Consider the following 230,686-nt stretch of genomic DNA (forward strand, 5'->3'; position numbering starts at 1 on the left):
ATAACTTCTGCCATTTTCATTCTTTTCAAGATAGACCAGCCCGTTTTCCTGCCACGCTTCGAACAAGGAATACAGCGCTTCAAACGAGCCTTGCCCAGACACTGAATCCAACTTGTGTTGAGCCAGCACTCCAGCATCAAATCCACTTTTCACTTCAGCAGACACAGCTTTATTAGCAGGCGCTAGCGTCATCATAGTGACAGGGTAACGAAAATCATTGATCGCTGAGATGTTGGTATCCATATCGCGGGTTTGCATCATCTGGCAGCCATTGACATTACCACCAGCCCCGGCCCCTAAAGGCATGATCTCCGCAGTCGTTTTCGCTAACGAGTTGTAAATACTGCGTTCGCGGTTGTCCGAAGACCAATGGTTAACGCTGAGACGTTTCTGATGGTGCTTCGCCATGAAGTTCACGCCCATCTCAAACATACTGGCTTTCATTTGTGTATCTGCGGGATACGGCAATTTGCCCAGCTCAACCAACTTTGCCATTGGCAAGCCCTGCATTTCGATAAGCTGATAAAGGTCGACACCATGAGCACCGGACTCAAGATAGTCATTCAAGTCCTGCTGCCAGATATCCAGAGTTTGGTGAGGCAAACCATAAAGTAAATCCAGAACGATAGGAGCCGCGTTGTATTTGGCCAATTGCTGGATTTTATCCAACACGACTTCCCGGTCATCAAGGCGCTTCGCACTGCGACGAACCTGAGTGTTGAAGCTCTGAACGCCGAACGAGAAACGGTTAACACCCCCTTCCAGTGCAGCTTCAAATTTGTCCAATCCAAAACGGTTGATACGACCTTCGAGTGTAATTTCGCAATCCGGTGTCAGCGGAAATTGGCTACGGATATCAGAGACGATCATTCGGATTTGTTCGCCACAAAGATCGGTTGGGGTTCCTCCGCCAATGTATACCGCTTGGAACGGCGCTGACTGACTCCAGACTTGCGAGGCTTTCCATCGAATTTCTGCGCGCAGTGCTTCAACGTAGTCTTCAATCAATGACTTGCTTGATGCATATTGGAAGAAGTTGCAGTAGGTACAACGCACACGACAGAACGGAATGTGAATGTACAGACAACGTGGTGAATACGCCGATGAGGCTGGGATTGCATGTGCTTTTTCAAGCGTGGTTTGGATATCTTCAGAGTTAACAGAACGCATCATACCACCGGCATGTGCACTCTTTTTACGTTGAAAAGCAAAACGAAGTGGATCAGGGGTTCTTAGCCCGACCAGTTCCGGATTGTGAAGATCAACACTCATCTCATTTTGCAACCTTTAACATTAACAGCGTCAAACTACGAGCTGTTTCCTAGTGATTTCAATCATATTCATAATAGATAATAATGCAACTGATAATTGATATCATTAGCATTCTATGCATAATGCACCTAATCACTTATTAAAATCAGTTCTTCAGGAGTACGTGTGAACACTCGACGGTACGTAGTTTGTGGTGTCGTTTCAGTTGCACTGCATAGTTTGGCGATTTCAGCTCAACCGCCCTCGCCTCAATTCACAATTAACGAAGCCAACGCGGGCAACCGGGTGGCTATACAGCTTGTTGCGTCGACGAAACAAGTACCCAAAGAGCCACAGCCCGCTCCTGTAGAAGATCCTCCACAGCAAGAAACGACAAAGCCAGAACCTAAACCGGTTAAATCTCCTTCAGTAAAAAAGGAGCCACCAAAAAAGGCAGAAGTCCAACCTCAGAAAAAGGTGAAGCCTGAGGTCAACCCGCCAAAAGAAAACAGGAACAAACAACTTGAGAAGGTGACGAAGAAGGAACGCAAAGAAGAGAAAACCAAGCCTCTTCCGCCGAATAAACCAACAGAAAAACCTGAGGAAAAGCCAGAGGTAAAACCGGAAGAAATTGCTGAAAAGATGAGTGAGGAAAGTCAAATGACTCAGGCGAAATCATCTTCTCCCATGTTGGTAGAAAGGCCCACCTTTAAAGTCCGCCCTTCCCAACCTAAGTACCCGAGAATGGCAAAACGTAAAGGGATGGAAGGCACAGTGCTTATAGAAGTCTGGCTGGACGAAGATGGCCATCAAACCCATCGCTCCCTGCTAAAGAGTTCCGGGTTTGAATTGCTTGATGGCGCTGCAATGGATGCAGTGAAAAAGTGGCGTTTTAACGGCCACGAAGAAAATGGCGTCGCCTTGGCGCACAGAGTAAGAATTCCTGTTCGTTTTAATTTGGATTAATCATGTTCGACTTACAATTTTTCACGTCAATCCATGCTCAATTGGGCATCATGACCTGGCCTTTGACACTGCTTTCCGCACTCATGTTGATGCTCATCTTTGAGCGCATCGTTTTCGTTGTCATGAACACCAAAACCGGCAGCAAACCTTTGCAAAAAGAGATCTACTCACTTTCTCTGACCAATGACAAACAGCTAGAAACCTATGTAGAACGTCATCAGCAGGATAAAAGCACCCTATCCCAAGGGATCTGCATGCTGATCAATCATCGTCATTTCACGAAATCTTTGCGTGAAGAAGCTGTTTCTATCTGGCTGCAAAAGAAACGCCGGCAATTCACTGCAGGCCTCAAATTACTCAACATTATTGGCGTGCTGAGTCCTTTGATTGGTTTACTGGGAACCGTTGTAGGCCTGATAGAAATGTTTAAAGGACTTTCAGCCACACAAGGTGGTATTTCACCTGCAGAATTGGCCGATGGCTTGGGATTGGCGATGTCTACAACGGCTGCGGGTTTGCTGATTGCCCTACCTGCTATTGCTTCATCGCAAGTTTTTGCGCTGTGGGCAGATCGCACACTGGCAAAAATTGAATACGTGCTGAACCACTTCAACCTGCATCTCGCCGGTGTGTCATTCGATGAAAGCGCAGATTGTCCGAAGCATTGCAAACCTTGCGCTGGTTCTGGCTCAGAGTCACCGAGGGAAAGCACCGCATGATCCGCTCTCAACCAGAAAGTGAATCTACATCATTCACTCCGGATCTCACGCCGTTGCTGGACATTATTTTTATCGTGATGGTGTTTTTGCTGCTTACGGCAAACATCCAAATTAAAACCATGGATATCGCGATTCCCCAAACCAATGATTCAGAAGTCCTCGAATCTCCAAACCGTGAAGTCATCGCCATCAACGTGTTGAGCGGCGAGCCTTCATGGGCGCTTCAAGGTGAACCTCTTCACGACTGGGAAACCTTTACGGCACAGCTTCTGGAAGCTATTCAGCAAGCCCCTGATAAACCGGTGGTGATCGCTGCGGACAAACAAGCCAATGTGGAAAGCATGCTTAAAGTCCTCGCCTTCATGCAAAACAACAATATCAACGCCACCAATATTGTGATGGAAGAACAATGAAAAAGAATTTCAAACTTGGCGCTGCTGCGCTGCTTTTTACTGGCTTATTGACTTCATCGGCGTTCGCTCAGGATGCAAGAATCATCAGCGCTGGCTCAACCGTCACTGAACTCTTGTTTGCACTAGGCGCAGAAAAAGAAGTGATTGCAGTAGATTTAACCAGCCGCCATTACCTTGATGGCAGAGAGATTCCCGTACTGGGCTATCATCGCCAGTTATCAGCCGAAGGCCTACTAGCACTAAGCCCTACCCATCTCGTGGGCTCGCCAGAGATGGGGCCGGAAAGCACGTTGAAGCTATTGAAATCGGCAAATGTCGATGTTCAAAAGCTGCCAACAGGGACCTCCATTGAAGACTTTAATCAGCGCGTAGATTCAGTCGCGTCGATTACTGGCACTGAAGACAAAGGTGCTGAAATTAAAGAGGATGTTGCTGAGAAAATAGGAAAGTTGAACGCCTCAGCGCCAGAAAAACGCCCTTCAGTGATGTTCATGATGATGTCTGATGGCCGCCCATTGACCGTCGCGGGTGATGAAACCACGGTAAACACAGTGATCGAGTTGGCTGGCGGCATGAACCCTGCGGCTAAAGAAACCACCAGCTACAAGCCGCTGTCTACCGAGTCGATCGTAGAAATGCAGCCTGAATACATTCTGGTATCCGAACGCACTCTTTCGCAGGTTGGCGGTATTGAAGGTATGGTGAAACAGCAGCCTTTGTTAAGCGCAACACCCGCATTCAAAAACGACAACATAATCCCTATTTCTGGCTACGCAATTCTGGGTGGCTTTGGTTTGGCGAGCCTAGATCTCGCTACCGACCTTAACAAACGCATTGTGGCTGGTGAGTAGTACTTTTCCATGAATGATTTGCTGACTCGCCGCGTTTCAGCGCGGTGGATGATGATCGTTTCTTCGATCTTGTTGTACATCACTGTCGTGAGCTCAATTACTTTGGGGCCGATGAATATCGGCTTCTTCGACAGTTTGAAAGCACTACTTCCCGTTGAATCGGACCTTCCTGACTATGTCTCTGTGATCATTCAGGAAGTCCGCTTACCACGCACACTTCTGGCCATCGCAGTCGGTGGTATCCTTGCGATGTGCGGGACCGTCATGCAGGGGCTTTTCAGAAACCCATTGGCAGATCCAGGTATTATCGGGGTGTCTGCCGGTGCTTCACTTGGAGCAGCCATTGCGATTATTCTATTTGGTGGCGTAATAACCCATACGGCATTTCTGGTGCTGGGTACGGTACCGGTATTTGCTTTTCTGGGCGGTGCGCTAACGACCTTTGCCATCTATTACATGGGCACCAGTAGTAATGGCACTTCAGTCACCATCATGTTACTCGCAGGCGTTGCGCTTGGCGCGATTGCGGGCGCTGGGATGGGGCTTCTAAACTATTTTGCTGACGATCAGGAGCTTCGCGACCTTTCTCTTTGGACGATGGGCTCTTTAGCAGGCGCTTCATGGGATGCGATTGGGTTGGCTTTTGTTTCATTAACCGTATTGGGCTTCCTGTTCCAACGCTATGCAAAACCTCTAAATGCTTTGCTGCTGGGTGAAGCTGAAGCCCGTCATCTAGGCATCAACGTTCAATCACTCAAGCGCAATCTCATCCTTCTCACTGCTGCAGGCGTCGGCGTGACAGTTGCCCTTTCCGGCATGATTGGTTTTATTGGCCTTGTTGTTCCCCATATCGGACGCATGCTGACTGGCCCAGATCACCGTACCCTCATTCCTGTCTCAGCGATTTTAGGTGGTTTGGTACTACTGGCATCCGACATGATTGCTCGTACCATTGTTGCACCACTTGAAATCCCGGTAGGCATTATCACAGCGGCTCTAGGGGCGCCTTTCTTCCTGGCATTGCTACTTAAACAAAAAGGTCGTTTGGCATAATGGGTATTGATATTCGACATGCGTCTCTCACGCTGGGTAACAAGGTTCTACTGGATAACTTCAACACATCTTTCAAATTGGGTGAGCTAACTATTATTCTTGGACCAAACGGAACCGGCAAAAGTAGCCTGCTGAAACTGATTAGCCGCGAATGGCCATGTAATGGCGAACTTCGCTTCTATGGTAAATCCACGAAAGATTGGAAACCTGAACTCCTCGCCGCATCGATGGGGATTCTACCGCAGTCCAGTAGCCTGACATTTGCCTTCACCGCTCGGGAAGTGGTTGAACTTGGCGGGCTGGCGTTGAGTGCATCCCAAGCCGAACTGGCTGAGATCGCATCTGACAACATGGAAAAGACCGATGTACTTCATCTTGCTGACAGGCTTTACCCAAGCCTTTCCGGGGGCGAGAAGCAGCGCGTACACCTCGCTCGCGTGCTAACACAAATAGCAAAATCGCCAAGAGACACCATATTGATGCTGGATGAACCAACGAGTGCGCTGGATATTGGCCACCAACATAAGACTTTAAGCTTGGCGAAAGAGATGGCACAAGCCGGATCGACAGTGATCGCCGTGATCCATGATCTCAACCTCGCTGCACAATATGCAGACCGTATTTTAATATTAAATAAAGGGAAAATTGCGGCAGATGGCATCCCAACAGATGTGCTGACGCCTGAAATAGTCGAGGAAGTCTACGGCTGGCCCGTCTCTGTTATGCCTCATCCAACGGGTGATTATCCTGTTGTACTGGCTTGACGTTAGCAAACTCTGTAAGCGGCCCTCTGATGAGGGCTTTTTTATATCTGCTCACGTATACTAGCGCTAAACGAACACAAAACAAGGAACGACAAATGATTCGTACTGGCATCGTAGGATTTGGCTTTGCTGCCCAGACTTTCCACCTTCCTTTTCTCTCTATTCATCCGGATTTCGAGCCTGTCGCGGTTGTTTCTTCAAATCATGATTTAGTGGCAGAGAAACTCCCCTCCGCGGCGTACTACTCAAACATAGAAGAAATGCTTCGAGATGCGGAATTGGATTTGGTCATTATCACCACGCCAAATCACACGCACTTCGACCTTGCCAAACAATCGCTGGAAGCAGATTGCCACGTGTTGCTCGAAAAACCTTTCGTGGTAAACAGCGGACAAGGTTTAGAGCTGATCAAAATCGCCAATGCTCGCGGTAAAATTCTTTGTCCTTACCAGAATCGACGCTGGGATGGTGACTTCCTTACAGTAAAAGCGTTGATTGAATCTGACGAACTAGGACAAGTTCGTGTTTTCGAGTCGAACTTCGACCGTTTTCGTCCTGAGGTTCGCCAGCGCTGGCGTGAACAGGCTGGCGAAGGATCGGGCATTCTTTATGACTTGGGTTCACATCTAGTCGACCAAGCGCTTCACTTGTTCGGCTCTCCCTTAGCGGTCACCGCTCATTGCAAAGCGATGCGTCCACAATCTCAAGCTACCGACTACTTCAAGATGACGCTGCATTACGCTGACAAAGAAGTGGTGTTGAATTCCAGTCCATACCGTTCAGGCAAAGGGTCTCGCTTTGTCGTACAAGGAGACAAAGCCACTTTCTCATGCGCCGGTTTGGATATTCAGGAACAACAACTACGTGACGGCGTCACGGTGACAAATTCAGAATTTGGCCGCCAGCAACATATTGGCAAGCTCGAAATCGGTGACAACGTCACTGAAAAAGATATCGAATTGGAACATGGCTGCTACTCTGAGCTCTTTGCCAGCCTGGCATCAGCCATTTTGAATGGCACCACACCGCCAATCGACCCTTATGACGCAGTAAAAGGTATTTACACCTTAGAACTTGCTCAACACGCTTCAGAGGCAGGTAAGACTGAGCGATGGGAGTTTTAGGCTTTTACCATAGCCAAAGCGCCGAGAAGCTTCGGCGCTTTTATACTTCTCGAGAGTCGTTTTGTCTTTGTCCCTGCCCAAGAAAGCCCACTCAAATTCATAAAGTAGCACCATTCCCAAACAGTCAATTAATACGCAAAGATAACTAGTTATAGTGCGTTAGGATGGATGGATTTTTCCCGTAAAAGCAAAAAAGCCCGCATTTGCGGGCTCAATAATGATTGACCAATTTAGTGTTACATCATGCTCTTAGCAATGGCGTAAACCAGCATACCTGCAAGCAGCCAGAATACTGACAAATTAAACTTACGCAGAACCGCAAAGCCAACAATGACTGCCACGACATCAGAAACACCATGAACGGCTGACATCCAAACTGGTTGATAGAATGCTGCAACCAGAAGACCAACCACTGCCGCATTAATCAGTACTACAGAACCTGCAAACTTATGATGGTTCATTACAGCCTGCCAAACAGGAATGGCAGCAAACAATAGCAATGCCCCAGGAAGGAATATTGCAATGGTTGCTACTGCACTACCGAGGATTGGATTGATCCCTTCCATTGAAGCACCAATGTAGCTCGCAATAGTAAACATCGGCCCCGGAACTAACTGTGCTGCTGCGTAACCTTCAACCAAAGCATCGCCAGAAACCGAGTCGCCAATCAAAGGTTGCAATAGAGGAAGCACAACGTGACCACCACCAAATACAAAGCTACCTGCTTGATAGAAATGATTAAACAAGCTGATAACCGGTGCGCTACTCAGAGCAGGAAGTACTAATAGCGCAGCAAACACGCCGAAAAGAATGGCTGTTTGCTTAATACCTGTTGGCTCTTTGGCTTCAGTCGCTGCTTCTTGCTTACGAATAAACAACCAACCAAGAATTCCGGCGATAAGTATTGGCACTAGCTGAGCCACCAGGCCAGTCTGCCAAAGGATCCAAGCAGCAGAAGCTATACAAACAACAAATGTGACAGCGTCACTGATGAACTTGCGGGCCATCGTCCAGATGGCATCAGCTACAACTACGACTGCCAATAGTTTTGCAGCAGAGATAAGTAGAGCCAACGCCGAAGACTCCCCTAGGCTCGCGCTGTATATAGCCGCTGCCGTCAATAAGGCAAAAGATGGGAAGGTAAAGCCAATAAAAGCGGCCATTGCCCCAATGTAGCCCGCGCGATGGTAACCAATAAACATCCCCAACTGACTGCTTGCAGGCCCAGGTAAGAACTGACATAGGCTTAACGCCATCGAAAACTTTTCTTCTTCAATCCACTTACGTTTTTCAACAAACTCTCTTTGAAAATAGCCAATATGAGCGACAGGACCACCAAAGCTCATGCATCCCAGCACAAAGAAACGAAACAGTACTTCTAACATCCGAAAACAAACCTCCTTAATGAACCAGGCCATTGATGAGTTTCACATCAAATACCTGAATTTCTGCCGCAATTTTAAATCTCATTCCCCATCAATAGAAACAATTCTTATCAATCCTTCAAATCGATTTGATTCATTCTCTATTTAGTCATGTTCACGATCTATTCAAAGTAACGACAAAAGATCCTCTAGATCTGTAGGTTTACAACAAATGTATGTTAGTGCTTACTTACATTTATCCATATTGTTTCCACTTGAAAACAAACCATATAGGATATTGTTATAAATGGATTTATGGGGGTTTTAATCAATACTATAGCGTTTAACGCTTTTCGTAATTCCCTTTCATAAAACGATCTGGAACCTGATTTGTGCAGATTCAGAACTAGAGTGCGGATCATTGAACACAATCCTTACGCAGCTACTTCCAGCCTTTTGCTTGAATGAATTTTTGATGACAAATGCGCAGAGAAAATGTTTTTCAAGCTCCTGCTCTCTCCTCATTGAAGGAATGTTGGCAGTATCAAATTGAAATAAAGGAGTTTCACTTCTTTGTGACAACGTCACTCAGTGAATTGGGAAGAGATGTGATACGCTATCCTCCTCTCGATAACTAACGAAAATTCCATATGTTAGATAACCTTCAGCAAATGGTGGTCCTGGCGACTGTGGCGCATGAACAACACTTCACCCGCGCTGCCGAGTACCTTGGTATTTCTAAATCCCAAGTCAGTAAGCAAATTCGCTATCTGGAAGAACGATTAGGTGTTCAGCTGGTTCAACGAAATACCCGCTCTGTTGCCCTCACCGAAGCCGGCGAGCAATATGCAGCCTTCGGGCGCCAGATTGTCGAGACCATGCAAGATGCGGAAGCCATGGTTGCTGGTTTTCGAAATGAGGTTTCTGGCCGATTAAAAGTTGGTATCGCTCAGTCGTTCGGTAATGCTCAAATCACAAAATTACTCTCAGCATTTCAAACACAGTTCTCAGCGCTCGAATTAGAAATACACTTGTTCGATCACCGTCCGAACTTGGTAGAGGATGGATTTGATTGTTGGTTAGCGATTCATGAAGCACCGCCGGAAGGCATGGTTGCCAGGAAACTAGGTGATTGCCAGTTTAAGTTGGTCGCCTCACCGGCATACATTGAGTCAAACGGTTCACCCAAACACCCATCCGACCTTCGCGAGCACAATTGCATAACTTACCAAAGCGTTCAACGCACTTATGATCAATGGCCATTTCAACGAGATGGTAGCGAGCAATCAGTGACTGTCAGAGGCTCATACCGTATTAACAATGCCCCAGCAGTTTTGGAAGCGACCAAATCAGGCGTAGGCATCGCTTATATCGCTACTTATCTATTGGATAGTGAAATTGAGAATGGCGAATTGACCGTATTGATGAAGGATTGGAAGCCGACATTGAAGCTGCCCGTTTATGCCGTATACCCACGTAGAGAGTATTTAGCACCGAAGGTCAGACACTTTGTAGACTTCCTTTCGGAAAATATTCGAGTCATTTAAGCTGATAAAGAAAAAGGGGATGTGACAATGTCACATCCCCTTTTCGTTTAATAAATCAACGTCATGCATCAGCTTTTTTGTCGGTCGGCATAGCATACATTGCCTTAACGATCTGAGCAACACCCTCAGGAAGTGAAGAGAGTTTGCTGTCAAACTGCTCGCGATCATTATCAGTGATTGAGTTGTGCTCTTTGCCTGCTGCAATGTAGTTTGCCGGGAATAGATGGTAATTCTGATAAATCTGGCGATCAATTTCAGCTGCCAACTCATCCGGAGATTCGAATTCGTTACCAATCACATTTCCGAACGCAACATGAATTCTGCGTTTTTGGCCTACAATTCCCTGAACGATGCTTTCGATATCCTCGAACTCACCCTTCTCGTAACCCCCTTCTTGCTGCTTACGGTAAAGCTCATTCGCTTTTGCTGCGTCACATGGATCGTTTTCGTACGAGATGGTCACCGGAACAATACGCAGCGAAGCCACATAATCAGCAAATTCTATTTTCTGGCGACGCCCTTCCATGAAGAACATTTTCAGAATCGCGGGATCAGTTTTGTCGTTGCCGTCTTTCGCACGGCCTTCTCTCTGAGCAATCCAGATAGACTGCTTCTCATCCAAAGAGGCTTTGACGTAAGCGGATAACTGACCCAAAGCCTTCATCATTTCTCGTGGGCCTTTCGCAGAGCGCTTAACGATAAAACTCTTATTCAGTTTCATCAGTTCAGTTGCACAAGGCTTTTTCAGCAGATTATCACCAATCGCGATACGAACTGTATCAAACTCATTCGCATGCAAGCACCAGTTCACCATCGCAGGATCCATAGCAATATCACGGTGATTCGAAACAAACAGATAACTACTGTTAGGATCCAGCTTTTCCACGCCACTTGTCGTCAATCCTTCAGATGTACTTTTGATCATGGAGTCCATGTATGTTGCAACATGAAGCTGTACATCTCGAACGGTTTTAATTTTATTCCATTTTGAATGTAAGTATCGTTTCAGAATTGGCTTAAGAAACCAACCAGCTATGCCAGATAGGTTCGGAAAGCGGTACTTTAAAATGGCTGAGATGAATTCTTCATCTTCGATAAGACGATCAATTGCTCCAGGCACTTCATCGTCATTGTATGGACGAATTTCTAAGAAAGGGTCGTTAGTTTGTTGCACGTGATTCTACTTGCTCCGATAAAAACCGCGCCATTTTACGCGGATATAGGATTTCGAACATTGTTTTAATTGGCATTATAAAGAGGTTGGAGGTCTTACCTCAATTTGCTACTAATTATTGTAACAACGCGGCGTATTTTTAGGCAACAAGGCAAACTTAAAGCACCACTAGCTTGATCTCGCCCTTAAAACCAAAGAGTATGTGCGCCTCGCTATGAGAGAAGGTTAACATGAAGCAAGCCATCGAATTTTTGCACCAAAAAGCTGACTACCTGAATGTCGGCCCCCGAAAGAAGCAACCCCATTCTTCTTATATTCTGGTCCATCAAGGATTAGTTTTGATCCGCCTTGGCAAATTGGAGCTTCCCATATGTAAAGATCAGGGCTTCTGGCTTCCTTCTGGCTGTTTGAGTTCCGTGACTGTTTTACAGGGCTCGGTGGTTTCAACGTTTGATTTCTCTGTTCGTTCTTCAGTCGTGCTCCCCAATTGCGCCGGTTACGTTATGCCATCCATGCTTATCCAAGGTGCCACACAACAACTGAAGCAAACGACTCGCGAAAGTTGGGATAGTCCCCATGGCCGTCTTCGGAGATGTGTAAGAGATTATCTAGCGACGGTAACACCGAACGATAAGTATGACGCAAAAACCATGCTGTTAGCTCAAGAGATAGCGAGCCTTGAAACCCCACGTAACAAGAAAAGGCAAAAAGACAACAATAATTTGGAAACAACAGGATTTTCTGAAGAGCAAATTGCCTTGCAACTCAACATCCGGGATTGTGTGAAAAAGCTGAAGTCTGGCCAGAAGTTGACCAAGATTGCACTTCAAGCATCAATGCCTGAACAAGAACTGATGCTGCTGATAGAAAGAACGGCTGGTGCTATTTAAATGGCACCTGCATTTGAAGTAAGAACTCGGTGTTGGTTTCTTCATGCCATCGCATATCAAACCGGTACCGAGCATCAGTGCTGCTGGATTCAGTAGTAAAACTAAAATTCAGGCCATGATTTAGTAACCAGTCCTCCATCCCCAATTCTGTAAAGCTCTGCTGTTGATACTCTTCCGGTTTCCAGACGCCAAATCCGTAATACGAAGCGCCAGTCTGAGCAGAAAGAAAGTGCGGAATGTCCCAGTCATGGTTCCAACTATCCCAAATTGTCGGAACCATGTGATCTTCCACCTGCCACTCAATCACCGTTCGATCCTGTGATTGAGAAAAATTAATCGCGTTGGCAACATCTACGTCACCTGCTGCACTGCTATTTTCAATAAAGGCAGCCGAAGAAAGGGACGGCATAACCAAAAAGGTCGCCGCTATGAGTCCGGGTAGTATTATATAAATCAAGATTATGTATCTTCCCTTGCTCTATCATGCACCTCCAAACTGCCATTAGCGTCGGGATTTCGCTAAAAGCTCTATCAAATAACTGCGCTGATAAAGTCGTTGTTTCTTTTAATGGCTGAAGTCTTCAGACGTCAATTTATTAGCCAAGGCTGGGGTAGTCAGGTCATCAATTGATTCCCCTGCCAGCAAACGTTCCCTGATCGTCGTACTTCTGACTGGCAGAGTCTCAGGGCATGCAAGTACGTTCCATCTTTGCAAAATCTCTGCCGACTTGTGGAACTTGGAAAAGTTTAAAAGGTTATCAGGCCCAAGTACGAAGGTGAGGTCAGAACTGGGATATTGCTTCTGAATATGATTTAGGAGTGCCCAAGTTGTCACCGACTCCTCTGCACACAAAGTCTCTTCTTCACGATAAAGCACTAAATTTTCACAACTAGATTCTTGGATAAAGTCACTGACCCACTCACAGCGCTTTGAAAAATCTGCCATCTGTTTACCCCAGGCATGGGCATAACTTGGTACCAAAAGAACCTGGTCAAAATGACTAAGGCGTTGAACGACGCTGAGGTGACCCAAACTCGGTGGGTTAAATGCGCTGCCAAAGATGGCAATATTTTGCCGTAATTCCGTTTTACTCATTTCTTCTTATATCTTTTCGCATCCATGCCCTATTGATAACCGATTCACTCAATCTCCTTCAATCTATTTGCGAAGAAAGCGGGATTGAATGAACAAGAAACCACCTAATAGACCTGTTCTTGCATCAATTTGGTGAGAAAGTAACACTACTAACGCCCTAAAAGGGTGAAATACACGCGAACAACGAATCAAGATAAGATTGATCATGATTTTGCGCGTAGGATGTTGCAGAATATAAGAAACATGTCACCAGGGTCTGTCTTGAAATGGAACAAGCTATCCGCGAAGAAATGCGAGTATTGCCAACCATCGATGCTGAATTCGAAGTTCAACGTCGTATTAAATTCATCAAAAATCGTTTGAAAGCCTCTGGCACCAAATCTCTGGTTCTTGGCATTAGTGGTGGTGTTGACTCTTCCACATGTGGTCGTCTAGCACAATTAGCGGTTGAACAACTGAATGAAGAAACAGGTTCATCTGATTATCAGTTCATTGCTGTGCGTTTACCTTACGGTGTTCAGAAGGATGAAGATGAAGCTCAATTGGCACTCAGCTTTATCCAACCAACACACTCTGTCAGCGTGAACATTAAAGATGGTGTTGATGGCTTGCATGCTTCAACACTAACCGCACTGGATGGTACAGGACTTATCCCAACAGACAATACCAGAGTCGACTTCGTTAAAGGCAATGTCAAAGCTCGCGCTCGTATGGTTGCCCAATACGAAATCGCTGGTATGGTTGGAGGCCTAGTACTAGGAACAGACCACTCTGCAGAGAACATCACTGGGTTCTATACCAAATTTGGTGATGGCGCATGTGACTTAGCACCTCTGTTTGGATTGAGCAAGCGTCAGGTGCGTCAACTCGCTGCTCATCTGGGCGCACCAGAGTTACTCGTTGTTAAAACCCCGACAGCTGACCTTGAGGAACTCTCTCCTCAGAAAGCAGACGAAGATGCACTTCAACTGACTTACGACGAGATTGATGATTTTCTGGAAGGTAAATCCGTTGAGGATCGCGTTAAAGATCGCTTGGTGTCTATTTACAATGCCACACAGCACAAGCGCCAGCCAATCCCGACTGTTTACGACGACGAATAAACTCTTTCGCCTGTTAGAACACAAAAGCGCTTTTGATGAGCGCTTTTTATTTGTCATTATTCAATATTAGTAACGGGCAATCTTATCCCCGACTTCAATCAACATATCCAATTCCCACCAGATCATTTCACATAAGCCGTATCGATAAGCCGCTTTACGAAATTCAGGATGTTCGCCCTGATACATGGCAAACTTTTCAGGGTGGAATAGCCGGCAAGCTTTAACGTTAGACAATCTATCACAGGCTTTTACAATTAAAGCCAGTCTTGCCGCTTCATCAGATTCATCAAGTTGAAGAAATCGCAGATTAAGTTGCCGTTTTTTATCGCTTCGATCTCCGGCGACAGGATCTGTTAAGTAGCTAACCGCTAGCGCAACTTTGTCACCAAAGTCATGGACTAACTCGTCAACGCTTGTCGTCGTATCTTCTAGCACATCGTGCAATTGAGCTACGATCATGGCATTGATGCCAAAAGGTTGTGCTAGCCTCTCAACATCGTCCAAATGGATGTAATAAGGAAACTCTCCATAGCGCTGCCCTTCGTGACGAGCGCGAGCGAATGTCTTTGCCAGCATTAACCGATCGTTCAACGTCGCCCCTTTACCCTATTAATTCCCTTGTTATAAACAAGGTTAAAAATCCAGTTCCTAGGATAACGTTAGGAAATAAAAAGAAAAACGGCCAAATATTGGCCGTTTTCACATTATTCATCTTTTTTGGACGCTTCGCGCTCGCGAATCTCATTGGCCACCAGCATAATGGCCTCTCCGCTACTCATGCCCTGAGCCATCAGTGCGTGAATTCGTTCCGCTGCTTCTTGTTGTTCAGCATGGCTCAGCGTTGGCATACCGTTCATTTACGACCTCGAAATCAATCTGTTTGAGAAGCCGCACATTCTACTGCCAATTGCCTTAGAAGGTAAATGCCAGTTGAACGGAACCACCGTAGCTATTGCTGTCTATCAACTGCGCCGCCAAATCAAAGTTTACAGTATTGAAAGGTGACAGACCGAGGCCCAATGTCACTGTGCCATCCAAAGTATCTTCAAGATCGTTGATGTAACCCGCTCTCATCTGAGCCCAGCCCCATGCATTAAACTCAGCCCCCAAACGTACTAACTGAGTATTGTCAACAATAGCCGGACCACCTTGAGCAGAGAAACGTTTTTGTTCATTAAGATCTACATCAATGGCTGCGACAAACAAATCGGTCACAAACGCACCACCCACTGTGTAAAGTGGCTCGATGTGATAAGTGTAAACTCTACTATGAATTCCAGACACTGGTACGGTATTGATTTCATGTGATATTAGATTCTTGGCTGCAAAACCAAGCCGGAACGGGCCCGTTTGCCATGCTGCCCCTAAATCTACATTAAAGGCACTTTCCTCTGTTCGGTTGGCATCCGAATCCCAATCGTCTCCTTCAAAATTGTCAACGTTCACTTCATAGTGGTATGTATAGTACTGTTGGGACTTAGGCGTTATACCAATAGCAATTCGTTGACCAGCTAATTCCAAATCACTAGCCAGAGCCAGCCCAACATCAACCACACCAAACGCTAATACGCGTCCTTTAGAACCTAACGTCGCAGGTACAACACCGTTGTTGATGGCATCAATATCGCTTTGCTCTATTTCTGGCATAACAATGGCTTCGGTATAGCCTTTTACAAAGAACGTGCCAGAGACAGTAGACGTAGGTATTGTAATTGCCCCACCAATACCACCGTTCAAATAAGCAAGTTTGTTTTGTACATTACTCAGTGCATTTGCAGTAGCAGTCTGATTCACCGGATCTGTTGGGTTAGCAGTGAAAGCGTCGTATATTTCGCCAAAGTCTTCCAGACTATCAACCAGTTCATCGGGATCTCGCACTTGAAGACCTACAACAGGGAAAAGCACACCAAAGGAACTGGTAGGCTTCATGGCAACAAGCGCAGGGTTATGAAAACCTGCAGAAAGATAATCTGATGCTGCTGTACCAGCCCCACCCATAGCATCAATTCGGCTATCAATACTGTAGTTTGCAGCTAACGCTGGCATAGACATCAGCGCAATGCTGAGTGCGAGTAGACTCTTTTTCATGACAAGAATTCCATCTCAAAGGTTCAAAGGCGGGAGACACGGTGAGTTATGCACTCATAATCGGCATTGTGTCTGCTTTAGTTAGACATGTTAGTAGAGGGTTCTTAGCAATATAGAGATAATTCTTTAGGTTGTGACATTAATCGCATCAATGAGTTATTCGGTTGATTTATGGTCGGGTGACTAATACTGAAATATCATTCTTGCCCTGCCTTGAGAGATAGCTCCCTCAAGTCCACATCAGGCAAATCAATGAACCTAGCAATTCGTTGGACTTCTTCGAACAGAATGGCGCCTTGCCAACGTCTTTCGATGAGCGCGACGGAAAACCAGTATTGTCCGTTAGGCACGTCAATAACCGGTAATGATGTCGGTAGGTTCTTATCTTTCTCTTCTGACCAAATAGGAGCATCTTCGCCCACATCGGTCTGATAAAGATTCATCGACAAAAATGGTCTGGGACAAGTGCTTTTCAAGTCTGTCGGTGGAGCGATTCGCCAGCTACGACTGTCTTTCCAACTGATTTTCTGAATAGGCTCAGGCTGGGAAACCAAAATCCACGAAGACCAATTTTCACCTTCGGTCGAGGTAACATCCAGCTTGTAAAGTCCGGCATGAACTGCCCCAGATAGACCTCTAATATCAAGCTTAAAGCTTTTGGCGTTATCAGGTATCAAATTGGCATTGAGTAACTTCTTCTCAGGCCACTCTGAAAAGGTGACATTTAAGACCCCGGTATCAGAAGATCCATAGATTGAGAATTGGTAATACACCCGATTTGGGGTTTGTACTGTTTCTCTACGAATCACAATCGCCTGAAGCCAACTGGGAAGTGAGAGAGTGCTTAAACTCCTGCCGCAATCTTCACTGATAGCCAAAGAGAGTAGTTCTGTGAGATGACGCTGTTCTGTATCCGTATTGTCTTGTTGCCAGGCCTCTACCATGGCTTCAAAACTTTGGGCGGTATTCCCTTCAAGTAAACGCTGGTGGGCAGATGTCAATGCATCTGACCCGCTAAACCAAGCTGCAGCAGTGCCGAAAGGAAATATCGTTGCAATAAAGAGGAATACCGTTGGTTTCATCAGTGCATTTTCATCCGGTAGCCCACACCACGAAGTGTTTCGATTTCTACTTCAGGTAACTTTTGGCGAAGCTGCAGTACGTGTGTATCAACAGTACGCGTTGTTGGGTAATGGTTGTAACCCCATACCTGATCAAGTAACTCATCACGGGTAAAAACTCGACCCGCATTCTTGGCCAAAAATGCCAGCAAGTCGAATTCTGTGCGCGTCAGAATGACTTCGCTCTCAGAGCAAATTACAGAGCGTGTAGACAGATTGATTCGCAACTTACCGACAACAATATCATCAACGGCAGAAGTTTCACCTTCTGTAACAGAGCGACGAAGATGAACACGGATACGCGCCAGCAGCTCTGCTTCTGCGAAGGGTTTAGTCATGTAGTCAGTTGCACCTGAGTCCAAACCACCCACCCGATCTCGTACCGAGACCATCGCAGTCAGCATGATAACTGGGACTTCTTTGATCTTTTTCCACGCAGGAAGCCATTCCATAGAATCGCCTTCCGGTAGCTGGCGATCGAGAACGACTAGATCAGCTTTCTCCCAAAGTGCTTCTACTTTACCTGCGCAATCAGCGTAAAGGCATTTGTATCCGTTTTGTTCCAAACTGGCGAGAAGACCATCTGCCAAGTTTGCATCATCCTCAACCAGCAACAGAGTCGTTTGTTGGGTCACAAGGTATCTCCAAAGTAAATGTGGTTGGTGGTCCAGACAAAGTCAGTCTGCCCCCCATCCTTTCTATCATTGCTTCAACAATTGTCAGTCCTAGCCCCAGGCCTTTCTCGCTGACAAAGGGTTTTCGAATCATTTTCCAATCTTTTGCGGTCAGTCTTCCCTGATCCTGTACACGAATCGATAACAGGCCGCTATTTTTTTCGGCAAACACCATAACAGGTGCTTCACCGTATTTTTTAGCATTGCTAATAAGGTTGTCGAGTGATGTCGTCAACCAATAAACGTTGACCGTAACCGGTCCATCATCTTTCACTTGCAATTCTACCTGGCGTTCATCACACAGGTAACCAAGCCAGTCTTGCAATGATGGAATGTCTTCCCTCACCAGTTGCTGCTGGTTTGATTGCAGATAATCTTTACTCGCCTCTGCAAGCTGCTTCAATCGCATAGAATCTTCACATAGTCGACGAAACTCATCATAAAGGGGCTCAGGTAAACTGTCGAATTTACGACGAAATCCTTCTACCGTCATTCCCAGACTCGCAATGGGAGTGCGAAGTTCATGAGTCAGGATCTGCAAAACCAGCATACGTTCCTGCATAAGGCGGCGTTTAACTGTCCAGCGGTTAAATACCCATCCCGCGATCCACAGTAAGTTGATAACAGCCAGCGCAATGACAAGCTGCGACCAATAGGATGGCGCAAGCTTCTGGTTCCAACAGACATTACCAATACGCGATAGACAGAAGCCATTCTCATCGATCGGTGAGGCCAGCAGGTTTTGATTTTCCAACAACGGCATCCACGAATCTGCACTGTACACCTTGTATTGACTACCCTCACGTAGCCACAAGTCTTCACCAGAAAGAATCGACTCTGCACCACCATTTAATGCATTAACGCCATTTTCTGGCATGCGCTGAAGGCGCCCGAGCAGAGTTTCCGGAGGAGAAAGTAACCTTTCTTTTATATGGAAAAAGCGCAGCAACTCATCACGGCGGTCCGGGAATTTCTCCACATATTTTGCCGCATAGCTTCCTCCGCCCGGATGGATCAGGTTTGAGCGGGAAAACCATACAGAAGGTAACTGGGTGTTGAAACACATAGCGCGTGTGAATACTAAGGGGTCTGTCACAAGCGGACTAAGCGGCCATGGCCCTTTACACTTTTCCGATGACTGATAAAGGCGTTTAAGATCTTTCAGCGGATAGTTAGAGGACTGTGGTAGAAGGCTGTCAGGCACTAACAGTGCTTTTGGATATTCGCTGTGAATAGCATTAAGGGCATAAGTAGCAATTGGTCGTTCAGCCAATAGCGACAGCCTGAACGCACTAAGCTGTTCAGGGAATGACGCATTAGCCCAGACAGGTGAGCTGAGGAGTGTAAAACAAACAATCAGAAACTTTTGCATGGCGTGAGATTACCATCAAAATATTTCACAATGTCAGTAGTTTGTAAGAGTCTAAGCAAGAAAAATCGCTATCTGCTGCTTTCACGCACAAAAAAGGCCAGCATGTTGCTGGCCTGATTCATTTGTTTCGCTGGATTAGATAGCTTTCGAGATAGCGTCCACACTCTCTTTCGCATCGCCGAACAGCATGGCTGTATTCTCTTTAAAGAATAGCGGGTTCTGTACACCAGCATAACCTGTGTTCATAGAACGTTTGAATACGATTACGTTTTTCGCATTCCACACTTCCAAAACTGGCATGCCAGCGATTGGACTGTTCGGATCTTCCATGGCAGCTGGGTTTACGGTGTCGTTTGCACCAATAACCAATACAGTGTCTGTTTCAGGGAAGTCATCGTTGATCTCGTCCATCTCCAAAACGATGTCATACGGTACTTTTGCCTCAGCAAGCAGTACATTCATGTGCCCCGGAAGGCGACCTGCAACAGGGTGAATACCAAAACGAACATCAACGCCTTTCGCACGGAGCTTTTCGGTGATCTCATGAACTGGGTACTGTGCCTGAGCAACCGCCATACCGTATCCAGGAGTGATGATCACAGAGCGAGAGTCTTTCAGCATTTCTGCTACTTCATCAGCAGACACTTCACGGTGCTCACCGTAATCAGTATCAGACGAGACTGAAACTTCCTGACCAAAACCGCCAGCGATAACACTGATAAAAGAGCGGTTCATCGCTTTACACATGATGTAGGACAGAATCGCCCCTGACGAACCTACCAATGCACCCGTTACGATCAATAGGTCGTTTGCCAGCATGAAACCAGCAGCCGCTGCGGCCCAACCAGAATATGAGTTCAGCATTGAAACGACAACTGGCATATCAGCGCCGCCGATAGAGGCCACCAGGTGGTAACCAAATGCGAATGCAATCAGTGTCATCAAAATCAGCGCAAACGTACTGCCATCAGCTTTCACGAAGTAAACCATCAGCAGCGTTGAAACAACAACAGCCGCAAGGTTCATTTTGTGTTTGTGAGGCAAATTCAGAGCGGAAGATGAAATGATACCGCGCAGCTTGCCGAATGCGACTATCGAACCTGTGAAAGTCACAGCACCGATGAACACACCCAAGAACACTTCAACCATGTGAATGACGTGTTCGGTATGAGCGAATTCACCTGAGTACGCTGGCGGTTCTAAGTAGCTGTTGTAGCCGACCAAAACCGCAGCCATACCTACAAAGCTGTGTAGTATCGCAACCAGTTCTGGCATTTCAGTCATTTCCACGCGTTTCGCGTAGTAGATACCGACGGCACCACCAATAACCATAGCGAGGATGATCCAAGTCAAACCTTCTGCATAAGGGCCAAAAATGGTGGCGATGAGTGCGATACTCATACCAGCGATACCAAAGTAGTTACCTGATTTTGCTGACGTTTGCTTTGATAAGCCAGCAAGGCTCAGGATGAAAAACAGTGCAGCAACAATATATGCCGCTTGTGCTAGTCCTGCAGACATTCTTTGCTACTCCTATTAATCTTTACGGAACATTTCAAGCATGCGCTTGGTAACCGTGAAGCCACCAAAAATATTTATGCTTGCAATGAGAACGGCAATAAAGGCGAGGAAAGAAACCACACCGTTGCCTTGACCAATTTGAAGTAGCGCACCCACAACGATGATACCTGAGATAGCATTTGTAACTGACATCAGAGGAGTGTGTAGAGCATGTGTCACGTTCCAAACCACGTAGTAACCGACAACACAAGCGAGCACAAATACAGTAAAGTGTGAAAGGAATGCTGGTGGAGCAACAGACGCTACCCAACCAAAGGCACCCAAACCTACAACCAAAGCTGCAATCTTCTTCGTTGGTGAAGTTGGCTCTTCAACTTTTGGTTCTTTCGCTGCAACAGGCTCAGCTTTTGCCTGTGGCTGCGCTGAAACTTGAATAGGTGGCGCTGGCCAGGTGATTTCGCCATCTTTGACAACAGTCACGCCACGCAGAACCACATCTTCAAAATCGATGTCGATGTTGCCGTCTTTTTCTTTACAAAGCAGCTTCATCAGGTTAACGAGGTTGGTACCGTAAAGCTGAGAAGATTGTGTTGGCAGGCGACCAACCATGTCGGTGTAACCGATAACTTTAACGCCGTTATCTGTTACAACCACTTTGTCTGCTTCTGTGTATTCGCAGTTACCGCCATTCGCGGCAGCCAAGTCAACGATCACGCTGCCCGCTTTCATCGAATCAACCATCTCTTTGGTCACCAGTTTTGGTGCTGGGCGACCAGGAATCAGTGCGGTAGTAATGATGATATCAACGTCTTTTGCTTGTTCAGCATAAAGCTCAGCGGCTTTCTTGTTGAAGTCATCAGACATTTCTTTCGCGTAGCCGTCGCCGCTGCCCGCTTGTTCCTGAAAATCTACTTGCAGGAACTCAGCGCCCATACTTTCGACCTGCTCTTTAACCTCAGGACGAACGTCAAACGCACGAACAATTGCGCCAAGGCTGCCGGCAGCACCAATTGCAGCCAAGCCCGCAACACCAGCACCAGCGACGAATACTTTGGCTGGTGGCACTTTACCGGCTGCAGTGATTTGGCCTGTGAAAAAGCGACCAAACTCGTGTGCGGCTTCAACCACTGCACGGTAACCGGCAATGTTTGCCATAGAACTCAATGCATCCAGCGCTTGTGCACGAGAAATGCGCGGCACAGAATCCATCGCCAGAACATTGATTTTTTTTGTGGTGAGATCTTGCATCAAAGCTTCATTCTGGGCAGGCCAGATAAAGCTAACAAGCGTTGCGCCTTCTTTGATAAGATCTATTTCGTCAATACCTGCCGCTTCGTCTTTATGCGGCGCATTAACTTTGAAGATTATGTCAGATTGCCAAACAGCGTCGGCATCAACAACTTTCGCTCCGGCCTGCTCGAAAGCAGCGTTATCGAAACTCGCCAGTTGCCCGGCATCCTTCTCGACAACAACTTCGAAGCCCATTTTTAATAGCTGCTCAACCGTTTTCGGTGTGGCAGCAACTCGCGTTTCATGAGCAAGTATTTCTTTTGGAACACCAATTTGCATAGTTAGTCCCTGACTATTGGCAGTGTAAGTAATTTGTTTGTAGCGAACTGAAAAAGCTTAATCAATACTTTTGTAGAAAAAATACCAAAATAATCTATTATCAAGCCCTTAACGAGCTAATTTTAATGCCTTTTGGTAATAAAATAACACCGTTTGTTTAAGACCGGAGGTCAGACCTGACTGAGCGTGATTCTACTAACTTATTGATTTAACTCTTACTAACTTCCAGTGATCTCACACATCTGTGACGTTTCGTATCCTTACGAACCGCTGTTGTACTTTGTGACCGAAATTTCAATTTTTGCTTTGATCTCGGTCAGGTCCGAAAGATACCTATGGGGTAACCATAACGTCCTGATCAATCAAAACATTCTTTCGCCCATTTGATCGATAAACAATTGAGACTTTTTAAGCATCAACTCATTAGCGCTGTCTTTTGAAGGCAGAAGATCCGAACGGATAAAACTATGGGTTTTAAGCTGTCCATCCACTTCTTTACAAATGCGCCCGTTAATTCGGAATTGTCCACCTTCTGACTTTGCTTCGGCGTAAATCAGAAAACCTTTGTATATGGTTGGCTCTGTTTCTTTAGTCGGCTTTTCTTTACTGCTGAATAACCAATCAAAAAGTCCCACGTTAAGTCACTCTCAATATTTGAACCAGTTCGATAGTTCATAGTGACGAAACGCCCAGTTTTTGTCCAGCGCATCCGAAGGGAAAATTGAGGTTTGAACGAGATAAATTCTTGGTGGGTGCGAAAAATAAAAAGCGTTGACTCTGATGCCAACGCTTTTCTTCTTTAAGTAAATCTAGATTTGCTTCTAGCGGATCAGCCCGATATCACGCTTTATGTGCTCTGGGAGTTCATTCGTCGAACGAACCGATTTATTCAGCTCACGTGTGCGGAGTACGTCCATCGCATGGGCAATCAATCCATTGAAAGAAACCGCATAGTTTTTTTGCACTTTTTCTACAGAAGCAACTGCTGGAGCGAAGTTAACTGCCTGTGTCATAACCGCCTCACTATGTGATTGTCTTTAATGAGTAAATTCTAAGCACTTGTTGGATATTAATAAAATGACTTAATTTACTATAATCAATTAGTTTTACTAATCCAAAGTGAAATCTCACTCACTAACATAAATCTTCTATTATTCTCTATTTATATGAAATAAATGAGATGAATATGAAATTAAATCCATTATTAATATTTATTTATCAAACCACTTTCAGTTTGTTAACATCTGGTTTTAACAAACGTCACCAGAGGCCACTTTGCTTGTATTTTTAAGTAAACATTCTTCTATTCTGCTTATCGCGGCCGCTTTTATAGGTTTCGCCTTCCCTAAGCTATCAACGTTAGCCCTGCCTTTTCTTCCCTACGTCCTTTTTACCTTGATGCTTTTCACGTTAATGGGAATGAATCAAAAAGCTCTCGTCAAAGCTATCTTCGACTCAGGCGCGTGGGTTTACGCTTTTGTTCATTGTGGTGTAACCACTGTGATCGTTACACTAATGGGCATTGCCTTTGACGCAAGCACTGAATTGTTGATAGCTGCCACTGCCGTATGTGCGACAGGAACACTCTTTGCCACGCCTGCCATTGTCCGCTCTGTCGGCTTTGAGCCACTAAAAGCAATGGCATTTACTATTACGAGCACGCTAATGATGCCAATAGCGCTTTATATCAATCTTGCTATTTTGAGCTCAGATGAATTTTCTCTCGATCTACAAGATTATTGTTTAAGGCTCTTTGTTTTTATTTTTGGCCCTATGGTGTTTTCTTACGCTGTGCATAAATTAGTACCTGGAGAGCGTCTAGCACGCATACATGGAAAGTTGGCGCAGTTTACTATCATATTGGTCTTTAGCTTTCCATTTGGCTTAACCGGACAATACCGTTGGCTCTGGGACAGCGATCGACCTTTCGCTATCACTATGCTTTTCATAGCGTTTGCTATTTGTATTCTATTTTTCGCTATAGGGTTAGTTTTGTATTGGCATAAGGGGCGATCTGAGGCTTATGTGGCTGCAATTACTTCAGGTAATCGGAATGTTCTGCTGACTTACTCCGTAGCCGGTGCATTTTTGGGGCCTCTATATTTGCCTTTGGTAGGTGCGCTTCAACTGCCAATATATATGCAACCAGTACTTGTGAAGTTCTTTTTAAAGAAAGACGGGAAAAGAATGGCTCAAGCGTAAGGAAAATGCTTAAACACTGGAGAGAGAAAACAATCCGAATGCCTGAATGGGCCCTGATTCAGGCAGCCTTAATTAAACATTGTTGTCCTTCTATCGCTCAAAGAGCAGCTGCCGGTACAAAGTAAACCAGCGATGCCCAAGCAGCAATCCACAAAGCAATCAGTCCAAAATCCAGCCAATCACGCTTTTCCACCATGAATCCTCTCCCATTGAAACAACTTCGTTGTCTATATATCGGTCAACAGATAAAGAAATTGAGCTTTTTCTTAGCTGTTTTAATAGACGGCAAATTTCAGCCATCTATCCGTAGGAAAGCAATTATCGGGCACAAATGGATGAGAAGTGTGAAGTCGGATAAAAATCATGTTGATAATAGTAAAATAGGCGGCATCTTTACCACCTAACTGTAGAATTTATCACAGTAGAAATTTATACCTAACCCCCCTTAAGAGCACGGTAAGTAGTATTGAAGCTCTTGTTCGGGTGCCAATAATATCTCTTTCGTCCTGGCAAACTCTATAAAGCTGTCAGCAAGGGTGACGTAAATTGAACATGGTAATTCAGTCATGTTTTTCAGTGAGTCATACCCTTCTTTACCTTGCGAGGTATAGGAAGAAGAAACCGCAGTGTAGTATTTATCAAGTTCTACGATTTGCCAGAAACCGTCGAGCGTTTGGTATTCAAGTTGGGTAATACGGCTTCCGATCGGTTTTTCACATTCATAGGTGAAGCGGAGCCCAGACGTATAAGGGAAACTTCCATCTCCCGTCCCTTCAACACTATTGTTAGTCGCATTATTGATTGCGCCTTCAAGTGCTTGCATTACTTGAAGACCCGTCGGCTTATAAAGCATCAGGTCAATGGCAAACGGCAAAAGCCTACCAGCCACTTCAGCTGCTGTCAGCTTACCTTGCTCAACGCTGACCCTAACACCGCCAGCATTGTGAATGGCAAAATCTACAACATGACCACGCTTACGGGCAGAGTACATCATTGCGTCACAGACCAAAGGTGCTATTTTACTTCCACCCTTTTCATCCGGAACACGGATATGGCGTAACCGGGCTGGCAATTTAGTGACAACGTCACTCTTTAACTTTTCGACAGCCGGGCGATACTTTTCTGCAATCACCTGCTTGATAGCTTCATCACCACGGCAGTGGATAACGTTTGGTTGTTCAAGTAAGTATGATTTCGCAGTTTGAAAGACCTCATCCGGAAGGCCTTGGTCCCAGGAAGCGTCCATCGCCAGACTACGCCCAAGCATCAGGAAGTTACCACCTGTATGGGATGTAACTCGCCCTTCTTCATCAAGTGAAACAGTCAGTTTGCCTAATGCCAAAGAGTGACACCCAGCCTGAACAACCAGCGTATCGTTGATTTGTCTTCCATATGGTCCCATATCACCGAGCCCAAGATTACTAAAGTCACCCTGTAACACATGACTATGTCCACCGACGATAACAGACAAGCCTTCCACTTCTTCTGCCATTTTCAGGTCTTGGTCATATCCCAAATGGCTGAGTAAGATGATGTGTGGAGTACCGATCTCCTCCCGGATATATTTCACCGTGTTGATGATAGTTTCTTTTGAATTCACAAACGGCGTGTCGGCGTCCGGCATTGCAATATCTGCCATTTTGTCCAATGCCACGCTGAATATGGCAACTTTCTTCTCGCCAAACGTCTTAGTCAGGACGCTGGCAATTTTCAACTTTGCGTCATAAGGAAGTAGAGGCGTTTTCCCTTTAATCGGAAATTCTTTGTTAGGCAGTTCCTTGCTGACGTCCCAGTTACCCGCCAAAAACGGAAATTCTATCTGGTCGAGGAATTTCGAGACTGCTGCATTACCGAGATCAAGCTCATGATTACCAAGCGCCATCGCATCAAGGTTCAACATGTTCAGCAAAGTGGCATTAGCCTCCCCTTTATACAGGCTGTAGTAGAGTGTGCCTTGAAAACAATCGCCTGCGTGGAGGAAGAGGAAACCATCTGTATCGTTTAGTGTTTCTTGTTTGAATGATTTAACGACAGAGGATATTCGTGCAAAGCCACCAACATTGGCATAAATGCGATCTTCCAGGCCTTTTACAGCGAGCGAAATGGGGGTCGGTTCAAAGTGAGAGTGCGTATCGTTGATGTGCGCAATGGATAGCGTGATAGGTGTGACGTTGGGCATGGTTTCCTTTATATGCGCTTTACAAAATCGGAGTGTACCAGAGTTTAATACTAGTTCACACACATCACACTTTTATTGCAAAGATTGTTAACTCAAAAGGAGCATAGTGATAACTCTGACGATACCGCCCAGTATCAAGCTAAACATTGCAATATACCACCATCTCATTTCTTCTCGTGAAAGGCTCTGCACGTGGAACAGAACAACATTTAGCTGATGCCAGTTTTCTGTTCGAGAGGCGTATTGAAAAGCGCAGCGAACAAGCGCTACAACACCTGTCACAAGCAAGACAGTTTCAACCGCATGTGCAATTACGAGTAACAAGGGGTAACTCCAATTGTTTTGTTATATAGAAATAAAACAAAAGAGTTAACGCTATTCAACATTTTGTTTACTTTGGCACGTGTAATCGTGAAGCACCATAAACTCACGTAAAAAAGGGAGCGATACGCCCCCTTCCATTCCATTGACTGACTCAATCTGTCAATACTCCATTCTGGTAGTCAGAAATGGCCTGATTAATTTCAGCCATAGAGTTCATCACAAACGGGCCATAATGAACCACTGGCTCATCAATCGGCGCACCAGACAAAATTAGCAAGCCTGTATCTTCATTTGCCTTTAACGATATTTTTTCACCACCAGACATCTGAACAAAGTGGCCTTGCTTCACCAATTCTCCTTCAATATCTACTTCCCCCTTATAAACGTAGAGGTTTGCCTGATAACTACTTGGAAGCTCAATTTCACGCGACTGCCCTGCTATTGCACGCCAGTCTGCAACAAACACCCCAACGCCGGTTTGTTGTAAAGGCCCCTCTATAGCGTCACCATTACTGATGGCTTTGCCACCAATGACACGGAGCAAATTTGCTGTATCGCCATACTCATTGATTTCTGATGACTGAAAATCATGATACTGCGCTGGGAGCATTTTTTTTGTAGCTGGCAGGTTAATCCATATTTGGAAACCATGAAGCTCGCCATCGCTCATTATTGGCATTTCACTGTGGATAACGCCTTTGCCAGCTGACATCCATTGCGCACCGCCGGTTTTGAGTTCGCCTACATTGCCCATATGGTCGCGATGTTGAAAGTGACCTTTCAGCATGTAAGTTAGGGTTTCGATTCCCCGGTGTGGGTGCGGTGGAAATCCACCAATATAGTCATCTGGGTTTTCGCTTTTCAGCTCATCGATCATTAAAAACGGGCTGAATTTAGGATCGTTGAATCCATGTGCACGACTGATTTTCACTCCGTCTCCATCTTTAGAAGCGTGAGCACGAATAACACGACCTACAGTTCGAATAGTCATAATTAACTCCTTTGTTGACATCAGTTTATGTAACGTTCTCCCGCGTTAACACCATTCAAAACCTAACGAGTTATTCAGTTTTTTCAAACAAGGGAAAGCATCATTAAATTCATATATGAATTAATGTTCTTTGCATTAACTCTAGCAATATAAGTAGTTTGCAATTATTTCAATGGGTTGTGATAAGTATGTTGCTCTTAGTAACCCCGTACAACCCTTCGTAAACTGCCCCAATTCATGCCCCTTTTAGAAAAAGTGTCCCATTTCGTGCCCCATTTTTAGAGGTGGAGCTGGAAGGTAGTCGGAGATAATAAAAAGGCCTGCAGTTTCACAACGACAGGCCCTTAGGTCAGATTCAGCAAAGCTTGATTTCCTATCCCATGAGTTACTCTTTGATGTTCGGGCCTTCATTCACCTTCAGCATAGCCACTAACTTCAATATGGTCTGTCGAACCTATATCTTCGTGTCATCTGAAAGCTCCGTCCCTTCCACTAACATCAAGTCTAGTAACGCACTCAGTTCAATGATTAATTCGTCTACATTCGCTCTGGGTAGCTCTATTTTTTTACACCAACCTTATCCCCAGCCATGACCTTCGTTCCATTTTTTGAATTTTTACGTTAACACTAGACAACGCGACAATGGCACATCAATAGCTGGTACTGCTCTTCAATTAGACTTACTCAACCTTTTAAATTATTCCCAAATAAGATAACTCACTCATTTCTATTAATAAATTTTGCATATTAACACAACTACACTTTCAATTAGTCTCGATAAAACCGGTTACACAGTGAGCGCCAAAAGCCGTGGCATAAGTCAATACCCCTTTCGTTACTCTGTGTACCTCTGGAAGTTCTCAGCAGCTGGCAGCTGGCAGCTGGCAGCTTCAGCACGCTTCTGCCCCAAAGTCAGTGTCAATGAGTCCGTGATGGTGCGGAAACAACAAAACCAATTATGTTGAAGTGCGCCGCATTCTTTAAAGGAGTGGTGTGTCTCAACTGTGAAACTTTCTTTCTGTATTTCACCAGATTTCTCTCAGTAACTGTCTGCTTTAACAATTAATCTGATTTCCACAGTGTCTCAGTCTTATTTGTGAATCAATATTCTCATCGTTGAATTCCCCTCAATCTCTTCTAGCTTATTTTTCGATACGAAATTATACGCGCACCCGATTTGTGGGTGTGCTGATGGACTTAACACGCTTCACAACCATTAGACGTAATTTATCGAGGACATAGGATGTATTTCTTCAAGAAAGCGATATGGGTGGTGCCGGTATTCTCGCTCGGACTCACCGCTTGTGGGGGGGATGACGCAAATACGACAGCCTCCGTACCGGGGGACGCGAATAGTCTCCCTTTACCGGGCGCACCGGTTTTAGCACAACCGACGGTGGGGGCGCTCACAGGTGATGCTTATCCTGTCACCTTCAGTTGGAGTAGCGCCACGAATGCGGCGGGCTATTTCCTGTGTAGAAAAGATGCATCACAAGACGATAACTGTGCAATGGTGGGCGAAACGACGGCCCTTACATCGCTGACTCTGCCTCTGAGTTTGGACACGCCGGCTGACTATTTTGTATTGGCCAAAAACAGTTCGGGCTCAACGGCGTCTACTGAGATAGCCGTATCTATTCCCAAACCAGAGATGCCGGTTTTAGCGACGCCACAGGTGGGTGCGTTCAACGATAGTTCTCGTTTTTACCCTGTCACCTTTAGCTGGGATAGCGCCGAGTATGCGACGCACTATACCTTGTGCAGAGAAGACGGATCAGAAGACGATGACTGTCAATTTCTACAACAAACCGAAGCTAACAATACCTCGCTTACTGCCAATCTAAATTTGGACGAACTGGCTAATTATTTTGTATTGGCCTCTAACGGTACAGGCAAAACAGCGTCTGGTAAGCAAGCCCTCTCTCCCGCTCCTGGTGCAACGAATTTATCGCTAGAGGTGGGTGCGCTCTCAAATGGCTATCATCCTGTCACCTTTACCTGGGATAGCGCCGAGCATGCGACGGGATATACCTTGTGCAGAAAAAATGATGCACTCGATGATGACTGTGAAAAGCTGGGCGAAACGACTGACACAACGCTTACTCTGAGTTTGGGCCCACTGAAAAATCATTTGGCTGAATTTTTTGTGCTAGCCGAAAACAGCACGGACAAAACACCGTCTGGTTACGAATCCTTAACATCATCAGACCTGACAACATTGATAACCTACATCAAGGCCTCGGATACCTCGACGAGTGACTATTTTGGCAACTCGGTATCGGTGTCAGGGGATGGCAACACCCTCGCGGTGGGGAGTATTGGAGAAGATTCCAATGCCGATCTCACTAACGCTACCGGGGAAAGTAATTCCGGCGCGGTGTATGTGTACCGCTTTGCCAGTGGCCGTTGGTCGGAGGAGGCCATCATCAAGGCCTCGAATGCCGGGGCAAATGACTATTTTGGCCACTCGGTATCTTTGTCATCGAATGGCAACACCCTCGCGGTGGGGGCTTATGCGGAAGATTCCAATGCCGATCGCTCTAGCGCTACTGGGGCTGGTGATTCCGGCGCGGTGTATGTGTACCGCTTTGCCAGTGGCCGTTGGTCGGAGGAGGCCTTCATCAAGGCCTCGAATGCCGGGGCAAGTGACCAATTTGGCTACTCGGTATCGGTGTCAGGGGATGGCAACACCCTCGCGGTGGGGGCTCGCTATGAAGATTCCAATGCCGATGGCTCTAGCGCTACCGGGGCTGATAATTCCGGCGCGGTGTATGTGTACCGCTTTGACAGTAACAATTGGTCGGAGGAGGCCTTCATCAAGGCCTCGAATGCCGGGGCAACTGACTATTTTGGCGGGGCGGTATCTTTGTCATCGAATGGCAACACCCTCGCGGTGGGGGCTTATGGGGAAGATTCCAATGCCGATGGCTCTAACGATACCGGGGCTAGTGATTCCGGCGCGGTGTATGTATACCGCTCTGACGGTAGCAATTGGTCGGAGGAGGCCTTCATCAAGGCCTCGAATACCGGGGCAAGTGACCAATTTGGCTGGGCGGTATCTTTGTCATCGAATGGCAACACCCTCGCGGTGGGGGCTTATTCGGAAGATTCCAATGCCGATGGCTCTAACGATACCGGGGAAAGTAATTCCGGCGCGGTGTATGTGTACCGCTTTGCCAGTGGCCGTTGGTCGGACGAGGCCTTCATCAAGGCCTCGAATGCCGGGGCAAGTGACCAATTTGGCACGTCGGTATCACTGTCATCGAATGGCAACACCCTCGCGGTGGGGGCTACAAAGGAAAAGTCCAATGACACCGGCATTAACGGTAACGAGACCGATAATAGTGTAAGTAGTAGAGGCGCTGCGTATGTGTACCGCTTTGACTTTAACAAATGGTCGCAGGAGGCCTACATCAAGCCCAAGTATAATACCCTTACAGGTGACAATTTATTTGGCCACTCGGTATCGGTGGCAGGGAATGGCAACACCCTCGCGGTGGGGGCTATCTATGAAGATTCCGGTGCCACTGGCATTAACGGTGACGGAAAAATTGGCGGTGGAGGTGATACCGGCGCGGTGCACATCTACTAGCCCATACCAATAGTCACAATGGACGCGCCCAAACACGGTGTTGCACCAGACCGAGAAGGTGAAATCCGTGAATCGGGCGCGTCCATATCTATCCCAATGGCTCGGTTTCTTTTTGTGGGCTCAGCCGCCAATGCGCTAAAACAACAAAGTGAGTGTGTCACTTTGCGTAAATAGCGCTAAGAATTGGTCGATGGAGAGCACAAAAGCTAAGTCGGAATTGTCCAAAAACTGTTTAGAAATGGCACTCGCGACGCTACCAACTCACGCCTCATTCAAGTACCGCAATTTGTCGTTCACCTGAATGCCCCGTTCGTTCTTACTCGCATAGCGCTGACGCGCTTTTACCGAGCGTCTCAGGTCTGCCGTTTTGATAGGGATGCGGGGGTTCTTGCGGTTGAACCTCGCTATGTTTTTCTGGGTTTCCAGCATCAAAGCGGTATCGGATTGCTGGAGTGCCAGCCAATAACTCGTCATCAAGTCCCTAAAGCGATCAACAATGGCTTAGGTACGCGGCCAATACCCGCTCGATGGGCTGATGAAGTTCGTCATCAACCACGAGCCCAACGCAGCAAACACCAATGCTCAGCTTCTAACAATGCACCAAGCGTTCCTTAAAACGGCGCTCGATGACTTCATTGAAAGCAGAATGCCAGACATCGAGTCAGCTTACGAAGACCTTTGCAAAAAGGCAGCATAGCCATGTCGGATCAAAAAGAATCTTAAGAAAAGCTCCACGCCATGTTTTCGCCTGATGACATCGAGTGGCGTATTCAACGCGCTGGATTTGCAGGCGACAAACCTTGGGTGATGGTGGTGCCTTACATCACGGCAAGGGCGGTTCAAGAAAGGTTTGATGAAGTCTTTGGTGTGTTTGGTTGGGAAGTCGAGTTCAAAGACATTGTGTCAGGCAATCAAATCACCGGGTGTGAATGCGCCATTTCTGTCTGGTTCGGTGATAAGAAAGTCACCAAGTGGGACGCCAGCGAGAACACTCACATTGAAGCGATTAAAGGTGGCCGCTCCTCTGCCATGAAGCGTTGCGCCGTCCAATGGGGTGTAGGTCGTTATCTGTATCAGATGGACACCGTATTTGCAGAATGCCGTCAGTGTATCGGCATGCGCGACAAGCATTACGGCAATGTCCATGTCGTCAAAACCAAGGGCGGTCCTGACAAATACATCGATTGGGCGTTTCCTCCCCTCCCCGCCTGGGCGCTCCCCCGAGTCGATTTCACCGAATACTTTGAGGCAGTAAAGGCGGCAGAAACCAAAGAAGCCCTCTCCACCGCACTCGGTCAGGCGATTAAAGCCATCAAATCCGCCCAAGACACCGAGACGCGGGAAACGCTTCAAGAGCTGCGCAAATTAAAGATGAAAGAGCTGGATGCCAAGAGCGACCAGTTCAAACAGCAACACCTTAGCGAGCTTGAGCAACAAGCCCAAGAATACGCTCGCATCATTCACGGCATGCCAAGCATGACCACGCTGGACAACGCCTATAAAAAGCACTGCGGCATTCTGGCAAATTCAGCGGACAAGTTGGGCGTATCACCCGCGCCCTCAATTGAGTACCTCCAGTCTGAATACACCAAAAGACGTGATGTACTGACCAGCAAAGAAGGATAGAGACCATGGAAAACTCCCTCACCTCTCTCGACCAAGTGCACCGCACCGTACCCTTTGATCTAATGAATTTCGCCAAAAACCACATGCCACCGAGAGGAATTACCGATGCGAGATGTTCAGATCTTACTCGATACCTTAACCAATCAGTGTCCCACTATTCATAAAAAACGACTTCAATCTCTGCTACTTGCGACTGAGTCAACCATTGTCTAGCCTTCTTTTTGAATAGAGCTAGCCTGAGTTAACCGATGAATGTCTAGTGGCCCTGCCACACAAGTGGCAGGCAGCGGTGAGACTGCAGTAAGAGACCCTCTATATGTGTTTGCCGTAAGCAACGACTTAATGGCGGAAATGACAAAACGAAGTAGACGACTTTGCTGTTCGAGAGCATTGGCTGCTGGCGCAGCCACAAGAATGCTATTACCTATTGACCGGAGAAGGGCTCATATGTGTTAGGCGACTTTTCGCGCTTTGATTGAATATAACAAAGGAATCTGTTGACCTTTATAAAGCATTTGGTATCCCAAGTTTGGTACTGACTCCAAACCATCAAAACAGTTATATGGGCTATATGGATGCTCAGAGAAAGACTCAATCTTTAAACCTGTGTCGATTAAGGCGTTTATAACCTCACTTATTGGATGAGACCAAGTAACCGTAGTTGATTTTGTACCATCGCAGTTTTCGGTATAAGTGCCTTCCTCTTCAACGTCAGGCCCGCTATCCGGAAAATACGAGTAGCCAGATAGCAAGTCATGAAACGTATGGAACTCAACTAGGTGAAACTCCCCGCCGAGTTTTAGTGACTTGGCAATAGTCTGTGCCCAATCAACTAAGTTGGGTAGCCAACACAACACACCGTATGAAGTAAATACGATATCGAATTGTTGCTTATTTTCATGACCAAATTGAACAACATCACTTTCAATAAAATCCGCTTTTAAATCCAAAGCCTGCTTCAGTGAATTAGCATGCTTGATTGCATTAGCAGATAAATCTACACCTGTGACCTCTGCACCTAATCGAGCCCAAGACAAGGTATCTTGACCAAAATGACACTGTAGGTGCAATAGAGACTTTCCTTGAACATTTCCTACTTGTTTTAGTTCGATTGGATTTAGCGAACATCTACCATTCTTAAATGATGCGACATCATAGAACTCCGATTCAACGTGTACCTTGGTTCTTTTATCCCATGCTTCTTTATTTATACTCAAATAATCCATTTTTTGTTCGTATATCAATTTTGTAGCCTAACGTCGTAATACCGGGCGCTTACCAAATCACCCAAGACTGCTTTAATTCTTTGTACTCACAACACTTTGAAAAGCTGCCGCATTGACAAAGCGTCCCGTTGATGGCGCTTGTTAGTTTGCGTGCCAAAGTGACACAGAGATTGCTTATTGCACACTTTAAGACCATAATGCACATGTGACATTTTGACACGGCAGGAGATAACATTATGGCTACTACTTTGCCTCGCATCACCGCTAGAGTTGATGTCGATACACAAGACTTACTTACTAAAGCTGCCGCGATCACTGGCATGTCTAGCATCAACTCGTTTGTTCTAAGCGCTGCAATCGAAAAAGCTAAACAAGTCATCGAACGTGAACAGGCTTTAAAACTGAGCCAAGCAGATGCGATGTTGCTCATGGAAGCTTTAGACCGTCCTGCAACGCAGAACTCAAAACTAAAAGCTGCTGCTGATCGATACGAGAACAAAATTCAATGATGAATACGGTACTTCTAGATAAAGCTAAACACGATAGAAACCGATTCAACTGCGGCATCGAAGCTCTCAATAATTACTTAAAAGTAATGGCGAGTCAGCAAGCAAAGAAGGACAACACCAGAACGTTTGTTTTGGAAGATGATAGCGACAACTCACATGTCATTGGTTTTTACACACTAACAATGATACCAATTGACTTAAAGGCATTGCCTGATAAGTTACAAAAAAAGCACCAATCATCCACCTCTGGTGGTCTGATTGCCCGTCTTGCTGTCGATGACCGATACAAAGGGAAAGGCTTTGGTGAGTGGCTGCTTATCGACGCACTCAGAAAGCTATTAGCCGCTAGTGATAGTGTTGCATTTCCAGTTGTTATCGTTGATGCCAAAGACGGAGCAAAACATTTCTATGAACGCTATGGTTTTCAAGCATTTCAAGACTCCGAAAACAAACTCTTCATCACCATTGCAGATGTGAGAGCAAGCTTAGGGTAGTTAACCGCTAGCCTTTAGCAAACTAACGTCAGCATAACGGGCACTTATCAAACCACCAAAAACATTTAAATTTAGTAGTTAAGAGACTTTAAAACGCTGCTGCATTGAAAAAGCGTCCCGTTCATTGCCTTGATACCGGGTCAAGCACAGCTGCTCTTCAAGGCAATACTAATATTGAACACCTTGACTAAAAAGATAAGTTGCATAAGAGTTGTGTTCTACTCGATTCCTCAGATATTTGGGATACTCCCAGAAATGCAAAGAGCACTCAGCGATTAACTCCCTATACTCTTCGTACTCACCAGTTTCTAAAACTAGTTCCTCAAATTCAGAAAGCTCACTTTGCAACAAGACACATTGTTCAATAGAAGCACCATTGTTACCCCAAAGAACACCTGATGGTATTTCATGAATCGAATAATCTAACTCTCTGGATATCGCAACTACTAATCTTTTCTTTGTAATTAAATCACTTGGATCATGTGCAATAGCTAATCTAAGAAAATAGCTTTCACTTACTCTATCACCAAGAACATTTCTGATTTTTTTTGATTTACAAATCAGTTAATTAAATCCCGCCAGCCATCTAGCACAACCTAACTCGTTTCTCCTGCAACCCTCCCAAATCACGGGGAAGATGACATCTTCAAATAACGGCATGCGCACGGGAAAATCACTATGTTGGTCAATTATTTCTTTGCATAGTTTGAAAACCCAATTTTTATAATCGTTTGGTTCAGCTTTATGCAAAAGATTAATGAAGCGTTCAAGCTCAACCGTCGAAACATGTCGAATACGGTCACTCTCTGCTCGGCAATATATGTCACATTGCATTTTCTGTTCCGTATCCAAAGCACTTACCTATAACGTTAGCATAACGGGCGTTTATTAGCCCAAACTGATTGAAACGACTAAATCATCGTTTTTAGGAAAATGCACCGCGAGTAAGCGTCTCGTTTATGCTTTAGTTATGTGAACAATTGCTTCCCAAAACAGATGGACTTTTCAATGCCTACATAGCGTCCAAAAGCTTCAATCTCATTGAAAGAGTTATGCAGATAAAATCGAACGGCTTGAGTATTAACCCTTCGAGTTGATAGCAACACCTTTGTATACCCACGATTAAAAGCTTCAAATTCTAACTGGCTGAGCAGGAAGCCGCCAGCGCCAACATATTTAGAGTACATTCGTTTGAACTCACAAGTGTTTGGCTCGTAGTACCTAAACACGCCACAAGCAACTGCGATTTTGTTTACGTAAACGACAATACATCCATCTTTGTCAGGATCAAAATCGTCTGCCGAAAATGAATTTTGGCCTGAGTCACCAGTGATATTCTGCAATTTCAAACTTAGCTCTGATACCAACCCCCTGAAATCACAGTCACTAGGAGTTAGCCACCTACTCTCAAATTTCATAGTTCACATAACGCCTGCTTAAGCGGCTGCCAATACACGACACCCAAACAGACCACCATAATTACTAAACTCAAACCGAACCAAAAATGCCACAGGTTGGCAGTCCGTCTTTAAGCACTTGTTAGTTTTATTGCCTCAACGTCGAAGTAGCTAACCCTGCACCTACAAGCATACTACCACTAAGTTTATTGAATATTCTTTGGCTTTTTTCTGACGAGATGATCCCACGAATTTTCCCACCAAAAAATGCATAGAAACCCACACTACAAAATGAAATAAGAATGAAAGTTGTAGATAAGATCAGCATTTGCGCCGCAATATCAGATGACTCTGGACTTATAAATAATGGGAAAAACGCCATAAAGAATACCAACCCTTTAGGGTTGAGGGCTGTAACCAACAACGAGTCTCGGTAAACTTTCCATGATCTTCCAACTGGTTCGATTTTTACTTCTTCGGTAGTTACTGGGCTTACCCAAGCTTTAGCACCTAAATAGATGAGGTATCCCGCCCCAAGCCATTTCATGACGTTAAAAGCAAACGAAGATGTCGCCAAAATTGCACCTACACCAAGTAGAGAGAAGGTCAATGCAATGATATCACCTGAAATAACTCCCAGAATCATTGGAAGAACAGATTTTCGACCATAGGCCATACTTTGCCCTATGACTAGAAAGACTGTTGGCCCAGGGGACAACACCAAGGCCAGTGAAGCCAATACAAAAGATACCCATACCTCGATACTCATTGTTTCCTCCTTAAAACTAACAGTGTATTCAACACCAAAATGGGGCGATTAAACACCCCATTTTGTCCATCAATAACAAGCCACTGTATCTTAAAAGTAGCTTTCCCTTTGTTTTTATAGCTTTTTCTCCCAGTGCCAAAAGTAGCCTTGTGAAAACACCCCAAAACGGCGTGCTTCGGTATTATGCGACACCTTTGATTAAACTGTTTGTATTAACAGTGAAAACTCTGCTCAGATGACAAAATCGTATCTAAGAAAACCTCAGACCCTTCCTACCCTCACCTAACAAAGCTACTTTCGACCATGGAGGTAGCTTTCCATGACGACTTGTTCCCGCTGCCAAAAAGCGCGCGCGATTTCTTACACTACCTTTGAAGCCTACTGCGAGACATGCAGCTTGGACGTTGCACTGACGCTACTTTCTGCCTACCGGCTATCTGATAAAGCTATCGCCGCGCTTGTCACCGCTGGTTGGGATATCCCTATCACAACAGTCCAACACTACACCGCTACAGACATCGCCCTTGAGCTCGGAGTGTCAGCGCAAAAAGTGGGTAAAACGGCCAACGCGCATGGCATCAAGTGCGAAAAATACGGGGAATGGCGATTAGACCAGGCTGCCAATTCTCGCAAGCAAATAGAAACCTTTCACTACAACGACCAGGGCAAAAGAACCATTGCCAAAATCATACGAGGTAACGACTGATGAAAGAGAAAACCATTTTTCAGGTAACAACGAATAAGTGGGTTAAAGAACCCCTCTTGATAGCAAAGACAGGCATGTTAACGGGAGAGATCGAGAACTACCGGAACCATGTTTGGCGTGAAGGGATTCACTATAAGCGTGTTTCTTCCCAAGGTAATCCAAACGACAGGGGTTATTTCTACAACACTGAAGAAATCGATCGATTCTTTGACAACACGAAGGCGGCATAATATACCCTATCAAACCCGTCATACGTTTGCCTGTTGGATGCTGACCGAGGATGCCAACCCGAGTTGGATTGCCACTCAAATGGGTCATAAGAACGCAAAGATGGTGCTGGAAGTCTACGGCAAGTTCATGCCCTCCGCTTCCCAAAATCAGGTTGAAAAGTTGAATAAGAAATTCAGCTCGTGCCCCACCAGTGCCCCATTTAGAGGAACTACGATGCGCTAACCCATAAATTCAACATATTAAATACTTACAGTAAATTCATATATATAAGTGAAGAAAAGCTTTGCGAAACCCGTAGCTTCTGATAATGATCTCGTTAATCGACATTCACGGATGAATTTCAATGATCGAATGGCATGTAAACGCGCTTTGGCACCACACCGATTCCTGCCGTCGATTTGGCGTTGAAATCGGGAATAGAATGACCGTATTCCGTCTGAAAGACGGTACCTTATTGGTCCATAACCCTTCAGAACTCACAGCAAATATTAGAGAGCATCTAACTAAACTGGGTACCGTTAGTTGCGTCACCACAGCAAACCAGCGCTTACACCAATCATTGTCAGACTGGTGGTTATCCTTTCCTGAAGCTTTTTTCTTTTCAGCGCCCGGACTCGCAGCTAAACGCACCGATCTTGGCTTTGATGGTGTATTGAATTCAACGACCTCCCCCCTCTGGCGCGGGCAACTTTACCAAACCGTAATACGTGGTAATGATTCGCTGGAGGAAGTTGTTTTTTGCGATCCAGTCAGCCGGACGCTGATATTAGGAGAAAGCCTTTGGCTGCTGAGTGAAGGCGCGCTCTTTAAGCAATTAGCCGGACGCTTGTTGGGATGCGGTAAGGATGCGAATGTCCCTTTGCTTTATCAACTGCAGGTCAAAGAGCTCAAATTACTCAGGCAATCGCTTCAGGAAATTCTAACCTGGCCTTTTGATCACATACTGCCAGTTCATGGTGATCCGATCCTTTTTGATGGAAAGAAAAAACTCGCCGCAGCTTATCTTTGGGCGTTCCACAGCGATAACAATTTATAGCCCTTTCAAAATGAAGCGTCATACCCAAACAATCTGAAGATGCAGGATTCAGCTAGGTTGACTGGCGTTTTGATCGCGGCGTTCCTTTGCAGGTGTAATCACCTCCATCAAAAAAGAACAACAAAGAGCACTGCGTCAATCAACTCACCCGAAGGGTGGATCTCGATACGCCCACTTCATCGTTAAATTCCGCGGAAATAGAGCAACTATTACTCGTGAAATTTGCCTCGAATTGAACGCATTGATGATCTCTGAATGCGAGCATCTTCAGATAGTTTGGGTATATAATGGCGGCACTCTAATAGTTATGGCTAGTTTTTCACGCAATGAAGCAAAACATTCTCACCTTTTTTAAAGGAATGGCGATGGGCGCGGCAGACGTCGTCCCAGGAGTATCCGGCGGCACCATCGCATTCATCACTGGAATTTATGACACGCTTCTTGAAAGCATCCGACGCATCAACCCATCTATTTTCTCACTATGGCGCAAAGACGGGTTTGCAGCAGTATGGCAACACGTCAATGGCACCTTCCTAGCATCCCTACTTACAGGTATTCTGACTGCGATTCTCACGCTAGCAAAAGCAGTCTCTTACACCTTGGAAAACCACCCTATCGTTATCTGGTCGTTTTTCTTTGGTTTAATCATCGCTTCAGCGATTCATATGATTAAGCAGGTAGAAAAATGGTCTGTGGTTGAAATCGTGCTGGCGATCGCCGGCGCAGTGTTTGCCTACGCCATTACTGTTGCCAATCCTATCAGCATGGAGTTCAACATGCTGACTGTGTTTATTGCCGGCTCAATAGCTATTTGTGCCATGATTCTTCCCGGCATTTCAGGCAGCTTTATTCTACTTCTGCTCGGCATGTATGCGCCGGTACTAGACGCAGTAAAAAGCTTGAATATACCTATTCTTGCTCTATTCGCTACGGGCTGTTTGGCGGGTATTCTGTCTTTCTCCCATATTCTCTCTTGGTTATTGAACAAATACCGTAGCTTTACCATTGCTTTCTTGACGGGCCTTTTGATTGGAGCATTAGGTAAGGTATGGCCCTGGAAAGAGGCGATCAGTTTCCGCTTGAACTCTTCGGGAGAACAAATGCCTTTGGTTGAAAAAGTCTTGTCGCCGGGCACTTTTGAAGCAGCAACAGGCCAACCTGCACTTTTGGGCACAGCAATCATTATGATGGTTGTTGGTTTTGCACTAGTGATCGGTTTGGAAAAAGTATCGGCAAAGCTGGGAGGGTAATTTCAGCAAAGATCAACAGACCCTAAACAAAGGCCTCTATAATGAGGTCTTTTGTTGTTATTCAACTTATTAACCTCGAACGATTCCTTTCATTTCAAGAGGTTTCTCACATCCTTTACACGTATGAAATGTTAACCTCCTCACTCTTTGTTTTGGTCATAGCTCTTTTATGAATGTTAGTGGTAGTGGACACCGACGTGGCGTCGAATTAATGGCTCTTGGAATTATTGTTGCTTTCGGTTATTTCTTTGCCGATCAAACTGTTTTTGATGAACCAGCAACTGTCACGCCTACGCTAGCGCCGACCTGCACCCTTAGTTCCACACCCTGCTTGTTTAACAACGCCAAAGTCTCCATGGCGTCCAACACCGCAGCGCCTCTAATTCCTACAAAAGTCAGCGTTGAGGTCACCGGCGCAACACCCAATTATTTGATGATTGAACTACAAGGTGTTGAAATGAACATGGGAACATACAAAATCAAACTCTCATCGGTAGGAGACAATTTATACCAAGGAGAGTTAATGCTGCCGATTTGCATGGAAGATGAAATGACGTGGCGAGGCGCTATCAAAAGCTCCGATGACTCTATCTCATTACCGATTGACGTAAGGATGGCTCGATGAAAATAAAAGTTCTGGTCGTTGTCGCGGCGCTATTGGCTGGTTTTGGTGCTCGATACCTCGTAGATCAAAATGATAAGCCCGCTGCCACACCATCAGAAATTGGCTTGCTTCAAAGCGGTACTGAAACGATCAATTTATTTGATAATAATGATAGTCGGATCCGCGTGGTTTACTTTGGTTACACACATTGCCCAGACGTCTGTCCTACCTCCCTCGCTATCATGTCAGCCGCACTGAAATCTCTACCGGAAGAAAATCTGGAAGACGTAAGGCCTATATTTATTACCTTGGATCCTGAGCGAGACAATGGCGAAGCCGCCCAACAGTATGCGGGATATTTCCATCCAAATATTGAAGGCGCAAGTGGCTCCAAAGAGAAGACAGATGCCTTAGCTCGAAAATATGGTGTGCTTTATCAAATTACCCAATTGGAAGACTCGGCGATGGAATATGCTGTCGACCACAGTTCTTATTTCTATTTCCTCAATCCAAATGGGGAGCTACTTGAAAAAGTACCCCACACTTTGAACCCAAACATGGTGTCAGACGCAATTCTTCGCCTCACTGCCCAAACTCAATAGAAAGTAACCAAATGCTTGGTGAAGACTGATCCCTTTCTATAAACAGGAGTTTTAAATGAACTTTCGCACCTCTTTGATTGCCGCAGCTTTCAGTGCTGTATCTTTCTCATCTTTTGCAGCAGTTGAAGTTTCAAAACCCTATGCACGCGCTACGCCACCACATGCCCCAAACAGTGCCGCCTTTATGATGCTAAAAAACAGTGGTGATGAATCAGTATCACTAGTAAAAGCAGCAACGCCAGTAGCAAAGAAAGTTGAACTTCATACGCACACGATGGATGGTGGTATGATGAAAATGCGGCAGGTGGAAAACATCGAAATTCCTGCCAACGGAATGAGCGAACTAAAACCAGGAGGCCTACACATTATGCTATTTGGTTTACAAAACCCGCTCAAAGAGGGTGAGACACTGACGTTGACCCTATCCTTTTCAGACGGCACTAAAGTCACTAAGAACATTCCCGTTAAAAAGGTCATGACAGGCTCACAAATGAAACACAAGCACTGATACGGACATTAATTTGCCAAAGTTCTAAACTATTATGCTGATGACATGCTTAGTTTTTTAAGCTGTATCAACATTGAGGCGGATTAGCCAGCGCCTAAGCTGCAGAATAGTAAAACGCAGTCTATTGTTATACTGCAGCCAGTTGTTTGTATAACAGGTAAATATAAAGCAGTAAGGCAACCCAACAAAAACGAAGAGGTTTTTACTATGAAAATTCGTCTCCTAGCAGTAGCAGCAATCGCTTCCAGTGCATTACTGGCTGGTTGTTCAAGCAATAAAGCTCTTGAACAAAGCGTCGCTGATCTGTCGTCTAAGGTAGATTCTCTGTCTAACCAAGTTTCAGCTCTACAAGGCGATGTAGCAGACGTGGCAGCGGCATCAGCGCTTGCTTATGATGAAGCGGCTCGTGCTAACGAGCGCATTGACAACATGGCGCAGTCTTACAGCAAGTAATAACTACGCTATAATATCCCCTTATAATTCTGCGGCTCCTTCGGGAGCCGCTTTGTTTTGAGCAAAAGCGTTTCCTACTTCAATCGGCACACCAGATTGAACCGCCAGAGCCGCACGGTAACGACTAAAATTCATTTGATTTGATTTCAGCCAATGTGCAATAAGCGGATCAGGCTGAGTCAACACTCGTTTTCCCACTTCGGATTCGTCAATGGACAGTGGTCGATGCACTTCAACGAATACTGAACCATCGGGTTCATAGGTGGTTTTTACTGGCTCGTTGATAATTCGAACTTTTTCGCCCAGCGCAACTTTGTCAAATAGCCAGACAATATCGTCCGGTCTCATACGAATACAACCCGCACTAACACGAAGCCCAATACCAAAGTCTTTATTAGTACCATGGATAAGATACGAGCCTGTTCCATAAGCTAATCTCAGCGCGTGTGTCCCTAATGGGTTTTCGGGGCCAGCAGGCACGACATCCGGCAATACTATGTTTCTTTCTTCCAAATACTCTTTTCGAAGACTCGCAGGCGGTGTCCAGGTTGGGTTTTCGCGTTTCTGACTAATTTTGGTTTTCATGATTGGCGTTTCACGACCGACGCTGCCGATGCCAATCGGAAAAATATGAACTTTTTGGTTTTCAGGATCAAAATAATAAAGGCGCAGTTCCGCCAGGTTGATAACAATGCCATCGTAATCAACGTCAGGAAGGATGAGTTGTTGAGGAATAGTCACGAAAGTCCCAGGTTTTGGCAGGTAAGGATCGACACCTGGGTTTGCAGACATTAGGGCTAAAAAACCCACGTTATATTGTTTTGCGATCAGTTCCAGGTGTTCACCCGGCTTAATGATATGGACAGGATTATCCCCTATCAATCGTGTTTGGGCTTCTGGCCAGACATAATCATTCGCCATCGATAACGTGGGCACAAGGCTGGCGAATAGCATTGGGATAAGTTTACGCGCGAATTTCATCTCGCTTTTTCTCTCGTATTTGGGGTTCTTACAATCTACTTAAAAGATAACATGAGATAAGACCTTTGCTCCCTGCTATGCCTTTCATTACTCCCGATTATTCGTGATTTTTTCTCATGGCCGACACATAAAGAGAAAGAGCGCTTTTCGGCGCTCTTTCTACTCAATTCATTGACTGCTCAACCAATGTTCAGAAGAACATGCGCAGCCCAAAAGAGCCTTCGAACTTGAATGCTGCATCTTCTTGCCAATACCAAGCCGTACCGGCTTCACCGTACAATTCTATATTTCCATGCCCCATTGGAACAGTAATCCCCAAACCTGCACGTGGCCCCCATTCGTGGTGCTTATCGTCAATCCACTGTGCGCCCGTATAAGCATACATTGGCGAAAACTCAGGGCGAGCTAACCAATTCCCAAGGTTCCACAAGCCATCTAAAGCTACACCGGTTTCTTCAACACCGAGAGAAATACGGAGGTTGTTCTGTTCTATGGTGACACCGGACATAGGGGTGCCAATGAATACGCCCGCAGAAAATCCTTGTGCAGACGCAGGCAATGCGGTAGCAGCAAGTGCGAACATCAAAAAAATACGTTTCATTAAAAATCTATTCTCGAAATTCAGTTTGGAAACTGGCTATTAAACAACCAACTAATTACCAACAGGTTACTTGCAATCACTCTACCCATCATCTGTTAGAACTACCATACTTTAACAACGTTTTTCATAAAAACCTAAACTCCTGAAAGAATTTTAACGTTATATAGGTCTGATAAGTCAGTGAAGTGACGTGCCTTCGCACAGTTTGATAAACGGAGTAACCTGATGCTGATCCGAGTGCCAAAGAAATCAGAAATAAAAGAAAACGAGCTCACCCCGGAAAGTGTTTACAAGTCCCGTCGTGAAATTCTGAAAAAACTCGGAGTCGTGACAGCAAGCCTCCCCTTCGCCGCCCAATCTCAGGCCAATATTTTTGGTATTTTCGGTGGTAAAGATGACAAAGCAGTTGATGGCACAACGTTTGTCAGATCGCCGCTGGTTGCAGAGAAAACACCTTATGGCAAAGGGCTCGAAACAACGCCTGAGTCAAAAGTGCTGACCTATAACAACTTCTATGAATTTGGCACAGGAAAAGGCGATCCTGTCGAAAATAGTCAGAATTTCGTGGTTAATCCATGGACACTAGTAGTCGATGGCTTAGTAAACAAACCAATGAAGCTGAGCTATGACGATCTACTCAAAAAGTTCCCTCTCGAAGACCGCTTCTATCGTATGCGCTGTGTTGAGGCCTGGTCCATGAACATTCCTTGGGTAGGTTTCTCCCTCGCTGCACTCTTGAAAGAAGCGGATCCTATGGGCAGCGCAAAATACGTGGCGTTCGAGACCCTTTACGACCCCAAACAAATGCCAGGACAACGTTCCCAGTTTGTCGGTGGTGGTATTGATTATCCCTACGTAGAAGGTTTACGTCTGGATGAGGCTATGAACCCGTTAACCTTGCTTAGCGTTGGTTTATTTGGTCAAACACTCGCCCCACAAAATGGTGCACCAGTGAGATTGGTTGTGCCTTGGAAATACGGTTTCAAAAGCATTAAGTCCGTTGTGAAAATTCACCTGTTGGAAGCGCAGCCTGCAACGACCTGGAATTTGCTGGCGCCACACGAATATGGCTTCTATGCCAATGTGAACCCGCAAGTTGACCACCCTCGCTGGAGCCAGGCTTCTGAGCGGTTTATTGGTGAAGGCTCCATTTTCAGCTCACGTCGTCAACCGACGGCAATGTTTAATGGCTATCTGGAAGAAGTGGCGCACCTTTACACGGATATGAATCTTAAGGTGAATTATTAATGCGTTTAACGCCAAACCACATCACGGTAATTAAAGTTCTGGTTCATCTTGTCAGCCTCAGCTTTGCAGCTAATTTGGTGAACTTGGTTTTGTCTGGCCGGTTTGGTGCAGATCCAGTGGATGGCATCACCCATTACACAGGTTTAGCCGCGCTGAATACTTTGGCGATTACCATGCTTATCAGCCCCATCGCTCGCTTTTCCAAGAATGGTTTGCTTGTACGTTGCCGCCGTCTGATAGGACTTTATGCATTCTTTTGGGCAACATTACATATGCTAACCTTTTTCGCACTGGATCTGACTTTTAACTTCTCTTTACTCTGGACCGAAATCCTGTCGCGCCCTTATCTGACCTTTGGCGCAATCAGTTGGTTAATCCTGTTCGCATTGACAATAACATCAACTGCAAAAATACAACGTCGTATGGGCGCGAAATGGCAGCAATTGCATAACTTAGTTTATGTGGCTCTGATCATTGCTCCAGTTCATTTCTATTGGTCATCAAAATCAGAACTTATTGAACCGTCAATTTACATACTTTTGGCGCTGACGCTGTTAGCGATTCGGTGGAAAACCCTCAAAAGAATCGTTGTGAGACCAGTATTTAAGAGGACATAGCCTCACTTTTGAACGGCCCAGCACAAATAGCGCATCCAGATATAGCAAATTTCAAATTTTTGCCATACTTTAAGAAACCATAACGCAACCCTATGTTGTCATGTTGATTTTTGGAGTAGGCGTTTTTGCTGGACGAACTCATTTCGCAGAGCCTGAGAGATTTCCAATCTGACTGTGTCAGTTTCTGCGAACATCATTATCCGACGATTCACAACCGTGGAATGAAAGAGAGCCATTTAGGCAAAGCCTTGGCGCGTCGTTTAGTACACTCTTATGACAACCTTAATATTGATGCACAATATACGCAGCTCGATGAAACTCCGACTCTTAAACACCCAGCCTTTCACATTGAAAGCCCCGACCACCAAATCTACATTGTCGCGCATCGCCTAATTAGTGCGAATATCGCCTGCCGCAAAGGTCTTGTGAAAGATACCCAATGGACGCTGGAACACTTGGATACAGAAAGCGACAAAGAAAAACGACTCATCATCGTTGCTGATCATTGGGTCGACCGCTCCAGCGCAAGTCAATCTGTGCCGAGTTGGTGGCTTGGCCATCAACCCATCCATAAAGAAGAATATGCCGCGCAGGGGATCCGGTTAGTAGACGCAGATCGCAGCCTTTCGGAAGATATTACGCAAGAATGCAGCCTAAACGACGGGAGATATCGGATATTCCATCCTCTTTTCCGTCAACGCGATGGATTGCCCCTGTTCAAGTACATGCTACTCACCGCCGCCTACACGCTGTAATCGATCCACCCCGAACGGAATCTCATGACCACAGAAGTTCACGCCAACGACGAGATGCTGCGCGACGCACCATTGTTACGTCTATTTTTACGCTACTCCTTGCCAACTATCACCGCCATGCTGGTGACCGGAATCTATGTTGCAGTTGATGGCATGTTTATCGGTCATTTTGTAGGCGAAAAGGGTTTGGCGGCAATCATGCTTGCGTACCCCATTGGCTCTGTGCTTTACGCACTCGGGAACTTGGTTGGAATGGGCGCAGCATCTCTCGTTTCTATCAACCTTGGACAAGGCAAGCCTAAACTTGCCCAACATATCGTTGGTAACACGCTGTCTTTGTCACTTATCTTCAGCGTTTTGATCTCTATTGTTGGCATTACCTATTCAGAAAATGTCATTCTGGCATTGGGTGCTGAAGGCAGAGTTGCTGACATGGCAGTCACTTATCTTCGATGGTATTTCGGAATGGGTGTGTTCGCGCTGGTTTCGATGGCGTTCTCGATTTTGTTGAGAAATGATGGCGAGCCAAACCGCGTAACCTTCATTATGATCCTGGGCGGCGTGTTGAATATCTTCCTCGATTGGGTCTTTATCGTCTTAATCCCATGGGAATTGAAAGGAGCGGCTATTGCCACCATGCTCTCGCAAGCAGTGACCGCAGTGCTTTGTTTACACCACTTTTTCAAACCAACCACCAGGCTGCATTTCACGTTAACTTCTATTGTAATCAGAGTCAAAACCGTCGTGGATATTTTCCAACTCGGCATTCCAGGATTTCTGATTTATTTATACCTCTCTGTGGTTCTCACCTTCCACAATATGGCGTTTCTTGCCTCAGGGGCCCCCATCAACGTCGCAGCCTATGCGGTTGTCAGTTACACAGAAGCATTTTTCTATTTGGCTTTTGAAGGTATCGCTCTTGGCATGCAGCCCATCACCAGTTTTAATCTGGGTGCAGGAAAGATTGAACGCGTCAAAACAAGCAGGAATATCGCTTTTAGTGCGACGATGATTGTTGCTGCCTTAGGCTTATTTATCGTTTATGGATTCCCTGAAACGATTATCTACGCTTTTGCTGGCGACAGGCCAGACTTAGCGTACGTCACAAAAGAAGGTATGCACCTCTATTTCTGGGGGTTGCCGATGGAAGGCTTGCTTCTAGTCGGCGCAATTTATTTTCAGTCTATTAACCAAGCGAACATTGCCAATTGGTTAACGGGCGGTAAACTGGTCATTATTGCTGCTATGTTGTATTCCCTAACGAAACTATTTGGCACAACAGGTACTTGGGTTTCTCTAGCTTGCACAAGCACCCTGCTCAATATCTGGATGTTTTGGAAGTTGTATCAAACAAGATTTGTTACGGTGTCATAATAAAACCAACCAAAAAGGGGCAAGGATGCTCGAAAAAGTCATTAGCATACTGTTTCCGGTGTTTGCCGTCGTCGCTGCTGGTTTTTTCGTTGGAAAAGCATTCAAGCCTGATATGCGCCACATCAACCGAATCAATATTGATTTAATGGTGCCTTGCCTCGTATTCACTACTCTTTCTGTTATGCCAATGGGCGGTCAGCAAAACTCACTCATTGTGGCGGCAGTGCTCGCTGTTCTGTTGCCCGGTGTGTTGATGTTTGGTATTGGCAAAGCGTTATCTCTGCCATTCAAAACTTGGGGCCCGCCTCAAATGTTCCGCAATAGCGGTAACTTGGCAATACCTCTCTTTGGCTATGCATTTGGTGTGAGCGCTGAAGCTCCAGCGGTCTTGCTATTCGTCGTATCAGTAATACTTCACATAACTGTGGGTATGGCTTTACTCAGCAACAGTGAATATCGTTTAAACAACGTCCTGAGAATGCCGTTGCTCTGGGCCGCCATCCTGGCTTTGATTTTCAACTTCAATGGCTGGAATGTATGGAATCCACTCAATGAAGGCATGAAGCTCGTCGGCAACGCTGCCGTCCCAGTCATGCTTATTTCACTTGGTGTACAACTCACGGCTATAAAATGGTCAGGGATTGGCGTCGGGATTCTGAGCACAGTGTTGAGCTTGATGACTGGCGCGGCCAGCTTTGCAGTGATCTACTTCTTTATCCCTCTTCCTTCGGAACACATGCGAATGATGCTTTTGTTTGCCATGCTGCCTCCAGCAGTCATGAATTTTCTGTATGCCGAACGCTTCAAAGTTGGAGCTGATGAGGTCGCGTCAATGGTACTCTTCGGAAATGGCTTTACCGTATTAACGCTACCTTTACTTCTTATCGCAGCCTTTGCATGGCTATGAAAAATTAGAAAGATGGCTTCTTCCACACAGATTTAAAGTCAAACCAGCCCACACGGTTTGAAGCTACATCTTCCAGTTCCTGTCCATCTACAACTCCCTGCCAGATATGGAAAAGTGGCACAATCTGTGAAGATTCAACCAGCAAACGTCCTACCGATTCTGCATTGAAGGTTTCGCTTTTCCGAGCGCGCCATTCATCCATTTTCTCAACCAAAACCTCAAATTCTTTCTCTGGCATTGCTGATGAAATGTGTTCAAAATTCATCAACCAAGGCAGAATTGCATCATGCTTCTTGCTGCCCAAGCTCATTCCACACAGCCAGATATCCACTTTTTTAGGATGAGTAGGCAGCATCATTTCTTCGTATGGCACAGTTTGAATCTCTAACTCCACGCCATCTTCTCCCAACATTTCTTTTAGTGCGACAGCAAGAATCGGAAAGAGTGGATTATCGGCTTGATGAACCAGCCTCAGTTTTGATTTTGAAGGGGGTAATACATCTTGTCTCGCTGTTTTGGTATGTATCCATCCAGGAATCAAACCATAGGCATTAGTCAGACGGTATTCGCCAATCCCTCTTTCAGCCAAATGAGGTAACAAGAAAAGAGAAGATACGCGCTGACTTAGGTAGTCGGCCCAACGCTTATCTTTTGCTATACCCGTTTTTCTGTTCAACAAGAGGTAGTCGCAACCTTCGTCTATTTGCAACCGTTCATTAGCTGCGCTATGGAGCGCACCTTGTCGAGAGTCCAACGCGGTAGGGTCTAATGAGGCAGTGGGCTGTAGATAACACATTGCCGCGCTATCCAACACCCATATCTCAATTTCGTCGGTTAGTGCGCGGAACCCAAAATACTGATCATGCGCCTTCAACACCAAGTGACGTCTGTTGTTTTCGACGATTCGATAAGGGCCCGTTCCTATAGGGAAGGCGTCGGCATCTTTATTTTTTGCAGCCTTGTGAGATTGAATGGACGCCATAGGAACAGCCAAGGTTTCTGCAAGCCTCACATCTGGTCGGCTCAAAAAGAAATCCACGACATTTTCTGCTGGTGCTTCTATGTGCTTAATATGCGAAAAGTAAGGGCTACCGGACATGGCATTGATTGACCAAATCACATCTTCTGCACTCAATAACGTTCCATCATGAAATTTTACTGCAGGTCGCAAATAGAATCGCCAATGGATATCCGTGATTGATTCCCAGTGATGTGCTAAGTCTGCCTCGACTTTCTCGTTAGTTTCATTAAGTCGCGTCAATCCATTAAATATTTGAGTGATTAAGTGTTGCTCAGAACGACGTAACGGTTTAGCAGGATTAAGCAGGGGAAATGCACGATAGTAAGGAAGGCGGATGATCTGCTTACCTTCCTGTGTAGAAACACCTAACTGTTCCTGAATCAGTCTTGCCAGTTTGGCAGCGTCGTTGTCCAACTCTTCAAGCGCGGCATCCAATTTGCCCTCCTGAACCCACTTTCTAACACGACGCATTTGCAGATCGGAATCACTGCGGTGAAACGTCAGGCGACTCTGCTTTCCTCGGCCAACAGCAGGTTCCCAGCTCAACCAGCCCTGCTCCGACATCTTGTTCAATACCATTCTCGCGTTTCGGCGGGTGCAGCAAAAGATGTCCGCCATCGTCTCGAGATTGGTATCAGCGTCTTTTCCGTTGAAACGGTTATAAATCATTGAAAACTGTGTTTGAAGGCGTTGTCCAGACATAAAAAGGGGAACCTAAGAGGTCAGAAGTCAGGGAATCTATTTCCTATTTTATACCTAATATTATGATTCTTCAGCAATGGTTGACTGGCTAACTTATCGACAATCGGCTTGAGTATTTCCTCATTTTGTTGGTGTACCATTGTTATTTCACTGAACGGCGCTATTATCGAAGCACGATTGAAGATTGCCTTCACGCTGCCGAGAAATTGAAGTCTCGTGTATTCTAAGCTTCGGAGTTCTCATGAACGATTCCACTGTTCTTTCCCACTTCCATAAAAAGCAGGCTTGGATGGCAAGCCATGTTGAAAGTGCGCAATTCCCAACCGCTGCAAGTAAAGAAGGTTTGCGTTTGTACAAGGTGGCAGAGTTAGTACCAGCCTCAGTAGAACAGTTTTCTAGTGGTACCGAAGAAGGCTTTACATTCTATGAAGTCGACTGTCACCCACTGATGGTACGCTACGCCAAAATACTGGCTCAAAAATGGCCAGAGTCGGAGCGCGAAACTATGATGGAATATCTTTCTCAGATTTCCCTGACAGATTTGCCAACCCCTGACGGCATGCATGTTGGGCTTTATGTGGCGATGGAGCAAGGCACACCTGTAGCGACAGGAATGCTGCTAAGCTCAGAAGAATCTGATGGGAAGATTTTCGGTATTTATGATGTGTATGGCCTGAATAAAGACGCATCAAATGCCATCAAACAGCACCTTTTATGTCTCGCAGGTGATGGAAACGTCGTGAGCGAATAGCGCAAGGTTAACAAGTACCAGAAACACAAAAGCAGAGCTCAGGCCCTGCTTTTTCTTTTTTACGCTTTAGCGCTTTTAATTTTTGTTATCGACTTTAAAAAGTAAGGTCAATCAGACGGTAACGGACCGCTTATGAACGGCAAGCACGCTCTTTTTTAACAATAAAGAATGCTGCTACGATAAATGCGACGACCAGAATAGTTTCCACGTTTCTCTCCTAAAAGGTTTTGCTTTGCGTTTCGTAGCATTCAATCACTGCCGCCACGTCTTGCTTTTGCGAATTGCTGATTTTTTGTTCGGCGCGAATTATAACCAAATCTCGTTATCAGATCTCGAAAAATGTTAACTTTTTAGTCAAAAAATTCACCCCAACAATAGAATCCGTGAATTGCCTCCACGAACTCATATTCAGAGTAGAAGCATGTCGCAAATAATTCATTGATTTCAATCATTAAAAAGAAAGCCGCCCCATGTAGGGACGGCCTTCTATTCACCATGTAAATATGAAAGTTTTATTGAATTTGAGCACCGCCTTCAGCCCATTTACCAATCAATGCCCTTTCTTCCTGCGTCATTTGAGTAAGGTTACCTAAAGGCATGATATTTGTAGTCACTGTCTGAGCCACAATACGCGAAACTTCTAACTGCATTTGTTCTGGTGTGTCCAAAATTACCCCAGCGGGTGCCGTAGCAAAAGCTGGATGCGTAGGAGATTGCGAGTGACAAACCGTACAACGCTCCAAAATAATACCTTTTACCGACACAAACATTGTCGCTCCTTCATTACTAATAGGGGCAACGGCATCGTGAGAATGTGAACTGGCCGCACTCGGTGCATTTGATTGGGGTGCAGAGACAAATGCCAGGCACACCAAGCCCAACGCCGCTGTTGGAATGGTCCAAGCATATTTCTGGCTTCCGTGACGTGTATTAAAATAGTGTCGCACGAGTACGCTGATCACTGACAAGCCCGCCAAAATCGCCCAGTTGTATTCGTTACCGTAAGTGCTGGGGAAATGATTGCTAATCATGATGAACAGCACTGGTAATGTCAGGTAGTTATTGTGACGAGAGCGCAATAAACCTTTAGCCGGAAGTTCAGGATCCGGTTCTGTTCCCTCTTCGATTGCTTTAACCAGACCACGTTGGGCAGGCATGATAATGCGGAATACATTACCTACCATGATGGTACCGATGATTGCACCGACGTGGATGTAAGCGCCACGGCCACTGAACACCAGACTCAACGCCCAGGATGCAAACACAAGAAATACGAACAGTACGATACCCAATAACATGGGTTTCTTACCAAGTGCCGAGTCACACAGAAAATCATAAACAAACCAACCCGCTATCAGTGAACCAACACCGATCGCTACCGCTGTCATTGGTTCTATACCGGAGCCAGGTTTCACAAGATAAATATCTGCATTTGAATAGAAGACAATGGTCAGCAGTGCCACACCAGTAATCCAAGTGAAGTAAGCCTCCCACTTAAACCAGTGAAGGGTTTCTGGCATTTTGGGTGGTGCAAGTTTGTATTTTTCCAGGTGATAAATTCCACCACCGTGGATTGCCCATAAATCTCCGGACAGCCCTTCTTTTGGGTTTTCCCGGTTTAAGTTGTTTTCCAACCATACGAAATAGAAAGACGCACCAATCCACGCCACCCCGGTGATCATATGTACCCAGCGTACTGCCAGATTGAGCCATTCCGTGATATACGGATCCATAACAACCTCCTGTACGGACGCCGTCGCTAAACTTGTTTACTATCAAAAAGCTTACGTCGTCCCTTCCTGTTTTTCTCAGATATTGACAGTTGCTTTAACCAAGTCGACAAATCGCTTGCGTTAAAATGACAAAGCTATAAATTAGGTGCCAATATCACATGTGTCTGTTCTGAAAAGAAAAACTCGTCACAGTTATTTCCCGCACCTTCCCTGTCAACCACTAGAAACTGGTCGTTGGGAGTCAATGCAAGAACAGGATGATGCCAAACGCCTCTATGGTAATTCACTCCTTGGCTACCTTTTGCGTAGAAAGCGCGGATCGAATCAGGATCCGGCTCATTTCCCGGTGGTGCAACCACCACCAAGTAGTTATTACCCAGCAAAGGCATAAACGCCTGAGAACCCTTTGGGTGACGTTCCAACATCTTGATATTCAGAGGATACAAAAGTGGTGTTGCCTGAAAGATATTAATAATAACGCCGCTTCCGTCATCAACTTGGGTCGTTGCCAACTTGTGATAACGGCGTGTTGAGCCATTGTTAATCATGAAGTAATCGCGGTTCTGAGCTTCAATCACATCACCAAACGGCGCGAACGCTTCTTTCGTCAGCGGTTCTGGTTTTAATATCAATTCGGTAGCGGGCACTTTTTCCATATCCTTTGTCCTTTTCTGACTACAACGAGTTATCTGTTCAGCCAGATTTTCTGCCAAATAAGCGTACGCGGCTGATACCGCCGTCAGGGAAAATATTGACCCGGACGTGGGAGATCGCACCCAGCTTTTTGACTTGGTCAGCAAACTCATGGATGTTGTGCGCTGAAAGTTTCTGGCTTGGCAGAAGCTCACGCCAGAACAGGCTTTGCGTGGCAATTTGCTCATCAGTGCCACCCTCTACAAAAGCAGCCTGAATCGAAACACTATCAGGAAAGTTCCCTTTAAAGTGGGCTGTATCTATTACGATGCGGTCAACAGATCCTGCATGGCCAAGAGACAGAATAACCCAGTCGTTACCTGGCACCCGACGTCGCGCAGTTTCCCAGCCATCGCCCATGTTCACACCACGGCCTGGCATGATCAGATTGCTCATATGGCCGAAGTGCTGGTCGTTGCATGCAAGAGCGCGTCCGCCATTCTCTACTGCTGCTAAATCGAGCTCAGATTCCGGGTTCACCCTCTCCCAGTCAATTTCCGGGTGACCATAAACACGAAGCCTTGCTACGCCGCCGTCTGGGTAGATGTGAAAGCGAACATGGGTAAAAGCTTCATCTGAATAAATATCAGCATAGTGGTGACTGTCTCCCTGAAGATTCATAGAGGGCAGTAACTCTTCCCATTGCTGACTGTCGGTTGGTTCGCCATCGGGGCAGTAGCACCCCTCCAATGACGCTGAAGGTGGATAGTTTCCAGTGAAATGAGAGGTATCTATATCGACACCAATGATCTTGCCTGGCAAGCCGAGACGAATCACACTGTAGTCATGGCCTTCTTCGCGCTTACGGCGAGATTCCCAGCCATCCATCCACTTACCATTGTCATCGTAGACGTCTTCCTTCCACTCAGCTGGTGCATCGTCGACGAGGCGTTGTTTATCTGCAAAGAAGTCATCTGTCGCGTAGATTACCTCTGTGCCTAAGCGGCTGCTGGCGAGATTGATGAACTTGACGAAATCAGGACGATTATCCATTTCCATTGCTTCCTTTATCACATATATCTGAGACACCATGTCACCTAATGGTTCAGGTGTTGGTGGATACAAAAGGTCGCGTCTTTTTCCCTTTCACTGTGGCTGGAAGCATCGAATGCGCTTCCGGCGAGCTTCAATTTGCGAGACGCTGAATTCGCCGACAAACAGAAAAATAACCATCGCTTGTCGGCGGCCAGAGAGCTACAAATCACGTAGCCTGAACAATGCGATTTTGTTTATTTCTGCAATCGCAGTGTTGAATTCAGTTTTTACATCGTTTTCTAAGCGCTTTTCGAACGCTTCAAGGATCAAGTGCCGATTCGCTCCTTTTACTGCCATGATGAACGGGAATTGGAACTTAGCTTTGTAACGATCGTTAAAATCTGTAAAGCGGGCAAATTCTTCGGACGTACATTGATCAATGCCTGCGCTGGCCTGCTCTGAGGTCGACTCTGCCGTTAGCTCGCCTGCCTGCGCCGCTCTGCCTGCTAAATCAGGGTGAGCAAGGATGACCTGCATCTTTGACGCCTCTTCCGCATTGTTGAGTATATCGGCCATGCGAGAGTGCAGAACATCCTGCTCATCAAAATCACCACCCAGTCCCGAACCATAGGCCTGCTCTGCGACCCACGCGCTGTGCTCGTATACACCGCCAAACGTTTCAACAAACTGTTGTTTGGTTTGCTCACTGGGCCGACAGGTTGAAAATCTCGCCATTACTATGCCTACTCCTTAGTCATGTTCGGATGTGGGTGATGCTTATGCCAATGCTTGGCGATATCAACACGACGGGTTATCCATACCCTGTCATGCTGCTTCACATATTCTATAAAGCGTTTCAACGCTGCTAGCCTTCCGGGCCTGCCGACCAAACGGCAATGCAAACCGATGGACAGCATTTTCGGCGCGTCCATACCTTCTTCATAGAGAACATCAAAACTGTCTTTCAGGTACTGAAAGAACTGTTCTCCCGAATTAAACCCCTGAACAGTAGAAAAACGCATGTCATTAGCATCCAATGAATAAGGGATCACTAACTGTGGTTTTCCAGGTGCCGTTCCATCTTCGTGCCAGTATGGAAGATCATCGTCATAGGCATCAGAGTCATAGAGAAAGCCGCCCTCTTCAGCTACCAATCTACGTGTATTAGGGCTGGTTCTACCGGTGTACCATCCCAATGGACGCTCACCAGTGACTTCCTTTATCGCCGCGATGGCTTTTTGCATATCTTCACGTTCATCTTCTTCACGCACATATTGATAGTCGATCCAACGATAACCGTGGCTACAGATCTCATGACCCTCTTCTGCCATAGCCTGAATCGCCTCTGGATACCTTTCCGCTGCCATGCCAACGGCAAACACAGTCAGTGGAATCTCATGTTGCCGGAACAATCTCAATGTGCGCCAAATACCTGCACGTGTACCGTACTCGTAAATCGATTCCATGCTTATGTGTCTTACACCAGCTAATGGTTGTGCCGATGGGATCTCAGATAAGAAAGCTTCTGACTCCCTGTCTCCATGCAATACACAACGCTCGCCACCCTCTTCAAAATTCAATACGAACGAAACCGCAATCCGAGCCTCTCCCGGCCATCTTGGGTGAGGAGGATGAGCACCATAACCTTTCAAATCCCTAGGATAATCACTACTCATCGCGCCATTTCCTGTTGTTAAAACCTTGTATCAAAAGTATCCCGCTCCGCCATGTTTATTTCTAAATCTCTACGGGGCATTAAAGATGTAAATGCTCCTTGATCCCGACAAGCTCTTTTTTAGTATTACATTTTGTATACAATTTACAAGGACAAGTTAACAAAATGTTGCCGCCTTCATATTTCCGAAAATTCAATCAGACTTAGATTTATAGCAAATTTCGACGCTAACCCCTTTAAGTTAAGGCTTTCTTTCTAAATTCTCACTATTGATACTTCACGTTTATCACTCTTTACAAGAATTAAGTATTGTGTACATTTTAAGTTTATAGATGTGCACACAGAATAAAATGTATCGGATTACACCTGCTAGAGAAGCTCTCATATACAGGTGAATATCCAGTAGGTACAGGCAACAACAAAGCAATAACCCATAGAGCATAAGGACAGAGGTAAATGGGAAGACTAACCACACATGTGCTCGACACTGCCAAAGGCCAACCTGGGGCAGGTATAGAAGTATTACTATATAGGATTGAGGAAAGCACCCTTCACCATGTCATTACCATGACCACCAATCATGATGGGCGAACCAATGAGCCGTTATTGGAAGGGGCAGACTTCCAGTGTGGCAAATACCAGTTGCAGTTCAATACTGCAGATTACTTTAAAAAAAGTGGGATGACGCTCAGTGACATTCCTTTCCTAGACGATGTCGTGATCCGATTTGGCATCGACGATGAAAACGCGCACTACCACGTCCCTTTATTAGTATCACCCTTCAGTTTTTCGACTTATAGAGGCAGTTAGCTAATGTAGAGCGAAAAGCAGAGTTCTAATTTCTGGGTTTCGCACCCCAGAAACAATGCGATAAGGAAAACTCGCAGTAACTCCTAGACCGACAGGAATAACACAATGGATAAGCAAAACACTGTTGAACAGCCAATAGGAAAGAGTGGCTTTCTTGAACGCTACTTTAAATTGAGCCAACACGGAACATCCGTTAAGAATGAGCTCATCGGCGGGATCACTACTTTTGCCACTATGGCTTATATCATTTTCGTGAACCCCAATATTATGTCAGCGTCCGGTATGGATCCTGGCGCACTTTTTGTTGCAACTTGTATTGGTGCAGCAATCGGCACTCTGACGATGGGCCTGTTTGCTAATTGGCCAGTCGGCCTTGCACCTGGCATGGGCCTGAATGCTTTCTTCGCCTTTACAGTGGTTGGGGAAATGGGATACAGCTGGCAGGTTGCTCTCGGTGCGGTTTTCATATCCGGCGTCATTTTTGTGGGGCTGAGTGTTTCCCGTGTTAGAGAGTGGATCATTAACAGCATACCTTCCTCATTGCGTTATGCGATGACAGCGGGTGTTGGATTGTTTCTCGGCATTATCGGCCTCAAGAGTGCGGGGATCGTCGTAGGTAGCCCCGCCACTTTGGTAACGTTGGGCGACTTTACTCAGCCCACGGCGATTCTTGCTGCGGCATGTTTCTTCATCATTTCCGTACTGGCCGTTAAACAAGTTTTTGGCGCCGTTCTCATTGGTATTTTCAGCACAACCTTGATAGGTTTAGGCCTTGGGTTGTTTGAATACGGTGGCATCTTTTCTGCGCCACCAAGCATTGCCCCCACCTTTATGGCAATGGATATTGCTGGCGCACTGAATGTAGGAATGATCAGCATTATTCTCGCCTTCCTGTTTGTGAACATGTTTGACACCGCCGGCACACTGATGGGTGTGGCTGAACGCGCAAACCTCATTAACAAAGAGACTGGAAAGATCGATGGGCTCCCAAAAGCACTCAAAGCAGACAGTATGTCGAGCGTTATCGGTGCATGTTTCGGTTGTCCACCCGTTACAAGCTACGTGGAAAGTGCCTCCGGTGTATCGGCAGGGGCAAGGACTGGTCTGTCTGCTATCGTGGTTGGTCTTCTGTTTCTAGCCGCTATTTTCCTTTCGCCACTGGCAGGAATGATCCCAGCATACGCCACAGCAGGTGCGCTTATTTACGTCGCTTTCCTGATGATGAGTAGTATTCAACACGTGAACTGGGATGATTTTACTGATTCCGTTCCAGCCGCAGTTACCGCTTTGATGATGCCGCTGACCTTCTCCATCTCAAACGGTATCGCTCTCGGCTTTATCACTTACACCGTACTCAAGGCGGGTACCGGAAAGTTCTCAGATATTTCGATTGCAATGTATGCATTGAGCATCCTCTTTGTGTTCAAACTGATCATTCTTGGATAACGAACAAAGGGGCCCAAAGAGGCCCCTAATTTTTTGTTTTTCGTTTCAAAAGGACCAATGACGTCCCAAGGGGTAATTCGATATTCACCACGAACGCTGCCGCATAAAAAAGGAACGCGGCAGCTTAAAGGAAGAAGTTATGAAACTGCTCTATGAATTAAACGATAAACCACCTGCAGGCTCCACAGTCCTGCTAGCCATACAACACATGCTTGCCTCAATCGGCGGTATTATTGCTGTACCACTCATTGTTGGCACTGCCATTGGCCTACCAACCGGTGACGTTGTCACTCTAATTAATGCAGCACTATTCATCTCCGGTGCTTTTACCATCATACAGTGTATTGGCGTGGGCCCTGTTGGTATCAGGCTGCCAGTAGTCATGGGTTCCAGCTTTGCATTTCTCGGGATAGCTATCGGCATAGGTAAGGCTGACGGTGTTTCCGGAATTATGGGCGCTGCACTGGTTGGCGCGTGCATGGTGATTGTCTCCGCCTTTTTTATGGAGCAAATCCGTAAGCTGTTTCCACCTGTTGTCAGTGGGGTTGTGGTTACACTTATCGGTTTAACCATTCTCCCCGTTGCGATGAACTGGATTGGCGATGCACCAGCAGGTAGCGAGCAATTTGCGACATTACCTAAACTATTCCTTGCTGCTATTTCGCTTCTGGTAGTCCTACTGGTTGCAACATACGCAAAAGGCTCAGTAGCAGCATCAGCGATTGTCATTGGTTTAGCCGGCGGATACTTGGTAGCACTAAGTATGGGTATGGTCGATATGAAGCAAATCAGTGAGGCGAGTTGGTTTGCCACACCGGAACCCTTTAAGTTTGGGCTAAGCTTCTCATGGCCTGCTATCGTGAGTATGTGTCTTGCCTACATTGTTGTCATTGCTGAAGCGACGGGCGATTTCTTGGCACTTGCCAGTAACTGCCATCGTACAATCTCAGGTAAAGATCTCAAACGCGGCCTTTTGGGCGATGGTATTGGCAGCGCCGTCGGTTCATTCTTTGGCGCCATGCCGTTAGCTTCATTTAGCCAGAATGTTGGCATCGTCGGCATCACGGGTGTAGCAAGCCGTTACGTAGTAGGCACCGCAGGTGCGCTATTGATTCTTGCTGGACTCTTCCCGAAATTTGGAGCGCTTGCGGTTACTGTGCCAAAACCTGTACTAGGTGGCGTCGGTTTCATCATGTTCGGGATGATTGCTTATGCAGGTATTCGTATGTTGGTGAAAGCGGCTGACACACGCCGTAATGCACTCGTAATTTGTGTTTCTCTGGCGGCAGGACTTGCTGTAACCATCAAGCCCTCCCTTTTGCAACACCTGCATCATGATATTGCTCAGCTTCTTCATTCAGGTATTACCACGGGTACGATCGTCGCAGTTGTCCTGAACTTGGTTCTTCCAAAATCGAAAGAAGATGTCCATGCTGAAAAACAGGCAGAAGAAGAAGAAATGAACAGCGATCATTCGATCCCGCTCAGTGAAGACACTGCGGAGCCTGCGATGACCAGCAATTCTTCTCAGAGTGATACGTCAACAGATCAAACCTCTAAATCGACTTAAAGTCCCTCAGCGCCAGCCCCGAGTTTTTTAAAAGCTCGGGGCTGTTTATTTTCCAGCAAAGGATGCAGACACATGGCAACAACCTGGATTAAAAATCCGCTCGCGATATGGACAGGAACCAATGATGACGCCACTGGCGGTATTGTTGTTCAAGGAAACACCATAATAGAAGTGGTCGCCAAGGGCGCTGCTCCCACACAACCTTTCGACCATACCCTGGATGCTTCAGAGCATGTCGTTTTACCGGGCTTGATTAATGCACATCACCACTTTTATCAAACACTCACCCGTGCATACCCGGATGCATTGGATAAAGAACTCTTCCATTGGCTGAAAGCGCTTTACCCTGTATGGGCAGGTCTCGATGAAGAGATGATGCAGCTCGGTACAGAACTCGCGAGCGCTGAACTGCTGCTCTCCGGCTGCACAACTGCTTCTGACCATCACTATTTGATCCCAGTTGGCTTAGAACACGCGATTGACATTCAGGTTGAAGCAACAAGAAAGCTCGGTTTACGTACTGTACTTACCCGCGGTTCGATGAGCCTTGGTGAAGATCAGGGCGGATTACCGCCAAGACATACGATTCAGTCCGAGAAAACCATCATAGATGACAGTATTCGGCTCATTCGCGAGTATCATCAACCCGAGTTTGGTGGCATGACTCAAATCGCTCTTGCTCCTTGTTCTCCGTTTTCTGTCACCACAGAGTTGATGAGAGAAACCGCCCACGTCGCCAAGCAATATAATGTGATGCTACATACCCATCTTTGCGAAACCATTGATGAAGAGAACTTCTGTCTTGAGCGTTTTGGTTATCGCCCTGTGGATTATCTCGAAGAAGTCGGTTGGCTGCATGATAGAACTTGGCTCGCGCACGGTATCCACTTCAACGACGAAGAAATTCGTAGACTTGGACAATCTGGCATTGGAATTTGTCACTGCCCAAGCTCCAATATGATGTTGGCTTCGGGTATTTGCCGTAACCTAGAGCTTGAGGAAGCCGGCGCCTCAGTGGGACTTGGAGTGGATGGCTCAGCATCCAATGATGGTTCCAATCTGGTGAATGAACTACGAATGGCTACCTACATTCAACGCCTGAGGTATGGTTCCGCCAAAGTCAGTCACTTTGATGCCTTCCGCTGGGCGACGCAGGGCTCTGCGAGAAATATCGGTCGAAAAGACATCGGTACGCTGGATAAAGGCATGTTGGCCGATATTACTATGTTCAAGCTGGATGAAATTCAGTTCTCTGGCAGCCACGATCCTCTGGCTGCGCTAGTACTTTGCGGACACTATCGTGCAGACCGCGTCATGGTTAATGGTGATTGGCGCGTAGTTGATGGCGAATTGGTCGATGTTGATAAGCAAGAGTTGATGGTAAGACACCGTGCAGCTGCAAGAAGGCTGGCGGATAAAGCTCAACAACTAAGGCGCTAAAAAGCGCCTTATTTTTTTGTCTTTGCCATGCTAATTATGAGCGCGCTTAACCGATTTCTTACCGCTCAAGCTTTGCGCGTTGATCTCTTTACCGGTGACATAGTTGAACGACGAAACCACAAGCGCGTAAACAACATCGACTTCAGTTTGAGTAGAAGGTGTGTAAATCATGACGAAACCCTCCCAACCCAAACGTTTAGATGACCAAGGATGAAAGGTTGCCCAGTTGTTTTTCACCGCTTCTTTGGCTAACTCTGGTGGTAGTGAGGCATGAAGACTGCCGTCGGGGTGTAAATGCGCGAATTCTCTGCCACCGACAATGGCCTGAGGATTCGCAAGCGGAATTCCGTCGCGAACCCAGAAGCCTTCTGCACCAGGAAGAGAAAGTATTGAGCTTTGCAAAGATACATCTGGGATCTTTGCCACCTTACTTCTGAGTTCAGCAATCAGGCTTGCATCTGTTTTTACATTCAACTGCACATGAGGAACGCTCTCCGTCGTATCTGGAATAGCCGTAGTTCTTAGAGGAAGGCTTTCAGGTGCACCAGCATTGGCTTTAAAGGCCACCGTAAATATCCATCCACAAAGCCAAAGCATACTTTTCAGTCTATCCATCTTCATATCCCTTTGTTGATCCAACTCAGCCTGTCGTACGCCAACAATGTACATCAGGATAATTACCAGTATTTTCGTGTACAAACGGACTTCATAATTCGCTCAGGAAGAACAATGATTGAATACCTCAAGCATATGGCTATCTTTGTTCGTGTTGTCGACGGTGGATCATTCCGCGCCGCCGCCAAACAGCTAAATCTTGCACCTTCAAGAGTGAGCCAAACCATTTCAGACCTTGAAGATTACCTTGGAAAGACGCTGCTCTACCGCACTACGAGAAAGCTTTCCCTCACCAATGAGGGGCGCATGTTTTACCCTAGAGTGGTAGAAATGCTCAAGCAGGCAGAATTGGGCTTAAACGAGCTCAATGCTATCTCTGTGGAACCTGTTGGAGAGTTGCGGATTTCCTTACCGGCATTTCTCGCATCATCAGATGTCTCTACCACGCTCGCTGCTTTTACACGGCAATATCCGCGCGTTTCGCTTTCCATTTCTTACACTGACGAACCCGTCAGTCTGATTGACGACGGGTATGATTTGAACGTGCGTATTGGTTGGCTGGACGACAGCTCAATGCTTTCGAGGAAATTGGGGGAATATCAGCGCGTTTTGGTTGCTGGCGCTGACTATGTGGCTTCAAACCCTTTGCCAAAACGCCCTGAGGATCTAGTTAACCTTGAGTGGATAAGCTTCAAGCACCGCAAAGACAGAATGGAGTTCATGTCTGGCGATGAATCAGTGAATGTCGTATTTACTCACTTTCAGTTACAAGTCGACACGATAGAGGCCCTCTGTCATCTCGCGCATCAAAATGCGGGCATCGCGATCTTACCTCAGCACATTGCTGAGCCAGGATTGAAATCCGGCGACTTAGTACAACTTCTTCCCGATTGGTCACTTCGCAAATTGGGGCGCTATGCGGTTTGGCCAGATAAAGCCAGAAGGGAAAACTTAACACTATTGCTGGCGAGGTTTTTGGCGGAACAGCTCGCAGATTAATGTCTATACAAATAACAAAACGCCCCTGTTTATGGGGCGTTTTATGTTTACTAAACATAGTTTCCGATGCTTAGCGGGGCAATTTCCCCAATGCTTCAGCGACCATATCGACATTGCCAATACCGCCAGATGGCAGATAGCCACTCCCAGAGAATCCTGTGAATGCAGAAGGTGCTTCACCGATAAGCTCACTCATTGTCGTACCTGGCTTCGCGGCAACAAATACATTTGGACCCGCTGTTTCTGTGAACGTCTGATCCTCAACCAAGTTACTTAGTGCTGACACTCGCCCCTTACGATCAACTTGACCACCAGTTAGCAGTAAAGCTTGCACCCCCGGGGTTACACTCAGCGGTCGCTTGAACCACTTCACCAAAAATGCTGAAGGAATAATCACTGTTTCCAGGGATGTTCACACTCAGTTGCGCCACATCGCAGGTACCAGGCGTCGTATCGACCTGTACATTCATCATGTGTTTGTTGAACTTAGCTGTCTTCATTCCCATTCTCGCCATCGCACCGTAGTAAGCGCGAGAAGAAGTTTGATAGCTAAGAGTATAAATGTTGAAGTCAGCCCCGTTGACGCCATCAAGATTGAAGGTCGTTGCAGGTAGGTTCGATGTATTGATAGGTGTCCCGAGATGAGCAACGGCGACATTTTCGTCAGTCTTTACCCGCCCCTTTGCATCAGTGACTTGTATAGCTTCACATTGCAGAGAACGAATAATCAGCATGCCCAAATTATCGGACCCATCAAACTCAAACCCCATGTCAGTTAGGCTATTTACTGAAACGTCATTTGGAATCAGTGACGATACTTCTGATTTGTCCACCACAATCCCACCGGCAATCTCTCGGCAGTTAGAGAAGTCTACATCTGAGTTACTCAGTCTTGGGCCTCTAAAGCCTCCATGGGCCCAATGCTTACTTTGAGTGGTATTTTGCTCTACAAAGACACGTTTGCTATCGCTAGACCTATCTTTTGCAACAACACTCGATGAGGTTGTAATAGCGGTTAACAGAGCCATAGCCAGTGCCAATCGATTGTATTTCATACTTACTCCTTATCCGTAGCGTCGTACTGTTTAATGGACAAAAACCAATCTACAGCACCATTATTGGCAACATAATCAGACATTAAATGAACTAATAGTTCTGAAAATTAGCACTAATCCATATCGGTATATTCGACTATGCAACCGTCTTAGGCTATGCGGGTTCGCAAACAAAAAACCCGTATTAAGCCGCGGGTTTTATAGGAGTGAATATAAGAATTACCTTGCTAGGCTGGTGAAACAACGCCCTTAAAGTGATGCAATATTCCATCTAATTCTGCAGTAAGGCTTGTATCTCTTATCACTTTGTTTTCCTGATCAAAGTTGTCATAGAAACTCGGTAAGCTAAATGTTCCGACGACATTGCCACCAAAGTGCGGAGCGCCTTCTTTAGCCAGCTTCAGTACTGTTTTCGCGCCACCAGACCCCGGGGATGTCGCGAGCAAAATAATCGACTTTCCTTGATAAACATTTCGATCGATACGACTTAGCCAATCAAACAGGTTCTTAAATGCCACCGTAAAATTGCCATTGTGCTCAGCAAATGACACTAAGATTGCGTCGGCATTTTTTATCCGATTCTGGAAAGCGTAGGCGCACCTCGGAATGCCATAATCCTCTTCCAAATCGCTATTGTAGATAGGTAAATCAAAGTCATTGATTTCTACATAGTCGACATCAGCGTTCTTGATCTTTCCCGCCGCATATTGGACGAGTTGCTTGTTAATTGATTTACGGCTGTTAGTTGCAGCAAAAGCGAGTATTTTCATCGTTTAATCTCGTTCAATAATGGTATTTGGTAAAATCGATGTTAGTCTGGTCTTAAAGCTGGCCTAACTCTCCGGCTTGATAGCGGGCAACAACCTCATCGATATCTTGTTGTGAGCTCATTGCAAACGGCCCTTGCTGGACAAAGCTCTCATTAATGGTTTCCCCAGAAAGCAGGGCAAAGTGGCTCTGCTTCTTGTTATCACCGCGGACTTTCAATACGGAAACTTCTTTAGGGACGATTGAGACAGACTCGCCTTGATATAGAACATGCCACTCATCGTCTAATTGATACTCGATGTTTCCTTCCACGGCATAAAGCCAAGCATTGAAGTCATCTGAAATCTGGTGTTCAAAAGCCGAACACTCATCAGCAAAACCATCAAGAATGGTAAACGGCCATACCGAAGATGCCTGCGTTTTCGCGCCGTTACTTTCTCCAAGTACCAGCCTAACGCGATACCCTTCTCCCACCAGCGTAGGCATGTCCTCTCGCTTCACATGAAGAGAGCTTGGCGATTCGTGTTTCAACTTTGCCGGGAGGTTAACGAAGATTTGCAAAGCATGAATTTTCGCACCAAGTCTTGGTGCTTCGTCATGAACCGCGCCACGACCAGCGTTCAGCCAATAGAGATCTCCCGCATGAATATCGAAGTCGTTGCCTAGCGAATCACGGTTGCTAAATTTGCCTTCTGTATCCTCAAAAAGAACGGAAACCGCTGAGATACCTGCGTGAGGGTGCGCGCCGAATGTCGGTACTGTCATGGTGTAATGATCAACCATGATGATTGGGTCCATCGCCCCTTCAAATTGCGTATGGCGAAAACCAATACCCGTAAATCCTTCGCCAATATTCAATGGGCTGCCAGTAACATGCTTATCCAAGACAGTACTCTGGTTTAATTGGGCTGCTGAATTCGTCATTGCTCTACTCCGTTCTATTTGTTGGCTTAAAAACAACGTAACGAGTTGGATTCCGGATAAAAACCGTTAGAATTCGAACTCTACGTTCCAAAAATAGGACGATAAAATGAAAGTCGACTTGAATGACTACTTTTACTTTGTGCATGTCGTTGAGAAAAAGGGATACACAGCCGCCGCTAAAGCATTGAATATGCCAAAGTCACGGTTGAGTCGACACGTTGTACAGCTGGAAGAACGCTTAGGTGTCAGGTTATTGCAGCGAACGTCCCGCAATGTTGCAGTGACAGAAGAGGGAAAAAGCTTCTACCATCATGCCCGAAAATTGGTAGATACCTTAGAACTTGCTGAAGCTGCCATGGATAACCGCGGTGGGAAACTTACGGGGAAAGTGGTCATTAGTTGCTCAACAGGTGTTGCTCAATTTGCCTTACTAAGCATTGTGACTGAGTTTGCCAAGCTAAACCCCAAAGTGCATATCGAACAACGTGTCACAAACGCAATGGAAGATCTTGTCGCCGAAGGCATTGATATTGCTATCCGCGGACATAGCGCAGAGCTACCTGACTCCAGTCTCATCCAACGATTTATTACTAATGTGGAATGGCAGTTCTACTGTTCGCCCCGTTACCTTGATACGCTTCAACAGTTAAACACGCCCTACGATCTTGCTGATTGTCAGTTTCTAAAAGCTGGCAGAAGCGGCTCCAAAGACGCGATTCCACTGATGAACCGAGACGGGCTCCGTACTCACCAAACATCCAATATCGCTTTGTGCTCAGAAGATATGTTCACCATTAGACAAGCTGCAATTGAAGGGTTAGGTGTGACTGCACTACCTGACTACGTATGCCGCACTGCATTACAAACGGGAGAGCTAGTTCGCGTTCTGCCCGATTGGCTTTCACAGTCGGCAAGTTTAAGTTTGTTGATGCCTTCAAGGCTGGGCGTACCGCCACATACCAAAGCGTTGGCGGAATTTATTCGAGAGAAACTGCCCTTGGTGGTTAGGGACTGTTGACCTTAGAGCAGCCATTTATACATCACGAAGCTATCGACATAGCCAATTCGCGGGTGTTTGTAGGCTTTGGGAATCGTACCGATGATATCAAAGCCGAGTTTCAGCCAGAGTTTTACTGCCACTTCGTTGCTAGAAACCACGCTGTTGAATTGCATCGCTTTGAAACCAAGCTCTACCGCAACTTGCTGCGAGTGCTCACACATCTGACGGGCAATGCCTTTGCCCCTTGCCTGATCAGAAACCATATACCCACAATTGCAAATATGACGGCTTGGCCCCATGGCATTAGGCTTGATGTAGTAAGTGCCAAGGACAACGTTATCTTCAACGAAAACAAGTGTTTTCAGTGGCACTTCGCACCAAAGCTGATAAGCCTGTTCGACAGTCATATCCGCATCAAAAGCATAGGTTTCCTCTGCCTGAATGACACTGGAGAATGTCGGCCAGAAGGATTGGAAGTCTTGAGTTGTTATTTCACGGATCATGGTTTCGGTTCAAGTCTCATTAGCTAGTGCGAAGAAATATCTAGGAAAGTAAAATTCACTTCACCTCCTACCTATTTTACGAAACTAAGCGATTGCTCAAGCGAGGAGTAGTCCAAAATACGCTGGTTATGATCGACTCTTTCTCCAACAATCACTAAATTTACTCCTGATGCCGCACAAGCTTTTACATCCCATATCGCATCGCCAAAATAGGTGATTGGCAAACCTTTAGAGGGATCAGCTTCGGCTTGCGCAATTGCCATAATTTCAATACGCGCATGATGATCATTTGAAGATGCAATGATGAGGTTGTCAGTATCAAACCCTGCAGATTGAAGCTTTAATCTCGCTGTCTCTCTCCAGCCACCAGTCGCAACCGAAACGATATAGTCATTATTTTTCAATACGTGCATAAGAAAACGCTTTGCACCTTTAACTTCCACCGCTGGGCTTTCTTTGATGGTTTGCTCGATATTGCGAATAAAAACGGGCTTTACTCTGTTTTCCAACTCTTCAAGTGAGTATTGAGGCGCTTGTCTTTCAATAAAGGTTTGAAGAATGCCTCTGTCGGTCACATGCGGGTAGGCTTCCCAATCATTCTTTATGGCAATTCCTGTGACTTCATGAACGGCATCCATAAAACATTTTTCGTCGAAATCGTAGGATTGAATCAGTGTCCCATCGATATCGAACATAATGTGTTTCATAAACTTCCTTGTGTTTATCGCTTTAAAGCTAACTCAATCCGCATGCTTTACGCCGCACCCGCTCAGCACCAAATTCACAAGAAATTCTGCCGCATCTTCGAAGTCTTGATCTTCTAATTCAAACTGACCACTGACCTGACAAATCTGCCAGTTAAAGTCTGCGTAAGTTTGGGTTGAAGACCAGAGCATAAACATCAGATGCTTGGGAGGTACAGGTTCCATCCAACCCTGCTCAATCCAGTATTCGAACTTGTTCAGAATCATTCGAGATTGATCCATCAAGGATTCTGCAATGTCACTTGGGAGGTGGGGTGCGCCAGCCATCACTTCAGCAGCAAAAGTCTTCGAAGCGGCGGCGTATTCTTTAGATATACGCAGTTTGGTACGGATATATTGGGTAAGCGCATCTCGCGGGTCGTTGAGCTGCTCGATAGGGTAAGACGCCTCGAGCAATGGCTGGGTGACACTTTCCAGCACTGCACGATAAAGATTGTCTTTGGTATTGAAATAGTAATAGAGGTTGGGCTTGGGAATTTCGGCGCGTTGGGCAATTTCGGCGGTCGTCGTTGCGGCATAGCCTTTTTCTGCGAACAGTTGGCTGGCGACTTCGATGATCTTTTCCTGATTTTTCGTCCTGATGCGTGACATTGACCGTCCGTGGATTCATTAAAGCGTGTATCACAACTTTAATGAATCCTAGACAATTCATCCAGCGAATCACTCTGGTAATATCAAAATTGCCCTGAAGTCATTCACATTAGTACGTGTGGGCCCGGTAAAAATCAGCCCGCTTACCGCTTCGTAGAAGCCATAACTGTCATTATTGGCCAGATAACGGGCGGATGAGATTCCTTTCTTGGCAGCAGCACTATAAAACTCTGGCTTCAACTCTGCCCCAGCGTTGTCTTCCACACCATCGATGCCATCAGTATCGCCAGCTAGCGCATAAATCCTGCTTCGCACATCAGGTTCTTTTTCAAGCGCCTGATAGAGTGATAACAGAAACTCGCAATTGCGCCCTCCTCGCCCATTACCTTTCACTGTTACGGTCGTTTCACCGCCGGAAAGGATGACACAAGGAGCAGGGAAAGGTTGATCATGTTTTGCTGTGCTGATTGCCATAGCTGCGTGTACCAAAGCGACATCCCTTGATTCTCCCTCCAGCGCATCCCCCAAAATGTAAGCAGGAATCCCGAGCGATTCCGATATAGTCTGTGCAGCAACCAAAGACTCGAAAGGCGTTGAAATAATCTCAAAGCGGCTTTTTGATAACCTTTCATCACCGGCTTTTGGGGTTTCTGACGCTTCGCTCTCTAGCCAAGTGATGACGTCGCCACTGACTGGAATATCATATTTATTCAATACCTTAATAGCATCAAAACGGGTCGTTGGGTCTGCCACTGTCGGACCTGATGCGATCACATCCGATGCATCACCCGGTACATCCGATATCGCGAGCGTAAGTATGCTTGCTGGGTAAGCAGCTTGTGCCAACTTCCCTCCTTTCACTGCGGAAAGGTGCTTTCTTACACAGTTTATTTCATTAATGGCGGCTCCCGATTTCAAGAGGGCTTTGTTGATATCCTGTTTCTCGGAAAAGTTGATGCCAGGTGCAGGTAAGCTTAATAAGGCTGAACCTCCGCCAGATAGCAAACAAATCACCGTATCATTTTCATCAAGGTTCGTGACCAAATTCAGGATGAGCCTTGCAACTTTCTCGCCTTCACCATCAGGAACCGGGTGCGAAGCTTCCATGACTTCGATGTGCTTACAAGGTGCGCCATGCAAATAACGTGTCACAACAATGCCACTTATCGGCCCATCCCATTCATCCTCCAACGCTTTAGCCATTGATGCTGCGGCTTTACCTGCGCCAATTACGACTAAATTCCCCGTGCGATCTGCGGGTAGATACTTTTCAATATTTCCATAAGGAAGGGCAGCGTCGACCGCAGCGTCGAACAATTTCCGGAGAAATATCGGGGGCGATACCCCGCCAACAGCTGCCTTGTCTGATTCAGAATGTTTTCTTTGGGTTTCTTCGCCTTCCTTGAACAATTCCTGCTGTTCCATTGCTTATCTCCATAGAAAAAAAAGCCCGTCGTGAAAGAAGCGGGCAAAATACTAAGGACCTGTAAAACGTAAACTCAAGTTGGAGGTACTCCAAGCAGCGAAAAGCTGGACACTTCAAACTGCTTGGTATGGTGCACGGCGTTATTCGCCGCGGATGTTGTGGTTAGAAAGCGATTCAATGGCTTTAATAAGCGCAGAGTGATCCCAATCTTCCCCACCTTGCTCTGCACATAAGCTAAATAGCTCTTGTGCGGATTTTGTATTCGGCAGTGAAACGCCAAGCGTTTCAGCTCCTGTCAATGCTAAGTTCAAATCTTTCTGATGTAGGCGGATTCTAAAACCAGGGTCAAAGGTTCCTTTCACCATACGCTCACCATGAACTTCCAGCACTTTTGAATTAGCAAAGCCACCCATTAGCGCGTTACGGATCCTTACTGGGTCTGCGCCTGCTTTAGAAGCAAACACAAGTGCTTCAGAAACGGCTTCAATATTGAGGGCGACAATGATTTGGTTTGCCACCTTACAAACCTGTCCTGCACCGTTATCACCCACTAGGTTGATGTTCTGCCCCATAGCGCCAAACAAAGGCAGCACTTTTTCAAATATGGCTTCATCTCCACCCACCATAATGGTTAAGGTTGCGTTGATGGCACCAACTTCTCCTCCAGAAACGGGCGCATCCAGATACTCTGCTCCACTCTCTTTGACCCGGGCAGCAAAGCTTTGAGTTTCAATGGGGGAAATAGAACTCATATCGATGACGGTCTTTGTGGTATCCAGCACTGGCTCTATACCATCTTCACCAAAGAGTACATCTTCGACATCTGGCGTGTTTGGTACCATAACGATAATAAAATCCGCGTCCTTAACTGCTTCACGATTTGAAGGAAACGTTTTTGCACCACCGTCGACTAAAGAAGCAGGTGCCGTCGAACGGCTTTCTGACAAGTTGAGTTGATAACCGGCTTTTTGCAGGTTTTCTGCCATTGGCTTACCCATGATACCGGTGCCGATAAATGCGATAGTTGTCATTCCATTACTCCTCATTTTGTCCGTATGTCTGAAGCCATTTCATGCCTTCTTCGGTGGTGGTAGCAGGTTTATATTCACACCCAACCCATCCCTCATAGCCGATAGAATCTAGGTGACTGAACAAGAAGTGGTAGTTCAACTCTCCTGTACCAGGCTCGTGACGTCCGGGATTATCTGCAAGCTGAACATGCCCAATACGGCCTAACTTTGAACTCAAGGTAGGTGCGATATCTCCTTCCATGATTTGCATGTGGTAGATGTCATACTGCAGTGAAAGATTGTCACTTCCGACCGCATCGCAAATCCGGATCGCCTGTTTGGTATTGGTGAGCGCAAAGCCGGGTATATCCCTCGTATTGATTGCTTCCACAACCAGCCGGATGCCTGCCTTTTCCAACTGAGCATTCGCAAATCTCAGGTTTTCGATCAGAGCCTGTTCAGCTTGCTCCTGACTAACCCCCGAAGGAACAATCCCAGCGAGACAGTTCACTTGCTCACAGTCCAATACATTGGCGTATTCAATCGCGAGTGCAACGCCTGCCCGGAACTCATCGACACGTGCCGGGTCAGCAGCAATCCCGCGGTCTCCCGCGTCCCAATCCCCTGCTGGTAGGTTAAATAACACTTGCTTGAGATGGTTGCGATCCAATTCAGCCTTCAGCTCATTGGCATCAAATGCGTATGGGAATAGGTACTCCACTCCCCTAAAACCGAAGTTTGCCGCAGCATTGAAGCGCTCGATGAAAGGCAGTTCCGTAAATAACATTGATAAATTGGCAGCTAACTTTGGCATTTCAATTTCCTTATTCCATAAGAACCGAGAAGTTATTGGCGATCCGCAGCCAATGCAGTGGGCGCATCAGCAATAGAGTCCGCCAGAGATTCAAATTCATTCACCGAGTCAATCTCTACACCCATGGAGATATTGGTGACTTTCTCCAGAATGATTTCTACAACAACCGGCACACGATGCTTCGCCATCAAGGCCTTTGCTTCTTCAAACGCTGACGCAATTTGCTCTGGGTCAGTGACACGTAATGCCTTACAACCCAACCCTTCCACCACAGTCACATGATCGACACCATAATCGGCAAGTTCAGGTGCATTCTGGTTTTCAAAAGCCAGCTGCACGCAGTAGTCGATATCGAACTGGCGTTGTGCCTGACGGATAAGCCCCAAATAAGAGTTGTTCACCAGCACATGGATGTAAGGGAGGTTGAATTGGGCACCAACGGCGAGCTCTTCAATCATGAACTGAAAGTCGTAATCTCCGGAAATAGCGACGATTTGGCGCTCAGGATCCGCAGCGCGAACACCTAACGCAGCCGGCACTGTCCAGCCTAAAGGTCCAGCTTGACCGCAATTAATCCAGTGGCGCGGTTTATACACGTGTAGGAATTGCGCAGCAGCAATTTGAGACAAACCAATGGTACTGACGTAACAGGTTTCACGGTCAAACGCGCGGTTCATCTCTTCATAGACACGCATCGGTTTGACTGGCTGTTCGGTATAGTGCGTTTTGCGCAGCATGGTAGCTTTACGCTGCTGACAATCACCAACCCATGAAGAGTGATCGTTCAATTTGCCCTTTACCTTCCATTCTTTTGCTACTTCGACCAGCACAGTAAGTGCTTGGTAAGCGTCAGATACAATCCCCAAGTCAGGGCAGAAAATGCGACCAATTTGTGTGGGCTCAATATCGATATGAACAAACTTACGACCTTGGGTATACACATCTACAGAGCCCGTGTGACGGTTGGCCCAACGGTTACCGATACCTAACACCACGTCGGACTCAAGCAGTGATGCGTTGCCATAACGGTGAGAGGTTTGAAGGCCAACCATGCCAGCCATCAGCTCATGATCATCAGCAATAGTGCCCCAGCCCATCAAAGTTGGAATAACTGGAATACCAACAATCTCAGCAAACTCTTGCAAGAGCTCAGAAGCATTCGCATTGATCACGCCCCCACCTGAAACAATCAGTGGACGTTCAGCGGCGTTCAGCATAGCCAACGCTTTCTCCGCTTGATGGCGTGAAATGGAAGGTTTGTATGGCTCAAGAGGCTCATAACTGTCGATATCAAATTCGATCTCTGCCAGTTGAACATCCAAAGGGAGGTCGATGAGCACAGGTCCTGGGCGACCTGAACGCATCACTTGGAAAGCGTGTTGGATAGCTCGCGGAACCTGAGCTGGCTCAAGAACGGTTGAGCACCATTTGGTGACAGGACGAGCAATAGATTCTATATCGACCGCCTGGAAGTCTTCTTTGTGAAGTCTTGCGCGTGGTGCTTGTCCCGTAATGCAAAGAATGGGGATCGAATCAGCCTGCGCCGAATAGAGACCGGTAATCATATCCGTCCCTGCTGGGCCCGAAGTACCAATACAAACACCAATGTTCCCGGGATTTGCTCGGGTGTAACCCTCGGCCATGTGAGATGCACCTTCAACATGGCGAGCGAGTATGTGGTCGATACCTCCCGCTTTCTTCAGCGCTGAGTAAAAAGGATTGATTGCCGCGCCCGGTACACCAAACGCTTTAACCACACCTTCCTTTTTCAGCACTGCAATAGCTGCATCAATCGCTCTCATCCTTCCCATACAAAACCCCTTTTTGTATACAATTTGATTATTAATTGTATTCTTAGATCGATTAATTATTAATCGCAAGGACTTTTTAACAGTTATTAAACATTTTTTAAGATTGAATAGGAAATGAGATCAGTACACATGGCACTTATAAAAGAGGTCAGACAAGACTCTGACATTGATGAAATTTGGCTTTGAACTATTCACATTGCATTAACATTGTGCTTTTATTGTTCTCCATCAAAACAATTATAAACATACTATATAGCTTTTCATTGTATACATTTACTTAAAGGACCTTGCCTATGTATGAATTAGAAAATCCGTCAAAAAACCCCTCCTGCCCTGCTAGTGTTCAGGTAACCGGCCCTTTGTTTAACGAAGATGCCAAAAGCATACTCAACAACGATGCGCTCGCATTTCTGTCATCACTTTGCAACCGCTTTAGTGGTCAGTTGAATTCATTGCTGGCTGAACGTAAACGAAAACAAGAAACCTTCGATACCGGTGTGCTTCCAGATTTTCGTACTGACACAGCAAGCATTCGAGATGACCGTCAATGGAAAGTCGCAGATATCCCCGAGGTATTGCTCGACAGACGTGTTGAGATCACTGGTCCCATTGACCGCAAAATGGTGATCAACGCACTTAATTCCGGTGCAAATGTTTTTATGTGCTGCTTTGAAGATGCCACCTCACCAACTTGGGAAAACATGGTGAATGGCCAGATCAACATGCGCGATGCGAATACAGGTACGATGACTTATGTCGACCCGAAAACGGGTAAGTACTATCAATTGTCATCAACACCCGCCACGTTGATCCATCGACCACGTGGCTTACACCTGCAAGAGTCCCACATCTTATTTGAAGGCAAACCCATGCCTGCAAGCTTGATGGATTTCGGTTTGTACTTTTTCCATAACTACCAATCCCGCAACGCACGCGGACAAGGTGTTTATTTCTACCTGCCAAAACTCGAATCAATGGAAGAGGCTGCATGGTGGGAGTCAGTCTTTGATTTCACGGAAGAGTACTTTTCTGTCGAAACAGGTACTATCCGTGCGACAGTGCTGATTGAAACCCTTCCAGCCGTATTCCAAATGGAAGAAATCCTCCATGCGATGCGCAAGCACATTGTGGGTATGAACTGCGGGCGTTGGGACTATATTTTCAGCTACATCAAAACACTCAAGAATCATACTGACCGCATCCTGCCTGATCGTCATGCCATTGGTATGGATCAACCCTTCTTAGAGGCATATAGCAAACGTCTCATCCAAACCTGTCACCGCCGTGGAGCACTGGCAATTGGTGGCATGTCGGCCTTTATTCCAGCTAAAGATCCCGACGAGATGGCGCGAGTCACTCAGAAAGTGATTGAAGACAAACGCCGTGAAGCTACTAATGGCCATGATGGCACCTGGGTCGCGCACCCGCATTTGGTTTCTCTCGCACGACAGATATTTGATGAATACCTCAATGGTGAGATCAACCAACGGCATTTCATCCCTGATGGAAGCTTTAACAGTGAAATCCTCCTCCGACCCAGCCACGGACCAAAAGATGAGCCTGGTGTGAGAAAGAACATCCGAATCGCCGTGCTTTATATGGAAGCATGGTTACGTGGTGTTGGGTGCGTGCCTATTTACGGTTTGATGGAAGACGCCGCTACAGCAGAAATTTCCCGCGCCAACATTTGGCAATGGTTGAAACACCAAGTTTCTCTCGATGATGGCCGCCCATTCACTACCGAGTTGTTTAGGGATTGGCTCGATCAGGAAGCGAAGAACATGAAAGCGTCAGCAGGCAATGACGAATGCAGGAAATTTGATGAAGCATCAGAGCTATTTTTCACGCTCTCGACCGATGCTCACTTTGCCGATTTTCTCACCATTCCTTGCTACGCAAAACTCGAATAACGAGCATTGGCGGCTGCTTTAAGCCGCCCCAAAAAATCTAGGAGACTTTCAATGGAAAATCTGACGATGATAAAAGCACTGGAAATCACCACCAAGGTGTTCCATGCGGCGCAAGAAAGAAAAACCCAACCGCTAACGGTAGCCATTTTGGATAGAGGTGGTGCACTCATTTCGCTACAGAGGCAAGATGGCTCCAGCATGATGCGGCCGGAAATCGCGATTGCAAAAGCGTGGGGAGCACTCGCTCTGGGCTGCTCTTCCAGAAAAATTGCGGATGATGCCCAGAACCGCCCGTGTTTTATCTCGTCAGTATCCACACTCGCACAGGGAAACCTCGTTCCTGTTCCTGGTGGTGTACTTATTCGTGATGCTGAATCAGAATTACTAGGCGCTGTCGGTGTTTCCGGCGATATTTCTGATACTGATGAAGCGGTAGCAATTGCCGGTATTGTCGCATCCAGTTTAAAAACTGATGCCACTCTGGCAGGCTAGTACAAATCCAAACGGCCAGAAGACTCTGGCCGATTGCTCTATCTTCATGATTCTCTCCCTTGGAACAAAGCCCGCCCCGCAAACCGATAACAACATAGATACAATTACTCCAGCAATGTTGTACAATCAGTTTAGCTATTCTTATACAAAGCAAGACGCATAACCTTTACGTTCTCTTTTAGAACGTTATTTTGCAGCGGGCTCGCTAGAGACGGCGAGTCGGGAAAGGAACAACTGTATGACAGGGCTTCTCAAAGCAACTAATAAGAAAACCAAACCTACAAACTCTAAATTAACCCAGGATGACATCGTATACGGTCATATTTTTGATGCCATTCTGGAACAGCGCCTACCACCAGGTACAAAGCTCAGTGAAGAAGCATTGGGCGAAATTTTTGGCGTTAGCCGTACTATCATCCGACGCGCATTACTCCGACTATCAGTAGAGCAAGTCGTTAGTACGCGTCCTAACCGTGGCTCCATCGTTGCGTCACCAACAGTTGACGAAGCGAGGCAAATTCTAAAAGCGCGTGAGGTAATGGAACTCGCGATCGTAGAATTGGCCGCTCAAAACGCGACCCCAGAACAAATCGCCAAGTGTCGTGCCATGGTGGCAGAGGAAAATGAAGCGATTGCGAAACATGATACTGGACGCAGCATACGTCTTTCGGGCGAATTCCACATTGAGCTGGCAGCGATGGCAAACAACCTGCCATTAATGAGCTTCCAGCGCAGCTTGGTTTCTCAATGTTCTCTGATCATTGCTCTTTATGAGTCATCCAAGAAAACACACTGCTCTTGCGATGAACACACCCAGTTACTTGATGTGATTGAAGCAGGAGATAAGCAAGCTGCTATTGCCTTAATGAAGACTCACCTCGATCACATCAATTCCAAACTGAATCTTCACGATGATTCTGGCAGTCAAGATCTCCACGCTGTGTTTTCCAACGTGCTGAAGAAGAAAGCCTGATTTCCAACGATCTGTTTATTAAGCGGCCTGAATGTCCGAACATTCAGGCCGCTTTTTTATCTGTAATTCACCAACCTGTTTATCAAAATAGAGAAATCGTAACGATCAATCTCACAGATTGTATACAATAATTGCTTACAAACTCTTCTCATTTTACTGAAAAATCACTACTAAACCCTGTTTTTATTGAATATTTATTTGTTAAAGCAACGACAATGAGTTGTTAATAGAAAGTTGACCAATCGGTCAGGAATGACTAGGTTGTAATTAATGGATACGAAAACGTCATGGAGGTCGTGTGATCCGTTTTCTTTTAAATCAGACTTTGCAGGAAGAGAATGATGTTTCTCCAAACCTGACAGTGTTGAACTACCTGCGCGAGCATGTGCGTAAGACTGGTACCAAGGAAGGATGTGGTTCAGGTGATTGTGGAGCCTGTACTGTCGTCTTGGGTGAAGTGGTTGATGGCAAGCTGGAATACCGAAGCGTGAACTCTTGTTTGACCTTTGTTTCCGCACTGCACGGCAAGCAACTCATCACAGTAGAAGACTTACGCACAAAAGACTCGCTACACCCCGTACAACAGGCCATGGTTGATTTTCACGGTAGCCAATGTGGCTACTGTACACCGGGCTTTATCATGTCGATGTTCGCGCTCACTAAAAACCAACCCAATGCGGACAAAGAAGATACTTATGAAGCATTGGCTGGCAACCTTTGTCGCTGCACCGGTTATCGACCCATTGTAGAAGCTGCACTGTCGCTGAGTCGGGAAATACCGATTCGCGACCAGTTTGCAGAGTACGAGCGTGAAACGATTGAAAAGTTGAATGCGATTGGGAAACCCGAACTGGAATATCACGCAGACGGCAAAACAGCATTCACACCGACTAACAGCGATGAACTCGCAAAAACGCTGATGGCACACCCCACCGCTAAGCTGCTTGCAGGTGGTACTGACCTTGCACTGGAAGTGACTCAGTTTCACCGCGATATCGACAAACTGATTTATCTTGGCCGCGTCGACGATATCAAAACCGTTAACGAGACCGACTCCCACATCGAAATCGGTGCCAATGTGCCTTTCACTGATGTATATCGAGCATTAGAACCACACTACCCAGACTTCGGCGCGCTGTTACAACGCTTTGCGTCCTTACAGATTCGTAACCAAGGCACGATCGGTGGCAATATCGCCAACGCTTCCCCCATTGGTGACGGACCTCCTCTGCTGATCGCCTTGGGCTCAACCGTTATTCTTCGCCGCGGTGAAACGGCGCGTGAAATATTGCTCGAAGAGTTCTTCAAAGATTACAAAGTGACAGCATTGCAGCCTTCTGAATTTGTACAAACGATTCGTGTGCCAAAACCACAGCCTAATCAGGCATTCAAAGCATACAAAATCTCGAAGCGTTTTGATGATGATATTTCGGCTGTTTGTGGTGCCTTCAAACTGACTTTAGAAGGTGACACTGTCACTGACGCTTGTGTCGCTTTCGGTGGCATGGCTGCCATTCCAGCACGCGCCACACATTGTGAACAGGAACTTGTTGGTAATCCGCTGAGTGCGGCCACTATTCAAGCCGCAATGTCGGCGTTGGAAAATGACTTCTCGCCAATATCCGACTTCAGAGCGACAAAGGAATATCGCGCTGAAACTGCAGCGAACCTGCTTTACCGTCTGTTCACAGAACTCAGCTATACGGCTGATGGAAAGAAAATTGAAACGAGGGTGATTCATTATGTCTCGTAAAACGGCCCCAGCCATGACCATGGAAGAAATGACCGCACAAGCGAAAGCTGGATTAGCAACTGGCGTCGGCAAATCGGTAAAACATGAAAGTGCTGAAAAGCAGGTATCAGGCGAAGCGCTCTACATTGACGATCGCGGCGAATTCCCTAATCAGCTTCATGTATACGCGCTGATGAGCCCACATGCTCACGCGAACATTACCAAGCTTGATATCTCACCTTGCTATAAGGTACCTGGCGTTCGTACTGTGATCACTGCAGAAGATGTGCCGGGTGAACTCGACATTGGCCCTATCCTTCCCGGCGATCCTATGCTCGCTGACGGCAAGGTTGTTTACGTCGGTCAGCCTGTGATTGCTGTTGCCGCTGACAGTCTCGACAATGCTAGAAAGGGTGCAGAAGCCGCCATCGTTGAATACGAATTGTTGCCTGCCGCTCTTGATGTGGAAGAAGCCTTGGCGCAGGAGTTGTTTGTTACCGATAGTCATACCCAAAAACGTGGAGATTCAGTATCAGCCATTGCTAATGCAGAACACGTGCTGGAAGGCTCAATCCATGTCGGCGGTCAGGAGCATTTCTATCTCGAAACCCAGGTTTCAAGTGTTGTCCCCACTGAAGATGGTGGCGTGATTGTTTACTGCTCCACCCAAAACCCGACAGAAGTGCAAAAACTGGTTGCGTCCGTGTTGGGTGTTTCTATGCACAAGGTATTGATCGATATGCGCCGTATGGGGGGTGGCTTTGGTGGTAAAGAAACACAAGCCGCTGCACCAGCCTGTATCGCAGCCGTAATTGCAAACCAAACAGGTCAACCGGTGAAGTTCCGTTTACCGCGCCGTGAAGACATGATGATGACAGGTAAACGTCACCCCTTCTTTAATCAATACAAAGTGGGCTTTGACGACAATGGCGTGATTCAAGGAATTGAAATCGTGGTATCGGGTAATGCTGGCCACTCACCGGACCTGTCTCGGTCAATTGTGGACCGCGCCATGTTCCACTCTGATAACGCATATTACCTTGGCAATGCTACGGTAACCGGGCATTGTGTGAAAACAAATATGGCGTCGAATACAGCGTACCGTGGGTTTGGTGGCCCGCAGGGTATGATGACTATCGAACATGTGATGGACACCATTGCCTGTCACCTCAAGAAAGATCCTCTCGAGGTACGTAAAGCGAATTACTACGCGGGAGAAGGTCGCGACGAAACGCACTACTACCAGAAGGTCGAAGACAATTTCATTCACGAAATGACCGCCGATTTGGAAATGTCGTGCGAGTATGAAAAGCGCCGAAAAGCCATTACGGAATTTAACGCCAACAGCCCTATTCTGAAAAAAGGCATTTCTATCACACCTGTGAAATTCGGTATCTCTTTTACCGCCACATTCCTTAATCAAGCCGGCGCGTTAGTCACGGTTTATACCGATGGCAGCATCTCGCTGAACCATGGTGGCACCGAAATGGGTCAGGGCTTGAACACCAAGGTCGCGCAGATCGTTGCAGAAACCTTCAGTGTGGATGTCGGTACGATTCAAGTGACCGCAACCAACACAGAAAAAGTACCGAACACATCGCCGACTGCAGCATCATCCGGTACTGACCTGAATGGTAAAGCCGCGCAAAATGCCGCACTCACCATCAAAGAGCGAATGATAGACTTTGCATCCTCGCACTTTGATGTTTCTCCGGAAGAAGTGGCATTCAGTAATGGCATTGTGTCAATTGGAGACAAGCAAACCATGACGTTTGCTGACTTCACCGAACTGTGTTGGTTTAACCAAATTTCGTTGGCGGCATCTGGCTTCTATCGCACACCGAAGATCTTCTACGATCACGAAAAAGGACGCGGTCGCCCTTTCTATTACTTCGCTTACGGCGTCTCGTGTTCAGAAGTGATCGTCGATACCCTCACAGGCGAATACAGAGTGCTGCGCACCGACATCCTTCATGATGTAGGCGCATCGCTTAACCCTGCGATTGATATTGGTCAGGTCGAAGGTGGCTTTATTCAAGGAATGGGCTGGCTGACCACCGAAGAGCTGGTTTGGAATGACAAAGGCCAGTTGATGACCTCAGGCCCTGCCAGTTACAAGATCCCCGCTGTCGCTGATACACCGGAAATATTCAACACCCGCTTGGTAGAAAACCGCGCCAACCCAGAAGACACCGTCTTCCATTCTAAAGCGGTCGGCGAACCGCCGTTTATGTTAGCCATTTCGGTGTGGAGCGCTATTCGTGATGCAATCGTGAGTGTGGCTGATGAAAGCGAAATCCCTCACTTGCCAGCACCAGCAACACCTGAGCAGGTATACAACACCATCAAACAAGCGCGAAAAGGCAAATCGCCTGTGTCATTCACGCTGTAAACGCCGGGAAATGGAGGTCAGTGATGTTTAAAGACAATTGGATCCAGGCGCTGGCAGAGTTTGAAGCCAAAGGCACGCCCTGTGTGATGGTCACGGTACTCGAAGACAAAGGCTCGGTACCCCGCGGGGCAGGCACAAAAATGCTGGTGACTGAGAATGAAGTTATCGCCACTATCGGTGGTGGTCACCTTGAACATGTCGCGATGAAAGCCGCGCAAGAGATGCTTGCTCAAGGCGAAAGTGACATGAAAGTCGAGTGCTTCAATCTTGGCGCTCGCCTCGGCCAGTGTTGTGGAGGCATGGTCACACTTAGCTTTGAACCTATTGGACAACAACGCCATATGCTGGCGCTATTTGGCGCGGGACATGTCGCCAAAGCCATGGTCCATATTCTGGCTACTTTGCCATTCAAAGTGATTTGGATTGATGAGCGTGAAGATCAATTTCCTGGTGTCATTCCTGACAACGTGGAAATGCGCTTAACGGACGATCCTGTTGGCGAAGTGTCCACGCTCCCGACTAACAGTATGTATCTGGTACTCACTCATAATCATCAGCTGGATTTCGATCTTTCGCGCGCCATTTTGAAACGTGGAGACGCTAAGTACTTTGGCCTGATTGGTTCCCTATCAAAACGCAAACGCTTCGACTATCGCTTAAAAGAACGTGGCTTCGATGATGCAACCATCAATACCATGATTTGCCCGATCGGCATCGACGCGGTGAAAGGAAAACACCCGGCGGAGATCGCCGTATCTGTAACAGGTGAGCTTATCGCTTGCTATCAGGGTGAACAGATTGCCAATAAGCGCGAGTCCTCTACCCATTCAGCATCACAAAAACAGGCTGAGAAACTCTCTATTCTTAAACGAGAGCCTGAAGATAACGATAATAAAAATAACGAGAAAATAAGGGCATAAAGGAATGACAGACCCAAAAGCTCATCCGGCAAAAGCCTTTCGCGCTGCCATATTACATAGCCTTGCCAACCCAACGGACGTGGGCTTGGAAGACTCTTATCAGTATTTTGATGATGGCGTTCTGCTGGTTGCCGATGGTCACGTAGTGAAAGTCGGTCACGCTGACGATATCCTTCCTTCGCTCGACCCCAGCATCGAAGTGGTCGTACTCGAGAACAAACTGATCACACCGGGTTTTATTGATACCCATATCCACTACCCTCAAACCGGGATGATCGCCGCTTATGGTGAACAACTTCTAGACTGGCTGAATAACTATACCTTCCCAGAAGAAAAACGCTTTGCTGATGTGAATTACGCTCGAGAAGTTGCCGTACAGTTTCTTGATGAGCTCGCACGAAATGGCACGACAACGGCGTTAGTTTTCGGCACGGTCCATAAAGAATCCGTCGATGTCTTTTTTCAGGAGTCGGAGAAGCGAAACCTTCGGATGATTGCCGGTAAGGTACTGATGGACAGAAATGCACCTGAAGATCTGACCGACACCCCCGAGTCTGGCTATGAAGACAGCAAAGCGCTGATCGAGAAATGGCACAATAAGGGGCGTTTGCATTACGCCGTGACACCACGATTCGCGCCCACCAGCACATCTGAACAACTACGTTTAGCAGGCAAACTGCTTGAAGAGTATCCCGATGTTTATATGCACACTCACCTCTCTGAAAACCAGAAAGAAATTGAGTGGGTGCAGGAGCTTTTCCCGGAAAGTAAAAACTACCTGGATGTCTACGACCAACACGGATTGCTTTCCAGCCGCTCGGTTTTTGCCCATGGTATTCACTTGTGTGATGGCGAGTGTAAGAGGCTCTCAGAAAGCGATTCGGCGATAGCCTTTTGCCCTACCTCGAATCTGTTTTTAGGCTCCGGCTTGTTCCCGCTTTCCGAAATGGAAGCCAAAGGAATTAAAGTAGGAATGGGAACAGATGTCGGCGCTGGCACCAGCTTTTCACTACTTCAAACCATGAGCGAAGCTTATAAAGTCATGCAGCTCCAAGGTAAAAGGCTACACCCTTTGAAATCGCTGTATCAGGCCACATTAGGTGGTGCAAAAGCGCTCTCTTTGGATCATCTGATTGGTAATTTCGAATCAGGAAAAGAAGCTGATTTTGTTGTACTGGATTTGCATGCGACCCAGTTAATGAAGTTCAGGATGGAGCACGCCCAGTCATTGGAAGACAAACTCTTTGTGCTAATGACCTTGGGTGATGACAGAACTGTATGTGACACCTATTCCTATGGCCAATCTGTTTACAACCGTTGAACAAACAATCTGATAATAAAAGGCCTCTGTCAGCAGCGCTCTGCCAGCATGCAACAAGAGGCCTTCTTTCTCTTCACCATCTACTTCATCTTGAACACAGAGCAGCACGAAGGGCCATTGGATGGTCATTGTTCATTTGTAGTAAATCCCAGAGATTGCCATACAAATCTTCAAACACAGCGACCGTGCCGTAATCTACCTCTTTCGGTTCACGGACGAACTTGATTCCCAGCGCCACCATTCGATGATAATCACGCCAAAAATCATCAGTATTCAAAAACAGGAATACCCTGCCACCAGCTTGGTTGCCGATGAAATTGCGTTGTTCAGGTTTCGACGCCTTTGCCAACAACAAGGTCACGCCATTTGAACCTGGTGGGGACACTACAACCCAACGTTTATCCTGCTCTGGCTGATAAGTATCTTCAATCAATTCAAACTTCAGCTTGTTCACGTAGAAATCAATCGCTTCGTCATAGTCTTTCACGACCAAGGCAATGTGGATAATGGATTGCTTCATACTTCCTCGTTCCTTCTAGAGGATACTTCTCCAAAACACTATTAGAGCACGCCTTGAAAAATACTTTCCTCAATTAGTCCAAATAAAACCTCCCAAAGAAGGATTTATCGAAACAAAGGGCTTAACTAGTATCAAATTCACCGCTCATAAAAACGTAAATTCAAAGGGTTAAGGATGAATGCAATGAAGATTGTTTTACCTCTAGTACTTACACTTTCAACAGTTCTGTCATTTCACGCAGCAGCAAAAGGCAATCTCTCCCAACGTGCAACAGATTTACCTGAGTTGGTGCTCGGAACTGATGATGCAGGCTTCGCCATTTCCCAAAAGGAGTTCCAAATGGAGACAGGCAAAGCCTATGCGCTGACGATATCCAGTACTGGCTCAAAAGAATGTGCGTTCGAGGCACATAGCTTCTTTGATAATGTTTGGATGCGGAAGGTAGAAGCTGGCGGTATCGAGATCAAAGCGAATGGATTCTATGAGATCGAATTTGAAGATGAAGGCGAAGTGGAGCTTTTCTTTGTCCCGATCAAGCCGGGCAAATACGCCTTTGAATGTGCTGGATTTGCCAGTAAAGGCATGGCGGGAACATTTATCGTTGAGTAGCTTTCGATAATACTACATAAAAAGCACTTGGTGATCGGCCCACCAAGTGCTTTTTTTATTCCGACTAGCTCATTTATTGAGCAATAGAACTTTAACTCAATGTTAAAACTCAGATCTCATTTAAACAGGGTTAAGATAACTAATTAGTACATCTTTAAGGTGAAGTATTCATGTAGTTGTCTATACAATCTTAAACAACGTGACAGTTGGCAAGGTGTTGTCGCTGGTTCGCAAACGATTGCCCAACACAGCCACATCCTGCCTTGTTAACGGGATGTATCTATCTATTTTCCCACCTGAACACTCACCACCTCATCTATCAGCAAAAGGCAATATATACCCATATGTTTTACATGTGATTGCATCTTGAGAATTAAAAACACCGTTCATATAATGCCGCCGAATTGATTGTCCGGACGATGATTCGCAAAACAAATGCATTGGGCTTGGATGCTCTATAAGGATTAACAAAGCGCCTTACTGGGATGTTTTGGTGTTTTAGTATATTTGGGATTAAAAAGATGCGAGCAGGAAGTATCAGCCTTGCACTGGCTTTGGGGTTAGTCGTTACAGGTTGTGGCGAGGACAAGTCAAATTCAGGTAACACAGCAACAACAGTGAATATCTATCAGTCCATAGATAATTGTGAATTCACATCAGCACAGGACGTGAATAACTGTCCTTTAAACAAAGGGGTTTACGTTCTTAACTTTGACCCTTCCAATATTTCTGCTTCAGAACATCAAGCCGTTGTAACACGGGTCACCAATATGATGACTTGGGCAAGCCGTGATGTTCAAAATGCTTTTAACGCCAAAACACTGGTATTGGGCGTCATTCCCTCTCAGAACGATGTTGATCCCTCATCACCAACACCAGCAGGAGAGTTTGTTGTTAACCTCGCCTTGAACGGTAAAAGTGTGGTCAATGGCGTTGAGTTACTGTTCACCCAAGATGGCGGTATCAACGAGACGAACGGCCCAACGACTTACCAGAAAATGATGCAGCTTTTTGATTACTACATTGACGATCAAACGCTCGCAGGTGATGAGCTGGATACGGCCTATGTCGCCTTCAATATCGCTATCCCTTTTGTTGCGGCGCAGGCAAATGCTCAATCTGTAGTGCTGCCGCATATCTCATCTTATGACTATTGTCCTTACTCCAATGGTCAAATCCCATCATGTACCAATGACCCTGACCAAATTCACGAAGCTGCTGGAGTCGACATGAACCCTGGCGCAGTAGCCGGCACGGTCTACGAGTATATGGTTGAAGGTTCAAAAACTTCACCGCTTGGAGAGCTTGAAATTAATGACGGCAGCAAGTTCATCAATAAGGGAATTGTTGGCACTGATGATCCAACGCTGTTGCCGCATGAAGTTCTTAGAAGCTGGGAAAACCCCGCTTTCATTCCAATGGTTGAATACCTGAACAAACACTTCTTTGTGAATCGTTAAAAGAGTTCACGCTGGATTTGGCACCCATTTTTACTGGGCGGTATTGGTTCGCCCTTATTTTGCAAGTAGGGAAATAACATGAAAAAACTCGTATGCGCTATCGCACTATCAGTCGCTCTGACTGGCTGTTCCACGCCTTTTGATGAAAGCGCAAAGTTCAATGCATTCAATGCTCAAACCAATGTCACCACAATGGACAGCGTTGTTTCTTATCATGGTGAACCTGATGAGATCATTGAAGCTACTGATACCACTGTTTACGTTTATGAGTACCGCGAAACCGTCGATATTATTCCGTATTTCATGTCTACCATGGCCTTCCGATCGCGCGCTTTCACCTTCGATAACGAGACTAAAACACTGTTGAAAGTCACTGACTAAAACGAAAAAGCATCCGCTGAGTCACTCAAGCGGATGCTTTCAAATACTTTACCTATTTACGCGTTAGCTTTCGAAGCTAGCCATTGCTCTAGGTTATCTGCCCCGCCGATGTATTTTCCGTCCATCCAGATTTGAGGAACGGTAACCGGCGTTTTCTCACCAATGATGGCTTTTACCTCCGGGATCATGCGATATAAAGCGGCGCTTTCAACCACCACATCGTGGTAGTTATATTCAATCCCGGCTTCCGCCAACATTTCTTTGGCTTTCACGCAATACGGACACGTTGCTTTGCCATAAACAATGTTGCCTTGCAGGGTGTCACGCTTCGTCCACTCCTTGATAACAGATTGAACAAGTACGCCCCGATTAAGCGCTTCACCCTGGCTCACAACCTTACCTTCTACCATCAGGATTGGCGCATGCCATGCCCCCACTTTCAGTGGTTCCCACCAATGCGAAAGCCAATCTTTCACTTCCAGTTCGATAGGTACATCACTGAGCTCTTTTTCAAAGGTATCTTTCAGGATGTCTTTAGTCAGCGTGCATTCCCCGCATGGGATTTTCACACTGAAAGGTCCCCAACTGCCACCCCAGCGATATAGCGTTACTTTGATTGGCTTGGCCACTACGTCTTACTCCTTTAATATGGCTGATTTAGATGCTCTCAATAGGCTCACCAATGAGCTTTGTTATAGAAATCTCTCTTCGAGCGTGGAATCTGTGTTAAATAAAACAAATCATGGTTATATAGACCCTAGGAAACCCATTTTCATTACATAGATTTGTGAGGCTTGATGAGCTGGCAGCCAATATTCCTGTGCTTACCAGTGCGACGAGGGTTTCTATCGAACAAGAAATGATGATAACCGTGTCACCGTTTACGCAGACGTTGGTATGGAAATAGAGCCCTATGCCTTGTAAAATTTGCCTCGAATTGAACGCATTGATGACATCTGAATGCGAGCATCTTCAGGTCGTTTGGGTATATATCTCAATCAAGGTGACAGATTGGCAACGTCCACCCTATTCGGACAACACTGCTTTGATAATCCCGGTATAAAAGGATTTTGGTTTAACCATACTTTTTGACTGCCTGATTTTCCTAACAGTTTGGATTTGCCGGCTATGTTTTAAGGCTCAGAGACACAGGAGACGTAGTTATGAACACCAGGATGTGTCGAGTTTGCAGTATTATCATATAGCAACACTCTCATGAAACCGTGACTGAACACAGTCCCAGCCCAATAGTAGTGTGCCGTTGGCCAACCGTATCTAGCATACATTCCCTGTGTGTGAATGTTCTCATAGGCATACAACGCTTGGAGCTCAGATAATGTCGCTCTCCGCCAATCTGACTGTCCGGCAAAGTTTTCCGAATTAAGTTTGGTACACCACCGATCATACTGGCTATCAACACCCGCGGGGTCATTTGGCGGAAGTGTGACCCCATTCCCCCACTGAGTAAACAGAGCAAAACTCACACCACTTGGACCTCGTGAGCCATTCTCAGTATAGGTAGCCGCATAGGTATCACCCATGTTCGTGCTCGTTGAATCGATGGTGTAACCCAAATGCCCAATAACAGCCATTGAAGGCGTACTCGTAAACCATTTAGTTTTTAAATCATTTGAATCAATAATTTCCCTAACTTTAAGGCAGACCGCATCTAAGTTGCTATTACTAGTATCATTAATCCCACCCCCCGGACTTGTGCCCAATGGTTGACCACTAACATGTCCACATACACCAAAAGCAGGAAACGGTATATTTACGATAACACTAACAGAATTACTTGATATTCCGCTCTCAGAGGCAGATATTGAGGCTGTTCCAGCCCCTATGCTGGTTAAATAACCAGAAGAGTCAACTGTGGCAACCGCTGTGTCAGATGAAAACCATGTGACACTGGAACTCGTATCCGAGGTTGTCGCGTCGCTATATGAACCCAACGCATTTAGTTGCATTGAATCACCAACGTCTAAGGTCACAGTGGCAGGCGAGATCTGGATCGATGTTAACAACGCAACAGTGATGGTAAACCTCGACTTATTACTTTGCATACCGTCTAAGGTTGCATGAATTTCGGCCTGCCCTAAGTCAATGCCTGAAACCATCCCAGATTGGCTAACTGTTACTATGAGATCATCGGAGCTTTGCCAACTGACTTTATCTGTTATGTCTTCCGTTGTCAGATCGCTGTATCGGGCGGTGGCCTTTATTTGATGTTCCAGACCTTTCGCTAACCCAAAGCTTGTCGGATTCAGTTGTATCTCAGTGAGAGACACTTCATCAGTATCTTCTTTACCTTCGAGCACGACACCTAGAAAGCACCCAGACAAACTCAAGGAATAACAAACATATACCAATGTTTTGTAAAACATACGTTCGCTCCTTGTGTACACCCTTCAAAGAACATTTTTACATTTTCACTTACTATCATTTATTACTTAACGACCAATTCTTTTATAAATATAAGTGCATATCATGAGTTTTGATCGTTTACCTTGCTGATAGATCCCTCAAGCCCGTCGATTAGTACTGATAAATGTGTTTAATATGTATTCTGATATAGGTCAGTAACAAAAAAGGCCGATAATATATCGACCTTTTTCAGTATTTCGTTGGAAAGTTATGGACTACACCACACACTCTTTTGCCGCTTTAGCTTTTTCAACACCTTTCTCAATCAGTGATTGTGTGTCTTCGTTGCCAATAGCTGACATAAATTTGTTCAGCAGCTTCTCTGCCGTACTTTCTGAAGTTGCATTAACCAAACACGCATAAGATCTCGCTACTTTTTCCTGAACGTCCGCAACAACCTCTGCATTGGACAAATCAGCAGTAAGCGCCTCTTGCATCGAGTCAGTAAACTCTTTCATATACGCCGTCGCATCTTCCAGCGAATCTAAATTCAATTCGCTCAAACCCACGGAGTCCATATTATCTTTAATGCTATCTACCGCACTGTTTGCAACTTCTTGCGCTTTATCAATCACCTCATTGGCCTCTTCACAGCCTACCAGCGCGAAAACAATAGCCGCTGAAACAATCGTCTTTTTCATCATAATCCGCCTACGTTGGGATAGTTTGCATACGTTCAATAGTCACGCCATCTTAATGCAAGTCGTTTCACAATATAAGGCGAATTTAGTAACCGAAACCTAGAAATTGTTTCGCTGTTTTTGTCACGGGTAAATCTTGGATTTACGACTAGTTAAATCTGTTATCAAGTATTAGCGAACAAGATTTCCGCCCCAATTCCCAGTCAAGATTGTCAGTAAACACAACGGCGTCACCCTGTCACAAACAAAGACTTAATTCGTTCCAAATGAGAAAGTCAACCGCAATGACATTAACTTATCTTATTGTATTTAATAATTAAATTATTTCATTTACCTTTTTCTCAATTATTGTAAACATAAAATAAATATTTTTGTAAACAATATAATTAATTATTGTTAACAATTTGGTGAATAATGAAAATCAGACTTATCAACCCAAACACATCTGAGTCCATGACTATGAAAATGGGGAGCGCCGCGAGCAGTATTGCTTCAAACAGCACCCAAATTGTTGCCGTAACCCCAAAAGATGGCCCCGAATCAATTGAATCCCATTTTGACGAGGCGGTCAGCGTTTTCGGTGTGTTGGATGAAGTCAGGAAAGGAGAGCTAGAGCAAACGGATGCCTACATTGTCGCTTGCTTTGGCGATCCAGGTCTTTATGCCGCAAGAGAGACAACAAGGGCACCTGTTATCGGTATTGCAGAAGCGTCGTTTCACCTGGCAACAATGATCAGTTCACGCTTCTCTGTGGTCACCACATTGGCAAGGACAAAAATCATTGCTGAGCATCTGCTAAATAACTACGGATTCTCAGAGCACTGCAGACGTGTTCGTGCAGCAGACATACCCGTCTTAGACCTTGAAAAAGAGGATGGAGGTCGCACTCTCGACATCATCATTTCTGAATGCTTGCGCGCAAAAAAGGAAGACGAGATAGGTGCCATCGTTCTTGGTTGCGGAGGTATGGCAGACCTGACTCCAATTATCAGTAGAGAAGTTGGTATCCCAGTGATAGAGGGCGTAACCGCCGCTGTGAAATTAGCGGAAAGTTTAATTTCTCTCAATTTGACCACCAGCAAATACGGTGACTGGGCGTTCCCCCCGCAAAAGACGCTCAAAGGCAGCGTACACAGCCTATCTATCACAGATTCATATCAACGGCTTAATCGTCGATATATTTCCTCATGAAGTGTTAACCTTTTTAAATAAGGAGAAGTAAATGCACAGCTCAGATATCAAGGAAGGCGGAGCAAATTCTGCGGCAACAAAAGCCGTAGGAGAAGAATCATTAGCCCCACAAGACACGAGAATAATGGGTCGTCTCTCATACTTTCTCGCTTGGTTTGGTGGGTGCGTGTCTATCGGCACATTTGCTATGGGTTCTAGTATCGTTGGTACGCTCAACCTATTGCAGACCTCACTGGCAATAGGCATCGGGTGCTTTGTTATTGGTATAGCTCTCGCTATCAATGGGGAAGCTGGCTACAAATACGGCATACCCTTTATGGTGCAGGCAAGGTCCGCTTTTGGGTTTACAGGAACTCGTTTACCCGGCGTCGTAAGAGCAGTTCCTGCCATTGTATGGTATGGCTTTCAATCTTGGGTTGGCGCGGGTGCACTGAACGCTGTGTCAGCAACGCTCTTTGGTTACGACAACATGGTGATGTACTTTGTACTCTTCCAGTTCCTCCAGATTGGCCTGTCAATATTCGGTTTCCAAGGCATCAAATGGCTCGAAAACATTGGTAGCGGGTTTATCCTAATCTCGCTCGTCTATATGTTCTTTAGTGTGATCAACAAATACGGGGATGAAATCACGACGAACCTCGTCAACATTGAAGGCACTTGGGGCGTTGAGTTCTGGAGCGCGACCATGCTGTTTCTCGGCATATACAGCACAATGATGTTAAACGTCAGTGACTATTCCCGTGAACTTGAAAAAGGGACAGGCAAAGGGCTTCTCACGACAATCTATGCGATGTCCATTCTACCCTGCACTTTGTTTATGGGGCTGATAGGTTTAATGGTCTCAGGCGCAACCGGTGTCTCTGATCCTATCATGGTATTTTCAAGTGCGGTCGACAACAAACCTCTTTTAATTATCACTCTACTGTTCATCGCCTTTGCTCAAGTCACCACCAATGTCCTCAATAATGTTGTCCCACCGACGTACATCTTGATGGATATGTTTAAGATGAAGTTTAAAACAGCGACCATCGTTGTTGGACTCGCTGCATTTGCAACTTTTCCTTGGGAACTTATCAAAGAGGAATCAGCAGCAGGACTTCAACTGTTTGTTCAGACGTATTCTGCATTCCTCGGGCCGATTTTCGCTGTACTTGCTGTCGACTATTACATTCTGCGTAATCGCACTTTGAATATTGAGTTGCTCTATGATGAGCATGGGCCCTATGCCGGCATAAACTGGGCAGCAGTGATCGCTTCAGGTATCGGAGTTATTTTTGCGTTAATGTTCTCATCAGTATCTTGGTATGCGAGTTTGATTCCTGCGGGGCTCTCATACTATTTACTGATGACTCAGTGGGATGCTTGTAAGCGGTTCAGGGAATAATTTGAGTTTCTTGATGGGGATGACAATTGTCAGGTGAAGCAATTGTCCCCTGTCCTGTTGGTCTTTGGGGGTTGCTAGCCCCCCTTTTTACGACCTATAGAAAAACATCTCGTAACCCAGCGCTGCCATCATCCTCATCCGTCAACTTCAACTGGGATTCAATCGCTAACAAATGTATTTCCATTAACTCAGCAGCCTTTTCACCATCGCCTTCACTTAAAGCAGCAATCAACTCATCGTGATCACACTGCAACCCTAATGAGCTCGGTAAAGTTTGTTTTTTATAAAGCGAGATAATAAGAGACGTTCTAAAAATGACTTCGCGGAGTAATTCTGTTAGAACACTTTTTTCGGAAAGCTCACCGAGCAACAAATGAAACTCACCTGATAGTCGAATACTTAACGCTTCTTCGCCCGCTTTTTCTGCCTGATGCTCCTTATCAACATGGTTTTCGAGTATGGCTTTCTTTTCTTTGTTGAAAGACTTCGCCAGCTCCAAAACGATGTTCTTTTCAATCAATCTGCGCGCTTCGAAGACTTCCTTCGCCTCTCGGATATCTGGCTTGGCAACAAAAGCACCACTGTTAGGCACAATATTCACCAGTTTTTTAATCGCCAACCGCTGTAAAACAGTTCGAACGGTTCCTCGGCTTGCATCGAACACTTCGCACATTTCTTCTTCCTTGAGGCGAACCCCAGGTGCAAGCTTACGCTCGAAAATGGCCAACAAAACTTTATCGTATATGGCTTCAGCAGGATTGCGTTTTTGTTGATTTGGTTTTTGATTTTGCATCTGTACAAAGTTACTCGGGTACTAATCATTTAGTCCATAAATAATAATCGGTTAATACTGCCTAGTGTGTAACATCGTTGGACAAGTAAACAATTTTTTATCCCAAACCGACGAATTCCTTAAGCTCGCCAAAACACTCACTACTTATAGGCGTTACCTAATCAGATTAGTCAACGAAGTCTAAACACTGCAATTTGGACTTACCTTGATAAAGAAGTCGGATGAAATACATTTCCAACTCATTGTCCATGTCCAATCCCAGTGAATAGTCTCCTTCCACCAGCTCTTCGACGGCCGATTGCCAGAAGCCCAGAACATCAATGTTTTCTTTCATAATTCGAATTTGCCAGTCACCGAATCGCTGATCTAACGCTGCAGCCAACGCTTTTTTGCCTACCCCTTTGCCTTTGAATTTACGCAAGACAAAAAACTGATCGATATCCCACACAGCAATGTTTGGTGGGTAGCGTCGAACCAGCACAAAACCCGCTAACTCTCCGTCAGAGAATATGAAATAGGGATGATGGTCATCACGAAGCCAATACGGATTAAGCGTTTCGGATTTGAAGGCGTATTTACCGTCACTATCAAGGCTTAGCCCTAAAGGTTGCGAAAACTCATAGACATAGTAAGAAAACAGATTCTCCAGAACATGCCGCTCTCTGATATCAATAGGCTTAAGCGAAACTATCATTCGCATTCCACCCAATAGCGAGCAATTGGCCAGTTGTTCACTTTCCCAACAATTGTATTCTCATACTTGCCACCATTGGTTTGAATGACTTTTTGAGACGCCAGATTATCTTCATCAGCCGTAATCAAGACTTTGGGTATGCCGAGTGATTTTGCCCTTGGCAAGGCAAGCTTTAACATGGTGGTACCATGCCCCTTCCGGCGATGTGACGGCGTGATATCATAGCCAATGTAGCCACATTCCAACGCAAGGAAATCATTGTCTATGTGGTGTCGAACGCGGATAGCACCAAGGATATTTTGCTCTCTATCCATTAGCCAAAAATGGCTACAAGGAACATAACCATCCTGGAGGTTGAGACCCTCGGATTCATCAAGCAGCCTCTGAACATAGCGCTTGAATTGCGTTTTACCTTCCTGGTAATACGCCGAATTCTCCACGTCATTGTTGGCGAAATCGTCGTAAAACGTATTAAACGCTTTTTCAAACTCAAGCGCGGGTACCACTAGTTCCATGTATCTCTCATCTGTTTGTTGTTAGTCCAGCAACCATGCCATTGCTTCATCATATTCTGTGAAAGTTTTCACTTCTCCACTGATAAACCAGTTTCCTACTTTTGCAGCGCACTCTTGCCCTTCATGCGTGCCATAAAGTGCGACTTTGGCAAAGTTCGAACCATGGCGAAGCCCAAGCTTAAAGTCGTCCCATGCTGCGCGAAGTTCCCAACCTTTAAATTCTGTCGCATCAAAGAAAACATTCACCGTCGGGTGTTCAACTTGCTCTAGGGCTGCATTCAGCATCGGCACCAATTGCTGATAATCCCCATGCGTCAATTTCCCCATCGCTTTGATGGAGAGATACACATCGCTTTCGACCCTTTCCAGGCCGATTGAAATTCCATGCTGGCTCATCATTTCATCTCCAGTTCACTTTGAGTGAAACCAGTATAGTGATGAATTTTCAGGCACCTCTTTCTAAAAAAGTCAGGATTATGCGGTTTGTTAACGCGAGTCCAAAATCAATGCTTATCAATTCATCAAAGGACGTCTTACAGAATGACATATTGCCGATAAGAATACGGAGGTTTTACTGACTATTCAGGTTATTGCAGGAGATGTTGCTCACACCTCAGCTCTCACCGATTAAATTGTGGGCAAATGCTGAGATGGATTTTGTTATGGAAGATGTCAGACTGTCATTCAAGCCAAGGCGCGGGCTTGTCTTTATCAAATTCAAACGCCTGTATCGCCACTTCTTGAGCGCTGACTTCCAGTACTCCTTGTTGAACCAAAACGTCAATGGCTGCAAGAATAATGTTGTAGCGATCAACTTCGAAAAATGCGCGCAGATTTTTGCGTTGATCACTTCGGCCAAAACCATCAGTCCCCAGTGCCACACAATGTTGAGGGAGATACTGAATCACCATCTGAGGAACTGCACGAACATAGTCAGTTGCAAAGATTGTGGGTTGTTCTGTACCCAGCATCTTTTGTAGGTGAGATTTTTCTTGAGGCGAACTCGGGTTCCTTCTTCTGTTTCTCTCTATGGATTCCGCCTCTCTTGCCAGTTCAGAAAAGCTCGTGGCGCTATACACAGCAACCTTAATACCAAACTCCTCCTTCAAAAACTCGGAAGCATAAATCACTTCCATCATGATGGTTCCTGCGCCAACAAGATTAATCACCGCATCAATTTCAGAATAGGTTTCGAGTCGATGAAGACCTTTGATGATGTCAGTTTGATACTCCGTTTGTGAGGAAGGATGAGGATAGTTTTCGTTCATCAAGGTGATGTAATAGAACTCGTCGTGCTGTTGCTCCATCATTCGCTTGGCACCATGATCAATAATCACCGCCAGTTCATATGCAAATGCCGGGTCAAAACTTTTGCAGTTAGGAATGGTGGAGGCTATCAGTTGGCTGGACCCATCCTGATGCTGCAACCCCTCTCCTGATAGGGTCGTCCGCCCTGACGTTGCACCAAATAAGAAACCTCTGGCGCGCTGGTCGGCAGCAGCCCAAATCAAATCACCCACACGCTGAAAGCCAAACATTGAGTAATAGATATAGATCGGCAACATCGGCAAACCGTGAATCGAATATGACGTAGCGACGGCTGCCCAGGAAGAGATCGCACCTGCTTCTGTTATCCCCTCTTCAAGTAATTGACCACTTTTCGATTCGTTGTAGTAAAGCATAGAGCCAGCATCTTCAGGCTCGTACTGTTGGCCATCAGGAGAATAAATCCCGATTTGCCGAAACAAACCATTCATGCCAAAAGTTCTCGCCTCATCCGCGACAATAGGAACAACACGGGGCCCGAATTCCGGCGCTTTCAACAATCCACTCATCATGCGGACGGCTGCCATTGTCGTCGACATCTCTTTGCCGTCAGCTTCCATAGCAAAATTGGCATAGCTGGTTATATCAGGAACAGAGACTAAGGTTTTCTGCGGCGCAGTTCTGACACGCTTTGGCATATAGCCACCCAGCGCTCTCCGTCGTGCATGCAGATATTGGATTTCTTCACTGTCAGAAGCTGGGGTGAAGATATTCAGGGACTCAATATCCTGATCAGATATGGGCAGCTTAAAACGTTCACGGAACTGAAATAGCCCTTCGAGGTCGAGTGACTTAGCTTGGTGCGCTATCATCCTTGACTCCCCAGCGCTTCCCATACCAAATCCTTTTTTGGTTTTAGCAAGAATTACCGTGGGTTGGCCTTTGTGTTTTCTGGCTGCATGAAAAGCCGCGTATAGCTTTCTGAAATCATGCCCTCCTCGCTTGAGATTATTGATTTCAGCATCTGACCAATGCGCGACTAACGCTGCACTCCGCGGATCGGTGTTGAAGAAGCTTTCTCGGTTGTAGTCTCCGTCTTTTGCGCCAAGATTTTGGTACTCACCATCCGTTGTGTTAGCGAAGCGTTGAAGCAAAATGTTTTCTTTGTCCCGAGCAAAGATATCATCCCATTCCGATCCCCAAAGCACCTTAATAACATTCCAGCCAGCACCGATAAACAGAGACTCTAACTCTTGAATAACTTGCCCATTCCCCCTTACCGGCCCATCAAGCCGCTGCAAATTACAGTTAACGATAAAGGTCAAATTATCCAACCCTTCTCGCGCTGCTAATGTAAGTCCCGCTATGGATTCAGGTTCATCCATTTCACCATCACCGAAGACTCCCCATACATGTCGATCTTCTGTACTCAACAGGCTTCTTGCTTGCGCATAGTGCATATAGCGCGCTTGATAAACCGCATTAAGTGGGCCAATTCCCATCGAGCCAGTTGGAAATTGCCAGAAGTCTGGCATCAGCCACGGGTGCGGATAAGAACTGAGGCCACCACCAGCGACTTCCTGACGATATTTACTCAACTGCGCTTTGGTTAACCTACCTTCTAGATAGGCACGGGCATAAATTCCGGGTGCGGAATGAGGCTGGTAGTAAACGAGATCGCCTCCAAAATCATCAGTACGTGAGCGAAAGAAATGATTAAATCCCAGTTCAAAAATCTCTGCGGCCGAAGCATAACTTGCTATATGCCCGCCCAACCCGCCATAGGCTTCATTCGCTTTAGCAACCATCGCCAGAGCATTCCAGCGCATGATTGCAGTGAGGCGGTTTTCAATCTCTAAGTCACCGGGATACACGCCTTGTCGCTCGACAGGTATGGTATTTCGATAGGCGGAGAACGGTTTTTCGTTCGCTCCCATCCCTTCCATTCTTGCTTGCTCTTCGAGCTTCTTGATAAGAAACGAGGCTCGCTCATTCCCTTGTGATGATTGAACGCTTAGCAATGAATCGATCCACTCCTGTGTTTCGATAGGATCGGCATCAGTTAAACCTTGCGTTTGATTTCCTTGCATACAATTCATCCTTCAAAGAAAACGAGAAGCAACCGCTTTGCCCTCTATCTGAAAATCGTAACAACAAGAATTTGAAATGTGCTTTCTAATTGAAGGTCTATATTTCAATCAACACTAATTTTTAGCGATGTTGATGAATTTATAATTCATTGATAGAGAGTTTTATGAAAGATATTTCCAGCGACATGCTCGATCGCATTGACTTAAAAATCCTGCGAATGCTGCAAGAGAACGGACGCTTTACTAACGCTGAAATCGCCCAACAGGTCAATGTTAGCGCTGCCACCTGCCATCGCCGCACGCAGCGACTGTTTGATGAAGGCTATATCAAAGATGTCAGAGCGATGGTGGACCCAAAACGTTTGGGCTTTGGAACATTGGTGATTGTTGGGATAGTACTGGACCGCTCTACGCCAGAGGCTATTGCTGAATTTGAACATGCAGTGGAAGGCATCGAAGCGATATTAGACTGCGACTTGGTTGCTGGTGATTTCGATTATTTGCTAAGGATCCGCGTGAAGGATATGCAAGACTATCACCATCTACTTGCCAAGAATCTCATTGCACTACCTGGCGTCAGGCAGGCAAGAACTTTCTTCGTTGTGAGGGAAGTTAAAACCAATGCGAGGTTAAAAATATAGGTTAAAAACAGTCGGGATGCAGGCAACCCGACTGCTTGAGCCTTGGGTTATTTCGTCGCGGTTTTGCTGATTGCACCAAGTACTTTAGACACTTTCTCCAGTACCTTTTCACAACCTTCCATGTTATGACGCTCTTTCAGATACATTGGGTCGTTGTAGGTTAGCCAAACATTGTTTTCCGCGTCTTGGCTAATCAGCATTTTTTGTGGCAAGTCGATCGCCACGCTTTGTGCACATTGCATCAGAGGCGTACCAACCTTTGGATTACCAAAGATGATCACTTCTGTAGGACGTAGTTCCAAACCCACTTTCTCGGCGTTAGCAGCATGATTAATGCGTGCAAACTGGGTGAGTCCTTTTTCCTTCAAAAACCCTTCAATATTATCCGCCGTTTGAGCAACAGAATGAGCACTTTGTATTTTGATCAATCCGTTATCAGCGTGCACTGAAAATGCCACCATCATTGAAGCCACCGCAGCCACTACGTATCTTTTCATTGTCGTTTTCCTTTCTCTGTTTCTGTTCTAAGTTTTCCGTTCGTACACAGATATGAAAACTCGCTTAAAAATTACAATCGGCTTTCTGTTTTGTAGGCCCTGCCACAAATAAAAAAACTCAACGAGGTCTCCCCCGTTGAGCGCGTATCAATCGTATCGCTAATAACCAGTGGCAGTGGTCAACGACACATTGGTAAATACCCAAACATCCTGAAGGTGCTTGAGTATGATAATTCTGCTAACTACTTAATCGCGTCTTTACTTCACCAAGGTGCCAAAACTGTTTGCTTGTACGTTCAGCGTTGTTCCATCACTGAATCGTACGGTCTTGGCTACATCATCATAGTTGTAGACAAGATATGTCATTGTATTACCGTTCTTAAAGGCAACAGCCGCTGGGTAATCTGCTGTCAATTCGCCCGTTCCGGTTTCAAGTTGTCCCAACGCCTGCCAGTTGTATATCCAATGGTAGGTATGGGCTTTTGACTCCCCCTCTTCCGGAATGTAGTTGGAGCCTACGGTTTCATAATCTGCGATAGACGCATCAGCATCTGTCATCGCCCAAAGGTTCCACCAGATATCTCGCCAGTGGCCATCCAGCAAACCAGAAGGTTTACGGTTTGAAGATTCTGTCAAACCCAGCTCGACATAATCTTTCATGTAGTCAGCATGTAAACCAACATGGAATACCAATGGGTTCAGCGGTAATCCCTGAATTCCAAGAATGTGCGCAAAGGCAGGGCTGAACCAGGTCGAGAATGAAGCGCCCTGTCCCCAGATTATCGACGTTGTGATCTGGTTATAGTTATCTGGGAAATTGTCATAGCTGTCGCCCAGATCTGGGTAAGACGGTGAGGCATTTCGGTAACCATCAAGGTTGTTCCAATATTCCCAATACGTCGCAGCAGAGGAAGCGTGTAGATAGATACCTTTGTCTACCAACTCTTGGTCACCTTTAATTAACCCATAAAGGATGATGGCACCGTAAGAGTTTGCCGCTTCAGACGTTGATTCGTTGTTGTTACCCAACGCAAAGTTCGCGTGGCCGGACGCCCAGGAGAAACCATTGGCCGGATCGAAATTACGCAAGTATGGGAACATGTCATCACCTTTGCTCGCTGCGTAATCGCGGATCAGCAAATCAACCATTGGCCCATACTGATCTTCACCACACCATGATTTATCTGTGCGACAAACTTCTGCAGCAGCACGGACAAAGTAGCCATAGTGGAAGTGGTGGTCATTGAGTTGTTGGTGTGCGCCAAACGATTCTTCAACACCTAATAAGGTCGTCCATAACTCGTCATAAACAAAGTACTTAACGGTATCGAGATCTCCAGAAGTATCAGCGGTAAACCAATCTTCCAGCTCACGCTTCAACCAAGCGGTTAAGGTGTTGGCTTCTGATGTCATACCGATATCACGCGCAATAGCGATAATTTCGGCAGCTTTACCATAGCTCTTACCCGACCAGTAAGTGTCTGTGTAAGGGTTCCAGGAATGCTCTCCACCGTTCATGTACTCGGTAACAAGAGTACGTAAAGTGTTCAGACCGAGGTCTGCAACATTCGGTAGGAATGGCAAAACCCCCACAAATGGCAGTGTGTAACTGAAGCCGTTAGTTTGAGCGAACTTGGTGATGCCGCGAGTACTGCGCACGCTGTATTGTGTCGGCATTACATTGCTGTTTTTCCAATGTAGAGGCTGCATACCAGCAAGTGTTTCGATTGGATTACCACTTGCGTCAAGATATACATGTGACACCGTCACTTCATTATTTGCATGGTTAACCGAATAAGCTATCTCGACATCACGAACAACCTGGCGGGCAAGACTTTCGAAATAAGATGACTCAGCACTGCTTGGTGTGCCAGCTGATGGCAACAAAGCTACTGTCATTTCTTTTGCTGAGTTACTGACCGTAATGAGATTGCCTGAGACGTTACTGAAAGTGGTATTACCCTCACCAACAATTAGGAAGCTGTTTCTGTTGCCTGCAATATCCGTCCATACACCCAAAGATTGGCTGTTTTGATAGAAAGTGCCTTTCTGGCCTCCATCAGAGCTGTTCGTTTTGATCTGGAAATCACCGTCGTAAGACTTGAAATAGACATAAGGTGAACCATGTACAAAAGTGGCTTCCATCACCGGTGTTGCACCTGACCACCATTCAACCGTCATTGCACCATCGCTATGGTCTTTCAGGTAGCCTTCCATATTGGAATGCTTACTGTTTGCAACCGCAATGCCATCAAATACTTCGTTGAATGGATCCGGCACCACATACTGGAACAAGTTACCCTGCCCTTGCAGTGCATTAGGAATACCCATGATCCTTGCGCCACGTTCTGAAATGCGGGCGGTCACTGGATCAGGCGTAATATAGCCAGCATCGTTCGGGTCACCGATCGTCATTTCACCGTAGAAAGAGACAGATCCCCACCATTTGTGCGTGGCAATCGGTTGGTCTTCCAGTTCAGGAACGATTTGCGGATAAAGCTGCTTTGGCGTGCCTATGTTGTCACACGAAGGTACACCCGGCTCAACAACACCAGCATTCGAAACCCAAAAACCATGGTCTACCGTACAACCATAACCTTCAGGGTTGAATGTGTTTGCCACGTTACCCGCGCCATATTGCGTCACGAAAGCATCTGACGGCAGGTTTTCCAGATAGATGTCTGTGATTTCAACAGTACCATCACCCGCGAACATCAAACCAATCCAAGTCAGGTCGTTAAACCCAGGGAATGGCACTTCCATTTCATACCAGTCGTTACCCAAAGCAACAGCAGTGCCAAGCGAGTAAACCACTTTTGATTCTGAGCTGTTTACACCTTGGATAGACACTTCAACTTGTGTTGCGAAGTCTGATTTGTATTTGAAACGAAGAAGATCAAACCCTGTCGTATCAATAGCGTTTGCAGACTCATTACCCCACGCAGCAACTGCAAATGGAGCTCCCCAACTGCTACCACTTGTTACCTGAATACTTTGAGCAAATTGGCTACCGGTTGGATTCCATACTGCTGTAGAGCCTGAGTTCCAGGCATCACCCTGATGTTCAAATTCGAAAGAAGAAGCAAATGATGAATGGTACACATAGGCGATTTCATTGGAACTCGGTGGTTCTACTGGAGGCTCTACCGGCGGCGGTTCCACTTCTTTAGCAGAAAGCGCGACAGTTACTGACTGTTCAGTCGTCGAGAGATAGGTGATCTGCTGTTTAGATTCATATTCTGTATGAGATACCGAGATCTGATGTGCACCATAAGCCAGACTAAATACAGCTTCACCTGCAGTGTCGGTCTGAAGTGTTGTTCCATCGATTTCAATGGTGGCAACGCTTAGCGTTTCGTTTGTGTCTGCATTGACAACTTTTACGGTCAATTCGCTAGTGTTATTTGTCTCTCCGTTCTCACCTTCTCCGGAGCCACCATCAGTGCCGCCAGAATCTGTACCGCTGCCTTCGCCCGAACCTTCTTCGGAACCAACACCGCTGTCGCCTGAACCACCTTGCTCTCCGGAACCGCCATCAGTATCGCCAGAATCTGTACCGCTGCCTTCGCCAGAACCTTCTTCGGAACCAGCACCACTGCCGCCTGAACCACCTTGCTCTCCGGAGCCACCATCAGTGCCGCCAGAATCTGTACCGCTGCCTTCGCCCGAGCCTTCTTCGGAACCCGCGCCAGTATCGCCTGATCCACCTTGCTCTTCTGAACCGCCATCAGTGCCTGAATCACCGCCGCTATTTTCTCCGCCCTCTGTCACGGTCTGGGTTGATGCCATGCTGACATCGAGAGTTTGAGCAACACTGCCTAAAGTCGTTGTGATCTTGGATGTTTCATAACTATCTTTTTCAACAGTTACGTCGTAGGTGCCGCTGCTCAAAGAGAGTTCAGCAACGCCAGAAGTATTCGTTCGGGCAATCTTGTTATCAACAGTCACCGTGGCGTCACTTAGCGGCGCACGGTCGTTGTCTGTCACTTTGACAGTGAGTGTAAAAAGCTGAGTATCGGAGCCAGAATCACTGTCTCCTCCACCTCCGCCACCACAAGCAGAAAGAACAAGGGTCGCTAACGTTAAAAACAGCAAACGGCAATACTTCTTCAAACCTAAACTCCTTATGGTGTGCACTATAACGACAAAGAAAGCGCTTTCTTTTGGTGCAGTATAAGGATCTACATTTTCTTAACAATCGGGGGTTACCTTTGAATCAAACGATCGTTCGATTTGTCTCATTACCAGAACAGATCCGATGAGTTTTGAAAGAAAAACATCATAAAAAAAGCCGCAAACAGCGGCTTTATCATTGCTTTACACAGGGCTATCGATGACTTTCAAGAAACGTGCTCAGTGCATCGGTAACAAAATCTGCCTGTTCAAGGTTACTAATATGACCCGCATTTGGAATCACAATATACTGACTGCCATCAATCGCATCATGCATCAGCATGGATTCAAGCGGTGGACGAGGTTTGTCTTCCGCGCCAGCCATAATTAACGTGGGTAGCGTCAGCTTCTCTGCATCGTCAAAGGTGTCGCGGCGATCAAAAACCATGCGACCTACCCTGACAACATTTTTTGCTTCTTCACCTTTCAGATTCGCCAGCTTTTCTCTGAATGCAGAAACCAGTTCCGGGTTGTCCGTTTCAGCGTTATTAGCGAAGAATAAAGGTGTGATTGCATCAATCATTGGTGGCGGAATGAAGCCCATCTGCTCGATAGTGTCGAACATGCCAAAGTATTTCGCTTTCGCGACTTCAGGCTCAAAGCCAATGAAAGTGTCCATCAATACCAAGGCATTCACACGTGTTGGTGCTTTTAACGCTAGCTCTGCACCCCACATTCCCCCAACTGATAGACCAACCAACGCAAACTTGTCGATATCAAGTTGATCCATCAATGTCAAAATGTCATCAGCATAGTGAATCAGCGAAGTGGTACTTTCCGGCGCTGCATCCGACTGACCATGAGCCCAAAGATCAGGAACAATACAGCGATAATTTTGGCTTAACGCATCAATCTGTGGGCGCCACATTTCGCTGTCCCACAAATAACTGTGGCCAAACAGTACAACTGGACCTTCACCAACATCCAAGTACGACATATTTTTGCCGTTTATCTGAATCGAATTCATTTAATTTCCCTGTGTTTATACTGTTACTTAACTATCCAAACATCCCGTTAAAACAGAATCCATGACATCTGGATATACGAAATTTAATAGACCGAGAATATAGAAAAAAAGCGCCAATGAAAGGCGCTTTTTTGAAGCAGAATCTGATTATTCTTCCGCAGGCTTTTTCTTCTTAACAGCAAACACTTGTTCACCAACAGCCACACCTTGGTAGAAACTCTTGTTACGCTTCTTAGGTGCTGTTGCTTTCTTCTCTGAAGGCTTGCCAGTTTTCTTCTTGTGCTGTGGCTTCTTACTAAAGGTTTTCTTTTTCTTCGGAGCCAGACCTTTAAACTTGCCTTCGAGGCCTTCGAAAGTCACGAAGCTCATGCGCTTATCAAGGAAACCTTCAATGCTCTTGAAGCTGTTCCAGTCTTTAGGGCCTACAAAAGAAATCGCAATGCCTTTGTTACCTGCTCGACCGGTACGCCCGATACGGTGAACATATTCTTCAGCATGTTTTGGCATATCGAAGTTCACGACGTGAGATACGTTTGAGATATCCAGACCACGTGAGGCGACATCTGTCGTTACCATCACTTTGTGAAGACCACGCTCAAACTCATTCATGATGCGGTTACGTGCGCTTTGGCTCAGATCACCGCTCAGGGCAACGGCTTTAATGCCACGGTCAACGAACACTTTAGCCAAACGATCTGTATCCGCGCGAGTCGCGGTGAAGATCATCATCTGCTGATATTGCTCCTCTTCCATGACTCGGTCGAGCAGAGCTTGCTTGTGGTCGAGGTGATCACAAAGGAAAAGACGTTGTTCGATGTCTTTATGCTCTTCATTCACAAAACCAATAGAAACGCGCTTTGGTTCTTTCAGCATGTCTGCTGCAATCTCGTTAACTTGCTGGTGATCCAGAGTTGCAGAGAACATTAGCGTTTGACGGCGGCGATGGTTGGCAGCGTTATTGATCGCTTCCAGTTGCGGAGCAAAACCCAAGTCCAACATGCGATCTGCTTCATCCAAGATGAGCAGTTCCAAACCTTCCAACGTCAGATGACGATGCTCGAGATGGTCCGCAAGGCGACCCGGAGTGGCAACGATAAATGCCGGGTCTTTGCGGAACTCTTTCGCTTGGTCGTTAAAGTTTTCGCCGCCAAGAATCAACATACCTTTGTATTGGGTGCCTGCCAGCAGTTTACGCAGTTCACCATAAACCTGTTTTGCCAGTTCACGAGTTGGCGCAAGTACCACGACACGTGGACCTGAACGGCTAAATGCTTTACCACGCATTACGCGCTGCAATGCAGGCAGAAGGAAAGCCAGGGTTTTACCTGATCCCGTTTTAGACGACGCCAGCAGATCTTTGCCTGCACAAACGACAGGAATGGCAGAAGCCTGCACATCAGTCGGGGTGCTGAAACCCCAAAGTTCCACCGTTTTTAGAAGGCGTTTGTCTAAACCCAGATCTTCAAATTGCAAGGTAATACTCCAGAATTATCATCTATACAGAGAGTTACTGAGCCCGTTTGGCTTTCCAACTCCAACAAAATTGGCGCGGATTCTACCATACTTCTGTAAATTGCCGCAGTTTTTATTGTGTTGGATCACATTTCTACACCCACTAATTAATCAATCTTCGGCCATGAACGGTATTGCAGTTAGCGTAGTCCACTGCACTTCAATGGAATTTGTCTATGAGCCAACCCAAACAACTCTTTGCCTGGAAACGATTCACTCTGGAAAAGAGCGAGCATACCCTTCCAAACGGCCTTGTTACCGACCACATCACCCTTGAGCATCCGGGTGCTGTGCTCATTCTTCCTATCGCAAATGATGGGAGATTAGTGATGATTCGCCAATACCGCCCTTCTATTCGAAGATGGATCTATGAATTTCCGGCTGGAACTCTCGAATCTGAGGAATCACCCAATGTTTGCGCAAAGCGTGAATTAGCAGAAGAAGCCCAATTACGGGCCGATGAATGGCACGCCATTGGTGAGTCTCTTCCCGCACCAGGCTTTTGCAATGAAACCCAATATCTGTTTGTTGCTAAACAGCTATCTCCCTGTGCGGCAGAGATGGATGACGATGAAGTGATTGAAGTGGTGCATTTTACCGTCGATGAAGTCAAACGACTGATTGCAGAAAATGAAATTCAGGACAGCAAAACTATTGTCGCGTTTTGTCGGGCGCAATTACTCGGGCTGATCACATAGAGCGCTCATTAACAGTGGCTTAACATTGACATCCGACCAGTTGAAAATTAGGGTGATTGCATCTTTCCTCTTCAAGGATGAAGCATGAAACAGTCTCTCGCCCACGCCAACCGCATGCTTAAGCTGTTCGGCTTCTTCAAAGTTCCTCTGATTTGGTACTGCCGCCCCAAGATCTTGGTGTTGAACGAAGAACAAGTTCAAATCCGTATTCCGCTCAAGCGCAAAACCAAGAATCATCTCAACAGCATGTATTTTGGCACGCTAGCAGTTGGCGCTGACGTTGCCGGTGGTTTTATGGCGATGAGCAAGGCCGAGTCCCGTGGGAAGAAAATATCGTTGGCATTCAAAGCAGTGAACGGCGAATTCCTGAAGCGCCCCGAAGCGGACGTTATTTTTACCTGCAACGACGGTCAGTTAATCGACGAAATGCTGGACCACACCATGCAAACCGGCGAGCGCGTTAACCAGCCTGTTCGCATCACCGCAACATGCCCGTCTTTGCACGGTCATGAACCCATGGCAGTGTTTGATCTAACCCTTTCGGTAAAAGCAGTAGGATGATCGATTAAGCATCCATTTGCACAAAAGGACGTTCTGTCTATCTTCCATCACAATTCTTTTACGTTTCCTAAGGGAAGATTTCCCTTTTTCTCTTTTTACTCGTTAGACTTAAGCGGTGTTAGTAGATATCGGAAGATGCGTTTTGAATAAAAAGCTAGTCCACTTTTTTCAGCTCGATACAGCGCCCGGTATCATCCTGATTGCCTCAGCATTTTTGGCATTGATCATTGCAAATTCTCCTCTGGCACCTTTTTATCTCGCCTTTCTCGATACCCCAATACATTTTAAAGTTGGCTCTTTAGATATAGAGAAGAACGTCCTCCTGTGGATTAACGATGGGTTGATGGCCATTTTTTTTCTTCTAATAGGGCTGGAGGTGAAGCGCGAATTGATTCAAGGCGCGCTGAGAACACGCTCACGAGCAATGTTTCCCGTTGTCGCGGCCATTGGCGGCATGGTGATACCCATCTTGTTTTTTGCTGTTTTTAACTATAACGATCCGCAAGCGATGCAAGGATGGGCAATTCCAGCTGCGACTGACATAGCCTTCACTCTCGGAGTGTTGGCATTATTCGGTAAGCAATCGCCTGTCAGCTTAAAGGTATTTCTGCTGGCACTGGCGGTTATTGATGACCTAGGGGCGGTTATCATTATCGCCCTTTTCTTTAGCAGTGATTTGTCTGTCATTGCATTGTCAATTGCAGTGCTTGCCAGTGCGACACTTTTTTATATGAACGCGAAAGGTGTCGCCCGTTTAACCGGATATTTGCTGGTTGGAGCAGTATTATGGGTGGCGGTATTAAAATCCGGCGTGCATGCAACGGTTGCAGGTGTCATCCTAGGCTTTGCTATTCCACTTCGCATTAAGCATCATCGTATCCGTAGCCCGCTCCGCTATCTCGAGAACGGCATCCACCCCTGGAGTAGTTACTTGATATTACCCGCCTTTGCTTTTGCTAACTCTGGTGTGCCACTAGATAATTTCAGTATTACTCTTTTGCTGGAACCATTGCCTCTTGGCATTACCCTTGGCTTACTATTTGGCAAGCCCATCGGTATATCACTGGCCTGCTACATATCAATTAAAATGGGGATTGCAAGTTTACCTAAGGGACTGCATTTTGCTCATATCATGGCAGCGTCGATTCTTTGTGGCATAGGCTTTACGATGTCGATATTCATCACGACATTGGCTTTCCCGGGTACAGACAATCACGCGTTGGTCGATTTGTCGCGTATTGCCATTTTCATCGGCTCATTCCTCGCTTCGGTGATCGGTTATCTAGCCTTGAAGCAAACTTTCGAACGCATTCCCCGCCATACGGCTGACGTTGAATAAACCACCAACCATCTATTTCTAATATAATCAAACTCTTAAAGCCTGCTAAAAGATCTTTTAGTAGGCTTTTTATTTGTTTTGCAATCATCAACCTCGAGTAGTCAAAGCTTAAAATTCTGCAACCCAGAATATTGTATTTCGTCATTGAAACATATTAGGTATTGACTTTCCCAGAGGCCGCTCTGGATATGGATTTGAGAAGGAAGTCTACCGACTTATCAACTGTTTTTGTGGATAAAATTTTCGTTATCCACAAGCAAAATTTATCTTTAACTTATTGTTTTTATAGAAAATCAATAACAACAAGTGTCATTAATAAAATTAAGCATTTTTTTTGAGTGTGATTCCTACCACTTTTTTCAAATGAAAAACAACTACGTTATGCAGGCATTTTTCCGGTAAAAATCAGGACTACGCAGAATGATATTTTATCTTGCAGAAGATCTTGTTTGGCAGGCTATATTCGTCTTTATCCAACTCTGACAGAATACCAACTGTCATCACATCTTGTCCTCCCACAATCGGAATCTCGACAACCTCACTGCAACAAGGGATACAAGTCGCTTCAATAGCACTGGGAGAATCTCGGACACTATCATCTCCGCCTATGGCAACGGTCATCGGTTTTATCAAGGAGGATTCAGGTATGTATTGCGGTGATTACCCAGTTGATTTTTTTTCGGTGAACTACCACACCCCTTACTCTACAGAGCTACATCTTCTTGCCCTTCATAAAGATTACCACTACCAAGGTATTGGCCTGCTCCTATTTCAAAAGATTTAAAAAGAGTTGCCAGCAAAGTTCGTGAAGGTGTTGTAAGTTAAAACATTAGGCGTTTCTGCTAATGATCCGAAATATGAAACAACAAGGTACTTTGCACTGCTTTGGGCTTCTACGCGTTTGAAGAAGTCGAAGATTTTTGGGGGAGAAAAAACACCTTGCCTTTTCATGGTTAAAGCGCTCTGGGTCATTCCTTTCATCAACTGTTAAAAGGCGCTGTATTCCCAGCGCCTTAATGATTGATTGCAAAACTATACGGTTGGAGCAGATGCACGCCATGCTTGGTTTTGACTATCAGCAATCGAACGGAAAAGTTCACGCAGCTCTTTTAATAGACCTTCTTGGAAGCCAATGTATTCGTCGGCTCTTTGTTTGTCTGCTTGAGCACGAGTTGCCAATACTTCATCCTCTTTGCTTCGAGCTTGAGCTTTCGTTTGCTCTACGCTTGACGCTGAGTTCCCCATTTGACCAATAGCTTGAAGTACAGCATTTCTTGCTTGATTAGACCCAGTCATCTTTTCAAACTTACGTCCAGTACTTGTTAAGGAGCTCGACGTATCAGCGATATTTTCTTTAGCGGCTGCATACGCTATTCTCACTTGCTTCCGTTGCTTCGCTGACATATTTCCGTTAGCCATTAGCTCTTCAGCTTGATCAAAGCCTGCTTTTTGGATCTTCAAAACCTTATTATGCGCAACCTCAGAACTAAGCTCTCTGCCTGTTCTAAAAGAACCAATCGCGCCAATAATTGCCGTTGCTCCCGCAAGAACACCTGATACAACAGCCATCGCGATCATCGCCTTGGCTGCACTATTTAACTCTTCCGCTTGGCTCTTGATACTCGCTACATTTGCCTCAACCGCAATTTCACGCTGCTGTACTTGCTGGTCACGAGTTAACTTGGATACTTCGTACAACAAGGCGATAAGAGACAGTGACTGAGAAATAGCCTCTGATGAGGACTTAGCCACATCTTTACCTTTCAATGCGTTTTCTGTTATTTGCATTAACAGATTTGTTGTAGAGGCCAACCCATCCAGCAATTTTGCTACCGCGCTGAATTGGTCTCCAATAGCAGGTGCTTTCGGACCATCTAATTGGTAGTGCTTCGTACTCGTTAGTGCACTCTCATTATGACCGCGGATTGCAGCAGCTTCGATTTTGGTCTCAGAGGTTTTCTCTGCATGGCTGGTTTGGTCAAGTTCACCCAATCCATTAAGAGTTGCATGTCCAGTATTGCCAATGTTTTCTAACATAATTATTCCTTAAACCGTTGCAGGGCGGTTCGTCAGCGTTTGCATTGTTTCGCCTTTAGCCTGAATCATTTGCATGATGACATTCATTAGCTCTTGGAAACCTTCCATCAACTTGGAAATTTCTTGCTTCAGTTTGTCGATCACGGCTTGGCTAAGCATCATCTTCGCTCTTAAATCCGTAATATCCGCTTGGATCTCGGTCGAATGCGCGTTGTTTGCGGTATGAACGCTATCTGTGGCCCCTTTACCTGCGTTAACAGTGATATCGACGGTCTCAGCACCATAACGGATCGCCTTTGCAGTCGTTGTTGTTGCTTTCGACCCCCAATCAGCAAATTTCGTGATATTAGCCGCTGTTTTTGTCGCGATATCAGTCACTTTCTGCGCAATTTGGCTTGTACTCTTAGCAGCCAACTTTGCAACACCCGCTGCGGCAGAACCACCAAATGTCACAACAGCACCAATGACGGCAGTCGCGATCTCTAACGCCATCAATACCGTATTGAGTGCATCAACGTTAACTCCAGCCTCTTTCATCGCATCCTGAACAGCAGGCTCTTGCAAAGTCATATTGATTGCGCCCATCACGCCGCCCGCGATCATCAATGCGCCAGCTACCGCACCAATCCCCGTCGCCACCATGATGGAGCCAACAACAATGGAAGCAACAGCGCTAACCCAACCGAAAATCTTAGAAGCTAAGCCCGACTTTTGTGCTTCTTTCGCCGCTGCTTCAGATTCTTTGATCTTCTCTTGGTTTTCTGCCATCTCAAGTTCATGTTTTGCTTTCGCTACTTTGACTTCCTGCATTTTAAGCTTGTTTTGAGCGCTATGGAGTTTGTCTGCGATAGCAGCCAGCTCAATCTCAAAATCGTCCACTGAGCCTGCGATTATTCTCACAGCTAGTGAACCAGTGCTGTCGGCAACAGCATGTAAGCCACCAGCAATCGAGTCTATAACTTTTTGTAGCTGTGCAATGGCCTTCAGAGTAAGGTCGTTCACCTTATCGCTGACGGCGGCATTCGGTGCATCAAGCAGAACTTTTACCTTACCTGTGTTCAATGCTTCAGCACCCCTGCCTGTTACGTTTTCTGAGGTTACAGACGAAGATGCATTAGCAGCTGCCTTAGTAACCTTGTCTAACATAGTTCGGTCAGAATCGGGCGTGTATACCTCACTCTGAATGCGGTCAAGTGCAACAGAACTCATACTCTAGTTACTCCTTTTTATTTCTCACCGCTTCTAACATGATGCCTGCTCGTTGATGCAAATCTGCATACTCGGGTTTTCCAACAGACATCTCCCTCGCGCTGTAAAACCCACTCTCAGCCTCTGTCAGTTGCTCAAGCTTGAGATGACATTCTGCAGAGTGATAAGGCGGGCGTGGATCATTAACGTCCACAAGCGCAGCGTAACTGTAAGCATCAATAGCCTGCAGGTACTCACCCATTTCCTGACGAGCCGCACCTAAACCAATAAAAAATCGCGCTTGATAATGATCAAGCATACTAAGCAGCTGAAATACCTTAGCGGCTTGTTCTACCTTGCCTGACTGGAAAAAGTTGTAACCAACCGCGTAAATGTGCTCGATGGTATCTGCTGATACATCATGCAGCATTTTGAGCGTCCCCCCTTCTTCCAAAAATGAAAGGAGTTCCTCTGCCTGCATTTGAGATGGGTCGGCTGGCGCATTTTGTTTAGTCATGGTTATTTATCCTTAGAGGGCTCGTAGGATTTCTTGTAAAATACTGTGGTACTTCTGCACAAACTTGTTCATCGCCTCAACGGTTACATTGTATTGAGAGCTCATATCGCTGAGCTCGGTCGTTTTGAGCTGAACTGTATCGTTTTTGACCTTGGACTGGTCGCTCACTGAAGTAGAGAAGCTGGCCAATTGATCGCCTTCAAAACTATCGGCCGATACTGATATGCCTTGTTTTGTCAGGAAGTCTTTGTGGTTTTCGAACTTATTGCTTGTTATATATGCATACTCAGGTGATGCTTTAAAAGATGCTTCGCTATCGTAGCCAAAGTCACTCGCCTGAAACCCCGTATTTCCAGGTTCATATTTTTCTTTTACACTTTGTTTTGAGTGTATCTTCGACTGTATGGCACCGAAAATTCTTAACTCCATCGTCAAGTTTTCCAGATCACCTTTCAGAATATTACGCTTTTCAAGACGGTCGACGCGACGCTCGTTTAGAGCAAACAAGACGCGTTCATCAAAGCGGTCACCGATACTAGATTCAATCACGGACAGTAGGTTAATAGCGGTCAATGCGTGCTCAGCATTCACTTCTTTACTGCTCACTTCCTCTGGTGTGATTTTCCCCAAACGATCATTGAGTTTTTCTAGGTTCTCCATCATTTTTTGATGACGTGCAATGAAATCCGTCCCGATGTCTTGTCCAGCGACTATTTTGTCGAAAAGGAGTCGGATATCTTGTGCAGTGTTTTGTTTAATCCGCTCAAGTTGCTCCGGTGTGGTTTGAGTTACCTGAACATCAAGCAAGCCGCTATAGAACGCATCAATCTGAGTGTTGATAAGCGCAATGGCTATATTGGAGAACAAGCTCGATAAGGTGATCGCAGCAGGATCTGACGTTATTCTCGCGATCTCGGCATCAAGGATGGTTTGCAGTTGGGCAACACCACCCGCACCGTAGGCATTTTCAAATTGTCCTTTTACTTGTGTCGCTAAGCTATTTAGCGTATCGGTAAGTTCCTGCTTAGACATGCCTGGCATCCAAATAATCTTGTTCGCCAAGGCCTGTGCATCATCGGTACTGATGGTGATCCCAATGCTAGTGAAAGAGGCAACAAGTTGAGCGGTAACAGCAGCTCTAAAGCTTTCTTCTGTTAAGAAGTAGTCTGAATTCTTAATCTCATTAAGGTTGACCGAACCAAGATTACCAAAGGCATTTCGCAAGAACGGAATAGCACTCTCGCGAACCTCACTGGCACTCATCTGCACTGCCAGTGCATTTACAAACGCGCTGATCTCTGCCGTTGCTGCTTTAAGGGCGCTGGTATCTAAAGCTTCAATTTTCAGCGCTTGGTTACTCTGGCTCCCTAAGCGGAAATCAGCGACAAAATCGGTCGGAAGCGAACTGTCGACCTTGTCTTTTAGCTGTGTGCTAAACCAAGATTGGAATTGATGTGCGAGCGTAGCACTAACGCCCATCTCCACATCTTTAGGCGCAATTTGACCATTCAACGCTTGGCGTTGCAGTGACCGCATCCAATGCGCAGTGCTCTCAGCGGCAGAAGTCCCTGTAAAGGCTTCTTGCTTTTTTAACAAGGTGTGTAATGAATCTACATAAAGATCCAAGCTTTCTTGTTCCGTACGCCCAACCACGACAGGTAATTGGCGAATCAGCGACTCTATTTGATTCGCGTCGATATTGGCATCGCTTAGAATGGGAGAAAGGGTCTTAACAAAACTCTGTTGGAATGCGATCTGAGAATCACGATTGGCTGTTGTATTGAGAACTCCGGTGATGGAGTTCATGATTGTCATATCCGTCATGTGAAAACCTTTAGATCACCATGCCACGCATCATTGTCGGCCGCTTGCGCCTAGTGCCTTTGCTGCTCGTGGCTTGTGGTTGTTGTTGTCTGCGGCGTTGTACTTCTTCAAGCAGCTCATGTTCTGCTTGTTTCATCAATTGAGGCGAAGCATTTAACCCATCGAGCAGAATATTGCCTGCTACTGGACCGACGCCTAATCCTTCGAGTAGTTCATTGAATACATCAGTCCTGTCTTCTGCATTGCGAATAGCAAGTTCCGAATTTTCAATGGTTTCAGTAAAGGGTTGCTTCATCTTGGCTCCTATCTTAAAGCGAAGCATTTCTGGGATGCTGTCAGTAACAGTCGAGAGTTTTTACTTTTTTCTCTTTTTTAACGGGCGGTAATCACTAAGGCATAAGAAGTACCAATCATCTTGTTCATCATGGCTCGCGCCGCAGGCTCGTAAATAGAATTGTGCTAACCGCTGGTTGCTCATGTTGCTGCCTCGCAATACGTCAACGTTGCCACGAATAGCCCAGTCGAGCGGGTACAAACAGATAGCATGTTCTGCAAGCGTAAACAGTGCGGAGAAAGGGTTACTCAGACCTCGGTTTGGACTGATTCTTCGAAGCAGTACGATGATGATTTCGCCCTCTTCGACACGGAAGACAAGCTCCATACCATCACATTCATAAAGATGGCCAAGTAAGATGGTACTTTTCTGCCAGAAGTAGGGCTTCACTTGGATACCTGACGCCTCTAGAGACTGGGTGAGAAGGCATTCCATCACATACCTACCCTACCAAGCGGTTGAATATTGATTTGTTGCGTTAACTCTTGGAATGACAACACTGGCAGTTCGTAGTATTCAGATTCAATCAGTTTGCGTACGTAACGGCGCACGTCCATCGACACCACCAACACTGGTTTATTTGGCATGCGGCTCAAATCACCAATGGTTTGCTTAACGTCGCTCACAAATTGCTGAGTCACAGAAGGGTCAAGCGCCAAGTAACTGCCCGCTGAAGTCTGACGAATGCCGTTACGGATCGTATCTTCCAAACTCTGATCCAACAGATAGGCTGGCAGCATGTTTTGACCGCTGGCGTACTTGTAACAGATATAGCGCTTCAAGCTTGAACGGATGTATTCCGTTAGCTGTACCACATCTTTCTCTTTCTGGCCCCACTCAACCATGGCTTCTAAGATCACGCGTAAATTGCGAATAGAAATATCTTCAGAAACCAAACGCTGTAGGATTTCCGTCATCTTTTGCAAAGGCACAATACGCTGCGCTTCTTTTACCAGTTCGGAATAGCTGCCTTCCATTTGCTCAAGCAGGTAGCGGGTCTCTTGAATACCAATAAAGTCTTGTGCGTACTCTTTCAGAACATGAGACAAGTGATAAGTCAGAATGCGATCGGGGGTCAGAAAGCCCACATGACTGTTTTGCAGCTTTTCGTAATGACTTTGATCGACCCAAATACTCGCAATGCCTGGCAGAAAGTCGTCATCTTTTTCGTAAGGTACGCCCAGTAAATCGATCTGTTCGTTACCTTCTGTCACCAGCAGTTTTTCGCTTTCAATTCGCCCGCGAGCAACCGGCACTTCTTGCAATTGAATCAAGTACTCGCCGTTACTCATTCCTTCGTTGAAGCGTAAGTGAATACCGGGAAACGGTACACCAAGATCGAGGTAAAGCGCGCGTCTGACGCGTGCAAGCTCATCGTTCAAAGCCACGGCTTCTAAACTCTCTTGTAAGCGAGAATCTAAGTCGATGAGCAGTGGTACTGTCATCGCAAACTCTTCTTGTTCGCCCAGCTTGCCTTTGCTGTTGCGAGATGTCGTCGGTTTATTAGACTTAGCGGCTGGCGAACCAGCACCTTGGGCAACGAAGCTAGGCAAATCAGAACTGTCGGATTCGCTTTGTTTTTTCTGTTGGTAGAACAAGAAGAAGCCACCACCGCCAACAACGGCCGCAAGAATCAGGAAGGTAACCTTCGGGAAGCCCGGGATAAGAGCAAACAAGATAAGCAGAACGCCACCAACCAACAAAGCTCTTGGCTGTGCGGTTACCTGACCACCAATATCTGAACCTAAGTCAGAAGAATCCTCGTTTGAAACACGGGTAACGATGATACCGGCCGTGATAGCGATAAACAGAGCAGGGATCTGCGAAACCAGACCATCACCGACGGTCAGGATTGCGAACAGCTCAAGTGCCTCAGAGGCAGACATACCCTTTTGAGTCACCCCGATGGTGACACCACCTAGAATGTTCACAACGATGATAATCAGGCCTGCGATTGAGTCGCCTTTCACGAACTTCATCGCACCATCCATCGAGCCATACATTTGGCTTTCTTTTTCGATCAATGAACGGCGGTGACGCGCCTCATGAACATCAATAACCCCAGCACGCATATCACCATCGATACTCATCTGCTTACCCGGCATCGCATCAAGGGAGAATCGAGCGCTGACTTCCGCGACCCTTTCGGAACCTTTGGTGATCACCATAAATTGAACAATGGTGATGATCAGGAAAACAACAATGCCCACTACCAGGTTACCGCCGACCACGAAGTTACCAAAGGTGTATACGATCTGACCTGCATCGCCTTGCAGCAGGATAAGTCGCGTTGTCGTAATAGAAAGCGATAAGCGAAACAACGTAGTGATCAAAAGCACGGCCGGAAATGCAGAGAATTCCAGAGGTGTGGTGATGTAGATAGCCAGCATCAATAAGACGACCGCGATACTCATGTTGGTACCGATCAGGACATCCACGAGTGCCGTAGGTAGGGGCAAGATCATCATAAAGACGATAGCCAATAGCATCACGGCAAGCATGATGTCTTTACGCTGCCCGACTTTATTTAGAGTATCGATCAACTTTTTCATTTTATTCAGAATTTAGAGATTGTAGATAACGTCGATGTGCGCGGCGGGCGCCTTCAACATCCTGTTGTTTCCAACGCGCTTGGCTTAGGCAAAACCACAAACCCGCTTTATTTGAATGTTCGGTTTCCAACAAGCTTTCACACAGCTCGATTGAACGTATGTATCGACCTGAATTCAGGCATGCCACTGCTAAGGTTTGGCGAGCTTCTTGATGCTGAGGTTCGATTTCCAGCAGTGCATCAAGCAAGGTAATCGCTTGTTCAGGCTTCTGATATTGAACTTGGAGTGCGGCGTGGATAAGCAACAGCTCTACGTCTTTCTTATGCAACATGGGGATTAAACCTGAATCAATAGGTTCAACGCCATGGTGAGATAACGTTGGTCCAATTGCGTACTTTGCAGTGTTTCCAACGCCTGAGTGAGCGCATGAGAACCATTTTTCTGCGCCAATTCCTGAAGTCGCTGCTGAGTAGTATCAAACTGTTGACGGTATTTGTCTGGGCGAAGTAGCTCCGAATGCGTCAACTTTGGCTTGGCCAGTGACATCAAGTACTGCTCAGAGGGGCGAAGCTCGTACAGTTTTTCTAGGTGAGCCGCAATGGCTTGACCATCAGGCAACAGCTGAAAACGCTGTGGGAAGTCGTTTTCAACTTGCTCAAGCGAAACGTGAGTAAAGCCTTCAATACCAACGTTTAACGTACTAATGCGACTCATGAACCCGCCACATCTTTATGTAAACGAACCAGTAGAGCGAACGCTTGCTCAATGGTTGGCAAGGTCACTTCATCCCCTTCGATTTGCGCAGAGAAGACCAGTGTCAGCTCATCCAGCAATCCGGTCTTAATGATGAATGGCCAACCTTGGCCTGCATGGCAAAAACTTAACGCCTTTTTAATCGGCTCGTTCGACTGGTGCCAAGGCAGCGGTTTCGCCAGCATGAGAAACAGACAGTCCTGGTGCTTCTCGATATGCAGAGTGCCGCTTTGTTCGAAGCTCAGTTGAACACGTCCTGCTGACGAGAAGTCGACCGCTTCAAGCCCCATTCCTCGGCAAAAATCATCCACTGACGCATCAACCCAATTCATCGTCCCACATTTCCTCTTCTTCAAAATCAATCGCTTCATCAAGCGCTTTTTGCACAGCTTGTATTAGGTTTTGTCGCTGTTCTTCGTCGTTAAATACAACAATTGGAATATGGCGAACCAGTTTGTGCAGTTCCCTAAAAAAGCTGATTTTTCGCTCAGTGGACGCCAACTCCATAGTATTCGCTAGGTTCCATATCTCGGCACTTCCCACCCAGCGCTGTTCAACCAAAGCAATGATGTCCGACATCAAATCAGCAACTTGATAAGCCATAGTTTGCCTGCTGAAGTTTGAACATCTGGTAGAGGTTGCTAACTTGGTCTTGAAGCGTATTCAACGTCTTAAGTTTTTGCATATCGGACATCAGAAGCTGAAGCTTAACGGAGTCAATATTGCTACCTTGAACGCTCAAATCTGCGCTCATGCCCTGCAACATAAAATCGACCGCCGTGGAGACCTCTTTTGCACCAAAACGCTCAACCACATCCTTGTATGCTGCTCCTAAACCTTGGTAGCTGTGGACCGTATCTCGATAGAAACCACGCAATTGGTGCAAGCTGCTAAAGTCTTGCTCTTGGCTGTATTCATCCGCAAAGCTTGAAACACGAATCTCAGTATCAATCTGAGCCCAAGAGTCCGGATTCTGCTCAAAGATCAGAATGGCCTGGTCTATAAGCGCCAATAGGTTCTTACTTTCTGGATTGGCACCGAGGAACTTTTTCACTGCTTGTAACGCGAGGTACTGATGACTCTTCTCCTCAGAGAATCCGTTGAGATACGCCTGTAGCTGAGTAATCGTTGATAAGTTGCCGTTTGCCATTTTGGTAGCAAGGTCTTTGATCTTTTGGTTCTTCTCAAGATCAGGCACTTTTCTTAGGTAATCAGAAACCAGCTCATGCGCTTCATTCACGCGAATGCCGCCATCTTTCACTTTGCGTTTTGTAAGATCTTTTTCTGCTTTTTCTGAACCTAACGCCGTCAGCTCTTCCATCGCATCAAACAGTGACTGAGTTGCATTGTGTACGCGGACACTTTCACCTCGATAATGACCATTCAATGAGGCTTCCGTGCGTGAAGACTCAAGATTACTTCGAATTGGCGCGTCAAATTTGTTGCCCGTTAAAATTTGGCCATTGACAGTGCTCATTGATTTGCACTCCTTTCGTACGATGTGGGCGAATTATAGGAATTGCATTTTTAATCGGCTGTCAAAATCAGACGTGTTTTTTTAGGACGTTTTAAGTTTTCTAAAAACTCCCGACCAATAGTCACTATAAACACGGCGCCATCCTCTCTACTCTCCCAGCATCAGTTATTGCGCATGTTTTATTAAATTGAACGACTTCTCATACATCACCGAAGCTCAACAGTCAGCAATCAAGCAAACGCGTTTGATCCAAATCCGCGGTCGCGTGACGCAGGTTACTGGCACCATCATCAAAGCAGTCGTGCCCGGCGTTCGTGTCGGAGAGCTTTGTGAGCTACGTAATCCCGATCAAACCTTGTCGCTGCTTGCAGAAGTGGTCGGTTTTCAACAACACCATGCGTTACTTACCCCGCTTGGCAACATGTTTGGTATTTCCTCCAATACCGAGGTAAGCCCGCTTGGAAAAATGCACGAAGTCGGCGTTGGCGATCACCTGTTAGGGAAAATTCTCGATGGCCTGGGCCGCCCATTTGATGGTTCTCAAAGCTCCGAACCGAGCGCTTGGTATCCGGTTTATCGCGATGCGCCACCACCAATGCAGAGAAAGCTGATTGAAAAGCCGATTTCTATGGGCGTGCGTTCAATCGACGGGTTGCTGACCTGCGGTGAAGGACAAAGGATGGGTATTTTTGCTGCAGCTGGCGGAGGTAAAAGTACCCTGCTCGCCAAGCTTATTCGCTCTGCCGATGTCGATGTAACCGTGCTTGCCCTCATCGGTGAAAGGGGCCGTGAAGTAAGAGAATTTATCGAGCACGATCTTGGCGAGGAAGGCATGGCAAGGTCAGTACTTGTTGTCGCAACCTCAGACCGACCCGCAATGGAACGTGCCAAAGCGGCGTCCGTCGCGACCTCCATCGCAGAGTACTTCCGCGACCAAGGTAAGCGTGTCCTGCTGCTGATGGATTCGGTGACACGTTTTGCCCGAGCTCAGCGTGAAATCGGCTTGGCAGCTGGCGAGCCACCAACACGACGAGGCTATCCGCCTTCTGTTTTTGCCGCACTACCAAAACTGATGGAACGTGCAGGTCAATCAGACAAAGGCTCCATCACCGCGCTGTATACCGTGCTTGTGGAAGGTGACGATATGACTGAGCCAGTCGCCGATGAGACGCGTTCCATACTCGATGGCCACATCATTCTTTCTCGCAAACTGGCGGCGATGAACCACTATCCAGCCATTGATGTGCTTCGCTCAGCCAGCCGTGTGATGAACCAAATCGTTGATAAAACTCATCAAGCGTCCGCGGCTCACATGCGTGAAATGCTGGCCAAATATGAAGAAGTCGAGCTGCTGATCAAAATTGGTGAATACCAACAAGGCGCCGACAGTCGCGCGGATATGGCCATCGCACAGGGAGATGATATCCAAGCGTTCTTGCGCCAAGGCACGCACGAGCCAAGTGAACTCGAAGAGACCGTCACGCAGCTGCGTGGGCTTGCAGGCTTATGATCGAGCAATTGCTAGAGATAAAAAGAATTCGTGCCGACCGTGCCGATCGCGCGGTTCAGCAACAAGAATATCGAGTTAACAATGCACGCGCCTCACTCCGAAAGGCGGAACAGTCTGTCGTTGATTATCGTCAATGGCGCGAAGAGGAAGAAGAGCGGCGCTTTGCAAAAGCCAAACAGAAAACCGTCGTTCTAAAAGAACTTGAAATATTACGGCAAGAAATAGCGCTGTTAAGGGAAAGAGAAGCCGATTTAAAACAACGAGCCGCAGAAGAAAAAAAAGCATTGGAACAAGAGAACCAGCGACTCAAGGAAAGAAAGCAAGAAGCTCTGGCCGCCCATAAAACCAAAGAAAAATTCATTCAATTAAACGAACAGGAAGTCGCTGAGCAAGCACGCCAAGTGCAGTATCAAGAAGAGCTCGAACAAGAAGAGTTCCGCAACGTTGTTGTTTCATAGAAGGTAAAGATGCGAGTCAAAAACGATCATCCAAACACAACTGAACGTCCGCAACAGGTTCAACAGAAGCCTGTCAACCAAGTCTCAGAAGACCTTGACTCTCGCTTTAATAATGCGCTTAAACCAAAGCAAGCAGAAAGCGAACACGAGTCAGAAACGCTTATTGCCAGTTTACCTCACGTTTTGAAGGATCAGGTATTACCTATTCAGCGTCAGCAGACCAAGCCATCAACCGTGCAGAGTTTGCTGCAAGGCCAACTGCATAAGTTAGATGCAGCAGCTCATAAACTCGACCCCGCGGCAAAAGACGCTTCGGCTATTGTGAACTCGAAAGTTGTCGACTCGAAAACCACATTGTCCGCTCTTGAAAAGAAGGTTAAGCCTGCGGAACACATCGAACTGCGTCATCCAAGTTCAGAGTCGGACGCTAGGCTTCACCCGACGGCTAACCTAAGCCAATCGATAGCGCAAGGCGACATCATCTTGAAAAACGTAGAGTCACACGCGCCCCAGAACAGAGCTCAAGACGTAAACGAATTGATTAATAAGTTAGTCGAGAAGATCTACGTGTCTCTTCCTTCAGCAAACGAGAAAGAAGTTCGCCTGCTTCTGAATGAAGGCCAATTAAAAGGGGGCGAGATCTCTATCAAGCAGGACAGTTCTGGCTACAGCGTGCTGATTAAGCAAGAGCACGCTCTTTCGCTGATCAACCAAACTGCTAAACAGGAGCTGACCGAGCGTCTGCAACGTTTAGGCATCGACCAACCGATTCGAATCGCTGTCAGCGAACAGATGAACCAACAACAAGACCAACAACGCTCGCGACAACAACGCAACATTTACGATGAATGGAAGCCTGAGGACGAATGAAGATATTAGATTTCCCAAAGGTCGAGCCTTCAAGCATCGCGCTGAGCAATCAACTGTGTGCAAAACAGTGTCACTTTCAAGATAGCCAAAGCAATAGCTTATCGATCACGCTTGGCCAAAAGCCGGAATTTTCTGGCTATCGTTTAGCGCTACTCATTGGTGGGCAAACCATTCAAATTGATTTCAGTGGCGCGCAATTACAGCAATGGTTGCACGGTATTCTTGACTCGACGGCATTTGAGTCACTGCCAAACTCTTTGCAATTGGCGTTACTCAGTAGCCAAATTGAGCCCTACACCGACATGATTAAGCGATTATTTGGACAACTTCCGGTATTGAGCAAGCTGCAAGTTCATGATCAGCCTATATCAGAAGAAAACGTGTTGATGCTCACCATCAATCGCGATGATGTCTCTCTTAGCCTGTGGGTCCATGAAGGTCGAGATGTGCTGATTGACACTCTGCCACAAGCGCCCTCTTACCTGAGCCAAAACATCGCACTGCCTTTCTGGTTGAGCTTTGGCAAAACACGTTTGGCGCTCAGTCAATTTGAGCAACTGGAACTGGGCGATGTGGTGTTTTTCGATGATTGCTACATCGCGCAACACCAAGTGCTGCTTCAGGTCTCCAATCACAACCTTTGGCGATGCCAACTCGACAATACGACACTCCATATCCAAGAAAAAGAAACCAATATGAACGATATCAACAGCTCTGAAGCACTGACCGACCACCAGCAATTGCCAATTGAACTGACTTTCGATGTTGGTCAGCAAACCATTACTTTAGAACAGCTTAACGCGCTGCAACCGGGTTTTACCTTTGAGCTTAACCAGCCAATTTCTAACCCAGTCACCATGCGAGCAAACGGCAAAATCATTGGTGAATGCGAACTAGTGAACATTAATGAACGCTTGGGTGTCCGCGTTCTCGAACTGTTTGGCGGCAGTCAGGAGCCAGCATGATCCAGTTACCTGATGAACTGAACCTCATTGTTACACTTGCCCTTCTTGCTTTGATTCCTTTCATTGCAATGATGGCGACCTCCTTCGTTAAACTGGCCGTGGTTTTCTCTCTGCTAAGAAACGCATTAGGTGTACAACAGATTCCACCCAATATGGCCTTGTACGGATTGGCGATCATTCTGTCGATCTTCATCATGGCACCGGTGGGATTTGAAACCTATGACTACGTTACCCAGCACGAAATCTCACTTGAAGATTCAGAGAGCATCGAAGGTTTAATCGAGAGTGGATTGCAACCGTACCGTGAGTTTTTAAAAAAGCACATCCGTGAAACTGAATCGGTCTTTTTTACCGATGCAGCGAGAACCTTGTGGCCACAAAAGTACGTCGACCGTTTAGAGTCAGACAGCTTATTGTTGTTGCTCCCCGCCTTTACCGTGAGTGAGCTAACTCGAGCGTTTGAGATTGGCTTCTTACTATATCTGCCTTTCATCGCTATCGATCTGATCGTATCAAACATCTTGCTGGCAATGGGCATGATGATGGTCTCACCAATGACCATCTCACTGCCATTCAAGCTGCTACTCTTTGTTTTACTGGACGGTTGGACCAAGCTGACTCACGGCTTAGTGCTCAGTTACGGATAATCAGGTGAGAAGCATGAATCCGGCTGAAATCATCCACTTTACCACTCAGGCTCTAACACTTGTTCTGTTCTTGTCGCTGCCGCCGATTTTGGTTGCGGCACTTGTCGGTACCTTGGTCTCTCTCGTCCAAGCGCTAACACAAGTACAAGAACAGACGTTAGGCTTTGTCGTCAAACTGATCGCCGTCATCATTACCCTCTTTGTTACCACGCAATGGCTGGGTGCCGAGCTACATTCCTTTGCCACGTTGACCTTGGATAAAATCCCGCAAATACGATGAGTTACGATGATTTGCACCAAGCCCTGTTCCTATACAGCTTGACGCTCCCCAGGTTAATGGCTTGCTTTATATTTTTGCCGATCTTAAACAAGCAAATACTGGGTGGCACCTTGGTGAGAAATGGTGTTTTGTGCTCGCTTGCGCTGTTTATCTTCCCAATGATCAACCAACAAGACCTGCCCGCAGACACGGATGGGATTTGGTTGATGGTCATCCTAGGCAAAGAGGTGTTATTGGGTATGCTGATTGGCTTTGTTGCGGCAATCCCTTTTTGGGCTATTGAGGCAACAGGCTTTCTGGTGGATAACCAACGTGGCGCTGCGATGGCAAGTATGTTCAACCCCACTCTCGGCTCTCAATCAACGCCAACGGCTGTGCTATTGACTCAAACCCTAATCACCTTGTTCTTCTCTGGCGGTGGCTTTATCGCCTTTATTTATGCGCTGTATAACAGCTATTCGTCGTGGCCTGTTATCAGATTTTCCCCAACCGTCACTGAGGAATGGGTACACTTTTTCTACGCGCAGTTCGAGCAACTTATGTGGCTTGGCGTTTTGATGTCCGCGCCTTTGGTTTTAGCCATGTTCCTTGCCGAGTTTGGACTCGCGCTGGTTAGCAGATTCGCCCCACAACTGAACGTTTTCTCTTTAGCCATGCCGATCAAAAGTGCCATTGCTAGCGTGCTATTGATTGTTTATGTGGCATTGATGATGAATCACTTTCAAGCCCTTTTCTCTGAAATCGTGCTGTTCAAAAAACAGCTCAATACCATTTGGTAATAACAGACAGGAAGAGCAATGAGCGGAGAAAAAACCGAACTCCCCACCCCGAAGAAACTTCGGGATGCCCGGCAAAAAGGGCAAGTCGCCAAAAGTCAGGAAATCGTCTCATCGGCGTTAATCCTAGCCTTGATTGCCGTCTTGTTTGCTTTTGCTGACTACTATATGTCGCACATCTCCGCCCTTCTTTTACTGCCGAGTGAGTTGGCTTATCAGGGGTTTCAGGATGCGTTGATTGACGTTGCTATCGCCATCGCCAAAGAAATGGTTTACCTACTGGCACCGATTCTCGTCGTAGCAGCCTTAATTGCCATCATGTCGAACATGGGGCAATTCGGCTTGCTGTTTAGTGGTGAATCCGTCAAACCAGATATCAAAAAGATCAACCCTGTCGAAGGGGCGAAAAGAATTTTCTCGCTAAAGAGCATCATTGAGTTTATTAAATCGATTCTTAAAGTTTCGCTCCTTTCCTGCATTATTTGGGTCACGCTGCGAGGTAACTTAAACACACTACTGCAAATCCCAACGTGTGGATTAGAGTGTGTGCCGACCATCACCGGCGTATTGGTTAAACAACTCATGATGATCTCTTCCGTTGGATTTATTGTGATTGCAGCCGCCGACTACGCATACCAAAAGTTCGACCACACCAAGCAACTGAAAATGACTAAAGACGAAGTCAAACGCGAATATAAAGAGATGGAAGGCAGCCCTGAAATCAAGAGTAAACGTCGTCAGTTGCACCAAGAGCTACAAGCTTCGAACCAAAGAGATAACGTTAAACGTTCGAATGTTTTAGTCACGAACCCAACCCACATCGCGATTGGTTTGTACTATAAAAAGGGCGAAACGCCGCTGCCTGTGATTACCTTTAAAGAAACCGATGCGATGGCAAAACGTATGATCGCGATAGCCCATGAAGAAGGCATTCCTGTGATGCAAAAGGTACCGCTCGCACGTGCCCTTTTTGCCGATGGTCAGCTAAACCAATACATACCTGGCGATCTTATTGAAGCCACTGCCGAGATCCTGCGTTGGGTTGCTTCTCTTGAGCAGTCTGAGGAATCGCAAGTATAACGCTCTCCTAATCATGGCAGATAATGCGGTTCAATATTAGGTCATGGCCTCGTTCAGTAAATTTATTGCGAGAGAGAATCTTATCGCTCACATTGATTCGTTCGATAAACGATTTCTAGATGCCAGCTAGAGAGAATCAACCGCGGTTATTCTGGCGAATTCGCGTGACCGTTTTTAGTAGCAAGACGCCTTATTCAAGATATACCCTCACACAAACTTGGTGAGTTGCTTCGCAATCGAAATATTGAAAACGACGGCATATCCCACCGTGCGTTAGCTGATGCATAGGTAACGACAAAGTTGTGGGTGCTAATGGTAGAAGATCTTGAGCAATACGGTATTACCACGCCAAGTCCTTAATTTATGAAGGAAATTATTATCACAGCAAAAGGAAAAGTGGCTCAGTTGCTTGCTAGCAATTGCGCTTAAACCACAAGCAGGTAACGCACAATAATACGGTCGTCACCTGCTCGTGTAATTTCGGTCAAAGTGTTTATACAGCAATCATATTAGGCGGCATGCCTGATGGCTGAGTGTTTTCTGGATTTGGTTCCACATCAGAAATTGCAGCCTTTTTTTCGATCATGTCCTGAATAAAGTGTTCAGTCCACGATTCTAACGCAGCTACGTTAAGCATCGAAATCGGCTGTTGAGACCATAAAACTGCTCGATTTTCTCTATGCGACACGATATGAGCAGGCCAGTATTCCCCATACATATTGTTCTTTGCTAGTTGTTCCGATACTGAGCTTATCTCACCAAGATCTGCATACAGTATTATCAACTCTTCATTCTGATGCGTGAACTGGATTTGATATTCTTGGTCGATCAGTAGGCTATAAATATCATCTTGAGCGAATGAACTCTCGATACCATTTTTTTCAAATAACTGTGTCACAAGATAATCGAATGTGGTTATCATTAGTGGCTAAACCCCTAGTTAACGATATTGAATATCCCCAAATGAAAGAATCCTAATAAATTACTTTTGATTAACATAACGTGAAGTTATCCTTTCCCAATCTACTGGCTTTTCAGCGATCAGCCATTCAGCTTTCTCGTTAATAGATGAAACGGATGCCGCTTGTGTTGGGTCTTTTAATGCTGTCTTCCCATCATCAACCCTTTTTTTCTGATACCAAGAGATAAATTCACTACTCTTTCTTATAAGGGTATTTATTTCTTTATTAATTTCCTTCCGATCCTCTGGTTTAAATTGATCCATTATTTTGATATCTAATTTTGTTTTAGATTCTGACTTGGGTAGGTACTTAGATATTTCAGGTAGCACTGTGCGGAATTCAAATAATATCGCCATGTCCTTTTCGCTTCCCGTTGTCGCGTTATTAATGGTCTTTTTTGACACTCCACCACCAGTTTGGAAATACGCGGCTACATTCTTAGCAAGGCTCTCTGAATAAGTTGAAGATGCCTTCAAATGGGACGCAAGCTTTTGTTTGACATATCTAGAGTCGCTGCTGTTCTCCAAAATCGTCAACATTTGGAAGGGCTTGGTTCTAGGCAAAATTCCCCATGAATTTTTAACTTCAGGGTCTGTTAACCCTTCTCTAACTGTTGTTCTAATTCCTTCACTCGCTGGGTCCCATTCATTAATGTGAAGACCATATTTTTGCGCTAAATCAGCGGTCTTTGTATAAATTGATGCTAGATAAGCAAATACATTCTGGGCTGTCCTTGCATCATGTAATTCTACACCTTCAGCTTTAGCTGTCTCTAAAAATGCTTCTCTTAATCCCGGCTGATACCAGGAAGCAGCCTCTAGAAGCTTTAATTCATCTGACGAACCTGTCCCAAAGTCTTTAGCTCTCACCGCTATAGTTGCCTGTTGTCCACTCTGCGTGATACCTATCGTCTGGACCGCGGAATCTTTCGTCGCGCCGTTACCACTAGCAATCAGATGGTTAGGGTTCGCGATAGCTAAAGTAAAACGATTATTTTCACTTGTTATATTTTTCAGTGGGGCATGATTATTTGATGAGTTAATATGAGCTGTGAATACGTCAGCCAACCAAAGTATCGCCTCATTACGGCTACTGATCGCCTCTTGATCTCGAATTTCACTGGGGTAGGTAATCAGCTCAAGCGTATATGTGTTGAATTTATCAATACCTATGATGTCTTTTACTTCCTTTGGATTTTCATATTTTCCTTGTTTCATGTCTTTCGTTAACATGAATAGGGGTTTTTTATTTGAATCATGGACATAGCCAAACTCAGGTGATGCTGATTCAGGTAAAGTGACTACCAGTCCTGTTAACTCATTCTCTATACCAATAGACGCAGTTTCGAAGTGCTTTTCAAATGGTGGCACAACGGCCGCCTTTTGTAGAATACGTGAATTGATCGGTGCTGCGGCTGTTGTAGTACCGCCACTAAGCGGCTGCTGTATTGAATTACGGATGGCATCTGACGTTATTTGCGGACTCGCACTTAAACCACCTAGTCGGCTTTGATTTTGTGGTTGGCTGGCTGGCGTAGAATTGATCGGTTGGCTATTTGGATTTACATTATTAACATTTGGCATAATTATCTACTTTTTATTGGTTTCTCTAGATATATTAAGACTAATCAAGTGAACAGAGGTCGTATGTCGGACGTGGTCGTTTTTTTATAAACTTTTTTGCCAAAAGACATTGAGGTCTCTATTCACCACGGACTCATCCGGCAATGCAAAATTGAGTACGACAGTGGCGTTATCTGCGTCTAACGAGAACGACGCAACGCCGATGAATTAAGAGGCCAGTAGTTAGGAAGGCAATATCCCTCCCTTAGGCTGCTTGGTTGGTGACAAAGGGAACATGACCACCATACGGTTTTCATAATTGAAAATAGTGGTGTAATGCATACCGTCTTCGCCAACCAAGTTACATTGACCATTCAAAAGCTGCCATTGCCCGTCAGATAACCAGTTATTTATGATTTCTTCTTTATTCATTGTGACGAGCCCCTTTCGTATTGAGTAATCAAAACAATAAGCATAGGGGCATTCGCCATATATCACTTTTGGTCAGAAGTTTTTAGGGCACCTTTTATCGGCTAGCGCTCACGGCTTTCAGTTGCATGCTAGTGAGAGGAAATTAATGCTGAATCTAGAAATAGCCAGCCACTGAAAATAAAAAAGCCCAGCATGGCTGGACTTTCGGAGAGCAAAAATAAACGCGTTAAGGCTGTATCTGCTGGCGTTCGCTCAATTGCTTGGTGATAGCTTGCTTGAGCGCCTGTAACTGCCCGTCGATACTCGCATCAATAATACCGACCTCCGTCTCCAGTATGCAGCCGCCGTTTTTGAGTCTCGCATCGGCAATGACATCAACGTAACCCACTTCAGGGAAATCACTGAGTATGAAGGAAACTTTCTCCCGCACTTCAGTAACCTGCTCTGGGTGTACATGCAGAATCACTTGCTTCTGATTACTGACAAGTTGAAGCGCCTCTCTCACCACACTTGCGGTGGTATCTACATCATCAAAGCTGTTGATGATCTTTCTGACGGCATCGAGCACAACACCTGTCATTTTCTGCTCGACCTGTAAATAGTACTCGTTGCATCGAGCAAGTGTTGCCAGCATGGTTTCGGCGTTCTCGATCTTCGCTTGATCGATGCCGTCCTGATAACCTCGCTGCCTCTCTAGCTCATAGGCTTCGTCCGCTTTCGCAATGATGCTTTCTGCTTTTGAGTGCGCCGCCTCAACCAAATGCTGCGAATCTAAGTAACTTACATAATCTTTTGCTTTGAGCACTTTTAAGCCCGGCGCCAATTGCAAGTTATCAGTTTTTATTTCAACAAATGAAACCATTGAGGAATTACCTGCTTTGCGATTTTCTTGATAAGTCGATATGCAAGATCGCGATGCGCGTCATCCAACCAATCTGCACTATGATCCGTCAGCGTGAGTTGACGATCGACCTTGAACTGCCATCGTTGAACTAGCTCTGAAGGTGACTTCGCCAGTAAGAACGCGACCCATAAATAGCCCAGCTCTCGGGCTGCCTTTTCAAAGCTTTTTTCATCGAGGCTGGTTGGCAGTGGCTTTTGCCAACCTCTGGGCCAGTTGGAGATCATCATCGGTCCTTGTTGGATTAAAAAGCGCGTTTCATCCACCCCAAAGACCTGATTAAGACACTGTTTAGGTTGCTTTAGCACCACTTGGCGCATCGCTTGGCAATGCATGATTCCGCCAATCATCAAGAGCAGTCGGTTGGTTACCTCTACAGGCAGTAAAACCAGACTGTTGTATGAATGGTTAAAGGCATGATCCGCAATTGGTGACAACGCCCAGTCTTCAATACACCACTGATTGATGGCCGCCTGCTCTCTCCAGCCTTGGAGTTTTAACAACCAAGGCTGTTTTTCCGTTACCCAACTTTCGTCAATATAACTGCAAGGGCAATAATTAAACTGATGCTGAATTTGGGAAACCGGTGTTTCGGAATTAACCACGTTTCACGTTCCTGCGGCACCAAGCAAACGTTGCTGCATTAGAGCCAATGATCAGCAGTACCAAGAAAACGAGGATAGCAATCAAATGGCCTGCAGTGTCTTTGGTCACTTGAATCGAAAGAATGCTTTCGAATTGATTGCCTTGAGACGTCACGCGAACTTCCGAAGATGGCACCATCACTACGCTAATACGATCGTAGTTCAGCCCTTCGATGCTGTTGTTTACTAACAGCTTGATTTGAGGGACATAAGAATCCAACGCGATATCCGCTGCGTGTTTGATAAACACAGATGCCGATGCCGGCGTCGGACGCTCACCAGGACGAAGATTTTGGTCTTCGAGTACCACGTGAACACGAGCGACCAACACACCATCAATTTGTGACAGTGTGGACGACAACTCTTGCGATTTCGCGTAAATAAGTCTCGCTCGCTCGGCAAGCGGAGACGAAATCAGATCGTCTTTCGGGAAGACTTCTTTTAGTGTCGAGAACTGCTCTCTTGGGTAACCTTTGCGCTTAAGCGCATCAACCGCAAACGCAATTTGTGCGTTATCCACCATCAACTTGACAGTGTTGTCTTTATCCGGTTCTTTGGTAGCAGCGACACCTTCAGAGAGTAAGATCGACAGCATTTCGTTGCCTTCTTTCTGGCTCACACCTGTGTAAAGTTCGGTCTGACAACCCACCAAAAATAGAACCAGTAACATGCTTACGGCACGTATTGCTTTTATTGTGACTACTGCTTTTGTCATGGCTATTGTGCTTTCAATAGTGTTTCTACGTTTTGCGTCGTTTTGCCTACCGTCTTGGCGATCAACTCTTCTTGAAAGGTAATTCGAGTCAATGCCCATTGCATTTGCAAAAGCTGGGTAGGATCGTCACCGACCATTTTCATGCTGTCGGTTAAACTGCTTTTTGCGTTATCGATGGTATTTTTCAGTTCGCTAATGTTTTCTAACAAACCTCCCTCTAAACCATTGTTTCCTTCCGGAGCCAACATCGCTTGCTCGAAACGTTCGCTAAGCCCACCCTGAGCTTGGGCATCTTGCACTTGCTCGAGGCTCGTATGCATGACTTCGGTGTACTGAGTATTGATCATATGCGTTCCTATGAGAGGTCGAGTTTATGACTGGAAGTCAATATGTTCTTAACCATTGCGTTCTTTTGTATGACAAAGCTCAACTCTTCTCGAACCATGTCTAACAATGGTTCTTGATCAGGGATGTCTTTCAACTCAGCCCAGCTGTGCCAAAGTGCCTGTTCCTTTTGTGCTCCAAGTGAGTAATCCTCCGCGAGCATCACTTTGAGTTCCTGACGGTCTTTAGGCGGCTCAGCAATTAAACGCCCTGAAAAGGTGGTTAATAACTCTTGCTCTAACAATACCAACAATGTGGGTGACCCTTTATCAGTTCCCTTAACACTTTTTTCTTGGTTGAAGGCATACCACAGTGCTTCTTTTTGCTTGATAGGAGAGGTGAATGCTCCGTCAAGTGAGCGGCTAAGGGCTGTTGAGCTGAAGTTTCCGGAACTCTTGAGCGCTTCATACCACTCTTTAATTACCGTCACTTTAGCCTCTGATTGAGAGACGATATCAGTGCTTTTTTGTACTGGCGATGTGCTCTTGTCTGATGCACTTTCAAGCATCAAACGGCTCATCTTGTTTGCCTCATGCGATTCAGCTCTGGGTGGCTGTGAAACCTGACCAAGGGGGTAATTGATGACGTTGTTTTCAACCTTCATTAAAGGTTCCTGATATCCTTAGAGAAACTCATTGCAAAGGCTTGATTTTCTGCACTACCTTTTGAAGCTACCTCCAGCCAAGATTCAGCGCGGCTAGTTAGCCCAGCTTTACCTGCCGCTAACGCCGCTAAACTAACTAAATCAGGGTAATCAGTACATAGCGGCTCAAGTAAGCGATGAGCATCCTCATAGCGGCCCCGATTCATCAAACTCATAGAGCGAATCATTGCCACAACTTCTTTGGTATCCTCTTGGGATTCGATGCAAGACGCAATGATCTCAGCTTCTTCATGGCGATGCATACCCGTTGCCATTAGGGCCGTTTCGGCCAACAGCAAACGCATGTCTTTTTCCATAACTTACACCTTCTGCAGAATCGACTGCATCACGTCTTTAATTGCACGAGTTGTAGTTGCGTTGATATTGAACACCACAGACCACTTGTTGATAGAGTGCTGCAGATCAGCAAGTTTTGAAGGGTCATCGGCGTTTTCTTCGAGGTTTTTTATTGCTTGATTTACCTCTTCGTTCGCTTTTTTTGCCTGAGCCTCTAGTTTTGCTTTAACATCATCAAGGTAAACACTGTTACTCGCATCGTAAAATGACATAAATTTCGCCTGTTTCGTTTATTACTTTAAACCGCTTGGATCACATTTAAGGCCGCTTGATATGCCTCATGCTGTTTGAGTAGCACGTGGTACTGTTGGGGAGAACAGCCATGATCGAGCTTGCGCTTTACTGCGGATTGCGCTTGCTCGAACTTGAGGAGGATTGCCTCTTTCTGTTCATGACCTGATTCGCTTTGTAGTCGTTGTTCAAGATTTGTCATTGGTATTTCCACCTTCATACTCTAGGTTGATCGTAATCACTCGTCCGCCTTTCACGAGCTCTATCCCTTCTGGGGTTACGCTAGAGATACGGTAGCCTTGAGGGGTACGAGCCCCAACCATGTAGCGAATATTATCCGTAAGGATCACATAAGGGACTTGGCCGAAGTTCACGCTGCGAAACGGAAAATCGATGTTGGTTCCCTTGCTTACTTTAGGGATGGACTTCAAAACCAAATAAGGTTTCTCACCATACTGCTCACGGAAATCCCTTGTAACGCCATAGAAGCGAGTAGTCTCAATATCGTCCAACTCACCGCGTACTTCGATACGATCGCCACTTGTCACCAGCTGAACTTTCTTGAATAACTCAGCTTTTTCAAGCAAGGCTTTGAGCGTATCCATATAGGCTCCCGCTCTTTGCAGTTCAACCTTCCAAGCGACCAGTCCCGGGACATCCCGTTCTAATATCTGCTCAACTTGGCTCCAACGGCTCGCATCATCGATGTACCCCGTTAAGAGCAGCGTTCCGGTCTCTTCACCATTCTCAACTTTGACTTGGTGATAGCCGAGGTTACGCAAGATAAAGCTCACACCGCGACGAATCTCTTCCATGGTTCGCAGGTCACTTTTGTAGTTGACCCCTAGCGCATCTATTCTTCCCAGCAGTTGCAGTTTTGCGGTTCTGTCTTCGACATAGCCTTCTAGTGCTGCTTGTCTTGCCGTGGCATTCCATTCAACCCTCACATCATCGAGTTTCAGCTCGCTCAGAATATTGCGCACCAAAACGATAGGCTCCGCTTCCGTGATGGCATCGCTCTCGCTGGCTTGGGTTTGGCTATACCAAACACCGGCAAAGATTACGCTTGGGATCAGGCTGCACATCAAGCCGGTCAAGACCGTTCTCTTCCAACCTGATGAAGGTTTATGGCTGACCGCTGCCGCTTGTTTATCTGAGGCCTCCGTCGCGATATCGATGACCAAGTCGTCTTCAAGGTGCCCTACCGCAAACGTTAAGCGGCCAACCGAAACCAAGGCGTTTCGCGGTAATTCCAACCCACTGGCGTCAACCGTAACGCTCTCGTTATTGATCGAGACCTCTTCACAATCACGTAGTAATGCGGTTTCGCCATCACATACCAATACAAGGTGGCTCGCCTTGATGTCCGAATCGGTCAACACAAGATCGGCGGTAAAATCATCGCTCCCCAACACCAATGAATCATTGGGTAAGGTCACCTCTACTCCGGCATGAACACCAGAGAGAATACGAATTTTCCATTGCTGCATTGAGGTTATTGCTCCTCTAATGGTCGAACGCAATGATTCTCTGAGCCATCACACTCTTTGATTTGCAATCGCCATCCTTTTTGCCCTGAAGGCAGCTCGCATTTCGATAAAAGCGAAGACTTCCCCTGTGACAATAGGTCTTGCTGGTGACGTTCCGCTTGTATTTGAGATGTACAGCTGTAGAGCGCAAGTACAGATTTCAGAACTGCACTGTTGTTTGAAATATTGTTCAAGGTGCCGAGCTTCGACCGTAAGTCATATTCGTTACCGATAAGCACGTTGTCGCCAATTCCATCGACAACAATTCTCGGCTCAATGATGAACATACGCACCGTTCTTCTTGTGGTATCGGTCGTACTTCTAAACAAGGCACCAAGGTATGGGATGTCCCCTAACAACGGCACTTTACGCAGTTGATGACTGATCTCATCACGGTATACGCCCCCGATGAGTAGGCTCTGCCCTTGCTTCACGGTCGCCAACGTGCTGATCTCTGTTTTGCGGATAGATGGAACATCATCAACACCGCCATCTGTAATTTGCGCACCATCTTCAAGATGCAAACTCAGGTTGATTTCAGGCCTTTCAACAAATCGGTCTCCGACGATGCGTGGGACGATTCGAAGTAAGGTGCCGTAGGTCACTTCTTCAAGCGCTGCTGTTTCCCTACCGATCAACTTAACGTAGAACGTGCTGCTGTTGTTTAGGACCGCCTCAACGTTTTCTTGAGTTAGCAAAGTCGGTCGAGACACGACTTGAGCGCTACCTTGAGATTCCAACAAACGAATTTGAGCCAACAAATAGTTTAAGTTGGTCGCATCAAGCAGTGAGTTAAAGGTCTGCCCGCTACCTAGCGTCACATCACCGCTACCAACGTCACCCGTGGTTTTGATGTCTAAAATACTGTTGTTACCGACCTCAATACCCGCTCGCCAATCCACACCCAGTTGGCTCAAATCGTTCGCGCTGATATCGACAATCGAGAGTGCTACTTCGATTCGTGACTGTGGCTGATCCAACTGAGCGACTAACTTGCGGTACAAAGGTAGGCGTGCTTGCGTATCACGCACTATGATGGCATTTAACCCAGGCTCTGCCTCTACCGACGCTCCGCCGTGCACAGAAACATTCTTCGTCGCGGTTGCGGCTGTATTAATGTCCGTCTCTCCACTCTCTTTGGTTGCTTTGATCTGAGTTTGAACACCCGACAATACTCGGCTCAATACCGATGCAATGCCTGGCACAGTCACCACTTGATCGCGATAAGTGATTTCTCTGTCCGTCGCCGAGGCATATTTCAAAGGAATAATTTCAACAAAAAGCTCATCAGTGGAGTTAGACTTTTGAACCAATCTGCTTTCCAGCGCTTCGGCAGTTTGCACAACCAGATCAACGTATCTAGGCGGACCCGCTAAGTAAACCAGCCCTTTGTTGTCTGCTGCACGCCAACCGTATCGAGAGTCCCAAATACCTGTCGATATCAGAGTACTGCGCAGTTCACGGGCGGTCAGAAGTTCAAGCTGTAGCAATCGTGATCGGGTTTCCGTCGCTTTGTAAACATGCAACACCGCGCCATCGAAATACCACATCAGGTTGTAGACCTGCGCTAAGTAATCAAGAAACTCGGCTGGGTCTTCTGGCGTAAACCGACCACTGACTCGATCATTGATCTTGTCACTGACCGACACCGAAACGCGATAGTTAGCGCCAAAGTTATTCAATAGATCTTTTAAAGAATCGTTGTCCGCATAGTAACGAAACGGTTGATCAGGCCAATTCAACTCTGATGCGTATAAGGGCAATACCGCCAATAAACTCAAAGCACATACAACAGACCAAAAAAGTCGGCGTAGTTGTTTTTTCAATACCACAAGCATTATGGAATCCAAATACTGTGGTTGACGGTATGATTAACGCGTTGATGCTCTAGCACACCACTAAACTTCTCCACCGAATTTACATGCTGGGAGAGTTGGGCGCACAATGCTTCTGTGGTTGCGCTTTCCATGTTCATCTTTCCTTGCACAATCAACTGCTCGTTATCATTCACCGTCAGTATGCTGCTCGTGTCGCGCACTGTCTTCAAAGAGAGCTGCATACAATGCTTGAGTGCCTGCTCTTTTTGGTAATCGAGGTACTGTTCAAACTGAAATGGGAGCACGGTTTCCCACAAGACCCATGATGAATGCTGCCGAATATTAAGCAGCATCTGGTCGACTTCGATATCATAAGAACCATTATTTGAGGCAATAAAATCCCCAACCCCAAGCGTTGCCGCGAGGGACTTCATCACTTGATCTAACATATTTAGCTCTATTTAAATCTGACTGAGATGATTACAAGCTTGACCGCACTGGTTACTCTGAATATCAAAATAGTAGTGATCCACATTGCTAACGGTTTGCATGTCTTGAAACCACTGCCAAATCTTCGCAACCGCATTTAAGTCGCTGTAAACATGGTCACAAGCGTCCCATACGTCGTTGAGCTCAGGCGCTTGTGCTCGAGCTTCGCCACACCAGACTTTCCATTCAGAGATAAACGTATCTGATGTTTCACCGTAGTGAGATAGACCTTTTAGCTTATCAAGCATTGGCTTCCACTCTTCCACCATCATTCGGTGGGATTCAACCGCCTGATTTTGTTGTTCATTGAGAACATCAAGCTGCTCATACAGTTCACTCTGCTGGCTGTGAATCAGTGCCAACTGCTGCTCTGCGAAAATCGCACTGTGCTCTTCTGTCGACAGTCTCAACCAGTAGTCTTTTTGAATACTCAGCTGATTGATCAACTGCTCAAGCTTGATGTTGTCATGCAGCACCGTCTGATCTGTCTTTCGGTTCACCCATTCATTTAGGGTGAAATACATCGAAAGGATCAGCGTTTTAGGGAACGCCAAATTGAAGCGAAACCCTAATCGGCTGTTAATGTAATCCAACCTTTGCTCAAAAGACCTCAACATATGATTGTCACTCAGTTGCCCACCCACCTCGAGAAAGAGGCGCATAGCAAATCGGTCTAAAGAGGTGCCGAAACTTTGATAGGTTTTCACCACTTGGCTTCCACATAAGCAATCAACGACATTGCGGTCAAGCAAACGTTGCAGCAAAGACAATTGTTCTGAATTCAGAACGTCTTCACTAAGAAGTTGTCGGTGATTGACATTAACAATATCGGGCACTTGCGATGATTGTGTTAAACCTTCGTATCTTGCGCCTCTCTGCAATACAGTGACCTTCCTTTGCGTCACAATGTTGTTAGGAAAAAGCGAACGGCGTCGCCAATGCAGCTTTTTCATTGGTGTTGTTCTCCGCATCTACTTCGAACAATCCAGAAGGAAGTAGAGGTAATAGTTTTGTTCGTTGTTACGCTGAGCATAATAGAGTTTACGCCAGTTGATGCCTTTCAAAATTAGTCAGAAAATTTTAGTCGTCAGACATTTCACTTAGCAATTGCGACTTGTTCATCCCCAGAACGTACACGACTTGGTGTCGTTCCAAAACGGCGTCGGTAGCTTTGCGTAAAGTAAGATTGGCTAGAAAAGCCCGCTTCCATTGCGACGTCGACAATGCTCATTTTGCTGGTAAGCAATAATTTATGGGCATGCAGTAAACGGCGCTCACTGATCCACGCTCTAGGAGAGACGCCATAGTGCTCATTGAAGAGCTCTTTAAACGTCGTCAGGCTCGCACCAAACTCTTGAGCATAGTCCGTAAGCTTCCACTCTTTCAGGTAATGAAGCTCCATAAAGCGACGCAGTCGGTCTGAGGTTTTGTTGGTTAGCTGTGATAATAACGCATACAGGTTCTCACCTTGCTCACCGTGGAGCAATAAGATGAGCATTTCCTCGTATTTTAAGCGCATGATAGTGTCAGGATAAGACTGCTCTTCTAACGTCTTCATCCCTGATAAGGTCTGCTCTATCAACAAATTGAAAGTAAACGGGAACAATCCAGACTGAACGTTCTCAACTTTTGGTAGCCGCATCAGTAAATCACTGTGCTTTTGCAAAAATTGACTGACAAGTTCATTGTCGAATTCGATGACTGACGCCGTATATTGACCATCTACTGGCGTGTATCCTAGTAAGTAATCCCCTTGAGAGAGATACACCCCACAACCAGCGACGACATCTAACGTGCAATCCCCCGTCTGAACTCGCAATTGTCCATTGTGAACAACAACAATGTGAGACTGGCGAGAATGAAAAACTTCATCGTATTTTTCATAGTAACAAGTACTATGGATTTTTCGCGATAGCACGACCACACTCCCGAATAAATTATCAATAGCGCAAAAACTACCGGTGGTAGTAAAGAAATAGTCTTGAAAAATGTCTCGATAAATTAATAATATTTTACTTGATTTCAACTTATAACTAGTGATAATCAAATAACCAAAGCTATTATTATATAGGAACAAATGAAAGCACTAACGCTTAAGCCTACTCTCACTTTTATTGACATTTCCATAAAAAATGGAGGTTTATTTTAAACCATTCTATCTAGACGACTTTATTGAAATACGGATATAAACATAAAAATTGCAGTGATTGCAACTAACATTAATATAGATAAGCACTGAATCGATGACTTAAACCATTTAATAACTAGGGTTTAATTACTGGGTTGTTTTCATCATTTAACTTAAATTTTATTAAAAAAGAAAAAATGAAAACGATTACTTTTCTAGTTATTACCGTTAGTTTCTAGCTTTAAGTCCTTATGTACTCTGCCTTGCGTAAAAATATAACTTTCTTCTTTGCAGGCTCTGACTTCCCCTTGAGAACGTAACACCGCGCGAATCTTCATTTCACCCTTACCTGCTTGTATCGGCGCAATAACAAAAGAGTATTGCACAGGCAGCTGGACCCCTTGATATGTCTGCTTTGCCACAGTAATACACCGCTCTCCGGTTACTTGACACACATCAATATCAACCAATGTACTCACGGGCGCAATGTAATCATCGAAAGCCACCCACCCATACAGCAAAGATTGGGAGGAACTCGCAAACCCGCCATCTAAGGTGTTGGTGTGAGTGCAAGCACTCAAAAGAAATATACTTAGTAATAAAACCGACGTATTAGGCTTCACTTTATGCTCTATCTGGTTTTCTTTTTATTGAAAAAAATTATTCTCAATTCTTCTACAAAAATACATATAAGATCAACACATATTTTATACACTTCTTAAAGAATAAATCATCAAATCTCAAAAGTAAGAATTACATTACAATAACTTCCCCCCTCTCAATGTAAAGTCTGACATTGGCACCAAGTATACAACTGGTCATTATATATACAGTCATTATATGAGTTGGTTATAAGAAACGTAGCTAATATCTTTAATTCACTGCTATAGAAAACGGTAATATAAAAAAAACCAACCAATTTTGATAAACATCAGAATAAACTTACCATAACTTCATCCTTATAGTTCTAAAAAGGATGACTTCTATGTCTGCGCGCCAAATCGTAGATGAGGTTTTGCTTAAATTTTCTCATCAAATAGGGTTACCTAATTTACAGTTGATTGAAGACGAATTGGGCTTAGCTTTTGATGACAACTTAAGAGTGCATGTGATTTTTCACCCAACGGCGGGGATGCTTCAACTAGAAGCTGAGATCGTCGATCTACAGATTGTAGACTCTGACCTTTACCGCTCTTTTACCGCATTCAACTACCATTGGTCTGAGCATCAACTGTTTTTTAGCTTAGATAACCACAGGCACAAACTTTGTTTAAATAGACTGCTTCACGCAGAGTCACTCGACTACCAACTGTTTGAAGAAGCACTGGCTGAGCTGCTCACACAGAGCGAATCTTGGGAAGACTTATTGTCCGCTCACATCGACATAGAAACTTTGCCATCTCAACTTCAGTACTCGGATTTAAGGGTTTAGGTAATCTATGTCCAATGGCAATGGTATCCAACCAACACAAAAGCACTTATCTATCGATTGGATCGAGAGCAATAACCAGACTGAGTCTGTAAAGAAGGGGAACTTTCTAGGCAGAAGGGTGGTGCAGATAAATCCAAACGAACGAGAGCAAAGCCGCACTAACTCAAAACTGGAGCTAGGCGAGACGCTTTCTATTCTAGCCAATACTGAGCTCGCCAACTCGATTTTGAGATTTGAAAAAGACGCTAATACTACACAAAGCCTGTTGAATAGAAAGGTTCAAGTGATCGCGACCAGTAGACCAATGAGCCAAACCTCTTTCGTAAAATAGCCCTCACACCACAGGGCTATATTTTCTCTCCCTGCACACCTCACCATATCTCTTTAAACTTCCGAATTTCACACTATTCTTAGGCTGTTATGGTCACGCTGCCTATTCATAATCCCGAAATGACTGATCGGAATGCTCCGAAATAGGTATCAGGTATAGGGGGTCTTCACTACAACATGCAAGGTAAAGGGATAGCAACGCCACTGATATTGTTTAACTCATGGCCGCACTCCATGGTTTGCGTCGCTCAAAAAATCACCGGTAGCATTAATGACAAGACCAGCTCGTCATGCATTTGGGGAATTTACCCAAACAACCTAAAGATGCTTGTATTCAGGGGCCTTACTGCCTTCAATTTGAGGCGAGGAATAGTCGTTCTATTTCCGTGGGATTTAACGAAGAAGTCTGCGCATTGAGATGGCTAAAAGCAGTTAAGAATCCTGTGTGATGAACCCTCAACTGCCTGATCATCAATTAAGTCGTTATTAAGTCCCTGTCAGACTCTCAACTTCGCGTTTTATCTCCGCTGTTTTAACGTTAAGTTGGTCGTATTTTTCCTTGATGATATCGAACCCCTCCCCGTTATCTTTTTCGATAGAGAGGCACAAATCCGCCAGATCTTTTGCGCCAATCATGTAAGCAGCCCCTTTCATTCTATGTGCAATTTTTCTAACTCCAGAAAGATCCGAAGACGTCACTGCATTCTGTAACGCCTCCATATCTGCCTGTTGGGTAGAGAGATACTTAGTAAGAATGTGAAGCAGTATCTCTTCACTGTCTCCTACTTGGTCTTTGAGTTGGTCCAAATCAAATGTGGAGCAGTCTTCCAAACCAATCACTGATGAATTTGAGGGTTCTCTCTGTGCTTTTGTTAATGGCTTAGTAACGTCGTTGTTAGGCTCCCAACCTTTTGCGCTCGATATTGCTTTATCTCCTGATAAATAAAGCATCATCAAGTTAACCAATGCTTCTTTAGTGAAGGGCTTTGCCAAATGGGCATTCATTCCTGCGTCAAGACAACGCTCTGCGTCACCGGAAAGTGCGTTAGCTGTGACAGCGATAATTGGAACATTCCTATCGAAATCTCGGATATGACGGGTGGCTTCAAAGCCATCCATTTCAGGCATTTGGCAGTCCATCAAAATGAGATCGAATGGATCAGCTCGGTGTTTTTCCAATGCTTCAAGACCATTGTCGGCCAAGGTTGACTGACATCCTAGACTGTTCAACACCAATACCATCAGGTCTTGGTTTACTAGGTGATCTTCCGCTATCAGTACATTTAGCCCATCGAAACGTACCCCATCTAATTCGACTTCAGTCACTTCGACATCAACGGGCGAATCCTCAGACAACGCGTGTATCAGAGCGTCTGGATTAATCGGATTAACTAAACACGGCATGCCAAATTCATCAACCACACCACTGTGGCTAATTAATATGGAATGGCCAGCATGATGAATCACCGAACGCATCTCACTGATCATATTGTCGTCAATAAACAAAAGTGTCGATTCAGATATCACTCCGCTTGAGGCTTCGTCTCCCGCCCACTGCTCAACCTCGATACCCACATTAGAAAGATAAGCTTTCAAGACCGAGTAAAGTTGACCATCCTTAGTAACGACCATCGCTGACATTTTTTCTATCTCTGGCTTCAATGTCAGCTTCGCCAGTAAGGGATCTGTTTTTCCCTCTACCATTATTAGAGGCACATCAACGGTAAACGTCGTGCCTACCTCTTCTTTACTCACAACCTTAATCGTGCCGCCCATTAGCTCAGCCAATTTGCGGCAAACAGGCAGCCCAAGCCCTGTTCCTTGATAAGAACGGGAGTAGGAATTATCAACTTGGGTGAAGTTTTCAAATATCGTTTGAAGCTTTTCCTCTGGGATACCTATACCAGAGTCTTTCACTTCAAGTCTGACATGCTCTCGTCCGTTGACATTAACCAAACTCAGCTGAACCATCACCGCACCATGTTTGGTGAACTTCAGTGCATTCCCAACTAAATTCAGGATAATTTGTGTATAGCGCACTGGATCCAGCATTAACCAATGTGGCAGTTCTGGTTCAATCAAACAGTGCAGTCGAAGGCTCTTCTCTACCGCTTTTGCGTGAAAAACCACCAGCGAATCATGGACCAAATCAGGCAGTTCACATTCCTGTTCTAATAAACGCATTTTGCCTGCTTCAATTTTGGTCAAATCGAGAACGTCATTAATGATATTGAGCAGGGCATTAGATGAATGAACCAATGTATCGACAAAGTAGGTTTGTTGTTGGCTGAGGTCAGTTTCTTTCAGCAGGGTAGACATCCCAACAATCCCATTCATCGGCGTGCGAATCTCGTGACTCATCATAGCGAGGAAGTTAGTTTTCGCCTCATTGGCCCGTTCTGCGTCTTCTTTCGCTCGGACCATTTCTTCTGAAATGAGATCATTAAGCTTTTTCTGGCGAACGAAGTTGACCATAGCACTCAAACTCGACAGTACAGGCTCAAGCCAAGACACCAAATCTTCGTCGTAGTTGGTCGATTCATCAAACAGGCACACCACCCCCACCAACTGGTTTGATAGGAAAAGGGGCATGCTAAGCGAGTTAATGATGAGCTTGCCGTTATTTGCTGACAGCCCTGCAAGTTGCAGGCTTCTGTCACCCTTTTGGGTATCAATCACTCTCATGACCACATTGCGGACAAAATCTTCTGACACATAGCCATTGGCAATCAAACGTGTTTGGGCGAGAACCCGGTAATTGTTTTGCGCTTCATAATCGAGCTCTACTATGATCCCGTGATTACTTTCTCCAATCTTCAGAAGGATTTTCAGCACTTCACGGAAGCTATTATGAAAATCATCACTTATCAAGAACTTATCTTGTAACGTCTTAACCGCGGAGAACAGTTCTGCACCTTTAGACACTTTGATTTTGTCTAGATGCTGTTCGGTAATATCGCGGATAATCGCAACCTGGAGTGGTTTCTCGTTAACCTCAATCTTGTTAGAGCGTACCTGAACAATCTGTCTATCGTTACTTCGTATCAACTCATAATTCAGACTTTTGGTATTGAAGCCGTATAGTGCTTGAGAAAAATAAGCACGGGAATCAGGTACTACCTTGGCAATGATTCTTGAAAGCGTGACTTTTTCCAACGGTACATCGTCAAGCTCAAACATCCGTCTCGCCGCTTCATTCAATGTCGAAATTTCGTGGTCTTCACCGAGCACCAGAAGACCGTCTTTGTAGCTGTGAATGATGGTATTGAGATAGTTCTTACTGGATTCTATCTCTTTAATAGCCCGAGCATATTTCCAGATCAAAAACATGATCATCAAGTCGAGCAAAAAAACCTGCGCGATACCAGAGACAATCTCTGACGTCAGCGTGCTTTCAATCGGCCTTGGATCTTCATAGATGATGAGATCACCAACTTTGGTTTCTTCGTCTAGCTCATCATAAATCAAAGGAATGCTACGAAGACGAAACTCATTGTTGAATTCTCCGCTTTTGGGCCTGGTAATATGACGGAAGTTGTCATCTTTAGAAATGACTTCAATTCGATAAACAAAGCGGGAAAGCGACTCACTCTCCAAATCCTTGGTCACCGAATCAAAATCGTAGTTCCACATCTGGGCGGGAAGCCGGTAAGACAGACGCGCAATGATAGATTGAAGTTCAAAATCCATTTCGCCATATAGACGATCGTGTGTTTTGTAGTAGTTAAACACGCCAAACACACTGAGGATCAGTGTGCCGCTGACAACCAGAATTACTGCAAGTTTCGTCCGCATCATCAGCATAGCGTCATACCTGCATGCTGGAAGTTATGTCCGCGGTACTACTGCGAGCCTGTTCGTATTCTTTCAACACCGCTTTATCATTAAGCTTTAGCTGATTACACCAATGTACCAAGCCATTCCAGTTTGCGTGTTCAATATCATGGCATAGTGACAGAAACTGTCCGTAAACCCCTTCTTTAGAAATTAAAGCACGCTTAACGTCACTGGAAAGATCGAGTTCACCCACAATGTCTTCCATTGGCTTGCTCAACATGACGTCCAGCATGGAGAATGCACCGACAATAAAGGCTTCATCTTTATCAAAGTCGCGGATGGAAGTATCCAGCATCGATAAAAATGTCGCGCGAGTTAATGAAGCACTTTGCAATTGGTGGGCATGTTGGTGATTAAGGTTGGTCATTATCAGCAATGACACCAGACGACGCAGCGCCTGCACGCCAAGATAAACCACTGCCTGACGGGGATTCGAAATTTTGTTAGTTTTAGTCTTTGCCAGTATGTTTGCACTGGCAACCACTTTGTAGAGCAAAGATACATCTTTGGAGATGATTTTGGTCAGTGTGTCGATATCGTCCGGATTACGGTTGATGATGATGCACACATCCAGTAAGGACATGACCGAAGGTGCAATATCTTCGGAACGCTTAATCTGTGGTTTTTCGAAGAAATAGCCTTGAAACAGGGCAAAGCCACAGTTTTGAGCAGCAGCCAATTCATCCTGCTTTTCTACTTTTCTTGCAAGAAACACTTGTTGGGAGTATTGAGAAACCACATCTTCCCACTCTGAAGGCTTTGAACGTTCCATACTAATACTGAAAATATCCACTAGCTCAAGATGATTTCGCCATTCATTGGCCATGGCTTTTCCATCCATCAGGACGCGGTAACCTTCTGTGCGATAAGTGCGCAACTTACTCACAATCTCCTGGGTTGGCAGACATTCGTCGGTGACAGCAATGATCAGATGTTGAGGTGGCATTGAAAGCGGAATTTCGTCCATTAAGGACGACTCGCCAAAACTGACGATGTACCGAGTGTTATCGGGTTTACCACCACACGCGAGGAAGTTGGCACTAAGAATTCGTGACGTAGCGGTATCTTCATCAATTGATGGGAACTTGTTCTCCAAGCCTTCGCGAAACAGCAGCTCGCTTCCCCAATGTTGGAGGTCATTATCGAAAATCGGCTGACAAGAGAAAAATACTTCGGCCACGCGGGGTCAATCCTACAATTAAGAATCCTCTTTAAAAATTAGACCAAAAACCGCATTTTTCCTTCTTTTTCCGCTAAATAAGTCACACACCGAGGAGACTGGGATGTTGATAGACGGATGAAAAAAAGGAAGCCTTTCAGCTTCCTTTTACTGGTTACACCGCTTCTTCCTCCAAGCGGTAGGGAATTCGTATGGGTTTATCACTTGAACCGCCAACAAACACCGCGCTTATCTTGTCGTTTACTGACTCGACACTTGCCCATAGTAAGGAGCGCTTGTTCAACACCTCACCCTGTTCAAACAGGTAACGGTATTTTCCCCCCTGGTAAATGTGAAGATAGGAGGCTAAAGCACCAGCGGCACTGCCTGTCGCTGATTCCTCATCAATACCTAATGCCGGAGCAAAGTTTCTGCATCGAGCAGATATGTCTGATTCTGTCGGCGTCAGGGCAAACGCATGAATCGCGCCAGTACTGGTTTTGCGGTTAAACGCTGAAATCGCTTTCTGATCAGGTTTGATAGTGAGCAGTTTTGCCTCATCATCGACAGGAACGATAATATCCCACAACCCAGTAGAAACCGCCTTAATTGGCATTCCCGTCGCGAGTATGTCTTCTGCCGAAAGGCCGAGTAGCGGCGCAATATCTTCCTCGCTGAAGGTTTCACCAAACTCGGGCAAGACCTGCTCCATATTGATTCGGCCATCTTCTGCTACTGTTACACCAAGCACCCCAGCACCGGTTTCCTGTTTGTACTCGCCTGCTTCAATTTTTCCTGTTTTAAAAAGCGTTGAGAAAGTGCCTACGGTTGCGTGACCACAGAAATCAACCTCTTCGGCAGGCGTAAAGAAGCGAACACGGTAGTCCGCCTTTTTTGAAGGAGAAAGAAATGCGGTTTCAGAGTAACCAAGCTCAGCGGCGATGGATTGCATCTGTGCGACGGTCAGCCCGTCACCGTTTATCACAACCCCAGCAGGGTTGCCGCCTTGGTTGTCTGCCACAAAAGCGTTTGTTACATAGACTTCAAGAATATCTGACATAGTTACACTTCCTTAATTCTTATTATTGTCAGTTGGCTTTCCATCGAAAGATGTCGAGTCAAATCAGCCTGAACACGCCAAAATGTTCAGCACCTACCCTCTATCCCACTCTTTCTGTTGAAGAAGTTAATGCGAAAGGGAATCAATTTACTTGGGTATCTTTGTTACAGTGTTACAAAATGCTGTAAAACACAAGAAATTGATTAATATTAAGGGAAGCAACAATAGGCGCGCTGCGGCCTTGATAGCTTCCTCACTTTTTCATTAAAATACGATTAAACGCAATTTGGGTGGTAACAAGATGATCGACTTAGAAAACCTGATGAAAGATGCGCCAGAAAGCGAACCTGATATTCCATTGCCTTCGATGGAAGAGCAAAAGCGAATCGTTGCTGAACTAAAAGCGCTGGAAGAAAAAGGCGAACTGACGCCAGAGATTTTGGAAAAGTACTTTGGCGCTAAAAAAGCCCAATAATTTCCTTCAGGTCAGAATGTCTCAGCAAGAACACTTAGAACGCGCCTTGTTAGGCGCGTTTTTTCGTGGCTAATCAGCGTTAATCGGCCTTAAGATACTTTCAAAAAAGGCTGCATCATCAAACAGTACTGAAGCCATCTCTGACAAGGTTTTGTTATCAATTCTCTCTATCACCTGCTCCGGGAAAATCAACCCTTCCAGGTCATAACCCCACAAGTCATAGCGGGCGATACTCCCCACCAGAAACTGAGGGTCTGTCTGGGATTCATACCAATCTTTAATCAGTTGGCGAGCCGCATTGTTACGCTCTGTTTTCGTCACTGGCTTGGTCAACGCTTTCCTGATTTCCGGCCATAGTGACTCAAGTTCTTTCTCCTTATCCGGAGAAACCAGCGCTGTCATCGTGGTGGTAACAACTGCCTCTCCATCCCATGTCCAAGAAGAGAAAAACGGGTCATAAGACAGCGAATACTCTTCCCTCACAATTTGGTTATAGCGTGTCTGCAATACGCGGTTGAGCAAATCTTCTGCAAATACCGAATCCACTGTGCGAGGCGTTGAACTACGAATGAAGACCTGCTCTACGTAAGTCCGGTCTTCAGGAGATAGATGTTTAACTACCCTTCCACCTTTCTGGTTGTAGATCAGTGATTTCACTTCCGTTCTCTCTCGGGTCGTTTTCAGGTTACCCAAAAGCGCTGTCACTACGCCCTGAACAGCCAATAATGGTTCATCTGAAACAACGTAAACACTGAAATACCCCATATCACCAAACAGCTTGTTAAAAAGCGATGTCACGTCTTCAAATGTAACCGACTCATAGTCTTCAATCGTCAGCGGTGATTCGTAGGAAGGTGAAGGGTAAATCAAATTAAGTGAAGCACGGTCGAAGACTTCATAAGGGGATGTCTGGGCAATATTTATTCGCTCAATCAGCCGCACCTTTTCCCGCTCAAATGCCCCTTCACTTGGCGTGGTGTTTTCAACGAGATAGCGCAACGCGTTAAGACCATCCAACAAGTATTCTGTCGGAACATACATTGAAACACTATGGCGGTTTCCGTACACCTGAGGTTCAATATTCACTCCCAGCGATTCTAAATAGTGGGAATAATCGTTTGATGACACCTCACCCACTGATCCATTGCGATAAGTTTCGAACAGCAGATCTAGCGCAGCTCTTTCCTTGGTAGACATGGCTGCCACACCACCTTTAGCCTGGAGTACGACCTGCGTTTCGTAGTAGCTATCGTCCATTTTGTAATAGAGTGCTGGCATGCCATTCGGTAATTTCCAGCGAAAGATGTTCTCAGCCATTTCAATCGCATCTTCCGTCACAGTCACAAACGGCTCAGGCTGTGGAATTTGTACTTCCGCATACGAAACCTTCACTATTTCGCCTTGATTTACAACAGTATTCATATAGCTATCACGCTGTTTTTCAGCATTGGCGATAGACTCCCCCTTGCCGTATACGATTGTCAGAGACTGGTTGGAAGGTTTGAGGAGGCGAGTCAGTTCGCGGTTAAGATCGTCTAGTTCGATATCCTCAAGGAATTTGTTGAAGTTATCGTTTTGTTCTGAACGACTCTGTGGCAAACGGTTGTAGTAGAAATCGTTATATACGTTCTCAGCGACTTCTATCGGAAGTTGGTCTTCGTGAAAGAAATTTCTGGATTCATATTGCTCTACAAGAGACAGAAACTCATCTAAGGTCACTCCGTGATCACGAAGTGATGCGATGTTGCGGGCAACTGAATCCAGCACATAGGGGCGATCGATATCGTTGAACTCAACGCTCAGTTCATACACCTTCCACCCAGGCATAAAGCCGAAGTTGAAATACAGGCCGTTGTGGGAAAGGTTTTCCCTTTCAAACTGTTCCTCCAAGCGAAGTTGAACAGCGTCAAGAACCATCCACCGCAACCAAAGATCCCTCTGCTCAGCCAGTGTATGTGGGTATTTGTCCTCACCATCTTTGAAGCTGACCACCAAGGCGGGTGATTCACCTTGGGAAGCGTATAGCGTTAGTGGGTATTGTGTATCTCTATCCACGGGAAGAATACTGTAAGGCTCTGGCAATGTGCTTTCTGTACCAAGTGAAGAAAATTCCTCTTCAATTTCTACCTTCACATTTTCAACATCAAACCCACCAATCACCACTAACTGAATACGATTTGCCTGATACCACTTGTCATAAAATGCTCTCAGGCTTTCCGCTGTCACTCGATTAAGTGTCGATTCGGTACCTATCGGATCCCTGTCGATATATGAGCTGTCATCAATCAGATCATCATAGAGTTTTAATGGCCATGGAGTATCTTCGCGATTATCGCGTCGCCACTCCGCAAATATTACCCCAACTTCACCTGCCACTTCGTTACGGTCAAGCGTCATGCCATCCGAAATATCACGAAACCAGTCCAATGCGTCAGGTAGACGTTTGTGATCTGGCAATGAGAGTTGGTATACAGTTCGCCCATACTCGGTCACTGCGTTAATATCAGGGCCAAACTCCACACCCACCTGTGCAAACTCTTCAAACACTGAGTTGTTGGGATAACGTCTGGTGCCATTGAATGCCATATGCTCGATAAAATGCGCATAGCCGCGCTCATTATCTTCCTCATCTAAACTCCCCACATTCACTATCAGGCGAAGTTCAATCTGTTCCCCCTCGATCGGATAGAGGTGGTAACGCATACCATTGGGAAGGGTTGCAGATACCCAGTTTGGATCGGGCGTCAGAGTTGGCGATTTAGGAAATGAAGCACAGCCGGAAATCAGTAAGACAAACAGAGCGACTGCGTAACGAACGAGCATAGGTGCACCAGACAAAGTGATTAAAAATGAAAGCGATGCTTTCAATCAAGCACAATATAGGTGTATCAGTAAAGGCAAGTATCCTGAAACCCTCTGACGATTCTCAGTTTCAATCATTTAGTAGCAAGTTCACTGGGACGCACAGGTATCAATAATAAAAAGCCGCTGTCTGGGCAGCGGCTTTGTTTCTGATTATGAAGACAAATCAAAACGATCAAGATTCATTACTTTTGACCAAGCTGCAACAAAATCACTGACGAATTTCTTCTCTGCATCTTGCGTGGCATAAACTTCTGACAGAGCACGGAGTTGAGAATTAGAACCAAACACCAAGTCTACGCGGGTCCCAGTCCATCTAAGCACACCCGATTGGCGGTCTCGGCCTTCAAATACATCATCACCGTTCAGCGGTTTCCATTCCACACTCATATCAAGCAGGTTTTTGAAGAAATCATTGCTCAGTGCTTCAGGGCGTTCAGTGAATACACCGTGGCAATCTCCACCTGCATTGGTATTCATCACACGAAGGCCCCCTACCATTACTGTCATTTCCGGCGCTGTCAGCGTCAGTAACTGCGCGCGATCAACCAACAACTCTTCTGCAGAAACCGCATATTTGGTTTTCTGGAAGTTGCGGAAACCATCCGCCTGCGGTTCGAGCACGGCGAATGATTCTAGACCCGTTTGCGCTTGGGATGCATCGGTGCGGCCAGCGGTGAATGGCACAGATACAGTATGGCCTGCATTCTGCGCAGCTTTTTCAACACCCACACTACCCGCCAGCACAATCAAATCTGCCAACGATACTCGTTTGCTGCTTGTCTGAGCGCTGTTGAAATCAAGCTGAATACCCTCCAGTTTTGCAATCACGTTTGTAAGTTTCTGAGGTTGGTTAACCTGCCAATCTTTCTGCGGTGCCAGAGCAACTCGGGCACCATTTGCACCGCCGCGTTTATCTGAGCCACGGAAGGTCGACGCCGAAGCCCATGCCGTTGTGACCAGATCAGACACTGAAATCCCTAATTCGCCGATTTTGCCTTTCAGTTACGCGACATCGGCGTCATCGATCAGATCGTAATCACGTGAAGGAACAGGGTCTTGCCAAATCAGCTCTTCTACTGGTACTTCTGAGCCAAGATAACGGGCTCGTGGCCCCAAATCACGGTGAGTGAGTTTGAACCATGCCCGGGCAAAAGCATCTACAAACGCTTCCGGATTATTCATAAACCGGCGCGAAATTACTTCATAGGCCGGGTCAAAACGCAGCGAAAGATCAGTCGTCAGCATAGTAGGTAGACGTTTTACGCCATGATCAAACGGGTCAGGAATCACACCATCCGCGTCTTTGGCAATCCATTGATACGCACCTGCTGGACTTTTCTCCAGCTCCCATTCAAAGCCGAACAGGTTCTCGAAGAAATAATTACTCCATTGGGTTGGCGTTTGTGTCCAGGTTACCTCCAAGCCACTTGTGATAGCGTCTCCAGCCTTACCTGAACCGTAGCTGCTAATCCAGCCAAAACCCTGTGCCTCAAGCGGTACCATTTCCGGATCTGCCCCCACCGGCGCAACATCACCTGCACCGTGGGTTTTACCAGACGTATGACCACCAGCTATCAGTGCGACTGTTTCTTCATCGTCCATTGCCATCCGAGCAAATGTTTCACGGATATCTTGGGCTTCAGCAAGAGGATCTGGGTTGCCATTAGGACCTTCTGGGTTGAAGTAAATCAAACCCATTTGTACGGCAGCCAGCGGCATTGTGAAAAGGGCATGGGCTTGTGTTAGACATGATTGCTCTCCGTTTGCTGTTCCATGTACTTAGTAGTTTTAGGTATAAGAGTAATTTAATACGGAAACCAATAAGTTGTCTTCGCACCAGCGACACATAAAATCCATCTCACCTCGAAAGGTTTACTCATCCCCCCTTTTCAATACGTTACACAACTCACAACATCTTGTTTTCGAAACGCTCAATCAAAATAGTAAGAATTTGATCAAAAAAGACCTCATTTTATGAGGCCTTAAACTTAAGATTCATTATTTTACTTACAAGGGCTATTTAAGTTCCCAAGGACCCCAAGTAGATCCTGGTACATCACCTTTCGTCCACCACTTCGCTTTATAGGTGTTACCCTCATAGATAGCAATATCGCCGCCATTGTAGACTTTGTCTGCACTCCAATCTTTCGCTGAACCATCATCAAACGCTTCCCATACTGCCGACGTTCCCGGCTCCTCGCCTTTGGTCCACCATTTAGCAGTATATTCAACGCCGTTGTGAGTCACTTTGTCGCCAGTGTTATAGACCTTGTTTCGATCCCAGTTGCTGTCTACTGGCGTATTACCTTCAACGTTCACAACGACAGTTGCTTCAACAGTTTCTGCACCATCAGTCACAGTGACAACGACGTCAACCACGCTGTTTTCTGTTGAGTCTACTGTCGCCACAGATACTGTTGCGCTGTTACCTGTTTGAACCAGCTCTCCCGAAGACGCAGTAAACGTTAGAGAATCACCTTCGGCATCAGTTGCTGAAAGGTCAATCACCGCGATTTCGCCTGCTTTTACAGAAACAGATGCTGGTGCAGTCAGTACTGGTGCAGTGTTAACCACATCACCTGAACCTTTGACGTTCACCGTCACTGAACCGCTGTCAGATTTACGGCCATCAGACACAACCACTGTCACGGTGTCAGTCAGATCAACACTAGTGTTTGGAGCCTTGTAGGTGACAGTCGCGGTGCCATCGCCGTTGTCCATGACATCCGCGCCATGAACAGTGAACGACAGCGCATCACCGTCTGCGTCAGTCGCTGACACGGTAAAGCTAATCACCGCTCCACTATCGGCGTTTTGAGCACCCGGCAAAGCCAGCACCGGCGCTTCGTTTGGAATCACGTTCTCACTGAACACTTGGTCAATCTGCTCTGCTAACGGCGAACGAAGATTGGTGCATTGCTTCAGCTTGGTGCCGTAATTCACGAAAGTGCCCTCACACTGAATGTCACCATGAACCTGCCAGACAATGATCCCGCCTAATTCGTTGTTGACGATGTACTCCGCTTTCTTACGAATTGAATCAGGATCGTCATAGCTCAAGAAATATTTGCCTTTCACTGCATACGGCACTTCCGCGTTTGCATCCCACTTGTGTGCCCAGCCTGATTGCTTGGTCAGGTAGTTGTAGTTTGGTTGGCCTTCAAACGCTTTCCAGTTGGTCAGGTCTACTGCCGAAACACTAGGACCATCGACAGAGAAGTTCACGTTACGCTTGTCAGTCGGGGCACCAAGGTAAGCTTCCGCTTCTGTTGTTTGAACACCCCGTCCGTAAAAAGCAGCACCGAAGTTGATTTGTTTTGGATTAATACCCTTAACATTCACCATCCAGTTTTTCAGGGTATCCAGGTTTAACCCTTCAAACTCTTCTTCTGGATATGGGTAAAGTGGTGAGTTATGGCCAGCCACATTAGACCAACCACCGTTCAGGTCGTAAGTCATCATATTGAAGTAGTCCATTGAACGTTGCAGACGCGCCCAATCATAACCTTCAAGAGCTGCTGGTACTGCTTTGAATGCTGCTGTTAGAAGACGGTCAGGGCCAATACGCTCACGGATATCATCCATCAGTTGTTCGAAGTTTGCGTAATCTGCATCCGTACCTGTGAAATTCATACCACCTGAACCTGGGTACTCCCAGTCGATGTCAATACCATGGAAACCAAGCGCAACCAGTTTATCGATGTCTTGCAGGAAGCGTTCTTTCTTAACAGGGTCGGCAGCCATTTCTGGGAAGTGCTTGGACATACTCCAACCGCCGATAGACGCCATCACCTGTACACCTTTTTCGTTCGCCAGATCGATCAAACCCGGCGCGCCACCCGCTTTCTTGAGGGGAATTGGCATCTGGCCAGTGATACCGGTTGGCGCATGTTTCCAGCCACGTCCATCTTTCACAAATCCCTGAGCCTGAACTTTTGCCAGCGCTTCTGCTTGCCAAGGTTCAGTTCCTGGATATTCATGGATGTACTCCAGCTCACCCCACAGAATGTGAAAGTCCCAGCTTGAGTAGACATCAGGATGAAGCAGTGGGCCTGGCTCTTGAACAGCACCTGGCTGGTAAATGCTCTTATTGCGAAGGTCGCCACTGTGTAAAGAGCCATCTTTCGCTACGCCAAAAAAAGAAAAGTTGAGGATGTTGTAGATATCCATATCTACGTTCAGATGTGTAGCCTCACCTTTTACGCTAAAACCCGCATCAGACCCCTTCCATGCTTCCCACTGGGTCAGGTAACCGATAACCGCTTTATCGTGCGATGGTGCTGCGGTTGCAGTCGCGGTAACGCCAAGCGCTACGGCCACACAGGCAGCAATCGCTGTGAACTTAAGTCCCTTATTCATATTATTTTTCTCCACGTCATGGATATTGGTGTTTTCCTTAAGGAATACTCTTTCACCACTTAATTTATGACGCGAATAAAAATCACAAAGTTTGGTATCGTGCTTCGGAATGAAATTGATTAATTACATTTTTTGCCAAAAACTTTTGCAGCAATGCTGTATCAGACACAGAATTTGAGCAGTCATATCCCTCACGGAAACTAGAATGACATTTCTTTAAAATTCAATAAGTTTGAACAAGGGTCACAGATCAGAACTGTGACCAAATCAAGTCCGGAATAAAAAAATCTCCGCCAGTGCAAAACGTAGCGGAGACAAGCAACAAGGAGAATGCGCTAATTAAATCATCTCCTTTCGGAGATAGTGAGTGTAAACCGTGCTGTGAAGCACAAATCCTATATAGCAAACGCCGTACCAATTATGAAATCACAGAAAAACCAGAGAAAATAATTCTTTTCAATTAGTTAAGATAATAGAATTGACTGTATCTGGGGCAATCGTTGCACCAAAGCAATGCATTACAACTCAATGCACCTTCAGATGTATTCCAATTCTTTACTGAGTTCTGGATAATGACATTTAACTAATGAACCAACTAAGAGAGTTACAATGGATTTTGCTTTACCCCTCGTCATCCTCGTGATGGTTGTTTTCATCATCCTTATCCGTCAAAAATCAAAAAAAGCAGCTGAAGAAAATAAGAAAATCGGCGCGGAGTTTCTGGCTAAAAACGCCAAGGAGGAAGGTGTGATCACAACTGATTCCGGATTACAGTATCTTGTTCTGGAAGAAGGTGAAGGTGATAAACAACCTACTGCTACTTCTCGCGTGAAAGTGCATTACCACGGTACCTTACTTGATGGTTCAGTGTTTGACAGCTCAGTGCAACGTGGTGAGCCGATTGAGTTTGGTTTAAATCAAGTTATTAAAGGCTGGACAGAAGGCGTTCAATTGATGAAGAAAGGTGGAAAAACACGCTTTTTCATTCCATCTGAACTAGCTTACGGCAATATGTCGGCAGGCGCGATCAAGCCGGGCTCAGCCCTGATATTTGAAGTGGAACTTCTCGACTTTAATTGATCAATATTCCAGATAGCAAAAGGCCGCTATCGCGGCCTTCTTTTTATCACTCTGCTGATTCTAACGTTTCAAGCGCAGTCTCTTTCATTTGCTGTTTAGACCAAGCTACCGCATCTTCAAGCGCAAGTGGATGGGAGAAGTAAAAACCCTGACAGGTATCGATGCCACAACTTTCTACGAAGGTCTTTTCCGTATCGGTTTCTATTCCTTCTGCAACCAATGCACAACCTGTCACTTCACTGATTTTGGCTAACAGTTGATAGAGGTTCTGTCCCCTTTCCTCTTTAACATTAAGCAACAACGAACGGTCGAGTTTCACCTTGTCGAAATTGTATTTCAGCAAGTGTGGGAACGACGCATACCCAGAGCCGAAGTCATCAATGGCCACTTTCACACCAAGACGTTGTAGAGCATTAATGTTGCGGCTGATCTGTTCATGATCTTCCAAAAGTGCCTCTTCGGTAATTTCAATTTCTAACGAGGTCGGCGGGATTTTGTAGTAATGTAGCCTTTCCGCGATATTGTCGACAACGTCTCTGTCTGAAATGGTTTCTGCGGAAATGTTCACACCGACTTTACAACCCGCAAGCACTGGAAACGCCTTCATATCAGCCAACACCAGGTCTATAACCATCTCATCAAGCTGTTTAATCGCGCCTAATATCTGGAAATCACTAATGAACGAAGGTGGCATCAAATTTCCGTATTCGTCCCGGTATCGAACCAAAGACTCGAACGCAAGAAACGTGCTGTCCTTAACGTTCACCTGAGGCTGATAGAACATCACAAACTCTCCGCGGTTCATCATTTTGCTGATGCGCTGGCTGACTTCGTGCTTGCTGATGTAGCTTCCCATCGACTGATTCACATCTCCCAAAAATGACTTCAGGGTGCTGCGTTCAATTTCCATCTTACGAAGAATACCTTTGCTATCTGAGGAACTTTTACCCGCGTAGCTCAGATAAAAAGGACGATAAATGAGAACACCCAAGGCGATCACTGCGATCTGTAACACCGAACCTGCTAAGCTGTTTTGGGTCGCTAAATAGCCGCTCAGGAAGGGAGGTGTCATCCAGTCCACAATCGTGCTGACTGGGTTAACCAGTCCTAATGCCATCACGCTATAAACCAAGACAAAGCTCACCATTGGTACCAGAACAAAAGGCAATATAAGTGTCGGGTTAAATATGATAGGTAAACCAAACAACAACAGCTCGTTAATGTTGAACATCACCAAGGGTAACGCTGAGAGCGCCAGTGCGATGTGCCTTTTCTCTCTGGAAAAAGGAGGATGCACAGAAGCAGGCTTAGCGAATTGCCTGAACCGCCGATGGCAAGGAATGCATCATAAAAACCTTGGCTAAGAATGTTCAGCGGCTCTTCACCAAACTGCCATGCCGTAATGTTTTGTTGGGTATCTTCGAACAACTGCTGCTTAACACGAAATAGAAAATTGTGGCCATTTATACCAACCGCTCCCAAAAGCCCGAGCACAAACTGATACACAATACCACCCGCAAACGTTAACGGATCCAAGCTCAGGTGGTCTTTAAACACTGCCGAGCTTTCCATAACACTTCCGGTTAGGCGGGTAAATAAGATGGTCAACAACAGAAAGCCAAAGAAATGAGCAGCTTGCTTATACAATGCACTAACGAAGTCTAACCTTGATGGGTCTAACGGATACAGCCGCGCAGAAACACAACAAATCGCTGCAACTATTGCTGTTAGTAACGCTGCCAAAGGATTGTTAGGCAAGCCGTTACTCGCCACCAAACCGTTAGATAACGAAACAGCGATAAACATCACCAAGGAATAAGGTACGACAACCATTGGGTTGACGTTGTGCTTTGTTGACAAATAATAAGTTGTAATAATGCATAGTGCTGTTGGATAAATACCAATTAGAAGATTTGAGAAATAGAAGAACTTTTGCGCAGTATCTGGTAATGCCGCAAGGTTTAAAAAGTGGCCAACAAAAATCGAAATCGCATTACAAATGGTTAAAGGTAGTAAAAGCAGAAAGACGATCGAGATGTCACGGACATAGGTGTCGTAGTAAGGCCTCAAAGAAGGCAGTTTCCACATGTTAATGAGTTTGTTCTCGGTGCAGGGCCAAAAAAGATGCGGGATTATATATGTGAGATTAGATGCTCTCAATTAAAAACAGATGGAATTCACATGCTAACTTGATGAAAAAAATCATTTATTGTTAATAAAATAATTCATTCATAACAACCAAGAAATAATGACAGAAAAATCACCTATATATACCCAAACGACCTAAAGCTGCCCTCCCTTCGAGCGAGTTGACTGACGCCGTTATCACGACGCCAGTCAAACTAGCAGAAACCGGTATCTTCAGGTTGTTTGGGTGTATACATACCTGCCATTTTTCCACACAAGAGTGGTTAATTTATTTACTCAAATAAGTTAAAATCTTTTGCTTGTTTTGAGAAATATATTGAATATCTTTTTCATAGGCTAAGTGATGCCCATCGTCTAAGTTTTTCTGAAAAGCCTCATTCCCTTTATCAGCTTCACTTTTCATAAAAGAAACCAAAGCCTCTAACCTATCAATCATGACATCAGGCAACACGCATAATGCGTCTTTTGTTACACCATAAGCTTCACAGAAGATTCCCGCACGGTCTATCTGCTCATTCAAAGAACCCAATTTATCAAAAGCATGAGTTTTGAAAGGTGCCCAACAATAAAGCGCATACGCCAAATCCCAAGTCCTCGGTGCTGGATGAGCAGTATCAAAATCGATGATGCCCACCGCTTCCTCTCCATTGAGAACTAGGTTATATGGCGCGAAATCACCGTGGCAAATAACTTCTGTGGGTACCCTTACCGGAAGTATCCAATTTTCATTCCCACCTAAACCGTCGACAAACGAAACAGAGACATCGTGCATTTGTCTCAACAGCCTCGCTGCACTGATTAAAGCCCGCTTCGATGCGATATGGCCTTGAAGCGGATAGTTATAAACCCGCCCTTCCAAAAAACTGAGCCTTTCATGTTCTGAGTCTATTGCAATCGGCTTTGGGCAGTGATGGAAGCCTTGTTGATGTAGGTGATTCAATAAGCGGTGAAGTAATGGAGTGGTTTCGTTTGCGGGGCGTATAACGTGATTGTTAGCCCGATAAACACCAGCTCGACCGCCGGGAAGTTTTTCCATATTAGGCTCCATGTTTGGCGATCAAGGTATATCAGAGGGTAAGCGTGGGTATAAACAGAACAACAAAGCCAACCACGATGGAACGCGTCATCACCAGATAAAATTAAACAAAAAAACAAAGGCATAAATTTGAGGTGATTAGCAATTCAGCATTGGCTTTCGCTCCATAGGCTTTGGAAAAAGATGAGGGCTCAATACTACCGCATTAGACTCGCTATATCTTTGAACCGTATCGAGTTCGATAAAAATTTAACCTCGTTAATATCAACTAGCCGCGAAGATCAGAACTTTCCACGGCTACGTATCAACAACGAGAAATCGAGATTTTTAGCCGCGTTCAGGCGTAATTTCTGTTAAAAGCCCGAACTATTGAGCAATTTATTATTGACTGTTTTTTAAACAGTGGTGTAAGTGTAAGTAATGAGATGCAAATAACTTGCACCATACCAAACAGACTGAAGACGCAGGTCTCCGAGAGTTTGCATAAGAATAGCAATACAAAAAGGTACAAAAGTAGCCGTGCGCCCGCACAGCAAAAATGAAAACGGGTAGCACAAAGCTGAGAGGCAAAACAGTTTTCTGGCCTGAGCGACAAGTCGCCCCAACAAGGCCCAACGTGATAACTGGCGATGACTCTGAATGTCAACGTTCGTCCTGCAGGGGCGGTACCAAAAGGAGCATGGGGCATGAGTGACGTTGTGCTTAATTTTACGCTTGATGAGTTCAGCGCCCGGCTGGCAAAAGTTCGTGCGGCCATGGAAAACCATGAATTGGACTTGCTTATCATTCACGACCCTTCGAACATGGCTTGGCTAACTGGTTACGATGGCTGGTCTTTCTACGTCCCTCAATGCGTGGTCATCGGTCATACTGGCGATCCGCTTTGGTTTGGTAGAAACCAGGATGCTAACGGTGCTCGCCGCACTGTTTACATGAGTCACCAAAATGTTGTTGGCTACCCTGATGACTATGTGATGAATCCTCCCCTTCATCCCATGGAATATCTTGCCAATTCGGTGCTGTATGAAAAGCTCTGGGATAGAGGACGTATTGGTGTTGAAAAAGATAATTACTACTTCAGTGCCACTGCGTATGAATCTTTGCAAGAAAATCTCCCCAATGCCTCCTTTGCTGATGCAACTGGCTTGGTCAATTGGTGTCGTGCGGAAAAATCTAAGCAAGAGCTTTACTACATGCGAGCTGCAGCAAGGATCGTCGAAAACATGCACCGCGTCGCTTACGAACTTATCGAGCCCGGATTGCCAAAACATATTCTCGTCGCTGAAATCAACAAGCATGCCGTAATGGGACATGACGGGCACTTTGGCGATTATTCTGCGATTGTCCCGCTGTTGCCTTCTGGTGTAGACGCGTCAGCACCACATTTGACGTGGGATGACAGACCTTTCAGAACCGGTGAAGGCACTTTTATCGAAATGGCAGGGGTTCACCGCAGATACCACTGCCCGCTTTCCCGCACTATCTATCTCGGTGAGCCAGAAGACCATTTCAAACGCGCCAATGATGCGCTCAATGAAGGCTTAGAGGCAGGTATGGCAGTTGCAAGACCCGGTAATACCTGCGGAGACGTCGCAGCGGCACTAAACGCCACGATGGAGAAATACGGCTTTGATCGCGGAGGATCTCGTTGTGGTTATCCGATCGGACTCAGTTACCCGCCAGATTGGGGGGAGAGAACCATGAGCCTCCGCCCAACGGACAGTACTGTATTGAAAGAGGGCATGACGTTTCACTTTATGCCTGGATTGTGGATGGATGACTGGGGAATGGAGACCACTGAAAGCATCGTGATCACAAAGTGCGGAGCTGAGACACTCTGTGAGTTCCCTCGCCAGCTATTTGTTAAACATTGAATGAAAAACGGATTCTTTTGTCATGTCTAAACTACCGCCAAGTTCTGTATCTCCCACTGTTGATTTCGATGCAGATGGCGTTCAACATGGTTTTTTGAAACTCCCCTACTCGCATAATAAATCCGCTTGGGGCGCTATCATGACGCCTATCACCGTCGTTAAAAACGGCGATGGACAAACGGCACTGCTGACGGGCGGAAACCATGGCGACGAGTACGAAGGTATCACCTCACTGCTCAAACTCAGCAATAAACTGAAGCCAAACCAGATCCGGGGACGGGTCATCATTATTCCGATGATGAATATTCCTGCGGTGCAAGCATCATCTAGGGTTTCCCCCATAGATAACGGCAATATGAACCGTGCCTTTCCTGGTCACCCTTATGGCAGTATAACTGAACGCATGGCTGACTATTTCACCCGCCACCTTATCCCCATGTGCAATACAGCGTTGGATATCCATTCAGGAGGAAAGACGCTGGACATCATCCCTTTTGCAGCCGTTCACCACCTTAGAAATAAAGCACAGGAGTTTCGATGCTCTGAGGGCGCACGCTTGTTTGGTGCACCCTATACTTTTTACATGGAAGAGTTGGATGCCACAAAGCTATTTGACACAGCTGTAGAATCACAGGGAAAGGTTTTCGTGACCACGGAGCTTCGTGGTGGTGGTACAACAACACCAGAGACCATTGCAATCGCTGACCGCGGCATTCATAACTTTCTGGTTTACAGCGGCATCCTCCAAAAAAATTATATCGACCCACCTGACGAACCAGTCGCTCTAGAGATTCCTGACAAAGACGCCTATCTGCAAAGCGAACACAATGGCATTCTTGAAATGTGCGTAAACCTTGGGAGTCAGATAAAAGATGGGGATCTGATAGCACGTATCTATTCCACAGAGCGAACTGGACAAGCACCCGCCTATTATTGTGCTACCACAGATGGCATCTTAGCAGCCAGAAGACACGCTTCGAACATCGGTATTGGCGATACTTTTGCGGTTATTGCCAAGCCCATCGAATAAATCTCGCTTCTACCTCTGTCTATATGCCACGCTTATAGCGTGGTTTTCTTTATTTTTCGGGGAGTAATAAATGAAGCTAGATCGATACGACATAAAGATTCTGCAAATATTATCCAGAGAAGGAAGAATCACCAAATCCAACCTGGCGGATTCCATTAACTTGTCGGTCAGTCCTTGCTGGGAACGCGTAAAGCGCCTTGAAGAAGCAGGTATCATCGAAGGCTATGGTGCAAGAATCAATGCTGACATCTTTGCCAAGAGGACCGCAGTGTTGGTAGAAATTACCCTTGGCAAGCATAACGCAAGGAGTTTTCAGCGTTTCGAACAAACCATGCAGGATTGCCCCGAAGTGGCAGACTGTTTCGCCACAGGTGGCGGCGTTGATTACATCATCCGTGTTATGGCAATGGACATCGACCAGTATCAACGCCTGATTGATAGTTGGCTGATGTCAGATCTAGGCATAGAACGCTACTACACCTACATCGTTACCAAAACCATCAAACAAACACCGCAATCACTCGACATCGATGAAAACCTTGCCGAATAGCAGCAAACATATTCCCGACTTTTCAAACAAATAAATCCGTAACAGAAAAAATACTAAGTTTTCGGCTGAAAATCCAAAAAATCGCCAACCATAGCCCCCTCATACAGAAAACCCATTTCCAGATGCTGGCTTAGAGTTTTACTGAGAACATCATTTAGTCTTGGGAGGTCAACGTATGGCCGCGTTAAATTTACCCCATGATGGGAAAGCCACAGATGCGGTGCTCACTCATCTCCGTGATGCCCGACTGTTCCGTCAACTCGCATACATCAACGGTAAGTGGATTGCAGGTAACAAAGATATCGCGGTAACCAATCCAGCAGATGACGACGTGATTGGTTACGTCACAGCGCTTCGTAAGTCGCAGATAGAAAGTGCCATCAATACCGCAGACAAAGCGTTCAAGAAATGGCGCGCACTGTCCGCAGAAGAGCGCGCCACCAAACTGATGGCGTGGCACGACTTGTTGCTCGATAACCGTGAAGATCTCGCTCATCTAATGGTACTGGAGCAAGGGAAAACCCTAGATGAAGCCCGTGGAGAAATTGACTACGGCGCCTCCTTTGTGAGTTGGTTTGCTGAAGAAGCCAAACGGTCATATGGCGAAACCATGCCAAGCCATATTCCAAACGCGCAGTTAGCTACACTGCGAGAGCCTATTGGTGTCGCAGCTCTTATCACACCATGGAATTTCCCCAACGCGATGATCACGCGAAAGGCCGCTGCGGCACTCGCGATTGGCTGTACCGTTGTGGTGAAACCCGCAAACGAAACCCCTTTCTCTGCCCTCGCTTTGGCTGAATTAGCCGAGCGCGCAGGTATTCCAGCCGGCGTCTTCAATATTGTCACTGGTGATGCCCCAATGATCTCCGAAGTGCTGTGCGCCTCAGAGAAGGTCAAAGCACTCTCTTTTACCGGCTCAACAAGGGTCGGGAAACTACTGCTTCAGCAAAGCGCAAACACTGTGAAAAAGTGTTCAATGGAATTGGGCGGTAATGCCCCCTTCATTGTGCTGCCGGATATGGACATCAAACAGGCGGCTAAAGCAGCTATTGACGCCAAATTTCAAACCTCTGGGCAGGATTGCCTCGCGGCTAATCGCATTTATATACCTCACCAACGTTACGATGCTTTTATTGATGCCTTCGCTACCGAGATGCAAAAGTTGCGAGTGGGTAACGGCATGCAGAAGACCACGGATATTGGTCCTCTCATCAATGCTCAAGCAGCTGAGAAGGCGCAAACACTGGTAGATGACGCATTGAAGAAAGGTGCGACCTTGATCGCTACCAGTCACAAGAAAGTGCCAGGCGCGAATTTTTTTAATCCAGTACTGCTCACCAACGTCACACCAGATATGGCGGTATTCCGCGAAGAAAACTTCTGCCCGGTGGCTGGCGTGCTGGCCTATGACGATTTGGACGCCTTAATTGAGTCTGCCAACGACACGGAATACGGCTTGGCAGCTTATATCTACGGTCATGATATTCGCGATATCTGGAAGCTGATGCGAGGCCTTGAATTCGGCATGGTCAGCGTGAATAGCGTCAAGATGACGGGACACCCTATTCCCTTCGGTGGCATAAAGCAATCCGGCCTTGGACGCGAAGGCAGCCGTCATGGCTTCGATGAATACAGCGAAATTAAATATTACTGTCTGGGCGGCCTCGATACTGCCAGCGGATGCTAGGGTCTGTTGACCCCAAGAGGAACTTAAACATGAACAATATTGATACCAAAGCGCTGCTTGAGATAGACCGTCAGAACGTCTTCCATGCTTCAACACACCTCAAACAATATGCTCACGGCGAAATGGCTGGCCGCATTATCACCAATGCGAAAGGCATTCGTATTCAGGACTCTGAAGGCGTTGAGTTAATTGATGGTTTTGCTGGCCTATATTGCGTCAACATTGGGTATGGACGTGAAGAAATGGCTGAAGCGATTTATGAGCAGGCCAAAAAGCTCGCCTACTACCACACCTATGTCGGTCACACGAATGAAGCTCTTATTACGCTCTCAGAACGTATTTTAAAAATGGCCGGCCAGAGCATGAGCAAAGTGTATTATGGCATGTCTGGTAGCGATGCGAATGAAACTCAGCTCAAACTGGTTTGGTACTACAACAACACACGTGGGTTGCCAGAGAAGAAGAAAGTCATCTCCCGTGACCGTGGTTACCATGGTTCAAGTATCGCATCAGGCTCGTTGACTGGACTTCCTGTGTTCCATGCACATTTTGATCTACCGCTCGAGCGCATCAAACACACCCTCGCACCCTATTACTACCGCCGTGAAGACGGTGGTATGACAGAACGAGAATTCTCGAAGCATTGCGCTGACGAGCTTGAAAGGATGATCCTCAGTGAAGGCCCAGACACAGTGGCTGCCATGATTGGAGAACCTGTGTTGGGAACGGGCGGCATTGTTCCACCACCAGAGGGATACTGGCAGGAAATCCGCAAAGTGCTGGATAAATATGACATCCTGCTGATTTCAGATGAGGTGGTGTGTGGTTTTGGTCGTCTCGGTGCAGATTTCGGTTCGATCATGTATGAAATGAAGCCAGATTTAATCACCGTCGCCAAAGGCCTGACATCCGCCTATCAACCACTTTCTGGAGTCATGGTTGGTGAACGTGTTTGGAAAGTGCTTGAAGACGGTACAGACCAATGGGGCGCGATTGGTCATGGCTATACCTATTCGGGCCATCCACTCGGTGCAGCATCAGCACTTTGCAACCTCGATATTATCGAGCGCGAGAACCTGACCACCAACGCAAGGGATACGGGTGCTTACTTCCAACAGCAAATGCAGGCGACGTTTGCCAATCATCCTTTAGTGGGTGAAAGCCGTGGCATTGGTTTGCTGCATGCTCTTGAATTTTCGAGCAACAAATACAAGCGTGAGCACTTTGATCCTAACCTCAAAGTAGGGCCACAAATCGCCGCAGCCTGTCTTGAGCAAGGGCTTATTGCGAGGGCAATGCCACATGGCGATATTCTGGGATTTGCGCCACCTTTGGTAGTTAATCGTGGAGACGTCGATGAAATCGTCAGCCGCGCCAAGAAAGCCGTTGATAAAGTCACCGATAGCTTGGTGAACAGTGGCAAATGGAAAGCTGCATAACCACAGATAACTTATACAAGAGACAAAAATAATAGTAGAAAGCCGCCATGCTTGGCGGCTTTCTGTAAACTGCATCACGTCTAGTAAAAGCTGATTGGTAGATAAAAATCTAGTTCGAACCGTTCGTCTTCATTGAGAAAATGATTCTTGTGATAGTGCACGTACGCGGGCGTTGAATTCAGTTTGAAGCCAGAAGCAGGAAGCCACTGCTCCAACACCTTACTAATTTGTGGCAGTAATTCGCCATAAACACCTTTCAGTCGGAATACCGCGTGTAATCCGCCCGGAATCACCAACTGGTTGACTACCGCCCGTACTTTTATGGGCTTATCAATGGCAATGCAGGCCACATAGCGACATTTATCCAACTCAACCCATGCTGGGTTTGAGTGATGCAAGCCAAACTGAATAGTGTCATCTCGTCCTTCTTCGTTCGCCCAAGCTTTAATCACCCGCCAAGCGTTCTTGATAGAGCGGTTATAACCAACATGACGAACATATGCTGCGAAACGCTCTGGCACTTCTACGATTTTGGGTTCCGGTAGTTGTCGGGTTGAGACTCTGTGATAACCCGCCGCCACTTCTGGGTCACGTAAGTAAGGCTTTTCGTCACCTTCCAGCTCATGCCTTCGCCACTCCCCCGGTGCGACATGAAACGTGGCTTTGAACGCACGACTGAAGGAAGACACCGAGTTAAAGCCACATTTATTGGCAATCTCAAGCACAGATGATCCTGCGTCAAACATCAGCTGGTTTGCAGCGTATTCCATACGTGTACGTCGAATGTACTGATGAATCGATTCGCCCACCACGCTTTTGAAGATGCGGTGAAAATGTTGCTCTGAATACGCGGCCACATCAGCAAGTTCTCTTGCGGGTAAATCACGGCTGATATCTTTGTGGATGTAATAGAGCACATCATTGATGCGCGAAATATGCTGTTGGCTCATTATTGGAAATAGCATAAATAGACATGTTTAAGAGCATAAATGGACATACTAAAACAATCAACGAGGAGTAAGATGATTGGTATCCCCATTGTCGGCGGAATGAATAATAAAAACTCAATCAGGTGCAAACATGGAAATCGCTAAGTCTCTTCAACAGACCCCATCGTCATACATTCGTGAAATTCTTGCTGCTGCGTCAGATAAGAATGTTATTTCACTGGCAGGTGGCCTGCCTGATGAAAAGACCTTTCCCATCGATCTGATGAAGCCGACTCTGGAAAATCTTTCTGATATGCCGGAAGTCTTTCAGTATGGTGCTACAGCGGGTTACCCCCCACTACTAAATTTTCTGACTGATTACTTCCAATTGCCTGATACACATATTGCTATGGCTTGCACGGGTTCTCAGCAGGGGTTAGACCTGATTGCCCGCGCTTACGTTAACCCTGGCGATAAAGTAGTGATGGAAGCACCTAGCTATCTGGGTGCAATGCAGGTATTCGGTCTGGTGCAGGCAGATATCGTCACTGTTCCACAAACCGAGTATGGCCCTGACATCGAAGCGCTGCGCACCGTGTTTTATGAGCAATCTCCAAAAATGTTCTATGCAGTACCAGACTTCCACAACCCAACCGGTGTTTGTTGGTCATTAGAAACCCGCAAACAAGTGGCGGCGCTTTGCGAGCAATACAATGTTGCACTGATTGAAGACGCCCCTTACCGTGAATTGCGTTTTTCAGGCAAGCCGATTCCACTGGTTTCTGACTTTTGTCCACAGCACTCTATCGTGCTCCGTTCCTTCTCTAAAATTGCATCACCAGGATTGCGCGTGGGGATAGTGAGCGGCAAACGCAGCTACCTGGAACCGCTTATCAAAATCAAACAAGGCGCAGATCTTCACTCCAGTGTGCCAATGCAGGCATTGCTATTGGGTCTTCTCAAACACGACAACTTTGACTATCACATTGATACTATTCGAGCTCTTTACAAATCGCGTTACGAAACCCTGTATTCAGAGTTGCAAGATAGACTGCCGGAGGGTTGTGATATTAAGCCCGTCGATGGTGGCATGTTTGTTTGGGTCACTCTACCAAACTGCGACACCTTCAAATTGGCGAAAGAGTTACTGAAAGATGGCGTTGCTGTGGTGCCAAGCCCTGTTTTCTATCCACAACCCGAGACAGCAAAAGCGGCGCTCCGTCTGAACTTCACTAACGCAACACCATCAGAATTGGCTGAAGCGGTAAGTCGATTAGCGAACGGGCTAGCCAAAGCAATTTGATCCTAGCAATGTAGCCGACACAGAGAAAAAGCCTGAACCCTTTTGGATTCAGGCTTTTTAAGCCAAAAAACGTACATTTGATTGCACTACTTCTTCTTTTTCACTTTTCCCTGAACCGCTTTGAAGCGCGGATTGGATTTGCAAATCACATAGAGACGTCCACGACGTTTCACCACCTGACAATCTTTGCTTCGGTTCTTTGCACTTTTCAGTGAACTCAATACTTGCATCGTTTACTTCCCTGCCTTCAGGTTTTTGCCACCAAAGCGTTGATTGAATCGCGCCACGCGACCATCTTGCTTCGCCATTTTTTGTTTACCGGTATAGAAAGGATGCGAATGCGATGAAACATCCAGCGTCACATAGGGATAGGTTTTGCCATCCAACTCCACCGTACGTTTGGTTTGTACTGTCGAACCGACAAGAATGTATTCGTTTGCGCCTGTGTCGTGGAACGCCACAGTCCTGTATTCAGGATGGATACCTGGTTTCATGATAATGCCCTCCAACTCATGATTGCTACGTTATAACATAACATTTAAATTCATTGAGTCAAATACTAATCATTATCATTTGCATAAGGAGTGGTACGAATGTTTTCAGAGAGGTACGTGAAATCGAGGATACAAAAAAGGCCACGGTGAGTAACCGCGACCTTTTAAAATACCTCTGAAGATAGCCGAATTACGGCGTTTCAGACGCTTCTAGTTCGTTGCTTACTTCGATCTCAACGGCGTCTGAATCAGCCATCGTTTCCTCGATATCAGCGGCATTTTCACAGGCGTAGGCATTACCAAACATGGTTACTGAAGAGGAGAAACCAAATGGCTGATACAAGTACAAGACGTTCGCACCTTTGTCTGCCGCTTGAATACGCATTTGGTTTAAGGTTCCCCAAACCATGTCTTTGTCAGCATGCAGCCAATAGTCGTAAAAATGGCCTTCAGAGCCGATCACTGTGCCTTTGTGTTCACATCCCTGAATGGCATTTACATCGTCCCAGATGACTTTCACTTGTTCAGATTGTTGCGTTGGAAACGTTACACAACCTGAAAGCAGTGTCGCTGACGCCAGCGCCACACTCAGCATTACCTTTTTCATTCACAATGAGTCTCTCAAAGTTCAAGGGCGCGGAGTGTATCTCCCAGCGAGCCAAAAGCAAACAAAAAAAGCAGGCTTTACGGCCTGCTTTTCTAGCTAGCTATTGTTAGTCAGATACAAACGCCAGCTTCCATGGGATGAAATGTCTTTTGCGCCTTCAATAGCAGATGCCTGACAGATAAACCCAGTCACCCAGGTACCATCATCTAACTCAACTTTGCCCAACCCCAACGGGCTTGGAATGCCTGCGAGAAAATCACCCACGCGGGATGTCGGCACTTCCCAAAGCTCCATTTCAATGCTCACGCCAGCGTCGTTCACGCGAACCATGCCAGGGCGTTTTGGGCCTTCGCCTGCCAGCGCATAGAAACGGTAACTTGGTGCACTGCGGCGTTTATCGATAAAGCTAGCGTGACGATCCTTGAGTTGATGGTTCAGCGGCAAACCTTCCATGTGAGCGCCACAAACGGCAATGACCATGGTTTCATCAATCGACTCACCCACCGAAACGGCTTTGTTGGCGGCATAAGCTTTAGCTAGGTCAAGCAGCTTGGATTCACTGCCTTGGTCAGAAAACAGCGTAATGCCAAATGGCATCTGCTCCGTTTCGTCATCCGCCGGAATCGCAATCGCAGCATAATCCAGAAGGTTCATGAAGTTGGTGTAATAACCAAAGTCCGTATTTTTCTGGATGGGGTCATCAAGCATTTCTTCGATGGTGTAAATCGTCCCAGACGTCGGAACGATGACTGCATCAACGATTTTCAGCTTGGCATCACAGCGCTTTTTCAGCGTTTTCAATTGATACTGAGCATTGAACGCATCCACCGCCGAAAACTTGGCAGCGCTGCCAAGGATCGCCTGAATCGTCGGTTCACATTGCGTTTCATGCTCATCGAAAAAGCCTTCTATGGCGGCATAACGCTCTGCTACCCAAGGCCCCTGATAAAGCAAGGTCGCAGCATCCAGGAAATCCTGAATGTCCATCTCCACCAGCTCAGCACCATTTGTCGCTAACTTCTCTTTACTCATCTCAAACCGACGCTGGAAGTCCGCATTACCAAAGAACTCCAGGTTCTCTGTCTTAGGTACACCAATCCTGACGGCATCAGAAAGATAAACGATGTCAGCATCAGACTCAGAAAAGTCACGGGCGTAAGCGTCACCCGCATCATACTGCCCAGCGATAGGCAGCAGGTATTCAATGTCTTCAACGCTGTGCGCAAACAATGTCACGCAATCAAGCGTTTTACATGCTGGAACCACACCACGGCAGCTGATCCGTCCAATACTCGCTTTCATGCCTATCAAACGGTTAAAAGCAGCAGGTATCCGGCCTGAACCTGCAGTGTCCGTGCCCAAAGAAAACATGACCTGACCAAGAGCAACAGAAACTGCGCTGCCGGAGCTTGAACCACCAGAAACGTATGCTGGGTCAATGCTGTTCTTACAGGCACCGAATGGGCTGCGTGTGCCGTTTAACCCTGTCGCGAACTGGTCGAGGTTGGTTTTACCCAATGGCACCGCGCCCGCCTCGATTAAGGCCTGCACCACAAACGCGGATTGACCCGGTGTGTAGGCAAATTCTTTGCAAGCTGCTGTCGTTTGTAATCCCGCCAGATCGATGTTGTCTTTAATGGCAAATGGCACACCATAAAGCGGCTTATTTTCCGGCTTGTGGTTTCTCAACGCTTTGAGGTAGCCATCCAATTGCGCTTCGCTGATCAGGCTTATCCAGCAGTTATGCTGATCGTTTTGCGCTTTTTTCCACTGGGAATAGAGATAATCTGCCGGCGTGATGTCACCTGACTGATAAGCCGCCAACAGTTGTTGAATTGACGTAAATTCCATTTAGATTTGCTCCATGATTAACAGTGTTTGTCCGGCGCGAATTTGCTCCCCTTCGCTTCTAGACATTCGAACCACGCGCCCTGATTGTGACGCTGTCACTTCTATTTCCATTTTCATTGATTCAACGATAAGCAGTGGCTGCCCCACTTCGATGGTATCGCCGGGTTTAGCCAGCAGTTGCCACACATTACCTGCCAACTGAGCGGTCACTGGAAACTGGCCGGTTTCGAGCACTTCGAGGCTTGTCTCTGCGTTGTCCACGACTTCGGCAACAAAGTTCGCCTGTCCCGTCTCTTCCCAACGCTGACGCTCTGCGTCAAACGCAGCTTGCTGTTGAGTTTTAAACGCGCTAATAGACTCACTTTCTTTCGCCAGCATGGCCTCGTATTCAGCGAGACCGAAACGGGTTTCTTCAATGCGAACATCAAACTTGCCACGTGGAAAATCACGGCGAATTTGAGTGAGCTCTTCAGGCGAGACAGGATAGAAGCGAATCTGGTCGAAAAAGCGTAATAGCCAAGGCTGAGTAAATGCCTCGGTCTGGTTGTATCGGTTCCACATCTGGAGTGTGCGCCCCATTAACTGGTAACCGCCCGGCCCTTCCATGCCATATACACACATGTAAGCACCACCGATACCCACCGCATTTTCAGGCGTCCAGGTACGCGCTGGGTTATATTTCGTTGTCACCAGTCGGTGGCGAGGGTCCATCGGTGTCGCGACAGGTGCGCCAAGATAAACATCACCCAAGCCCATCACCAGATAACTCGCATCAAACACGATATCCTGCACCGATTCTCTGCTTTCCAGTCCGTTGATACGACGGATGAACTCAATATTGTCCGGGCTCCATGGCGCGTCTTGACGCACCACTTCATTGTACTTTTTCATTGCTAACTGGATGGAAGGGTCATCCCAGGAAAGCGGCAAGTGAACGACCCGGGAGGGTACTTCCAATGTGCTGATGTCGCCGAGGGTCGCCTCTGCTTTTTCGAGCAGAGAGAGTATTGCTTCACTGCTGATTTGCAGATTATCGAAGTGCACCTGAAGCGAGCGAATACCAGGGGTCAGTTCTTTAATGGCGGGAATCGCCATTTTTTCCAGCGCCAGCATCAACGCATGTACACGAAAGCGGAGTTTCACGTCGAGCATTTGTGGGCCATATTCCACCAGCAGAAAATCTTCTCCACTTGGGCGATACACTACCTGTTCGCCATATTTTTCCGCTGGGATTTCCTTCAATACCGGAGAAATTCGGGTTGAAGCACTTGGCAATGCCAACTCCTTCGAAGACAACATGCCAATCGCCGCTAACTGATGACGCTCCGCACGCTCGGCATGCTCCAAAGACACCGCCTGAAAACGGATTTTGTCTCCCGCCTTCAATTGTCCAAGCTTCCAAAGGTCGGCTTTTATCACTGTGGCAGGACAAACAAAGCCGCCCAGACTTGGGCCATCTGGCCCGAGAATCACAGGCATATCACCGGTAAAATCCACTGTGCCGACGGCGTAAGCATTGTCGTGAATGTTAGAAGGATGGAGCCCGGCTTCACCACCGTCTGGTCTCGCCCACTCGGGTTTTGGCCCAATTAAACGCACACCCGTGCGGCTTGAGTTGAAGTGAACTTCCCATTCGGCATCAAAAAACGATTGGATATCGTCATTAGTAAAGAAATCCGGCGCACCGTGCGGGCCATAAATAACACGCAGCGTATGCGTCATGGAAAGGTCCGGAGCTGGCAATGCTTCGCCAACGCGTTTTTTATCCAATTGAGTGCTATTGAGGTGCAGTACATCTCCTGCCATCAATGCACGGCCGGCATGTCCGCCAAATTTGCCCAAAGTAAATGTCGAGCGGCTGCCAAGGTATTCAGGGCAATCAAATCCACCTTTGATTGATAGATACGCCCTCGCCCCTTTGTTTTGGACCGTGCCAAGCGCGACGGTATCGCCTTTCGATATTGCCAGTACGGTAAACATCGGCGCTTCAACGCCATTAATCGTGACGGACAATTCAGCACCCGTCACCACCAGTTGGGTGTCAGCGTTGAACTTGAGGGTGGGTCCGTTAGCAATGACCTCCAAACCTGAAGCGGTTTCATCGTTGCCCAATAACTGGTTACCTAAACGGAAACTCAGGTTATCCATGGGGCCAGACGGCGGGATACCAACATGCCAATAGCCACTGCGACCGGGGTAATCCTGAATGGTGGTTTGGGTACCGCTGTTTAAAACATCGATAGAATGAGGCTGATAATCAAATGACGCCAGACTCGATGTCAGCACTTCTCCCTGCTTCACCCGAGGCATGCGGGAAAGTTGTGCAAGGTAATCAAGGTTGGTTTCTATGCCATAGAGAGCAGTTTTTTCCAGCAAGCTGGCGATCCTATCCAGTGCTTGTTCTCTTGACGGTTCATGCACCATGACTTTGGCAATCATCGGGTCGAAAAATGGGCTGACTTCCACGCCCGCTTCCACCCAAGTATCAATGCGTATCGTGCCCCCATTCTCGTCCTGACTCACCGCATTGCCCTGAACACCTTCTGGGAAATCTAACTGAGTGATTAAGCCGGTTGATGGCAGAAACTGTTTGTTTGGATCTTCGGCATAAAGACGGAATTGAATAGCATGTCCTGCTGGTTTGACGTCCAGAGCCTCTTGCCAATGATCAGCGTGTTCACCACAGCCGATTTCTACCATAAGACGAACAATGTCCACGCCAAAGATCAGCTCAGTCACACCATGCTCAACCTGAAGTCGCGTATTAACCTCCAGGAAGTAAAACTGTTGGGTAGATTGGTCGAGGATAAATTCAACCGTACCCGCATTTCGGTAGTTCACCGACGCGGCAAGACGAATAGCTGTTTGTTGTAACTCTTGGCGGGTCTCTTCATTCAGATTGGGAGCCGGCGTCTCTTCCATCACTTTCTGGTTACGACGCTGTGCAGAACAATCCCGCTCTCCCAACGCAATCACGTTACCTTCACCGTCACCAATCACCTGAACTTCAATGTGGCGGGCTGAGGTAATGAACTTCTCCATGAATAAACCGCTATGGCTGAAGTTGGCTTCACCCAGACGTTTTACTGCCTCAAAGGCATCCTGAAGCTGTTCGGTATTTTCACAAAGGCGCATGCCGATACCACCGCCACCAGCGGTGCTTTTGAGCATGACCGGATAACCCATTTTTTCTGCCTTGCTAAGCGCTTCTTCCACGCTTTCGAGCAACCCCGTACCCGGCAACAAAGGGACATTGGCTTTCTCTGCCAGTTCACGGGCAGTGTGTTTCAAACCAAAAAGATTGATTTGCTCGCTGGTTGGGCCAAGAAAGGCGATATTTTCACGTTCACAGGCCGCCACAAATTCTGGATTTTCACTTAAAAAGCCATAGCCGGGATGAATCGCTTCGGCACCCGTTTGTTTGGCGATGGTAAGAATTTTGTCGATATCGAGATAGGTCTCAGCGGCACTGCCCTCGCCTAAGCTGTGGGCCTCTGAAGCGTTAAGAGTATGCAGGCTGCCTGCATCGTCTTCGTGGTAAACAGCCACACTTGCGATGCCCATGGCATCAAGCGTTCGAATTATTCTGCAAGCGATGGCGCCACGATTGGCGATAAGAATTTTTTTGAACATAGCGTTGTCTTCATCTATCCGGGTCGTCCCGGACAAAGACCTGAGGTGCATTTCCTGCGTGAAGGGTCGTCCCTTACCTCTCCTTGGTAACCTTGTTGTCGCACGTATTACTTAGTACTCAGCGTTAAGCTGCATCCCACACTGCCACTTCAATCGGCGTTGGGTTATAGGCATTACAAGGGTTGTTGAGCTGTGGACAGTTAGAAATCAGCACGATCACGTCCATTTTGGCTTCCAGCTCCACATATTTACCCGGCGCGCTGATGCCATCCGCGAAGGTCAGTCCGCCTTCCGCTGTCACTGGCACATTCATAAAGAAGTTCACGTTGTGGCTGATATCTCTTTTGGTCAGGCCATACTCTGGGTTTTCTGTGACTGCCAGCAACCAGGAGTCACGACAAGCGTGCATGCAGCGCTTTTCATGCGCATAACGCACAGTGTTGCTCTCGGTTGAACAAGCGCCGCCCAAGGTGTCGTGGCGACCACAAGTATCCGCGACAATTTCCAGCATCGGGTTGTTCAGATTTGATAACAACGTTGAGCCTGCTGTCAGGTAGGCATTGCCTTGCTCGCGAAGTGTATCCATCGCCGAATAACGTTCTTCGGTGTTGTTAGCGTTATAAAACAAGGTGTCCGCGGCCTGATTACCTTCAAGATCGGTAATGCGCATGCGCTCTCCCTGCTTCATGACTTTGAAGTAGTAATCTCCAGCATCCACAACCTCTTTCAATTTGGCTTCCTGGGTGCAAAGTTGGCTTTCAACAATCATGACTGGCTCCTTATCCCATCAGTTGCGGTTGATATTGGCGGGTGTTGACGAATCCACGGCGGTTTTCATCGCAGTGATTCAAACAAGCATCATCTTCTGTGAGGGGTTCAGCGCGCACCATTTCGACGTCAACACCCGTTCTCGGATAAGTAGAAGAGGGATTCATCGGATGTGGGCAGGTGCTCAGCAGAACAACCGTGTCCATTTCAAAACGAAGCTCAATCACATCACCTGCACCGGTGTTTTCGCTATCAAATGCCAGCACACCGTCATCAGTCGTGGAGACTTTGCTGAAGAGATTCATCGGTGCGGCGACATCACGTAATCCCAATCCAAACTTCGCCATTTCCACCAACATGGCATCGTGACCGTTTTGCATCCAAAGGTTACGGTGATGCTGATAATCGCGCGCGCCCCATTTTGTGGTGACGTGTTGGCTGTTGCTGAGGCCGCCAATGCTATCGATCCATCCTGTGTCATCACGGACAATGGAGCAGAAAATACGCCCCATGTCGGAATACACGCAGTTGCCTGCGGTGAGCTTAAACGTGTGCTGGCATTTCAGCGTGTCCGGCAGGTTGATGCGCTCTGACGTATTACGCGGGTTGTACATCAACAAACTTAGGTTTGCGCCGCTGTCTTTCGCGGTAAACCGTAAGCTGTAACCAGCAGGTACTTCCAGCGAGCCATGCTGCCCGCCTTGGTAACTGTGCTTAAACAAGCTATTCAGTGTCATTGCTATCTCCTTTGCTGTCGAAGCTGGTTTCCGGTGGCTTATGCCACTTCCTTTTGTTCTTTCGCCTGTATTGAAGCGATGATCTCTTCCTGACCTAAGTCATTCAGCGGAATATCAAACGTCACCTGCGACCCATAACGGTCTGGTTCTTGTGGGTCGAATCTTGGCTTATCGAACACCCAAAGACGCGAACCCAGTTTGAAGCCTTCATGAAGGTCGTGGGTGATCATAAAGATGGTCAGGTTTTGCTCCTGCCAAATATCGTTGATCAGCACATGCATATCTTTCCGAATACCCGGATCCAGTGCCCCGAAAGGTTCGTCTAACAGCAGGATGCGTGGCTTTTTCATCAACGCTTGAGCAATCGCTAAACGCTGTTGCATCCCGCCTGACATTTCAGCGGGATACTTGTTGGCAGCGTGTGTGAGACCCAACCTTTCCAGCTGTGCCATGGCGCGGTCTTTCAGCTCGCCCTTGCTGCTCCCCCACACTTTTCCGAGTACTTTCGACATTTCGAATTCGTCAGCCACCATGACGTTTTGCAAAGCCGTCATATGTGGAAACACTGAGTATTTCTGGAACACGATGCCGCGTTCAGGGCCAGGTTCCGAGCTCAAAGGCTTTCCATCCAAAAGCAGCTCACCGCGTGAAGGTGCCTGAGTGCCGAGCAACATGTTCAGAAAGGTGGATTTACCACAACCCGAAGTACCAAGGATGCTGATGAAATCCCCCTGCATCACTTTCAGGTTCAGACGTTCCAGCACCACATGGTCGCCATATTCTTTCCAGACATTTTTGGCTTCGATAATGGGTGTATTTGAGTTGTCCATAATCATTTCCCTCCCTGAGTCGCGTGGAACCACGGGTAGCATTTAGCGGAGAGTTTTTGCAGCAGCCAATCCATCAGGAAGGCAAGAATGGTGATCCAGACGACGTAAGGCAGAATCACATCCATCGCCAGATAGCGGCGGATGAGGAAGATGCGATAGCCAAGACCTTCAGTGGAGGCAATCGCCTCTGCGGCAATAAGGAATAGCCACGCACTGCCAAGCGTCAACCGCACTGCTTCGATAAGGCGAGGCATTACCTGAGGTAACACCACCCGAACCAGCAAGGTCCATGAATTCGCCCCCAGTGTTTGCGCCTTGATGATTTGTTCGCTCGGAAGGCTTTCTGTTCGAAGCTGCAAATCGCGGATCATCATTGGAGTAATACCAATGACAATCAGCACCACTTTAGAAAGCTCGCCTAAACCAAGCGCAATAAACAAAATCGGAAGGATCGCCATCGGAGGGATCAGAGACATTGCTCTGACCATCGGAGACAGTGGCGCCCGTACATAGGGGATCATGCCGTTCGCCACACCCACCACCAGCGCCAACAGCGCACTGATACCCACACCGAGGCATAGACGTTCCAAGCTCGCCCAGGTGTCGACCCATAGGAGAAACTCTCCGGTTCGACGGCTGGGTTCAAACGCCATACGCTCAATACCATCGGCAATGCTGGCAAATGACGGGAGCAGTTTATCGTTAGGGTTTTCTGCTAAGCGGGCATCTGATGCCACCAAATAGGCGGCGATCAGAAGCACAAACGGCAGGCAAGCTAGAACCGAGCGACCAAATGGCGACGGCTTTAGGTTAATAATTCGCGTCATAAGCCCGCCTTACAGCTCGCCTTTCGCTGCCATATCCATAAAGGTTGGATTGAATCGAAGCAGAACATTGCTGCTGTCGCCGAACACACCCGCAGGGGTTTCAATACCGATAAAGCCCGCATCAGGCGCGCCTTCACCCAGTAAACCATGCTTAAATGAGAACTCAGCCACTTTACCCATGGTGTCTTTCAATGTTTCAGACTCAGTGAAGGTCACTGCATCTGCTGGTTGGTAGAACATTTTGGTTGAATCCAACTGAGCTTTGTAACCAGCCAAATCAGTACCAGAAGATGCCGCCATAAACTCCAGCGCTTTGGTGCCGACTTCGTCGTCCATCTGCATCTGGCTCATGATTTCATACCAAGCACCCGTCAGGGCTTTACCCAGTTCTGGGTTCTGCGCCAGGGTGTCGCTGTTTACCACCAGAAGGTCGATGATTTCACCGGGGATTTGAGAAGAGTCGAATACTTTTGATGCGTTTGGCATAGATACAATCTCTGCCAGCAGCGGGTTCCACGTGGTTACGGAGGTCACGTCTTTTGTGGCAAACGCCGACACCAAGTCCGCATCAGCGGTGTTTACCACAGTCACGTCGCGCTCAGACATGCCGACACTTTCAAGCGCTCGCGCCAGCAAGTAATGCGAGACACTCAGTTCAACCAGGTTGACGCGTTGGCCTTTGATATCGGCCAGCTCAGCGGTATCTTTCAGCACGATGCCGTCGTTACCGTTTGAGAAGTCACCGACGATAAGTGCCGTTGAATCAACGCCGCTCGCGGCAGGAATGGTCAGTGCATCCATGTTGGTCATCACTGTCGCATCAAATGCACCCGCGGTGTATTGGTTGATCGACTCGATGTAGTCATTGACCTGAACAACTTCGATTTCTATACCGTACTTGTCAGCCCATTTCTTGATAATGCCTTCACTGTTACCGTAATCCCACGGCACCCAACCAACGTAGATTGACCAAGCCAAACGAAATGTTGGCTTATCTTCAGCGAGCGCTGGGCCTGAGATCAGAGTGAGACATAATGTGGCGGCAAGCGCCAGACGAGTGGAAATTTTGCGAAGAACGGAAGAATATAACTTCATAACTACCTCTACCTTGAGTTTTCACGAACCGACGGCACCAAAGAGATATCAAACGAATCTCCCGGGCTTTTATCCCTCCGTGTGACCTCTTAGTCAGCTTCGCGCTGATTTAGGTGAGGTTGACAACTCTCGGACCAGGCATGCTTTTCCTTGTCAGCATCGGAACCCTAGTTGTCTATTTTCAAATTGTCAGAACGCTTTCGAACGATACATCTTTGGTGCGTTACTGATAATATTGCAAGCAATGTGCTTGCCAATTTCTTATATTGCTGTATTTATTGAAAATTACTTGCAGTTTCGATTTTTTCCCAAAAGAAACGAACAGATTGGGTGCACAATTGCACTGTTTTGATCCAAGTTAGCCCTTAGGAAATAGCAGACATAAGCAAACCACATTTAAATGAATTCGGATGAAAGCTCACGGAAGGTAAAAAATTTGAAGTTGTGGGATGCCGATAAAAAAATGTTTCCCTGTCCAACCAACGGAGGATCGATAGGACAGAGAAACGAACAACGACAGCAAGGAGTAAACGTAACGTCTGCAGTCATTCTGCATACGCACGCCATTCTCTTAACAGCAATCACCTTGCCAGTTTTTTATTTGATTGTTTTAAATGAATTTATTTAGTTAAAAGCAATTAAATGCTGATCGGATTGTTCACCATCAGTGCAGAAGATGCACCGACTTTGCACTTTGATTTCAGAGGGGTTTTCGCTGTTTCATCGTATCATTTCACGCGCATAATGCAGTGTTCTACATCACCGACCGTAACACTGATAGATTGAGATAACTTGAGGTATTCCAGTTCTTCGAGAGCATCATCGGGGTAGCCTTGGTCAACCATCCAATCCATAGGTTCACGGAAAGAGTCTTCAGAGACGATTACAGAATCATTCAGCAGTTGATTCTCTCGAATACTCACAATCCAAACCCGTCCACGATACTCAGAAAAATCATTAAGCGATTTCGCAAGGGAGTCGTTCACTTTACCCCAGAATGTACCCATCGTAATTGCTTGCCCTTCGAGTAAATCTTTGAAGATTCGTATGTTTCATACGCGGAAACTAAAGAATATACCGTACGGAATTGGATTCAAACGCTCTTTCTCTCGGTGTGGGACATGGCACATAGTTAGGGGCGTTTTGCGAGGTTTATCGCCATTTTGAAGTAAGGAATGTCGCCTTTGTAAAAACGTTCACCTTCCGGTTTCATACCAAATTTCCTGTATATCCCCATGGCGGCTTCACGTGCATCACACCAGAAGATTGATACATCTCGTGCCTTCATTTCTTTGAACGCCGCCTTCAGTACCGTAGAACCGACACCTTGGCCTTGAGTCGCTGGTAATGCAGCAAATTTTCGCAAGCGCACCACATCACTGTCGAAGAACAACGACGCTACACAAACCAACTCCTCATTGACGTAAGCGCCCAGATGAAGCGCTTCATCGTCCCCTTCCGCTTTACAAAACTCAGGGGGGTTATTTGGCCACAACACTTTATGGCGAATGTCGATTGTTTCCTGCCAGCTGATGTGTCTAATTTCCATTTCGGTTTTCCAAATCAAGACACCTGGCAACACCTTACCATGAAAAGCAGATCTTGTGAGTGGAGAGCTACTGTCCTATCTGGTCACCAACCGGCGCAGCATTATTCTGTTGACTACCCAATCCGATATTGACTGCATCATGGCCACCAAATGACTGGAAGGCTCGCAAACCAAACATCGGCATGATGGCGTAGATATGGTCGAAGATGTCTGCCTGCACGCCTTCATAGAAGACCCAGTCCGTGTTGTTCACAAAGGCATAAACCTGAAGCGGCAAACCTTCCGCGGTGGGTTCCAATTGGCGCACCATACACGTCATGTAATTGTGAATATCCTTGTGTGCGCGAAGGTAAACGGCAAGATACGCGCGAAATACCCCAACATTAGTCATTTGGCGTAGATTCGCCACGTGGTGAACATCTTCGAAACTCTCATTGAACTCTTTAATTTCTCGCGCTTTCTCGAACAGAAATTCCCGCAGGATCCGGATTTCCTTCAGTGAGTCAATTTCTTCTTCCGTCAGGAAACGAATCGACGTCAGATCGATATGTACAGAACGTTTAATACGGCGGCCACCCGAATCGGACATCCCCTGCCAGTTGATAAATGCGCTCTGTACTAGCGCGTAGGCTGGAAGCATGCTTATGGTATTATCGAAATTACGTACTTTCACCGTTGTCAGAGAGATCTCCTCGACTGTCCCACTCGCACCGTATTCCTCCATCTGAATCCAATCGTTTAGACTTACCATTCGGTTGGCGGAAAGCTGAATACCAGCGACAAATCCCAGAATGGTGTCTTTAAAAACCAACATAACCAAACCTGTCGCGACGCCCAGTCCGCTCAGGAAGATGATTGGCGATTCGTTCGCAAGAATGGAAATACAAATCACAATACCGACGAAGAAGGTAAACAACTTAATAAGCTGAACAAAGCTTTTGATAGGCATTCGACGGCTGATGCCCTTGAAATAGGCAATGTCATGAAGCGCGTCCAAAAGCGCAAACATCATCCAAATAAACATTACGATAACAGCAATGCCAAGGCAGCGATCTGACATCGTCGCGAGCAGAGGGTGATGCGTCAATATGGGAGGAACCAACACATCCAGAATCATTACCGGCACAAGAGCAGCCAGCTTTTCTAACACTTCGTGTTTGGTCATGCTGTTCGCCCAGGATTGCTTGTTTTTACTGATCGCAAGGTTAACGTAGCGAACAATAATCCGATGGACGATCAGGTAGCTGATGGCTGAAATGCCGATTGCAGCCATGATAAAGACCAGAGTGGGTTCTGCACCATAAGGGTCACTGTCGAGCCCAATCTGAGATAATTTCTCTGAAACGTATTTACGAACACCATGATCTAACATTTGCCGGATTCCCTCTACTGACATGATTGAGCGTATCAGTCAGGTTTCCGATCCGGTGAGGCAGTTTTGATACAGGGGTCAGTAAAGTCCGCAGTCCTTTAAAGGCACTTCCAAGGCATTGCTTTCACCTTTGGCTGGTGCTCCCACCATTTCGTCATACGCGCTTTCGTGACGGAGAACCATTTCCTTCGCTTTTAGGTTTTTACAGCACTTTTGAATTTCAATCAGCGAATGGGTTCGAAGGAAGTTACCGTCGTCATAACACACAAAGTGCTCTTCCTCATCAATGATGACAGAGGCTTGGTATAAACACAGATCCAGAGAATGGATAATCAACTTATCGATAACAAAGTATTTTTCGAGTTTGGTGAGTGGTGTTTTCATGGCGGCCTCCTGTAATCAACAACAAGGTTACGAGGGACTTTGTTTTATGGTTCAAAAAAAACGGCGACCTCTTGAGATCACCGTTTTCTGGATGTTTTTGAGCTTACTGGCTATATGTACTCGTCGATTCCTGGTGAATCCCGCCGATCAGCGCTCACACGGCGATCATACCCTTGGTAGTTGCCACGTTTTTTGCGTCGATCTCTACGATCACGTCTATCCATGACATAGACGCCATTTACCAATTTTGTGTCCGCCACAATGGTTCTGTTTTCTATGCCTTGATGTGGCTGCATTTTCATAATTGGAAATTCTACTGTAGTTACTCCGCAAGAGAGAAATACCCCTCATAACGCTTCTTTTATAAAGAGACCGGTGAAAATTCAACCTCCCTTCGGTCAGAGTATTTATCAGTCTCACCAAAGCATCGATTTCTCATATTTTAAACAAAAGAGTATTGAGTGTTGTGTCGATAAATCAAGCAAAGCGACTGATCAAATAACGCTTTGTCCGAATGCACTGAGCACCAAAGAAACTGCACGCTCGGCAGAGATATTGCCTTTATCTAGGAAGGGGTTGAGCTCAACCAAATCCATCGAAGTCATCAGCTTGGTCTCTGCGCATTTTTCCAATAGTAAATGTGCCTCTCTGTACGTCACACCGCCCGGAACTAAGGTGCCTGAACCCGGCATCACTTCGGGGTCGCAACCATCTACATCGAAGCTGACATGAAAGCCAACCGTCCCTTTAGTCACGATTTCTATAACTTCGTCGGCGACACGGCTCATGCCTATCTCATCGATATCGCGCATGCTATAGACTTTGACCCCAGACTGTCGAATCAACTCGCGTTCTTTTTCATCAATATCCCTAACGCCCACCAGCGCAACGTTTTCGGGTTTGATTTTTGGATTATCACTTAGGATATTGGTGAAATCTTTATCACCGTAACCCATCAAGTGTGAGAGCGGCATGCCATGAATGTTACCTGATGGAGATATACCTGGAATGTTCATATCAGCATGAGCATCAAACCATACTAGCCCCAGTTCTTGATTCTGCTGTTGGTAGTAATCAGCAATACCCGATATCGATCCAATCGCCAAAGAGTGATCTCCCCCAACAACCATTGGAATGTTGCCATTGCTGAGCGCATCTCGCGTGACCAAAGCCAAATCACGACACACTTGCAGGATTTCGCTCCGAAATCGCATGTTTTCTTGCATTTGAGAAGGTCTCGATTCCTTGGATGGAACCGCGACATCCACCTCTTCCGAGATGCTGTAACCTAACTTTTTTAGTTTCTCACCTAAGCCAGCAATACGCACAGCAGAAACACCGCCATCCGTTCCCCTGCGTGAGGCCCCCAAATCTACTGGGACGCCGATGATTTGAATTGATGTAGATTGTCCATTTTCTTTCATAAGGGAGACCCTCGAAACGATCGTATTGGAATGAGGAGTATTAATTCACTCCTTCGAAGAATATTGATTGCCAGTGTGAAAGGGCTGCGTTCTTTAACAGTTACCATCGGCCCGTAACATTTATTTAACATGACAGTATTTTGAGTATAAGTAGGAGGCAGGAAAGAAAGCGAAGAAGAGATCACTGCTAGCAATAGTGATACGCTGTTCTCGCTAGAGACACACGCTGTACTATGTTGAACTTTCAACAGTTTTGGTTATTTAGTTGCGAAAGTTTACGGCGAAAAGAAAAATGGCCAGTATTAATCAGCTTGATGCCTCGCGTTTTTCGCTTCATCTTCTCGCTGCTGAATCACTGATTTCAGGAAGCTTGCTTTTCATAAAAGATGGCAATACTACGACCTTCACATTTATCGTTATAACGCGCATGCCACTGCTTTCCGTAGGTACCTTTACGAAGCAAACGATTGAAGCACATGACAGCCAGCAGTGCCCGGTAACCTTTTCTGTTTTATTCGCCAGAAATGCAGCCTTAAAAATAAAATTTCTCACCTATAGAGGCCAACAATTTCATCTCACCAGTTTCATGATGAGGCAAGGAACGGTGTTGACCAGGTTCAATACCGTGGAAAGCAGACTTCATAATCTGCAAAATATCGCCGTGGGCGACGAGAAGAATCACCTTGTTCTCATATTGGGTTTCGAGATCTGTTATTAAGCTTACTGAACGTTCGCGCACGCTCATGGTGCTCTCAACACCATTGACGCTCTGGTGAGAATCCTGAAAATCTTTCTCCCATACATTTTCATAGGCTGAAGACGAGCGTCCCTCCCACTCACCAAAAAATCGCTCGCGAAGTCGAGTGTCTTCGATCGGGGCCGGAAGTGAAAGAACACTCGCCACAATACCTGCCGTTTCTTTCGTACGTTTAAAGTCTGAACAAAAAATCACATCTATCGGCTTGCCATCGTATCCTATTGCAGATTCCTTCGCCTGAGTTTGCCCAAGCGGTGACAACCCGTAATTCAGGCAACCAATCTCAGGGTCACTGACCACGATATCAGCGACGTTTGCTTCACTTTGCCCATGGCGCATAATGAGGTAAGTATTCTTGAAAACGGTCATTCTTCCTTCCTTAGTGAAAACTCAAGCAACCTTACGTTGGAGATTCATTGTTATTAAAGTTTGGCTCCGCTCTTTTTGGCGATTCCGTTTGGGTATTTTTAAGTCGGCTGGTTCTTAACTCGCCCGCTTGATCCAAGATAGGGTATGCAATCGACGTAAAGTGAGAGTTGATACGGATTAAATCTCTCAATAAATCCAAATATAAAGAGCTGCCAGCAATAACGGTAATCGTTTGATCACGGAGTCCTTTTTGATGAGCCAGTATTGCTTCGCGCTCAATGTTTTTTACTACGCTCTTCTGTTCAATTAACGCACGCGCATTGTTCACATCACCGGTGAGTAGCACGCTGAAAGCGAGTTCCATATTACGGTAAATACAGGTCTTGAGTTCATCAATCGCTTTACGCTCATAATCAGGCAAGAGAATATTTTGTTGGATAATTTTATTGATGACTTCTGTCATGCTGTATTCGAGAATGTCGCCTGCATGCTCCAGATTGGTCGTATAAGACGAAATGCGATAGCAACGGCGGCGATACTTCTTGGGGATGTCCTGACGACTGAGCTCCGTTAAATAGAGATTTATCTTCTCGTAGTACTCATCGACCAAATCATCCGAACGCTTAATATGCTGTAACTGTGCAGAGTTACGAGTGTTCAACGCCTCAAACGCACCATCAAGCATGCCTCTCAGCAAATCCCCCATTCTCAGCACCTCACGCACAGTATTCGACAATGCCACTGAAGGTGTATGAAATGCTTTTCTATCCAGATAACGGGGTTTGTTGTCTGCCTTATCCAAGGTATTCGCTGGTACCCATTTTTCGAGTAAACGTGCACAAGGCGTCACCAAGGGCAAAAATGTCATCGTCAACAATATGTTGAAAAAAAGGTGGAAGTTAACAAGTAGTGCTGCGGGCTCATCAGACGCAAACAACGCTGTTGAATTCAGTACATCCAGCAGAGGCAGAGTAATCACTACACCGACGGCACGGAAGCCCAAATTCCCCAGCGGCACCCTTCGAATTTCTGGTGTTGCGTTAACCGTATTCATCACCGCTGGTAGGGCTGCGCCTAAGTTTGCCCCTAAAATCAGCGCCATTCCCCCTTGCAGCGTAATCACACCAGAACCAGCCATTGCCACAATGAGCAAAACGGTTGCAAGACTCGAATGCACCAGAAACGCAATACACATACCGACGATGACAGCCAGCATAGGCTCATCGCTGAGCGCTCCCATCAAGGATTGAATTGCCACAGAATCGCGCATAGGAACTGACGTAGAAACGATGATTTTCAACGCTAGCAACATAATGCCAAGGCCAATCATGATTCGGCCAATATGCTTGATTTTATCCTTCTTCCCTGAAGACATGACTATAAAACCAACAAATAACAGCACAGGGGCGAGCCAACTTAAATCGAATGTCAGGAGTTTAGCCACTAGAGTGGTACCAACATCCGCACCAAGTAAAATCGCTAAACCACTTGCTGTTGCCAGCCCCTGGCTACCCAATGAACTGGCCAATAGCGCCGTGGCAGTGCTGCTTTGTAGCAGGCATGTCACTCCAAGGCCGACACCAAAGCCGCGCCAACGGTTAAACGTCGACCGTCCTAAACTACGGCGGATCCGTCCACCGAAGGTTTTCAATACATACTCTTTGACCAGCGCAAGACCAAACAGCAGCAGTGCCACGCCTCCCAACAAATTAATTAATACAGATGTTCCTGTCATTCTTATATCACCTAGCGCACGACGCGCGTGTTTTCACTTCTCGCTTTCACCTCTATACCCATACATCTTGAGCATTCGCTTATTTATAAGGTAATCAATATTGCGCTTTTGATCAACAAATGAACATTTATATGTTCGTACGCTCATTTTATGTTGGCAATTTGTTAAATTTGATCTTAGATTGAAATGAAAGTGGAGATGTGAGCAGTTATGACGGTAGCAACCAAACTCAAATCGAAAACAGAGATTCGACGCGAAAAGATCATCGAACTGACACAAGCGCGCGGCAATGTATCTGTCGAATTACTCACGGAAATGTTGGGTGTGTCATCACAGACCGTGCGTCGGGATCTCAATCAATTGTGTAGTGAAAATCTGCTTCGCCGTCGTCACGGGGGTGTGGAGTGTTTCGAACAGCAGTTGAATGCGCCCTATGACCTTCGCGCCGCAACAAATCCAACTGAGAAACGCGCTATTGCTAAAGCAGTGGCTGATGTCATTCCTGATGGCGCGACGGTGTTTATTTCTATTGGTTCAACACCAGCCATTGTGGCCGAAGCACTGACTGCAAAATCTGGCTTAACGGTGATGACCAATAATCTCAATGCCGCCATGGTGCTGAGTAATGAGCCAAGTAACCGCATCATCATTCCCGGTGGAGAGGTACGCATGCCAGACAGGGACGTACTTGGCGAAGGCGTGCTTGAGTTTTTTAACAGTTATCGCGCTGAGTACGGCATTTTTGGCGTAGCCGGCGTTTCAGAAGACGGAGGCATGTTGGATTTTCATGCCTCCGAAGTGAGGGTTCGCGAAGCCATTCGCACCCATTGCAAAACGTCCATTTTAGTCATGGACAGTACTAAGTTGACGCGAACAGCCCCTGCCATTGGCGGGAGTATTTTCGACGTAGATTTGATCATCATGGACCAACATCCCGGCGATGACTTTTCAGCGCTGAGTGACCGTGTCGGAGACCGTTTGAAGTTAGTGGGAGGCGACGCTTCATGAACACAGAACCCTTTGTTTCGTTCGATAACATCGCAAAAAGATGGAACGGACAACTTGGTGTTGAAAACATTTCCATCGATATCCCAGAAGGCGCATTTGTTGCCCTTCTGGGTCCCTCTGGTTGCGGCAAATCTACCACGTTGCGATTACTGGCTGGCTTAGAGATCCCTGATGAAGGGGCTATTCGCATTGAAGGCACCGACGTGACTGAAATGGCACCTTCAGCAAGAAATCTTTCCATGGTATTCCAGTCTTATGCACTCTTCCCACACTTATCTGTGGCAGAGAACGTCATGTTCGGAATGAAAGTGCGCAAAGTCCCCAAAGATGAGCGTTTGAAAAAGCTTGAGAATGCACTGCGTATTACCGGACTTCTTGGTTATGAAGAACGCAAACCCGGGGAGCTTTCTGGTGGGCAGCGCCAACGTGTGGCGCTCGCTCGCGCGATTGTTGCTGGGCAACCGCTTTGCCTGATGGATGAACCGCTCTCCAACCTGGATGCCAAGCTACGCCATTCAGTTCGAAAAGATATCAAAAAGCTCCAGAAAGATTTAGGAATGACCGTGGTATACGTCACCCACGACCAAACGGAAGCCATGAGTATGGCTGATCTGATCATTCTGATGAAAGACGGTCACATCATGCAGACAGGCACGCCACAGGAGCTCTACAACGTCCCCCAAAATACCTTTGCCGCTGAATTTATCGGTGCCCCACCAATGGCATTGATTGATGGCGACGTTATTCCTGGCACTGAGCACGCACACAAAGTGGGTCTTCGCACTGAAGATGTGGAGTTGGTAGAGGCAGGCCAAGGTCGAATCAATTGCACCGTTTCTGAAAGCGAATACCTGGGTGATGAAACCCATGTGCTGCTTGATCACCCCAAAGCCAAAGGCTTAGTGGTCAAACTTCATGGCTACTCGTCATTGGAAGAAGGAAGCACCGTAGACATAACCTTTGAGGACAGTGCTCTGCACTTCTTTGACGGTGATGGAAAAAGAATAAATTAACAAGGAGTGGAACGGCTTTGCTCGACACTAAACAGAAAGCTGATTCCGAAATTTAATACGTAACCAATGGTGAAACTATGAAGTTCTCAAAAATAATGAGTTGTGCCTTTGCCGGTGCGTTTACACTCGCGTCGCAATCCGCAATAGCAGCGACAGAACTGAACATGTACTACCCCATCGCTGTAGGTGGCGCACTAACAAAAGTGGTCGACGGAATTGTTGATGACTTTGAAGCGCAAAACCCAGATATCAAGGTTAACGCTATCTACTCTGGTAACTACGATGACACCCGTGTTCGCGCTTTATCTGCACTAAACTCTGGCGAGCCTGCACAGTTGGCCGTTATGTTTTCTATCGACGTGTACGACTTAATTGAGCAAGATTTGATCTCACCGTTTGATGACCTGATGCAAGGTGACGCCGACAAAGCTTGGTTGGCAGATTTCTACCCTGCATTGATGGAAAACGGCCAGGCGGAAGGCAAAACCTGGGGTATACCATTCCAGCGCTCGACCATTGTTGCTTATTACAACAAAGATATGTTCCGTGCCGCGGGTCTTGACCCTGAAAAGCCGCCGACAACCTGGGATGAGTTGGTCGAGGTGAGCAAAAAACTCACTAACGACGACACCTACGGCATCATGATCCCGTCCACTGGCTACCCATATTGGATGTTCCAGGCATTGGCGATTCAGAATGGCAAAAAGCTGATGTCTGATGATGGCCTCACCACCTACTTCGATGATCCAGCTGTGATTGACACACTGAAATTCTGGAAGTCTCTTTCTCAGGAGCATGGTGTGATGCCAACAGGCACTGTCGAATGGGGCACACTTCGCCAAGCTTTCCTTGAGGGCAATACCGCAATGATGTGGCATTCAACCGGTAACCTGACGGCAGTCAAAAAGGCCGCGAAGTTCGACTTTGGTGTCGCCATGCTGCCAGGCAATGTCCGTTTAGGCTCACCAACCGGTGGCGGCAACTTCTACATCTTTAAAGACACTTCTGACGAAGAAAAAGCCGCAGCCATGAAGCTCATCAAGTTCATGACTTCACCAGAGCAAGCCGCGAGGTGGTCAATCGCGACCGGTTACATGGGTGTGTCGAAAGGCGCATACGACACCGAAGCGCTCCAAGAATACACGTCATCGTTCCCACCAGCGTTGGTTGCACGCAACCAGCTTGAACATGCGGTTGCTGAGTTCTCCACTTACGAAACCGCGCGTGTCCGCGAAGGTTTGAATAACGCGATTCAATTTGCCCTGACCGACCAGAAAACGCCGGAAGCTGCGCTTGAAGAAGCTCAGAAATCCGCGAAACGGCTCCTGCGCGATTATCAATAAGCACGTCTCCCCCACCTGACTCAGGTGGGGGACTCTCTGGAAGTTGAGCAGTACTATGAATCATTACGCTGAAATGGAGCGCCGCAGACAGCACATGTATGGCTGGCTTCTGCTGACTCCCGCTGCCATTTTACTGACGCTTTTCGCGTTCTACCCTTCGGTAGCTACCCTGTGGGAAAGTCTATTTTCCAAAGGAACGCGTCGTCGCCCTTCAGAATTTACCGGGCTGGAAAACTACTCGGATCTGTTTAACGATCCGACCTTTTGGATCGTCGTCGAAAACAACCTTTTCTATGCCGCGATTACCATTCCGGCGTCGATCGCTATCGCACTCATTATGGCGCTTTGGGCTAACTCAAAAATATCGGCCAAGGGCTTTGTCCGCACCGCGTATTTCACCCCAACCGTACTGCCCATGATTGCCGCTGCGAACCTTTGGCTGTTCTTCTACACGCCAGATTTGGGCGTACTTGACCAAATCGGCGCGCTGTTTGGCTTTGAATCAGTCAACTGGCTGGGTAGACCTGAAACCGCGCTTTGGGCGGTGATTATTGTCACCATCTGGAAAGAAGCGGGATTCTTCATGATTTTCTATCTCGCTGCTTTGCAGACCATTCCTGCAGACTACAAAGAAGCCGCAGATATTGAAGGCACCAGTCGCTGGACTTACACACGCCGCATTGTGTTGCCACTACTGATGCCCACCACCCTGTTTATTGTGGTCAACGCCATGATTAACTCGGTGAAGTTGATTGACCACCTGTTCATTCTGACCAAAGGTGGGCCGTCCGACGCGTCAAAGCTGATCCTCTACTACATCTGGGAAATGGCGTTTGCCTTCTTCGATGCGCCACATGCTGCTGCCATGACTGTGCTGGTGCTGATAGTACTTGGGATTGCAGCGGCGATTCAGTTCACTTATCTGGATAAAAGGACGCACTATCAATGAAATTTATCGAAAAGTATCTCGATACCTTTGGTGCGCTCCTACTGGCCGTCATTTGGATATCGCCTCTAGTGTTTGCCTTTTGGGCTGCATTTCACACCACATCAGATGCAGTGAATTTCAACCTGCTCTCGGGTTGGACACTCGATAACTTCCGCGTCGCATGGGAAGGTGCGCCTTGGATTCAGTACTTCATCAATACGTTTTGTCTGGTGACCGTGGTTTTGATTGGGCAATTCATCATTACCACGCTGGCGGGCTTTGCGTTTGCACAGGTGTCATTTCCGGGTAAAGACTTCGTCTTCATTCTGGTCTTGCTGCAACTGTTCATTCTTCCAGAAGTGCTGATCGTCGAAAACTACGCAGTCACGTCCAAGCTGGGCCTGTTCGACACTATCTTGGGTGTGGGTATGCCATACATGGCCAGTGCATTCGGCATTTTCCTGATGCGCCAGTCCTTTAAATCGGTGCCTTATGAGTTACATGAAGCAGCCAGCGTCGAAGGGTGTTCGCTGTTTGGCATTTTGATGAAAGTCTATGTGCCCCTCGCAAAGCCGACTTATCTCGCGTATGCACTGGTTTCTGTCTCGACCCACTGGAACAACTTCCTGTGGCCCTTGATTGTGACTAACTCTGACGATACCCGACCACTCACCGTGGGTTTGTCGATATTCGGAGCGCCGGAAAACGGCGTAGATATTTCCGTGATTTCTGCTGCGACAATGATGTCGGTTGCACCACTACTGATCGCGTTCTTGATATTCCAGCGTCAGTTCGTGCAAGCGTTCTTGCGTGCAGGTATCAAGTGAGGAGGGCGCTATGACACGAATCATACAGCTGACAGACACGCACGTTGTCTGTCCTCCCAACAAGGTTTCCGGCGTGCTCGACACGCTGACCTTGTTTGAAGAGGCCATCACTAAGATTGAGCAGGACATAGAGAAGCTTGGACATGTCGATGCCATCATCGTGACTGGCGATATCACTGACCACGGCGACGTCGAGAGCTACGAAGCCTTCAAGTCTGTAATAAGGCGTTTGGGTATTCCCTATTTCGTGATACCCGGCAATCATGATCTTCGCTCTTCTATGCATCACTGCTTTGAGAATCTGACACCAGCGACCAGTGAAGAAATCAACTGGGTGAAACATTTCCCAGACCTCGACATCATCGGTCTGGATACCGTAATTCCAGGTCAAGGCGGTGGTCGTTTATCTCCCACTGCTTTGGCTTTTCTGGAACATGCATTGACGCGTCACCCAGATAAACCCGCCCTAATCGCCATGCATCATCCTCCTTTTGCATCCGGTATTCAGTTTATGGATGCCATTGGCCTAGAAGGCGCAGATGAAATGGCAGAGATTCTGGAGAAATCACCCCGTGAAGTGCGGATTATCTGCGGCCATCTTCATAACAGCATTGTTAGCACAATAGGTGGAGCCACGGTCTTGTCCTCCCCCGCAACAGCGAGTTCCTTTTTGACGGATCATCGAAGTGATGCGCCTGTAGGTTTTACACAAGATCCCGGCGGCTATATGTTGCATGAGTGGAATAAGGGGTTCCGAAGCACCTACCTTACACTGGCTTCTTCGGGCCAACTTTATCCTTTTTGAACCACTCTCCTACAAAGCCCTCAACTCTCACGCTAAAGCGATGACAAATCAGTTTTAGCGTGCTATCCCCTTGATAGAACTTATACCAATCGTAGTAAATATCTGCTCATCCTAGCTTGTTAAAATGCTCAATAACTGCGTTGAAAAATTTGATTGTAGAATAACTACTTATCGAAATTTCCCGCCTTGTTCTCGAGCATTTTTCCTGCGCTATTTCTGATCAGCTACCTACTGTGATTGGTTTTACATTCAGGTATGAGGATTTTCAATGTCACCCAAACCGCTGCTTTTTATTGTTGAAGATGACACCAAGCTTCGACAGCTTCTGGCTTCCTACTTCCGTGAGCAGGATTTTGACGTAAGGGAGTTTGATCACGGTGAAAGTGCCATTGGTGCAATCCTTTCTGAACAACCCAGCATCGTTATGCTAGACCTGATGCTGCCGGATATCGATGGCCTGACAATTTGCCGACAGATTCGCCCACAATTCTCCGGTAAGGTGTTAATGCTCACGGCAAGTGATGACGATTTCGACCATGTCGCCGCCCTAGAAATTGGGGCTGATGACTTTGTCACCAAACCGATTAAACCCCGCGTACTGCTCGCTAGATTGCGTGCGTTACTGCGCAGGGAGGGTTCAAGTAGTGAAATGCCAGAAACGTCAAAGCCTAAATCCGTCAGCGTATTAACGTTTGGGAATTTGTCACTCAACAAGGCAAGAAAATGGTGTGAATGGTCTGGTGAGCACATTGCTCTATCAGACAGTGAGTTCGACCTCTTATGGCTGCTCGCCGCTTCTGCAGACGAAGTTTTGTCGAGAGAAACACTGACACTCGCTGTTCGTGGCATTGAATATGATGGACTGGATCGTACTGTCGATAACAAGGTCGTCAGTCTTCGAAAAAAACTGGGAGATAACCCCTCATCACCCCATCGGATACTGACAGTGAGAGGGAAAGGCTATCTCTTTGTACCGGACGCATGGAAGGAATAACAAGACCAGGTTAACTATGTGGCGTATCTATATCGAATCCTTTATCGGACTGTTTGTTCTTTTTATTGTCAGCCTTTTCGCGTTTGACTTGTTCGTCTATCAGCTGAATACAGATTACGACTATGTCCTTGAGGACATGCAAGCAGCAGCAGTACAAGATTTAATGGCGAATTTGTCAGAGCATCAAGATGATGAAGCGCTCAGGCAATTGGTTGCTGACTACGCGCAATCCACGGCGAACAATCTAAACCTCGTGCCAATGAATGATGCCCCCGAAGAAGTAAAACGATACTTTTCAGGAAGCGATATCCCGCATTCCTATTCCTTTCACGATGAAGACCGGGGACTTTGGCTAACACTGCCGGATTCAACGAACTACTACCATTTTGAGCCAAATACTAATGACGTAGTCAGACAGAATATCGAGTTCAGCGACTCCCTCTTCTTTGTGTTTATCTTGGGTGGTTTCCTTGTTTATTCAACTTGGCTCATTTGGTTTCTCAGCCGCAGAGTTAGGGTGTTACAAAGTGTAACGGCCGACTTTGCTAAGGGGAATTTAAACGCCCGAGCACCAACAAATAGTGGGAGTAAAGTCGGAAAGCTAAACGATAGCTTTAACGAAATGGCTGACAAGATTTCGCTATTGATAACCAGTAACCGCTCATTGACACAAGCCGTTGCTCATGACCTCCGCACGCCCATTTTCCGGATTCAATGGCAGGCAGAACTCATCAAGGAGGAAGCTCAGTCAGAGGAGTTGCGAAAAAAAGTCACCAGCATTATAGAAGACACAGAAGAGATGGAGCAGTTGGTCGATGAGTTGCTCTACTTTGCCAAAATTGGTCGCCAGGATAGATCACTGACGAAAGAAGCCTTCCTTGCCTTGTCCTTTATCCAGCATTTGGTTGAGCGACTACCCAACCGTGAAAATCGTGAAATAGAATTGGTTATCGAGCCTGATATCTCACTTCTGGCTGATAAACCCTTGTTGAAACGCGCTATAGAAAACATTTTAACGAATGCAGTGCGGTATGCGGAATCAACCGTCAAAGTCATTTGCCAACAAAACGGAAGATCATCCCAGATCATTGTTGAAGACGATGGCCCCGGGATCCCTGACGAGTATCGCGAATCCGTTTTTGAGCCGTTTTTCAGTGTCGACCCTTCCCGGAACAAAGCCAATATGGGTCATGGACTGGGTCTTGCCATTGTTAAACTTATTGTTGAAAAACACGACGGGCATGCCGTGTTCGAAGAAAGCGCAAAAGGAGGAGCCAAACTCATTGTGACCATTCCAAACCAAAGACCCTGACAATCGCTGACAAACCCATGACAAATTGATTCTATTGTCAGTTAGCCGAGTTTTGTACGGTGTTCATTAAGCGCACAAACAAGGACAGAATCATGAATAAATCTGCATTACTCTTTTCCATTCTCGCCGCTGCACCTGCGGTACAGGCAGCGAATCAAACTTATATTCTTAACGGTAACATCTACAGCAAGCAAAGCAGTTGGATAGCTGAAGCAGGCGTAGCTGCCACCAGCGACCTCTACAAAGAGCAAGATCACTCAGTTGTTCCACTCCTTAACTTTGGCTACCACGGCGAAGACTTCAACATCGACTTCAGTGGTGCAAACTACCGCTTTTATGGAACCGACGGTGATCTGGTCAATCTAGGTGTTCATCTCACCAGCGCGGGGATCGGTTACGATGACGATACCTCGGACTTCCTGAAAGGTATGGATGACAGGGACGTCAGTGTTGACCTCGGATTAAATGCTGATTTCCAAGTTGGTACCGGCGTGATTTCTACCTACTTCCAGCATGATATATCTGGCGCTTACAAAGGCTATCTGGCGGGTGTGAGGTACTTCGACATCTTTTCCATTGGCGATGCGGATTTGGTTTCCTTCGCAGGGGTGATGTTCCAGAGTAAAGACTTTGTGGACTACTACTTTGGCGTGCAGCCAAAAGAAGCACGCGCCAACCGACCTGAGTACACGGGCAGCAGTTCAGTCGCTTATGAAGTAGGTTATAAGCTGATTTATCCTATAAGCGAGAACTGGAACCTGACCCAATCCACTCAATACACAGAATTAGGCAGTGAAGTTGCTGACTCCCCTATCGTTGACAGCAAACACCAATGGCTGGTTGGTGCGACAGTCGCCTATCACTTCTGATCAAAAAAGTCTGACGACATCACATCGTCAGGCTTTTCTTCATTGTTTAGTTTAAGGTTAGGTTCTAAACCGAAGCACCATCAAACACATCAAATGGCAACTTGGTTGTATCGATACCATCAAGGCAGCCGAGATTAACCCGGTAGTGTCCTGGTTTCCTAAGAGTTTGGTGGAAAGGATAAATCCCACAACGGTTACAGAAGTGATGTTTCGCCGTACCACTACCAAACGAATAAGTCGCCAGCACACCTTCTGCTGCTGTGATACTTATGGCTTCCGGTGGCACGGTAAACGCGCTCATCAATGCCCCTTTCTTCTGGCAGATTGAACAATTACAGCGTAACCCTGATTTAATTTCATGCTCTTCGAATTCAAACGTCACTGACCCACAGTGACAACTTCCTGTGTATTTCATGCCTTTCTCCCAGCTGTACTTATGATTGTTTTTGATCTTTATCAGACTAACACGCCCTCCTGATTATTTTTCAATCAAGGATTGTTAAGTCATCTGACAACTGGACGAACCAAAATGCTATGCTGGATAGGAAATCTTTAAGGAGATAAAAATGAACAGAAGAGTTGTCATTAACGGCAAAGAAATCTCCAATCCGGTTGCCATCTTGGCGCTTCAAGCTGGCGCATTGATCGTTGCTGCATTGGTCATCGCTTTTATTTTCTTTGTGATTCTTCCATTAGTCGGCCTGTTTATCGGCTCAATTTTTATTGCCGTGATTACCTTCTTGGTGGTCATTGCTGTCGCAGTGATAATCGGGATCTTCAGCAGCGTGATATCTGCTTATCTTTCCGATCTCTTTGGTGGTAATAAGCGGTAAATTCATTTCTCCTTTTTTATCGGGCGCACAGTCATCTATTGCTTACTCGGTTGAGACTCCATGTCACAAGTAACCTAATAAGTGCAGCCGATAAACCAGCATAGATAGGCCTGCTGTGCTGGCCTATCTATCGAAGCGAACATCTATACCCAAGTATCTTCAGGTTGTTTGGGTATACGATCACTTCCCGTCAAAAGAAGCGTTACTCCGTGGTGCTTTTTATTAATCACTTGAAATATAGAGATACCGATTATCAAAGGGAAATATATATTACTTCAATCTCAAGATATGTTATTATCATCAGCATAATTACAGATACAATCATCACTGGTGCGGCATTAATATATTTTTACACTACAATAATGTTTATTAACTAATTTAATTTTTCATACATTCAAGCTCTCAGTTTTTATTCAAAAATGTTCCAGCGAAAAAATAGTTTGCGATACATACCTATATTCCTTTTCCAAGGCCAACTTAGGAAAGGAATTAATAATGAAAAAATTGATAACGCTTATTCTTGCCTCTGGTGTCGCAATGCCAGCATTTGCCGACCATAATGTTATCGACGGTATGGACTTTGGTCCCCTAGCCTCTCTTGTCGGTACTTGGAAAAGTGTTGAAACAGGAGTTGTTGATGTTGCTCCCGCTCAGGAAGGTGCTGAACAAGGTAAAGGCGCACCTGCTGTCACCCCATTCTACGAAACCATCACTTTTGAAGTAGCTGCTGATGCAGTTAACGCGAGCGATCAAAGTCTCGTTGCTCTTTACTATAAGCAGGAAGTTTTCCGTAAATCAGATGGCTCTAAGTTCCACGACCAGCGTGGATACTTTATTTACGATCAGGAAAACCAAATCGTTCATAACTCGTTCTGTGTTCCGCGTACAACTTGTGTAAATGCAGAAGGTGTAGCGGGTAAAATAATGACATTGAAAGCATCAGCACGCGGTATTGCTGAATCAAGTTACATGACAGAAAATTCAACCACGACTGGTTTTACCATGACCATAAATATCAAAGACGACAAGTTGATATATTCTCAAAATACCGCTCTGAATATTTATGGTAGTGATTTCTCGCATACTGATAGCAGCACATTATATAAAACAGCTGAATAAATAATAAAGCCAGCACTAATGTGCTGGCTTTTGCATTTGGCGGGTTTGATTCATGGTTCTCGAACCTGCCGTTCCATAGGTGTTGATATCGTATCGATTGGGTGAATAACCGCGTTGCTTACGGTACTGGGTATCTAAGCTTCTTAGGTTGATACCGTAAGATTGGTTGATTCGTTCCACGACCTCATTGATCTGAGACTGCGGTGCATTCTGGGATCTGAGGAAATAATAAAGGTTGATGGCTCGTTGCTCATCCATAACTCACCTCCTCTTTCAGTGATGAGGTAAGTATAGATTTGAAGTTGAGCTTTGATAATCCACTAAATTAGGAACAGATTATTTCCCAGGTGTAATAATCAATCCTTAAACTGCAACTCCTTCATTTCCATGACAGCTTTCACATCAGCACAGTACTCAGCGGTAGGGCGAATCAGTAATCTAACCAAACCTATCGGCTCACCCGTTTCTAGACAGTAGCCATAGGTACTCAATCGAATCCGCTCGAGCGAGAGTTGAATTTTCGGCAGCAGCTTCTGTTCTCTTTCCACGATTCGAAGCGCCAAAGCCGATTGCTCTTCTGACGTCGCTCGATCACTGGGGTCGCTGAAATCCATAGGGCTCACCATTTGTTCTGTCGCCCCTTCAATGCGCGCCCGTGTCGCTTCATGTAGATTGATCAATCTTTGTTTAAAGAAAGCTAACTGATCGTCGTCCATATACTTCGATTCCGGTTGTTTCAGAATCTCTTCTTCCGTGAGTATCTTTGTTTTTGTATTCATAGCGTTTTATCCCCCTGTTCAAGAAGTCCTCAACCAAACAGTTATTACCCTGTTGCTTCCCAATATCTTGTCACGGTGTCCTAGTTGAACTCTGCGCAATAAACACTAACTTCTGGTGGAGACGTCCAAATGGCTCTCAAGGATAACTTTCTAACCCCTAGGAACTTTAGATTCTTGCTCTGGCAGATTCTCGCTCGCTTTTTGGCTGTCACGCGGCTCATTTTTTAATAAAGCAAAGGTCAATGCGATCATGCCTATCGCCAGTGCGTTGATGGAAAAACCGACCCTATAAGCCACTGGGGTGTCGATCACACCATCCCATATGGAAACGTAAATCGAAATGCCTGTTTTAAAGTAGAAGTCTGGGTAGTTAGGGAGAAGTGTCACAGACTGCATCAAATAGAAGAAGATGAGCATCCATTTACCGAGTTTATTGTTCAGTAAAACAAAAAGGCAGGTAACGTAACCAAAGAGCAGGTAGGCAAGGTAGTCGGCTCTATAAGCGAAATACTCGTCGTAGATGGCATATTCATTGAATGACGCCATCAGGAGCAATATCAGGGTGATCGCGATAAGGAGTATCTTTGATTTGTTCATAGTAGGTACTGCATTAACGAACAACTCATCCGATATTATCACCGCCGATCCTGTCCTCCCCTGCTCAATAATGGGAAAGCCGATAATGGCGGCTTATATGTCGTTTAATGCAGGCGTCGAGTCGCGCACCACTAACTCTACGCCAATGAGCACCTTATGATTGCTTTGAAACCCTTCTCCGTCTGACTCCAGACTGATTCCTAAAAGGCGACATGCCTCATGCGCCAACGATTCGGCACTCACCCTTACTGTTGTTAACGAAGGAGCAAGCAAGCGACTGTCATCCAAATCATCAAAACCCACCACCGCAATGTCTTGACCAGGCCGCAGGTTTCTCTCGCGAAGCGCCCCATAGACGCCATAAGCGACCACATCGGTGAAACACACCATCGCAGTGATTGAGTCGTCTTTATCGAGTAACTCGTGGGTGAATTCCTTGCCTCCCAGACGCTTGGTAGATCCTGGCAAAATGTCACCGTCTTTGATGGCGACGTTTTCTTCTGCCATGGCATCGATAAACCCTTGTCGGCGTTCTTGGTAGTCAGAGATGTTTTCAACACCGCCCACAAATGCGATGCGTCTGTGGCCCAAAGCAAGAAGGTGTTTTGTCGCCATGTAGCAGCCCTGCCTGTTATCAGGCATGACAGAGGGTGCGCCTCCCCCGTCGATTTGCCGCATCATGGTGACGATCGCACTGCCATTCGACGCAAGTGATTGCATCCATTCCGCAGAGGTGTCAGGAGCCGGAACAATCAAATAGCCACAGACATTGTATTCTTTTAGCGAGGCGACGATAGATTGCTGACGCGATAAGCTTTCATTGATGTTCACTATGATGGGTGTCAGACCTAACTCATCAAGACGTGTCTCTAGCGCAATGATCACTTGGGCCAAATAAGGGTTGGCTAGGTCATTGGCAATAATGGCGACCAGTGTGGACGTTTTACTCCTTAAACCCGCAGCTTCTCGGTTATAAACGTAACCAATCTCATCCATTGCCTCTCTAACACGAGCGCGGGTTGCCTCAGCCACGCCTTTCGCATTTCGAATGACCAGTGACACTGCTGATTTAGAGACGCCTGCCCGCTTTGCAACATCGATCACTGTCGGCTTTTTGTTTCTTGCATTCTCTTTTTTAACCAACACTTTCTCCTGACAGGTATACCCAAACAACCCGAAGATGCTTGTATTGAGAGGTCATATCTATTTGATGACATTAAGGATATCTGAAAGATGGATAGTTGCAGACTCTCAATTTCAATACTCTCTCTTCACTTAAATATACACAAACAACTGGAACGTTCCAGTTGTTTGTGTATATTAATAATAAATCGCTCAATAAATGTTCAACAAAAGATGACGCACTGACATTCCGATCAACACTGTCCTCGGTTGATGCCGAAGAAAGGACGCGATGCCAAATGAAGGAGAGCAACTATGGCTTTATCCAAAGAAAACTTGCCACATCAAATCAAAAATTTAAAAGCAACGCTTCGCCAACAAATCCCTGATTACAAGGAGAGGTTCAAAGATATTCAGGAAGCAGTGCGTGAAGATGTTAAGCGCATCAAGTCACTAGAAACGACCAGTAGTGCCGTCCCAGTTTATGCATTTTCTCAAGTTCAGGCGCAGGGCCAATTTAACATCCAGCAGCGCAATGCTATTCATCAGGCGGGCTGCTGTATCATTCGAAACACGCTGCCTACTGAAGAAGTTCAGAAAAAGAATGACGAACTGTCGGACTACATTGTTGGGAACGGTTATTACGAGCAAACCACGGATGTTGAAGACAATTATTTCAGTCAGCTGAAATCTGACAAACCGCAAATCTTCGGTATCTATTGGTCAAAGCCTCAGATCTGGGCGCGACAACATCCGAATATGGCTGCTATTCGACAATACCTTAATGCCCTTTGGGTGTGGCAGGAGAACGGTGAAACCTACTTTGACCCCACAAAAGACGTCACATATGCAGACCGCGTTCGCCGCCGTGAACCGGGCGATACCACGCTGGGTCTATCTCCGCATGTGGATGCAGGGTCCGTTGAACGTTGGCTCGACCCAAGTTACCGAAAGGTATTTGAAAAAATATTTGGCGGAGACTGGCGTTCACATAATGCCTTTCATGGTGCACACCGCATCAACGTAGAGGAGTTTCCTTCTCCCGCGGTTTGTAGTGTTTTTCGATCTTTCCAAGGGTGGCTGGCACTGACGTCGCAAGGCCAAGGCGATGGCACCTTAAAAGTCGTGCCTTCCATACTCACTATGCCTTACATCCTGCTGAGAGCGCTTCAAGATGATGTGCCCGAAGATAGCTTATGTGGTGCAGAACCATGTCGGGCACTCACCGTTTCAGAGCAATGGCATAGCGATCTGTTAGAGGGCTTAGTGTCAATTCCAAAAGTGAATCCTGGTGACACGGTATGGTGGCATCCGGACACTATTCATGCGGTCGAAGATCAGCACACAGGCGACGGTTATAGCAACGTTCTTTTCATTGGTGCCGCGCCTTCATGTCAGAAGAACATCGACTACTCACTAAAACAAAAGTCCGCTTTCCTGAAGGGAGAAAGCAGCCCTGACTTCGCCGCTGAAAACTATGAAGTGAATTACCAGGACCGGGCCGTTGAGAGTGACCTCTCTGCGCTGGGTAGACAACAAATGGGCTTTGACGTCTAACACCACGCTGTTTAGCGCCTAAACAATGACTTAATACAAAATGGAAGACCTACAAAAGGGAGGAACACATCAATGATCAGACATATCTTGCTTATCAAATTTATAGAGAGTGCCACCGAAGACCAAATCAACCATGTAAAAGCACTATTTCTGGATATCCCCAATAAAATCGACGGTGTCGTTGCCGTTGAATGGGGAGAGAACGATAGTGATGAGAACCTTAACAAAGGGTGTACCCATGCGGTACTGATGACGTTTGCAAACCAAGCGGGCAGAGAGCAGTACTTGCCCCACCCGGACCACGAAAAACTCAAAGATGATTTCGTGCCACTCATTGAGGACATCACTGTCTTTGATTACAGCCTGTAATTGTCGGTGTCAGGAACACAATTCTAGATAAAGGAGCATAGAGATGAATGTGTGCTTTCAAGGCGTCAATCAACGGGTTTTCGGAACCTACCCTCTCAATGGAGATACACTCACAAAGGCGGTTAATTATGCATTTGAGGCAGGTTACCGCGCGTTCGATACGGCACAAATGTATGGCAATGAGGCAAGCTTAGGCGAAGCATTGTCTCAATTGCCTATAGAGAGGGAAGCGTTGTGTATCACTACAAAAGTGCATCCTGACAATTTCAATGATCGCCACTTCATATTGTCGGTGAAGGACAGTCTCAAGGCACTGAAATTGGCGTATGTTGATGTTCTCATGTTGCACTGGCCACCTGCAGATGGCGACGTTGGCGCATCACTGTGGATGCTGCAACAAGCGCATAGATTGGGGTTAACGAAACATATTGCGGTGTCTAATTACAACGCTCGCATGATGAGAGAAGTGCGAAAGACCATTGAAACGCCCATCGTGACCAATCAAGTCGAGTTCCATCCTCTATTGAACCAAGAACAGCTGCTACTGACGGCCACTGAGACCTCGATTCCCCTTTCTTCCTATTGCTCAGTCGCGAGGGGGGAGATTTTTAAACATCCCCTCTTTGCGGATATCGCACAATGCTACCAAAAGACCAGCGCACAAATCGCATTGCGCTGGGCGCTTCAAAAAGGGGTAGCGATTACCACCATGTCTACAAAACAGGAAAACATTCGCGCTAACTTCGATGTTATGGACTTCACCTTATCAAGCATTGAAATGGCGAAAATTGATGCATTAACCGATACCAATATGCGCATAGTGACGAAAGAGCTCTCGCCCTGGGCTCCCGATTGGCAAGAGACTTAACGGCTCGCGCGATAAAGCCAGTTCCTCTGAACTGGCTTTGACGATCACCGGGCGATTCTAACCTTGGTTAAACAGGTTAACGCTATCTGTTATGCGAAGGCTTTTTGAATGTTTAGCATCTCGATACCACGTACTTGCATAGAGTCGACTGCTAGTGCATGGGCGATAGGGTCAATGGTGCAACAGCACTCTTCAATGACTTTCGGGTTGTATTTTTCCGCCGCTGGAGAGAGCGCTGTATGGTTGACACAATTGTGGGTCATCATGCCTGTAATCAGGATCTCTTCCACGCCCATCGATTGTAACAGGTCTTCAAGATTGGTGTTCTCAAAGCAATCTGCATGTCGCTTGGTGACGACTGGAGCGTCAGGGGCTGCCGCCATCACATCCTTATGGATTTTGACGCCTTCTGAGCCTTCATAAAAAAACAGTCCCTCACCCAGCTCCGGTGAAACCAAATGTTGAATGTGGATGATCGGAATGTTCTTGTCTTTCGCCCTAGCCATAGCTTCTAACGTTTTCTGTGTGGTCTCTTTAGGCTGGTAAAGCGGATATTTGCCATCCTCGAAATAATCATTTTGGATGTCGATAACAATCAAGGCTTGCTTAGTCATTTTGATTTCCTCAGTTCTCTCGTTGGGATGTGTAAATTATGTGCATGTTGAGTTCCTATAACGAGAGTCTAAAATGACACTTTAAAAGGCATTTGCGACAACACCTATCCAATGAAAAACATTAAAATTGCCATTGTTAATTACCCAACAGCCAGTCAAACCGCAGTACATGGCTTAGTTGAAGCCATGACAATCGCTAATACGCTTTGTGAGCAGCTAAACGCTTCGGTCAGGTTTGATGCGAGCATCAATGCGTTGGAACATCTTGATACGCAACAGAGTGTAAGGGTCGTGGTGTTACCTCCTTGCATCAACGATGACTTTTACATGCAGGAAAACCCGCTCTTATATCAATATCTTTCGAGCATGCAGCAACAAGGAGCTCTACTTGCTTCCGCTTGTGCTGGCGCGTTTATTCTAGCGAAGGGAGGATTTCTGGATAACAAGTTCTGCACCACACACTGGCGATTAGCCGATTCGTTTCGTTCTGCTTTCCCTGAACTGAAACTCAACGAGAATGCGATCATCGTGAATGAAGGCGATGTGATTACTGCCGGTGGTCTGATGGCATGGCTTGATCTACTTTTTGAAATTGTCTCGCTGTACTCTTCACCAACCATTGCTCAGCAGTTGTCGAAAGAAATGGTGGTTGATAACGGATTTCGCGAACAGCGCTTCTACCGCCAATTTGTCCCAAAGCGGGACCATGGTGATGAACTTGTTCTAAAAGCACAGGACTATTTGGATGCGAATTACGCTGAGCCCATTTCGGTAAAAGTCATCGCAGAGTATTTTTTCGTGAGTCAGCGAACGCTTCAGAGGCGCTTTTTGGCCGCTGTAGGACATACCATCATCCAATACTTACAGAAATTACGCCTTCACCATGCCTGCCAATTGATTGAGCTAACGGGGAAAGGAGTTACGGAGATTTCTTATGAAGTGGGATATCAAGATATCAGTGCTTTTCGGAAGGTGTTCTTGCGTGAATTTGGCCTGACACCGACCGAGTTTAGAAAACGTTTTAGTACTAACAGAGTCGCTGCAGAAAATGAGTCCGCATTCTAATTCTGTTGTCCGTTGGCTTCACTCTCTGTTGGCAAAACGCGAAGTACCGATTCACCAAGGTGAGAGACGAAGCCAAGCGTAAGGATGTTTTCAGCAATGGAGAATCTTCAGCCACGCCTGTTAAGCCAATGCCGATTCGGAGACTCTTGCCAGACAATATTCCGAGATCGCTAAGTCTAATTTGGCGACACCGGTTAAATCGCAGATTGTCAGTCCCTTTACCGCACCACGGCCAACCTTTTCCAGTGAGATAGGCTTGATGACCTCATCTATCTCCTGTTCTGATATGCCTTTTAGCTCACCCAAAGTCAAAGACTGACTGATGTCATCGCATATCCAACGATCACTTTCCAACACTAAGGCCTCTTCAAGTTCTCGTTTTTCCTTACTGTCAGACCCCATGGCGATAATCAGTCGATCGCGCTGTTTACCTTCCCCGAGAACAACCTTTCTGTGGAGGACCGGCGTGCGACTGGTCGTTGCAGTGATCACCAAATCTGCTTCTGCTAATGCTGCGCTTTCATCGCCGTAACACTGGATGTCTATGTGGTGAGTTTCGTTTGCCCAGTCAGCAAAACCTTTGAGACCTGCTGCACTTCTGCCAAAACATCGAATTTCACTCGGGCGTCTCACCAGTAGCAAGGCAGAAAGCTGCATTCTCGCCTGCCTTCCAGTACCCACAATCACTGCGACATCGATGTTTTCCGGTGCCAGTAGATCAACGGCATACCCGCCCGCAGCCGCAGTGCGAATTTGAGTAAGATACCCATTATCAGCAAGCACAGCATGTAACTGGCCTGACTTCGAATGATATAGCGCATTCATGCCATGAGTTTGGGAGACACCGCCTCCGTCTAGCCGATAATTTCCTGCCATTTTGACAACGAAATAGGTTTGATCCGCCGAGTAAAACGATTTTACACATAGCAGCCCATTTAATGGCTCCAGCATCATCTGTTGGACCCGAGGCTGACAGGAAAAACTGGCCTCCCCCGACTGAAAAGCCGCCCCCATTTCATAGACGACTGCGCTCGTCAGAACAACGGCATCACGGATTTCTTGTTCATTCAATACAACCATATTTCTGTCGCCTTCAGAGGTTCACGGAAAAATCGCGGTTTCGGCCACTCACAGCGCAGATGACACTTTTGCCTTCTAGCCTTTGATCATCAACCAAGGCCGCAGCAAGTGTGATCGCGCCACAAGGCTCGGTAGCAAGCCCCAGATAAGATTGGAGTATTTTCATTGAGGTGAGCACCTCTTCGTCGGACACGGCTACAAATCGGCTCACACTGCCCTTAACAATCGGCCATGTCAGCTCACCAGGCATTGGGTGTGGCGGCAAAATAGCATCACATATTGAAGGGCGCTGCTGTGCCGCATGTGTCCGCTCCCCATTGAGCATGGAGTTGTACCAGGGTCGCGAAACCTCAGACTCAACGCCAACAATTTCACACTGCGGAAATGACTTGGAGATGGCAATCGAAACACCCGCAATGTAGCCGCCGCCAGAAGCGGGAACGTAACAATAGTCCGGAGAGATTTGATGAAGGAGGCAATAGTCGACCATCTCAAGCCCGCTTGTCCCCTGACCGGCAATGACCTCTGGGTGGTCATAAGGCCGAATCAGCGTCATTCCGTACTCTTTCTGATACTTCTCAGCCAAAGCCTCTCTGGTTTCATTTTCCGGGTCAAACAGCACAACGTCGGCACCCAGCAAGCGTGTGTTTTCAATTTTTATCGCGTTAGCTGTCTTCGGCATAATGACCACACTTTTCACCCCAAATAGCTGTCCCGCATAAGCCACAGCCTGCGCGTGATTACCTGTTGAGAACGCAACCACACCAGCTTTTTTCTGCTCGTTGGTCAAACAGCAAACCGCATTGATCGCGCCGCGCAGTTTAAAGGCGCCTGTCGGACACAAACTGTCCGCCTTAATCAAAGCCTTTCCTTTGAGTTGTTTGTCGAGCAAAGGCGAAGACAGCATGGGTGTTGCGCCCATATAAGGTGCGATGTTTCGTTTCGCATCCATCAACATCTGGTGATTCACTTTCCGTCTCCTTGTTTGTACCGGCGCTAAATCCGCACCTTTGGATTATTTGGGTATATTCCGCATCATTCTCGATGCGCTTTCCAATCGTCCTTACCCTTGAAAGTCTAGAGACCAAAAGCACGAAAACAATCAGGGTTTCTTGCACAAACACTTTAGAAAAACTTAAATGTGAGGACGAAATGAAACAAAACCTAATGTAAGGACACTGCCGATAACGATGCCTAGCTTTCCATCAATGAACGCACTGCGCGTATTCGCAGCAGTAGGGAAATACCAAAGTATTCAGCAGGCGGCTAAAACACTTCACATCAGCGAGTCCGCGGTTAGCCAGCAAATAAAAAACCTTGAAGAAAGGTTACAGGTGCAACTGATCGAGCGGGTTGGCAGAACCATCAAACTTACCGAAAAGGGAGCGCTGTTCTACCCTTTCATTGACAACGGAATGGTCTGTTTTACCGAAGGGCTCGACGCGCTTGAAACCTTAAACCGTGAAAAGCTGGTGACCATTTCAGTGATTCCTTCAATGGCAAAGTGGTTGATCCACAGGCTTCCAGATTTCAAGAAATTTCACCCTGAGATACGGGTTAGAGTTCACTCAAGCAACATTCCCACGAATGAAACCAACACCGAGGTGGATCTCTCTTTGAGATTTGGCCTTGGCAATTACCCTGGAATGACAACAACGCCAATTCTTCATGACAAAATTGTCATTGTAGTTGCACCTTCATTGTTAGCAGAAGGTGAAGGGATAAATCTCTCAGAGTATGCGCTCTCGCTGCCCTGGTTAGGCTATCATGCCAAGGATATTGAAGATGTTAACCAGGCGATCCAGCGATTTACCGATGATAAAACCCAGAATATTAGTAAGTTGGCATCAAAAATAGATGTTCATGACGCTATCTTTGTACTGGAGGCGGCGATTTCGGGTCAAGGTGTTGCGGTAACTAAACATACCTTGGCTCTGCCTTATCTCACCTCATCCAAGCTGCATTGCTTGTTTGAAATGCCGACTTTTACTGCGTTTCGTTACTTCATTGTACACCCCAAAAAGCGCCCGCTGTCTGTAGAGGCTGAAACCTTTCAAAACTGGTTAATGACCGCGCTTCCAGAAGATTTTCCAGAGTTGGTCCTAAGGTCTGTTGACCTTTGATGATGATTTTTGCAGCAGTTTCTGGGGACTTTATACAAGGCAGAGGCTTCGATGTTTAGCTGACATACATGAGAAGCCGATAACGAAGGAGAAAGTCCCCCCACAAACGCTGCCCGATATAATTAAACAATTGGCCTAAAGACCTAACTCGACTCGTTCAACGAAAACCATTGCTCCAAGGATTCAGCCGTGGTCTTGATGGCTTCGTTTTTGCTGTCTGATTTTCGGCTGATGATGTACCAGGTTAACGGGAGGCCTTGTTTGGTAACTGGTACCGCTGCTACCAGCGCTTGTTTTATCGAACGCTTCAGCGCCCAGCGGGAAAGAATGCTCACGCCTAAATCGACAGCAATCATTTCTACGATCGCATCAGTCATCTCCACTACTTGCATGTGTGGAATACGAATACCGGATGGGCGGATAAAGCGCTCGTATTCAAAGCCAGGAAGCGCATCCAGACTGTAGGTGAGATAATCCACATCCATCAGATCCTGCGCTTCTATCCAAGGTTTGGAAGTCAGACGGTGACCAGGATGTGTCACCAGCACCAGTTCATCTTCCATCAGGGGTTTGCAATTCAAAGCGGGGTTCTCTGAGCGCGCCGGAGAAATGATGATGTCAGTTTTCCCAGTTATCAGGGTGGCTTCGGCATCTCGTGTTGCTGCCGCTACAAAATCGATTTGCAGCTTTTCCCTGCTGAATGCGAGCGATTTTAGAAACCCCGGCACCCAGTGGTACGCAGAGTATTCTGCAATCCCAATCCGCACTAAATGACTGGCATCAGCCGCGGTACGTTCAAATTCGTCTTCTGCCCTAGATAACTCTGGCAAAATCGAGGCGGCGGTTTGGATCAGCACTTGCCCGGCGGGTGTCGGCTTGAGTTTTCGTCCGTCCCGCTCAAAAATCGCGCTGCCTAATCGACGCTCGGCTTCTGCAAGCCGATGACTCATGGCGGGTTGTGTTACGCCGAGAACGTCAGCCGCCGCGCCTAAGCCGCCGTACTTTCCAATCGCATCAAGCAACTGCCAGTGACGGATCTCCAGCCTCATACATGTATCCTTTTTATGTATTGATAGATTTATTCATTAATAATTCTACATCATAACGACTAGTATTCTCCCGTGGTTGTTTAAAAGCGCAGTTCTTTGAAAGAAGGAGGAAGACATATCATGGGTATTTGGATGGTACTGGCAGCCGCTTTCGGATTCAGCTCTAATCCATTGCTGGCGCAGTTGTTATTGAGTCAAGGTTTCTCAGCGGATTCTATTACTCTGTACCGCTTTACTATCCCAATGCTGCTCATGTTGCTTTTAATGAAAAAACGCCCTGTGTTGGATGGTGAATTTCTGCGCTTTACCGCCGTAGGTGGGCTTTCGGCTATCGGCATGCTGGCTTTTATAACTAGCCTGACCAAGCTAGAACCCAACACGGTAATTTTGACCTATTACGGCTACCCCATGTTCGCGATTTTGCTGGGATGGCTTTGCTTCCATAAAACCATGAGCCGCAACCGGATGATCGCGGCGATGCTGATCGCTATCGCCGTCGGTATTATGCAAGATTCTCAGGGCTTCAACGCTTCCTGGTTAGACTTTCTGGTTTGCCTTGCAGCACCGGCGGCGTTTGCTGTGGTGATCAATATGTTTTCTCTGCCAGAGAAAAACCACGATGCTGCCACCCGAATGTTTGCGGCTTTGTTGGGGAATGTCGTCGTTCTCGTCCCAATCACGCTCTTCAGTCAGCAGGTGTTTTCGTTGCCCTCCACGCTTGAACAGCTTGGACTGGTGTTTGCACTCGGTGTACTTTCAGCTGCCCTGCCCCAGTATTTGTTTTCACGCGGTGCTCAATTAGCGGATATGGAGAAAACCACCATGGTCAGCAGCTGTGAAGTGGTGTTTGCGTTAGGGTTAGCGTGGTTCTTTCTGGGTGATGCGTTGAGCATGAATGACATAATGGCGGCTATGCTGATTTTGCTCGCTGGATTGATTCGCTACGAGGGAATGCCAACGCCAAGGGATGACGGCAAGGATATGGATGAAAGTGAAAATGAAGATGGCACTGCGTTTATCCAGCCTCGCATAGAAAAGCGATCTATATGATTTTTTTACGCCGGAGTTCCCTCCCCCTTTTAGATAAAAAAATACCGCTCACTGGGAGCGGTATTGTCTGTTGTCATTCTAAATCACTGTGGTTATTAAGCGATGTCGAAACGGTCTGCGTTCATCACTTTGGTCCATACAGCAACGAAGTCCTTCACGAATTTCTCTTTGCTGTCGTCCTGCGCGTAGATTTCTGCATATGCACGCAAGATAGAGTTTGAACCGAACACAAGGTCAACAGGGCTCGCGGTGTATTTCACTTCACCGCTCTTACGTGAAACGATGTCGTAAGAGTTACGGCCCGTTGGTTTCCACGCATAGTTCATGTCGGTCAGTGTCACGAAGAAATCGTTGCTCAGGGTGCCAACGCGATCCGTGAATACGCCATGTACAGAGTCACCGTAGTTGGTACCCAGAACACGCATACCACCCAGCAGCACTGTCATCTCTGGTGCGGTGAGGCCCAGCAGTTGAGCGCGATCCAGCAGCATTTCTTCTGGTGCAACCGCATAGTGCTGTTTCTGCCAGTTACGGAAGCCATCTGCCAGTGGCTCCAGTACAGCAAATGAATCAACATCAGTTTGCTCTTCTGTTGCATCACCACGGCCAACTGCGAATGGTACTTCCAGCTCAAAGCCTGCGGCTTTTGCTGCCTGTTCAATACCCAGGTTACCGGCTAGAACAATCACATCAGCGACGCTGATACCGAACTCGTTCGCAATTGGCTCAAGCACAGACAGTACTTTCGCCAGACGCTCAGGTTCGTTGCCCTGCCAGTCTTTCTGAGGCGCAAGGCGGATACGTGCACCGTTTGCACCACCACGGTTGTCAGAACCACGGAAAGTACGCGCACTATCCCATGCTGTAGAAACCATTTCGCTGATAGACAGGCCGCTTTCTGCGATTTTCGCTTTCACAGCAGCAACGTCGTAATCCGCTTTGCCTGCTGGGATTGGGTCTTGCCAAATCAGGTCTTCTGCCGGTACTTCTGGACCTACATAGCGAGATTTAGGGCCCAAATCGCGGTGCGTCAGTTTGAACCAAGCACGTGCGAATACGTCTGAGAAATACGCAGGATCTTTGTAGAACTTCACTGAAATCTCGCGGTAATCCGGGTCGACTTTCAGTGCCATATCCGCATCTGTCATAATTGGGTTGTGACGAATGCTTGGGTCTTCCACGTCGGCTGGCTTGTTTTCTTCTTTGATGTCGACAGGCTCCCACTGCCATGCACCCGCTGGGCTCTTGGTCAGTTCCCAATCGTGGTTTAGCAGCATGTCGAAGAAGCCGTTATCCCACTGAGTTGGGTTAGTGGTCCAAGCGCCTTCAATACCACTGGTCACGGTATCGCGACCCACGCTACGGGTGGTGTGATTCTGCCAGCCGAAACCTTGCTCGTGAATGTCTGCGCCTTCTGGTGCTGGGCCCAGGTTTGCTGCGTCGCCGTTACCGTGCGCTTTACCCACAGTATGACCACCTGCAGTCAGTGCAACAGTTTCTTCATCGTTCATGCCCATACGAGCAAACGTGACACGCATGTCCTGCGCAGTTTTCAGTGGGTCTGGGTTGCCGTCTACACCCTCTGGGTTGACGTAGATCAGGCCCATCATCACTGCTGCCAGTAGGTTTTCCAGAGCGCGTTCGCCTTCTGCTGCGTAGCGACCGTTTTCACCACCACTTGGTGCCAGCCACTCTTGCTCTGAGCCCCAGTAGGTGTCTTTTTCTGGATGCCAGATATCTTCACGGCCAAACGCGAAACCGAAGGTTTTCAGACCCATGGATTCATACGCCATGTTACCTGCCAGAATTATCAGGTCGGCCCAGCTGATTTTGTTGCCGTATTTTTGTTTGATTGGCCACAGCAAGCGACGGGCCTTATCAAGATTGGCGTTGTCTGGCCATGAGTTCAGTGGCGCAAAACGCATATTGCCGGTACCTGCACCACCACGGCCGTCGCCGATGCGGTAAGAACCCGCTGAGTGCCATGCCATACGGATCATCAAACCGCCGTAGTGACCCCAGTCTGCTGGCCACCATTCCTGGCTGTCTGTCATCAACGCTTTGAGGTCATTTTTCAGCGCTTCAACGTCGAGGGATTTGAGTGCTTCGCGGTAATCGAAGTCTTCACCGAGAGGGTTAGATTTGTTGTCGTGTTGATGGAGGATGTCCAAGTTCAGCGCCTTTGGCCACCAAGCAACGTTCGAATTGCCCGCGTTTGTCATTGCGCCATGTACGACTGGGCACTTGCCCGATGCATTGTTTTTATTATCCATAATCAAGCCTATTGTTTTTAATCCAAGCGAACGAAAGGTTTTTTGTGCAGCCTATCTCTGCAAAGGCGCATAAAATACTGCTTCGCTGATAATGAGAACAATTGCTTTTATCTATATCTGCAATAAGCTTGATCTATGTTAATTTTTGCTGCCTTTTCTTGAAATGAGAGTTGAGAATGGGACCCAAAAGGGCGCTATCCGGCGCCCAACAAATTGTTAAGTAGAAACTTTCCGTTAAGGCTCTTTAACCGCCAATACGAACCCTAACCCATAATAAGCGTCTTGCGTTCCTTCGTCTGACAGTGCTTTTAAAGACAACAACATTCTTGAACCGTCTCCAGAGACATATCCATCAAGCTCAAGCGAGAAACTTCCGTCATTTTGCTCGATCGATACAACACTATTAGCCGTTACATCCACTGAAACTTGTACTGACTCGGTCTCTTCATTGACAGGCCTTACTTGTTCCAAGGTGCTGTTTCTTAACATACCCAGAGTTTTTCCCGCTAACGTCCCTTCATTACCTGAACTACCGATAGTCAGTGTCCCCGGATTTGCAAACGTGAGAACTTCTGTTCCGCCACCACTCCCAAATCCTATCTCCAGCGGATAAAGCTTATAAGTCGCGCCAGCTATCGAAGGCGGTGTATCACCAAGGCTCAGCCCTAATGCCATCAACTGTACATACTCAACAATTTGTCCTTGATTTTCATTTTGCTCGACGGTGGCGAACGTCAACAAGTCACCTGACGCAGACGAAAATCCGACCAAGGTGTTTCCGTCAGAGGTGAGGTTTAAATCTCCAGTTTCTCCCACATTGTAGGTACCAGAGAAATTGCCAATCGTTGGAGAGTCATTAAACGTGACTGACATTGGCGTGCTCTTCATTTCAGAGCTGAAAGCCGAACTTGCAACAGTGTCGAAGTTGCCTGCACCATCAAACCCAAGAACTCTTGATTCAGTAATGACTTCGGTTGTTGAAGTGGTTGAATCCAAAAGAAGTTCTAAGCCAACAATACCCACATTCCCATCAAGTATGTCGTTTGTCATGTTGGTACCGGACTTCACCATCAGGTCAAAAGCCATGCTCGGCTCGTCGCCAACTTTTTGATTTGGATCCACAGCGTCAAATTTGCCATCATTATTGGTATCGACGGTGAGAAAGCGAAGCGTCACTTCTTGATTGATCCCCAACTTCACATCATCACTGCCACCAGGCTCCAACACAAACGTAGCAGGCAGCGTTCGAAACCCAAACACTGGTCCATCTCCCTGATCGTAGCCAAAGTGTTCATCGAAACCGAGCCTTTCAATCAGTGTACCGTCGGCGGTAACATTGACATCTAATACTTCAGGGGTTTCCGGATTATTCGACGTTTCGGTTTCGGTAAATAACGATGAAACAATACCTTGCCCACTATTGTATTGACTAATAAGTCCGAAATTATCTTCAAATGCTTCGACAGTGATCGAAAGGGAGTCAGCGTCGGGTGATGCTATCGAAAGATGGCCGATTTCCATGGACGTTGAAAATGTGCCGCCTGTGCCATCATCAGTATCATGTAAGGACACATCAAAAATACTGTATCGCCATGAACCATCGAAAAGTGAGGCATCTCCTGGCGCCTTCGCCAACACCGAAATTTCTTGATCGATTCTAAATCCCGCCACTTCATCAAGCGCAGCCAATGTTTCCGCTAAATTGTCACCTGCTGTGAGATCTAATTCATCTATGACGCCACGCAATGAAACCACCTGATTCTCAGCAAGGTCCGAAATGACTAAATCAGAATCGACCAAATTTTGAAAAATATAATGACTGATAGGATTAATATCGACTTTCTGCTCAATGGCGATTGCATTCATCTCTACTTGTTGACCGCGCACACGAACCACCAAGTTACCCGCCAAACTGACACCCGAAGGTAAACTAAGGTCATACCTTCCGGTTCGGGATATTTGTGCTGTGGTGATCACCTCCCCAATCTGATTACCATCATCATCGACCCGGATAAGCTCAACTTCCCCGTTGTTTACAGGCACCAGTCCCACAACTGCTGCATAAGCCGGAGGGAAAACAACATCAAACAAAGTGGGTTTGCGAAAATTTACCAGGTTATTGCTAGGGGCGGAAACCAAACCTGATAGCGACGTTGAAGTTGAGGAAGGTGGGGCAGAGGACGAGGAATTGTTATCTGAACACGCTACCAGTCCGAGAAAAAGTAACGGCACAAACAGGTGCCGACAATATCGTGAAAAATAGACTTTACTACTTGTCATGGAACATCCTTATACGTCATTTTACGGTTTGTGCCCGGCTATATACAACGTAACTTCTGAAGGTTTTTTCCTTTAGAAGGGATATGCCAAGGCAGATAAAAAGTGACTTTAGGGAATGCAATAGAGCAAGGCCTCACCCATTTGGGTGATTTTTAGAAAGGCGTAAGGAAAGACTCGCTAAGTTCTCAAAAAGGAGAAAGATAGATAACTCCACAGGTTACATCTGGCTATATATAGCCAAACGATATTTATCCTTATACCCAAAAATCCGAAGTTGCAGGATTCAGGTTGTTTGGGTATAAAGTAAAAAACGAACATTTATATTTATAGAATACTCGAAGGAATGAGAGTTTGAAGAAAAACAATCAGATAGAGGAAGTGGATGATAGTTTTTTTCTTCAGGAGAAGGAACACATTCCATATCTACACAATGAAACATATGAGCAACGATTAAAAAAAGCCGAAAACCTGAATAGATGTAAGTTCCGTGACGCATCAGAATTTAAGAGTAAAAGATGGGGTGAACCTATTCCTCGAATAGCCAAATACCGCGATAACTGGGCCTTCAATAACTGTAAATCTGATGGTAAAATTGCATTAATGAAGTCTTCATCCTTTAGGCTTTTCGTCATTCTCTTCTTTTTTTATTATTTATTTGCAATTCTTGCCCCTTTAATTATCTTTGAATATTATCAATATGCACTAATTTCGCTTGCTTTAGCTACGGCTTTAAGTATTTATATCTACGTTTATAGGAAACAATTCCGTTATTTCCAATTTGACAGACACTTAGGACTTGCACTCACGCCTCGTGGCTTTTTTAGGCGCCCATTTTATATACCCCCAGAAGATCTGGACTTATATACTCGTTCTGGACATGCTGGTGGTCGTGGTGGTGGGAATATAGATGTGTATAAAATTCGGTGTCGTAAGATACCAAAACGCCTTTATTTATTTACACCTGGATTTTATATCGACATCATATACCTTGAATCTAGAAGTTATAGTAATATTTGGGCAACAATATTAGATTTCATGAATACTGATAAGCCTTTAGACTGGGGAACATTATACGAAATCAATATATCAGATTATTATAAGAAAAATGAGAACGTGCTAGGCACTGGCCCGTTTCCTGAGGAGCTAAAGCAGTACTTTGACCCTGTAAAGAAAAAACTAAACACACATGAGATTTGGTAAATATAGAGAGCCATAAATTCTATACCTGGCTCTCTGGATTAGTGTGCCACTCTCTAACTTTCTCTGCCTATTTTGACGTTAGGCTGAAAGTTCCTTTCGCACAATTTCAGTTCCCGCACTCAGCGCGAAGAGCTTGGCCGTCGCCACTTCGCGGGAAAGCGGTGCCATACCACAGTTGGTGCATGGGTAGAGTTTGTCGGCATCAACATATTTCAGCGCTTCGCGCAGCGTGTCGGCCACCTCTTCCGGTGTTTCGATGGTATTTGTCGCCACATCAATGGCACCTACCATGACTTTTTTACCGCGGATAAGCGATAACAGCTCGATTGGCACGCGGGAGTTATGACATTCCAGCGAGATAATATCGATGTTGGATTGCTGCAGCTTTGGAAAGACTTCTTCGTACTGTCGCCACTCTGAACCCAGCGTCTTTTTCCAGTCGGTGTTGGCTTTAATGCCGTAGCCATAACAGATGTGAACAGCGGTTTCACATTTCAGCCCTTCGATGGCGCGTTCCAGCGTGGCAATGCCCCACTCGTTCACTTCATCAAAGAAGACATTAAATGCAGGCTCATCGAATTGGATGATATCCACGCCGGCGGCTTCCAACTCTTTCGCTTCCTGGTTCAGGATTTTCGCAAATTCCCACGCGAGCTTTTCGCGATCTTGGTAGTAGCCATCGTAAAGGGTATCGATCATGGTCATAGGACCGGGTAGCGCCCATTTGATTGGCCTGTCGGTTTGCTTACGCAGGAACTTGGCGTCTTCTACAAACACAGACTTTGGACGGGAAACAGGTCCAACCACAGAAGGTACACTCGCTTCATAGCGGTTTCGTATTGTCACGGTTTCGCGCTTTTCAAAATCAACGCCATTTAAATGTTCAATAAATGTCGTGACGAAATGCTGTCGTGTTTGTTCGCCATCGCTGACAATATCTACGCCTGCGACTTGTTGTTCCTGCAATGCCACACGAAGCGCGTCTTGTTTGCCATCAATTAATGCATCACCTTCTAATTTCCATGGTGACCATAATTTTTCTGGTTCTGCCAACCACGAAGGTTTCGGTAAGCTTCCTGCTGTTGAAGTCGGTAATAGTGTTTTCATAATAAATACTGTCTTTTCTCTTTATTCGTTATTGTTTGATCGTAATTAGGCGTAATTCGCAGACCATTGCTCCAGAACATTTTGGTAAGGCTTGATGAAGTTTTCTTCTGCAAACTTACCTTGTTCAATCGCTAATCGGCTGCGCTCTTCACGGTCATATACAATTTGCGTTAAAGAGTGGTCAGCATTTTTCAAGTTTGGCTGATAACGTTTTCCGGCCACTGCATTGGCATTGTAAATTTCAGGGCGATAGATTTTCTGAAATGTTTCCATGGTGCTAATTGTGCTGATTAACTCAAGGTTGGTGTAATCATTCAGCAAATCGCCAAAGAAATAGAAAGCTAAAGGTGCAACGCTGTTTGGCGGCATAAAGTAGCGAACCTGAAGGCCCATTTTCTTGAAGTATTGCTCAGTAAGTGAAGACTCATTTGGCTGATACTCGACACCCAACACCGGATGTTGGTTTTCTGTCTGACTGTAGACTTTGTTGTCTGACACGCTCAAACAGATCACTGGTGGCTTCTTGAAGTTTTGCTTGTAAGCCTCTGAGTTCACAAAGTGCTTGAACAACTTGCCATGTAGCTCACCAAAGTTATCTGGAATGCTGAATTTAGGCTGGTCCTTATTGTGATCAAGCAGTAGGACACTGAAATCATAATCACGCACGTAAGATGAGAAGTTGTTACCCACAATACCCTCAATGCGCTCATTGGTCTGGCGGTCAAGAATGTTGGTTTTCAGAATCTCAATCGACGGGAATGCCTCACCACTGCCTTCGATATCCATATCAACAGAAATAATTTCTAATTCCAGAGAATAACGATCGCCTTTTGGGTTATCCCAATTTGCGAGAGAGTTAAAGCTGTTATCAATCATTCTCAGCGCGTTACGCAAATTACTCTGACGGCTATCACCCCGCGCCAAATTGGCGAAGTTAGTGGTAATCCGGGTATTGTCTTTTGGCTGATAGTTTTCATCAAAACTAATACTGTTAATCGCGAACGTAAAATTCTTATTCATGGTGAGCGGGTTCCTGATCTAAATCTGACTTAATTCCTTAGTCTTCCCGGGTTTAATTTTCTATAGTTTTGCCCGTTCAGTCGTACTCGCTGCTTTGCAGCGATACTTGCATAATTAAATTTATACGTGCCTCGCCGATTGAATGAAAACTCTTTTCCTTCACCTTCATCATGAGAAATCTTCATGATCTATTTTTATTTGTTCGTGTAGGATTTCAGCCTCTTGAAAATAAGCAGAGATAAAATGGATGAGTGAATTGCTTTTATTGTTTATATATTGTGCGCTGCTCGGAAGTGGCGTAGGTTTTCTAGCGGGATTGCTGGGTATTGGTGGCGGATTGGTCATTGTGCCAATTCTCAGCGTGATTTTGCTTCACTTTGATGTATTGCCCGCAAAGCAGGTCGTCGTTGCGGCCATCGCGACTTCATTAGCCTCGATACTCTTTACTTCTACTTCTTCGGCTATCGCTCATCATAAAAACGGTAATGTTCCTTGGGATTTGGCCCCTTGGATCATGACTGGCGTGGCGCTTGGCGCACTTATCAGCGGTTTTCTCGCCGCTTTGTTACCTGAGCAAATCGTTCGCATGGTGTTTGCGGTGAGTGTGGCGCTCATTGCATTGAAGATGATTTTCAGCGGCAAGAGCGATGATGAAGCCGAGCGTAAACTGCCAAACAAAGGCCTACTGACTTTCTTCACCACGATTGTCGGTGGCCTATCTGCCATGATTGGTATCGGCGGCGGTGCCCTGCTGGTGCCTATGTTGAGCTTCTTTTCTATCGATATGAAGAAAGCGATTGGTTGTGCATCAGCCTGTGGCATCGTTATCGCTTTGTTTGGATCGGTAGGTTACATCACATCTGGTAGCGCCCATTTTGCATTGAGCGATGGATTCGCTGGATTTGTGTACTTACCTGCGTTGCTGGGTATCGTCTGTACGTCTTGGTTCACTGCTCCATTAGGCGCGAAAGCGACCCAAACCTTGCCTGTTGCCACGATCAAGAAAGTCTTCGCGCTGCTTTTGCTGGCGATGGCGGCAAACATGGCTTTACGTTAAGCGCAATAATTTAGGGGGAAGGATCGTCGGTATCTTCCCCTTTTTCTCTCTTCTCCCTTCACCTTACCTGAGCTTCTTTTCTCACCCTCCCTTTTTTGTTGAAATTGAGTCTCATTTACATTAAATTGTATTTCTAATAATTGAATCAATAAATTACCTTTTTAATGGTTCTGTACATCTCTTGTAATTGTTATATTATAACAATTCATCTTAACATAATTCGACATAGTGCTTTCTTTTCAAAGTGTTACAAGGAATCAATTTTGGGTGTTTTTGCTACTTATCCTGACGCTTGGACTGAACTCGGTTTCTGTGATTCATGCGTTGGAACACCATGAAGACGTTCACGAAGGACAACAATGCACGATCTATGATTCGATTCATCACGCTGTTTTGCACGCTGACACGAACGTTTTGATTTTGCCGGAACCTCAACCGGTTAGGTCATTCGAAAATAAAACCACTTTGCGAACTGCAAATGTTCACCCGAGAACCCGCTCTCCACCGGCGTCCTAACGCACTCTCCTTTTAATACATCTAATACATCACTCAATTTTTTATGACGTTAAGGAATACGTTAGGGACTGTTATGACTGAAATTTCGTACGCCAATGTGGCAAAGAAGAAGAAAATGGTTCGACTGGGCGTGCTCGCCGCAGTTGTTATTGCGGGTGCTGCGTTCTGGTTTTCAGGGCAAAAAACAACGGAACTGACACAAGATAAATCCAACACCTTATCTATCAGTGGTCCTTGGGAGATAACCAGCTTGGACCCTTCTAAACAAGGCTACATTCTCACCCGTATGCAGGTAATTGAAACACTATTAAACGTCGACCAAAACGGTAACATCACGCCGGGATTAGCTTCAGAATGGGCAGTTAGCGACAACGGCTTGGATTGGACGCTCACCATTAAAGATGGCGTGACATTTCATGATGGTACGCCAATGGATATCAAGGCTGTGGTAAACAGCTTAAACCAATCTTTGGCTAAGCACGGTACGCTGGGCAAAGCCTCTATCAAAAGCATCGACGCGCAGGGTAACAATCAGGTTGTGTTCCACTTGAATGAACCTTATGTCGCCTTTCCTGCATTGCTGACCAACTATTCAACAGCCATCGTGGCGCCCGCTTCTTTCAAGGAAGATGGTCAGGTTGAAACCCTGTATGGTACAGGCCCTTATGAAATGGCTAACTTCCAACCACCGCACAAGCTATTGGTGAAGAAGTTTGATGGTTACTGGGGCGATAATGCCAACATCCCCTTTGCTTCTTATCTGACAGGTCACCGTGCGGAAAGCCGGATCCTGCAAGCGAAATCCGGTGAAGCAGACATTGTTTTCACACTCGACCCATCTATGCTCCCGCAACTTGATGGCGCGGATCAGGTTAACGTTCATAGTAACCTCATCCCTCGAACGCTGTTTGTGAAGCTCAACAATGGGCATCCATTCTTGAAAGAAACCGAAGCACGTAAAGCACTTAGTATGGCGATTGACCGCAGTGGCATTGCAAAGAACGTACTTTATGCAGAAGGTTCTGAAACCGCGCAACTGCTTCCTAGCTCGATGTCCAAGTGGTATCTCGATGGTGTCACCAATCAAGAATATGACTTGAGCGAAGCAAAAGCGTTACTTGCAGGTCTTGGTTGGGAGTTAAACGAAGCCGGCGTGCTGGAGCGCGATGGCAAACCTTTCAGACTGACACTGATCACTTATGCGGACCGTCCTGAGCTTGCTACCGTCGCCACTGCCATTCAGGCGCAATGGGCTGAGCTTGGTGTGGATTTAAAAGTAGATATTACCAACTCAAGTATGATCCCTGCCGGTCATACGGATGGCTCATTGGAAGTGGCGTTGATTGCACGTAACTTTGGTTTTATCGCAGATCCTCTGCCTATCATCAGCACCGATTTTTCTAATGGTGGCGGTGATTGGGGCACCATGAACTGGCAAAACGCCGACGTTGACGACGCGATTGCGGAGCTGGTGCAAACGCAGGATGCAGAAAAAAGCCTGATGCTCAGTCAGAAAGTCGCGAAGGCCATTCATGATGATTACCCTGTGCTGCCGATTGCGAGCTATAGCCAACACACCTCGGTCAACAGTCGCGTAGCCAACTTCAGTTTCGACCCGTTCGAACGAGACTACTTCATCAATCAAATGGACATTAAGTGATCATGATTTCGCTGATTAAAAAGCGGCTGGTCCAGCTTGTTCTTGTGGCGTGGGGGGTTGGCACCCTCACGTTCATTATGATGAGGAGCCTGCCGGGTGACATGGCGTATCGCATTGCCGCCAGTCGTTATGGTCAGGATAACGTGGACTCCAACGCGGCAGAGTTAGTACGCAGTGAACTCAACCTAGACCAAAGCTGGTTTAGCAGTTACGTCACTTGGCTGACTGACTTGCTCCAATTCAATCTTGGGAACTCTCTGGTGAGTGGTTTACCTGTGAGCGGCGAAGTCGCGCACCAATTGGGGCATTCGTTGCTGCTGGCATTGGCAGGCATCTCCCTGTCTGTGCTGATTGCCATTCCCCTGGGTATCTGGTCTGCCAAAAAAGGGGGAGCCGTCAATACCACGCTTGTCTGGCTTTCGACCTTCACCAAAGCGTTGCCTGTTTTTGTGTTGGGTTTGGTGCTGATTTTGGTCTTCGCCATGAACTTCACGGTTCTTCCAGTCGCCGGTTTTGGGACCTGGCAGCATTTAGTCTTGCCTGCCCTCACGCTCGCTATCAGCTTGGCCGCGGTATCTAACCGTGTCGTGCATGTCAGCGCACTCAAGGTGTTTCGTTCTTCCCTCTATCAATTTTCACGCATTAAAGGTTTAACCGAATCGCAGACGTTTTTGCGCCATGGCGTTCGCAATATGGCGGTGCCAGTAGTGGCGTTTATCGGCATTCAGTTAGTCGCTGTAATTGAAGGGATAGTGATGATTGAATCGCTATTCTCTTGGCCGGGCGTCGGGCACGGTTTGGCACACGCTATCTTTGCCCGCGATATTCCTGTGATTCAGGGCTGTGCACTCACCATGGGAGTTTTGTTTGTGGTGTTGAATGGCCTGATTGATATCGCCTGCTATTTGATTGATCCAAGGGGGCGACAAGAACAATGATTAAAACATTATCTGTCAGCCAAAAAGCAGGTATTTCGATCTTGCTGTTCCTGTTCGGCTTTTCGCTGTTGACCGAGTTACTCTCACCCTATTCGATTGACCAGCAGAATCTCTCAGCAATCTTGATGACACCCAGCAGTGAGCATTGGCTTGGCACTGACCATTTTGGCCGCGACATGGCGACTCGATTAGCCAGCGCGATTGGTTTGTCTTTCTCGCTGAGCGTGTTGTGTGTCATCACCGCTTCCGTGCTGGGCGTCAGTCTTGGCGTGCTTTCCGCCTGGGCTGGCGGCAAAGTGGAGCAAGTATTGGATATCATCGTCAATACGCTGTTGGCTTTGCCGGGATTGGTTCTGGTATTGCTGCTGGCTGCTATCGCTCCGGGCTCGTTCGTGATGCTGTACCTCGCTATCTCGCTGGTTCAGTGGGTTGAGTATTACCGAGTCACCCGCGCCATTACCCGCGCACAAGTGGGTAGCCCTGAAAGACAACTTTCCTCCATGATGGGGTTTGGGAAGTGGTATCAGTTTAAACGCCATATCCTGCCAGCCATTCTTCCTTCAGTAATGACCATGGCAGCATTTGGAGGCGCTAACGCGGTTCTCATGATGGCATCGCTCGGCTTCGTTGCTGTCGGTATTCAACCGCCCCTTGCTGAACTTGGCTTAATGAGCGTCGAGCTATTCCCTTATTCCGTCAATTCCCCTTGGGCACTTGCGCAGCCATTGGTTGCCGTTGCACTGCTGGTTTTGGGTTTTCATCTACTTACGGGAGCAGGTCGTGAAACCGCTGATTCAACTGAATGATCTTTCAATAACGGTTGGAGATAACCTATTGATCCAACCCGTTTCGTTAACCTTGTATAAGGACAGGCCGTTAACGATTCTCGGTGAAACAGGTTCAGGAAAAAGTCTGTTAGCACAGGCCATTATTGGAACTTTACCCGAGACACTCTCTCAGCACGGCGACGTGGAAATTCTGGATCAACAGCTTGAAGGAGATGCGCTGAAAGCACTGTGGGGAAAGGAAATCATTATGCTGCCACAAGAGCCTTGGCGGTCACTGGACCCGCTCATGCGCGGCTATCAACAGGTTTCAGAAGTGTATGAATGTGTGCACGGTAATAGTCCTGAAGCCGCTTTCAACATGGCTATTGAAGATCTCGATGCAGTCGGATTGAAAGAAAGTGCGATGAAGAGGCCGGGCGAACTTTCAGGCGGTATGGCTCAGCGTTTAGCCGTTGTCGCTGCGAAAGCTGGCGGCGCTAAACTCATTCTGGCTGATGAGCCCACCAAAGGTCTCGATGCCAGCCGTCGTGACGATATCACTCGCTTGCTTAGAGAAAGTGCTCAAGGTGGAGGTCTGCTGACCATTACCCATGATATTGAAGTTGCCCGCCAGTTACAGGGAGACATCATGGTGATGAGAAGCGGTGAGCTACTGGAAAAAGGCACGGCCTCTCAGGTACTTGAGAACCCTCAGCATGAGTACACCAAAGCACTGATAGCCGCTGACCCGTTACATTGGGATAAACATACCGATGCAAATCCTTTCACTGATCCTGTGATTAGCGCTGAATCGCTATCAATTGGGCGGGGTGGCAAAGCACTGGCGGACGATTTGTCTTTCACACTCCATGCTGGAGAAGTGATGGGGGTTGTAGGCGACAGTGGGTGCGGCAAAAGCACCTTGGGCGATACCTTACTGGGTTTGCTGCCTGCCGTGAAAGGCTCTATCTCCAAACGGACGCCAAACACGGCACCTTATCAGTGGCAAAAATTGTTTCAGGACCCGCCCTCTGCGGTCACTTCGAGCGTCACCTTAGGTACTTTACTCGAAGATTTGGTTTCGCTGCACAATCTCGATCGCACCAAAATCCCGCCGTTAATGGATAAGCTAAACCTCGCACCGGAACTGCTCGAAAGGAACAGTCTTTCAGTTTCTGGCGGCGAGTTGCAGCGTTTTTCCATCATGCGCGCGTTGTTGCTTGAGCCTGTGTTTTTGTTTGCTGACGAACCGACATCGCGACTCGACCCTATCACCGCTATGGAGGTCACTGATGTGCTGATCACTTTGGCAAAGGAACAAGGGTGTGCGCTTTTGCTTGTGAGTCATGACAAACACCTTGTCGAAAAGCGCTGTGATTCGGTGATTAAAATGAGCTAGTCACTCAAACCTCCGACTCTTTCAACCAAACGGGGCGTGGCTTAATCGCCCCGTTTCTTTTCTCTACAATTGAATAGGTATCCACTGCCTTTGTGCGCTGTAAGTTCCAATCCTCTGATTTAATTCATGAAAAATCCTCGATTCATCCACAATTGAGACCCGCTTCGAATAGACATCTTTGCACCCAATGTTAAATTCATTGACTGATTCTCTATGAAGTCAGGGAGACTTCAGCAACTCGCTTTTAGCCGTTGGATAACATCGAACTCTCCCACTCTTCCCAAATGACATGTGGTTTACTGATGAAAAAACTCTTTGCTGCTTTACTCCTTTTTAGCTGCCATTCCTTTGCTGAAAACTATTTCTATGCAGGCACCAATCTCTCTGTTTACGACGATACAGAGCTGCAATACAAGGATCTTAAGGTGGATGAAAACAACGCATTCGGCCTGAGCGGTTTTTTAGGATACGGTTTGGAAATTTCAACGGGCATGGAACTTGGACTGGAGGTGGAATACCAACACTTCGGTAAAGCGGAATTTGCCAAGGATGTCTCTATGGACGGTGAAGCCTATTACTTCAACCTGAGACCTAAGTGGGTGGAAGAAGGCAATATGCTCTACAGTGCACTTATCCTTGGTGTCGGCGGCATCAAAGCCCAAACAGATATCTACGGGGTTTCCCGCTCACAAACTGAGTTAGCGTATCAGGCTGGTTTTGAGTTAGGTTACATGTTTGATGATCTGGACGTTGGTATCGGCTACCGATATCAAACCGGCGATTTCAACGATGTTGACCTATCTATTCAGGGTGTATTGCTCACCGCACGCTATAACTTCTGAATGGCATTGTGTTGCAGCCAGATCCAGTTATCTTTGACTGGATCTGGTTTGTTTGCAATATCCACAACACAATATCAAGTCTAACGGGCTTTTTCGTAGGCTTGGGGTTGCCATACTACCCGTATTATCTGTGTATTGGCGGTTGATAATTCAAAGACGCATCATTTCTCATAAAGATATTGCTCGCCACTACACTCCCGATACAGACAAAAGCCAGTGCAGACATAGTGACTGCATCCGGTACTTCGCTGAAGATGGGGACCGCCAGTAAAGTAGCTATCACTGGTGTCGCACTTCCAAATGCCGCGCTTCGCTCTGCGCCAAGATGTTTCACTGCGTAGAGATAGGTACACGATGACACTATCCCCGCCCCGACGCCTTGTAATAAAGTATGGCTGAACACCTCCTGCCACGGCCAACTTGATAGAGGTGTTTGATGGAGCGCACTCGGCAACCAGCCAATACTGACGGCCACAAACAAAACCAAGCAAGACATGATGGCTAACACGCCAGAACACGCGAGTGCATTCAGGTTAGCTACGCGGGCACTGATGGTGAAGATTGCCCACATAAAACTGCCCAAAAGAAAGAGAGTGTGCCCTTTGGACTGTGCCCAATCATAAGCTCCCTCGGAATTGCTGATATTACTTACGAGAAACAGAGCCGTGCCTATCGCTATTGCGGCAAGTCCAAGTTTGCGGTGTGAGCTTAGTGGTTGCTGGTAAAAGAGCACAGCAATAGCGGTGACAAACAAAGGCAAAGTCCCTGGCACCAACGCACTTCCGTGGGAGACGGGAACATATTGCATCGCGTTACTTGCCACCAGGAGATACGGTAGCCCGCTGCCGACAAACATACCTAGCATATATTTGGCCGGAATAACTGCAATTTGCTCTCGTGCCTGATAGACAAAAGGAGTCAGTAACAGTGCAGGAATAAGGAAGCGCATGAGTGCCAGATCAGCAGGCAGAAAATCTGAATTCGCGCCACCTTTCAGCGAGAGGAAAAAACCTGCCCAAACCAATAGCGTTGCCATCATCGCTAAATAGCCCGTTGTTTTGTTTGTCTTTCTTTCCTTGGTTCTCGAAGACATCGTCGTCCATATACCTTGAGTGAGCGGTTAGCGCTATTATCTTGCACAGTAGTTAGTGTTAGTTGGCAATCTTTTACCTATTTCGCACATACTTTGATGGTTTCCGCTAATATTTTAATAATATTTAAATAATTAAAGCGTGCACATAATGGATCGTATTGATAAACAGCTTCTGGAGCTGATGCAAAAAGACGCAAGGCTCACTACCGCAGAGCTCGCCGAATTGGTTGGCCTTTCCCCTTCACCATGCGCTAGGCGTATCAAAAGGCTAGAGAAAGAAAAAATAGTCGCGGGATACCATGCATCGTTGACGCGGGATAAAGTCGGCATTGCGATGACAATGTTTGTTGAAGTAAGTCTGAACAACCATCAGGTCACGTCGGTCGATGATTTTGAACACGCGATTGGTGATATGCAGGAAGTAGTCACCTGCCATGTGGTGTCTGGCGCTTATGATTACCTACTGGAAGTGGTGGCCAAAGATCTGAGCGGCTACGAGCAATTCACCAGAAAATTACAATGCCTCCAAAACGTGAAAGACATCCATACTCAGTTAGCGATTCGTAAAGTTAAAGATCGTGGAGTACTCCCTGTTTATGTATAGTACTCTCCGTTTTAGTGCAGATTAACCTAGTTCTCTCGTAACAGGTTTAGAAAACGTAAGTTCAAACGTATACCCAAACGACCTGAAGATGCAGCATTCAGGTCGTTTGGGTATAACTGTCAGTTTGAATAAAAAAGGAAAATTATTCCTCTTCATTTAACAAAAACAAAACTTATAAATCTGATATTCCTTCCATAACTCAAAAAATAAAATCCCTAAATCCTCTTCAATATAAAACATCATGAATATATGATCAACTTGTTCGATAAAGTAACCCAATCAAATAATAATTAAATTAAATATATAATTTTCGATAGTCTCAAAGATAAAAAATATCTGCAAATATTACATCAACCCTAAAAAATTATTGATTTACTTCACACTAGAAAATATTGAGTAATTATGATTTTCATAATATTTACAAATAGTTAATATGATTTTTTCTTTGAAGAGTTTTTTGTTGGAAATTCGACTTGCCGTGATGACCTCCACTTCTTACCTTTTATAAGCAACGCAGAAAAAACCACCCAAGCCATAAATGAGGAAATCATGAAATACAAAAAAAGCACACTATTATCGTTAGTAATTTCAGCAAGTTTAACTCTACCTATCGGGTTCACTTATGCATCATCAATAAATAGTGATAGTGAAACAATAAGAAATGCCATTGAAACTCTCCAAAATAGCGAGTCAAATTCCACACTAAAATTATTCGAAAATTACCAAACAACTTTTCGTTTTGATAAAATAGATATTCCTAATTATCACAATGCCATCGCAGTATATCAAAACGGCCAGGTAACAGTTGATAAACACAAAATAAAAGCACCTAATACTCTGCAATCCGTGCTTATTCACGAACAGATCCATGCAAGGCATCCGGAGCTTACTGAATATCAGGTCGACGAATTTGCCGCCCTTTATGCTCAACAAGCCGGTATCAATTACGTCCCTCAAAATTCATTTGATCCCATCCCCTATGATGATATACGACCCAGCATCCCGAATATTTTCAAGAATAACCTTGTCGGTGGCTTGTGCCGCTCCGGTCTTGGGGGAGCCCTGACTGCTGTTGGCGCTTTTGGCGCGGTAGGTCTCGCGCACGATATCTACAACGAATACGTCGGTGGCACCGCCATTAGTCAAGAAGTCTTCAATGCTGCTGCCGGGCTTGCCGTGCCCTTCTCTTGGGCGTTGTTTGATTACGTTCTCGGGCGTGCTCAATGGGTACATGGTTTCCCCGGTAGCCATGCCTCAGACGGCCAACGTATCAACGATGCGCTCCGCAGTATCCCACGAGTCGGGAACGTCATCGCCAATACGCTTAACTTAGGCGCATTTTCTGAACGTACACTTCGCGAAGAATTGGGCTTGATGATGTTTATCGGCTCAATCGGCACTAATGCGATCATCCAGAGAGTCGCAGACCAACAAAATCATACTGCTGCCGCCTGGCCTCTCAAAATTGTTGATACTGCAATATGGGGAAGTATGAACGGTATGATTGGGGAGTTTGTCCGTTACAAAAACGGGGGAACGTACAATGCACTCACGTCGCAGTACCCTGAAGGGTTGATTCCTTATCTCGGTGCCCAGAAATGGTCGCTGCTGACATCATCCATTAACTGTGGTCTCGCAGCGTTTGCAGGGAATCAGGCTTGGGGTAAAGCATGGGTGCCAGTAGATAAAAACTCTACCATGTCTGAGTACGCGAGCAGCGCCTATGGAGCAGCTGCAGCTTACATGGGCACATGGATTGCAGTCGATGGCGTATTTAAGTCGATGCAGTATGCTATCAGTGCCGGTGTACCTGGATTCAGGGATGTGGTCTGGGCGAACTTTGTCCAACAGGGTATCAGCTTGATCAATCTGGCGTACGCAGTCGAATATCACCCCGATACCCTGCCCGCTGAAACCGATTATGGTGAAATACCAGAAGTGACTATCCACATGCGGAAAAAGCGTTCAACAGGTGGTTCAATTGACCCGCGCATCGCCCGTATGAGAAAAATCTTCCATGAACTGAATATCTCACGATCTGAGGCTATTGCTGCCTGGGAAAGGGCAACAGCGAGCCCGCTCGATTTGAATAACTGGCAAAAAGTTCAGGTAACTCGTCTTGAACAGGATCTGGCCTTGGAAAATAGCCCACAAACCACTAATGCAAGCGGCATATCGACGCTTACATTAGCACAACTGAAAGAAAAGCAGCTTTCCCATCTGGCAAAAGAAGCCAAGACAGTAACCAAAGTGACAACCCAAAACTATGCAGACTGGCGCGCATGGTGGAATGCCAGCGCGTGGGAAAGGCCAGCATTCTGTCTAAAAGATGGGGTGCTAGAATACGGTCAGTGGCTATCAAATGGTGGCAATATCACTGAGCAAAACTGTGGTATTAACAGCTATGGTGACGGAGCAAACGGCGCGCTCAGGTTTAATGATGGCTCCATGGCGATAGGTATTAACGGTAGAACCATTAAGTCCGGTGAGGCTTGGACGGTAGGCTCAAATGGTGGCTCCGACTGGAGTGGCTACTATGGTTACGCCTTCTTTGATTCACAAGGTCGCCCAACTGCCATGGCAATTACCAGTAAAAACTGGGCCCGTCATGGTGCCGGCTTCAGCTTCCTCTATAAAAATGGTAGCTGGGAATACTGGAAAACCGACGGTTGGATTTCTGAATTTCCAAACGGTAACTCTCTCGATCTGAATGCACCAAGGTTTTCCATTCCTGCACAATAACTCCCCGTTACTAGCCTGTGAAAACAGTTATCTTACTGAGGCGGAGAACGAAATATTCAAACCCTGTTCATCACGAGCAGGGTTAGTTGTGAACAAAGCATTAGCGATTCTTAAAGTCAAAGATCGAAGGGCGCTGACCACTTATACCCATATTTTCTTTACCAAATTCCACCAGCGCAAGTAACGCTTCATAGGCATAGCCATTTCCCCAATAAGGTACGCCAATCCAGTACCCTAAAACACCTACACCTTCTTCAATGCTGGGAAAACTCACGGTACCAATAAGCCGTTGATCGCTTTTCAATGTAAACGCATAAACCGCCCCTTTGCCTGATTCCCATTGGACTTGATGAGTGGCTATCCAAGTCTTTGCCATGTTTAGTTCGTAAGGATAGGGGATATTGGAGGTCATATCTGCAATACGTTTTCGCCCGCTAATTGAGCAACGATTTCGCTATCTTTCTCTATGAACGGACGAAGGATCAGGCGTTCAGTATCAATGTTAGGTTGACTCTTCAATTTGGACCTACTTCTTAACTCACTTATTTCTATATGATTATTTAATGCCACATAGAAAATGTATACCCAACTGGATAGATATCATTATTTGTTGACCATTCGTACCTCCCATTATTGTAGAGGCGACCGTGCGGTTCGCATTTACTGCCTTTTGCGGGCCGCACGATAAAATTGAAAACGAGGATACACATGATCAGCAAAGTAAAACAAGAAGTTGAACAAGCGAATCAAGAGTACGTAGCGGATTTTGGGGTAAAGGGACAATTGCAAATCCCACCAAGCCGCAAGTTTGCCGTTCTTACCTGCATGGACGCACGCCTTGACCCCGCTAAATTTGCGGGGCTATCTGAAGGCGATGCACATGTTATTCGTAACGCTGGAGGAAGGGCCAGTGACGACGCCATTCGTTCGTTAGCTCTATCCCACAAACTACTTGGAACTAACGAGTGGTTTGTCGTTCATCACACTGATTGCGGCATGCAGAAATTTGATCAGAAAACCATGGGTGATTTGCTTGAAAAGAGCCTAAATACCGCCGTACACAATGGTGCAGAATGGGTCAACACAACCGAAGAAGGCGGTTCAGTTGAAGGGCACTTTGTGAATTGGTTGACGTTTAGTGATCTGGAAGCCAGTGTTGTTGAAGACGTAAAACGAATTAAATCCAGCCCTTTGGTGTCAAAAGATATTCCCGTTTATGGTTATGTCTTTGATTGCGAAACAGGAAGGTTGATAGAAGTCGAAGAGGCGACCAAAGCCGGCACAACAATTTAAGAGAATTGGACCAGAGGTGGTGGTCTCTATGTGATGCTATTGGAAATCAATCATTGAACGCCAGCACCTCATCTCCTAACCAGCGATGCAGCATTTGACCAAACTCAACTGACACGTCGACGTCAGGGAATTGCTGCTGTAGATGTGCGCCAAGATCGTTGAGATTAACGCCTTTCTGAATCATATAAATGGCGGCGGATTCCATTGGGGAAATACTTCGGAAATGGGGGGAGTGCCCTTTTCGCCAAACCAGCACATCAACGACTTGAGGTAATGGCGCAACAGTTGGCGGTGTTTCTTCTTTGTCGATGGCATGCCATATATCGATGGTATTACAGGTATGCGTGGTTAAGGTCAGGGTCGGCACAGCCAACAGTTGGATGTTTTCCGGATCCGTGGTTGCCTTTACCTGAAGTGTTTCCATTGTCAGTACTTCACTGTCTTCAC

Annotated in this window: 223 protein-coding genes, 4 pseudogenes and 1 riboswitch (2 of these 228 running past the window's edge); of the genes and pseudogenes, 99 read left to right on the forward strand and 128 right to left on the reverse strand. The window is 46.4% G+C overall.

The genetic code is table 11. The features are described from left to right. Positions 1-1,272 carry the 5' portion of a heme anaerobic degradation radical SAM methyltransferase ChuW/HutW gene (hutW, locus tag VP504_RS24025; protein ID WP_325894539.1) on the reverse strand. It extends 120 nt beyond the left edge of the window, so the window shows 1,272 of its 1,392 coding nt (coding positions 1-1,272); its start codon is at positions 1,270-1,272; the stop codon falls past the left edge of the window. Positions 1,273-1,437: 165 nt separating this feature from the next. On the opposite strand from hutW, the gene VP504_RS24030 reads away from it, so the two are divergent. The 7 genes from VP504_RS24030 to VP504_RS24060 all read left to right on the forward strand — a co-directional run bounded on the left by VP504_RS24030 (position 1,438) and on the right by VP504_RS24060 (position 7,141). Beyond that, the gene (locus VP504_RS24030; protein ID WP_325894540.1) at positions 1,438-2,217 is read left to right on the forward strand and encodes an energy transducer TonB; all 780 of its coding nucleotides are present in this window, start codon (positions 1,438-1,440) and stop codon (positions 2,215-2,217) included. Between the two features lie 2 nt (positions 2,218-2,219). Beyond that, positions 2,220-2,936, forward strand: a complete 717-nt coding sequence (locus tag VP504_RS24035) for a MotA/TolQ/ExbB proton channel family protein (RefSeq protein ID WP_325894541.1) — start codon at positions 2,220-2,222, stop codon at positions 2,934-2,936. Further along, positions 2,933-3,349, forward strand: a complete 417-nt coding sequence (locus VP504_RS24040; RefSeq protein WP_325894542.1) for an ExbD/TolR family protein — start codon at positions 2,933-2,935, stop codon at positions 3,347-3,349. The genes VP504_RS24035 and VP504_RS24040 overlap by 4 nt, the downstream gene beginning before the upstream one ends. Beyond that, positions 3,346-4,200 carry a heme/hemin ABC transporter substrate-binding protein gene (locus VP504_RS24045; protein WP_325894543.1) on the forward strand — a complete coding sequence of 285 codons (855 nt, stop codon included), beginning with the start codon at positions 3,346-3,348 and terminating at the stop codon, positions 4,198-4,200. Before VP504_RS24040 ends, VP504_RS24045 begins: the two co-directional genes overlap by 4 nt. Positions 4,201-4,209: 9 nt before the next feature. Beyond that, positions 4,210-5,253, forward strand: a complete 1,044-nt coding sequence (locus VP504_RS24050; protein ID WP_325894544.1) for a FecCD family ABC transporter permease — start codon at positions 4,210-4,212, stop codon at positions 5,251-5,253. After that, a complete protein-coding gene (locus tag VP504_RS24055) occupies positions 5,253-6,017 on the forward strand; it encodes a heme ABC transporter ATP-binding protein (RefSeq protein ID WP_325894545.1) in 765 nt (254 codons plus the stop codon). Before VP504_RS24050 ends, VP504_RS24055 begins: the two co-directional genes overlap by 1 nt. Positions 6,018-6,112: 95 nt before the next feature. Beyond that, positions 6,113-7,141, forward strand: a complete 1,029-nt coding sequence (locus VP504_RS24060) for a Gfo/Idh/MocA family oxidoreductase (protein ID WP_251882287.1) — start codon at positions 6,113-6,115, stop codon at positions 7,139-7,141. Between the two features lie 236 nt (positions 7,142-7,377). On the opposite strand, the gene chrA is transcribed toward VP504_RS24060, so the two are convergent. Continuing rightward, complete coding sequence (chrA, locus tag VP504_RS24065) at positions 7,378-8,526, reverse strand: chromate efflux transporter (RefSeq protein WP_325894546.1); 1,149 nt, start codon at positions 8,524-8,526, stop codon at positions 7,378-7,380. A gap of 629 nt (positions 8,527-9,155) precedes the next feature. Between chrA and VP504_RS24070 the strand changes: the two genes are divergently transcribed. Further along, the gene (locus tag VP504_RS24070; protein WP_325894547.1) at positions 9,156-10,052 is read left to right on the forward strand and encodes a LysR family transcriptional regulator; all 897 of its coding nucleotides are present in this window, start codon (positions 9,156-9,158) and stop codon (positions 10,050-10,052) included. 61 nt (positions 10,053-10,113) lie between these two features. Here VP504_RS24070 and VP504_RS24075 read toward each other — a convergent pair whose 3' ends face one another. Continuing rightward, complete coding sequence (locus VP504_RS24075; RefSeq protein ID WP_325894548.1) at positions 10,114-11,226, reverse strand: 1-acyl-sn-glycerol-3-phosphate acyltransferase; 1,113 nt, start codon at positions 11,224-11,226, stop codon at positions 10,114-10,116. 230 nt (positions 11,227-11,456) lie between these two features. Between VP504_RS24075 and VP504_RS24080 the strand changes: the two genes are divergently transcribed. After that, the gene (locus tag VP504_RS24080; RefSeq protein WP_325894549.1) at positions 11,457-12,116 is read left to right on the forward strand and encodes a hypothetical protein; all 660 of its coding nucleotides are present in this window, start codon (positions 11,457-11,459) and stop codon (positions 12,114-12,116) included. Here the strand turns inward: VP504_RS24080 and VP504_RS24085 are convergent. Both VP504_RS24085 and VP504_RS24090 read right to left on the reverse strand, forming a co-directional pair. Beyond that, the gene (locus VP504_RS24085; RefSeq protein WP_325894550.1) at positions 12,109-12,573 is read right to left on the reverse strand and encodes a hypothetical protein; all 465 of its coding nucleotides are present in this window, start codon (positions 12,571-12,573) and stop codon (positions 12,109-12,111) included. The genes VP504_RS24080 and VP504_RS24085 overlap by 8 nt on opposite strands. A 108-nt stretch (positions 12,574-12,681) precedes the next feature. After that, a complete protein-coding gene (locus VP504_RS24090) occupies positions 12,682-13,212 on the reverse strand; it encodes a nicotinate-nicotinamide nucleotide adenylyltransferase (protein ID WP_325894551.1) in 531 nt (176 codons plus the stop codon). Between the two features lie 266 nt (positions 13,213-13,478). On the opposite strand from VP504_RS24090, the gene nadE reads away from it, so the two are divergent. Further along, positions 13,479-14,315, forward strand: coding sequence for an ammonia-dependent NAD(+) synthetase (gene nadE, locus VP504_RS24095; protein ID WP_325894552.1), 837 nt, complete (start codon positions 13,479-13,481; stop codon positions 14,313-14,315). A gap of 66 nt (positions 14,316-14,381) precedes the next feature. Here nadE and VP504_RS24100 read toward each other — a convergent pair whose 3' ends face one another. The 10 genes from VP504_RS24100 to VP504_RS24145 form a co-directional block, all read right to left on the reverse strand. Continuing rightward, a complete protein-coding gene (locus tag VP504_RS24100; protein ID WP_325894553.1) occupies positions 14,382-14,906 on the reverse strand; it encodes a phosphohydrolase in 525 nt (174 codons plus the stop codon). 113 nt (positions 14,907-15,019) lie between these two features. Further along, a complete protein-coding gene (locus VP504_RS24105; protein WP_325894554.1) occupies positions 15,020-15,172 on the reverse strand; it encodes a YoaH family protein in 153 nt (50 codons plus the stop codon). A 55-nt stretch (positions 15,173-15,227) separates the two neighbouring features. Continuing rightward, the gene (traF, locus tag VP504_RS24110; RefSeq protein WP_325894555.1) at positions 15,228-16,403 is read right to left on the reverse strand and encodes a conjugal transfer protein TraF; all 1,176 of its coding nucleotides are present in this window, start codon (positions 16,401-16,403) and stop codon (positions 15,228-15,230) included. A gap of 197 nt (positions 16,404-16,600) precedes the next feature. Then, complete coding sequence (locus VP504_RS24115) at positions 16,601-17,485, reverse strand: DUF2861 family protein (protein WP_325894556.1); 885 nt, start codon at positions 17,483-17,485, stop codon at positions 16,601-16,603. After that, positions 17,485-18,159: a response regulator transcription factor gene (locus VP504_RS24120; protein WP_325894557.1), complete on the reverse strand. Its 675-nt coding sequence runs from the start codon at positions 18,157-18,159 to the stop codon at positions 17,485-17,487. Before VP504_RS24120 ends, VP504_RS24115 begins: the two co-directional genes overlap by 1 nt. Further along, positions 18,128-19,570: an ATP-binding protein gene (locus VP504_RS24125; RefSeq protein ID WP_325894558.1), complete on the reverse strand. Its 1,443-nt coding sequence runs from the start codon at positions 19,568-19,570 to the stop codon at positions 18,128-18,130. Before VP504_RS24125 ends, VP504_RS24120 begins: the two co-directional genes overlap by 32 nt. 135 nt (positions 19,571-19,705) lie before the next feature. Then, on the reverse strand, positions 19,706-21,091 hold the full coding sequence (pntB, locus tag VP504_RS24130) for a Re/Si-specific NAD(P)(+) transhydrogenase subunit beta (RefSeq protein WP_325894559.1): 1,386 nt from the start codon (positions 21,089-21,091) through the stop codon (positions 19,706-19,708). A 15-nt stretch (positions 21,092-21,106) separates the two neighbouring features. Next, positions 21,107-22,660 carry a Re/Si-specific NAD(P)(+) transhydrogenase subunit alpha gene (locus VP504_RS24135; RefSeq protein WP_325894560.1) on the reverse strand — a complete coding sequence of 518 codons (1,554 nt, stop codon included), beginning with the start codon at positions 22,658-22,660 and terminating at the stop codon, positions 21,107-21,109. 362 nt (positions 22,661-23,022) lie between these two features. Beyond that, positions 23,023-23,295, reverse strand: a complete 273-nt coding sequence (locus tag VP504_RS24140) for an HlyU family transcriptional regulator (RefSeq protein ID WP_325894561.1) — start codon at positions 23,293-23,295, stop codon at positions 23,023-23,025. Positions 23,296-23,481: 186 nt separating this feature from the next. Further along, the gene (locus VP504_RS24145) at positions 23,482-23,673 is read right to left on the reverse strand and encodes a hypothetical protein (protein ID WP_325894562.1); all 192 of its coding nucleotides are present in this window, start codon (positions 23,671-23,673) and stop codon (positions 23,482-23,484) included. 262 nt (positions 23,674-23,935) lie between these two features. Between VP504_RS24145 and VP504_RS24150 the strand changes: the two genes are divergently transcribed. Next, positions 23,936-24,862 (forward strand): hypothetical protein, encoded by a 927-nt coding sequence (locus VP504_RS24150; protein ID WP_325894563.1) that lies wholly within the window; start codon positions 23,936-23,938, stop codon positions 24,860-24,862. 445 nt (positions 24,863-25,307) lie between these two features. Here the strand turns inward: VP504_RS24150 and VP504_RS24155 are convergent, their stop codons facing one another. Then, positions 25,308-27,041 (reverse strand): bifunctional metallophosphatase/5'-nucleotidase, encoded by a 1,734-nt coding sequence (locus VP504_RS24155; RefSeq protein ID WP_325894564.1) that lies wholly within the window; start codon positions 27,039-27,041, stop codon positions 25,308-25,310. Positions 27,042-27,516: 475 nt separating this feature from the next. Next, positions 27,517-28,356, reverse strand: a complete 840-nt coding sequence (locus VP504_RS24160) for a pirin family protein (protein WP_325894565.1) — start codon at positions 28,354-28,356, stop codon at positions 27,517-27,519. A gap of 1,243 nt (positions 28,357-29,599) precedes the next feature. Between VP504_RS24160 and VP504_RS24165 the strand changes: the two genes are divergently transcribed. Then, on the forward strand, positions 29,600-31,948 hold the full coding sequence (locus VP504_RS24165; RefSeq protein WP_325894566.1) for an FG-GAP repeat protein: 2,349 nt from the start codon (positions 29,600-29,602) through the stop codon (positions 31,946-31,948). An 18-nt stretch (positions 31,949-31,966) separates the two neighbouring features. After that, complete coding sequence (locus VP504_RS24170; RefSeq protein WP_325894567.1) at positions 31,967-32,122, forward strand: hypothetical protein; 156 nt, start codon at positions 31,967-31,969, stop codon at positions 32,120-32,122. 87 nt (positions 32,123-32,209) lie between these two features. Here VP504_RS24170 and VP504_RS24175 read toward each other — a convergent pair whose 3' ends face one another. Then, positions 32,210-32,422: a hypothetical protein gene (locus tag VP504_RS24175; protein ID WP_325894568.1), complete on the reverse strand. Its 213-nt coding sequence runs from the start codon at positions 32,420-32,422 to the stop codon at positions 32,210-32,212. A 61-nt stretch (positions 32,423-32,483) separates the two neighbouring features. On the opposite strand from VP504_RS24175, the gene VP504_RS24180 reads away from it, so the two are divergent. Further along, entirely contained in the window at positions 32,484-32,645 is a 162-nt protein-coding gene (locus tag VP504_RS24180) for a hypothetical protein (protein WP_325894569.1), read from the forward strand. 38 nt (positions 32,646-32,683) lie between these two features. After that, positions 32,684-33,574, forward strand: a pseudogene (locus VP504_RS24185) (Rad52/Rad22 family DNA repair protein); the annotation flags it as partial. A gap of 452 nt (positions 33,575-34,026) precedes the next feature. On the opposite strand, the gene VP504_RS24190 reads toward VP504_RS24185, so the two are convergent. Then, positions 34,027-34,800 carry a class I SAM-dependent methyltransferase gene (locus tag VP504_RS24190; RefSeq protein ID WP_325894570.1) on the reverse strand — a complete coding sequence of 258 codons (774 nt, stop codon included), beginning with the start codon at positions 34,798-34,800 and terminating at the stop codon, positions 34,027-34,029. A 236-nt stretch (positions 34,801-35,036) separates the two neighbouring features. On the opposite strand from VP504_RS24190, the gene VP504_RS24195 reads away from it, so the two are divergent. Beyond that, positions 35,037-35,309 carry a type II toxin-antitoxin system TacA family antitoxin gene (locus VP504_RS24195; RefSeq protein WP_325894571.1) on the forward strand — a complete coding sequence of 91 codons (273 nt, stop codon included), beginning with the start codon at positions 35,037-35,039 and terminating at the stop codon, positions 35,307-35,309. Further along, positions 35,306-35,803, forward strand: coding sequence for a GNAT family N-acetyltransferase (locus VP504_RS24200; protein ID WP_325894572.1), 498 nt, complete (start codon positions 35,306-35,308; stop codon positions 35,801-35,803). The genes VP504_RS24195 and VP504_RS24200 overlap by 4 nt, the downstream gene beginning before the upstream one ends. 564 nt (positions 35,804-36,367) lie before the next feature. On the opposite strand, the gene VP504_RS24205 is transcribed toward VP504_RS24200, so the two are convergent. The 3 genes from VP504_RS24205 to VP504_RS24215 form a co-directional block, all read right to left on the reverse strand. Beyond that, entirely contained in the window at positions 36,368-36,655 is a 288-nt protein-coding gene (locus VP504_RS24205; RefSeq protein WP_325894573.1) for a hypothetical protein, read from the reverse strand. A 116-nt stretch (positions 36,656-36,771) separates the two neighbouring features. Continuing rightward, complete coding sequence (locus VP504_RS24210) at positions 36,772-37,152, reverse strand: GNAT family N-acetyltransferase (protein WP_325894574.1); 381 nt, start codon at positions 37,150-37,152, stop codon at positions 36,772-36,774. Positions 37,153-37,348: 196 nt separating this feature from the next. Further along, entirely contained in the window at positions 37,349-37,969 is a 621-nt protein-coding gene (locus VP504_RS24215; protein ID WP_325894575.1) for a LysE family translocator, read from the reverse strand. Positions 37,970-38,288: 319 nt separating this feature from the next. Here VP504_RS24215 and VP504_RS24220 point away from each other — a divergent pair, with 319 nt between their 5' ends. The 8 genes from VP504_RS24220 (at position 38,289) to VP504_RS24255 (ending at position 43,359) form a co-directional block, all read left to right on the forward strand. Next, the gene (locus tag VP504_RS24220; RefSeq protein ID WP_325894576.1) at positions 38,289-38,675 is read left to right on the forward strand and encodes a hypothetical protein; all 387 of its coding nucleotides are present in this window, start codon (positions 38,289-38,291) and stop codon (positions 38,673-38,675) included. Then, entirely contained in the window at positions 38,675-38,905 is a 231-nt protein-coding gene (gene xisR, locus VP504_RS24225; RefSeq protein WP_325894577.1) for an excisionase family protein, read from the forward strand. Before VP504_RS24220 ends, xisR begins: the two co-directional genes overlap by 1 nt. A 344-nt stretch (positions 38,906-39,249) precedes the next feature. Next, positions 39,250-39,942: a methanol oxidase gene (locus tag VP504_RS24230; RefSeq protein ID WP_325894578.1), complete on the forward strand. Its 693-nt coding sequence runs from the start codon at positions 39,250-39,252 to the stop codon at positions 39,940-39,942. A 326-nt stretch (positions 39,943-40,268) separates the two neighbouring features. Then, on the forward strand, positions 40,269-41,192 hold the full coding sequence (locus tag VP504_RS24235) for a DUF368 domain-containing protein (protein ID WP_325894579.1): 924 nt from the start codon (positions 40,269-40,271) through the stop codon (positions 41,190-41,192). Between the two features lie 211 nt (positions 41,193-41,403). Continuing rightward, positions 41,404-41,817: a hypothetical protein gene (locus tag VP504_RS24240; RefSeq protein WP_325894580.1), complete on the forward strand. Its 414-nt coding sequence runs from the start codon at positions 41,404-41,406 to the stop codon at positions 41,815-41,817. Further along, complete coding sequence (locus VP504_RS24245; RefSeq protein WP_325894581.1) at positions 41,814-42,398, forward strand: SCO family protein; 585 nt, start codon at positions 41,814-41,816, stop codon at positions 42,396-42,398. Before VP504_RS24240 ends, VP504_RS24245 begins: the two co-directional genes overlap by 4 nt. A 55-nt stretch (positions 42,399-42,453) precedes the next feature. Then, positions 42,454-42,906 (forward strand): copper chaperone PCu(A)C, encoded by a 453-nt coding sequence (locus VP504_RS24250; protein WP_325894582.1) that lies wholly within the window; start codon positions 42,454-42,456, stop codon positions 42,904-42,906. 207 nt (positions 42,907-43,113) lie between these two features. Further along, entirely contained in the window at positions 43,114-43,359 is a 246-nt protein-coding gene (locus VP504_RS24255) for an Lpp/OprI family alanine-zipper lipoprotein (RefSeq protein ID WP_062708088.1), read from the forward strand. A gap of 21 nt (positions 43,360-43,380) precedes the next feature. On the opposite strand, the gene VP504_RS24260 is transcribed toward VP504_RS24255, so the two are convergent. Then, positions 43,381-44,313 carry a L,D-transpeptidase family protein gene (locus VP504_RS24260; protein WP_442788936.1) on the reverse strand — a complete coding sequence of 311 codons (933 nt, stop codon included), beginning with the start codon at positions 44,311-44,313 and terminating at the stop codon, positions 43,381-43,383. 217 nt (positions 44,314-44,530) lie between these two features. After that, positions 44,531-44,941 carry a hypothetical protein gene (locus VP504_RS24265; RefSeq protein WP_325894584.1) on the reverse strand — a complete coding sequence of 137 codons (411 nt, stop codon included), beginning with the start codon at positions 44,939-44,941 and terminating at the stop codon, positions 44,531-44,533. Between the two features lie 225 nt (positions 44,942-45,166). Between VP504_RS24265 and msrP the strand changes: the two genes are divergently transcribed. The 5 genes from msrP to VP504_RS24290 all read left to right on the forward strand — a co-directional run bounded on the left by msrP (position 45,167) and on the right by VP504_RS24290 (position 49,842). Beyond that, positions 45,167-46,189: a protein-methionine-sulfoxide reductase catalytic subunit MsrP gene (msrP, locus tag VP504_RS24270; RefSeq protein WP_325894585.1), complete on the forward strand. Its 1,023-nt coding sequence runs from the start codon at positions 45,167-45,169 to the stop codon at positions 46,187-46,189. Further along, positions 46,189-46,806: a protein-methionine-sulfoxide reductase heme-binding subunit MsrQ gene (gene msrQ / locus VP504_RS24275; RefSeq protein WP_325894586.1), complete on the forward strand. Its 618-nt coding sequence runs from the start codon at positions 46,189-46,191 to the stop codon at positions 46,804-46,806. Before msrP ends, msrQ begins: the two co-directional genes overlap by 1 nt. A 125-nt stretch (positions 46,807-46,931) precedes the next feature. Next, the gene (locus VP504_RS24280) at positions 46,932-47,561 is read left to right on the forward strand and encodes a hypothetical protein (protein ID WP_325894587.1); all 630 of its coding nucleotides are present in this window, start codon (positions 46,932-46,934) and stop codon (positions 47,559-47,561) included. Positions 47,562-47,585: 24 nt separating this feature from the next. Next, on the forward strand, positions 47,586-48,935 hold the full coding sequence (locus tag VP504_RS24285) for an MATE family efflux transporter (RefSeq protein WP_325894588.1): 1,350 nt from the start codon (positions 47,586-47,588) through the stop codon (positions 48,933-48,935). A gap of 25 nt (positions 48,936-48,960) precedes the next feature. Continuing rightward, positions 48,961-49,842: an AEC family transporter gene (locus VP504_RS24290; RefSeq protein WP_325894589.1), complete on the forward strand. Its 882-nt coding sequence runs from the start codon at positions 48,961-48,963 to the stop codon at positions 49,840-49,842. A gap of 4 nt (positions 49,843-49,846) precedes the next feature. Here the strand turns inward: VP504_RS24290 and VP504_RS24295 are convergent, their stop codons facing one another. After that, positions 49,847-51,565, reverse strand: a complete 1,719-nt coding sequence (locus tag VP504_RS24295; protein ID WP_325894590.1) for an SgrR family transcriptional regulator — start codon at positions 51,563-51,565, stop codon at positions 49,847-49,849. Between the two features lie 241 nt (positions 51,566-51,806). Here VP504_RS24295 and VP504_RS24300 point away from each other — a divergent pair, with 241 nt between their 5' ends. Beyond that, a complete protein-coding gene (locus VP504_RS24300) occupies positions 51,807-52,316 on the forward strand; it encodes a hypothetical protein (RefSeq protein WP_325894591.1) in 510 nt (169 codons plus the stop codon). Positions 52,317-52,828: 512 nt separating this feature from the next. Here the strand turns inward: VP504_RS24300 and VP504_RS24305 are convergent. The 5 genes from VP504_RS24305 to puuE all read right to left on the reverse strand — a co-directional run bounded on the left by VP504_RS24305 (position 52,829) and on the right by puuE (position 57,393). Then, positions 52,829-54,049 (reverse strand): urate hydroxylase PuuD, encoded by a 1,221-nt coding sequence (locus tag VP504_RS24305; protein WP_325894592.1) that lies wholly within the window; start codon positions 54,047-54,049, stop codon positions 52,829-52,831. A 134-nt stretch (positions 54,050-54,183) separates the two neighbouring features. Further along, positions 54,184-54,705 (reverse strand): ureidoglycolate lyase, encoded by a 522-nt coding sequence (locus tag VP504_RS24310; RefSeq protein WP_325894593.1) that lies wholly within the window; start codon positions 54,703-54,705, stop codon positions 54,184-54,186. A gap of 37 nt (positions 54,706-54,742) precedes the next feature. Next, positions 54,743-55,735 carry an allantoicase gene (gene alc, locus VP504_RS24315; protein ID WP_325894594.1) on the reverse strand — a complete coding sequence of 331 codons (993 nt, stop codon included), beginning with the start codon at positions 55,733-55,735 and terminating at the stop codon, positions 54,743-54,745. Positions 55,736-55,936: 201 nt separating this feature from the next. Next, positions 55,937-56,452 (reverse strand): 2-oxo-4-hydroxy-4-carboxy-5-ureidoimidazoline decarboxylase, encoded by a 516-nt coding sequence (gene uraD / locus VP504_RS24320; RefSeq protein ID WP_325894595.1) that lies wholly within the window; start codon positions 56,450-56,452, stop codon positions 55,937-55,939. A gap of 8 nt (positions 56,453-56,460) precedes the next feature. Next, the gene (gene puuE, locus VP504_RS24325; RefSeq protein ID WP_062707989.1) at positions 56,461-57,393 is read right to left on the reverse strand and encodes an allantoinase PuuE; all 933 of its coding nucleotides are present in this window, start codon (positions 57,391-57,393) and stop codon (positions 56,461-56,463) included. A 455-nt stretch (positions 57,394-57,848) separates the two neighbouring features. Between puuE and uraH the strand changes: the two genes are divergently transcribed. The 4 genes from uraH (at position 57,849) to VP504_RS24345 (ending at position 62,658) form a co-directional block, all read left to right on the forward strand. Continuing rightward, positions 57,849-58,202, forward strand: coding sequence for a hydroxyisourate hydrolase (gene uraH / locus VP504_RS24330; protein ID WP_325894596.1), 354 nt, complete (start codon positions 57,849-57,851; stop codon positions 58,200-58,202). Positions 58,203-58,307: 105 nt separating this feature from the next. Further along, the gene (locus VP504_RS24335; RefSeq protein WP_325894597.1) at positions 58,308-59,648 is read left to right on the forward strand and encodes an NCS2 family permease; all 1,341 of its coding nucleotides are present in this window, start codon (positions 58,308-58,310) and stop codon (positions 59,646-59,648) included. Between the two features lie 139 nt (positions 59,649-59,787). Then, entirely contained in the window at positions 59,788-61,218 is a 1,431-nt protein-coding gene (locus tag VP504_RS24340; RefSeq protein WP_325894598.1) for a nucleobase:cation symporter-2 family protein, read from the forward strand. 72 nt (positions 61,219-61,290) lie between these two features. Further along, positions 61,291-62,658, forward strand: a complete 1,368-nt coding sequence (locus VP504_RS24345) for an 8-oxoguanine deaminase (RefSeq protein WP_325894599.1) — start codon at positions 61,291-61,293, stop codon at positions 62,656-62,658. A gap of 30 nt (positions 62,659-62,688) precedes the next feature. Here the strand turns inward: VP504_RS24345 and VP504_RS24350 are convergent, their stop codons facing one another. Beyond that, complete coding sequence (locus VP504_RS24350) at positions 62,689-63,273, reverse strand: luciferase domain-containing protein (protein ID WP_325894600.1); 585 nt, start codon at positions 63,271-63,273, stop codon at positions 62,689-62,691. 114 nt (positions 63,274-63,387) lie between these two features. Here VP504_RS24350 and VP504_RS24355 point away from each other — a divergent pair, with 114 nt between their 5' ends. After that, entirely contained in the window at positions 63,388-64,272 is an 885-nt protein-coding gene (locus tag VP504_RS24355) for a LysR family transcriptional regulator (protein WP_325894601.1), read from the forward strand. 70 nt (positions 64,273-64,342) lie between these two features. Here VP504_RS24355 and VP504_RS24360 read toward each other — a convergent pair whose 3' ends face one another. The 4 genes from VP504_RS24360 to VP504_RS24375 all read right to left on the reverse strand — a co-directional run bounded on the left by VP504_RS24360 (position 64,343) and on the right by VP504_RS24375 (position 67,019). Next, a complete protein-coding gene (locus VP504_RS24360; RefSeq protein WP_325894602.1) occupies positions 64,343-64,558 on the reverse strand; it encodes a hypothetical protein in 216 nt (71 codons plus the stop codon). A 13-nt stretch (positions 64,559-64,571) separates the two neighbouring features. Continuing rightward, positions 64,572-65,327 carry a hypothetical protein gene (locus tag VP504_RS24365; RefSeq protein WP_325894603.1) on the reverse strand — a complete coding sequence of 252 codons (756 nt, stop codon included), beginning with the start codon at positions 65,325-65,327 and terminating at the stop codon, positions 64,572-64,574. 227 nt (positions 65,328-65,554) lie between these two features. Then, on the reverse strand, positions 65,555-66,097 hold the full coding sequence (locus VP504_RS24370) for an NADPH-dependent FMN reductase (RefSeq protein ID WP_325894604.1): 543 nt from the start codon (positions 66,095-66,097) through the stop codon (positions 65,555-65,557). Between the two features lie 52 nt (positions 66,098-66,149). After that, positions 66,150-67,019, reverse strand: a complete 870-nt coding sequence (locus VP504_RS24375; protein WP_325894605.1) for a pirin family protein — start codon at positions 67,017-67,019, stop codon at positions 66,150-66,152. 106 nt (positions 67,020-67,125) lie between these two features. Here VP504_RS24375 and VP504_RS24380 point away from each other — a divergent pair, with 106 nt between their 5' ends. After that, complete coding sequence (locus VP504_RS24380; RefSeq protein ID WP_325894606.1) at positions 67,126-68,037, forward strand: LysR substrate-binding domain-containing protein; 912 nt, start codon at positions 67,126-67,128, stop codon at positions 68,035-68,037. A gap of 2 nt (positions 68,038-68,039) precedes the next feature. On the opposite strand, the gene VP504_RS24385 is transcribed toward VP504_RS24380, so the two are convergent. The 7 genes from VP504_RS24385 to gcl all read right to left on the reverse strand — a co-directional run bounded on the left by VP504_RS24385 (position 68,040) and on the right by gcl (position 74,938). After that, the gene (locus VP504_RS24385; protein WP_325894607.1) at positions 68,040-68,522 is read right to left on the reverse strand and encodes a GNAT family N-acetyltransferase; all 483 of its coding nucleotides are present in this window, start codon (positions 68,520-68,522) and stop codon (positions 68,040-68,042) included. A 71-nt stretch (positions 68,523-68,593) separates the two neighbouring features. Then, a complete protein-coding gene (locus VP504_RS24390) occupies positions 68,594-69,229 on the reverse strand; it encodes an HAD family hydrolase (RefSeq protein WP_325894608.1) in 636 nt (211 codons plus the stop codon). Positions 69,230-69,262: 33 nt separating this feature from the next. Then, a complete protein-coding gene (locus VP504_RS24395) occupies positions 69,263-69,877 on the reverse strand; it encodes a TetR/AcrR family transcriptional regulator (RefSeq protein ID WP_325894609.1) in 615 nt (204 codons plus the stop codon). 69 nt (positions 69,878-69,946) lie between these two features. Then, complete coding sequence (locus VP504_RS24400) at positions 69,947-71,302, reverse strand: glycerate kinase type-2 family protein (protein WP_325894610.1); 1,356 nt, start codon at positions 71,300-71,302, stop codon at positions 69,947-69,949. A gap of 141 nt (positions 71,303-71,443) precedes the next feature. After that, on the reverse strand, positions 71,444-72,334 hold the full coding sequence (locus tag VP504_RS24405; RefSeq protein WP_325894611.1) for a 2-hydroxy-3-oxopropionate reductase: 891 nt from the start codon (positions 72,332-72,334) through the stop codon (positions 71,444-71,446). A gap of 4 nt (positions 72,335-72,338) precedes the next feature. Beyond that, positions 72,339-73,127 (reverse strand): hydroxypyruvate isomerase, encoded by a 789-nt coding sequence (gene hyi, locus VP504_RS24410; protein ID WP_325894612.1) that lies wholly within the window; start codon positions 73,125-73,127, stop codon positions 72,339-72,341. A 32-nt stretch (positions 73,128-73,159) separates the two neighbouring features. Further along, on the reverse strand, positions 73,160-74,938 hold the full coding sequence (gcl, locus tag VP504_RS24415) for a glyoxylate carboligase (RefSeq protein ID WP_325894613.1): 1,779 nt from the start codon (positions 74,936-74,938) through the stop codon (positions 73,160-73,162). Positions 74,939-75,231: 293 nt separating this feature from the next. On the opposite strand from gcl, the gene aceB reads away from it, so the two are divergent. The 7 genes from aceB to guaD all read left to right on the forward strand — a co-directional run bounded on the left by aceB (position 75,232) and on the right by guaD (position 84,678). Then, positions 75,232-76,848 (forward strand): malate synthase A, encoded by a 1,617-nt coding sequence (aceB, locus tag VP504_RS24420; protein WP_325894614.1) that lies wholly within the window; start codon positions 75,232-75,234, stop codon positions 76,846-76,848. Positions 76,849-76,899: 51 nt separating this feature from the next. Continuing rightward, a complete protein-coding gene (locus tag VP504_RS24425) occupies positions 76,900-77,340 on the forward strand; it encodes a GlcG/HbpS family heme-binding protein (protein ID WP_325894615.1) in 441 nt (146 codons plus the stop codon). A 238-nt stretch (positions 77,341-77,578) separates the two neighbouring features. Next, a complete protein-coding gene (locus VP504_RS24430; protein ID WP_325894616.1) occupies positions 77,579-78,313 on the forward strand; it encodes a GntR family transcriptional regulator in 735 nt (244 codons plus the stop codon). Between the two features lie 298 nt (positions 78,314-78,611). Then, entirely contained in the window at positions 78,612-80,066 is a 1,455-nt protein-coding gene (xdhA, locus tag VP504_RS24435) for a xanthine dehydrogenase small subunit (RefSeq protein WP_325894617.1), read from the forward strand. Next, positions 80,056-82,437, forward strand: coding sequence for a xanthine dehydrogenase molybdopterin binding subunit (gene xdhB, locus VP504_RS24440; protein ID WP_325894618.1), 2,382 nt, complete (start codon positions 80,056-80,058; stop codon positions 82,435-82,437). The genes xdhA and xdhB overlap by 11 nt, the downstream gene beginning before the upstream one ends. A gap of 23 nt (positions 82,438-82,460) precedes the next feature. After that, entirely contained in the window at positions 82,461-83,357 is an 897-nt protein-coding gene (gene xdhC / locus VP504_RS24445) for a xanthine dehydrogenase accessory protein XdhC (protein ID WP_325894619.1), read from the forward strand. Positions 83,358-83,361: 4 nt separating this feature from the next. Next, positions 83,362-84,678 (forward strand): guanine deaminase, encoded by a 1,317-nt coding sequence (gene guaD / locus VP504_RS24450; RefSeq protein WP_325894620.1) that lies wholly within the window; start codon positions 83,362-83,364, stop codon positions 84,676-84,678. A gap of 85 nt (positions 84,679-84,763) precedes the next feature. On the opposite strand, the gene VP504_RS24455 is transcribed toward guaD, so the two are convergent. Then, on the reverse strand, positions 84,764-85,198 hold the full coding sequence (locus tag VP504_RS24455) for a VOC family protein (protein ID WP_325894621.1): 435 nt from the start codon (positions 85,196-85,198) through the stop codon (positions 84,764-84,766). Positions 85,199-85,381: 183 nt separating this feature from the next. Here VP504_RS24455 and VP504_RS24460 point away from each other — a divergent pair, with 183 nt between their 5' ends. From VP504_RS24460 to VP504_RS24470, 3 genes are all read left to right on the forward strand, one after another. Further along, positions 85,382-85,807 carry a hypothetical protein gene (locus tag VP504_RS24460; protein ID WP_325894622.1) on the forward strand — a complete coding sequence of 142 codons (426 nt, stop codon included), beginning with the start codon at positions 85,382-85,384 and terminating at the stop codon, positions 85,805-85,807. Positions 85,808-86,328: 521 nt separating this feature from the next. Beyond that, positions 86,329-87,267: a hypothetical protein gene (locus tag VP504_RS24465; RefSeq protein ID WP_325894623.1), complete on the forward strand. Its 939-nt coding sequence runs from the start codon at positions 86,329-86,331 to the stop codon at positions 87,265-87,267. Positions 87,268-87,345: 78 nt separating this feature from the next. Further along, the gene (locus VP504_RS24470; RefSeq protein WP_325894624.1) at positions 87,346-87,648 is read left to right on the forward strand and encodes a hypothetical protein; all 303 of its coding nucleotides are present in this window, start codon (positions 87,346-87,348) and stop codon (positions 87,646-87,648) included. Positions 87,649-87,704: 56 nt separating this feature from the next. Here VP504_RS24470 and VP504_RS24475 read toward each other — a convergent pair whose 3' ends face one another. The 3 genes from VP504_RS24475 to VP504_RS24485 form a co-directional block, all read right to left on the reverse strand. Next, positions 87,705-88,277 (reverse strand): glutaredoxin family protein, encoded by a 573-nt coding sequence (locus VP504_RS24475; RefSeq protein ID WP_325894625.1) that lies wholly within the window; start codon positions 88,275-88,277, stop codon positions 87,705-87,707. Positions 88,278-88,781: 504 nt separating this feature from the next. Then, entirely contained in the window at positions 88,782-90,032 is a 1,251-nt protein-coding gene (locus tag VP504_RS24480) for an Ig-like domain-containing protein (protein ID WP_325894626.1), read from the reverse strand. 255 nt (positions 90,033-90,287) lie between these two features. Then, positions 90,288-90,716, reverse strand: a complete 429-nt coding sequence (locus tag VP504_RS24485) for a hypothetical protein (RefSeq protein WP_325894627.1) — start codon at positions 90,714-90,716, stop codon at positions 90,288-90,290. Between the two features lie 411 nt (positions 90,717-91,127). Here VP504_RS24485 and VP504_RS24490 point away from each other — a divergent pair, with 411 nt between their 5' ends. Together VP504_RS24490 and VP504_RS24495 are read left to right on the forward strand one after the other, a co-directional pair. Then, positions 91,128-91,904 (forward strand): aspartate/glutamate racemase family protein, encoded by a 777-nt coding sequence (locus VP504_RS24490; RefSeq protein ID WP_325894628.1) that lies wholly within the window; start codon positions 91,128-91,130, stop codon positions 91,902-91,904. 31 nt (positions 91,905-91,935) lie between these two features. Then, on the forward strand, positions 91,936-93,288 hold the full coding sequence (locus tag VP504_RS24495) for an NCS1 family transporter (protein WP_325894629.1): 1,353 nt from the start codon (positions 91,936-91,938) through the stop codon (positions 93,286-93,288). A 94-nt stretch (positions 93,289-93,382) separates the two neighbouring features. Here the strand turns inward: VP504_RS24495 and VP504_RS24500 are convergent, their stop codons facing one another. The 5 genes from VP504_RS24500 to mdeB form a co-directional block, all read right to left on the reverse strand. Then, a complete protein-coding gene (locus VP504_RS24500) occupies positions 93,383-94,081 on the reverse strand; it encodes a GntR family transcriptional regulator (RefSeq protein WP_325894630.1) in 699 nt (232 codons plus the stop codon). A 166-nt stretch (positions 94,082-94,247) separates the two neighbouring features. Then, the gene (locus VP504_RS24505) at positions 94,248-94,775 is read right to left on the reverse strand and encodes a GNAT family N-acetyltransferase (RefSeq protein WP_325894631.1); all 528 of its coding nucleotides are present in this window, start codon (positions 94,773-94,775) and stop codon (positions 94,248-94,250) included. Further along, the gene (locus tag VP504_RS24510) at positions 94,772-95,290 is read right to left on the reverse strand and encodes a GNAT family N-acetyltransferase (protein WP_325894632.1); all 519 of its coding nucleotides are present in this window, start codon (positions 95,288-95,290) and stop codon (positions 94,772-94,774) included. The genes VP504_RS24505 and VP504_RS24510 overlap by 4 nt, the downstream gene beginning before the upstream one ends. A gap of 21 nt (positions 95,291-95,311) precedes the next feature. Beyond that, positions 95,312-95,686, reverse strand: a complete 375-nt coding sequence (locus tag VP504_RS24515; protein WP_325895436.1) for an STAS/SEC14 domain-containing protein — start codon at positions 95,684-95,686, stop codon at positions 95,312-95,314. 284 nt (positions 95,687-95,970) lie between these two features. Continuing rightward, positions 95,971-98,646 carry an alpha-ketoglutarate dehydrogenase gene (gene mdeB / locus VP504_RS24520; RefSeq protein WP_325894633.1) on the reverse strand — a complete coding sequence of 892 codons (2,676 nt, stop codon included), beginning with the start codon at positions 98,644-98,646 and terminating at the stop codon, positions 95,971-95,973. Between the two features lie 164 nt (positions 98,647-98,810). Here mdeB and VP504_RS24525 point away from each other — a divergent pair, with 164 nt between their 5' ends. Further along, a complete protein-coding gene (locus VP504_RS24525) occupies positions 98,811-99,287 on the forward strand; it encodes an Lrp/AsnC family transcriptional regulator (RefSeq protein ID WP_325894634.1) in 477 nt (158 codons plus the stop codon). Between the two features lie 47 nt (positions 99,288-99,334). Here the strand turns inward: VP504_RS24525 and VP504_RS24530 are convergent, their stop codons facing one another. The 4 genes from VP504_RS24530 to VP504_RS24545 all read right to left on the reverse strand — a co-directional run bounded on the left by VP504_RS24530 (position 99,335) and on the right by VP504_RS24545 (position 106,397). Continuing rightward, a complete protein-coding gene (locus VP504_RS24530) occupies positions 99,335-99,784 on the reverse strand; it encodes a DUF302 domain-containing protein (protein ID WP_325894635.1) in 450 nt (149 codons plus the stop codon). Positions 99,785-100,042: 258 nt separating this feature from the next. Continuing rightward, positions 100,043-103,897, reverse strand: coding sequence for a glycosyl hydrolase (locus VP504_RS24535; RefSeq protein WP_325894636.1), 3,855 nt, complete (start codon positions 103,895-103,897; stop codon positions 100,043-100,045). Between the two features lie 214 nt (positions 103,898-104,111). Continuing rightward, positions 104,112-104,924 (reverse strand): alpha/beta fold hydrolase, encoded by an 813-nt coding sequence (locus VP504_RS24540; RefSeq protein ID WP_325894637.1) that lies wholly within the window; start codon positions 104,922-104,924, stop codon positions 104,112-104,114. A gap of 147 nt (positions 104,925-105,071) precedes the next feature. Further along, the gene (locus VP504_RS24545) at positions 105,072-106,397 is read right to left on the reverse strand and encodes a DEAD/DEAH box helicase (RefSeq protein ID WP_325894638.1); all 1,326 of its coding nucleotides are present in this window, start codon (positions 106,395-106,397) and stop codon (positions 105,072-105,074) included. A gap of 215 nt (positions 106,398-106,612) precedes the next feature. Between VP504_RS24545 and VP504_RS24550 the strand changes: the two genes are divergently transcribed. The 3 genes from VP504_RS24550 (at position 106,613) to nhaA (ending at position 109,034) form a co-directional block, all read left to right on the forward strand. Further along, entirely contained in the window at positions 106,613-107,134 is a 522-nt protein-coding gene (locus VP504_RS24550) for an NUDIX hydrolase (RefSeq protein WP_325894639.1), read from the forward strand. A gap of 84 nt (positions 107,135-107,218) precedes the next feature. After that, positions 107,219-107,695, forward strand: coding sequence for a PaaI family thioesterase (locus tag VP504_RS24555; RefSeq protein ID WP_325894640.1), 477 nt, complete (start codon positions 107,219-107,221; stop codon positions 107,693-107,695). A 142-nt stretch (positions 107,696-107,837) separates the two neighbouring features. Further along, entirely contained in the window at positions 107,838-109,034 is a 1,197-nt protein-coding gene (gene nhaA / locus VP504_RS24560; RefSeq protein ID WP_325894641.1) for a Na+/H+ antiporter NhaA, read from the forward strand. A gap of 411 nt (positions 109,035-109,445) precedes the next feature. Here nhaA and VP504_RS24565 read toward each other — a convergent pair whose 3' ends face one another. The 13 genes from VP504_RS24565 to sctW all read right to left on the reverse strand — a co-directional run bounded on the left by VP504_RS24565 (position 109,446) and on the right by sctW (position 119,716). Next, positions 109,446-109,655: a hypothetical protein gene (locus tag VP504_RS24565; protein ID WP_325894642.1), complete on the reverse strand. Its 210-nt coding sequence runs from the start codon at positions 109,653-109,655 to the stop codon at positions 109,446-109,448. Between the two features lie 411 nt (positions 109,656-110,066). After that, entirely contained in the window at positions 110,067-111,071 is a 1,005-nt protein-coding gene (vopD, locus tag VP504_RS24570) for a type III secretion system translocon subunit VopD (RefSeq protein ID WP_325894643.1), read from the reverse strand. Positions 111,072-111,080: 9 nt separating this feature from the next. Then, on the reverse strand, positions 111,081-112,280 hold the full coding sequence (sctE, locus tag VP504_RS24575; RefSeq protein ID WP_325894644.1) for a type III secretion system translocon subunit SctE: 1,200 nt from the start codon (positions 112,278-112,280) through the stop codon (positions 111,081-111,083). Between the two features lie 7 nt (positions 112,281-112,287). Then, positions 112,288-112,776, reverse strand: a complete 489-nt coding sequence (locus VP504_RS24580) for a SycD/LcrH family type III secretion system chaperone (protein WP_062714123.1) — start codon at positions 112,774-112,776, stop codon at positions 112,288-112,290. A gap of 12 nt (positions 112,777-112,788) precedes the next feature. Next, on the reverse strand, positions 112,789-114,600 hold the full coding sequence (locus VP504_RS24585) for a virulence-associated V antigen (RefSeq protein WP_325894645.1): 1,812 nt from the start codon (positions 114,598-114,600) through the stop codon (positions 112,789-112,791). A gap of 10 nt (positions 114,601-114,610) precedes the next feature. Beyond that, a complete protein-coding gene (locus VP504_RS24590) occupies positions 114,611-114,895 on the reverse strand; it encodes an LcrG family type III secretion system chaperone (RefSeq protein WP_325894646.1) in 285 nt (94 codons plus the stop codon). Between the two features lie 60 nt (positions 114,896-114,955). Beyond that, complete coding sequence (locus VP504_RS24595) at positions 114,956-115,369, reverse strand: LcrR family type III secretion system chaperone (RefSeq protein ID WP_325894647.1); 414 nt, start codon at positions 115,367-115,369, stop codon at positions 114,956-114,958. Further along, positions 115,369-117,495 carry a SctV family type III secretion system export apparatus subunit VcrD gene (vcrD, locus tag VP504_RS24600; RefSeq protein WP_325895437.1) on the reverse strand — a complete coding sequence of 709 codons (2,127 nt, stop codon included), beginning with the start codon at positions 117,493-117,495 and terminating at the stop codon, positions 115,369-115,371. Before vcrD ends, VP504_RS24595 begins: the two co-directional genes overlap by 1 nt. Then, positions 117,488-117,817, reverse strand: a complete 330-nt coding sequence (vscY, locus tag VP504_RS24605) for a type III secretion system chaperone VscY (RefSeq protein ID WP_062714134.1) — start codon at positions 117,815-117,817, stop codon at positions 117,488-117,490. The genes vcrD and vscY overlap by 8 nt, the downstream gene beginning before the upstream one ends. 5 nt (positions 117,818-117,822) lie before the next feature. Continuing rightward, positions 117,823-118,200, reverse strand: a complete 378-nt coding sequence (gene vscX / locus VP504_RS24610; RefSeq protein WP_062714136.1) for a type III secretion system protein VscX — start codon at positions 118,198-118,200, stop codon at positions 117,823-117,825. Then, positions 118,197-118,571, reverse strand: a complete 375-nt coding sequence (sycN, locus tag VP504_RS24615; RefSeq protein ID WP_325894648.1) for a type III secretion chaperone SycN — start codon at positions 118,569-118,571, stop codon at positions 118,197-118,199. Before sycN ends, vscX begins: the two co-directional genes overlap by 4 nt. Continuing rightward, a complete protein-coding gene (locus VP504_RS24620) occupies positions 118,558-118,842 on the reverse strand; it encodes a TyeA family type III secretion system gatekeeper subunit (RefSeq protein WP_325894649.1) in 285 nt (94 codons plus the stop codon). The genes sycN and VP504_RS24620 overlap by 14 nt, the downstream gene beginning before the upstream one ends. Next, complete coding sequence (sctW, locus tag VP504_RS24625) at positions 118,823-119,716, reverse strand: type III secretion system gatekeeper subunit SctW (protein WP_325894650.1); 894 nt, start codon at positions 119,714-119,716, stop codon at positions 118,823-118,825. Before sctW ends, VP504_RS24620 begins: the two co-directional genes overlap by 20 nt. 187 nt (positions 119,717-119,903) lie before the next feature. On the opposite strand from sctW, the gene vscN reads away from it, so the two are divergent. The 9 genes and pseudogenes from vscN to VP504_RS24670 form a co-directional block, all read left to right on the forward strand. Next, positions 119,904-121,226, forward strand: a complete 1,323-nt coding sequence (gene vscN / locus VP504_RS24630) for a SctN family type III secretion system ATPase VscN (RefSeq protein WP_325894651.1) — start codon at positions 119,904-119,906, stop codon at positions 121,224-121,226. After that, on the forward strand, positions 121,223-121,684 hold the full coding sequence (gene sctO, locus VP504_RS24635; RefSeq protein ID WP_062714144.1) for a type III secretion system stalk subunit SctO: 462 nt from the start codon (positions 121,223-121,225) through the stop codon (positions 121,682-121,684). Before vscN ends, sctO begins: the two co-directional genes overlap by 4 nt. A 162-nt stretch (positions 121,685-121,846) precedes the next feature. Further along, positions 121,847-122,554, forward strand: a pseudogene (locus VP504_RS24640) (type III secretion system needle length determinant); the annotation flags it as partial. Beyond that, entirely contained in the window at positions 122,551-123,519 is a 969-nt protein-coding gene (sctQ, locus tag VP504_RS24645; RefSeq protein ID WP_062714146.1) for a type III secretion system cytoplasmic ring protein SctQ, read from the forward strand. The pseudogene VP504_RS24640 and the gene sctQ, both read left to right, overlap by 4 nt. Continuing rightward, positions 123,516-124,166 carry a SctR family type III secretion system export apparatus subunit VscR gene (gene vscR / locus VP504_RS24650; protein WP_005426130.1) on the forward strand — a complete coding sequence of 217 codons (651 nt, stop codon included), beginning with the start codon at positions 123,516-123,518 and terminating at the stop codon, positions 124,164-124,166. Before sctQ ends, vscR begins: the two co-directional genes overlap by 4 nt. A gap of 13 nt (positions 124,167-124,179) precedes the next feature. Beyond that, the gene (vscS, locus tag VP504_RS24655) at positions 124,180-124,446 is read left to right on the forward strand and encodes a SctS family type III secretion system export apparatus subunit VscS (RefSeq protein WP_005426136.1); all 267 of its coding nucleotides are present in this window, start codon (positions 124,180-124,182) and stop codon (positions 124,444-124,446) included. Continuing rightward, positions 124,443-125,225: a type III secretion system export apparatus subunit SctT gene (sctT, locus tag VP504_RS24660; RefSeq protein ID WP_325894653.1), complete on the forward strand. Its 783-nt coding sequence runs from the start codon at positions 124,443-124,445 to the stop codon at positions 125,223-125,225. Before vscS ends, sctT begins: the two co-directional genes overlap by 4 nt. 18 nt (positions 125,226-125,243) lie before the next feature. Beyond that, positions 125,244-126,302, forward strand: a complete 1,059-nt coding sequence (gene sctU, locus VP504_RS24665; protein WP_325894654.1) for a type III secretion system export apparatus subunit SctU — start codon at positions 125,244-125,246, stop codon at positions 126,300-126,302. A gap of 40 nt (positions 126,303-126,342) precedes the next feature. Next, positions 126,343-126,731, forward strand: a pseudogene (locus VP504_RS24670) (3'-5' exonuclease); the annotation flags it as partial. Between the two features lie 64 nt (positions 126,732-126,795). Here the strand turns inward: VP504_RS24670 and VP504_RS24675 are convergent. From VP504_RS24675 to VP504_RS24755, 17 genes are all read right to left on the reverse strand, one after another. Beyond that, positions 126,796-127,224, reverse strand: coding sequence for a CesT family type III secretion system chaperone (locus VP504_RS24675; protein WP_325894655.1), 429 nt, complete (start codon positions 127,222-127,224; stop codon positions 126,796-126,798). A gap of 60 nt (positions 127,225-127,284) precedes the next feature. Further along, complete coding sequence (locus VP504_RS24680) at positions 127,285-128,847, reverse strand: actin cross-linking domain-containing toxin (RefSeq protein WP_325894656.1); 1,563 nt, start codon at positions 128,845-128,847, stop codon at positions 127,285-127,287. 222 nt (positions 128,848-129,069) lie between these two features. Further along, positions 129,070-129,258 carry a hypothetical protein gene (locus tag VP504_RS24685; protein ID WP_325894657.1) on the reverse strand — a complete coding sequence of 63 codons (189 nt, stop codon included), beginning with the start codon at positions 129,256-129,258 and terminating at the stop codon, positions 129,070-129,072. Between the two features lie 226 nt (positions 129,259-129,484). Beyond that, positions 129,485-130,120, reverse strand: coding sequence for an HrpE/YscL family type III secretion apparatus protein (locus tag VP504_RS24690; RefSeq protein ID WP_325894658.1), 636 nt, complete (start codon positions 130,118-130,120; stop codon positions 129,485-129,487). Next, positions 130,099-130,764, reverse strand: coding sequence for a SctK family type III secretion system sorting platform protein VscK (vscK, locus tag VP504_RS24695; protein WP_325894659.1), 666 nt, complete (start codon positions 130,762-130,764; stop codon positions 130,099-130,101). The genes VP504_RS24690 and vscK overlap by 22 nt, the downstream gene beginning before the upstream one ends. After that, positions 130,757-131,473: a type III secretion system inner membrane ring lipoprotein SctJ gene (gene sctJ, locus VP504_RS24700; protein ID WP_442788937.1), complete on the reverse strand. Its 717-nt coding sequence runs from the start codon at positions 131,471-131,473 to the stop codon at positions 130,757-130,759. Before sctJ ends, vscK begins: the two co-directional genes overlap by 8 nt. Before the next feature lie 47 nt (positions 131,474-131,520). After that, complete coding sequence (sctI, locus tag VP504_RS24705; RefSeq protein WP_062714303.1) at positions 131,521-131,865, reverse strand: type III secretion system inner rod subunit SctI; 345 nt, start codon at positions 131,863-131,865, stop codon at positions 131,521-131,523. 8 nt (positions 131,866-131,873) lie between these two features. Then, complete coding sequence (locus VP504_RS24710) at positions 131,874-132,506, reverse strand: YopR family T3SS polymerization control protein (protein ID WP_325894661.1); 633 nt, start codon at positions 132,504-132,506, stop codon at positions 131,874-131,876. Continuing rightward, positions 132,506-132,862 (reverse strand): YscG family type III secretion system chaperone, encoded by a 357-nt coding sequence (locus VP504_RS24715; protein WP_325894662.1) that lies wholly within the window; start codon positions 132,860-132,862, stop codon positions 132,506-132,508. Before VP504_RS24715 ends, VP504_RS24710 begins: the two co-directional genes overlap by 1 nt. 3 nt (positions 132,863-132,865) lie before the next feature. Continuing rightward, the gene (gene sctF / locus VP504_RS24720) at positions 132,866-133,114 is read right to left on the reverse strand and encodes a type III secretion system needle filament subunit SctF (protein WP_062714297.1); all 249 of its coding nucleotides are present in this window, start codon (positions 133,112-133,114) and stop codon (positions 132,866-132,868) included. Between the two features lie 26 nt (positions 133,115-133,140). Continuing rightward, positions 133,141-133,335: an EscE/YscE/SsaE family type III secretion system needle protein co-chaperone gene (locus VP504_RS24725; RefSeq protein ID WP_325894663.1), complete on the reverse strand. Its 195-nt coding sequence runs from the start codon at positions 133,333-133,335 to the stop codon at positions 133,141-133,143. Continuing rightward, positions 133,322-134,623, reverse strand: a complete 1,302-nt coding sequence (gene sctD, locus VP504_RS24730; protein WP_325894664.1) for a type III secretion system inner membrane ring subunit SctD — start codon at positions 134,621-134,623, stop codon at positions 133,322-133,324. Before sctD ends, VP504_RS24725 begins: the two co-directional genes overlap by 14 nt. A gap of 5 nt (positions 134,624-134,628) precedes the next feature. Continuing rightward, positions 134,629-136,500, reverse strand: a complete 1,872-nt coding sequence (gene sctC / locus VP504_RS24735; protein WP_325894665.1) for a type III secretion system outer membrane ring subunit SctC — start codon at positions 136,498-136,500, stop codon at positions 134,629-134,631. Then, a complete protein-coding gene (locus VP504_RS24740) occupies positions 136,500-136,928 on the reverse strand; it encodes a YscB family type III secretion system chaperone (RefSeq protein ID WP_325894666.1) in 429 nt (142 codons plus the stop codon). The genes sctC and VP504_RS24740 overlap by 1 nt, the downstream gene beginning before the upstream one ends. A 12-nt stretch (positions 136,929-136,940) precedes the next feature. Beyond that, positions 136,941-137,921, reverse strand: a complete 981-nt coding sequence (locus VP504_RS24745) for a T3SS regulon anti-activator ExsD domain-containing protein (protein WP_325894667.1) — start codon at positions 137,919-137,921, stop codon at positions 136,941-136,943. A gap of 143 nt (positions 137,922-138,064) precedes the next feature. Further along, a complete protein-coding gene (locus tag VP504_RS24750) occupies positions 138,065-138,886 on the reverse strand; it encodes an AraC family transcriptional regulator (protein WP_325894668.1) in 822 nt (273 codons plus the stop codon). Between the two features lie 425 nt (positions 138,887-139,311). After that, complete coding sequence (locus VP504_RS24755) at positions 139,312-139,719, reverse strand: YscW family type III secretion system pilotin (protein ID WP_325894669.1); 408 nt, start codon at positions 139,717-139,719, stop codon at positions 139,312-139,314. 362 nt (positions 139,720-140,081) lie between these two features. Between VP504_RS24755 and VP504_RS24760 the strand changes: the two genes are divergently transcribed. Beyond that, on the forward strand, positions 140,082-140,528 hold the full coding sequence (locus tag VP504_RS24760) for a CesT family type III secretion system chaperone (RefSeq protein ID WP_325894670.1): 447 nt from the start codon (positions 140,082-140,084) through the stop codon (positions 140,526-140,528). 7 nt (positions 140,529-140,535) lie between these two features. Continuing rightward, positions 140,536-140,859, forward strand: a complete 324-nt coding sequence (gene exsE2 / locus VP504_RS24765; protein ID WP_325894671.1) for a T3SS regulon translocated regulator ExsE2 — start codon at positions 140,536-140,538, stop codon at positions 140,857-140,859. Between the two features lie 485 nt (positions 140,860-141,344). Here exsE2 and VP504_RS24770 read toward each other — a convergent pair whose 3' ends face one another. The 3 genes from VP504_RS24770 to VP504_RS24780 all read right to left on the reverse strand — a co-directional run bounded on the left by VP504_RS24770 (position 141,345) and on the right by VP504_RS24780 (position 146,914). Beyond that, positions 141,345-144,662, reverse strand: a complete 3,318-nt coding sequence (locus VP504_RS24770; RefSeq protein WP_442788924.1) for an ATP-binding protein — start codon at positions 144,660-144,662, stop codon at positions 141,345-141,347. Between the two features lie 4 nt (positions 144,663-144,666). After that, positions 144,667-145,875: an EAL and HDOD domain-containing protein gene (locus VP504_RS24775; RefSeq protein WP_325894673.1), complete on the reverse strand. Its 1,209-nt coding sequence runs from the start codon at positions 145,873-145,875 to the stop codon at positions 144,667-144,669. A 154-nt stretch (positions 145,876-146,029) separates the two neighbouring features. Further along, entirely contained in the window at positions 146,030-146,914 is an 885-nt protein-coding gene (locus VP504_RS24780) for a PhzF family phenazine biosynthesis protein (protein WP_325894674.1), read from the reverse strand. A 301-nt stretch (positions 146,915-147,215) separates the two neighbouring features. Between VP504_RS24780 and VP504_RS24785 the strand changes: the two genes are divergently transcribed. Then, positions 147,216-147,389: a hypothetical protein gene (locus VP504_RS24785; protein WP_062714274.1), complete on the forward strand. Its 174-nt coding sequence runs from the start codon at positions 147,216-147,218 to the stop codon at positions 147,387-147,389. Between the two features lie 69 nt (positions 147,390-147,458). Here VP504_RS24785 and VP504_RS24790 read toward each other — a convergent pair whose 3' ends face one another. The 3 genes and pseudogenes from VP504_RS24790 to VP504_RS24800 all read right to left on the reverse strand — a co-directional run bounded on the left by VP504_RS24790 (position 147,459) and on the right by VP504_RS24800 (position 154,613). Next, entirely contained in the window at positions 147,459-150,212 is a 2,754-nt protein-coding gene (locus tag VP504_RS24790) for a M16 family metallopeptidase (protein ID WP_325894675.1), read from the reverse strand. Between the two features lie 192 nt (positions 150,213-150,404). Next, a pseudogene (gene katG / locus VP504_RS24795) lies at positions 150,405-151,970 on the reverse strand (catalase/peroxidase HPI); the annotation flags it as partial. Positions 151,971-152,270: 300 nt separating this feature from the next. Further along, positions 152,271-154,613, reverse strand: a complete 2,343-nt coding sequence (locus VP504_RS24800; RefSeq protein ID WP_325894676.1) for a glycosyl hydrolase family 18 protein — start codon at positions 154,611-154,613, stop codon at positions 152,271-152,273. A gap of 609 nt (positions 154,614-155,222) precedes the next feature. Here VP504_RS24800 and VP504_RS24805 point away from each other — a divergent pair. After that, positions 155,223-155,693: an FKBP-type peptidyl-prolyl cis-trans isomerase gene (locus tag VP504_RS24805; RefSeq protein ID WP_442788925.1), complete on the forward strand. Its 471-nt coding sequence runs from the start codon at positions 155,223-155,225 to the stop codon at positions 155,691-155,693. A 46-nt stretch (positions 155,694-155,739) separates the two neighbouring features. On the opposite strand, the gene VP504_RS25660 is transcribed toward VP504_RS24805, so the two are convergent. The 3 genes from VP504_RS25660 to VP504_RS24815 form a co-directional block, all read right to left on the reverse strand. Next, entirely contained in the window at positions 155,740-156,990 is a 1,251-nt protein-coding gene (locus tag VP504_RS25660; protein WP_442788926.1) for an EAL domain-containing protein, read from the reverse strand. After that, the gene (locus VP504_RS25665; RefSeq protein ID WP_442788927.1) at positions 156,924-157,853 is read right to left on the reverse strand and encodes a hypothetical protein; all 930 of its coding nucleotides are present in this window, start codon (positions 157,851-157,853) and stop codon (positions 156,924-156,926) included. The genes VP504_RS25660 and VP504_RS25665 overlap by 67 nt, the downstream gene beginning before the upstream one ends. 256 nt (positions 157,854-158,109) lie before the next feature. Further along, a complete protein-coding gene (locus VP504_RS24815) occupies positions 158,110-158,877 on the reverse strand; it encodes a phosphotransferase enzyme family protein (protein WP_325894677.1) in 768 nt (255 codons plus the stop codon). Between the two features lie 686 nt (positions 158,878-159,563). Here VP504_RS24815 and doeA point away from each other — a divergent pair. From doeA to VP504_RS24840, 5 genes are all read left to right on the forward strand, one after another. Then, positions 159,564-160,751: an ectoine hydrolase DoeA gene (gene doeA, locus VP504_RS24820; RefSeq protein ID WP_325894678.1), complete on the forward strand. Its 1,188-nt coding sequence runs from the start codon at positions 159,564-159,566 to the stop codon at positions 160,749-160,751. Positions 160,752-160,773: 22 nt separating this feature from the next. Continuing rightward, entirely contained in the window at positions 160,774-161,781 is a 1,008-nt protein-coding gene (doeB, locus tag VP504_RS24825) for a N(2)-acetyl-L-2,4-diaminobutanoate deacetylase DoeB (protein ID WP_325894679.1), read from the forward strand. Positions 161,782-161,851: 70 nt separating this feature from the next. Further along, entirely contained in the window at positions 161,852-162,331 is a 480-nt protein-coding gene (locus VP504_RS24830; protein ID WP_325894680.1) for an Lrp/AsnC family transcriptional regulator, read from the forward strand. A gap of 175 nt (positions 162,332-162,506) precedes the next feature. Next, positions 162,507-164,021 (forward strand): NAD-dependent succinate-semialdehyde dehydrogenase, encoded by a 1,515-nt coding sequence (locus VP504_RS24835; protein ID WP_325894681.1) that lies wholly within the window; start codon positions 162,507-162,509, stop codon positions 164,019-164,021. A gap of 29 nt (positions 164,022-164,050) precedes the next feature. Continuing rightward, on the forward strand, positions 164,051-165,460 hold the full coding sequence (locus VP504_RS24840; RefSeq protein ID WP_325894682.1) for an aspartate aminotransferase family protein: 1,410 nt from the start codon (positions 164,051-164,053) through the stop codon (positions 165,458-165,460). An 80-nt stretch (positions 165,461-165,540) separates the two neighbouring features. Here VP504_RS24840 and VP504_RS24845 read toward each other — a convergent pair whose 3' ends face one another. Continuing rightward, positions 165,541-166,410, reverse strand: a complete 870-nt coding sequence (locus VP504_RS24845; RefSeq protein WP_325894683.1) for an AraC family transcriptional regulator — start codon at positions 166,408-166,410, stop codon at positions 165,541-165,543. 130 nt (positions 166,411-166,540) lie between these two features. On the opposite strand from VP504_RS24845, the gene VP504_RS24850 reads away from it, so the two are divergent. Then, the gene (locus VP504_RS24850; RefSeq protein ID WP_325894684.1) at positions 166,541-167,692 is read left to right on the forward strand and encodes an aminotransferase-like domain-containing protein; all 1,152 of its coding nucleotides are present in this window, start codon (positions 166,541-166,543) and stop codon (positions 167,690-167,692) included. Positions 167,693-167,778: 86 nt separating this feature from the next. Here the strand turns inward: VP504_RS24850 and ykgO are convergent, their stop codons facing one another. From ykgO to VP504_RS24935, 17 genes are all read right to left on the reverse strand, one after another. Beyond that, a complete protein-coding gene (gene ykgO / locus VP504_RS24855) occupies positions 167,779-167,922 on the reverse strand; it encodes a type B 50S ribosomal protein L36 (RefSeq protein ID WP_002542461.1) in 144 nt (47 codons plus the stop codon). Between the two features lie 3 nt (positions 167,923-167,925). Further along, positions 167,926-168,186 carry a type B 50S ribosomal protein L31 gene (locus tag VP504_RS24860; RefSeq protein ID WP_002542462.1) on the reverse strand — a complete coding sequence of 87 codons (261 nt, stop codon included), beginning with the start codon at positions 168,184-168,186 and terminating at the stop codon, positions 167,926-167,928. A 190-nt stretch (positions 168,187-168,376) separates the two neighbouring features. Further along, positions 168,377-168,793: a DUF4156 domain-containing protein gene (locus VP504_RS24865; protein WP_325894685.1), complete on the reverse strand. Its 417-nt coding sequence runs from the start codon at positions 168,791-168,793 to the stop codon at positions 168,377-168,379. Between the two features lie 96 nt (positions 168,794-168,889). Beyond that, positions 168,890-170,644 (reverse strand): allophanate hydrolase, encoded by a 1,755-nt coding sequence (atzF, locus tag VP504_RS24870; RefSeq protein ID WP_325894686.1) that lies wholly within the window; start codon positions 170,642-170,644, stop codon positions 168,890-168,892. Next, positions 170,645-174,277, reverse strand: coding sequence for an urea carboxylase (gene uca / locus VP504_RS24875; RefSeq protein ID WP_325894687.1), 3,633 nt, complete (start codon positions 174,275-174,277; stop codon positions 170,645-170,647). A 124-nt stretch (positions 174,278-174,401) separates the two neighbouring features. Further along, positions 174,402-175,046 (reverse strand): urea amidolyase associated protein UAAP2, encoded by a 645-nt coding sequence (locus tag VP504_RS24880; protein ID WP_325894688.1) that lies wholly within the window; start codon positions 175,044-175,046, stop codon positions 174,402-174,404. 10 nt (positions 175,047-175,056) lie between these two features. After that, a complete protein-coding gene (locus VP504_RS24885; RefSeq protein ID WP_325894689.1) occupies positions 175,057-175,782 on the reverse strand; it encodes an urea amidolyase associated protein UAAP1 in 726 nt (241 codons plus the stop codon). 38 nt (positions 175,783-175,820) lie between these two features. Beyond that, positions 175,821-176,612, reverse strand: a complete 792-nt coding sequence (locus VP504_RS24890) for an ABC transporter ATP-binding protein (RefSeq protein ID WP_325894690.1) — start codon at positions 176,610-176,612, stop codon at positions 175,821-175,823. Between the two features lie 2 nt (positions 176,613-176,614). Next, a complete protein-coding gene (locus VP504_RS24895; RefSeq protein ID WP_002542470.1) occupies positions 176,615-177,439 on the reverse strand; it encodes an ABC transporter permease in 825 nt (274 codons plus the stop codon). A 9-nt stretch (positions 177,440-177,448) separates the two neighbouring features. After that, positions 177,449-178,534: a putative urea ABC transporter substrate-binding protein gene (locus VP504_RS24900; protein WP_325894691.1), complete on the reverse strand. Its 1,086-nt coding sequence runs from the start codon at positions 178,532-178,534 to the stop codon at positions 177,449-177,451. 56 nt (positions 178,535-178,590) lie between these two features. Further along, positions 178,591-178,716, reverse strand: a riboswitch (guanidine-I (ykkC/yxkD leader). A 546-nt stretch (positions 178,717-179,262) separates the two neighbouring features. Then, positions 179,263-179,541, reverse strand: coding sequence for a hypothetical protein (locus tag VP504_RS24905; protein ID WP_325894692.1), 279 nt, complete (start codon positions 179,539-179,541; stop codon positions 179,263-179,265). A 125-nt stretch (positions 179,542-179,666) separates the two neighbouring features. Further along, the gene (locus tag VP504_RS24910) at positions 179,667-180,083 is read right to left on the reverse strand and encodes a GNAT family N-acetyltransferase (protein ID WP_325894693.1); all 417 of its coding nucleotides are present in this window, start codon (positions 180,081-180,083) and stop codon (positions 179,667-179,669) included. Between the two features lie 67 nt (positions 180,084-180,150). Continuing rightward, complete coding sequence (locus tag VP504_RS24915; RefSeq protein ID WP_325894694.1) at positions 180,151-181,455, reverse strand: mechanosensitive ion channel family protein; 1,305 nt, start codon at positions 181,453-181,455, stop codon at positions 180,151-180,153. A 78-nt stretch (positions 181,456-181,533) separates the two neighbouring features. After that, on the reverse strand, positions 181,534-181,839 hold the full coding sequence (locus VP504_RS24920; RefSeq protein WP_325894695.1) for a DUF6482 family protein: 306 nt from the start codon (positions 181,837-181,839) through the stop codon (positions 181,534-181,536). 494 nt (positions 181,840-182,333) lie between these two features. Continuing rightward, a complete protein-coding gene (rocF, locus tag VP504_RS24925; protein WP_062714670.1) occupies positions 182,334-183,263 on the reverse strand; it encodes an arginase in 930 nt (309 codons plus the stop codon). A 532-nt stretch (positions 183,264-183,795) separates the two neighbouring features. Further along, positions 183,796-184,389: a histidine phosphatase family protein gene (locus VP504_RS24930; RefSeq protein WP_325894696.1), complete on the reverse strand. Its 594-nt coding sequence runs from the start codon at positions 184,387-184,389 to the stop codon at positions 183,796-183,798. 31 nt (positions 184,390-184,420) lie between these two features. After that, positions 184,421-186,124: a Na/Pi cotransporter family protein gene (locus VP504_RS24935; RefSeq protein WP_325894697.1), complete on the reverse strand. Its 1,704-nt coding sequence runs from the start codon at positions 186,122-186,124 to the stop codon at positions 184,421-184,423. A gap of 210 nt (positions 186,125-186,334) precedes the next feature. On the opposite strand from VP504_RS24935, the gene VP504_RS24940 reads away from it, so the two are divergent. From VP504_RS24940 to ompV, 9 genes are all read left to right on the forward strand, one after another. After that, on the forward strand, positions 186,335-187,132 hold the full coding sequence (locus VP504_RS24940) for a DeoR/GlpR family DNA-binding transcription regulator (protein WP_325894698.1): 798 nt from the start codon (positions 186,335-186,337) through the stop codon (positions 187,130-187,132). Then, the gene (locus tag VP504_RS24945; protein ID WP_325894699.1) at positions 187,129-188,145 is read left to right on the forward strand and encodes an ABC transporter ATP-binding protein; all 1,017 of its coding nucleotides are present in this window, start codon (positions 187,129-187,131) and stop codon (positions 188,143-188,145) included. The genes VP504_RS24940 and VP504_RS24945 overlap by 4 nt, the downstream gene beginning before the upstream one ends. A 77-nt stretch (positions 188,146-188,222) precedes the next feature. Next, positions 188,223-189,488 carry an ABC transporter substrate-binding protein gene (locus tag VP504_RS24950; RefSeq protein WP_325894700.1) on the forward strand — a complete coding sequence of 422 codons (1,266 nt, stop codon included), beginning with the start codon at positions 188,223-188,225 and terminating at the stop codon, positions 189,486-189,488. Positions 189,489-189,543: 55 nt separating this feature from the next. Beyond that, a complete protein-coding gene (locus VP504_RS24955; RefSeq protein ID WP_002538861.1) occupies positions 189,544-190,437 on the forward strand; it encodes a carbohydrate ABC transporter permease in 894 nt (297 codons plus the stop codon). After that, positions 190,434-191,243 (forward strand): carbohydrate ABC transporter permease, encoded by an 810-nt coding sequence (locus tag VP504_RS24960; RefSeq protein WP_062663977.1) that lies wholly within the window; start codon positions 190,434-190,436, stop codon positions 191,241-191,243. The genes VP504_RS24955 and VP504_RS24960 overlap by 4 nt, the downstream gene beginning before the upstream one ends. 10 nt (positions 191,244-191,253) lie before the next feature. After that, positions 191,254-192,048 carry a phosphodiesterase gene (locus VP504_RS24965; protein WP_325894701.1) on the forward strand — a complete coding sequence of 265 codons (795 nt, stop codon included), beginning with the start codon at positions 191,254-191,256 and terminating at the stop codon, positions 192,046-192,048. A gap of 268 nt (positions 192,049-192,316) precedes the next feature. Further along, positions 192,317-193,042 (forward strand): response regulator, encoded by a 726-nt coding sequence (locus VP504_RS24970; protein ID WP_325894702.1) that lies wholly within the window; start codon positions 192,317-192,319, stop codon positions 193,040-193,042. Positions 193,043-193,058: 16 nt separating this feature from the next. Further along, a complete protein-coding gene (locus VP504_RS24975) occupies positions 193,059-194,354 on the forward strand; it encodes an ATP-binding protein (RefSeq protein ID WP_325894703.1) in 1,296 nt (431 codons plus the stop codon). 92 nt (positions 194,355-194,446) lie between these two features. Further along, a complete protein-coding gene (gene ompV / locus VP504_RS24980; RefSeq protein ID WP_325894704.1) occupies positions 194,447-195,223 on the forward strand; it encodes an outer membrane protein OmpV in 777 nt (258 codons plus the stop codon). A gap of 64 nt (positions 195,224-195,287) precedes the next feature. Here the strand turns inward: ompV and VP504_RS24985 are convergent, their stop codons facing one another. After that, positions 195,288-195,638, reverse strand: coding sequence for a GFA family protein (locus tag VP504_RS24985; protein WP_325894705.1), 351 nt, complete (start codon positions 195,636-195,638; stop codon positions 195,288-195,290). A gap of 151 nt (positions 195,639-195,789) precedes the next feature. On the opposite strand from VP504_RS24985, the gene VP504_RS24990 reads away from it, so the two are divergent. Both VP504_RS24990 and VP504_RS24995 read left to right on the forward strand, forming a co-directional pair. Beyond that, positions 195,790-196,056, forward strand: coding sequence for a hypothetical protein (locus VP504_RS24990; RefSeq protein ID WP_325894706.1), 267 nt, complete (start codon positions 195,790-195,792; stop codon positions 196,054-196,056). A gap of 495 nt (positions 196,057-196,551) precedes the next feature. Continuing rightward, positions 196,552-197,175: a heme-binding beta-barrel domain-containing protein gene (locus VP504_RS24995; RefSeq protein WP_325894707.1), complete on the forward strand. Its 624-nt coding sequence runs from the start codon at positions 196,552-196,554 to the stop codon at positions 197,173-197,175. A gap of 15 nt (positions 197,176-197,190) precedes the next feature. On the opposite strand, the gene VP504_RS25000 is transcribed toward VP504_RS24995, so the two are convergent. The 4 genes from VP504_RS25000 to VP504_RS25015 all read right to left on the reverse strand — a co-directional run bounded on the left by VP504_RS25000 (position 197,191) and on the right by VP504_RS25015 (position 199,697). After that, positions 197,191-197,433 (reverse strand): hypothetical protein, encoded by a 243-nt coding sequence (locus VP504_RS25000; protein ID WP_002538849.1) that lies wholly within the window; start codon positions 197,431-197,433, stop codon positions 197,191-197,193. A 98-nt stretch (positions 197,434-197,531) separates the two neighbouring features. Beyond that, complete coding sequence (locus VP504_RS25005; protein WP_325894708.1) at positions 197,532-197,954, reverse strand: TraR/DksA family transcriptional regulator; 423 nt, start codon at positions 197,952-197,954, stop codon at positions 197,532-197,534. A 150-nt stretch (positions 197,955-198,104) separates the two neighbouring features. Then, positions 198,105-198,551, reverse strand: a complete 447-nt coding sequence (locus tag VP504_RS25010; RefSeq protein WP_325894709.1) for a hypothetical protein — start codon at positions 198,549-198,551, stop codon at positions 198,105-198,107. A 93-nt stretch (positions 198,552-198,644) separates the two neighbouring features. After that, positions 198,645-199,697, reverse strand: coding sequence for a LacI family DNA-binding transcriptional regulator (locus VP504_RS25015; RefSeq protein WP_325894710.1), 1,053 nt, complete (start codon positions 199,695-199,697; stop codon positions 198,645-198,647). Between the two features lie 291 nt (positions 199,698-199,988). Here VP504_RS25015 and VP504_RS25020 point away from each other — a divergent pair, with 291 nt between their 5' ends. From VP504_RS25020 to VP504_RS25030, 3 genes are all read left to right on the forward strand, one after another. Next, on the forward strand, positions 199,989-201,230 hold the full coding sequence (locus tag VP504_RS25020; protein ID WP_325894711.1) for a YbiU family protein: 1,242 nt from the start codon (positions 199,989-199,991) through the stop codon (positions 201,228-201,230). 72 nt (positions 201,231-201,302) lie between these two features. Then, positions 201,303-201,599: a Dabb family protein gene (locus tag VP504_RS25025; protein WP_325894712.1), complete on the forward strand. Its 297-nt coding sequence runs from the start codon at positions 201,303-201,305 to the stop codon at positions 201,597-201,599. A 43-nt stretch (positions 201,600-201,642) separates the two neighbouring features. Next, complete coding sequence (locus VP504_RS25030; RefSeq protein ID WP_325894713.1) at positions 201,643-202,467, forward strand: aldo/keto reductase; 825 nt, start codon at positions 201,643-201,645, stop codon at positions 202,465-202,467. 89 nt (positions 202,468-202,556) lie between these two features. On the opposite strand, the gene VP504_RS25035 is transcribed toward VP504_RS25030, so the two are convergent. Continuing rightward, positions 202,557-203,081: a cysteine hydrolase family protein gene (locus VP504_RS25035; RefSeq protein ID WP_325894714.1), complete on the reverse strand. Its 525-nt coding sequence runs from the start codon at positions 203,079-203,081 to the stop codon at positions 202,557-202,559. A 111-nt stretch (positions 203,082-203,192) separates the two neighbouring features. Between VP504_RS25035 and VP504_RS25040 the strand changes: the two genes are divergently transcribed. Then, on the forward strand, positions 203,193-204,146 hold the full coding sequence (locus tag VP504_RS25040) for a GlxA family transcriptional regulator (RefSeq protein WP_325894715.1): 954 nt from the start codon (positions 203,193-203,195) through the stop codon (positions 204,144-204,146). A gap of 120 nt (positions 204,147-204,266) precedes the next feature. On the opposite strand, the gene VP504_RS25045 is transcribed toward VP504_RS25040, so the two are convergent. Then, positions 204,267-205,226, reverse strand: coding sequence for an ethanolamine utilization protein EutC (locus VP504_RS25045; protein ID WP_325894716.1), 960 nt, complete (start codon positions 205,224-205,226; stop codon positions 204,267-204,269). A 13-nt stretch (positions 205,227-205,239) separates the two neighbouring features. Further along, positions 205,240-206,196 (reverse strand): threonine ammonia-lyase, encoded by a 957-nt coding sequence (locus VP504_RS25050; protein ID WP_325894717.1) that lies wholly within the window; start codon positions 206,194-206,196, stop codon positions 205,240-205,242. Positions 206,197-206,434: 238 nt separating this feature from the next. Between VP504_RS25050 and VP504_RS25055 the strand changes: the two genes are divergently transcribed. Beyond that, the gene (locus VP504_RS25055; RefSeq protein WP_251880128.1) at positions 206,435-207,349 is read left to right on the forward strand and encodes a LysR substrate-binding domain-containing protein; all 915 of its coding nucleotides are present in this window, start codon (positions 206,435-206,437) and stop codon (positions 207,347-207,349) included. A 143-nt stretch (positions 207,350-207,492) separates the two neighbouring features. On the opposite strand, the gene VP504_RS25060 is transcribed toward VP504_RS25055, so the two are convergent. After that, positions 207,493-208,398: a LysR family transcriptional regulator gene (locus VP504_RS25060; RefSeq protein ID WP_325894718.1), complete on the reverse strand. Its 906-nt coding sequence runs from the start codon at positions 208,396-208,398 to the stop codon at positions 207,493-207,495. 120 nt (positions 208,399-208,518) lie between these two features. On the opposite strand from VP504_RS25060, the gene VP504_RS25065 reads away from it, so the two are divergent. Continuing rightward, complete coding sequence (locus VP504_RS25065) at positions 208,519-209,448, forward strand: DMT family transporter (RefSeq protein ID WP_325894719.1); 930 nt, start codon at positions 208,519-208,521, stop codon at positions 209,446-209,448. A 95-nt stretch (positions 209,449-209,543) separates the two neighbouring features. Here the strand turns inward: VP504_RS25065 and katG (VP504_RS25070) are convergent, their stop codons facing one another. Then, complete coding sequence (gene katG, locus VP504_RS25070) at positions 209,544-211,721, reverse strand: catalase/peroxidase HPI (protein ID WP_325894720.1); 2,178 nt, start codon at positions 211,719-211,721, stop codon at positions 209,544-209,546. 234 nt (positions 211,722-211,955) lie between these two features. Then, complete coding sequence (locus tag VP504_RS25075; RefSeq protein WP_325894721.1) at positions 211,956-214,001, reverse strand: hypothetical protein; 2,046 nt, start codon at positions 213,999-214,001, stop codon at positions 211,956-211,958. Positions 214,002-214,352: 351 nt separating this feature from the next. On the opposite strand from VP504_RS25075, the gene VP504_RS25080 reads away from it, so the two are divergent. Continuing rightward, positions 214,353-215,201: a hypothetical protein gene (locus VP504_RS25080; RefSeq protein WP_325894722.1), complete on the forward strand. Its 849-nt coding sequence runs from the start codon at positions 214,353-214,355 to the stop codon at positions 215,199-215,201. A gap of 78 nt (positions 215,202-215,279) precedes the next feature. Here the strand turns inward: VP504_RS25080 and VP504_RS25085 are convergent, their stop codons facing one another. Both VP504_RS25085 and VP504_RS25090 read right to left on the reverse strand, forming a co-directional pair. Beyond that, positions 215,280-216,308, reverse strand: coding sequence for a methionine synthase (locus tag VP504_RS25085; RefSeq protein WP_325894723.1), 1,029 nt, complete (start codon positions 216,306-216,308; stop codon positions 215,280-215,282). A gap of 45 nt (positions 216,309-216,353) precedes the next feature. Continuing rightward, positions 216,354-217,328 (reverse strand): DUF1852 domain-containing protein, encoded by a 975-nt coding sequence (locus tag VP504_RS25090; RefSeq protein ID WP_325894724.1) that lies wholly within the window; start codon positions 217,326-217,328, stop codon positions 216,354-216,356. A 247-nt stretch (positions 217,329-217,575) separates the two neighbouring features. Between VP504_RS25090 and VP504_RS25095 the strand changes: the two genes are divergently transcribed. The 6 genes from VP504_RS25095 (at position 217,576) to VP504_RS25120 (ending at position 224,507) form a co-directional block, all read left to right on the forward strand. Continuing rightward, the gene (locus tag VP504_RS25095; RefSeq protein ID WP_325894725.1) at positions 217,576-218,385 is read left to right on the forward strand and encodes a sulfite exporter TauE/SafE family protein; all 810 of its coding nucleotides are present in this window, start codon (positions 217,576-217,578) and stop codon (positions 218,383-218,385) included. 589 nt (positions 218,386-218,974) lie between these two features. Beyond that, a complete protein-coding gene (locus VP504_RS25100) occupies positions 218,975-220,561 on the forward strand; it encodes an ABC transporter substrate-binding protein (protein ID WP_325894726.1) in 1,587 nt (528 codons plus the stop codon). Between the two features lie 2 nt (positions 220,562-220,563). Further along, positions 220,564-221,499: an ABC transporter permease gene (locus VP504_RS25105; RefSeq protein WP_325894727.1), complete on the forward strand. Its 936-nt coding sequence runs from the start codon at positions 220,564-220,566 to the stop codon at positions 221,497-221,499. Beyond that, positions 221,496-222,305 (forward strand): ABC transporter permease, encoded by an 810-nt coding sequence (locus VP504_RS25110; RefSeq protein ID WP_325894728.1) that lies wholly within the window; start codon positions 221,496-221,498, stop codon positions 222,303-222,305. The genes VP504_RS25105 and VP504_RS25110 overlap by 4 nt, the downstream gene beginning before the upstream one ends. Then, positions 222,280-223,665 (forward strand): ABC transporter ATP-binding protein, encoded by a 1,386-nt coding sequence (locus VP504_RS25115; RefSeq protein WP_325894729.1) that lies wholly within the window; start codon positions 222,280-222,282, stop codon positions 223,663-223,665. The genes VP504_RS25110 and VP504_RS25115 overlap by 26 nt, the downstream gene beginning before the upstream one ends. A 302-nt stretch (positions 223,666-223,967) precedes the next feature. Further along, positions 223,968-224,507 carry an outer membrane beta-barrel protein gene (locus tag VP504_RS25120; protein WP_325894730.1) on the forward strand — a complete coding sequence of 180 codons (540 nt, stop codon included), beginning with the start codon at positions 223,968-223,970 and terminating at the stop codon, positions 224,505-224,507. A gap of 124 nt (positions 224,508-224,631) precedes the next feature. On the opposite strand, the gene VP504_RS25125 is transcribed toward VP504_RS25120, so the two are convergent. After that, entirely contained in the window at positions 224,632-225,600 is a 969-nt protein-coding gene (locus tag VP504_RS25125) for a DMT family transporter (RefSeq protein ID WP_325894731.1), read from the reverse strand. Between the two features lie 148 nt (positions 225,601-225,748). On the opposite strand from VP504_RS25125, the gene VP504_RS25130 reads away from it, so the two are divergent. Then, positions 225,749-226,204 (forward strand): Lrp/AsnC family transcriptional regulator, encoded by a 456-nt coding sequence (locus VP504_RS25130; RefSeq protein WP_325894732.1) that lies wholly within the window; start codon positions 225,749-225,751, stop codon positions 226,202-226,204. Between the two features lie 549 nt (positions 226,205-226,753). After that, a complete protein-coding gene (locus VP504_RS25135) occupies positions 226,754-228,946 on the forward strand; it encodes a hypothetical protein (protein ID WP_325894733.1) in 2,193 nt (730 codons plus the stop codon). Positions 228,947-229,046: 100 nt separating this feature from the next. On the opposite strand, the gene VP504_RS25140 is transcribed toward VP504_RS25135, so the two are convergent. Beyond that, a complete protein-coding gene (locus VP504_RS25140) occupies positions 229,047-229,322 on the reverse strand; it encodes a GNAT family N-acetyltransferase (protein ID WP_325894734.1) in 276 nt (91 codons plus the stop codon). A gap of 332 nt (positions 229,323-229,654) precedes the next feature. Here VP504_RS25140 and VP504_RS25145 point away from each other — a divergent pair, with 332 nt between their 5' ends. Then, entirely contained in the window at positions 229,655-230,239 is a 585-nt protein-coding gene (locus VP504_RS25145) for a beta-class carbonic anhydrase (RefSeq protein ID WP_325894735.1), read from the forward strand. A 46-nt stretch (positions 230,240-230,285) separates the two neighbouring features. Here VP504_RS25145 and VP504_RS25150 read toward each other — a convergent pair whose 3' ends face one another. Then, positions 230,286-230,686 carry the 3' portion of a DNA-binding domain-containing protein gene (locus VP504_RS25150; protein ID WP_325894736.1) on the reverse strand. The gene runs 370 nt beyond the window's last position, so the window shows 401 of its 771 coding nt (coding positions 371-771); its start codon lies off the right edge, out of view; the stop codon is at positions 230,286-230,288.

Source organism: Grimontia sp. NTOU-MAR1 (assembly GCF_035758505.1).
In the GTDB taxonomy this organism is placed as follows: domain Bacteria; phylum Pseudomonadota; class Gammaproteobacteria; order Enterobacterales; family Vibrionaceae; genus Enterovibrio; species Enterovibrio marinus.

What these genes read in the sequence shown, in the direction of transcription:
- VP504_RS24250 (WP_325894582.1), top strand. Translation starts at nt 42,454, where the DNA reads ATGAACTTTCGCACCTCTTTGATTGCCGCAGCTTTCAGTGCTGTATCT.
- VP504_RS24345 (WP_325894599.1), top strand. Translation starts at nt 61,291, where the DNA reads ATGGCAACAACCTGGATTAAAAATCCGCTCGCGATATGGACAGGAACC.
- sctT (WP_325894653.1), top strand. Translation starts at nt 124,443, where the DNA reads ATGAGTTACGATGATTTGCACCAAGCCCTGTTCCTATACAGCTTGACG.
- VP504_RS25060 (WP_325894718.1), bottom strand. Translation starts at nt 208,398, where the DNA reads ATGAGGCTGGAGATCCGTCACTGGCAGTTGCTTGATGCGATTGGAAAG.
- VP504_RS25100 (WP_325894726.1), top strand. Translation starts at nt 218,975, where the DNA reads ATGACTGAAATTTCGTACGCCAATGTGGCAAAGAAGAAGAAAATGGTT.
- ompV (WP_325894704.1), top strand. Translation starts at nt 194,447, where the DNA reads ATGAATAAATCTGCATTACTCTTTTCCATTCTCGCCGCTGCACCTGCG.
- VP504_RS25035 (WP_325894714.1), bottom strand. Translation starts at nt 203,081, where the DNA reads ATGACTAAGCAAGCCTTGATTGTTATCGACATCCAAAATGATTATTTC.
- VP504_RS24230 (WP_325894578.1), top strand. Translation starts at nt 39,250, where the DNA reads ATGATCGAATGGCATGTAAACGCGCTTTGGCACCACACCGATTCCTGC.
- VP504_RS24945 (WP_325894699.1), top strand. Translation starts at nt 187,129, where the DNA reads ATGAACACAGAACCCTTTGTTTCGTTCGATAACATCGCAAAAAGATGG.
- VP504_RS24145 (WP_325894562.1), bottom strand. Translation starts at nt 23,673, where the DNA reads ATGACACAGGCAGTTAACTTCGCTCCAGCAGTTGCTTCTGTAGAAAAA.
- VP504_RS24485 (WP_325894627.1), bottom strand. Translation starts at nt 90,716, where the DNA reads ATGATGAAAAAGACGATTGTTTCAGCGGCTATTGTTTTCGCGCTGGTA.
- VP504_RS24135 (WP_325894560.1), bottom strand. Translation starts at nt 22,660, where the DNA reads ATGCAAATTGGTGTTCCAAAAGAAATACTTGCTCATGAAACGCGAGTT.
- VP504_RS24985 (WP_325894705.1), bottom strand. Translation starts at nt 195,638, where the DNA reads ATGAAATACACAGGAAGTTGTCACTGTGGGTCAGTGACGTTTGAATTC.
- VP504_RS24515 (WP_325895436.1), bottom strand. Translation starts at nt 95,686, where the DNA reads ATGAGCCAGCATGGAATTTCAATCGGCCTGGAAAGGGTCGAAAGCGAT.
- hyi (WP_325894612.1), bottom strand. Translation starts at nt 73,127, where the DNA reads ATGCCAAAGTTAGCTGCCAATTTATCAATGTTATTTACGGAACTGCCT.
- VP504_RS25020 (WP_325894711.1), top strand. Translation starts at nt 199,989, where the DNA reads ATGGCTTTATCCAAAGAAAACTTGCCACATCAAATCAAAAATTTAAAA.
- chrA (WP_325894546.1), bottom strand. Translation starts at nt 8,526, where the DNA reads ATGTTAGAAGTACTGTTTCGTTTCTTTGTGCTGGGATGCATGAGCTTT.
- gcl (WP_325894613.1), bottom strand. Translation starts at nt 74,938, where the DNA reads ATGGGAAGGATGAGAGCGATTGATGCAGCTATTGCAGTGCTGAAAAAG.
- VP504_RS25005 (WP_325894708.1), bottom strand. Translation starts at nt 197,954, where the DNA reads ATGAATACAAAAACAAAGATACTCACGGAAGAAGAGATTCTGAAACAA.
- VP504_RS24290 (WP_325894589.1), top strand. Translation starts at nt 48,961, where the DNA reads ATGCTCGAAAAAGTCATTAGCATACTGTTTCCGGTGTTTGCCGTCGTC.
- VP504_RS24785 (WP_062714274.1), top strand. Translation starts at nt 147,216, where the DNA reads ATGATCGACTTAGAAAACCTGATGAAAGATGCGCCAGAAAGCGAACCT.
- VP504_RS24975 (WP_325894703.1), top strand. Translation starts at nt 193,059, where the DNA reads ATGTGGCGTATCTATATCGAATCCTTTATCGGACTGTTTGTTCTTTTT.
- VP504_RS24530 (WP_325894635.1), bottom strand. Translation starts at nt 99,784, where the DNA reads ATGAAAAGATACGTAGTGGCTGCGGTGGCTTCAATGATGGTGGCATTT.
- VP504_RS24970 (WP_325894702.1), top strand. Translation starts at nt 192,317, where the DNA reads ATGTCACCCAAACCGCTGCTTTTTATTGTTGAAGATGACACCAAGCTT.
- VP504_RS24190 (WP_325894570.1), bottom strand. Translation starts at nt 34,800, where the DNA reads ATGGATTATTTGAGTATAAATAAAGAAGCATGGGATAAAAGAACCAAG.
- VP504_RS24455 (WP_325894621.1), bottom strand. Translation starts at nt 85,198, where the DNA reads ATGAAGCAATCCATTATCCACATTGCCTTGGTCGTGAAAGACTATGAC.
- VP504_RS24305 (WP_325894592.1), bottom strand. Translation starts at nt 54,049, where the DNA reads ATGGATCCGTATATCACGGAATGGCTCAATCTGGCAGTACGCTGGGTA.
- alc (WP_325894594.1), bottom strand. Translation starts at nt 55,735, where the DNA reads ATGGATAATCGTCCTGATTTCGTCAAGTTCATCAATCTCGCCAGCAGC.
- sctF (WP_062714297.1), bottom strand. Translation starts at nt 133,114, where the DNA reads ATGTCATTTTACGATGCGAGTAACAGTGTTTACCTTGATGATGTTAAA.
- VP504_RS24310 (WP_325894593.1), bottom strand. Translation starts at nt 54,705, where the DNA reads ATGGAAAAAGTGCCCGCTACCGAATTGATATTAAAACCAGAACCGCTG.
- VP504_RS24245 (WP_325894581.1), top strand. Translation starts at nt 41,814, where the DNA reads ATGAAAATAAAAGTTCTGGTCGTTGTCGCGGCGCTATTGGCTGGTTTT.
- VP504_RS24480 (WP_325894626.1), bottom strand. Translation starts at nt 90,032, where the DNA reads ATGTTTTACAAAACATTGGTATATGTTTGTTATTCCTTGAGTTTGTCT.
- VP504_RS24390 (WP_325894608.1), bottom strand. Translation starts at nt 69,229, where the DNA reads ATGAAACACATTATGTTCGATATCGATGGGACACTGATTCAATCCTAC.
- VP504_RS24200 (WP_325894572.1), top strand. Translation starts at nt 35,306, where the DNA reads ATGATGAATACGGTACTTCTAGATAAAGCTAAACACGATAGAAACCGA.
- VP504_RS24500 (WP_325894630.1), bottom strand. Translation starts at nt 94,081, where the DNA reads ATGCAAAATCAAAAACCAAATCAACAAAAACGCAATCCTGCTGAAGCC.
- VP504_RS24300 (WP_325894591.1), top strand. Translation starts at nt 51,807, where the DNA reads ATGAACGATTCCACTGTTCTTTCCCACTTCCATAAAAAGCAGGCTTGG.
- vopD (WP_325894643.1), bottom strand. Translation starts at nt 111,071, where the DNA reads ATGTTAGAAAACATTGGCAATACTGGACATGCAACTCTTAATGGATTG.
- sctI (WP_062714303.1), bottom strand. Translation starts at nt 131,865, where the DNA reads ATGATCAATACTCAGTACACCGAAGTCATGCATACGAGCCTCGAGCAA.
- VP504_RS24375 (WP_325894605.1), bottom strand. Translation starts at nt 67,019, where the DNA reads ATGACGAATTCAGCAGCCCAATTAAACCAGAGTACTGTCTTGGATAAG.
- VP504_RS24715 (WP_325894662.1), bottom strand. Translation starts at nt 132,862, where the DNA reads ATGGAAAAAGACATGCGTTTGCTGTTGGCCGAAACGGCCCTAATGGCA.
- VP504_RS24090 (WP_325894551.1), bottom strand. Translation starts at nt 13,212, where the DNA reads ATGAGTAAAACGGAATTACGGCAAAATATTGCCATCTTTGGCAGCGCA.
- VP504_RS25045 (WP_325894716.1), bottom strand. Translation starts at nt 205,226, where the DNA reads ATGGTTGTATTGAATGAACAAGAAATCCGTGATGCCGTTGTTCTGACG.
- VP504_RS24805 (WP_442788925.1), top strand. Translation starts at nt 155,223, where the DNA reads ATGGATTTTGCTTTACCCCTCGTCATCCTCGTGATGGTTGTTTTCATC.
- VP504_RS24385 (WP_325894607.1), bottom strand. Translation starts at nt 68,522, where the DNA reads ATGATCCGTGAAATAACAACTCAAGACTTCCAATCCTTCTGGCCGACA.
- sctQ (WP_062714146.1), top strand. Translation starts at nt 122,551, where the DNA reads ATGAAGATATTAGATTTCCCAAAGGTCGAGCCTTCAAGCATCGCGCTG.
- VP504_RS24175 (WP_325894568.1), bottom strand. Translation starts at nt 32,422, where the DNA reads ATGACGAGTTATTGGCTGGCACTCCAGCAATCCGATACCGCTTTGATG.
- doeA (WP_325894678.1), top strand. Translation starts at nt 159,564, where the DNA reads ATGAGTGACGTTGTGCTTAATTTTACGCTTGATGAGTTCAGCGCCCGG.
- VP504_RS24220 (WP_325894576.1), top strand. Translation starts at nt 38,289, where the DNA reads ATGACGACTTGTTCCCGCTGCCAAAAAGCGCGCGCGATTTCTTACACT.
- VP504_RS24840 (WP_325894682.1), top strand. Translation starts at nt 164,051, where the DNA reads ATGAACAATATTGATACCAAAGCGCTGCTTGAGATAGACCGTCAGAAC.
- VP504_RS25110 (WP_325894728.1), top strand. Translation starts at nt 221,496, where the DNA reads ATGATTAAAACATTATCTGTCAGCCAAAAAGCAGGTATTTCGATCTTG.
- vscY (WP_062714134.1), bottom strand. Translation starts at nt 117,817, where the DNA reads ATGTTGCATAAGAAAGACGTAGAGCTGTTGCTTATCCACGCCGCACTC.
- VP504_RS24950 (WP_325894700.1), top strand. Translation starts at nt 188,223, where the DNA reads ATGAAGTTCTCAAAAATAATGAGTTGTGCCTTTGCCGGTGCGTTTACA.
- doeB (WP_325894679.1), top strand. Translation starts at nt 160,774, where the DNA reads ATGTCTAAACTACCGCCAAGTTCTGTATCTCCCACTGTTGATTTCGAT.
- VP504_RS24040 (WP_325894542.1), top strand. Translation starts at nt 2,933, where the DNA reads ATGATCCGCTCTCAACCAGAAAGTGAATCTACATCATTCACTCCGGAT.
- VP504_RS24105 (WP_325894554.1), bottom strand. Translation starts at nt 15,172, where the DNA reads ATGAACGGTATGCCAACGCTGAGCCATGCTGAACAACAAGAAGCAGCG.
- VP504_RS24910 (WP_325894693.1), bottom strand. Translation starts at nt 180,083, where the DNA reads ATGGAAATTAGACACATCAGCTGGCAGGAAACAATCGACATTCGCCAT.
- VP504_RS24430 (WP_325894616.1), top strand. Translation starts at nt 77,579, where the DNA reads ATGACAGGGCTTCTCAAAGCAACTAATAAGAAAACCAAACCTACAAAC.
- VP504_RS24355 (WP_325894601.1), top strand. Translation starts at nt 63,388, where the DNA reads ATGATTGAATACCTCAAGCATATGGCTATCTTTGTTCGTGTTGTCGAC.
- VP504_RS25135 (WP_325894733.1), top strand. Translation starts at nt 226,754, where the DNA reads ATGAAATACAAAAAAAGCACACTATTATCGTTAGTAATTTCAGCAAGT.
- VP504_RS24400 (WP_325894610.1), bottom strand. Translation starts at nt 71,302, where the DNA reads ATGGAACAGCAGGAATTGTTCAAGGAAGGCGAAGAAACCCAAAGAAAA.
- VP504_RS24350 (WP_325894600.1), bottom strand. Translation starts at nt 63,273, where the DNA reads ATGGATAGACTGAAAAGTATGCTTTGGCTTTGTGGATGGATATTTACG.
- VP504_RS24895 (WP_002542470.1), bottom strand. Translation starts at nt 177,439, where the DNA reads ATGACGCGAATTATTAACCTAAAGCCGTCGCCATTTGGTCGCTCGGTT.
- VP504_RS25085 (WP_325894723.1), bottom strand. Translation starts at nt 216,308, where the DNA reads ATGAAAACACTATTACCGACTTCAACAGCAGGAAGCTTACCGAAACCT.
- vscS (WP_005426136.1), top strand. Translation starts at nt 124,180, where the DNA reads ATGAATCCGGCTGAAATCATCCACTTTACCACTCAGGCTCTAACACTT.
- xdhC (WP_325894619.1), top strand. Translation starts at nt 82,461, where the DNA reads ATGTTTAAAGACAATTGGATCCAGGCGCTGGCAGAGTTTGAAGCCAAA.
- traF (WP_325894555.1), bottom strand. Translation starts at nt 16,403, where the DNA reads ATGAAAAAGAGTCTACTCGCACTCAGCATTGCGCTGATGTCTATGCCA.
- VP504_RS24070 (WP_325894547.1), top strand. Translation starts at nt 9,156, where the DNA reads ATGTTAGATAACCTTCAGCAAATGGTGGTCCTGGCGACTGTGGCGCAT.
- VP504_RS24880 (WP_325894688.1), bottom strand. Translation starts at nt 175,046, where the DNA reads ATGATTGTTGAAAGCCAACTTTGCACCCAGGAAGCCAAATTGAAAGAG.
- sctO (WP_062714144.1), top strand. Translation starts at nt 121,223, where the DNA reads ATGATCGAGCAATTGCTAGAGATAAAAAGAATTCGTGCCGACCGTGCC.
- VP504_RS24675 (WP_325894655.1), bottom strand. Translation starts at nt 127,224, where the DNA reads ATGATAACCACATTCGATTATCTTGTGACACAGTTATTTGAAAAAAAT.
- VP504_RS24860 (WP_002542462.1), bottom strand. Translation starts at nt 168,186, where the DNA reads ATGAAACCAGGTATCCATCCTGAATACAGGACTGTGGCGTTCCACGAC.
- VP504_RS24260 (WP_442788936.1), bottom strand. Translation starts at nt 44,313, where the DNA reads ATGCTATTCGCCAGCCTTGTGCCCACGTTATCGATGGCGAATGATTAT.
- VP504_RS24505 (WP_325894631.1), bottom strand. Translation starts at nt 94,775, where the DNA reads ATGATAGTTTCGCTTAAGCCTATTGATATCAGAGAGCGGCATGTTCTG.
- VP504_RS24900 (WP_325894691.1), bottom strand. Translation starts at nt 178,534, where the DNA reads ATGAAGTTATATTCTTCCGTTCTTCGCAAAATTTCCACTCGTCTGGCG.
- uca (WP_325894687.1), bottom strand. Translation starts at nt 174,277, where the DNA reads ATGTTCAAAAAAATTCTTATCGCCAATCGTGGCGCCATCGCTTGCAGA.
- mdeB (WP_325894633.1), bottom strand. Translation starts at nt 98,646, where the DNA reads ATGCAAGGAAATCAAACGCAAGGTTTAACTGATGCCGATCCTATCGAA.
- VP504_RS24580 (WP_062714123.1), bottom strand. Translation starts at nt 112,776, where the DNA reads ATGACTAAACAAAATGCGCCAGCCGACCCATCTCAAATGCAGGCAGAG.
- VP504_RS24955 (WP_002538861.1), top strand. Translation starts at nt 189,544, where the DNA reads ATGAATCATTACGCTGAAATGGAGCGCCGCAGACAGCACATGTATGGC.
- VP504_RS24115 (WP_325894556.1), bottom strand. Translation starts at nt 17,485, where the DNA reads ATGAAACCAACGGTATTCCTCTTTATTGCAACGATATTTCCTTTCGGC.
- VP504_RS24995 (WP_325894707.1), top strand. Translation starts at nt 196,552, where the DNA reads ATGAAAAAATTGATAACGCTTATTCTTGCCTCTGGTGTCGCAATGCCA.
- VP504_RS24940 (WP_325894698.1), top strand. Translation starts at nt 186,335, where the DNA reads ATGACGGTAGCAACCAAACTCAAATCGAAAACAGAGATTCGACGCGAA.
- sctE (WP_325894644.1), bottom strand. Translation starts at nt 112,280, where the DNA reads ATGAGTTCTGTTGCACTTGACCGCATTCAGAGTGAGGTATACACGCCC.
- VP504_RS24710 (WP_325894661.1), bottom strand. Translation starts at nt 132,506, where the DNA reads ATGAAGGTTGAAAACAACGTCATCAATTACCCCCTTGGTCAGGTTTCA.
- VP504_RS25145 (WP_325894735.1), top strand. Translation starts at nt 229,655, where the DNA reads ATGATCAGCAAAGTAAAACAAGAAGTTGAACAAGCGAATCAAGAGTAC.
- VP504_RS24080 (WP_325894549.1), top strand. Translation starts at nt 11,457, where the DNA reads ATGAAGCAAGCCATCGAATTTTTGCACCAAAAAGCTGACTACCTGAAT.
- msrP (WP_325894585.1), top strand. Translation starts at nt 45,167, where the DNA reads ATGCTGATCCGAGTGCCAAAGAAATCAGAAATAAAAGAAAACGAGCTC.
- VP504_RS24170 (WP_325894567.1), top strand. Translation starts at nt 31,967, where the DNA reads ATGGACGCGCCCAAACACGGTGTTGCACCAGACCGAGAAGGTGAAATC.
- VP504_RS24890 (WP_325894690.1), bottom strand. Translation starts at nt 176,612, where the DNA reads ATGGACAACTCAAATACACCCATTATCGAAGCCAAAAATGTCTGGAAA.
- sctW (WP_325894650.1), bottom strand. Translation starts at nt 119,716, where the DNA reads ATGAGCACTGTCAATGGCCAAATTTTAACGGGCAACAAATTTGACGCG.
- VP504_RS24770 (WP_442788924.1), bottom strand. Translation starts at nt 144,662, where the DNA reads ATGCTGATGATGCGGACGAAACTTGCAGTAATTCTGGTTGTCAGCGGC.
- VP504_RS24490 (WP_325894628.1), top strand. Translation starts at nt 91,128, where the DNA reads ATGAAAATCAGACTTATCAACCCAAACACATCTGAGTCCATGACTATG.
- VP504_RS24915 (WP_325894694.1), bottom strand. Translation starts at nt 181,455, where the DNA reads ATGTTAGATCATGGTGTTCGTAAATACGTTTCAGAGAAATTATCTCAG.
- uraH (WP_325894596.1), top strand. Translation starts at nt 57,849, where the DNA reads ATGGGAAGACTAACCACACATGTGCTCGACACTGCCAAAGGCCAACCT.
- VP504_RS25025 (WP_325894712.1), top strand. Translation starts at nt 201,303, where the DNA reads ATGATCAGACATATCTTGCTTATCAAATTTATAGAGAGTGCCACCGAA.
- VP504_RS24125 (WP_325894558.1), bottom strand. Translation starts at nt 19,570, where the DNA reads ATGCAAAAGTTTCTGATTGTTTGTTTTACACTCCTCAGCTCACCTGTC.
- VP504_RS24470 (WP_325894624.1), top strand. Translation starts at nt 87,346, where the DNA reads ATGAAAAAACTCGTATGCGCTATCGCACTATCAGTCGCTCTGACTGGC.
- VP504_RS24055 (WP_325894545.1), top strand. Translation starts at nt 5,253, where the DNA reads ATGGGTATTGATATTCGACATGCGTCTCTCACGCTGGGTAACAAGGTT.
- VP504_RS24565 (WP_325894642.1), bottom strand. Translation starts at nt 109,655, where the DNA reads ATGACCGTTGCCATAGGCGGAGATGATAGTGTCCGAGATTCTCCCAGT.
- VP504_RS24510 (WP_325894632.1), bottom strand. Translation starts at nt 95,290, where the DNA reads ATGGAACTAGTGGTACCCGCGCTTGAGTTTGAAAAAGCGTTTAATACG.
- aceB (WP_325894614.1), top strand. Translation starts at nt 75,232, where the DNA reads ATGTATGAATTAGAAAATCCGTCAAAAAACCCCTCCTGCCCTGCTAGT.
- VP504_RS24465 (WP_325894623.1), top strand. Translation starts at nt 86,329, where the DNA reads ATGCGAGCAGGAAGTATCAGCCTTGCACTGGCTTTGGGGTTAGTCGTT.
- VP504_RS25140 (WP_325894734.1), bottom strand. Translation starts at nt 229,322, where the DNA reads ATGGCAAAGACTTGGATAGCCACTCATCAAGTCCAATGGGAATCAGGC.
- VP504_RS24745 (WP_325894667.1), bottom strand. Translation starts at nt 137,921, where the DNA reads ATGAAAAAGCTGCATTGGCGACGCCGTTCGCTTTTTCCTAACAACATT.
- VP504_RS24160 (WP_325894565.1), bottom strand. Translation starts at nt 28,356, where the DNA reads ATGACTATTCGAACTGTAGGTCGTGTTATTCGTGCTCACGCTTCTAAA.
- VP504_RS24050 (WP_325894544.1), top strand. Translation starts at nt 4,210, where the DNA reads ATGAATGATTTGCTGACTCGCCGCGTTTCAGCGCGGTGGATGATGATC.
- VP504_RS24845 (WP_325894683.1), bottom strand. Translation starts at nt 166,410, where the DNA reads ATGAGCCAACAGCATATTTCGCGCATCAATGATGTGCTCTATTACATC.
- nadE (WP_325894552.1), top strand. Translation starts at nt 13,479, where the DNA reads ATGGAACAAGCTATCCGCGAAGAAATGCGAGTATTGCCAACCATCGAT.
- guaD (WP_325894620.1), top strand. Translation starts at nt 83,362, where the DNA reads ATGACAGACCCAAAAGCTCATCCGGCAAAAGCCTTTCGCGCTGCCATA.
- VP504_RS24685 (WP_325894657.1), bottom strand. Translation starts at nt 129,258, where the DNA reads ATGAATAAAGAAGAAATCATAAATAACTGGTTATCTGACGGGCAATGG.
- VP504_RS24930 (WP_325894696.1), bottom strand. Translation starts at nt 184,389, where the DNA reads ATGACCGTTTTCAAGAATACTTACCTCATTATGCGCCATGGGCAAAGT.
- xdhB (WP_325894618.1), top strand. Translation starts at nt 80,056, where the DNA reads ATGTCTCGTAAAACGGCCCCAGCCATGACCATGGAAGAAATGACCGCA.
- VP504_RS25065 (WP_325894719.1), top strand. Translation starts at nt 208,519, where the DNA reads ATGGGTATTTGGATGGTACTGGCAGCCGCTTTCGGATTCAGCTCTAAT.
- sctD (WP_325894664.1), bottom strand. Translation starts at nt 134,623, where the DNA reads ATGCAGCAATGGAAAATTCGTATTCTCTCTGGTGTTCATGCCGGAGTA.
- VP504_RS24815 (WP_325894677.1), bottom strand. Translation starts at nt 158,877, where the DNA reads ATGGAAAAACTTCCCGGCGGTCGAGCTGGTGTTTATCGGGCTAACAAT.
- VP504_RS25120 (WP_325894730.1), top strand. Translation starts at nt 223,968, where the DNA reads ATGAAAAAACTCTTTGCTGCTTTACTCCTTTTTAGCTGCCATTCCTTT.
- VP504_RS24865 (WP_325894685.1), bottom strand. Translation starts at nt 168,793, where the DNA reads ATGAAAAAGGTAATGCTGAGTGTGGCGCTGGCGTCAGCGACACTGCTT.
- VP504_RS24885 (WP_325894689.1), bottom strand. Translation starts at nt 175,782, where the DNA reads ATGACACTGAATAGCTTGTTTAAGCACAGTTACCAAGGCGGGCAGCAT.
- VP504_RS24335 (WP_325894597.1), top strand. Translation starts at nt 58,308, where the DNA reads ATGGATAAGCAAAACACTGTTGAACAGCCAATAGGAAAGAGTGGCTTT.
- rocF (WP_062714670.1), bottom strand. Translation starts at nt 183,263, where the DNA reads ATGAAAGAAAATGGACAATCTACATCAATTCAAATCATCGGCGTCCCA.
- uraD (WP_325894595.1), bottom strand. Translation starts at nt 56,452, where the DNA reads ATGGCGAGATTTTCAACCTGTCGGCCCAGTGAGCAAACCAAACAACAG.
- katG (WP_325894720.1), bottom strand. Translation starts at nt 211,721, where the DNA reads ATGGATAATAAAAACAATGCATCGGGCAAGTGCCCAGTCGTACATGGC.
- VP504_RS24425 (WP_325894615.1), top strand. Translation starts at nt 76,900, where the DNA reads ATGGAAAATCTGACGATGATAAAAGCACTGGAAATCACCACCAAGGTG.
- VP504_RS24035 (WP_325894541.1), top strand. Translation starts at nt 2,220, where the DNA reads ATGTTCGACTTACAATTTTTCACGTCAATCCATGCTCAATTGGGCATC.
- msrQ (WP_325894586.1), top strand. Translation starts at nt 46,189, where the DNA reads ATGCGTTTAACGCCAAACCACATCACGGTAATTAAAGTTCTGGTTCAT.
- VP504_RS24550 (WP_325894639.1), top strand. Translation starts at nt 106,613, where the DNA reads ATGAGCCAACCCAAACAACTCTTTGCCTGGAAACGATTCACTCTGGAA.
- VP504_RS24920 (WP_325894695.1), bottom strand. Translation starts at nt 181,839, where the DNA reads ATGAAAACACCACTCACCAAACTCGAAAAATACTTTGTTATCGATAAG.
- VP504_RS24265 (WP_325894584.1), bottom strand. Translation starts at nt 44,941, where the DNA reads ATGAAACGTATTTTTTTGATGTTCGCACTTGCTGCTACCGCATTGCCT.
- VP504_RS24365 (WP_325894603.1), bottom strand. Translation starts at nt 65,327, where the DNA reads ATGAAATACAATCGATTGGCACTGGCTATGGCTCTGTTAACCGCTATT.
- VP504_RS24680 (WP_325894656.1), bottom strand. Translation starts at nt 128,847, where the DNA reads ATGCCAAATGTTAATAATGTAAATCCAAATAGCCAACCGATCAATTCT.
- VP504_RS24405 (WP_325894611.1), bottom strand. Translation starts at nt 72,334, where the DNA reads ATGACAACTATCGCATTTATCGGCACCGGTATCATGGGTAAGCCAATG.
- VP504_RS24590 (WP_325894646.1), bottom strand. Translation starts at nt 114,895, where the DNA reads ATGAAGCAACCCTTTACTGAAACCATTGAAAATTCGGAACTTGCTATT.
- VP504_RS24240 (WP_325894580.1), top strand. Translation starts at nt 41,404, where the DNA reads ATGGCTCTTGGAATTATTGTTGCTTTCGGTTATTTCTTTGCCGATCAA.
- VP504_RS24460 (WP_325894622.1), top strand. Translation starts at nt 85,382, where the DNA reads ATGAAGATTGTTTTACCTCTAGTACTTACACTTTCAACAGTTCTGTCA.
- sycN (WP_325894648.1), bottom strand. Translation starts at nt 118,571, where the DNA reads ATGAATTGGGTTGATGCGTCAGTGGATGATTTTTGCCGAGGAATGGGG.
- VP504_RS25090 (WP_325894724.1), bottom strand. Translation starts at nt 217,328, where the DNA reads ATGAATAAGAATTTTACGTTCGCGATTAACAGTATTAGTTTTGATGAA.
- VP504_RS24235 (WP_325894579.1), top strand. Translation starts at nt 40,269, where the DNA reads ATGAAGCAAAACATTCTCACCTTTTTTAAAGGAATGGCGATGGGCGCG.
- VP504_RS24525 (WP_325894634.1), top strand. Translation starts at nt 98,811, where the DNA reads ATGAAAGATATTTCCAGCGACATGCTCGATCGCATTGACTTAAAAATC.
- VP504_RS24935 (WP_325894697.1), bottom strand. Translation starts at nt 186,124, where the DNA reads ATGACAGGAACATCTGTATTAATTAATTTGTTGGGAGGCGTGGCACTG.
- VP504_RS24800 (WP_325894676.1), bottom strand. Translation starts at nt 154,613, where the DNA reads ATGAATAAGGGACTTAAGTTCACAGCGATTGCTGCCTGTGTGGCCGTA.
- VP504_RS24255 (WP_062708088.1), top strand. Translation starts at nt 43,114, where the DNA reads ATGAAAATTCGTCTCCTAGCAGTAGCAGCAATCGCTTCCAGTGCATTA.
- puuE (WP_062707989.1), bottom strand. Translation starts at nt 57,393, where the DNA reads ATGAGTAGTGATTATCCTAGGGATTTGAAAGGTTATGGTGCTCATCCT.
- VP504_RS24740 (WP_325894666.1), bottom strand. Translation starts at nt 136,928, where the DNA reads ATGTTAGATCAAGTGATGAAGTCCCTCGCGGCAACGCTTGGGGTTGGG.
- VP504_RS24725 (WP_325894663.1), bottom strand. Translation starts at nt 133,335, where the DNA reads ATGACAAATCTTGAACAACGACTACAAAGCGAATCAGGTCATGAACAG.
- sctJ (WP_442788937.1), bottom strand. Translation starts at nt 131,473, where the DNA reads ATGTTACTGGTTCTATTTTTGGTGGGTTGTCAGACCGAACTTTACACA.
- VP504_RS24960 (WP_062663977.1), top strand. Translation starts at nt 190,434, where the DNA reads ATGAAATTTATCGAAAAGTATCTCGATACCTTTGGTGCGCTCCTACTG.
- VP504_RS24295 (WP_325894590.1), bottom strand. Translation starts at nt 51,565, where the DNA reads ATGTCTGGACAACGCCTTCAAACACAGTTTTCAATGATTTATAACCGT.
- VP504_RS24990 (WP_325894706.1), top strand. Translation starts at nt 195,790, where the DNA reads ATGAACAGAAGAGTTGTCATTAACGGCAAAGAAATCTCCAATCCGGTT.
- VP504_RS24780 (WP_325894674.1), bottom strand. Translation starts at nt 146,914, where the DNA reads ATGTCAGATATTCTTGAAGTCTATGTAACAAACGCTTTTGTGGCAGAC.
- VP504_RS24495 (WP_325894629.1), top strand. Translation starts at nt 91,936, where the DNA reads ATGCACAGCTCAGATATCAAGGAAGGCGGAGCAAATTCTGCGGCAACA.
- VP504_RS25095 (WP_325894725.1), top strand. Translation starts at nt 217,576, where the DNA reads ATGAGTGAATTGCTTTTATTGTTTATATATTGTGCGCTGCTCGGAAGT.
- sctU (WP_325894654.1), top strand. Translation starts at nt 125,244, where the DNA reads ATGAGCGGAGAAAAAACCGAACTCCCCACCCCGAAGAAACTTCGGGAT.
- VP504_RS24620 (WP_325894649.1), bottom strand. Translation starts at nt 118,842, where the DNA reads ATGGCTTATCAAGTTGCTGATTTGATGTCGGACATCATTGCTTTGGTT.
- sctC (WP_325894665.1), bottom strand. Translation starts at nt 136,500, where the DNA reads ATGCTTGTGGTATTGAAAAAACAACTACGCCGACTTTTTTGGTCTGTT.
- VP504_RS24790 (WP_325894675.1), bottom strand. Translation starts at nt 150,212, where the DNA reads ATGCTCGTTCGTTACGCAGTCGCTCTGTTTGTCTTACTGATTTCCGGC.
- VP504_RS24595 (WP_325894647.1), bottom strand. Translation starts at nt 115,369, where the DNA reads ATGGAATGCCTTCTCACCCAGTCTCTAGAGGCGTCAGGTATCCAAGTG.
- VP504_RS24690 (WP_325894658.1), bottom strand. Translation starts at nt 130,120, where the DNA reads ATGGTTTCATTTGTTGAAATAAAAACTGATAACTTGCAATTGGCGCCG.
- VP504_RS24215 (WP_325894575.1), bottom strand. Translation starts at nt 37,969, where the DNA reads ATGAGTATCGAGGTATGGGTATCTTTTGTATTGGCTTCACTGGCCTTG.
- VP504_RS25000 (WP_002538849.1), bottom strand. Translation starts at nt 197,433, where the DNA reads ATGGATGAGCAACGAGCCATCAACCTTTATTATTTCCTCAGATCCCAG.
- VP504_RS24380 (WP_325894606.1), top strand. Translation starts at nt 67,126, where the DNA reads ATGAAAGTCGACTTGAATGACTACTTTTACTTTGTGCATGTCGTTGAG.
- VP504_RS24835 (WP_325894681.1), top strand. Translation starts at nt 162,507, where the DNA reads ATGGCCGCGTTAAATTTACCCCATGATGGGAAAGCCACAGATGCGGTG.
- VP504_RS24155 (WP_325894564.1), bottom strand. Translation starts at nt 27,041, where the DNA reads ATGCCCAACGTCACACCTATCACGCTATCCATTGCGCACATCAACGAT.
- VP504_RS25055 (WP_251880128.1), top strand. Translation starts at nt 206,435, where the DNA reads ATGAACGCACTGCGCGTATTCGCAGCAGTAGGGAAATACCAAAGTATT.
- VP504_RS24045 (WP_325894543.1), top strand. Translation starts at nt 3,346, where the DNA reads ATGAAAAAGAATTTCAAACTTGGCGCTGCTGCGCTGCTTTTTACTGGC.
- VP504_RS25030 (WP_325894713.1), top strand. Translation starts at nt 201,643, where the DNA reads ATGAATGTGTGCTTTCAAGGCGTCAATCAACGGGTTTTCGGAACCTAC.
- VP504_RS25010 (WP_325894709.1), bottom strand. Translation starts at nt 198,551, where the DNA reads ATGAACAAATCAAAGATACTCCTTATCGCGATCACCCTGATATTGCTC.
- VP504_RS24850 (WP_325894684.1), top strand. Translation starts at nt 166,541, where the DNA reads ATGGAAATCGCTAAGTCTCTTCAACAGACCCCATCGTCATACATTCGT.
- exsE2 (WP_325894671.1), top strand. Translation starts at nt 140,536, where the DNA reads ATGTCCAATGGCAATGGTATCCAACCAACACAAAAGCACTTATCTATC.
- VP504_RS24830 (WP_325894680.1), top strand. Translation starts at nt 161,852, where the DNA reads ATGAAGCTAGATCGATACGACATAAAGATTCTGCAAATATTATCCAGA.
- pntB (WP_325894559.1), bottom strand. Translation starts at nt 21,091, where the DNA reads ATGTCTGCAGGACTAGCACAAGCGGCATATATTGTTGCTGCACTGTTT.
- vscR (WP_005426130.1), top strand. Translation starts at nt 123,516, where the DNA reads ATGATCCAGTTACCTGATGAACTGAACCTCATTGTTACACTTGCCCTT.
- VP504_RS25105 (WP_325894727.1), top strand. Translation starts at nt 220,564, where the DNA reads ATGATTTCGCTGATTAAAAAGCGGCTGGTCCAGCTTGTTCTTGTGGCG.
- VP504_RS24760 (WP_325894670.1), top strand. Translation starts at nt 140,082, where the DNA reads ATGTCTGCGCGCCAAATCGTAGATGAGGTTTTGCTTAAATTTTCTCAT.
- VP504_RS24555 (WP_325894640.1), top strand. Translation starts at nt 107,219, where the DNA reads ATGAAACAGTCTCTCGCCCACGCCAACCGCATGCTTAAGCTGTTCGGC.
- VP504_RS24395 (WP_325894609.1), bottom strand. Translation starts at nt 69,877, where the DNA reads ATGTCACGCATCAGGACGAAAAATCAGGAAAAGATCATCGAAGTCGCC.
- VP504_RS24965 (WP_325894701.1), top strand. Translation starts at nt 191,254, where the DNA reads ATGACACGAATCATACAGCTGACAGACACGCACGTTGTCTGTCCTCCC.
- VP504_RS24195 (WP_325894571.1), top strand. Translation starts at nt 35,037, where the DNA reads ATGGCTACTACTTTGCCTCGCATCACCGCTAGAGTTGATGTCGATACA.
- VP504_RS24540 (WP_325894637.1), bottom strand. Translation starts at nt 104,924, where the DNA reads ATGAATTCGATTCAGATAAACGGCAAAAATATGTCGTACTTGGATGTT.
- VP504_RS25125 (WP_325894731.1), bottom strand. Translation starts at nt 225,600, where the DNA reads ATGTCTTCGAGAACCAAGGAAAGAAAGACAAACAAAACAACGGGCTAT.
- VP504_RS24060 (WP_251882287.1), top strand. Translation starts at nt 6,113, where the DNA reads ATGATTCGTACTGGCATCGTAGGATTTGGCTTTGCTGCCCAGACTTTC.
- VP504_RS25075 (WP_325894721.1), bottom strand. Translation starts at nt 214,001, where the DNA reads ATGACAAGTAGTAAAGTCTATTTTTCACGATATTGTCGGCACCTGTTT.
- VP504_RS25130 (WP_325894732.1), top strand. Translation starts at nt 225,749, where the DNA reads ATGGATCGTATTGATAAACAGCTTCTGGAGCTGATGCAAAAAGACGCA.
- VP504_RS24585 (WP_325894645.1), bottom strand. Translation starts at nt 114,600, where the DNA reads ATGACGGATATGACAATCATGAACTCCATCACCGGAGTTCTCAATACA.
- ykgO (WP_002542461.1), bottom strand. Translation starts at nt 167,922, where the DNA reads ATGCAAGTATTGAGTTCACTGAAAAGTGCAAAGAACCGAAGCAAAGAT.
- VP504_RS25040 (WP_325894715.1), top strand. Translation starts at nt 203,193, where the DNA reads ATGAAAAACATTAAAATTGCCATTGTTAATTACCCAACAGCCAGTCAA.
- vscX (WP_062714136.1), bottom strand. Translation starts at nt 118,200, where the DNA reads ATGAGTCGCATTAGTACGTTAAACGTTGGTATTGAAGGCTTTACTCAC.
- VP504_RS24340 (WP_325894598.1), top strand. Translation starts at nt 59,788, where the DNA reads ATGAAACTGCTCTATGAATTAAACGATAAACCACCTGCAGGCTCCACA.
- atzF (WP_325894686.1), bottom strand. Translation starts at nt 170,644, where the DNA reads ATGGAATTTACGTCAATTCAACAACTGTTGGCGGCTTATCAGTCAGGT.
- VP504_RS24165 (WP_325894566.1), top strand. Translation starts at nt 29,600, where the DNA reads ATGTATTTCTTCAAGAAAGCGATATGGGTGGTGCCGGTATTCTCGCTC.
- VP504_RS24905 (WP_325894692.1), bottom strand. Translation starts at nt 179,541, where the DNA reads ATGGGTACATTCTGGGGTAAAGTGAACGACTCCCTTGCGAAATCGCTT.
- VP504_RS24370 (WP_325894604.1), bottom strand. Translation starts at nt 66,097, where the DNA reads ATGAAAATACTCGCTTTTGCTGCAACTAACAGCCGTAAATCAATTAAC.
- xisR (WP_325894577.1), top strand. Translation starts at nt 38,675, where the DNA reads ATGAAAGAGAAAACCATTTTTCAGGTAACAACGAATAAGTGGGTTAAA.
- VP504_RS24180 (WP_325894569.1), top strand. Translation starts at nt 32,484, where the DNA reads ATGAAGTTCGTCATCAACCACGAGCCCAACGCAGCAAACACCAATGCT.
- VP504_RS24285 (WP_325894588.1), top strand. Translation starts at nt 47,586, where the DNA reads ATGACCACAGAAGTTCACGCCAACGACGAGATGCTGCGCGACGCACCA.